The organism is Solimonas soli DSM 21787 (assembly GCF_000474945.1).
In the GTDB taxonomy this organism is placed as follows: domain Bacteria; phylum Pseudomonadota; class Gammaproteobacteria; order Nevskiales; family Nevskiaceae; genus Solimonas; species Solimonas soli.
The window spans coordinates 55,116-263,698 of sequence record NZ_AXDW01000010.1 but is presented as its reverse complement, the minus strand read 5'-3'; the positions used below and the strand labels follow the sequence as shown (position 1 = coordinate 263,698).

177 protein-coding genes, 1 other RNA gene and 5 pseudogenes (1 of these 183 only partly in view) are annotated in these 208,583 nt (G+C 68.4%); 59 read left to right on the top strand and 124 right to left on the bottom strand.

Annotated features, from left to right (window positions below; translation table 11 throughout):
- The 3 genes and pseudogenes from K344_RS20600 to K344_RS0107050 form a co-directional block, all read right to left on the bottom strand.
- Positions 1–292 (bottom strand): annotated as a pseudogene (locus K344_RS20600) (energy transducer TonB); the annotation flags it as partial.
- Positions 293–309: 17 nt separating this feature from the next.
- Complete coding sequence (locus K344_RS23890; protein ID WP_157622811.1) at positions 310–1,842, bottom strand: OmpA family protein; 1,533 nt, start codon at positions 1,840–1,842, stop codon at positions 310–312.
- Between the two features lie 77 nt (positions 1,843–1,919).
- Positions 1,920–4,448: a TonB-dependent receptor gene (locus K344_RS0107050; protein WP_084197087.1), complete on the bottom strand. Its 2,529-nt coding sequence runs from the start codon at positions 4,446–4,448 to the stop codon at positions 1,920–1,922.
- A gap of 403 nt (positions 4,449–4,851) precedes the next feature.
- Between K344_RS0107050 and K344_RS0107045 the strand changes: the two genes are divergently transcribed.
- The 3 genes from K344_RS0107045 to K344_RS0107035 all read left to right on the top strand — a co-directional run bounded on the left by K344_RS0107045 (position 4,852) and on the right by K344_RS0107035 (position 7,911).
- Positions 4,852–5,601, top strand: coding sequence for a glutathione S-transferase family protein (locus tag K344_RS0107045; RefSeq protein WP_043113970.1), 750 nt, complete (start codon positions 4,852–4,854; stop codon positions 5,599–5,601).
- A 24-nt stretch (positions 5,602–5,625) separates the two neighbouring features.
- Positions 5,626–7,119: a coniferyl aldehyde dehydrogenase gene (locus K344_RS0107040; RefSeq protein WP_084197085.1), complete on the top strand. Its 1,494-nt coding sequence runs from the start codon at positions 5,626–5,628 to the stop codon at positions 7,117–7,119.
- 66 nt (positions 7,120–7,185) lie between these two features.
- Positions 7,186–7,911 carry a nuclear transport factor 2 family protein gene (locus K344_RS0107035; RefSeq protein ID WP_157622810.1) on the top strand — a complete coding sequence of 242 codons (726 nt, stop codon included), beginning with the start codon at positions 7,186–7,188 and terminating at the stop codon, positions 7,909–7,911.
- Positions 7,912–8,009: 98 nt separating this feature from the next.
- Here K344_RS0107035 and K344_RS0107030 read toward each other — a convergent pair whose 3' ends face one another.
- Both K344_RS0107030 and K344_RS20590 read right to left on the bottom strand, forming a co-directional pair.
- Positions 8,010–9,569 carry an acyl-CoA synthetase gene (locus K344_RS0107030; RefSeq protein WP_028080076.1) on the bottom strand — a complete coding sequence of 520 codons (1,560 nt, stop codon included), beginning with the start codon at positions 9,567–9,569 and terminating at the stop codon, positions 8,010–8,012.
- Between the two features lie 27 nt (positions 9,570–9,596).
- Complete coding sequence (locus K344_RS20590) at positions 9,597–10,772, bottom strand: cytochrome P450 (protein WP_157622809.1); 1,176 nt, start codon at positions 10,770–10,772, stop codon at positions 9,597–9,599.
- A gap of 275 nt (positions 10,773–11,047) precedes the next feature.
- On the opposite strand from K344_RS20590, the gene K344_RS20585 reads away from it, so the two are divergent.
- The gene (locus tag K344_RS20585) at positions 11,048–11,614 is read left to right on the top strand and encodes a winged helix DNA-binding protein (RefSeq protein ID WP_084197083.1); all 567 of its coding nucleotides are present in this window, start codon (positions 11,048–11,050) and stop codon (positions 11,612–11,614) included.
- A gap of 616 nt (positions 11,615–12,230) precedes the next feature.
- Here K344_RS20585 and K344_RS20580 read toward each other — a convergent pair.
- From K344_RS20580 to K344_RS0106995, 4 genes are all read right to left on the bottom strand, one after another.
- A complete protein-coding gene (locus K344_RS20580; RefSeq protein WP_051361969.1) occupies positions 12,231–13,145 on the bottom strand; it encodes a hypothetical protein in 915 nt (304 codons plus the stop codon).
- A gap of 264 nt (positions 13,146–13,409) precedes the next feature.
- Entirely contained in the window at positions 13,410–14,312 is a 903-nt protein-coding gene (locus tag K344_RS0107005; protein WP_028080074.1) for an SDR family NAD(P)-dependent oxidoreductase, read from the bottom strand.
- Positions 14,313–14,422: 110 nt separating this feature from the next.
- Positions 14,423–14,851 (bottom strand): OsmC family protein, encoded by a 429-nt coding sequence (locus K344_RS0107000; RefSeq protein ID WP_028080073.1) that lies wholly within the window; start codon positions 14,849–14,851, stop codon positions 14,423–14,425.
- 186 nt (positions 14,852–15,037) lie between these two features.
- Entirely contained in the window at positions 15,038–16,903 is a 1,866-nt protein-coding gene (locus tag K344_RS0106995; RefSeq protein ID WP_028080072.1) for an ABC transporter ATP-binding protein, read from the bottom strand.
- 123 nt (positions 16,904–17,026) lie between these two features.
- Here K344_RS0106995 and mgtE point away from each other — a divergent pair, with 123 nt between their 5' ends.
- From mgtE to K344_RS0106970, 5 genes are all read left to right on the top strand, one after another.
- Complete coding sequence (gene mgtE, locus K344_RS0106990; protein WP_028080071.1) at positions 17,027–18,475, top strand: magnesium transporter; 1,449 nt, start codon at positions 17,027–17,029, stop codon at positions 18,473–18,475.
- A gap of 158 nt (positions 18,476–18,633) precedes the next feature.
- Complete coding sequence (locus tag K344_RS0106985; RefSeq protein ID WP_043113969.1) at positions 18,634–19,233, top strand: methylthioribulose 1-phosphate dehydratase; 600 nt, start codon at positions 18,634–18,636, stop codon at positions 19,231–19,233.
- A 14-nt stretch (positions 19,234–19,247) separates the two neighbouring features.
- Positions 19,248–19,799, top strand: coding sequence for a 1,2-dihydroxy-3-keto-5-methylthiopentene dioxygenase (locus K344_RS0106980; RefSeq protein WP_028080069.1), 552 nt, complete (start codon positions 19,248–19,250; stop codon positions 19,797–19,799).
- 145 nt (positions 19,800–19,944) lie between these two features.
- Entirely contained in the window at positions 19,945–20,619 is a 675-nt protein-coding gene (mtnC, locus tag K344_RS0106975) for an acireductone synthase (RefSeq protein WP_028080068.1), read from the top strand.
- Between the two features lie 112 nt (positions 20,620–20,731).
- Positions 20,732–22,021 (top strand): acyltransferase family protein, encoded by a 1,290-nt coding sequence (locus K344_RS0106970; RefSeq protein ID WP_028080067.1) that lies wholly within the window; start codon positions 20,732–20,734, stop codon positions 22,019–22,021.
- A gap of 79 nt (positions 22,022–22,100) precedes the next feature.
- Here K344_RS0106970 and K344_RS20575 read toward each other — a convergent pair whose 3' ends face one another.
- On the bottom strand, positions 22,101–22,628 hold the full coding sequence (locus tag K344_RS20575; protein ID WP_043113968.1) for a M15 family metallopeptidase: 528 nt from the start codon (positions 22,626–22,628) through the stop codon (positions 22,101–22,103).
- Entirely contained in the window at positions 22,628–23,449 is an 822-nt protein-coding gene (gene cysQ, locus K344_RS0106960; protein WP_028080066.1) for a 3'(2'),5'-bisphosphate nucleotidase CysQ, read from the bottom strand. The genes K344_RS20575 and cysQ overlap by 1 nt, the downstream gene beginning before the upstream one ends.
- 20 nt (positions 23,450–23,469) lie before the next feature.
- On the opposite strand from cysQ, the gene yrfG reads away from it, so the two are divergent.
- Positions 23,470–24,186 carry a GMP/IMP nucleotidase gene (yrfG, locus tag K344_RS0106955; protein ID WP_028080065.1) on the top strand — a complete coding sequence of 239 codons (717 nt, stop codon included), beginning with the start codon at positions 23,470–23,472 and terminating at the stop codon, positions 24,184–24,186.
- A 56-nt stretch (positions 24,187–24,242) separates the two neighbouring features.
- Here the strand turns inward: yrfG and pbpG are convergent, their stop codons facing one another.
- Together pbpG and K344_RS0106945 are read right to left on the bottom strand one after the other, a co-directional pair.
- Positions 24,243–25,532, bottom strand: coding sequence for a D-alanyl-D-alanine endopeptidase (gene pbpG / locus K344_RS22895; protein WP_051361968.1), 1,290 nt, complete (start codon positions 25,530–25,532; stop codon positions 24,243–24,245).
- 102 nt (positions 25,533–25,634) lie between these two features.
- Positions 25,635–26,897 (bottom strand): DEAD/DEAH box helicase, encoded by a 1,263-nt coding sequence (locus tag K344_RS0106945; RefSeq protein ID WP_028080064.1) that lies wholly within the window; start codon positions 26,895–26,897, stop codon positions 25,635–25,637.
- A 262-nt stretch (positions 26,898–27,159) separates the two neighbouring features.
- Here K344_RS0106945 and trxA point away from each other — a divergent pair, with 262 nt between their 5' ends.
- From trxA to K344_RS20565, 8 genes are all read left to right on the top strand, one after another.
- Complete coding sequence (trxA, locus tag K344_RS0106940; protein ID WP_028080063.1) at positions 27,160–27,501, top strand: thioredoxin; 342 nt, start codon at positions 27,160–27,162, stop codon at positions 27,499–27,501.
- Positions 27,502–27,816: 315 nt separating this feature from the next.
- Complete coding sequence (gene rho, locus K344_RS0106935; RefSeq protein WP_245540489.1) at positions 27,817–29,052, top strand: transcription termination factor Rho; 1,236 nt, start codon at positions 27,817–27,819, stop codon at positions 29,050–29,052.
- 247 nt (positions 29,053–29,299) lie between these two features.
- A complete protein-coding gene (gene pilB, locus K344_RS0106930; RefSeq protein ID WP_051361967.1) occupies positions 29,300–31,033 on the top strand; it encodes a type IV-A pilus assembly ATPase PilB in 1,734 nt (577 codons plus the stop codon).
- Between the two features lie 59 nt (positions 31,034–31,092).
- The gene (locus tag K344_RS0106925) at positions 31,093–32,313 is read left to right on the top strand and encodes a type II secretion system F family protein (RefSeq protein ID WP_028080061.1); all 1,221 of its coding nucleotides are present in this window, start codon (positions 31,093–31,095) and stop codon (positions 32,311–32,313) included.
- A gap of 12 nt (positions 32,314–32,325) precedes the next feature.
- Positions 32,326–33,192: a prepilin peptidase gene (locus tag K344_RS0106920; RefSeq protein ID WP_028080060.1), complete on the top strand. Its 867-nt coding sequence runs from the start codon at positions 32,326–32,328 to the stop codon at positions 33,190–33,192.
- Complete coding sequence (coaE, locus tag K344_RS0106915; RefSeq protein ID WP_028080059.1) at positions 33,189–33,851, top strand: dephospho-CoA kinase; 663 nt, start codon at positions 33,189–33,191, stop codon at positions 33,849–33,851. The genes K344_RS0106920 and coaE overlap by 4 nt, the downstream gene beginning before the upstream one ends.
- Before the next feature lie 15 nt (positions 33,852–33,866).
- On the top strand, positions 33,867–34,646 hold the full coding sequence (gene zapD, locus K344_RS0106910) for a cell division protein ZapD (protein ID WP_028080058.1): 780 nt from the start codon (positions 33,867–33,869) through the stop codon (positions 34,644–34,646).
- Entirely contained in the window at positions 34,643–34,855 is a 213-nt protein-coding gene (locus K344_RS20565; protein ID WP_043113966.1) for a DNA gyrase inhibitor YacG, read from the top strand. Before zapD ends, K344_RS20565 begins: the two co-directional genes overlap by 4 nt.
- A 12-nt stretch (positions 34,856–34,867) precedes the next feature.
- Here the strand turns inward: K344_RS20565 and K344_RS0106900 are convergent, their stop codons facing one another.
- The 4 genes from K344_RS0106900 to K344_RS0106885 form a co-directional block, all read right to left on the bottom strand.
- Complete coding sequence (locus tag K344_RS0106900; protein ID WP_028080057.1) at positions 34,868–35,797, bottom strand: Nudix family hydrolase; 930 nt, start codon at positions 35,795–35,797, stop codon at positions 34,868–34,870.
- A complete protein-coding gene (gene argJ, locus K344_RS0106895; RefSeq protein ID WP_028080056.1) occupies positions 35,797–37,017 on the bottom strand; it encodes a bifunctional glutamate N-acetyltransferase/amino-acid acetyltransferase ArgJ in 1,221 nt (406 codons plus the stop codon). The genes K344_RS0106900 and argJ overlap by 1 nt, the downstream gene beginning before the upstream one ends.
- A gap of 239 nt (positions 37,018–37,256) precedes the next feature.
- Positions 37,257–40,028, bottom strand: coding sequence for a preprotein translocase subunit SecA (gene secA / locus K344_RS0106890; protein WP_028080055.1), 2,772 nt, complete (start codon positions 40,026–40,028; stop codon positions 37,257–37,259).
- Positions 40,029–40,157: 129 nt separating this feature from the next.
- Positions 40,158–41,024 (bottom strand): M23 family metallopeptidase, encoded by an 867-nt coding sequence (locus K344_RS0106885; RefSeq protein WP_245586141.1) that lies wholly within the window; start codon positions 41,022–41,024, stop codon positions 40,158–40,160.
- On the opposite strand from K344_RS0106885, the gene K344_RS0106880 reads away from it, so the two are divergent.
- Positions 41,016–41,417, top strand: a complete 402-nt coding sequence (locus K344_RS0106880) for a hypothetical protein (protein WP_169729252.1) — start codon at positions 41,016–41,018, stop codon at positions 41,415–41,417. The two genes, K344_RS0106885 and K344_RS0106880, sit on opposite strands and share 9 nt — an antisense overlap.
- An 88-nt stretch (positions 41,418–41,505) precedes the next feature.
- Here K344_RS0106880 and lpxC read toward each other — a convergent pair whose 3' ends face one another.
- The 18 genes from lpxC to rnpB all read right to left on the bottom strand — a co-directional run bounded on the left by lpxC (position 41,506) and on the right by rnpB (position 62,139).
- Complete coding sequence (gene lpxC, locus K344_RS0106875; RefSeq protein ID WP_028080052.1) at positions 41,506–42,429, bottom strand: UDP-3-O-acyl-N-acetylglucosamine deacetylase; 924 nt, start codon at positions 42,427–42,429, stop codon at positions 41,506–41,508.
- A gap of 159 nt (positions 42,430–42,588) precedes the next feature.
- Positions 42,589–43,845, bottom strand: coding sequence for a cell division protein FtsZ (ftsZ, locus tag K344_RS0106870; RefSeq protein ID WP_245586140.1), 1,257 nt, complete (start codon positions 43,843–43,845; stop codon positions 42,589–42,591).
- Positions 43,846–44,067: 222 nt separating this feature from the next.
- Positions 44,068–45,297 (bottom strand): cell division protein FtsA, encoded by a 1,230-nt coding sequence (gene ftsA / locus K344_RS0106865; RefSeq protein ID WP_028080050.1) that lies wholly within the window; start codon positions 45,295–45,297, stop codon positions 44,068–44,070.
- A complete protein-coding gene (locus K344_RS20560) occupies positions 45,298–46,065 on the bottom strand; it encodes a cell division protein FtsQ/DivIB (protein ID WP_051361966.1) in 768 nt (255 codons plus the stop codon).
- Between the two features lie 281 nt (positions 46,066–46,346).
- Entirely contained in the window at positions 46,347–47,312 is a 966-nt protein-coding gene (locus K344_RS0106855) for a D-alanine--D-alanine ligase (protein WP_028080049.1), read from the bottom strand.
- Positions 47,313–47,624: 312 nt separating this feature from the next.
- The gene (murB, locus tag K344_RS0106850) at positions 47,625–48,539 is read right to left on the bottom strand and encodes a UDP-N-acetylmuramate dehydrogenase (RefSeq protein ID WP_043113964.1); all 915 of its coding nucleotides are present in this window, start codon (positions 48,537–48,539) and stop codon (positions 47,625–47,627) included.
- Positions 48,536–49,972: a UDP-N-acetylmuramate--L-alanine ligase gene (gene murC / locus K344_RS0106845; RefSeq protein WP_084197077.1), complete on the bottom strand. Its 1,437-nt coding sequence runs from the start codon at positions 49,970–49,972 to the stop codon at positions 48,536–48,538. Before murC ends, murB begins: the two co-directional genes overlap by 4 nt.
- A complete protein-coding gene (gene murG / locus K344_RS0106840) occupies positions 49,969–51,039 on the bottom strand; it encodes an undecaprenyldiphospho-muramoylpentapeptide beta-N-acetylglucosaminyltransferase (RefSeq protein ID WP_028080046.1) in 1,071 nt (356 codons plus the stop codon). The genes murC and murG overlap by 4 nt, the downstream gene beginning before the upstream one ends.
- Positions 51,036–52,211 carry a putative lipid II flippase FtsW gene (ftsW, locus tag K344_RS0106835; protein WP_028080045.1) on the bottom strand — a complete coding sequence of 392 codons (1,176 nt, stop codon included), beginning with the start codon at positions 52,209–52,211 and terminating at the stop codon, positions 51,036–51,038. Before ftsW ends, murG begins: the two co-directional genes overlap by 4 nt.
- On the bottom strand, positions 52,208–53,551 hold the full coding sequence (gene murD / locus K344_RS0106830; protein ID WP_028080044.1) for a UDP-N-acetylmuramoyl-L-alanine--D-glutamate ligase: 1,344 nt from the start codon (positions 53,549–53,551) through the stop codon (positions 52,208–52,210). Before murD ends, ftsW begins: the two co-directional genes overlap by 4 nt.
- A gap of 28 nt (positions 53,552–53,579) precedes the next feature.
- A complete protein-coding gene (mraY, locus tag K344_RS0106825) occupies positions 53,580–54,665 on the bottom strand; it encodes a phospho-N-acetylmuramoyl-pentapeptide-transferase (protein ID WP_028080043.1) in 1,086 nt (361 codons plus the stop codon).
- Complete coding sequence (locus tag K344_RS0106820) at positions 54,665–56,026, bottom strand: UDP-N-acetylmuramoyl-tripeptide--D-alanyl-D-alanine ligase (protein WP_043113962.1); 1,362 nt, start codon at positions 56,024–56,026, stop codon at positions 54,665–54,667. Before K344_RS0106820 ends, mraY begins: the two co-directional genes overlap by 1 nt.
- Before the next feature lie 184 nt (positions 56,027–56,210).
- On the bottom strand, positions 56,211–57,716 hold the full coding sequence (locus tag K344_RS0106815) for a UDP-N-acetylmuramoyl-L-alanyl-D-glutamate--2,6-diaminopimelate ligase (RefSeq protein WP_028080041.1): 1,506 nt from the start codon (positions 57,714–57,716) through the stop codon (positions 56,211–56,213).
- Positions 57,713–59,542: a peptidoglycan D,D-transpeptidase FtsI family protein gene (locus tag K344_RS0106810; protein ID WP_028080040.1), complete on the bottom strand. Its 1,830-nt coding sequence runs from the start codon at positions 59,540–59,542 to the stop codon at positions 57,713–57,715. The genes K344_RS0106815 and K344_RS0106810 overlap by 4 nt, the downstream gene beginning before the upstream one ends.
- Positions 59,539–59,883 (bottom strand): cell division protein FtsL, encoded by a 345-nt coding sequence (gene ftsL, locus K344_RS0106805; RefSeq protein WP_245586139.1) that lies wholly within the window; start codon positions 59,881–59,883, stop codon positions 59,539–59,541. The genes K344_RS0106810 and ftsL overlap by 4 nt, the downstream gene beginning before the upstream one ends.
- 37 nt (positions 59,884–59,920) lie before the next feature.
- A complete protein-coding gene (gene rsmH / locus K344_RS0106800) occupies positions 59,921–60,805 on the bottom strand; it encodes a 16S rRNA (cytosine(1402)-N(4))-methyltransferase RsmH (protein WP_028080038.1) in 885 nt (294 codons plus the stop codon).
- Positions 60,806–60,865: 60 nt separating this feature from the next.
- Positions 60,866–61,396 (bottom strand): division/cell wall cluster transcriptional repressor MraZ, encoded by a 531-nt coding sequence (locus K344_RS20555; protein ID WP_157622807.1) that lies wholly within the window; start codon positions 61,394–61,396, stop codon positions 60,866–60,868.
- A gap of 300 nt (positions 61,397–61,696) precedes the next feature.
- Positions 61,697–62,139, bottom strand: an RNA gene (gene rnpB / locus K344_RS22905) — RNase P RNA component class A.
- Between the two features lie 20 nt (positions 62,140–62,159).
- On the opposite strand from rnpB, the gene K344_RS22890 reads away from it, so the two are divergent.
- Both K344_RS22890 and K344_RS20545 read left to right on the top strand, forming a co-directional pair.
- Entirely contained in the window at positions 62,160–62,645 is a 486-nt protein-coding gene (locus K344_RS22890; RefSeq protein WP_157622806.1) for an SRPBCC family protein, read from the top strand.
- Positions 62,639–63,460: an ABC transporter substrate-binding protein gene (locus tag K344_RS20545; RefSeq protein WP_245586138.1), complete on the top strand. Its 822-nt coding sequence runs from the start codon at positions 62,639–62,641 to the stop codon at positions 63,458–63,460. The genes K344_RS22890 and K344_RS20545 overlap by 7 nt, the downstream gene beginning before the upstream one ends.
- Here K344_RS20545 and K344_RS0106780 read toward each other — a convergent pair.
- The 7 genes from K344_RS0106780 to K344_RS0106755 form a co-directional block, all read right to left on the bottom strand.
- Complete coding sequence (locus K344_RS0106780; protein WP_028080037.1) at positions 63,457–64,428, bottom strand: DUF7064 domain-containing protein; 972 nt, start codon at positions 64,426–64,428, stop codon at positions 63,457–63,459. The two genes, K344_RS20545 and K344_RS0106780, sit on opposite strands and share 4 nt — an antisense overlap.
- A gap of 141 nt (positions 64,429–64,569) precedes the next feature.
- Positions 64,570–65,541, bottom strand: a complete 972-nt coding sequence (locus tag K344_RS0106775) for a phosphotransferase family protein (protein WP_157622805.1) — start codon at positions 65,539–65,541, stop codon at positions 64,570–64,572.
- A gap of 28 nt (positions 65,542–65,569) precedes the next feature.
- Positions 65,570–66,382, bottom strand: coding sequence for a hypothetical protein (locus K344_RS23885; RefSeq protein WP_157622804.1), 813 nt, complete (start codon positions 66,380–66,382; stop codon positions 65,570–65,572).
- A 91-nt stretch (positions 66,383–66,473) separates the two neighbouring features.
- Positions 66,474–66,728, bottom strand: a complete 255-nt coding sequence (locus K344_RS20540; RefSeq protein ID WP_157622803.1) for a hypothetical protein — start codon at positions 66,726–66,728, stop codon at positions 66,474–66,476.
- A gap of 24 nt (positions 66,729–66,752) precedes the next feature.
- Positions 66,753–67,316, bottom strand: coding sequence for a cytochrome c oxidase subunit 3 (locus tag K344_RS23405; protein WP_028080035.1), 564 nt, complete (start codon positions 67,314–67,316; stop codon positions 66,753–66,755).
- A gap of 65 nt (positions 67,317–67,381) precedes the next feature.
- The gene (locus K344_RS0106760) at positions 67,382–69,967 is read right to left on the bottom strand and encodes a TonB-dependent receptor (protein ID WP_084197071.1); all 2,586 of its coding nucleotides are present in this window, start codon (positions 69,965–69,967) and stop codon (positions 67,382–67,384) included.
- A gap of 58 nt (positions 69,968–70,025) precedes the next feature.
- Positions 70,026–70,742 carry a hypothetical protein gene (locus K344_RS0106755; RefSeq protein ID WP_157622802.1) on the bottom strand — a complete coding sequence of 239 codons (717 nt, stop codon included), beginning with the start codon at positions 70,740–70,742 and terminating at the stop codon, positions 70,026–70,028.
- Positions 70,743–70,893: 151 nt separating this feature from the next.
- Here K344_RS0106755 and K344_RS23400 point away from each other — a divergent pair, with 151 nt between their 5' ends.
- On the top strand, positions 70,894–71,631 hold the full coding sequence (locus K344_RS23400) for a TetR/AcrR family transcriptional regulator (RefSeq protein WP_084197069.1): 738 nt from the start codon (positions 70,894–70,896) through the stop codon (positions 71,629–71,631).
- Positions 71,632–71,710: 79 nt separating this feature from the next.
- Here K344_RS23400 and K344_RS20535 read toward each other — a convergent pair.
- From K344_RS20535 to K344_RS0106710, 8 genes and pseudogenes are all read right to left on the bottom strand, one after another.
- Positions 71,711–72,750, bottom strand: a pseudogene (locus tag K344_RS20535) (IS3 family transposase).
- Between the two features lie 130 nt (positions 72,751–72,880).
- Positions 72,881–74,173 (bottom strand): histidinol dehydrogenase, encoded by a 1,293-nt coding sequence (hisD, locus tag K344_RS0106740; protein ID WP_043114003.1) that lies wholly within the window; start codon positions 74,171–74,173, stop codon positions 72,881–72,883.
- A gap of 5 nt (positions 74,174–74,178) precedes the next feature.
- Positions 74,179–74,820: an ATP phosphoribosyltransferase gene (gene hisG / locus K344_RS0106735; RefSeq protein WP_028080030.1), complete on the bottom strand. Its 642-nt coding sequence runs from the start codon at positions 74,818–74,820 to the stop codon at positions 74,179–74,181.
- Positions 74,821–74,897: 77 nt separating this feature from the next.
- On the bottom strand, positions 74,898–75,788 hold the full coding sequence (locus K344_RS0106730) for an NYN domain-containing protein (RefSeq protein WP_028080029.1): 891 nt from the start codon (positions 75,786–75,788) through the stop codon (positions 74,898–74,900).
- A 20-nt stretch (positions 75,789–75,808) separates the two neighbouring features.
- A complete protein-coding gene (gene murA / locus K344_RS0106725; RefSeq protein ID WP_028080028.1) occupies positions 75,809–77,083 on the bottom strand; it encodes a UDP-N-acetylglucosamine 1-carboxyvinyltransferase in 1,275 nt (424 codons plus the stop codon).
- Positions 77,083–77,301 carry a BolA family protein gene (locus tag K344_RS0106720; RefSeq protein ID WP_028080027.1) on the bottom strand — a complete coding sequence of 73 codons (219 nt, stop codon included), beginning with the start codon at positions 77,299–77,301 and terminating at the stop codon, positions 77,083–77,085. Before K344_RS0106720 ends, murA begins: the two co-directional genes overlap by 1 nt.
- An 18-nt stretch (positions 77,302–77,319) precedes the next feature.
- Complete coding sequence (locus K344_RS0106715; protein WP_028080026.1) at positions 77,320–78,087, bottom strand: ABC transporter permease; 768 nt, start codon at positions 78,085–78,087, stop codon at positions 77,320–77,322.
- The gene (locus K344_RS0106710; RefSeq protein ID WP_028080025.1) at positions 78,084–79,058 is read right to left on the bottom strand and encodes an ABC transporter ATP-binding protein; all 975 of its coding nucleotides are present in this window, start codon (positions 79,056–79,058) and stop codon (positions 78,084–78,086) included. Before K344_RS0106710 ends, K344_RS0106715 begins: the two co-directional genes overlap by 4 nt.
- Positions 79,059–79,155: 97 nt before the next feature.
- On the opposite strand from K344_RS0106710, the gene K344_RS0106705 reads away from it, so the two are divergent.
- From K344_RS0106705 to K344_RS0106670, 8 genes are all read left to right on the top strand, one after another.
- Entirely contained in the window at positions 79,156–80,625 is a 1,470-nt protein-coding gene (locus tag K344_RS0106705) for a cryptochrome/photolyase family protein (protein WP_028080024.1), read from the top strand.
- A 66-nt stretch (positions 80,626–80,691) separates the two neighbouring features.
- Positions 80,692–81,681 (top strand): KpsF/GutQ family sugar-phosphate isomerase, encoded by a 990-nt coding sequence (locus K344_RS0106700; protein WP_281169445.1) that lies wholly within the window; start codon positions 80,692–80,694, stop codon positions 81,679–81,681.
- Entirely contained in the window at positions 81,681–82,199 is a 519-nt protein-coding gene (locus K344_RS0106695; protein WP_028080022.1) for a KdsC family phosphatase, read from the top strand. The genes K344_RS0106700 and K344_RS0106695 overlap by 1 nt, the downstream gene beginning before the upstream one ends.
- Before the next feature lies 1 nt (position 82,200).
- Positions 82,201–82,773 (top strand): LPS export ABC transporter periplasmic protein LptC, encoded by a 573-nt coding sequence (gene lptC / locus K344_RS0106690; RefSeq protein ID WP_043113960.1) that lies wholly within the window; start codon positions 82,201–82,203, stop codon positions 82,771–82,773.
- Positions 82,757–83,350: a lipopolysaccharide transport periplasmic protein LptA gene (lptA, locus tag K344_RS0106685; protein ID WP_028080020.1), complete on the top strand. Its 594-nt coding sequence runs from the start codon at positions 82,757–82,759 to the stop codon at positions 83,348–83,350. The genes lptC and lptA overlap by 17 nt, the downstream gene beginning before the upstream one ends.
- On the top strand, positions 83,347–84,078 hold the full coding sequence (gene lptB, locus K344_RS0106680; protein WP_028080019.1) for an LPS export ABC transporter ATP-binding protein: 732 nt from the start codon (positions 83,347–83,349) through the stop codon (positions 84,076–84,078). The genes lptA and lptB overlap by 4 nt, the downstream gene beginning before the upstream one ends.
- A gap of 97 nt (positions 84,079–84,175) precedes the next feature.
- On the top strand, positions 84,176–85,237 hold the full coding sequence (locus tag K344_RS20530) for a zinc-binding metallopeptidase family protein (RefSeq protein WP_043113957.1): 1,062 nt from the start codon (positions 84,176–84,178) through the stop codon (positions 85,235–85,237).
- Entirely contained in the window at positions 85,234–85,779 is a 546-nt protein-coding gene (locus K344_RS0106670; RefSeq protein WP_028080018.1) for a DUF421 domain-containing protein, read from the top strand. Before K344_RS20530 ends, K344_RS0106670 begins: the two co-directional genes overlap by 4 nt.
- A 192-nt stretch (positions 85,780–85,971) precedes the next feature.
- Here K344_RS0106670 and K344_RS0106665 read toward each other — a convergent pair whose 3' ends face one another.
- Positions 85,972–87,195, bottom strand: a complete 1,224-nt coding sequence (locus K344_RS0106665) for an argininosuccinate synthase (RefSeq protein ID WP_028080017.1) — start codon at positions 87,193–87,195, stop codon at positions 85,972–85,974.
- Positions 87,196–87,413: 218 nt separating this feature from the next.
- Here K344_RS0106665 and K344_RS0106660 point away from each other — a divergent pair, with 218 nt between their 5' ends.
- The 8 genes from K344_RS0106660 (at position 87,414) to K344_RS0106625 (ending at position 96,216) form a co-directional block, all read left to right on the top strand.
- On the top strand, positions 87,414–87,875 hold the full coding sequence (locus tag K344_RS0106660) for a VOC family protein (RefSeq protein WP_028080016.1): 462 nt from the start codon (positions 87,414–87,416) through the stop codon (positions 87,873–87,875).
- Between the two features lie 24 nt (positions 87,876–87,899).
- A complete protein-coding gene (gene rnt, locus K344_RS20525; RefSeq protein WP_051361962.1) occupies positions 87,900–88,637 on the top strand; it encodes a ribonuclease T in 738 nt (245 codons plus the stop codon).
- Positions 88,637–90,148: a glucan biosynthesis protein G gene (locus tag K344_RS0106650; RefSeq protein WP_051361961.1), complete on the top strand. Its 1,512-nt coding sequence runs from the start codon at positions 88,637–88,639 to the stop codon at positions 90,146–90,148. The genes rnt and K344_RS0106650 overlap by 1 nt, the downstream gene beginning before the upstream one ends.
- 194 nt (positions 90,149–90,342) lie before the next feature.
- Complete coding sequence (gene mdoH / locus K344_RS0106645; protein WP_028080014.1) at positions 90,343–92,913, top strand: glucans biosynthesis glucosyltransferase MdoH; 2,571 nt, start codon at positions 90,343–90,345, stop codon at positions 92,911–92,913.
- A 117-nt stretch (positions 92,914–93,030) separates the two neighbouring features.
- Complete coding sequence (locus K344_RS0106640; protein ID WP_028080013.1) at positions 93,031–93,834, top strand: GNAT family N-acetyltransferase; 804 nt, start codon at positions 93,031–93,033, stop codon at positions 93,832–93,834.
- The gene (locus K344_RS0106635) at positions 93,834–94,625 is read left to right on the top strand and encodes a lysophospholipid acyltransferase family protein (RefSeq protein WP_043113953.1); all 792 of its coding nucleotides are present in this window, start codon (positions 93,834–93,836) and stop codon (positions 94,623–94,625) included. Before K344_RS0106640 ends, K344_RS0106635 begins: the two co-directional genes overlap by 1 nt.
- Before the next feature lie 145 nt (positions 94,626–94,770).
- On the top strand, positions 94,771–95,736 hold the full coding sequence (gene lipA, locus K344_RS0106630) for a lipoyl synthase (RefSeq protein WP_028080011.1): 966 nt from the start codon (positions 94,771–94,773) through the stop codon (positions 95,734–95,736).
- Positions 95,737–96,216, top strand: coding sequence for a hypothetical protein (locus K344_RS0106625; RefSeq protein WP_028080010.1), 480 nt, complete (start codon positions 95,737–95,739; stop codon positions 96,214–96,216).
- A 55-nt stretch (positions 96,217–96,271) separates the two neighbouring features.
- On the opposite strand, the gene mpl is transcribed toward K344_RS0106625, so the two are convergent.
- Both mpl and K344_RS0106615 read right to left on the bottom strand, forming a co-directional pair.
- Positions 96,272–97,642, bottom strand: coding sequence for a UDP-N-acetylmuramate:L-alanyl-gamma-D-glutamyl-meso-diaminopimelate ligase (mpl, locus tag K344_RS0106620; RefSeq protein ID WP_028080009.1), 1,371 nt, complete (start codon positions 97,640–97,642; stop codon positions 96,272–96,274).
- A gap of 6 nt (positions 97,643–97,648) precedes the next feature.
- The gene (locus tag K344_RS0106615) at positions 97,649–98,227 is read right to left on the bottom strand and encodes a hypothetical protein (RefSeq protein ID WP_028080008.1); all 579 of its coding nucleotides are present in this window, start codon (positions 98,225–98,227) and stop codon (positions 97,649–97,651) included.
- Between the two features lie 98 nt (positions 98,228–98,325).
- Between K344_RS0106615 and rnd the strand changes: the two genes are divergently transcribed.
- Positions 98,326–99,417: a ribonuclease D gene (rnd, locus tag K344_RS0106610; protein WP_028080007.1), complete on the top strand. Its 1,092-nt coding sequence runs from the start codon at positions 98,326–98,328 to the stop codon at positions 99,415–99,417.
- Between the two features lie 87 nt (positions 99,418–99,504).
- On the opposite strand, the gene K344_RS0106605 is transcribed toward rnd, so the two are convergent.
- Positions 99,505–100,068 (bottom strand): adenylate kinase, encoded by a 564-nt coding sequence (locus K344_RS0106605; protein ID WP_028080006.1) that lies wholly within the window; start codon positions 100,066–100,068, stop codon positions 99,505–99,507.
- A gap of 211 nt (positions 100,069–100,279) precedes the next feature.
- Here K344_RS0106605 and ppa point away from each other — a divergent pair, with 211 nt between their 5' ends.
- Together ppa and K344_RS0106595 are read left to right on the top strand one after the other, a co-directional pair.
- Complete coding sequence (gene ppa, locus K344_RS0106600; RefSeq protein WP_028080005.1) at positions 100,280–100,807, top strand: inorganic diphosphatase; 528 nt, start codon at positions 100,280–100,282, stop codon at positions 100,805–100,807.
- Between the two features lie 134 nt (positions 100,808–100,941).
- Positions 100,942–101,298 carry a DUF4870 family protein gene (locus K344_RS0106595; RefSeq protein ID WP_051361960.1) on the top strand — a complete coding sequence of 119 codons (357 nt, stop codon included), beginning with the start codon at positions 100,942–100,944 and terminating at the stop codon, positions 101,296–101,298.
- Here the strand turns inward: K344_RS0106595 and K344_RS0106590 are convergent, their stop codons facing one another.
- Positions 101,299–102,222 carry an ROK family protein gene (locus K344_RS0106590; protein WP_028080003.1) on the bottom strand — a complete coding sequence of 308 codons (924 nt, stop codon included), beginning with the start codon at positions 102,220–102,222 and terminating at the stop codon, positions 101,299–101,301.
- A 425-nt stretch (positions 102,223–102,647) separates the two neighbouring features.
- On the opposite strand from K344_RS0106590, the pseudogene K344_RS24945 reads away from it, so the two are divergent.
- The 8 genes and pseudogenes from K344_RS24945 to K344_RS0106545 form a co-directional block, all read left to right on the top strand.
- Positions 102,648–102,788, top strand: a pseudogene (locus K344_RS24945) (SirB2 family protein); the annotation flags it as partial.
- A 215-nt stretch (positions 102,789–103,003) separates the two neighbouring features.
- A complete protein-coding gene (locus K344_RS0106575) occupies positions 103,004–103,513 on the top strand; it encodes an elongation factor P hydroxylase (protein ID WP_245586137.1) in 510 nt (169 codons plus the stop codon).
- Positions 103,514–103,584: 71 nt separating this feature from the next.
- Positions 103,585–104,364: an endonuclease/exonuclease/phosphatase family protein gene (locus K344_RS0106570; RefSeq protein WP_028080000.1), complete on the top strand. Its 780-nt coding sequence runs from the start codon at positions 103,585–103,587 to the stop codon at positions 104,362–104,364.
- Positions 104,361–105,599 (top strand): cardiolipin synthase ClsB, encoded by a 1,239-nt coding sequence (gene clsB / locus K344_RS0106565; protein ID WP_028079999.1) that lies wholly within the window; start codon positions 104,361–104,363, stop codon positions 105,597–105,599. The genes K344_RS0106570 and clsB overlap by 4 nt, the downstream gene beginning before the upstream one ends.
- Before the next feature lie 42 nt (positions 105,600–105,641).
- Complete coding sequence (locus tag K344_RS0106560; protein WP_028079998.1) at positions 105,642–105,935, top strand: hypothetical protein; 294 nt, start codon at positions 105,642–105,644, stop codon at positions 105,933–105,935.
- A 51-nt stretch (positions 105,936–105,986) separates the two neighbouring features.
- A complete protein-coding gene (locus K344_RS0106555) occupies positions 105,987–108,158 on the top strand; it encodes a TonB-dependent receptor (protein ID WP_028079997.1) in 2,172 nt (723 codons plus the stop codon).
- Entirely contained in the window at positions 108,155–108,673 is a 519-nt protein-coding gene (locus K344_RS0106550) for a C40 family peptidase (RefSeq protein WP_051361959.1), read from the top strand. The genes K344_RS0106555 and K344_RS0106550 overlap by 4 nt, the downstream gene beginning before the upstream one ends.
- A 112-nt stretch (positions 108,674–108,785) precedes the next feature.
- The gene (locus K344_RS0106545; protein WP_051361958.1) at positions 108,786–109,319 is read left to right on the top strand and encodes a C40 family peptidase; all 534 of its coding nucleotides are present in this window, start codon (positions 108,786–108,788) and stop codon (positions 109,317–109,319) included.
- A gap of 64 nt (positions 109,320–109,383) precedes the next feature.
- On the opposite strand, the gene gpmA is transcribed toward K344_RS0106545, so the two are convergent.
- The 3 genes from gpmA to K344_RS0106530 form a co-directional block, all read right to left on the bottom strand.
- Positions 109,384–110,133, bottom strand: coding sequence for a 2,3-diphosphoglycerate-dependent phosphoglycerate mutase (gpmA, locus tag K344_RS0106540; RefSeq protein ID WP_028079994.1), 750 nt, complete (start codon positions 110,131–110,133; stop codon positions 109,384–109,386).
- A 94-nt stretch (positions 110,134–110,227) separates the two neighbouring features.
- Positions 110,228–110,758: a gamma carbonic anhydrase family protein gene (locus K344_RS0106535; protein WP_028079993.1), complete on the bottom strand. Its 531-nt coding sequence runs from the start codon at positions 110,756–110,758 to the stop codon at positions 110,228–110,230.
- 7 nt (positions 110,759–110,765) lie between these two features.
- A complete protein-coding gene (locus tag K344_RS0106530; RefSeq protein ID WP_245586136.1) occupies positions 110,766–111,740 on the bottom strand; it encodes an alpha/beta hydrolase in 975 nt (324 codons plus the stop codon).
- Positions 111,741–111,830: 90 nt separating this feature from the next.
- Here K344_RS0106530 and K344_RS0106525 point away from each other — a divergent pair, with 90 nt between their 5' ends.
- The 3 genes from K344_RS0106525 (at position 111,831) to K344_RS0106515 (ending at position 115,576) form a co-directional block, all read left to right on the top strand.
- On the top strand, positions 111,831–112,403 hold the full coding sequence (locus tag K344_RS0106525) for a LemA family protein (RefSeq protein ID WP_043113951.1): 573 nt from the start codon (positions 111,831–111,833) through the stop codon (positions 112,401–112,403).
- Positions 112,404–112,421: 18 nt separating this feature from the next.
- A complete protein-coding gene (locus K344_RS0106520; protein WP_051361957.1) occupies positions 112,422–113,354 on the top strand; it encodes an EF-hand domain-containing protein in 933 nt (310 codons plus the stop codon).
- Positions 113,355–113,503: 149 nt separating this feature from the next.
- Entirely contained in the window at positions 113,504–115,576 is a 2,073-nt protein-coding gene (locus K344_RS0106515; protein ID WP_028079989.1) for a M3 family metallopeptidase, read from the top strand.
- Between the two features lie 60 nt (positions 115,577–115,636).
- Here the strand turns inward: K344_RS0106515 and K344_RS20520 are convergent, their stop codons facing one another.
- From K344_RS20520 to K344_RS20500, 27 genes are all read right to left on the bottom strand, one after another.
- Complete coding sequence (locus tag K344_RS20520) at positions 115,637–117,319, bottom strand: alkaline phosphatase family protein (protein ID WP_051361956.1); 1,683 nt, start codon at positions 117,317–117,319, stop codon at positions 115,637–115,639.
- Between the two features lie 94 nt (positions 117,320–117,413).
- A complete protein-coding gene (locus K344_RS0106505; protein WP_028079988.1) occupies positions 117,414–120,038 on the bottom strand; it encodes a capsular polysaccharide export protein, LipB/KpsS family in 2,625 nt (874 codons plus the stop codon).
- Complete coding sequence (locus K344_RS0106500) at positions 120,022–120,516, bottom strand: YbjN domain-containing protein (protein ID WP_028079987.1); 495 nt, start codon at positions 120,514–120,516, stop codon at positions 120,022–120,024. The genes K344_RS0106505 and K344_RS0106500 overlap by 17 nt, the downstream gene beginning before the upstream one ends.
- A 33-nt stretch (positions 120,517–120,549) precedes the next feature.
- Positions 120,550–123,513 (bottom strand): eCIS core domain-containing protein, encoded by a 2,964-nt coding sequence (locus tag K344_RS20515; protein WP_051361955.1) that lies wholly within the window; start codon positions 123,511–123,513, stop codon positions 120,550–120,552.
- 229 nt (positions 123,514–123,742) lie between these two features.
- Complete coding sequence (locus K344_RS0106490) at positions 123,743–127,615, bottom strand: phage tail family protein (protein ID WP_043113950.1); 3,873 nt, start codon at positions 127,613–127,615, stop codon at positions 123,743–123,745.
- Positions 127,616–127,644: 29 nt separating this feature from the next.
- Entirely contained in the window at positions 127,645–129,654 is a 2,010-nt protein-coding gene (locus tag K344_RS20510; protein ID WP_051361954.1) for an ATP-binding protein, read from the bottom strand.
- 18 nt (positions 129,655–129,672) lie between these two features.
- Positions 129,673–131,523: a hypothetical protein gene (locus K344_RS0106475; RefSeq protein ID WP_028079985.1), complete on the bottom strand. Its 1,851-nt coding sequence runs from the start codon at positions 131,521–131,523 to the stop codon at positions 129,673–129,675.
- 23 nt (positions 131,524–131,546) lie between these two features.
- Positions 131,547–133,598 carry a hypothetical protein gene (locus K344_RS0106470; RefSeq protein ID WP_157622800.1) on the bottom strand — a complete coding sequence of 684 codons (2,052 nt, stop codon included), beginning with the start codon at positions 133,596–133,598 and terminating at the stop codon, positions 131,547–131,549.
- Between the two features lie 30 nt (positions 133,599–133,628).
- A complete protein-coding gene (locus tag K344_RS0106465) occupies positions 133,629–134,795 on the bottom strand; it encodes a hypothetical protein (protein ID WP_028079983.1) in 1,167 nt (388 codons plus the stop codon).
- A 17-nt stretch (positions 134,796–134,812) separates the two neighbouring features.
- Positions 134,813–136,111, bottom strand: a complete 1,299-nt coding sequence (locus K344_RS0106460) for a hypothetical protein (protein WP_028079982.1) — start codon at positions 136,109–136,111, stop codon at positions 134,813–134,815.
- Positions 136,112–136,309: 198 nt separating this feature from the next.
- Complete coding sequence (locus K344_RS0106455) at positions 136,310–137,638, bottom strand: hypothetical protein (protein ID WP_028079981.1); 1,329 nt, start codon at positions 137,636–137,638, stop codon at positions 136,310–136,312.
- A gap of 230 nt (positions 137,639–137,868) precedes the next feature.
- Positions 137,869–140,853: a phage tail protein gene (locus K344_RS0106450; RefSeq protein WP_028079980.1), complete on the bottom strand. Its 2,985-nt coding sequence runs from the start codon at positions 140,851–140,853 to the stop codon at positions 137,869–137,871.
- Positions 140,854–141,262: 409 nt separating this feature from the next.
- Positions 141,263–143,539, bottom strand: coding sequence for a baseplate J/gp47 family protein (locus K344_RS0106445; protein ID WP_028079979.1), 2,277 nt, complete (start codon positions 143,537–143,539; stop codon positions 141,263–141,265).
- A gap of 2 nt (positions 143,540–143,541) precedes the next feature.
- The gene (locus K344_RS0106440) at positions 143,542–143,931 is read right to left on the bottom strand and encodes a GPW/gp25 family protein (protein ID WP_028079978.1); all 390 of its coding nucleotides are present in this window, start codon (positions 143,929–143,931) and stop codon (positions 143,542–143,544) included.
- Positions 143,931–146,030 (bottom strand): hypothetical protein, encoded by a 2,100-nt coding sequence (locus K344_RS0106435; RefSeq protein ID WP_028079977.1) that lies wholly within the window; start codon positions 146,028–146,030, stop codon positions 143,931–143,933. The genes K344_RS0106440 and K344_RS0106435 overlap by 1 nt, the downstream gene beginning before the upstream one ends.
- A complete protein-coding gene (locus K344_RS0106430; RefSeq protein ID WP_028079976.1) occupies positions 146,027–146,749 on the bottom strand; it encodes a phage baseplate assembly protein V in 723 nt (240 codons plus the stop codon). The genes K344_RS0106435 and K344_RS0106430 overlap by 4 nt, the downstream gene beginning before the upstream one ends.
- Positions 146,746–147,822, bottom strand: a complete 1,077-nt coding sequence (locus tag K344_RS0106425) for a phage late control D family protein (RefSeq protein ID WP_028079975.1) — start codon at positions 147,820–147,822, stop codon at positions 146,746–146,748. Before K344_RS0106425 ends, K344_RS0106430 begins: the two co-directional genes overlap by 4 nt.
- A 9-nt stretch (positions 147,823–147,831) precedes the next feature.
- Positions 147,832–148,005, bottom strand: a complete 174-nt coding sequence (locus K344_RS23880; protein WP_157622799.1) for a hypothetical protein — start codon at positions 148,003–148,005, stop codon at positions 147,832–147,834.
- Between the two features lie 11 nt (positions 148,006–148,016).
- Entirely contained in the window at positions 148,017–148,850 is an 834-nt protein-coding gene (locus K344_RS20505; protein ID WP_211234484.1) for a CIS tube protein, read from the bottom strand.
- A 4-nt stretch (positions 148,851–148,854) separates the two neighbouring features.
- On the bottom strand, positions 148,855–149,316 hold the full coding sequence (locus K344_RS0106410; RefSeq protein WP_028079974.1) for a phage tail protein: 462 nt from the start codon (positions 149,314–149,316) through the stop codon (positions 148,855–148,857).
- Entirely contained in the window at positions 149,316–152,162 is a 2,847-nt protein-coding gene (locus K344_RS0106405; protein WP_028079973.1) for a hypothetical protein, read from the bottom strand. Before K344_RS0106405 ends, K344_RS0106410 begins: the two co-directional genes overlap by 1 nt.
- A 23-nt stretch (positions 152,163–152,185) precedes the next feature.
- Positions 152,186–152,638: a phage tail protein gene (locus tag K344_RS0106400; protein WP_028079972.1), complete on the bottom strand. Its 453-nt coding sequence runs from the start codon at positions 152,636–152,638 to the stop codon at positions 152,186–152,188.
- 34 nt (positions 152,639–152,672) lie between these two features.
- Entirely contained in the window at positions 152,673–154,580 is a 1,908-nt protein-coding gene (locus K344_RS0106395) for a phage tail sheath family protein (protein WP_028079971.1), read from the bottom strand.
- 20 nt (positions 154,581–154,600) lie between these two features.
- Entirely contained in the window at positions 154,601–155,482 is an 882-nt protein-coding gene (locus K344_RS0106390; protein WP_028079970.1) for a hypothetical protein, read from the bottom strand.
- Positions 155,479–156,069: a Pvc16 family protein gene (locus K344_RS0106385; protein WP_028079969.1), complete on the bottom strand. Its 591-nt coding sequence runs from the start codon at positions 156,067–156,069 to the stop codon at positions 155,479–155,481. Before K344_RS0106385 ends, K344_RS0106390 begins: the two co-directional genes overlap by 4 nt.
- Positions 156,069–156,356, bottom strand: a complete 288-nt coding sequence (locus K344_RS23390) for a DUF3467 domain-containing protein (protein WP_169729254.1) — start codon at positions 156,354–156,356, stop codon at positions 156,069–156,071. The genes K344_RS0106385 and K344_RS23390 overlap by 1 nt, the downstream gene beginning before the upstream one ends.
- 250 nt (positions 156,357–156,606) lie before the next feature.
- The gene (locus K344_RS20500) at positions 156,607–158,004 is read right to left on the bottom strand and encodes a sigma-54 interaction domain-containing protein (RefSeq protein WP_211234483.1); all 1,398 of its coding nucleotides are present in this window, start codon (positions 158,002–158,004) and stop codon (positions 156,607–156,609) included.
- Between the two features lie 336 nt (positions 158,005–158,340).
- On the opposite strand from K344_RS20500, the gene K344_RS0106370 reads away from it, so the two are divergent.
- A complete protein-coding gene (locus K344_RS0106370) occupies positions 158,341–159,114 on the top strand; it encodes an exodeoxyribonuclease III (RefSeq protein WP_028079967.1) in 774 nt (257 codons plus the stop codon).
- 106 nt (positions 159,115–159,220) lie between these two features.
- Complete coding sequence (locus tag K344_RS20495; RefSeq protein WP_051361952.1) at positions 159,221–160,219, top strand: hypothetical protein; 999 nt, start codon at positions 159,221–159,223, stop codon at positions 160,217–160,219.
- 13 nt (positions 160,220–160,232) lie between these two features.
- Here K344_RS20495 and K344_RS0106360 read toward each other — a convergent pair whose 3' ends face one another.
- The 10 genes and pseudogenes from K344_RS0106360 to K344_RS0106315 all read right to left on the bottom strand — a co-directional run bounded on the left by K344_RS0106360 (position 160,233) and on the right by K344_RS0106315 (position 171,183).
- Complete coding sequence (locus K344_RS0106360; RefSeq protein ID WP_028079966.1) at positions 160,233–160,481, bottom strand: YfhL family 4Fe-4S dicluster ferredoxin; 249 nt, start codon at positions 160,479–160,481, stop codon at positions 160,233–160,235.
- 42 nt (positions 160,482–160,523) lie between these two features.
- The gene (gene coaD / locus K344_RS0106355; RefSeq protein WP_028079965.1) at positions 160,524–161,033 is read right to left on the bottom strand and encodes a pantetheine-phosphate adenylyltransferase; all 510 of its coding nucleotides are present in this window, start codon (positions 161,031–161,033) and stop codon (positions 160,524–160,526) included.
- Between the two features lie 62 nt (positions 161,034–161,095).
- Entirely contained in the window at positions 161,096–161,662 is a 567-nt protein-coding gene (rsmD, locus tag K344_RS20490) for a 16S rRNA (guanine(966)-N(2))-methyltransferase RsmD (RefSeq protein ID WP_043113947.1), read from the bottom strand.
- A gap of 119 nt (positions 161,663–161,781) precedes the next feature.
- A complete protein-coding gene (locus K344_RS0106345) occupies positions 161,782–162,237 on the bottom strand; it encodes an Rv1443c family protein (protein ID WP_028079964.1) in 456 nt (151 codons plus the stop codon).
- 106 nt (positions 162,238–162,343) lie between these two features.
- A pseudogene (locus tag K344_RS24940) lies at positions 162,344–162,711 on the bottom strand (GNAT family N-acetyltransferase).
- Entirely contained in the window at positions 162,708–164,153 is a 1,446-nt protein-coding gene (gene tldD / locus K344_RS0106335) for a metalloprotease TldD (protein ID WP_028079963.1), read from the bottom strand. The pseudogene K344_RS24940 and the gene tldD overlap by 4 nt, the downstream one beginning before the upstream one ends.
- A gap of 24 nt (positions 164,154–164,177) precedes the next feature.
- On the bottom strand, positions 164,178–165,110 hold the full coding sequence (locus K344_RS0106330) for a carbon-nitrogen hydrolase family protein (protein WP_028079962.1): 933 nt from the start codon (positions 165,108–165,110) through the stop codon (positions 164,178–164,180).
- Positions 165,111–165,112: 2 nt separating this feature from the next.
- The gene (locus K344_RS0106325; RefSeq protein WP_028079961.1) at positions 165,113–169,006 is read right to left on the bottom strand and encodes a YhdP family protein; all 3,894 of its coding nucleotides are present in this window, start codon (positions 169,004–169,006) and stop codon (positions 165,113–165,115) included.
- 123 nt (positions 169,007–169,129) lie between these two features.
- A complete protein-coding gene (rng, locus tag K344_RS0106320; RefSeq protein WP_028079960.1) occupies positions 169,130–170,587 on the bottom strand; it encodes a ribonuclease G in 1,458 nt (485 codons plus the stop codon).
- Positions 170,584–171,183 (bottom strand): Maf family protein, encoded by a 600-nt coding sequence (locus tag K344_RS0106315; protein WP_028079959.1) that lies wholly within the window; start codon positions 171,181–171,183, stop codon positions 170,584–170,586. Before K344_RS0106315 ends, rng begins: the two co-directional genes overlap by 4 nt.
- 156 nt (positions 171,184–171,339) lie before the next feature.
- Between K344_RS0106315 and K344_RS0106310 the strand changes: the two genes are divergently transcribed.
- Positions 171,340–172,101: a class II aldolase/adducin family protein gene (locus tag K344_RS0106310; protein ID WP_028079958.1), complete on the top strand. Its 762-nt coding sequence runs from the start codon at positions 171,340–171,342 to the stop codon at positions 172,099–172,101.
- A 53-nt stretch (positions 172,102–172,154) separates the two neighbouring features.
- Here the strand turns inward: K344_RS0106310 and K344_RS0106305 are convergent, their stop codons facing one another.
- From K344_RS0106305 to K344_RS0106230, 16 genes are all read right to left on the bottom strand, one after another.
- Positions 172,155–173,387: a lipoprotein N-acyltransferase Lnb domain-containing protein gene (locus K344_RS0106305; protein WP_028079957.1), complete on the bottom strand. Its 1,233-nt coding sequence runs from the start codon at positions 173,385–173,387 to the stop codon at positions 172,155–172,157.
- 65 nt (positions 173,388–173,452) lie between these two features.
- Positions 173,453–174,304, bottom strand: a complete 852-nt coding sequence (locus K344_RS0106300) for a CorC family transporter (RefSeq protein WP_028079956.1) — start codon at positions 174,302–174,304, stop codon at positions 173,453–173,455.
- 3 nt (positions 174,305–174,307) lie between these two features.
- The gene (ybeY, locus tag K344_RS0106295; protein ID WP_028079955.1) at positions 174,308–174,757 is read right to left on the bottom strand and encodes an rRNA maturation RNase YbeY; all 450 of its coding nucleotides are present in this window, start codon (positions 174,755–174,757) and stop codon (positions 174,308–174,310) included.
- 90 nt (positions 174,758–174,847) lie between these two features.
- Positions 174,848–175,876: a PhoH family protein gene (locus K344_RS0106290; protein WP_051361951.1), complete on the bottom strand. Its 1,029-nt coding sequence runs from the start codon at positions 175,874–175,876 to the stop codon at positions 174,848–174,850.
- Complete coding sequence (locus tag K344_RS0106285; protein WP_245586135.1) at positions 175,873–176,874, bottom strand: threonine dehydratase; 1,002 nt, start codon at positions 176,872–176,874, stop codon at positions 175,873–175,875. Before K344_RS0106285 ends, K344_RS0106290 begins: the two co-directional genes overlap by 4 nt.
- On the bottom strand, positions 176,871–178,250 hold the full coding sequence (gene miaB / locus K344_RS0106280; protein ID WP_051361950.1) for a tRNA (N6-isopentenyl adenosine(37)-C2)-methylthiotransferase MiaB: 1,380 nt from the start codon (positions 178,248–178,250) through the stop codon (positions 176,871–176,873). Before miaB ends, K344_RS0106285 begins: the two co-directional genes overlap by 4 nt.
- A gap of 100 nt (positions 178,251–178,350) precedes the next feature.
- Positions 178,351–178,788: a low molecular weight protein-tyrosine-phosphatase gene (locus tag K344_RS0106275; protein ID WP_028079951.1), complete on the bottom strand. Its 438-nt coding sequence runs from the start codon at positions 178,786–178,788 to the stop codon at positions 178,351–178,353.
- A 102-nt stretch (positions 178,789–178,890) separates the two neighbouring features.
- Positions 178,891–179,865: an NADPH:quinone oxidoreductase family protein gene (locus tag K344_RS0106270; protein ID WP_028079950.1), complete on the bottom strand. Its 975-nt coding sequence runs from the start codon at positions 179,863–179,865 to the stop codon at positions 178,891–178,893.
- A 103-nt stretch (positions 179,866–179,968) separates the two neighbouring features.
- Positions 179,969–181,144 (bottom strand): MFS transporter, encoded by a 1,176-nt coding sequence (locus K344_RS0106265; protein WP_028079949.1) that lies wholly within the window; start codon positions 181,142–181,144, stop codon positions 179,969–179,971.
- A 117-nt stretch (positions 181,145–181,261) separates the two neighbouring features.
- Positions 181,262–182,086 (bottom strand): ABC transporter ATP-binding protein, encoded by an 825-nt coding sequence (locus K344_RS0106260; protein ID WP_366508737.1) that lies wholly within the window; start codon positions 182,084–182,086, stop codon positions 181,262–181,264.
- A 17-nt stretch (positions 182,087–182,103) separates the two neighbouring features.
- A complete protein-coding gene (locus tag K344_RS0106255) occupies positions 182,104–183,708 on the bottom strand; it encodes an ABC transporter permease (RefSeq protein WP_051361949.1) in 1,605 nt (534 codons plus the stop codon).
- Complete coding sequence (mgrA, locus tag K344_RS20480; RefSeq protein WP_051361948.1) at positions 183,705–184,718, bottom strand: L-glyceraldehyde 3-phosphate reductase; 1,014 nt, start codon at positions 184,716–184,718, stop codon at positions 183,705–183,707. The genes K344_RS0106255 and mgrA overlap by 4 nt, the downstream gene beginning before the upstream one ends.
- A complete protein-coding gene (locus tag K344_RS0106245; RefSeq protein ID WP_028079946.1) occupies positions 184,715–186,067 on the bottom strand; it encodes an LLM class flavin-dependent oxidoreductase in 1,353 nt (450 codons plus the stop codon). Before K344_RS0106245 ends, mgrA begins: the two co-directional genes overlap by 4 nt.
- Before the next feature lie 6 nt (positions 186,068–186,073).
- Positions 186,074–188,410, bottom strand: coding sequence for a TonB-dependent receptor (locus K344_RS0106240; protein WP_043113942.1), 2,337 nt, complete (start codon positions 188,408–188,410; stop codon positions 186,074–186,076).
- Between the two features lie 102 nt (positions 188,411–188,512).
- Positions 188,513–189,580 (bottom strand): ABC transporter substrate-binding protein, encoded by a 1,068-nt coding sequence (locus K344_RS0106235; RefSeq protein ID WP_028079944.1) that lies wholly within the window; start codon positions 189,578–189,580, stop codon positions 188,513–188,515.
- A 12-nt stretch (positions 189,581–189,592) separates the two neighbouring features.
- Positions 189,593–190,444, bottom strand: a complete 852-nt coding sequence (locus K344_RS0106230; protein WP_043113940.1) for a TauD/TfdA family dioxygenase — start codon at positions 190,442–190,444, stop codon at positions 189,593–189,595.
- A 121-nt stretch (positions 190,445–190,565) separates the two neighbouring features.
- Between K344_RS0106230 and K344_RS0106225 the strand changes: the two genes are divergently transcribed.
- Entirely contained in the window at positions 190,566–191,582 is a 1,017-nt protein-coding gene (locus K344_RS0106225; RefSeq protein WP_043113938.1) for a LacI family DNA-binding transcriptional regulator, read from the top strand.
- A gap of 173 nt (positions 191,583–191,755) precedes the next feature.
- Here K344_RS0106225 and K344_RS24935 read toward each other — a convergent pair.
- Together K344_RS24935 and K344_RS0106215 are read right to left on the bottom strand one after the other, a co-directional pair.
- Positions 191,756–191,953 (bottom strand): annotated as a pseudogene (locus tag K344_RS24935) (NAD(P)-binding domain-containing protein); the annotation flags it as partial.
- A gap of 215 nt (positions 191,954–192,168) precedes the next feature.
- Positions 192,169–192,846: an AraC family transcriptional regulator gene (locus K344_RS0106215; protein ID WP_028079940.1), complete on the bottom strand. Its 678-nt coding sequence runs from the start codon at positions 192,844–192,846 to the stop codon at positions 192,169–192,171.
- A gap of 304 nt (positions 192,847–193,150) precedes the next feature.
- On the opposite strand from K344_RS0106215, the gene K344_RS23380 reads away from it, so the two are divergent.
- On the top strand, positions 193,151–193,615 hold the full coding sequence (locus K344_RS23380; RefSeq protein ID WP_084197061.1) for a YybH family protein: 465 nt from the start codon (positions 193,151–193,153) through the stop codon (positions 193,613–193,615).
- A 9-nt stretch (positions 193,616–193,624) separates the two neighbouring features.
- Here the strand turns inward: K344_RS23380 and ssb are convergent, their stop codons facing one another.
- From ssb to K344_RS0106200, 3 genes are all read right to left on the bottom strand, one after another.
- Positions 193,625–194,122, bottom strand: coding sequence for a single-stranded DNA-binding protein (gene ssb / locus K344_RS0106210; protein WP_211234486.1), 498 nt, complete (start codon positions 194,120–194,122; stop codon positions 193,625–193,627).
- Between the two features lie 133 nt (positions 194,123–194,255).
- A complete protein-coding gene (locus K344_RS20475) occupies positions 194,256–195,449 on the bottom strand; it encodes an MFS transporter (RefSeq protein WP_051361947.1) in 1,194 nt (397 codons plus the stop codon).
- A 138-nt stretch (positions 195,450–195,587) separates the two neighbouring features.
- Entirely contained in the window at positions 195,588–195,971 is a 384-nt protein-coding gene (locus tag K344_RS0106200) for a YbaN family protein (protein WP_028079938.1), read from the bottom strand.
- A gap of 151 nt (positions 195,972–196,122) precedes the next feature.
- Here K344_RS0106200 and uvrA point away from each other — a divergent pair, with 151 nt between their 5' ends.
- On the top strand, positions 196,123–198,978 hold the full coding sequence (uvrA, locus tag K344_RS0106195; protein ID WP_028079937.1) for an excinuclease ABC subunit UvrA: 2,856 nt from the start codon (positions 196,123–196,125) through the stop codon (positions 198,976–198,978).
- Between the two features lie 162 nt (positions 198,979–199,140).
- Positions 199,141–199,845, top strand: coding sequence for an SIR2 family NAD-dependent protein deacylase (locus K344_RS0106190; protein ID WP_028079936.1), 705 nt, complete (start codon positions 199,141–199,143; stop codon positions 199,843–199,845).
- A 203-nt stretch (positions 199,846–200,048) separates the two neighbouring features.
- Here the strand turns inward: K344_RS0106190 and K344_RS0106180 are convergent, their stop codons facing one another.
- The 8 genes from K344_RS0106180 to K344_RS0106145 all read right to left on the bottom strand — a co-directional run.
- Positions 200,049–202,196, bottom strand: a complete 2,148-nt coding sequence (locus K344_RS0106180; protein ID WP_028079935.1) for a prolyl oligopeptidase family serine peptidase — start codon at positions 202,194–202,196, stop codon at positions 200,049–200,051.
- Positions 202,197–202,397: 201 nt separating this feature from the next.
- Positions 202,398–203,438, bottom strand: coding sequence for a Rieske 2Fe-2S domain-containing protein (locus K344_RS0106175; RefSeq protein WP_051361946.1), 1,041 nt, complete (start codon positions 203,436–203,438; stop codon positions 202,398–202,400).
- A gap of 120 nt (positions 203,439–203,558) precedes the next feature.
- On the bottom strand, positions 203,559–204,581 hold the full coding sequence (locus tag K344_RS0106170) for a hydrolase (protein WP_028079933.1): 1,023 nt from the start codon (positions 204,579–204,581) through the stop codon (positions 203,559–203,561).
- 77 nt (positions 204,582–204,658) lie between these two features.
- Positions 204,659–204,985, bottom strand: coding sequence for a high-potential iron-sulfur protein (locus K344_RS0106165; RefSeq protein WP_028079932.1), 327 nt, complete (start codon positions 204,983–204,985; stop codon positions 204,659–204,661).
- Positions 204,986–205,081: 96 nt separating this feature from the next.
- Positions 205,082–206,464 carry a heavy metal sensor histidine kinase gene (locus K344_RS20470; protein ID WP_245586131.1) on the bottom strand — a complete coding sequence of 461 codons (1,383 nt, stop codon included), beginning with the start codon at positions 206,462–206,464 and terminating at the stop codon, positions 205,082–205,084.
- Positions 206,461–207,150, bottom strand: coding sequence for a heavy metal response regulator transcription factor (locus K344_RS0106155; protein WP_028079931.1), 690 nt, complete (start codon positions 207,148–207,150; stop codon positions 206,461–206,463). Before K344_RS0106155 ends, K344_RS20470 begins: the two co-directional genes overlap by 4 nt.
- Before the next feature lie 205 nt (positions 207,151–207,355).
- A complete protein-coding gene (nfi, locus tag K344_RS0106150) occupies positions 207,356–208,066 on the bottom strand; it encodes a deoxyribonuclease V (RefSeq protein ID WP_043113937.1) in 711 nt (236 codons plus the stop codon).
- Between the two features lie 452 nt (positions 208,067–208,518).
- Positions 208,519–208,583 carry the end of an Aq_1262 family (lipo)protein gene (locus K344_RS0106145; protein WP_084197057.1) on the bottom strand. 1,546 nt of this gene lie beyond the right edge of the window, so the window shows 65 of its 1,611 coding nt (coding positions 1,547–1,611); the start codon falls outside the window, past its right edge; the stop codon is at positions 208,519–208,521.

Here is a 208,583-nt window from a genome sequence, read left to right as displayed (position 1 = left end):
TGCTCTGCGCGGTGATCGCGTGCGCCGGCGGCGGCGTCGCAATGTTGATCTCCGGCGGCGGCACGAACGGCGGCGGTGGCTCCTCGAGCTTCGGCGGCGGCGGCGGCGGTGGCTCGTCCGGCGGCTTCACTTCTTCGATGATCTTCGTTTCGATGGGCGCCGGCAGAATCTCGATCGCCTTGCGCGCCAGTCCGGACACCAGCGCCCAGATCAGCAGAGCGTGGAAAATCACCACGCCCGCAAGACCGATCATCCGGCGACTGTTGTCTGGCTGCGCTTGTCCCAGCTGCATGGCTTGAGGCTCCCGCCTTACTCTGTGATCGGCGATTCCGGCGCCGGCTCGGCGGGCGGCGCGCGCTCTGCCTCAGCTGGCACCATCGGCGCTATATCCGCCGGTGCTTGCTGCGTCGTATCGACCGGGGCAATCGGCGCAGCCGCGGCGTCCCCAGCCGGGGCATCGACACTGACAATACGAAGCTCGACGCGCCGGTTCAGCTCACGCCCCTCGTCCGTGTCGTTATCGGCGATCGGCTGTGATTCGCCATAGCCCTTCGCGCTCATGCGATCGCTGGCGACACCGCGCTGCTCCAAGTAGTGGACGACCGCCTGCGCGCGACGTTCGGACAGCTGCTGGTTGTACTCGTCGCGCCCCTTCGAGTCAGTGTGACCGGCGACCTCGACGTGGATGCTCGGCGCCGCGGCAAGCGCGTCGGCGACACCATCCAGGATCGTCTCGGCATTGACCGTCAGCGTCGCCTTGTCGAACTCAAAGTTGACGCCACGCAGCACCACGCTGTCACCGACCGCGCAGCCCGACAGGTCGATGCGCTGGCCTGCTTCCGGCGGCTTGCACGGCGGCGGCGCCAGCGGACACCCGACGTCGTTGACCTGCGTGCCGGCTGGCGTGTTCGGGCATTGGTCCCTGTCGTCCGGTACACCATCGCCGTCGCTGTCGACGGGCGCGACGGGCGGCACCACCGCGGCCGGTGCCGCGGCCGGCGCCGGAGCGGGCGCATTCAGCTTCAGTGGCAACTGCAGGCCGATGTTGACCATCACGTCCTTGAACGTGCTCGGTGCGTCGATGTCTTCCTTGAAGTCGCTCTCGCGTTCGAGGAAGCGATCACCGAGCTGGTACAGCGCTTCGGCGCGAATGGCGAAGTCGTAGCGGCCGACATGCAAGGGCAGCATGTAGCCAAGGCCCGCCATCACGTCGACGGTGAAGAAGTCATCGTTCGGCGTCGCTTCCAGAATCGGCGCGATGTGACTGTGCGGATAATCCACGAATCGCGTCATGCCGCCGCCGATCACGCCATACAGGTACGGCAGCGAATCGAACGGGAACAGCAATGCCTTGATCTTGAAGCTCTGGCGCTGAACACCGGAACTCGTGGTATAGGTCAGGCCGGTTTCCAGCGCGTAGTTGTGCTCCTCGTCGCGGTAGCCGAGCAGCAGCGAGCCCCCGAAGTTGTTCGACAGCACCGGGTCCTGCAGCGACTTCAGGTACGTGCCCATCACGCTCACATAACCGCCGTCGAGCAACGGCGAAAGGATCGGTTTGGCGTTTTCCTCGGCCGGCGGCGCGGCCAGCGGGATCGTCGATATGGTGGCGTCATCCGGCACCGGTGCAGCCTCCGCCGGCGTCACCGGCGTATCGGCGGGCGGCGTTGCCATCACCGGGAAGGCATCCGCAGCGGCGGCGGCACCCGCATCGCCGGTGGCGGCCACCGCATCCGCCTGCGGCTGGCCCGCAGCCGCATCGTCATACTGCGCCTGCGCCACGGCCGGCAGCGCGAATCCCGCAGCTGCTGCCATGCACAGCGACACCTGAAAAACAGTCTTCATGAAATTCTCCCCTTGCTGATGTCGGCTGATCCGCCCCCGATATAACGACCCGACTCCCGATTGGCGTGTCGTGTTCATCAGAAGGTCCAGTCCAGACGAAGCGAGAACGTGCGAGCCGGACCGAGCGTCGCGTTCGCACCCCAGTCGAGCAGCAGTTCACCAGCGGTGTAGAACTTGTTGGTCAGGTTGTCACCCGCAATCGTGGCACGCAGCTTCCACGGCTCGTACAGATAGCTGATATGCGCACCGAGCAATGCATACCGCGGCTGCGAATACAGCGGATTCTCCGACGCTTCGTAGAAGAAACCATCGTTGTAGTAGCCACTGACCGTCGCCTCGAACGGACCGCCCGGGACCTGCCAGGTCTTCGACAGCGCCGCCGAAGCGGTGTACTTCGGCACGCGCGTGATGCGATTGCCGGTGTAGTCCTGACCGCCCGGGATGAAGAGACCAGTGCCCATCTGGTGGCCCTGGGCATTGGTGTACTTCGTGTAGATCGCGTCGATGTACGCGCCGTTCAGCGTCAGCACCAGATCGTCGAAGGTCTGCGGAAACAGTTGCGACGTGATGTCGAACTCGATGCCCTGAGAGCGCGCACTGCCCGCCGTCGAAATCGACAGCGCACCGCCGTTGATCAGCGAGATGGCCTGCGTCTGCAGATTGTCGATGTCATAACGCCAGACGGCCGTCGTGAAGCGTGTCGTGTTGTCGAACAGCGTCGTCTTCAGGCCGACTTCGTAGGCGGTCATGTACTCCGCCGGCGCGTAGGCGGGGCGCAGGTAGAAAGCGAAACCATTGTACGAGTGCGCCTTCAAGGCTTGCTGGTAGGAGGCGTACAGCAGCGTGCCGTCGTCGAACATGTAATCCAATGCGACCTTCGGCTTCCAGCCTTCAGTCACGTCCGACAGCGGCAGCGCCCGGCCCTTGTCGTCGGTATCGGACGCGTCACGCGCCGAAGTCCAGTTGAAGACCACCGGATCAGCGATGCCGGCCACGGTAATGGCGGTGTTCGACTCCAGAATGCCGCGGCGCTCATGCTGGAAGCGCTCGCCGAGCGTCAGGGACAGTTGATCCGTCAGTTTGACGACCGCCTGCAGGTAATACGACCACGATTCGGTGCGCACCATGCCGATGTTCGACAGATTGTAGGCCGGCAGCGCGTTGTTGGTGACCAAATCCAGGACATTGCTGATCAGGCCCTGATTGAGCAGGGTCTTGACGATATCTAGCTGCGTGAGCTGTATGCCCGCAGCCTGGAGATTGTTCAGCGGCAGACCGCCGACCGTCACCGTCACCGGATCGAAGCCCTGCGTGTTGTGGAAATAGAAGAAGCCGGTGGTCAGCGTCAGCCAATCGGAGAACGGGGTACCCGAGTTCGACAGGAACTGGATTTCGCCTTCCTGCACCTTCGCGGTATGACGACGAACGTGGAACGAAGCGCCCGGAAACTCCGTGGCGTCATAGTCGTAGTTATATGGATTGCTCATGTACTGATCGCTGCCGATCAGCTTGGTGTCGAACCACGGCGTGTTCCAGATCAGCGTGGTGTTGGCAACGAAGGTCTGCAGATCGCCGTACAGCGGGATATCGTCATGGACTTCGTAGCGGTGAGCATCCGCCACGACGTCGCGGCCGCCGAGCAGTTGCGAATACGCCAGGTCGGTCACATTTCCGAGCAGGGTACGGCTCACCGGCGCCGCGATCGTCGATGTGCCGTCGCGCTTCGAGCCCTGGACTGTCAGGCGCCAGTCGATGTCTTCGGTCGGCAACCAGCGCAGCTTGACGCGTGCGCTCGCCTCCTTGTTCGGCGGAATGTCGTGATCCGCAATGGTGCTGTCGTCCGTCCACATGGTGTTGTCGGTGCTGAAATATGCCGACACGTTGGCAGCCAAGGTTGTGGTCAACGGAAGATTCGCGAAAATGCGCGCCTTGTTGAGCATGAAATCCTTGCCCTCGCTGTTGGTGTACGACAGCGTGATTTCTTTGCCGTTGAAGTCTGGCTCCTTGACGATGACGTTGATGGCACCACCGTTGGCGTTGCGGCCGAACAGCGTGCCTTGCGGACCTTTGAGGATTTCCACGCGCTCGATGCCGCCGAGGTCCTGCGCAACGGCAGGCGAGAACGGGTAATAGACGCCGTCGATGTAGGTGGCGACGCTCGGATCCGAAGTCAGCCACGCCTCCGAACCGATGCCGCGGATGTAGACACTCGTGAAGTCGCCGGCCTGTTTGCCGAGGTCAAGGCCCGGCGTGACCTTCATGAGGTCGGTGGTGCTCAGCACGCCGCGCGCTTCGAGCGCACCCGGTGAGAAAGCCTGCACGGACAGCGGCACGGACATCAGCTTTTCTTCGCGCTTCTGCGCGGTCACGATCACTTCTTCGACCATGCGCGAGCCGCCGCTGCGCGCCTCACCGGCGGTTGGCGCGGCTTCGGCTTCCGGTACGGCCGAGGTCGCGATTCCACCATCCGCTGGCATGGCTGCATCGCCTTGCGGGGCGGCAAGATCGGCCGGCTCTGCCGTATCCTGCGCCTCCATCTGCGCGCGAGCTTGCACGCCCGTGAGCGCGAGTCCGACCGTCAGGGCCAGTCCCATAGCGTTCTTCATCTTCGTAACTCCTCCTCAGCATCCGTTCTATTGCCGACCGGCTATTCCGTCCGGCAACCCCAACCTGAAACGACTCCCACTTGCCGAAAGACAGTGGCATGCATACCGAAGTAGCCCGGCGAAAATCCTGAAAGCTTTATGTGAAGAAGATCGGCAGATGCACCCCGGATTCGAAGACATATCGCACCGAAGCGACACGTGACGGTTCCGTGTTTCCATTACGGGGTGACGCCATTTGAATCTCCTCCGACGGCTCGTCGATGCGGCCGACTTTCATATCTGTACTGTCCCGGGGTGCTGCGTCGCGCAACGCCGAATCGCCGGCCCCCGCGAAACGGCATTTGCAATCATACCGTGCATCTACTGTATCATGTCGTTGCGACACTATCCTAGCGAGACACAGATGAAAGTCAATACGAGAGGAGAGATTGTCCTTACGCAGATGGAGATTTCCCCGTTCTGCGACAAGGTGCGCAGGGTTCTCCACTACAAGGGGCTCAACTATTCAACTCGCGAAGTCAAAGTCGCCGAGATCAGCTTTCTCAAGCGCCACGCCCCGACGGGGAAAGTGCCCATTCTTGATTATGGAGAGCGGCGCATCTGGGATTCGACGGATATCTGCCTCGCGCTCGAGGACCTGCACCCGATGCCGGCACTGATTCCTTCGGACAAGCGAGCACGCGCCGACGTCATGCTGATCGAGGACTGGGCAGATGAGACACTCTACTTCTTCGAGATGACGATGCGCTTCGCCTGGCCGGATGATCGCGCCAGATGGAGCCTTGAGCTAGCGAAGCGCGACCTTCCTGCCGTGCGCATGCTCGCCCCTTTCCTCGTCCCGCGGCTCACGAGGAAGATCGTTGATTTCCAAGGGCTCGGGCGCAAAAGCCGAGCGCACGTGCTGCGCGATCTCAACCGGCTGCTCGACTCGCTGACTGTTCGCGTTGCCGACACCGGCTACTGCGTCGGCCACACCATCACGCTGGCGGATATATCGGTGGCCGCACAGATTCATTGCATCAACGGATCAACAGAGGGCGCGGCCGCGATCAATGCGCGGCCCGATCTCGCTGCATGGAAGAAAAGAATCGACGACGCAACGATGCCGCAAGCGCGGCATGCCCCCCACGATACAGTTGTCGATCCACGGTGAAACAGACTGCATGGAGGAGAAATCATGAACGACGCACTCAATGCCGGCAGCGTTGAGAGCGCGACGCAGACCGACGCGTTGCGACAGTTGCTGAACGTACAGCGTGCGGCATTCGCCGCCGAGTTGCCGGTGACCGCGAAAATCCGCCTCAATCGACTCGATCGTTTGAAGGACATGCTGATTCGCGGCCGCAATGCCCTATGCGACGCGATGCAGGACGACTTTGGCCTGCGCTCAAAACATGTTTCGCTACTGACCGACATTGTTTGCTCGGTGCGCAACGTTCGCCACGCCGCAGACAACGTCGAGCGCTGGATGAAGCGCAGTCGCCGTCCACTTGAATTCCCGCTGCGCCTGCTAGGCGCGGCCGCCTGGGTCGACTATCAGCCCAAAGGCGTCGTTGGCATCGTCTCGCCATGGAATTTCCCGGTTTACCTCACCCTTACACCACTGAGTGGCGTGCTCGCAGCCGGCAACCGCGCATTGATCAAGCCAAGCGAACTGACGCCCGCCACCTCTGCTTGCATGGCAACGCTGATCAAGGAATCTTTTGATCCGGCGGAAGTTACCGTGGTTCTCGGCGACGCGAGCGTCGGCGCCGCATTCACCGCCCTTCCCTTCGACCATCTAGTGTTCACCGGTGGCGGCACGGTCGGCCGTCACGTCATGCGCTCAGCGTCCGAGAATCTGGTTCCCGTCACGCTGGAGCTGGGCGGAAAGTCGCCAGTAATCGTTTCGCGCTCGGCCGATGTCGAGCAAGCCGCTGAACGCATCGTGCTTGGCAAGCTGCTCAATGCCGGACAGATCTGCCTCGCGCCAGACTACGTTCTCGTAGCGCGCGAGCATGAAGAATCACTTGTTAGTGCGATGCAGCAGCAGGCCCGGCGTTTCTATCCGACGTATGCCGGTAACGATCAGTATGTGGCAATCATCAATGATCGTCATCAGGCGCGTCTGCAATCCTACCTCGACGACGCACGTGCACGCGGCGCAACGCTGATTTCATGCACGTCGCCAGGTGAGCCGGCGCTCAGCAATACCGGCCATCGCATCATGCCGTTGACGATCATTCGTGGCGCGCCGCCAGAAAGCCTGGTGATGCGCAACGAGATTTTCGGGCCGCTACTGCCGATCGTTCCGTTCGATCGAATCGAGGATGCGATCCTCTACATAAACGAGCGAGATCGTCCGCTCGGCCTCTACTATTTCGGCATCGACGATCGCGACCAGCGTGAAGTACTGGCCCGCACCATTGCCGGCGGTGTGACACTGAATGACGTCATTTCCCACGTCATGCAGGAGGATCTCCCGCTCGGCGGCATCGGCGGGTCTGGTATCGGCCGCTATCACGGGCACGACGGCTTCCTTGAATTCAGCCATGCCAAAGCGGTTTACCGACAGGCACGCATCGACGTAGCCGCATTGCTTGGCTCGAAACCACCATATGGGAGAAAGCTCGAAAAGTACATCGAAAATGAACTGCGCACCCGCCGCGCAAATGCCGCCGGAACGCGGTAAGTGATGCGCCGCCTAAGCTCGTTTTAGGAAGACCATCTGTATCCAACAGAGAAAACGGAGGAATACATGCATCTCGCATATCTTGATCAAATGAAGAACGTCAACCTCAACCAGGCGCGGCGGAGTTTCCTAAAAGCCGGCGCTGCCATCACAGTCGGCGGCCTCTCGCCGTCGCTCGCCTTCGGCTTGCAGAAAGCTGATGCGACAAATGGCTTCCGAGGACGGGGCCGTATGGGCATGTCGACCGGCGAGGACTGGATCGACACGTTCTTCACCGGCGGCGCAGACGTCATCATCAACTACTACGCCGACGATTTTGTCTTCGAGGATTTGACATTCTTCCAGTGCATCGACAACAAAGAAGATCTCTATCGTGCCTTTCTACCGTTCAACGATGCGGGCCCAAACTCGCCGCTCGGCGTCCACAATTTCGACATCATTCGCTATGATGGCGGGCTCGCCGGTGACCGCACCGCGTTGGTACGCAACAGGAAGCCGGAAAACTACACCGACGAGGAATGGGCCATTTGGAGCAAAGACACCAAGGCCGGCGCCGATTACGACTACGACGAATGGGCGCACATGGCCTGGGTCTGGCGTGCCAAGCACAACATGGATGAGTTCCTCGGCCTTAAAGGCGCCAAGGGCAAGACAACTCACGTGCGCGGAACGACGTTCCATTGCTACAAGAATCGCAAGATCGTCCGCGAGTTCACTCAGTGGAACTTTCGCGAGGTGGCGATCCAGCTTGGAGCGTTTCCGGCGCCCGACAAGTTTTGGTTGAAGAAGTAAAGAAGCAACGTAAAGACGAAGGGCGCCTGCGTGGCGCCCTTCTTATTTGTCGCTTTCACAGCTCCAGCTATTCGCTAGACATCCACCTGTATAACGCACTAGTTCACCGCTCTTGCCTGACCTTCCCAGAACGGCTTGCGCAGCTCGGCCTTTAACACCTTGCCCGCGCCGGACGTGGGTAGAGTCTCACGAAGCTCGTAGCTGCGCGGCACCTTGTAGGCCGCGATGCGGGCACGACAATGCGCCTGCAACGCCTCCAGCGTCAATGGATCACTGCCGGGCTTGAGTACTACTGCCGCGTGTACCGCCTCCCCCCATTCCTGATGCGGAATTCCGAACACGGCACATGTCAGAACGGCTGGGTGGCTCGCGATCGCGTTCTCGACCTCGGCGGAATAGACGTTCTCACCGCCGGTGATAATCATGTCTTTCAAGCGATCGACGATGAAGAGGTAACCTTCTTCGTCCAGATACCCCATATCACCCGAGTGCATCCACCCACCCCGCAGCGCAGCGGCGGTCGCCTCCGGCTTATTAAGGTACCCGCGCATCATGTTCGGGCCACGTAGTATGATCTCGCCAACGGTGCCCGCCGGAAGTTCTCGATCCTCAGCGTCGACGATGCGCACCTGAACATGATAGGCCGCGCGACCGGCAGACCGAACTCGACCGCTATTTCGGGCACTCCGCAAATGCTGAGCCGGCGGCAGCACCGTCATGGCTGCCGCCATCTCAGTCATGCCGTAGACCTGCGTGAATTCGGCACCGGGCAGCGCAGCCATCGCACGATCGAGAAGCGCCTCAGATACGGGTGCCGCGCCATACATCACCCGACGCACAGACTGAACATTGGCCGACTTAATCGCCGGGCTGTCTACCAACGCCTGCAACATCGTCGGCACCAGCAGCAAATCACTGATCTTAAGCGCCTCGATTGCCGGCAGAACCAGCTCCGGCCTGAAAACCGGCATGGCGACATGCCGCCCACCCCGCAGAAGCAGCCCAGCGAGAAGCATCATGTCGCCGAGGTGGAACATCGGCGCAGCATGCAGACCGATCGCTTCCTCAGGAAACGAACCTTCAGCCATCAAAGCAAGAGCGGAGCTGCATACGTTCAAGTGAGTCAGCAGCACGCCCTTCGGGGCACCCGTGGTCCCGCCGGTATAGAAGACGCCGAATAGCTCATCTCCTCCCACATCGGCATCTGCGATTTCGGGACTGCTTTTAATGATAGATTCAAGATCGAGCATGCCACCCGGACAGGCGCCATCGCCGATAAACAACAAGTGGTCAAGGCTCGGTACTTCGCTACTAATCGCGTCGGCATTCGGCGCAAACTGATCATCAAGAAACAGAACCCTCGCCTTTGAATCGTTTAGCGAGTAGACGATCTCTGGAACACTCCAGCGGAAGTTCACTGGGTTCGCGACCGCGCCAATCCATGAAGATGCAAGGAAGAATTCGATGTAGCGATCGGAATTTAACGCAATGATCGCAAGGACATCGCCTCTCCTTACGCCGAGAGAAATCAAGGCGCCGGCTATGCGGGAAACACGGCTCCTCAGCTCGCGAAATGTGTGCGCACGTGCGCCGCATACCGTAGCGACGGCATCCGGCGTTAACTGCATCGAGCGATGTAGTCCTTGCGTAAATTGCATGAGCTCTCCTCTCGCGACCGTGTGGACCTAACGGTTGGCGACGCGAAGTCGCTTGGGCCCGCGCAGGTAGAACGAATCGTTCCACTGCAGCGATTCCAGATCAGCGCTGAGCTGCGGCATACGTTTAAGGAGAATGCCGAGCGCGACCGTCACTTCATGGCGCCCCAACGCCTGACCAACGCAGAAATGAATGCCATGGCCGAACGCCATGTGCTGCGCCGTGTCCGTACGCGTGATATCAAAGCTATTAGCGTTTTGGAAGATCGATTCGTCGCGGTTGGCGCTCGCGTAGATCGGCATGATGATCGTGTCCTTGGGCAGGCTGGTCCCGTTGATCAACACGTCTTCGGTGGCCCGACGAAAGAGCATTTGGATAGGAGAAATGAAGCGCAGGACTTCCTCGACCAGATTCGGCAGAAGCTCGGGCCGCTCCAAGGCGAGCTGGCGCTGGTCCGGGAACTTCGTCAGCAGCAGAAGCGCGTTGCCGAGCGTGCTCGTTGTCGTCTCATTTCCCGCGATCAGTAGCAGAACACACATCGCCATGACCTCATCTGGCGAGAGAACCGCGCCTTCCTCCTGCTTAACTAGAGCGGAGATGATATCGGGGCCAGGATTGCGCCGCGCGGCAGCAATGCGCTCGATGAAGTACTCGCGGAACTCCTGTGCGTCACGATGTATGGCATCACGCTCCTCTTGAGTAATGGTCTTGTCCGATCCGACCGTTACCTGATTAGACCATCGCCGGAATGTCGGACCCATGCTGGCATCGATACCCATCACATCAGCGATAACGGTAACCGGCAGCGGTGAAGCAAATGCGTCCATGAGATCAAAGCCGTCGCGTGCGTCGACTTCGTCAAGAAGTTTATTGATCATCCGTTCGATGGACGCCGCGATCGAGTCGACGAACTTCTTCGAAAATGCCGTCGCGACCAGTTTTCTCAGCCGAGTGTGCTGCGGCGGATCCGACGATAGAAGGTACGGTGCACCTGGCGCCGGATTGAACTCGCCGAAGGCGATCTGGATTAGGGGATCGGATGAGAACAATTGGTGATTCTTCAGGACATGCTTCACGTCCTCGTACCTGGACACCGCCCAGGTATTCACCGATGGACAGTAGGCCACCGGCGTCGTTGCGCGGAGCTCTTGGTAAAACGGATACGGATCTTCCCGGACTTCCGGTGCCAACGGATCGAACTTCATAGTCTTCTCGTACAAGGAATATCGGCCGTCGGCGCGATTTATCGCCGATGGGCTTTGCCTCCTCAGTGGCGCGCAGCTTTCTATTTCCGCATGGCTCCGGCCCGAGGTGGACCGCAGTCATCGCCGAACCGCGCTATCCATTGATTATGTCGCTTCGACACAGTGTAGTGATACTACTGTTTAGGGTCAACGCTGATTCTTGTTACACTGGCGGGTAGGATGGTTGGCGCTATCGCCGGCCGACAGGGGTCCAACTAAAAGGCCGGAAGAAAGAAATGGCGACACGGCGTACTGCCAAGCCAGCGGATGCCGCAGATCAGGCTCGGCATCAGCTTTACGCGGAATTTCTCGAGTTTTTCTACCAAGTCCATTACCGCCTCGGTATGACGCTCGAAGAAGGAATGTGCGACGGCGTCGTGTCTCGCACCCAAGCAGCCGTACTCTGGCTGGTCGCCTCGGAAATTGGCGAGGGAGGCCTGATCCGGCGAAAGGACGTCGAGCGCCGGCTGCGCGACTGGTTCGAAATTAGCAACTCGAATGTCTCGAAGATTCTGCGCGATCTCTCCAAGGCACCCCGCAAGTTCATCGTACAGGAAGAAAGCCCCAGCTCGGGTCGCGAGAAAGTGATCGCTCTCACCGCCGACGGCCGCGCGTTCGTGCAGTCGATGAAGAGGCGTGGCATCCAGTACTTTGAGACCGCCCTCGCCCACATGTCGGTGGAGCGCATGGCCGCCGGCCGCGGGTTCTTCGAAGAACTCTTCAGCCAGCCCGTACCACAAGTCAACACTGCGAAGGATCGGACCACGATGCGCCGCAGCGGGTCGGCGATTCGCCGCCGCTAGCGGAGGCGGACTTTAGGTATAGCGCAAGCCCGGGTTGACCGGACGTCCCGTCGAAACGGCAGAAGCCCGAAGGCGGTGGTGCGGACGCCGGATGGTGTCATTGGGCCGTCTCAAGTGAGCGACCGTCTTGGTTTGCTGGCTTCTGAAAGCCGCGATGGAGGCGTCTCGCGCCGCAACGACGTCGAAATGCGATTGCGCCGCTGGTTTGAACCCAGCAGTTCCAAGTCTCGAAGATCCTTCGCGATCTGACCAAGCCGCCGCAAAAGGCATGTCGGAAGCAGACCGGGTCCAAGGTGTCGTTTCCGCCGCGGCAAGCCCGACCTTCAGCCCGGCCGCCGGAACGTATAACGGTACGCAAACCGTCACCTTGATCTCCAGCACGTCCGGGGCGACATCCAGCCTCACTCAGACCGCCGGTAGATATGCCGGCTCACAGTCCGTCACCCTCGGTGACAGTACGCCGGGCGCGACGGCTCCGCCAAATCATGGCGATGCGGCGGGCCAGCACCGTGTTGCCGTCAGCGCATGAATAGGGCGATCAGGATGATGATCGGGATTGGCACGCCGAGGAAATACAGGATGATCGAACGCATGGGATCCTCCTTGTCGGTTCTCGTCACTCGATACGGTGACGGCCGCCGAACAGCGCCGCGCCGCTGGCCACGAAGGCCCCGCAGAGCAGCGCCACCAGCAGCCACAGGGTCGTGAATGCCGAGGCCTTGCGCGCGCGGTCGGTCGCCGCCTTCACGCTGCCCTGCACGTCGCCGCCGACCGCCTGCAACTGCGCGAACGCCTGCTTCACGCGCGTCTCGCCTTCGGCCTGCGATATGCCGTTGCGCTGCGCCACGAGTCCGCCGAGATAGCGCGTCTCCTCGTCGCTCAGCTGGCCGCTCTGCATCGCGCGCGCCAGCACGGCGCCGACCTTGGCGACGAGGTCGCTCGATGGAGCTTCGTCCTCGGCAGCATTCGCGCTGCTGCGCTCGTCGCCGAGCAGCGTGGCGGCGACGAAGCTCAGCGATTCGCTGCCGCCCGCGCCGACCGCTCTGGGCCCCGCCGTGGCGCCGACCGTCGCCGCCCCGGCGATGAAGCCGCCGGTCGCGGTGGCGAGTCCGTTCGAGCCGCCGACCGCGGAGAGAAGCGAGGCGCCGGTCAGCGTCACCATCGCCAGCGTCGCCACCGCCCAGGAGAGGAAGCCGTGCGCGGTGTCGCGGAAGTGCACCTCATCGGCAGCGAGACCGTCCCACTTCGAGCGCAGGCGGCCGGCGATGTAGCCGCCGGCGGCCGAGGCGATCAACTGCGTAATACCGATCCAGGCGACGGTCGACCAGCCCAGCGCGCCGAAGCCGATGCCGCCGTTCTCGCGCGGCTCGAGCACGGAGAGGCCGAGACCGGCGCCCAGCAGGAACAGCAGCAGCGTCGCGCCGCCGGCCGCCGCCGCGCCGGCGAAGATGGCGCTCCACGAGACGGCGCTGTCGCCGGCCGCGAGCGGTGGCGCGGCGACGCCGCGCAGAAGGTCCTGTTCGATGGCCATCGCGATCTCCTTTCCCTCGCGGCATGCGCCACAAAAAGCGGTCGGAGGAAGCCTGGTGAGCGGCGCATGGAGCGAAGCCCCTGCAGGTCCGCAATCCCTGCGGACATCGCCGTTCACGATTCTTCCTTGAATCTGAAGGCGGCGCGCCGTCGCACGATATCGCGCCGGCGGCCGTCTGGCTCGACCACCTTGGTCCGCGCGGGCTGAACCCGCTCTGAACTTCGCTTCGCAACAAAAAGCCCGCCGCGACGCGGCGGGGCCTCCTCACGACCGCTCAGCGAGCTTGCGCTTGAGCTTTTCCAGCTCGAAGGACGCCTGCTGCGGGCCCTGCTCCGGCACGATCTCGCCGTCGCGCGCCGTCACTTCGGCGAAGCGCGCCGCCAGCTCGTCGGCATCGCCGGCGACGATGCCGCGCGTCATCGTGATGTGCGCCACCTCGAAGGCGCCGGCACCGGCGCAGAGGATGGTGCGCGTCGGCGCGTCGTCGGACACCAGGACCAGCAGGCCCTGGCTGACCAGCTCCGGATGCAGCTGCTGCAGCTGCTCCGGCGCCAGGATGTCCTCGGTCATGCGCGTCGCGGCGGTCGGCGCCAGCGCGTTGACGCGGATGTTGTTCTTGGCGCCCTCGAGTCCCAGCGTCTGCATGAGGCCGACCAGTGCCAGCTTGGCGGCGCCGTAGTTGGACTGGCCGAAGTTGCCGTAGAGGCCGGTCGACGAAGTGGTCATGACGATGCGGCCGTAGTTCTGCCGGCGCATCAGCTCCCACACTGCCTTCGTGCAATTGACGGCGCCCATCAGATGCACGTCGACCACGAAGCGGAAGTCGTCGAGCGTCATCTTCGCGAAGGTCTTGTCGCGCAGCACGCCGGCATTGTTGACGAGGATGTCGACGCGGCCCCACTGCTCGACGGCCTGCTTGACCATCGCCTCGACCGCCGGTGCATCGGTCACCGACGCGCCGTTGGCGATCGCCTCGCCGCCCGCCGCACGGATTTCCGCGACGACCGCCTCGGCCGCCGCCGACGAACCGCCGGTACCGTCGCGCGCGCCGCCGAGATCGTTGATGACGAGTTTCGCGCCGCGCGCCGCCAGCGCCAGCGCGTGCTGGCGACCGAGCCCGTTGCCGGCGCCGGTGACGATGGCGACGCGATCCGTGAACGAAATCATGCGATGTTGCTTCCCGAGGTCGACCTGATCGCGCGGATTATCGCGTCGGCGGCCGCATCGCGCTTACTGCGGAAAGACGATCATGCGCCGGCGCGGCGCGCGGCCGCGGCTCAGGCCAGCGTCGCCTCGAGCGTGATGTCGGCGCGCAGAACTTTCGACACCGGACAGCCGGCCTTGGCCTTGGCGGCGATCGACTGGAAGGTGGCGTCGTCGGTGCCCGGAATCTTCGCCTTGAGCACCAGCCGGATCGTCGGGATCGAGAAGCCGCCCTCGCCCTGCTCGAGCGTGACGAAGGCCCTGGTCTCCAGCTTCTCGGCCTTGAGGCCGGCCTCGCCGAGCATCAGCGACAGCGCCATCGTGAAGCAGCCGGCGTGCGCGGCGCCGATCAGTTCCTCAGGATTGGTGCCGGCCACACCCTCGAAGCGGCTGGCGTAGCCGTATGGATGTTCCTTGAGCGCGCCGCTCTGCGTCGAGATGGCGCCGCGCCCGTCCTTGAGGCCACCCCTCCAGACGGCCGAACCCGAGCGTTCGATCTTCATGTGCATCTCCTTCAACCAGAATCTCGCATAGCGAGGCGAATGTCCCTCGCCCACGCCGTGGGAGAGGGGTGAGGGCAGCCATGCCGCGCCGGCATCCACCATCCGCGCTGCCACCGTCGGTCGGGATCATGCACCGCCTCGCGGACCGGCGCGTGACGGCGCAGCCGCCTGCAAGGACGGTGCCCGCTACTGGTAGCCGCGCGCCTGCAGCGAAAACAGGTGCGCGTAGATGCCGTTCACCTTCATCAAGGCCGCGTGGTCGCCGCGCTCGACGATGTGGCCGTTGTCGATGACGACGATCTGGTCGGCCATGCGCACGGTCGAGAAGCGATGCGAGATGAGGATGGCGATGCGGTCGCGCATCAGGGCGCGGAAGTGCGCGAAGATTTCCGCCTCGGCGCCGGCATCCATCGCCGAGGTCGGCTCGTCGAGCACCAGCACGTCGGCCTCGCTGCGCATGAAGGCGCGCGACAGGGCGATCTTCTGCCACTGCCCGCCCGACAACTCGCGACCTTCGCGGAACCATTTGCCGAGCTGGGTGTGGAATTTCTGCGGCAGCGTCTCCACGAACGGCGTCGCCATGCCCTTGTCCGCCGCCTCGCGCCAGCGCGCCTCGTCGTCGAAGTGGCGCACGTCACCGACGCCGATGTTCTCGCCGACGGTGAACTGGTAGCGCGCGAAGTCCTGGAAGATCACGCCGATGCGCGCGCGCAGCGCGTCCTCGTTCCAGTCCCGGAGGTCGAGTCCGTCGAGCAGGATGCGGCCGCGCGTCGGCACGTAGAGCCGCGTCAGCAGCTTGATCAGGGTGGTCTTGCCGGCGCCGTTCTCGCCGACCAGGGCCAGCGATTCGCCGGGCCTGATGTGCAGATCGATGTCGTGCAGCGCCGGCTCGTCGGCGCCGGGATAGGTGAAGTAAACGTGCTCGAAGCGAATGCCGTCGCGCGGGTCCGGGCCCTTCAACGCATCGCCGGCCGGCGGCGTGACCGGCGTTTCGAGATATTCGTAGAGCGTCGACAGATAGAGATTGTCCTCGTACATGCCGCTGACCGCCGAGAGGATCGCGGTGACGGCACCCTGGCCGTTGCGGAACAGGGCGAGGTACATGGTCATCTGGCCGAGCGTGATGCGCGCCATCACCGTGGCGATCGCCACCCAGGCGTAGGCGCCGTAGTAGGCGCAGACGCCGATCAGGCCGAGCGCGAAACCCCAGCCGTCGCGGCGCACGGCGAGATCGCGTTCCTCGCCGTAGAGCTTGTCGTAGATGCCCTTGTAGCGGCCGAGCAGCAGCGGCCCGAGGCCGAACAGCTTGACCTCCTTGGCGTGGTCCTCGCGCGCGATGACGGTCTCGAGATAGTTCTGCATGCGCGTCGCCGGCGAGCGCCAGCGGAACAGCTGGAAGGCCTGGCCCGAATACTTGGCCTCGGCGATGAACGAGGGCACGCCGGCGATCAGCAGGATGCTCACCGCCCATGGCGAGAACTGCCAGAGCAGCGCGCCGTAGGAGAGCAGCGAGATCGCGTTCTGGGCGAGGCTCGAGGTCTTGATGATCAGCGCCAGCGGCCGCACCGAGGCCTCGCGGCGCGCGCGGTTGAGCTTGTCGTAGAACTCGGAATCCTCGAAGTGCGTCAGCGTCAGCGTCAGCGCCTTCTCGAGGATCATCACGTTGACGCGCTGGCCGAGCTGGATGCGCAGCAGCGCCTGGCACAGCGACAGCATGCGCGTCGTGCCGCCGGCCGCGGCGACCACCACGCCCTCGAGCGCGACCCATTCGAGGACCTCGCGATAGTCCCGCCAGCCGCCCGCGTGCGCGGCGCCCTGCGCCAGCGCGATCGCCGCGACCACGGCGTCGACGATGCGCGCGCCGACGTAGGCGATCGCCGCCGGCAGCACGCCGGCGGCGATCGTCAGCAGCACGAGGAACAGCAGCAGCAGCGGGCTCGTCGACCAGACCAGCCGCAGCGCGCGGCCGCTGTAGCGGAAGACGCGGAAGAAGCCGGCGACGCCACCGTCGGGACGCGGCGGCTCCGGCAGGGGTGGCGGGCGGCCGTTCATGCGTGATCGGGAAAGCGGAATGGGTTCATGCGCGCCGCGACTTTAGCAAGCCGGACCGAACGACTGCACGGCGGCCCGGCGTAGAATGCGCCGACCCGAAAACCCGGCCTGCCGCCCGCGCCGATGACCGACAGCACCGAAACGACGCCGCATCATCGTCACCTCGAACATGCGCGCGCGCAGGTCATCGAGCTGCTGTCGCGGCAGGCGATCGAAGTCGAGCTGTTGTCGCGCTCGGAGAACCGCAAGCAGGACGTCGTCGCGCAGCTGGTCGCGCGCCAGCACCAGGCGGCGCTGTCGCAGCGCCTGGCGCACTTCCACCCGGCCGACATCGCTTTCGTGCTGGAAAGCCTGGAGCCGGCGGCGCGCGAAATGGCCTGGGCGCTGGTACGCCCGGAGCGCCGCGGCGCCGTGCTGCTCGAAGCCTCCGACATGGTGCGCCGCTCGCTGGTCGAGCACATGGCGCCGGAGGAAATCTCGGCGGTGGTGCGCACGCTGGATTCCGACGACATCGCCGACCTGGTCAGCTCGCTGCCCGACGAGCAGCGCGCCGAAGTGCTCGAACACGTCGACCGCGCCGACCAGATCGAGGTGCGCTCGGTCCTCAGCTTCCCCGACGACAGCGTCGGCGCGATGATGGATCTCGACTACATCGCCGTGCGCGAGGACACGACGCTGGAAGCCGTGCACCGCCTGCTGCGCCGCAAGAAGCCGCTGCCGCCGCACACCAACGAAATCATCGTCGTCGACCGCAACCACACGCTGCGCGGCGTGCTGCCGCTCGACAAGCTGCTGCTGGAGGAGCCTGAGGACGAGGTCAGCAAGGTCATGCTGCCGCAGCCGACCTACTTCTACACCGACGACCGCGACCGCGACGCGGTCGACGCCTTCGAGAAGTACGACCTCATCTCGGCGCCGGTCGTGAACCTGCACAAGCAGGTCGTCGGCCGCCTGACCGTCGATGCCGTGATCGACGAGATCAACGAGCGCGCGCAGAACGAAAGCCTGCGCCAAGTCGGCCTGCCGCACGGCGAGGATCTCTACGAACCGGTGCTGAAGAGCGGCCGCAACCGCTGGCCCTGGCTCGGCCTCAATCTCGTCACCTCGTTCGCCTCCTCGCGCGTGATCGGCAACTTCGAGAACGTGATCGTGCAGTTCGCGGCGCTGGCGACCCTGATCCCGATCATCGCCTCGCTCGGCGGCAATACCGGCACGCAGACTATGGAGCTGGTGATCCGCGCCATGGCGCTCGACCAGCTCGGCTCGGCGCGCCTGCGCCGCACCTTCCTCAAGGAATTCCTCATCGCCCTGCTCAACGGCAGCCTGTGGGGCGCGGCGCTCGGCACCGTGACCTTCCTGATCTACGGCAAGTGGCAGCTGTCGCTGGTCATCTACGGCGCCATGATCCTGGAACTGATCGTCGCCGCCTTCGCCGGCGTGGCCATTCCGGTCGCGCTCAAGCGCCTGGGCCGCGATCCGATCATGGGCTCCAGCGTGCTGCTGACGGCGACCACCGACACCATGGGCTTCTTCATTTTCCTCGGACTCGCCTCGATCTTCCTGATGTCCTGATCGCCGCCGGCGCGCTCGCCCTCGCGGCGCGCCGGCGAGCGGCGACGAACTGACACATCGGCCGGCTATAAGCTGCCGGCGATAAGCTTAGAAACGTCTCGTCGCGGCGAGCCTGCCGACTGGCAGGGTCCGCCGCGCTGGCCCAGAATGCGCGCCCCATGAGCATCCCGAATTTCGCCCGACCGTTGATCGACGCCGGCCGCCTGTTCCACCAGCGCGGCTGGGTGCCGGCGACCGGCGGCAATTTCTCGGCGCGGCTGTCCGCCGAGCGCATGCTGATCACCGCCAGCGGCTGCCACAAGGGCGAGCTGACGGAGAACGATTTCCTCGAAGCCGGCTTCGACGGCGTGCCGGTCGGCAGCACGCGCAAGGCCTCGTATGAAACCCTGCTGCACTGCCAGCTGTACCGCCACGACCCGCGGATCGGCGCGGTGCTGCACACGCACTCGATCGCCAACACCGTGCTGTCGCGGCGCCTCGCGGCGATCCGCCTCGCCGGCTACGAGCTGCTGAAGCTGCTGCCCGGCATCACCACGCACGAGGCCGCGGTCGAGGTGCCGGTGTTCGCCAACGATCAGGACATCCCGCGCCTTGCGGCGACCGTGGACGCCCATATGAAGGAACATCCGCGGACCCCCGCCTACGTCATCGCCGGCCATGGCCTGTACGCCTGGGGCGCGGACGTGGCGCAGGCGCGCTGGCGCGTCGAGGCCCTGGAATTCATGTTCGAGTGCGAGCTGCACTCGTCGCCCGTTTGAGAAGGAGGCACGCCATGACCACGCTCGTCGTCTATTCGGATCGCGAACCGGGCCAGCCGCTCGGCACGTATACCGGCTTCGAGGAAATCCGCGATCAGCTGGCCGCGATCGGTGTCGAGTTCGAGCGCTGGGAAGCGTCGCGGCCGCTGACGCGCAACGCCGGCCAGGACGAGGTCATCGCCGCGTACCGCAAGGAAATCGACATCCTCAACAGGAAGTACGGCTTCGTCAGCATCGATGTCGTCAGCATGCAGCCGGACAACCCGGCCGCCGAAACCGCGCGCGGCAAGTTCCTCTCCGAACACACGCACGACGATTTCGAGACGCGCTTCTTCGTCGACGGCGCCGGCGCCTTCTACATCCGCGCCAACGGCAAGGTCTACCTGACCGTGTGCACGAAGGGCGATCTCATCAACCTGCCCGCCAATGTCACGCACTGGTTCGACATGGGTCCGAAGCCGGACTTCAAGGCGATCCGCTTCTTCCGCATTCCGGAAGGCTGGGTCGGCCACTTCACCGGCGACACCATCGCCGAGCGCTTTCCGAAGTTCGAGCAGGCGGCCTGAGCCTCGCGCATGATCAAGGCCATCGTCACCGACATCGAGGGGTGAGCCGGGCATCGACGAATGTCCGGCGGACATTCGTCCCGGCGAACGCCAGGCCAGGGATGGCCTGGCCGGACACCGCGCCAGGGACGGCTCAGGAATGAAAATGATCAAAGCCATCGTCACCGATATCGAGGGCACCACCTCCTCGATCGATTTCGTCCACGAGACGCTGTTTCCGTACGCGAAGCAGCGCCTGCGTGCCTTCCTGCGCGAGCAGGCCGGTGACGACCGCGTCCAGCACCTGCTCGACGACGTCGAACAGATCGTCGGCCGCGACCTGTCGATCGACGAAGCCGCCGACGTGCTCGATCAATGGATCGCCGAGGACCGCAAGCTGACGCCGCTGAAGACCCTGCAGGGCCTGATCTGGAAAGTCGGCTACGAGAACGGCGAGCTGCAGGGCCACGTCTACGCCGACACGCCGGAATACCTGAAGCGCTGGCACGCCGCGGGCAAGGCGCTCTACGTCTATTCCTCCGGCTCCGTCGAGGCGCAGCGCCTGATCTTCGGCCACACCGCCTACGGCGATCTGACGCCGCTGTTCTCCGGCTACTTCGACACGCGCATCGGCGCCAAGCGCGAGGCCGCGTCGTATCGCGCGATCCTGCGCGAGATCGGTCTCGCCGGTCGCGAGGTGCTGTTCCTCTCCGATGTCGGTGCCGAGCTCGACGCCGCGCGCGAGGCCGGCCTCGCCACCTGCCAGCTGCTTCGCGATGCGAAGGCGCAGCCTGCGCCCGCGCATCCGCAGGCGCGCGACTTCGCCGACGTGAAGTTCTGAAGCCTGCGCCATCGCGGCGCGCGGGCTGACCATCTTCAGCCCTCGTTCATCGGCGGACATCGCGCGGGCGGGCGAGGCGAACTTCGCGCGCCCAAGCGGGGTCGCTTTAGGCATGGACGCGAAACCTGCCCTGCGCGCGAGCCTGCGCCGCGCACCCGAAGCCGCGCCCGCGCGGTGCTCCCCGGCCCCACGCTTCGGTGCGGCGGCCAACGATGCGCGCAGCGGCGGCGCGCCCGCCGCCGTGCCGCAAGGCCGCATTGATGCCCTCGACGGCCTGCGCGCGGTGTCGATCGGCATCGTGCTGTTCGGCCACGGCGCACACACGGCGAATGCGCCGGCGCTGATCCGCCCGCTCGGCGAAATGGGCATCGTCGGCGTCGAGCTGTTCTTCACGATCAGCGGCTTCATCATCACCTGGCTGCTGCTGCGCGAGCGCGAGCGCAGCGGCCGCGTCGATCTGCGCGCCTTCTGGCTGCGACGCGCGCTGCGCATCGTGCCGCCGTTCGCCGCCGCCGCGCTCGGCATCGCGATCGCCGCCGCGGCCGGACTCGTGACGTGGTCGTGGCCTTCATTCTTCGGCGCCCTGACGCTGACCAAGAACACCACGCTCCTGCCGGGCGACTGGTTCTTCGGCCATATCTGGAGTCTGTCGCTCGAAGAGCAGTTCTATCTCCTGTGGCCGCTGGTCTTCGCGCTCGCCCTCTCGCCCGCGCGGGTGACGACCCTGCTCGCCGTGCTGGTGCTCGGCAGCGTGCTGCTCACGCCCTTGACGGTCGGCTACCTGAAGCCCCTGCAGAACGTCCTGCCGTACCTGCCGCATCTGGCCGCCGGCTGCTTGCTGGCGATGGCGCTGCACGCGCCGCGGCGCCCGGCCTGGCTCGCGGCCTGGATTCGCGTGCCGCGCCGCGGACTCGTGCTCGGCGGCCTCGTCGTCACCGCGCTCGTCGTCGCCTGGCTGCGCGGTCGCGATCTCGACGATCATCTCAGCTGGCTGCCGCTCTACGCACTGCTGATCCCGGTCACGTCCCTGCTCGTCGTTGCCGAGATCGCGCTGCCCGACGGCTGCCTGCGTCGCGCGCTCGCCGTGCCGCCGCTGCTGTGGCTGGGCCGCATTTCATACAGCCTCTACCTCTGGCAGCAGCTGTTCCTCGGTCCGGCCGACGCGTATCGCGCCGCGTCGGCCCTGCACAGCTGGCCGTACAACCTCGTCGCGGCGGTCGCCTGCGGCGCGTTCGGCTACTACTGCGTCGAGAAGCCGGCGGCGCGCCTCAGGCGCCGGCTGCAAGGCGCGACCGGCGATGCCGGCGGCAGCGCCAGGGCTGAGCCGACACGTTTCGGGCATGACTCGAGGTCACGCGCGGCGTCGGCGAATGCCCGGCCCGGGAGCCTTTCGCGCCGCTGAGGCATGACTCGATGTCATGGCGAAGTGGACGAAATGCCGGGCCGGGGCCAGATCAAGAGGGAGGTCGCGCCATGGACGGCTACGCCGCGCCGCGATGCCAGCACCAGTGCCAAGGCTCGTACCGATATCCCTCGGCATTGCCGCGCGGATATGACAGGCGGAAGCCGTAACGCGAGGCCCGCGCGGCGAGCCAGGCGAAGGCCGGCGTCGCTTCAAACGCTGCATCGAGCGCCGGCGTGATCGCATCGCCGATGTCGACCGCGCGGCCGCTGTGGTGCTCGCTGTAACCGGGCGGTGCATTGACGCGCAGCACATCGGCGATCGCCTGGCCCTTGGCGAGCTTGTTGCGAATCAGCGCGGCCTGAAACTCCACGCTGCGGAAGGCGGAGATCAGATGCAGCGCGACGCCGTCGGCGGCAGCGGCATCGCGCATCGCCAGCCAGGCGCGCGCCGCAGCCGGCAGCAGCAGCTTGTCGCGGCCGTCGCTGCCGAGACCGACGGCTTGCAGGCGCCGCGCCTCGGCGTGCGGCCGCAGGCGGCGTTCGGCGAGCATCGCGGCCGTGATACCCAGCCCGGCGTGCAGGGCGGCGAGGCGCGCATCGTCCATCAGCGCGCGTCCAGGCCGAGCTTCTGCGGCCAGCCGTAGGCGCGATCGCCGAATACCAGGAAGGTCGGATTGAGCAGCGAGTCCTTCTCGTTGTAGCGCAGCGGCGTCAGTTCCGGCGTGCGCAGCACGAGGCCGCCGGCCTGCTCGACGATGCACTGGCCGGCGGCGGTGTCCCATTCCGAGGTCGGCCCGGTACGCGGATACAGATCGGCCGAGCCTTCGGCGATCTGGCAGAACTTCAGCGACGAGCCGCGGCTGACGGCCTCGTGCTGCGGCGCGCGCGCCAGGAAGGCCTCGAGCGCCGCATCGCGATGCGATTTGCTGACGGCGAAAATCGGCCGCGGCGGCACGGCCCGCGTGCGGATCGGCGCGCGCGCGCCCCGGCCGTACCAGCGCAGCGCACCGATGCCTTCGGCGGCGGCGTAGCTGACGTCGAGCGCCGGCGCGTGGATCACCCCGAGCTTCGGCGCGCCGTCGTCGATCAGCGCGATGTTGACGGTGAACTGATCGTTGCGCTTGACGAATTCCTTGGTGCCGTCGAGCGGATCGACCAGCCAGTAGCGCATCCACTGCCGTCGCGTCGCGTAGGGAATGTCGGCGTCCTCCTCGGAGAGGACCGGCAGCGCCGGCGTCAGCGCCGTCAGGCCGGCGACGATGTGGCGGTGCGCGGCGAGATCGGCCTGCGTGAGCGGCGAGTGGTCTTGCTTGGCGGTGACGGCGAAATCGCTGCGGTACACGGCCATGATCCGCTCGCCGGCTTCGATGGCGAGCCGGGCGACGGCATCGAGCCATTCATCGAGAGCTGCGGGGACGGAACGCATGGTGCCCGTATCATAAGGGCATGACCGGACTCAATGATCATCTCGCCAATGTTCATCTCGTCGACTGGCATCGCGTCGACTGGGTGCTGCTCGACATGGACGGCACCGTGCTCGACCTCGCCTTCGACAATTATTTCTGGCGCGAACTGGTGCCGGCACGCTACGCCGAGAAGAACGGCCTCGAAGTCGATGCCGCGCGGCGCGAACTCGAGCCACGCTTCAGCGCCGTGCAGCACACCCTGCCCTGGTACTGCACCGATCACTGGACGCGCGAGACCGGCATCAACATGGCCGAACTCAAGCGCGAGATCCGCACCCTGATCCGGCCGATTCCCGGCGTCGAGGAATTCCTGCGGATGGTGCAGCGCAGCGGCCGCCATCTGTGGATCGCCACCAACGCGCACCGCGACAGCTGGTCGCTGAAGCTCGAGCACACCGGCCTCGGCCGCTATTTTGAGCACGTGATCAGCTCGCACGACTTCGGCTATCCGAAGGAAGACCGTCGCTTCTGGGAAGCATTGCGCGAGGCCTATCCGTTCGAGCCCGGGCGCACGCTGTTCGCCGACGACAGCATGCCGGTGCTGTCGTCGGCGCAGGCCTATGGCATCGGCCAGGTGATCGGCATCCGCAAGCCGGACAGCGGCCTGCCGGCGCGGCCGATTCCGTCCATGCGTTCGGTGGAAACGCTCGCCGAACTCGCCGTCACGCTCGCCGACGAGCGCCGCGCGCCGCGCTGAGCGCGCCAAGCAAAAGAGGCCCCGCGGGGCCTCTGCGCTGCCGCGTGTTCGCGGAATCAGGACGAGCTGCGCGCGCGCGCGCGGCGGCTCGGCGACTTGCTCGACGCCGTGGTCTTGGTGGCGACCGAACTGCCGCGGCCTTCCACCCAGTTGCGCACGCGCTGCGCGTCGGCGAAGCGCGTGTAGGTGCCGTCGGAATCGAGCAGCACCATGACCAGCGGACGGCCTTTCACGGTCGCCTGCATGACGAGGCAGCGGCCGGCCTCGTTGGTGAAACCGGTCTTCTGCAGGCCGATGCGCCAGTCGTTCCTCGCCCGCACGAGGCGGTTGCTGCTGACGAAATGCAGGGTGCGCCGGCCGGGCTTGACGGTGTGCTCGACCTCGGTCGAGAACTCGCGGATCAGCGGCACCTTGTAGGCGGCCTCGACCAGCTTGACCAGATCGTGCGCGGTCGAGACATTGCCGCTCGACAGGCCGTTGCTGTCGACGTAATGCGTGTGCGTCATGCCGAGCTGCTGGGCCTTGGCGTTCATCGCGCGGATGAAGGCCGCGCGGCCGCCGGGATAGGCGCGACCGAGCGCCGAAGCGGCACGGTTCTCCGACGACATCAGCGCCAGCAGCAGCAGCTCCTGGCGGGTGAACTTGAGCCCGGGCGACAGCCGCGAGTACGAGTGCTTCTCGAGATCGATGTCGTCGCGCGTGATCTCGATGATCTCGTCGAGCGGCAGCTTGGCTTCGCTCACCACCAGCGCCGTCATGAGCTTGGTCAGCGAGGCGATCGGCTGCGCGGTGTCGGCGTTCTGCTCGGCGAGCACTTCCTGCGTGTTCTGGTCGACGACCAGCACCACGCTGGACTTGAGCTTCAGCCCCTTCGGCAGGCTGAGCTTTCTCTTCTCGGGTTTCTTCTCGATCTGCTCGGTGATCGAATCGACGACATCCTCGTCCGGCGTTTCGGCGTTGGCCGGCGCCTGCACGGCGGCCGCCTCACGCGCGGCCTGCGCGCCGGCCGGCAGCGCGGACAGGGCCGCGAGCTGCATCGCCGCCGGTTCGCCCTGCTCGTCGGCGGCGGTCGCCGCCGAGGCGCCCGCACCGGACGTGGTCGCGACCTGCGTCAGCGGAATGCGCAGCGCCGCGCCAGTGGCGTCGGCCGTCGTGGCCGTCGCGGCGGCGCTCGTTCGCATCGCGGCGGTTTCATTGGCCGAAGCATCGTCGCGCAGCAGCCAGATCGAGCCGAACGCGGTGAGCGCCACCAGGCCGAGCAGGGCTTGCAGGCGACGCGGTCGTGCGCGCGGCCTGGTCACTTCGTAGTCGACGCCGGTCAAGGCTCGGTAGGGGCCGCGGTTCATCTCAGGTTTCTCTCCTAAGTGCCGGAATATATCAATATTTCCCAACAAGGCAATGGCGGCCGTCGGGCCCGCGGCGGCGTTCGCGGCCGGACCCTGGGCAACTCAGCGCCGCCGGTGCGCCGGACGACGTCCACGTCCGCCGCTCGGACCGCCGTGATGACGGCGCGGTTCGGGCTTCGGCGCGACGAAGTCGGTGGCGATCAGGGCATGGCCGTCGGCCATCACCGGCAGGCGGTTGCCGATGTACTTCTCGATCTCCGGCAGCGAGTAGACCCAGGTCTCGCAGCACAGCGACACCGCGTCACCCGAGGCGCCGGCGCGCGCCGTGCGGCCGATGCGGTGCACATAGTCTTCCGGGTCCTGCGGCAGATCGTAGTTGACGACCAGATCGACGCCCGGAATGTGCAGGCCGCGCGCGGCGACGTCGGTGGCGACCAGCACCGGCAGCTTGCCCGCCTTGAAATCCTCGAGCAGGCGCAGGCGCGTGCCCTGCGAAACGTCGCCGGACAGCACGCGCGCGTCGAAGCCGTTGAGCTTGAGTCCGCTCTCGACGAATTCGGCACCGCGCTTGGTGTTGAGGAAAACCAGCGTGCGGAAGGCGTTGCGGCTGCGCAGCAGGCCGACCAGGAACGGCAGCTTCTCGTCGTTGGCGACGTGCACCAGCTCCTGGCGCACGCGCTCGGCGGTGACCTGATCGGGCTCGATCTCGATCTTCTGCGGATTGTTCATGTGCTCGAAGGCCAGTTCGAGCACGCGGTGCGACAGCGTCGCCGAGAACAGGTAGTTCTTGCGCTGCGCGGCCGGCGGCATCTTGCGGATGAGGTAGCGGATGTCGGCGATGAAGCCGAGATCGAACATGCGGTCGGCTTCGTCGAGCACCAGCACCTCGATCTGCTTGAGGTGATAGGTGCCCTGCTTGAAGTAGTCGATCAGGCGGCCCGGCGTGCCGATCAGGATGTCGACGCCGCCCTCGATGCTCTGGCGCTGCAGCTCGTAGCCGGCGCCGCCGTAGCAGACCGTCATGCGCAGGCCGGTCTGGCTGCCGAGGCCGAGCGCGTCGTTGTGGATCTGCACGGCCAGCTCGCGCGTCGGCGCGAGGATGAAGGCGCGCGGCTGGTTCGGATCGTCACCCTCGGCGCGCGGATGCGTGAGCAGGTGATTCATCGCCGCCAGCAGGAAGGCGGCCGATTTGCCGGTGCCGGTCTGCGCCTGCCCGGCGAGATCCTCGCCGGCGAGCGCCTTGGGCAGCGCCTGCGCCTGGATCGGCGTGCAATGGGTATAGCCGAGCTGCGCCAGGCTCGCCTGCAGCGTCGGATGCAGGGGCAGGTCGGCGAAGCGCGTGCTGGAAAGGTGGTCAGGTTGCATTCAAGTTCGCATCAAAGGTCTTGCCGGCAGGCGGATCGGCTCTTGCAAGGCGCGGAGGTTTCAGATCAAATAACGCTCAATCAATGACCCTGCAGCGATTTGAAACGCTTGCTGCATCCGGTCCGCGCTATTTCCCCGTCGTACAAAGATTAATCATAGCGATCTGCCGCCGGTTTTGCGCGGCTCGATCCGCAGGAACCGACCCCACTTCCGGAGCGTGCGGGCGTTTTCCCGCAGCCCCTTCCATTGCCGAGGCCCATCCATGAGTGAACACATTTCCGCCGTGACCGACGCCAGCTTCGAGCAGGACGTCAAGCTCGCCAGCCAGACGCAGCCGGTGCTCGTCGATTTCTGGGCGGAATGGTGCGGTCCCTGCCGCATGATCGCGCCGATCCTCGATCAGGTCGCCGCCGAGAACATCGGCAAGCTCAAGGTCGTCAAGCTCAATGTCGACGAAAACCCGCAGACGCCGGCCTCGCTGGGCATCCGCGGCATCCCGACGCTGATCCTGTTCAAGAACGGCGCGCCGGCCGCGACGCAGGTCGGCGCCGTACACAAGGCTCAGCTCACCGCCTTCGTCGCTCCCCACATTACCGTCGCCTGATCCAGCAAACCCCTTATGAAGCATCGTCGCCGTTTCCAGCGTGGCCAGAACCGCCAGGGCAACCAGGGCGGAAATCACAACGGCAACCAGAACGGGAATCAGGGTTTCCCTGAAGACATCCAGCCGGATGACGTCGAGGGCGGCGACGAAGGGCTTGCCTTGTCGCTGAGCGCCGAGGCGCACGCCGACCAGCCGCGCATGCCGGCGCCGCAGATGTCGGACGACGACGGCGAAGGCGGCGCCGCCCAGCTCAATGGCGCGCCGCAGACGCCGCCGGAACCGCCGAAGGTCATCCGCGTTCCGGACCTCAAGCGCATGACGGCGTCCGAGCTGCTGGAACTGGCCGAGGCGCAGGGCCTGGAGAACATCGCCCGCGTCAAGAAGCAGGACCTGATCTTCCAGCTGCTGCGCCATTCGGCGAAGCGCGGCGATCACATCTACACCGAGGGCGTGCTGGAGATCATGCAGGACGGCTACGGCTTCCTGCGCGGCCCGGACAGCTCCTATCTGGCCGGCCCGGACGACGTCTACATCTCGCCGAGCCAGATCCGCCGCTTCTCGCTGCGCACCGGCGACTCGATCGCCGGCCGCGTGCGCTCGCCGAAGGACAACGAGCGCTACTTCGCGCTGCTCAAGGTCGACACGATCAACTTCGAGCCGCCGGAAGTTTCCAAGCGCAAGGTCTCGTTCGAGAACCTGACGCCGCTGTTCGCCGACAAGCAGTACAAGATGGAGCGCGGCAATGGCACCACCGAAGACATCACCGCGCGCATCATCGACCTCGTCGCGCCGTTCGGCAAAGGCCAGCGCGGCCTGATCGTCTCGCCGCCGAAGGCCGGCAAGACGATCATGATGCAGAACATCGCGCAGTCGCTGGCGGCCAACTATCCGGACGTGTACCTGATCGTGCTGCTGATCGACGAGCGTCCGGAAGAAGTCACCGACATGCAGCGCACGGTGCGCGGCGAAGTCGTGGCCTCGACCTTCGACGAGCCGGCCTCGCGTCACGTGCAGGTCGCCGAAATGGTGATCGAGAAGGCCAAGCGCCTGGTCGAGCACAAGCGCGACGTGGTCATCCTGCTCGATTCGATCACGCGTCTGGCGCGCGCCTACAACACCGTCGCGCCGTCGTCCGGCAAGGTCCTGACCGGCGGCGTCGATGCCAATGCCCTGCAGAAGCCGAAGCGCTTCTTCGGTGCCGCGCGCAACATCGAGGAAGGCGGCTCGCTGACCATCCTCGCCTCGGCGCTGGTCGACACCGGCTCGAAGATGGACGAAGTCATCTACGAGGAATTCAAGGGCACCGGCAACATGGAACTGCATCTCGAGCGCCGCATCGCCGAGAAGCGCGTGTTCCCGGCCATCAACATCAACCGCTCCGGCACCCGCAAGGAAGAGTTGATGATGGACCCGACCGATCTCAACAAGGTCTGGATCCTGCGCAAGCTGCTGCATGACATGGACGAAATCGCCGCCATGGAGCTGCTGATCGACCGCATGCGCCAGTCGAAGACCAATGCCGCGTTCTTCGATTCGATGAAGCGCAATTGAGGCACCCGGCCGCGCGCCGCGGCGGCGCGCGCGGCGCCGACCCGCGAACGGCGACGGTGCCGTATCGCCTGAGCAAAACGGACGGTCCGCCGTCCGTTTTGCGTTGCCGGACGCGCGGCGCCGCCGACGGGCGGACTCCCCGCCGGCGGTGTCCGGAGCGTGGCCGCATTGACGCCCGCCACGGGCGGCCCCTACATTGCAGTGATCATCCACTGCCCCGTACGACGCATTCCGGCTGATCGAACGCATGGCTATCGGTACCGCTCCTCCCGCGAATCCCGTCTTCCTCGGCGGACTGGCGCGCCGGCTCGTCGCCGACAAGCTGATCAGCGACGAGCAGGCGCGTGACGCGCAGCAGCGCGCACTGAAGAACGGCGTGCCCTTCGTCTCGGCGCTGGTCGAAAGCAAGATGCTGTCGGCGCAGAAGATCGCCGAGGCCGCGAGCCTCGAGTTCGGTGCGCCGCTGGTCGACATCGCCGCGCTCGACATCGACCCGGCGGTCGCCCGCGAAGTCAGCGACAAGGTCCTGCGCAAGGTGCACGCGCTGCCGCTGTTCAAGCGCGGCAAGAAGACCTTCGTCGCCGTCTCCGATCCGACCAATCTGCAGGCCCTCGACGAGATCAAGTTCGCCACCGGCAACATGACCGAGGCGGTGCTGGTCGAGGAGGACAAGCTCGTCCGCGCCATCGACGCGGCGATCCAGGCCACCGAAGCGCAGAAGATGGATCTCGGCGACGCCGATCTCGAGAATCTCGAGGTCGAGGGCGGCGAAGCCGATACCGGCCTCGACGTCACCAAGGCCGACGCCGAAGACGCGCCGATCGTCCGCTACGTCAACAAGATCCTGGTCGACGCCATCAACCAGGGCGCCTCGGACGTCCATTTCGAGCCGTACGAGAAATCCTTCCGCATCCGCTACCGCAAGGACGGCGAGCTGAAGACCGTCGCCACGCCGCCGACGGCGATGGCCGGGCGCCTCGCCGCGCGCGTCAAGGTCATGTCGCGCCTCGACCTCGCCGAGCGCCGCGTGCCGCAGGACGGCCGCATCAAGCTGTACATCTCGAAGACCAAGGCGATCGATTTCCGCGTCAGCACCTGTCCGACGCTGTTCGGCGAAAAGATCTGCTGCCGCATCCTCGATCCCTCGCAGGCGCAGCTCGGCATCGACGCGCTCGGCTACGAGCCCGACCAGAAGGAAGGCTATCTCAAGGCGCTGCAGCAGCCGCAGGGCATGATCCTCGTCACCGGACCGACCGGCTCGGGCAAGACCGTGTCGCTCTACACCGGCCTCAACATCCTCAACACCGACGACATCAATATCTCGACGGCCGAGGACCCGGCGGAAATCAATCTGCCCGGCATCAACCAGGTCAACGTCAATCCGCGCGTCGGCCTCACTTTCGCGGCGGCGCTGAAGGCCTTCCTGCGTCAGGACCCGGACGTCATCATGGTCGGCGAAATCCGCGACCTGGAAACCGCCGAGATCGCCATCAAGGCCGCGCAGACAGGCCATCTCGTGCTGTCGACGCTGCACACCAACGACGCGCCGCAAACCGTGGTGCGCCTGATGAACATGGGCGTGCCGGCCTACAACATCGCCTCGACGCTGTCGCTGATCATCGCCCAGCGCCTGGCGCGCAAGCTGTGTCCGAGCTGCAAGCGCCGCGCCGAAATCCCGCGCGCCGAACTGCTGCGCCAGGGCTTCAGCGAAGCCGAGGTCGACAGCCCGGATTTCGAGATCTACGAAGCGGTGGGCTGCGACCAGTGCGACGGCGGCTACAAGGGCCGTACCGGCATCTATCAGGTGATGCCGTTCTCGCCGGCGATGGGCCAGATCATCATGGAGGGCGGCAGCGCGATCGAGCTCGCGCGGCAGGCCGCACAGGAGGGCGTCGCCGATCTGCGCGCCTCGGCCCTGCGCAAGGTGCGCAACGGCGTGATCGACCTGCTTCAGGCCAATGCCTGTACGGTCGGCGACTGAACGGGGCGGGACGCCGCGGCAGGGCGGCACATGAAAAACGGGTCTAGGGGACGCAACAGATGGCCAACGCGCCGGCAGTGAAGGAACATCAGTTTCGCTGGGAGGGCACCGATCGCAAGGGCAACCGCATCAAGGGCGAGCGCGTCGGCCCGAGCGAGCACTTCATTCGCCTGCAGCTGCGCCGCGACGGCATCAATCCCATCTTCGTGCGCAAGCAGTCGGCGCTGTTCGCCAAGCGCAAGCGCAAGATCACCAGCGCCGAGATCGCCATCTTCATGCGCCAGATGGCGACGATGATGGCGGCGGGCGTGCCGCTGGTGCAGTCGCTCGAGATCGTCGGCCGCGGCCACGACAATCCGAGCCTCGGCGAGATGATCATGGCGATCAAGCTGAACATCGAGGGCGGCTCCTCGTTTTCCGAGAGCCTCGGCAAGTTCCCGCTCCATTTCGATGATCTCGTCGTCAATCTGGTCGAGGCCGGCGAGAAGTCCGGCACGCTGGAAGCTCTGCTCGACAAGATCGCCACGTACAAGGAAAAGACCGAGGCGATCAAGAAGAAGGTCAAGAAGGCGCTGACCTACCCGACGGCCGTCATCGTCGTCGCCTTCATCGTCACCGGCATCCTGCTGTATTTCGTCGTGCCGCAGTTCCAGGACCTGTTCCAGGGCTTCGGCGCCGACCTGCCGGCCTTCACCCTGATGGTGATCGGCCTGTCGAAGTTCGTGCAGTCGTTCTGGTGGATGATCGCGCTGATCATCGGCGGCAGCGTCTTCGGCCTGACGTTCGCCCACAAGCGATCGCGGGCGTTCCGGCGCTTCCTCGATCGCGTGCTGCTGAAGGTGCCGGTGATCGGCGACATTCTCTACAAGTCCGCGGTGGCGCGCTTCGCGCGCACGCTGTCGACCATGTTCGCCGCCGGCGTGCCGCTGGTCGAGGCGATGGAATCGGTCGGCAAGGCGGCCGGCAACATCATCTTCACCGAAGCCATCCTCAAGATGCGCGACGAGGTCGCGACCGGCCAGCAGCTCAATTTCACCATGCAGCAGGCGAACCTGTTCCCGAACATGGCGACGCAGATGGTGCAGATCGGCGAAGAGTCGGGCGCGCTCGATTCGATGTGCGCCAAGGTCGCCGACTTCTACGAGGCCGAAGTCGATGCGCTCGTCGATGCGCTGTCGAGCCTGCTGGAACCGATGATCATGGCGGTGCTCGGGGTCGTGGTCGGCGGCCTCGTCGTTGCCATGTACCTGCCGATCTTCAAGCTCGGCCAGGCGATCTAGCCGGAAGCCGCCATGACCCTGCTCGAAGGGCTGCGCAGCAGTCCGGTCCTGCTCGTCGCCTGCGCGACGATCCTCGGCCTGCTGATCGGCAGCTTCCTCAATGTCGTCATCCTGCGCCTGCCGCGCATGATGGAACAGGCCTGGAAGCGCGAGGCGCGCGAGGCGCTGGAGCTGCCGCCGCTCGACGAAGCGCGCGTCACGCTCGCCCATCCGCCGTCGTGCTGCCCGCAGTGCGGGGCGCCGATCAAGCCCTGGCACAACGTGCCGGTGCTGAGCTGGCTCGCGCTGCGCGGCCGCTGTGCCAGTTGCGGCACGCGCATTTCCCTGCAGTATCCGCTCGTCGAGCTGGCGGCCGGCCTGCTCGCCGCGGCCTGCGCCTGGCGCTTCGGCTACGGACCGCAGCTCGCCGCGGCGCTGCTGCTCAGCTGGACGCTGCTCGCGCTCGCGGTGATCGACCTGCGCACGCAGCTGCTGCCGGATGATCTGACGCTGCCGCTGCTGTGGCTGGGCCTGCTGCTCGCGTTCGTGCCGGTGTTCGCCGACCTGCGCGCCGCCGTCGCCGGCGCCATGGCGGGCTATCTCGCGCTGTGGTCGATCTACTGGCTGTTCAAGCTGACGACCGGCAAGGAAGGCATGGGCTATGGCGACTTCAAGCTGCTCGGCGCGCTCGGCGCCTGGCTCGGCTGGCAGGCCTTGCCGGCGATCGTGCTGCTGTCGTCGGTGGTCGGCGCCGCGGTCGGCGTCGCGCTGATCGTCGCGCGCCGCCATGGCCGCGAGGTGCCGATTCCCTTCGGTCCCTATCTGGCGGCGGCGGGCTGGCTGGTGCTGATGTTCGGCGATGCGCTCAACCATCTCTACCTGCGGGCGGTGATGGCATGACGCTGACCATCGGCCTGACCGGCGGCATCGCCAGCGGCAAGTCGCTGGTGCAGTCGCAGTTCGAGGCACTCGGCGTGCCGGTGCTCGACGCCGACCGCGTCGCGCGCGACGTGGTCGCGCCCGGCTCGCCCGGCCTCGCCGCGATCGCCGCGCAGTTCGGCGCGGACTTCATCGCCGCCGACGGCGGGCTCGACCGCCGCCGCATGCGCGAGCACGTCTTCGCCGACGCCGCGGCGCGGCAGCGGCTCGAAGCGATCACGCATCCACTGATTCGCGAACGGATGCGGGCCTGGCGCGCGACGCAGCGCGGCCCGTACTGCATGCTCAGCGTGGCGATCCTGCTCGAAGCGAAGATGCAGGACATGGTCGACCGCGTGCTGCTGGTCGATGCGCCGGTCGAGCTGCAGCTGGCGCGGCTCGTCGAGCGCGACCGCATTGCCGAGTCGCTGGCGCGGCAGATGCTCGCGGCACAGCTGAGCCGCGAGGCGCGCCTCGGCGCCGCGCACGACGTGCTGTTCAACGCCGGCGAGCCGGCGGCCGTGAGGCAAGCGGTCGCCAGCCTGCATCGCTATTACCTGCAACTCGCCGAACGCGGCGACTTCAAGGCCCCCGGCCTGCGTTTGCCGGCTATTGAGAACTCGTTCACAATCAAAATTTAGCCGTCATACCTTGAAGTGAGCGAACGGGACGTCGCGGATCTGGTGTTCGAGCAGCCGCTCAACGAGCGGGTGCGCACCTTTCTGCGCCTCGAGCTGCTGTTCGCGCAGTATCGCCACCATCGCAAGGACGGCGCCGTGCACGGCGTGCGCTCGACCTTGCACGCGCTGCTCGATCTGCTGGTCGTCATCTCGCGCTCCGACCTGAAGAACGACATCCTCAAGGAACTGACCGATCAGTATCACCATCTCACGCGCCTCGCGGCGAAACCGAGCGTCGACCAGGAACGCCTGCGCGGCGTGCTGGCCGAGATCACCGCGGCGCTCAACGAACTGCAGCAGCTCGCCACGCAGTTCGCCAATTCGCTGCTGCGCGGCAGCGACTTTCTCACCAGCATCCTCAACCGCTCGACGATTCCCGGCGGCACCTGCGGCTTCGACCTGCCGCACTACCACTGGTGGCTGTCGCAGCCGCGCGCGCACATCGAGCGCGATCTCGACGCCTGGTTCGCCGACCTGCGCCCCTTCGAGCGCGCCATCCTGCTGTACCTGAAGCTGCTGCGCAGCAGCGTGCAGCCCGAGGCGGTCTCGGCCGGCAACGGCATTTATCTGCACACGCCGACCGGCCCCTGCGTGCTGGTGCGCGTGCTGGTGCCGGCGGCCGCCGGCGTCTATCCGGAGATCAGCGCCGGCCGCCACCGCTTCACGGTGCGCTTCATGGGCCTGCGCGACATCAGCAGTCGCGCCCAGCAGGCGCAGAGCGACATTGCCTTCCAGCTGCAGTGCTGCAATCTGTGAGCACGCCGGCACCCGAAAACGGCGGTCGTCCCTATCGCATCGGCTCCTGCCCGCAATGCGGCGTGTCGGTGCGCCTCGACGACAGCAATCCCTGGCGTCCCTTCTGCTCGGAGCGCTGCAAGCTGCTCGATCTCGGCGAATGGTTCGGCGGCCGTTTCGGCATTCCGAGCGACGACCAGACGCCGCCCGGCGATCCCGACAAGCCGTAGCGTTGACAGGCTTTAGGACCAGTAGGCGCTGATGGCGGCGATGCCCTGCGCATACCGCTGCTGCACGGCGTGCAGATCGTCCGGCCCCATCCCGCCGAGCCAGTACACCGGCAGGTTGGCGCGCTGCGTCCAGTGCGCCGCCTGTGCCTCACCGAGGCCCGCCGCGCCCGCATGGCTGGCGGTCGGCCGCACCGCGCCGAGCACCGCCGCGTCGAAGCCCAGCGCGGCGGCACGCCGCAACTCATCCGGCGTGTGCGCCGACGCCAGACACAAGGCCGGGCCGGCCGGCCGGGCCGGCAGGGTGGCGAGCACTGTCGTCGTCGCGTGCCAGCCCGACGCGCCGATCCGCGCGGCCATCTCCGGTTCGCGATCGACGATGACGCGCAGACCCAGCGGCCGCGCCGCGGCAATCACCGCGGCGGCGAGCGCGCGATAGTCCCCGTCGCGCAGTGCCGGCAGGCGCAGGCGCAGCAGCGCGCCGTGCGGCAGGCGCGGCAGGCGCGCGAGCAGCGCGTCGGCATCGATGTCCGGCGGCGTGAACACGTAGTGCGCCGGCAGGCGCAGCGCGGCGACGATCGGCCCATCGGCGGCGAGGATCGGATAATCCTTGATCCGCGCCGGCGCGACCCAGGCCAACGCCTGCCGCTCGCGACCCTGCGCTTCGCCGCCCCAGGCGGTGATGCGCCAGCAATCGAGTTCGACCGTGCGATCGCTGTAGTCGTGCACGACCTTGATCAGCGGCCGCGCCTCGCGCACGGTGACGCCGAGTTCCTCGTGCAGCTCGCGCAGCAGCGCCGCGCGCGGCGATTCGCCGGCCTCGATCTTGCCGCCGGGAAATTCCCACTGCCCGGCGGCGATCTTGCCCTCGGGCCGCTGCGCGATCAGCACCTCGCCGGCCGCATTGACGAGGCAGCCGGCGGCGACGGCGATGCGCGGTCGCATCAGGTGCGGTATTCCGCGTTGATTTTCACGTACTCGTAGCTGAAGTCGCAGGTCCACAGCCGGGCCTGCGCGTCGCCGCGGCCCAGCGTCACGCGGATCGTGAATTCCGGCCTGGCGACGATCGCCGCGCCGCGCTCCTCGCGGTAGCCGGGATGCGGCTCGCCGCCTTCGAGCAGGATCACGTCATCGAGCGCGACGCCGACCTTGCCGGGGTCGAGGCCGGCGACGCCGGCCTTGCCGATCGCCATGACGATGCGCCCCCAGTTGGCGTCGCCGGCGAACATCGCCGTCTTCACCAGCGGCGAGTTGGCGATCGCGTAACCGACCTGACGCGCCTCGGCGACGTCGCGCGCGCCGCCGACGTCGATGGTGATGAAGCGCGTCGCCCCCTCGCCGTCGCGCACCACGGCCTGCGCCAGCAGCAGGCAAACCTCGCGGATCGCGGCGGACACCGCGCCGTAATCGACATCGTCCACATCGATGTCGCGCGTGCCGGCCTGTGCCGTCGCGCAAAGCACGCAGGAATCGTTGGTCGAGGTGTCGCTGTCGACGGTCACGCAATTGAACGACACGTCGACCGCCGCGCGCAGCGCCGCATCGGTCGCAGCCGGCGTCAGGCATGCGTCGGTGGCGACGAAGGCCAGCATGGTCGCCATGTGCGGCTCGATCATGCCGACGCCCTTGGCGATGCCGGTGACGGTGATCTCGCCTTGCGAAGTCTGCACGCGCCGGCTCGCGCCCTTCGCCACGGTGTCCGTGGTCATGATGGTGCGCGCCGCGAGATTCCAGTGGCCGGCGTCGCGCGCCGCCGCGGCTTTCGGCACCGCCGCCAGCAGGCGATCCATCGGCAGTCGCTGGCCGATCACGCCGGTCGAGAACGGCAGGACCTGGGCCGCCGCGCAGCCGAGCGCGGCGGCGACCGCCTGCGTCGTCGCGCGCGCGTCATCGAGCCCTCCGCTGCCGGTCGCCGCGTTGGCGTTGCCGGCGTTGACGACCAGGGCGCGAATCGCCGACGAGGCCTGCAGATATTCGCGGCACAGCTGCACCGGCGCGGCCGCGAAGGCGTTCTGCGTGAACACGCCGGCAACGCGGCTGCCTTCGGCAAGCTCGACGATCAGCAGATCGTTGCGCCCCGGTTTCTTGATCGCCGCCTCGGCGACGCCGAGACGCACGCCGGCGACCGGCAACAGATTCTTTGGTTCGGACAGATGGACGGCCATGACGATTCCAATGACAGCCAAAAGAAAAGCGCCCGTTACCCAGGCGCCTCGCCATTTTGCGGTGATCCGGCTGTTCAAGCCAGCGGCTTCAAAAGCTCCACACTCGCAGCAAACGCGAGGCGCTGCGCAGTCGTCGTTGTGAGCAGGGCCGAGGTCGCGTTCGCCGCGCACAGCTGTGCTGCAGCACAGCGAGCACGGCGGGCGCGAGATCGGCCCGCGCAGCAGACGAATGCGCAGCGCTAGACGAGAGCGCCGTGGCAGTGCTTGTACTTCTTGCCGCTGCCGCAAGGGCAAGGATCGTTGCGGCCGACCTTCGGCATCTCGCGCACCATCGTCGCCGGGCGCTCGACGGCGACCGGCGCCGGCTCGAAGCGGCGCGGCGCGACGGCCGGCCCCGGGGCGGGCGCCGCTTCGGTCGGCGCATTGTCGACGGCGGTCGGCGCGGCGTCGTGCTGCAGCTGCATGCGCTTTTCGAGCAGCTCGGCCTGGCGCCGGCGCTGTTCCTCGACGGCCTGAACCTCGGCCTCGGTCTGGATGCGCACGCGCGACAGCATGGTGATCACTTCGTGCTTGTAGCGCGCCAGCATGTCGTTGAACATGCCGAAGGCCTCGCGCTTGTACTCCTGCTTCGGGTCCTTCTGCGCGTAGCCGCGCAGATGGATGCCCTGGCGCAGGTAGTCGACCGCGGCCAAGTGCTCGCGCCAGAGATTGTCGAGCGTCTGCAGCATCGCCGCCTTCTCGAAGTGCTCCAGCACCGGCGCGCCGACCTGCGCCTTCTTCGCTTCATAGGCGCCGCGAACCTGATCGAGCAGGCGCGCGCGCAGGCTCTTCTCGTTGAGATCGCGTTCCTCGTCCAGCCACTTCTTGATCGGCAGGTCGAGCGCGAAGTCGCGGCGGAAGGCTTCCTGCAGGCCCTCGACGTCCCACTGGTCTTCGATCGATTGCGGCGGGATGTGCGCGTCGATCACGGCGCTGACGACGTCCGGACGGATGGTGTCGACCATGTCGGTGACGCGCTCGGCCGCCATGATCTGGTCGCGCAGTTCGTATACGGCCTTGCGCTGGTCGTTGGCGACGTTGTCGTATTCGAGCAGCTGCTTGCGGATGTCGAAGTTGTGCGCCTCGACCTTGCGCTGCGCGGTCTCGATCGCGCGCGTCACCCAGCGATGCTCGATCGCCTCGCCTTCCTGCATGCCGAGGCCCTGCAGCATGGCGCGCATGCGCGGCGGCGTGAAGATGCGCATCAGGGTGTCGTCGAGCGACAGGTAGAAGCGCGAAGCGCCGGGATCGCCCTGACGGCCGGAACGGCCGCGCAGCTGGTTGTCGATGCGCCGCGATTCGTGGCGTTCGGAGCCAATGACGTAGAGGCCGCCGGCCTGCAGCACCTGCTCGTGGCGCTGCTTCCACGCCGCCTTGGCGGCTTCGCGCGCGGCGGCGTCGTCCTCCGGCAGCTGCGCGATCTCGGCATCGAGATTGCCGCCGAGCACGATGTCGGTACCGCGGCCCGCCATGTTCGTCGCGATCGTCACCGCGCCCGGACGGCCGGCCTGCGCGACGATCTCCGCCTCGCGCTCGTGCTGCTTGGCGTTCAGCACCTCGTGCGCGATGCCTTCCTTCTTCAGCAGGCCCGACAGCAGCTCGGAGGTCTCGATGCTCGCGGTACCGACCAGCACCGGCTGCTGCTTGGCATGCGCCTGCTTGATCTCGGCGATCACCGCCTTGAACTTGTCCTGCGCGTTCATGAACACCAGGTCGCCCTGGTCCTTGCGCAGCATCGGCCGATTGGTCGGGATCACCACCACTTCGAGGCCGTAGATGCTCTGGAACTCGAAGGCCTCGGTGTCGGCCGTGCCGGTCATGCCGGACAGCTTGCCGTACAGGCGGAAGTAATTCTGGAAGGTGATGCTGGCGAGCGTCTGGTTTTCCTGCTGGATCTTGACGCTTTCCTTCGCCTCGATGGCCTGATGCAGGCCGTCGGACCAGCGGCGGCCCGGCATCATGCGGCCGGTGAATTCGTCGATGATGACGATCTGGCCGCCGCGCACGATGTACTCGACGTCGCGCTTGTACAGATGGTGGGCGCGCAGCAGGGCGTTGAGGTGATGCAGCAGGACGATGTTCGAGGCGTCGTACAGCGAGTCCTCGGCATCGAGCAGCTGCGCCGCGCGCATCAGGTCCTCGACCTTCTCGTGGCCTTCCTCGGTGAGATGCACCTGCTTGGATTTCTCGTCGACCGAGAAATCGCCCGGGCCATCCTCTTCCTTCTGCGCGACCAGCTTCGGGATCAGCGCGTTGATCTTGCGGTACAGCTCCGGATCGTCATCGGTCGGGCCGCTGATGATCAGCGGCGTGCGGGCCTCGTCGATCAGGATCGAGTCGACTTCGTCGACGATCGCGTAGTGGTGGCCGCGCTGCACCTTATCGGCGAGCGAGAAGGCCATGTTGTCGCGCAGATAGTCGAAGCCGAGTTCGTTGTTGGTCGCGTAGGTGATGTCGCAGGCGTAGGCCTCGCGCTTCTCCTCCGTGGTCTGGCCGGAAACGATGACCCCGACCGACAGGCCGAGGAAGCGGAAGATGCGCCCCATCCACTCCGAGTCACGACGCGCCAGATAGTCGTTGACGGTGACCACGTGCACGCCCTTGCCGGGCAGCGCATTGAGATAGGCCGGCAGGGTCGCGACCAGCGTCTTGCCTTCGCCGGTGCGCATTTCGGCGATCTTGCCTTCGTGCAGGATCGCGCCGCCGATGAGCTGCACGTCGAAGTGGCGCATGCCCATCACGCGCTTGCCGGCTTCACGGACCACGGCGAAGGCGTCGGCGCGGATCTGCTCGAGCGTTTCACCCTTGGCGAGCCGCTCGCGCAGCACGACGGTCTGTTGCGCCAGCTCGGCATCGCCGAGCGCCGCGTACTTCGCTTCGAGCGCGCCGACGGCTGCCACCAGCGGGTCGAGCTTCTTCAGGATGCGCTGATTACGGCTTCCGAAGACCCGGGCCAAAACATTGTTGAACATAAGCTCGTGACAGGGCGGTAGGCCGACGCGCGTGGCGCCCGGCCAAAAGAGAATGACGCTTATTTGGGCGCGTATTATGCCTTGCTTGGGGCGGGCCGCAGCGATTCAAGCCGCGCGGCCGCCGCAGGCTCAGCGCGCGGCCTGGATGAAGGCCTGGGGGTCGACCTGAGTCCCGTTGTACAGCACTTCGAAGTGCACATGCGGACCGGTCGAGCGGCCGGTCGAGCCGATGCGGGCGATGGCCTGCCCGCGCGAAATCTTGTCGCCCATGTGCACGAGCACCGCGCTGTTGTGCCCGTAGCGGGTCGCGTAGCCATTGCCGTGGTTGATCTCGACGAGATTGCCGTAGCCCTCGCGCGGTCCGGCGTAGGTGACGATGCCGGCACCGACGGCCTGCACGCTGGCGCCCATGCGGCCGGCGAAATCGATGCCGGCGTGCCGCGCCATGCGGCCGGTGAACGGATCGGTGCGGGTACCGAACAGTGAGCTGATGAATCCCGCCTGGATGGGCCAGCCCGAGGGCCGTACCTCGCGCTGCAGGCGGCTCGCCACCAGCAAGTCCTCGAGCACGCGGAACTGGCGCTCGCGGTCGCTCAGCTGCCGCTCGTAATTGGCCAGCGAGCGCAGCACCGGGTCGTCCGGCGCGTCCTCGCTGGCGTCCTCGGGGCCGCCGATCGCCGGCGGCAGGCTGAAATTGAACTCGCCTTCGTCGAGCCCGGCGATCTCGGTGAGCCGCTGGCCGGCGGCGTCGAGACGCAACACGTGCGCCTGCAATTCGGCGAGCCGGCGCGACAGCGCCGCGGAGTTCTCCTCGGCTTCGGCCCGGGCCACCGACAGCGCCTGCCGCTGCTGCCCGACTTCGGCCGCCCAGGCGGCGACCAGCCGCGGCGGCAGCACGCTCGAACCTCCGCGCGTCCAGTATCCGACGGCAAAGCTCGCGCCCAGCAGCAGCAGGCCGGCGAGCGCGAACGGCAGCCAGCCAAAGACGTGACGCACGTCAAGGCGCAGACGCCAGGTCCGTCCACGCTGGTGGCTGACTACAATAATATCCATCGTCCCTTGCCCGAGTCCCTGGTGCGCGATCCGCTATCCGTAAAGCAGCTGATGCATCGGTTGCCGCAAAACAGCAGCGGCACGCCGTGGCTCGCACGCCTGCAATGCCTCACCGATATCAACCGCGCCTTGCCTCTCTGGTGCGACGAGCCTTGGATCCAACAGATCCGCGTCGCGAACATTCGCGAGCAGACCGTGGTGATCTTTTCGGCTTCCGCGTCAGCCCTCGTGCCCTTGCGTCACCGCAGCGGCTCATTGTTGGAATGGCTGAACGACCGTTTCCGGCTTTCCTGTACCCGGCTCGAAGCCAAGGTACGCCCCCCGATCACGGTCTAGCCCCGAGTGTAGGGGCCGCACCACAACAGAGCAAGCCGGCCACTCGGCCGGATTGACGAGCAAGAATTGGGCCGCCGCCCCCGCGACTTCAGGCGGCGGTCGCCAGGCTGCCGCGGACGTAGGCGATCGGCGCCCTGGCCGCCTGGTCCTCGAAGGTCACGATCTCGTATGAGGACGGATCGTCGAGTACGGCGCGCACGAGCTTGTTGTTGAGGGCGTGGCCGGACTTGTAGGCGGTATAGGCGCCGATCACCGGGTGGCCGAGCAGATAGAGGTCGCCGACCGCGTCGAGAATCTTGTGGCGCACGAATTCGTCGTCGTAGCGCAGGCCATCATGGTTGACGACGCGGAAGTCGTCGAGCGCGACGACATTGTCGAGGCTGGCGCCGAGGCCGAGGTTGTTGGCGCGCAGGGTATCGAGTTCGCGCAGGAACCCGAACGTGCGCGCGCGCGACACTTCCTTGACGTAGTTCGCCGTCGAGAATTCGATGACGGCGGTCTGCCCCGACGACTTGAACACCGGATGCTTGAAGTCGATGTTGAAGGCGAGGCGGAAGCCTTCATAGGGCTCGAAGCGCGCCCACTTGTCGCCGTCCTGCACCTGCACCGGCTGGCGGATGCGCAGGAAGCGCTTCGGCGCGTCCTGTTCGTGGATGCCGGCCGACTGCACGAGGAACACGAACGGACCGGAGCTGCCGTCCATGATCGGGATTTCCGGCGCCGACAGCTCGACCACGCAGTTGTCGATGCCGAGGCCGGCGAGCGCCGACATCAGATGCTCGACGGTCATGATCTTCACGCCGGCGTCGTTGACCAGCGTGCTGCACATGACGGCCTCGCGCAGCATGTGCGCGTCGCAGGGAATCTCGACCGGCGGATCGAGATCGGTGCGGCGATAGACGATGCCGGTATCCGGGCCGGCGGGCAGCAGTGACATGTACACCTTGCGACCCGAGTGCAGGCCGATGCCGCTCGCGCGTACCGCCTGCTTCAGCGTGCGTTGACGAACCATGTCACCTTCTGTCCGGCAAAAAAAGGAAAGGCGCGGCGCCAAGCAGCGCCGCGCCAAGGACACGGAATTGTAACAGCAGTTTCGCAGCGGGTCAGTCCGACGCCAGGGCGCCGGTGGCGGCCGCCGCCCCGGACGGTGGACGGCGGCAGCGAACGGATTTCAGTCCGCCTGATTCCGCAGGAAAGCCGGAATGTTGATGATGTCCTCGTCGAGCCCGAGCGGGAACGCGCTGCCGCCGGTCGCCGCGACCTTGCGCTGCTGCTGGCGATGCACGGCCGGAATCTCGAGGTTCGGCGAACCCATGTGCGGCATCGGCTGGCCATAGGCCGGCTGCGTCTGCGCGTACAGCGCCGGCTCGGCCGGACGGATGAACTGCGCGACGCGCGGATTGCCCGGCATGGCGGCCGGCGCGCTGAGCGTCGGCGCCGCCACCGCCTTGCTGCCGGTGAGGCCCGTGGCGACGACCGTCACGCGCAGCTCGCCGTTGAGGTTCGGATTGATCGACATGCCGACCTTGGCATCGGCCTCGTCGGACGCGATCTCGCTGACGCGCGCGCTGATGTACTCGTACTCTTCGAGCGAGAGGCTCTCGTCGCAGGTGACGTTGACCAGCAGGCCGTGCGCGCCGTGCAGCTCGATGTCGTCGAGCAGCGGGCTCGACAGCGCCATCTCGACGGCGCGCTGCGCGCGATCCTCGCCGGTCGCCATGCCGATGCCCATCATCGACATGCCGCGGTTCGACATCACCGTCTTGACGTCGGCGAAGTCGACGTTGATCAGGCCCGGACGGGTGATCAGGTCGGAGATGCCCTGCACTGCGTTCTGCAGCACGTCGTTGGCGGCCTTGAAGCAGTTCAGCAGCGTCACCTTCTTGCCGAGCACGAGCGACAGCTTTTCGTTCGGAATGAGGATCAGCGAATCGGTGAACTGGCGCAGTTCGTCGATGCCGCGCTGCGCCACGGCCATGCGCTTCTTGCCTTCGTGCGCGAACGGCTTGGTGACGACCGCGACGGTGAGGATGTTCAGCTCCTTGGCGATCTGCGCGATGACCGGCGCCGCGCCCGTGCCGGTGCCGCCGCCCATGCCGGCGGTGACGAACAGCAGGTCCGTGCCTTCGATCATTTCGCGGATGCGGTCGCGATCCTCTTCCGCCGCCTGCCGGCCGACGTTCGGATCGGAGCCGGCGCCGAGGCCGCGCGTGATCTCCGCGCCGATCTGCAGCTGATTGGTCGGCACGCAGCGCTCAAGGTGATCGCGATCCGTGTTGGCGCTGATGAAGTCGACCCCTTCGATCGACGCCTGCGCCATCTGGTTGACGGTGTTGCAACCACCGCCACCGACGCCGATGACGCGGATGACCGCGCGTCGCCGCTGGCCATCCATCAGTTCGAAAATTTCCCGTGTCTGTCCGCCCATCTTTGTGCTCCTGACGCCTCAGAGGCGCTCGTCCGTGTTCATCCAAACGCGCGCCTGCCGCCACGCGCTCACTTCACGAAGTCCTGCAGACTCGGCCCGCGGATGTCCGTTTTTCTTTGTAAACATTTCCGCGAAATTAAAATAATGAATCACTGTGCCAATGTCAATGACAAGACTTCAGAAAACGTAAAAATTTCACTACCAGCCCGACCTCTTCGCCGCTCAGAAACTGCCCTTGATCCATTCGTTGACGCGCGCCAGCCAGTGGCCGACGCCCTGCGTCGGCACCGCGGCGACCTGCGGCGCGTTCTGGCGCCCGTACATGAGCAGGCCGACCGCCGTCGCGCAGGCCGGGTTGCGCACCACGTCCTTGATGCCCTGCACCTCGTGCGGCAGGCCGAGCCGCACCGGCAGCTCGAATACCTCCTCGGCGAGCTCGACGACGCCCGGCATCTGCACCGCGCCGCCGGTCAGCACCACGCCGCCGGCGACCAGCTCGTACCAGTCCGAGCGGTGCAGCTCCTTGCGGATGAAGCGGAACAGTTCCTCGTAGCGCGGCTTGATGACCTCGGCCAGCGTCAGGCGCGACAGGCGCCGCGACGGCGCGTCGCCGACGCCTTTCACCTCGATCTCCTCGTGCGCGGCGGCGAACTGCGGCAGCGCCACGCCGTAGTGCACCTTCAGTTCTTCGGCGTACGGCGCCGGCGTGCGGAAGGCGACGCTGATGTCGTTGGTGACCTGGTTGCCGGCGATCGGCAGCACGGCGGTATGGCGGATCGTGCCGCCGCGGAACACGGCGATGTCCGAGGTGCCGCCGCCGATGTCGACCATGCAGACCCCGAGATCGCGCTCGTCCGGCAGCAGCGTCGCGTAGCTCGACGCGAGGTGCTGCAGGATCAGCTTGTCGACCTTGAGGCCGCAGCTCTCGACGCACTTGTAGATGTTCTGCGCCGCCGAGATCGAGCCGGTGACGATGTGCACCTTGGCCTCGAGCCGCACGCCGTGCATGCCGACCGGATCGTGGATGCCCTCGCGGCCATCGACGACGAACTCCTGCGGGATCACGTGCAGGATCTTCTGGTCGGCCGGAATCGCGATCGCGCGCGCCGCGTCCATGACGTTGTCGACGTCGCGCTCCGACACGCTGCCGGCCCGCACCGGCGCGACGCCCGCCGAGTTCAGGCTGCGGATGTGCGTGCCGGAGATGCCGACGAACACCGACTGCGCGCGACAGTTCGCCATGTGCTCGGCGTTCTCGACGGCGCGCTTGATCGCCTGCGTCGTGTGCTCGATGTTGACGACATCGCCGCGGTTCATGCCGCGCGACGGCGCCTCGCCGTAGCCGACGATTTCGATGTGACCTTCCGGCATCTGCTGGCCGACCACGGCCACGCATTTCGCGGTGCCGATGTCGATGCCGACCAGCAGGTTGCGCTCTTCGCGGCGTGCCATTCAGTGGCCCTCCCTCGGTTCGCTCTTCGATTCAGGTTTCGGCGACGTGCGCCAACCGACGGAAAATCCGTTCGTGTAGCGCAGGTCGATGTATTGCACGTCGGCCATGCGGTCCTTCAGCGCGTGCTCGGCCGGGCCGAGCAGCACCTCGAGCTTGTCCTGCGGATCCTCGCGACCGAAGCGCAGCTCGACGCCGTTCGCGGTGTGCGCGTTCCATTCGCCGCGCGCGTCCTGCGTGAGGCCCTGCAGCGGGAACGAGGACTGGATCAGCCGCGCGCTGAGGGCGCGGAACATGTCGGCGACCAGCGCCTCGTGTCCGGCGGTGCCGGCGAGCTGCGGCAGGCCTTCGGGAATCTCGGCCGCCGGCGGCGTGAAGGCGCGCGCCTCGGTATCGAGCAAGGCGTCGTCGCCCCAGCGTGCGAACGGCACGCGCTCCCAGGCGCGCACGCGCACGGTCGCCGGCCACACGCGCTCGACGCTGGCGCGCGAGGTCCACGGCAAGGCCTCGACCGCGGCGCGCACGGCGCCGAGGTCGAGCTCGCCGAAACGGCGATCGACCAGCGGCCGCACGGCGGCGTCGACATCGGCGAGCTTGAGGCGCGTGAAGCGGCCCTCGACCTGGATGCGCGCGACCGGCTCGCGGCTGCCGAATTCGAGTGCGCCCCAGCCGGCGGCGAGCACCGCCGCGAAGGCGGCGATGCCGATCGCCAGCAGCAGGTGCCGGCGCAGCGGCGTGGAATCGAAGTCGAGCAGGTCGTCGGCCGTCATGTGGGAGCTGCCTGTGCCATGGGCATCGCTGTGGCCGAGGCCGTTTTGGCCCAGCGCCAGAAACGAGGAGCGCCGCGCACTCGAACGCGCGCAAGCGACGAGTGACGCCGCGATGGGCCAAAACGGTCCGGCCCCTTTGGGATGCCGTTTTTTGGCAAGCCGCCATGCCGCGCTGCGGGCCGTTTCTCGGGAATCACCCAAGTGCGGGTCCCGCGCCTTGCCTGGCGACTTGCCAAACGGCAGCACAGCGATGTCCATGGCATAGGCAGCTCCCAGCGCGGTCATCCGCCGCCCTCCGCCGCACCGCTGAGGGTGTCTTCGAGAATCGCCCAGCACAGCGAGGCGTAGTCGATGCCGCGCGCCTTGGCCGCCATCGGCACGAGGCTGTGCGAGGTCATGCCCGGCACGAGGTTCGCTTCGATCAGCCACGGACGGTCGTCGCCATCGAGCATGAAGTCGACACGGCCCCAGGCGCGCGCGCCCAGAATCTCGAAAGCGCGCAGGCAGATCGCCTGGATCTCGCGCTCGAGCGTGGCGTCGAGGCCGCTCGGGCAGTGGTAGCGCGTGTTGTCGGAGAGATACTTGGCCTGGTAGTCGTAGAACTCGCCGTCCGGCTCGATGCGGATCGTCGGCAGGGCTTCGCCGTTGAGGATCGCGCAGGTGAATTCGTGGCCGTGCCGGCCGCCGCCGATGAAGCGCTCGGCCATGACGACACGCTGCCGGTCGCCGCGCGCCAGCTGCCAGGCCGGGTACAGCTGATCGGCCGACTTCACTTTGCTGACGCCGACGCTGGAGCCTTCTTCCGACGGCTTGATCATCAGCGGCAAGCCGAAGCGGCGCGCCGCCTCGTCGAGATCGCGTTCGCTCTCGATCCACAGCCAGTCCGGCGTCGGCAGCCCTTCGGCCTTCCACAGACGCTTGGTGCGCAGCTTGTCCATCGCCAGCGCCGAGGCGAGCACGCCGCTGCCGGTGTACGGAATGCCCTGCAGCTCGAGCGCCGCCTGCACCGTGCCGTCTTCGCCGCCGGTGCCGTGCAGGATGTTGAAGACGCGGTCATAGCCTTCGTGCTTGAGGTTCAGCACGCGCTCGGGCGTCGCGTCGATCAGCGTCGCATCGACGCCCTTGTCGAGCAGCGCCTTGTGGATGCCTTCGCCGCTCCACAGCGCGACCTGACGCTCGCTGCTCCAGCCGCCCGCCAGCACGGCGACCCGGCCGAAATCCTTGGGATCGTTGGTCTTCCTAGCCACGCGCGGCGCCTCCCGCAGCCTGGCGCAGCCATCCCTGGCGCGACGGCAGCTCCCCATTGACCCCCGGCCCGGCCATCCCTGGCCGGGCGTTCGCGTCCGCGCGAAGTGCCACCGGCACTTCGCAAGCGCGGCCGCTCACCCAGCCGCCCGCCAGCACGGCGACCCGGCCGAAATCCTTGGGATCGTTGGTCTTCCTAGCCACGCGCGGCGCCTCCCGCAGCCTGGCGCAGCCATCCCTGGCGCGACGGCAGCTCCCCATTGATCCCCGGCCCGGCCATCCCTGGCCGGGCACGCGCTGGGAAGTGATGCCATTCATGGCATCACTCCTTTTTCCAGCGCGTCTCCGACGACGCGCACTTCCGGTTCGAGCCGGACGCCGGTCTTCGCAAAAACAGTGTCCTGGATGTGCGCGATCAGCTGTTCGACGTCGGCGGCGCGCGCGGTCTCGTCGGTGACGATGAAATTCGCGTGCAAGGTCGACACTTCGGCACCGCCGAGGCGATGGCCCTTGAGGCCGCAGCTCTCTATCAGGCGCGCGGCGTGATCGCCGGGTGGATTGCGGAAGGTGCTGCCGGCGGTCGGACGGCCGACCGGCTGCGTCGCCTTGCGCCGCGCCAGCCAGGCCTTCATGTCGGCCTCGGCCTTGCCGTCGGCGTCGGCCTCGAAGACGAAACGCGCGGCGACGAAGCCGACCATGTCGGCCGGCATTTCGACATGGCGGTAGGCATGGCGGAACGCGCTTTTCGGCAGCCAGGCCGTGCTGCCGTCGCGACGCATGATCTCGACTTCGCTGACGACGTCCCAGGTCTCGCCGCCGTGCGCACCGGCGTTCATCGCCAGCGCGCCGCCGACCGTGCCGGGAATGCCGGCGAAGAAGCCGGCGCCGGCAAGTTTCCTGCCGACGGCGAACTTGGCGAGCCGCGCGCAGTGCACGCCGGCCTCGGCGGTGATCGTCGCGCCGTCGGCGGCCAGCGCGTCGAGCGCGCCGTGCAGGCCGATCACCGTGCCGCGCAGGCCGCCGTCGCGCACCAGCAGATTGCTGCCAAGACCGATCCACAGGATCGGCTCCTGCGCCGGCAGGCTGCGCACGAAGGCCGACAAGGCTGCGCGCGACGCCGGCTCGAAGTAGCGGTCGGCCGGACCGCCGACGCGCCACGAGGTGTGCCGCGCCATCGGTTCATTGCGCAGTTCGACGTTCTGCGCGGCGCTCGTCACGGCGGCGGTCATGGCCGGCCTCCGGCGCCGTACTGCTGCACCAGCTGCGCCGGCAGGCCGCCGATGTCGCCGGCGCCCATGGTCAGCAGCAGATCGCCGTCGCGCAGCACGCGCATCAGCGCCTCCGGCAGCTCGGCGACGCCGCTCACGAACACCGGTTCGACCTTGCCGCGCGCGCGGATCGCGCGCGCCAGCGCACGACCGTCGGCGCCTTCGATCGGCGCCTCGCCGGCGGCATAGACCTCGGCGAGCAGCAGCGCGTCGGCCTGCGAGAGAATCGCCGCGAAGTCCTCGAACAGATCGCGCGTGCGCGAATAGCGGTGCGGCTGGAAGGCGACGACCAGGCGCCGCTGCGGGTGCGCGGCGCGCATCGCCTGGAAGGTCGCGGCGATCTCGCGCGGATGATGCCCGTAGTCGTCGACCAGCAGGGCGCGGCCGCCGTCGGCGAGCTTCAGCTCGCCGTGCGGTTCGCAGCGCCGGCCGACGCCGCCGAAGTGCGACAGCGCGCGCCGCGTCGCCTCGACCGACACGCCGAGTTCACGGCCGATGGCGATCGCGATCAGCGCGTTCTGCACGTTGTGCTGGCCCGGCAGGTTCAGATGGAATTCCTCGCGCCCGCCGTCGGGGAAGACGACCGTGAAATGCGCGCCGCTGCCCTCCGGCCGCACGTCGAACGCACGCAGGTCGGCGTCGTCGCGAAAGCCGTAGGTCAGCACCGGACGGCCGATGTCGTTGAGGATCTCGCGCACCACCGGATCGTCGATGCAGACGATCGCCAGGCCATAGAACGGCAGGCGATGCAGGAACTCGACGAAGGTGGCGCGCAGCTTCCTGAAGTCGTGCGCGTAGGTTTCGAGATGATCGGCGTCGATGTTCGTCACTGTCGCGATCATCGGCGACAGGTGCAGGAACGAGGCGTCGCTCTCGTCGGCCTCGGCGACGAGGTAATGGCCGAGGCCGAGCCGCGCGTTGGTATCGGCGGACTTCAGCTTGCCGCCGATCACGTAGGTCGGATCGAGCCCGCCTTCGGCGAGCACGCTGGCGACGAGGCTGGTCGTCGTCGTCTTGCCGTGCGTGCCGGCGATGGCGATGCCGTAGCGGAAGCGCATCAGCTCGGCGAGCATCTCGGCGCGGCGCACGACCGGAATGCGCTGCGCGTGCGCGTAGACGACTTCCGGATTGTCGGCCTTGACCGCCGTCGACACGACGATCGCGTCGGCGCCGTGCGCGTTCTCGGCCCTATGGCCGAGATGGATGGTCGCGCCGAGCTCGCGCAGGCGCCGCGTCGCGGCGCTGTCCTTGAGATCGGTGCCGCTGACCTGGTAGCCGAGATTGATCAGCACCTCGGCGATGCCGGCCATGCCGGAACCGCCGATGCCGAGCATGTGAATGCGGCGCACGCGGCGCATCGGCGCCATCATCAGGTTCTGCAGCACGGCGCTCATGGCTCGACCCCGGCGGCGGCGACACAGGCGTCGGCGATGACCCGCGCCGCACCGCTCCAGGAACGGCTACGCGCCGCTTCCGCCATCGCCGTCAGCCTGGCGCGGTCGGCGAGCAGTGTGCGCAGCGTGGCCGCGAGCACCTGCGGCGTCATCGCCGACTCCGGCAGCAGCACGGCGGCGCCGGCCTGCACGAGATACGCTGCGTTCTTGGTCTGATGGTCGTCGACCGCCGCCGGAAACGGCACCAGCACCGTCGCGTTGCCGGCGGCGCTCACCTCGGCGATGGTCGACGCGCCGGCGCGGCAGACGACCAGATCGGCCCAGGCGAAGGCCGCCGGCATGTCGTCGATGAACGGTGTGATTTCGGCCTCGACCCGCGCAGCGCGATACGCCGCCAGCGCGGCGTCGAGCGTGCGGCCGCCCTGATGGCGCACCTGCGGCCGCTCCTGCGGCGCCAGCAGTGCGAGCGCCTTCGGCACGTTCTCGTTCAGGGCGCGCGCGCCCTGCGAGCCGCCGATCACCAGCAGGCGCGGAGCGCCGCCGTGCGCGAGACGCCGGGCCGGCGGCGGCAGTTCGGCGAAACCGCCGCGCACCGGGTTGCCGACCGTGCGGCCGTTCGCAAAGGTGTCCGGAAACGCCTGCAGCGCGATGCGCGCGAGCTTGGCGAGCACGCGGTTGGTGAAGCCGGCGGCCGCATTCTGTTCGTGGATCACCAGCGGCAGACCGCCCAGCCAGGCGGCGAGGCCGCCCGGACCGGCCGCGAAGCCGCCCATGCCGAGCACCGCGTGCGGACGCTCGCGCCTGAGGATCGCGCGTGCATCGAGCACGGCGCGCGCGATCAGCAGCGGCGCCTGCAGCAGCTTGGCAATGCCCTTGCCGCGCAGGCCCGAGACGCGGATGAAATCGATGTTGAAGCCGCTCTGCGGCACGACGCGCGCCTCGAAACTCTGCGGCGCGCCCATCCAGCGCACTTCGTGGCCGCGGGCGCGCAGTTCCTGCGCCACCGCGAGCGCCGGATAGACGTGGCCGCCGGTGCCGCCGGCCATCACCATGAACTTGAGACTCATGGCTGGCGATCCTCCGCCGACGTGACGCCGAAGGCGGCCGCGCGATTCTCGTAGTCGACGCGCAGGATCAGGCCGAGCAGCGCGCAGACCGTCAGCAGCGAGGAGCCGCCGTAGCTGAGCAGCGGCAGGGTCAGGCCCTTGGTCGGCAGCAGGCCCATGTTGACCGCCATGTTGATCAGCGCCTGCAGGCCGAGCCAGCCGGTCAGGCCGTAGCACAGATAGGCCTGGAAACGGCGGCCGTCGAGCTCGGCGCGACGCGCGATCGCGAAGCCGCGCCAGACGACGATGCCGAACAGCGTGAGCAGCAGGCTGATGCCGAGCAGGCCGAACTCCTCGGCGAAGATCGCGAAGATGAAATCGGTGTGCATCTCCGGCAGGTACAGCAGCTTCTGCACGCTGTTGCCGAGGCCGACGCCGGTCCATTCGCCGCGGCCGACGGCGATCAGCGACTGCGCGAGCTGCCAGCCGGCATTCTCGACGTCGGCCCAGGGGTTCATGAAGTTGAGCAGGCGCTTGACGCGATACGGCGCGGCAATGGCGATCAGCACCAGGCCGCTGACCGCGAAGCCGAGGAAGGCGAGGTAATACAGAACGCGCGCGCCGCCGAGGAACAGCATGAGGAAGACGACGCCCATGAGGATCGCGGTGGCGCCGAAATCCGGTTCCATCATCAGCAGGAAGGTCGGGATCAGCACCGCGATCAGCGGCATCGCCAGCCCCTTGAAGCCGGCCTGCAGCGAGGCCTGCCGGCGTGTGATGTAGCTGGCGACATAGAGGATCAGGGCGAGGCGCGCCGGCTCCGAGGCCTGCAGGCGGAACAGGCCGAGGTCGATCCAGCGCCGTGCGCCGTTGACCTTGACGCCGACACCCGGCACCAGCACGAGCACCAGCAGGCCGATCGCGAACAGATACAGCCAGGTGCTGCTGCGCGCCCACTGCTGCATCGGCACGCAGTACAGCGTGAAGCCGATGCCGCCGCCCAGGGCAAGGAACACCAGCTGGCGCAGGAAGAAGTAATACGGCTCGCCGGTCAGCTTCTCGGCCTGCGCGACCGACGCCGAGGCGACCATGATCAGGCCCCAGATCAGCAAGGTCGCGATCGCGCCGCACAGCCAGGCGTCTAGCCCGTAGCGCGCCTGCGGAACACCCCAGCTGGCGGCGGCCGTGCTCATGCCGGCACCTCCGCCAGTCCGCGCACCGCGGCGCGGAACTGCTCGCCGCGATCGACGTAGCTCTTGAACTGATCGAAGCTCGCGCAGGCCGGCGACAGCAGCACGCGATCGCCCGTCTGCGCCAGCGTTTGCGCGCGGCGCAGCGCGCCGTGCAGGTCGGACTCGCGCCAGATCGGCAGCGCGCCGAACACGTCGCGCTCGATCAGCGCGGCATCTTCGCCGTACAGCACGGCGGCACGCCCCTTGCGCGCCAGCGCCTCGCGCAGTTCGACGAAGGACTGGCCCTTGCCCTGCCCGCCGCCGAGCCAGACGATCGGTGCCGGCAGCCCGTTCAAGGCCGCCAGCGTCGAGCCGACGTTGGTGCCTTTCGAGTCGTTGAAGTAGTCGACGCCGTTCACGCTGGCGACGAACTCGCAGCGGTGCGGCAGGCCGGCGAAGCTGCGCAGCGCCGCGACGCTGGCCGCGCGCGGAATGCCGGCGGCATCGGCGAGCGCCAGCGCGGCGAGCGCGTTGGCGGCGTTGTGCAGGCCGAAGATCTTCAGCGCCGACAGCGGCAGCACCGCTTCGGCGCCGCGCGCCAGCGTCGTGCCGGCGGCGCTCTCGAGCAGCCCGTAGTCGGCGCCGCGCGGCGCGTCGAGGCCGAAGCTCGTCGCGCCCGGCGGCGCGAGCCCCATCACCGCCGCATCGTCGCGATTGACGATCGCCGTGCGCGCGCCGCTGAAGATGCGGGCCTTGACGCGGCCGTAGTGCTCCATCGTGCCGTGACGGTCGAGATGGTCCTGCGACAGATTGAGGATCGTCGCGGCGATGCACTTCAGCGTGTGCGTGGTCTCCAGCTGGAAGCTGGACAGCTCGAGCACGTACAGCTCGGCGTCGTCGCGCAGCAGGTCGAGCGCCGGCGTGCCGAGATTGCCGCCGACACCGACGCGCAGCCCGGCCGCCTTCGCCATCTCGCCGACCAGCGTGGTCACCGTGCTCTTGCCGTTGCTGCCGGTGATGCCGACGACCGGCGCGTTCGCGGCGCGCGCGAACAGCTCGATGTCGCCGACGATCTCGACGCCGGCGGCGACAAGCGCCTGCACGAACGGCTCGTCGAGTGCCACGCCCGGCGAGACGACCGCCATCGCGTACTGCGCGAGCGGCGCCGGCGCGCCGAACGCGCCGAGATGGAATTCGGCGGCGGGATAACGCGCTCGCAGCTCGTCGATGCCTTTCGGCGCGGCGCGCGAATCGGTGACGACGAGCGTCGCGCCTTCGCGCGCCAGATACTGCAGCGCCGACACGCCGGACACGCCGAGGCCGACCACGAGCACGCGCTGCCCGTCGTACCGATTCCCCATGCCTGATGTCCGCGGCGCGGCGTTCATCTCAGCGCACCTTCAGTGACGCCAGACCGATCAGCACGAGAATCAGCGTGATGATCCAGAAACGCACGATGATCTTCGGCTCCGGCCAGCCCTTGAGCTCGTAGTGGTGATGCAGCGGCGCCATGCGGAAGATGCGCTTGCCGCCGCTGTACTTGAAGTAGCCGACCTGCAGCGCGACCGATACGGTCTCGGCGACGAAGATGCCGCCCATGATCGCCAGCACGATTTCCTGGCGCACCAGCACGGCGACCACGCCGAGCGCCGCGCCGAGCGCCAGCGCGCCGACGTCACCCATGAAAACCTGCGCCGGATAGGCGTTGAACCAGAGAAAGCCGAGGCCGGCGCCGGCGATCGCCGTGCAGAAGATCGCCAGCTCGCCGGCGCCGCTGATGAACGGAATGCCGAGATAGGTCGCGAACTTCGCGTTGCCGCTCGCGTAGGCGAAGATGGCGAGCGCCGAGGCGACCAGCACCGTCGGCATGATGGCGAGGCCGTCGAGGCCGTCGGTGAGGTTGACCGCGTTGCTCGAACCGACGACGACCAGGTACGTCCAGGGAATGAAGAAGATGCCGAGCGAGATCGACACGTTCTTGATGAACGGAAAGATCAGCGTGGTTTCGGCCGGCGACTTCGCCGTCCACCAGATCAGCGTCGCCACGCCGAAGCCGACCAGCGACAGCCAGAAGTACTTCTTGCGCGCCGGCAGGCCCTTCGGATCCTTGTACTTGATCTTGATGTAGTCGTCGGCGAAGCCGACCGCGCCGAAGGCCAGCGTGACGATCAGCGCGAACCACACGAAGCGGCTGCGCAGATCGGCCCACAGCAGCGTCGACACGGCGATCGCGCCGAGGATCAGCACGCCGCCCATGGTCGGCGTGCCGGTCTTCTTCAGGTGCGTCTGCGGCCCGTCGCTGCGCACCGGCTGGCCGAACTTGAAGCGATACAGGCGCTCGATGAGCCAGGGCCCGAAGGAGAAGCAGAACATCAGCGCGGTCAGCACGCCGAGCACGCTGCGCAGCGTCAGGTAGGTGAAGGCGTTGAAGCCGCTGACGTACTGCTTGAGGAATTCCGCGAGATGGTAGAGCACTAGTGAGTTCCCCCCGTCACGGCTTCGCCGGTGAGCGCGGCGACGACGCGTTCCATGCGCGCCGAGCGCGACCCCTTCACCAGCAGCGTGATGGTCTTGTCGAGTTGCGGCGCGAGCGCGGCCGCGAGTTGTTCGGTGTCGTCGTAGCGTTCGCCGCCGCTGCCGAAGGCGCGCGCCGCTTCGGCGGCGAGCGGCCCGACGGCAAACAGCCGCTCGATGCCGAGCTGGCGCGCGGCGGCGCCGGCCTCGGCGTGCAGCCGCGCGGTGTCCGCCCCGAGTTCGGCCATGTTGCCGAGCACCAGCCAGCGCCGGCCCGGCAGTTCGGCCAGCAACTCGAGGCCGGCGCGCAGCGAAGTCGGATTGGCGTTGTAGCTGTCGTCGAGCACGCGCGCGCCCTGCGCCGTGGTCTTCCAGCTGAGGCGGCCGGCGGCGCCCTCCATCTGCGCGAGGCCGATGGCGATCTGCGCCGGCTCGAGCCCCAGAGCGATGCCGCAGGCCGCGGCGGCGAGCGCGTTCATCACGTTGTGACGGCCCGGAATCGGCAACAGCACCTCGGCGCGGCCTTGCGGCGCGGCCAGGGTGAAGCGCGTGCCGGCGCCGGCCTGCGGCTCGACGTGCAGCGCGCGCACATCGACCCCGTCGCGCAGCCCGAAGCTGAGCACCGCGGCCCTGCCGGCGAGCTGCTGCCACAAGGGGAAGTACACGTCCTCGGCGTTGATCACGGCGACGCCCCGCTCGCCGAGACCGGCGAACAGCTCGCCCTTGCCGAGCGCCACGCCCTCGCGCGAGCCGAAACCCTCGAGATGCGCGTCGCCGGCCTGGGTGACGACGCCGACATTCGGCCGCGCGATCGAGGTCAGCAGGGCGATCTCGCCGCGATGGCTGGCGCCCATCTCGATCACCGCCGTGCGATGTTCGCCGCGCAGCTTCAGCAGGGTCAGCGGCACGCCGATGTGATTGTTGAGATTGCCCTCGGTGGCGAGCACCGCGCCGCGCGTGCGGAAGATCGCCGCCAGCATCTGCTTGGTCGTGGTCTTGCCGTTGCTGCCGGTGACGGCGACGACCGGGATGTCGAAGCGCTGCCGCCACAGCCGCGCCAGCTGCTGCAGGCCGGCCAGCGTGTCGCCGACCTTGAGCTGCGGGATGTCGGCATCGACGAACTCGGAGACCAGCGCGGCGACCGCGCCGGCGGCGCGGGCCTGCGCGACGAAGGCATGGCCGTCGAAGCGCTCGCCCTTCAGCGCGACGAACAGCGCGCCGTCGAGCTGCGCGCGGCTGTCGGTCGACACCCGCGCGAAGCGCCGATCGCCGCCGCGCAGCTCGGCGTCGAGCAGGGTCGCCAGCTCGGACAGCGCGAACATCACGAGCGCGCCTCCGAAGGTGCGACGCAGAATGAAAGTACAGCGCGGTCGGCGCGTTGCGCGCATTCCCGGCCTGCGCCCCGGACCACTGGCGTGGTCGCTCGCCGGCATGGACGGCCAAGCCCTGGCCGTCCAGGAAAGCCCGGCTCGCCCCACGCTCGCGCCGCGCGCTCACGGCACCGTGTCATGCGCGCACCTCGGCACCGACGAGATCGGCCACGAAGGCGCGATCGCTGAACGCACGCACCTCGCTGCCGTAGATCTGGTAGTCCTCGTGACCTTTGCCGGCGACGACCACGACATCGTCCGCCGCCGCCTCGGCAACCGCCGCGCGGATCGCCGCGGCGCGGTCATGGATGACCCGCGGCGCCTCGACCGGCTTCGCGGTGAGGCCGATGCCGGCGAGGATCTCGGCAACGATCGCCTGCGGCGATTCGCTGCGCGGATTGTCGTCGGTGACGATCACCCGGTCGGCCAGTTCGGTCGCCGCGGCGCCCATCAAGGGCCGCTTGCCGCGGTCGCGATCGCCGCCGCAGCCGAACACGACATGCAGCCGGCCCGGCGTGTGCGCACGCGCCGCCGCCAGCACCTGGCGCAGCGCTTCCGGCGTGTGCGCGTAGTCGACGACGACCAGCGGCCTCGCGCGCGGCCCACGGAATCCTTCGATGCGGCCCGGCACGGTGTGCGCCTGCGCGAGCGCGGCAACGGCATCGGCGAGCGGCAGCTCGTGCGCGAGCAGCGCGCCGAGCGCGGCGAGCAGGTTGTGCACGTTGAAGCGACCGAGCAGGCCGCTCTTCAGCGACGCGCGGCCCAGATGGCTGTCGATCGTGAAGGCGAGGCCGGCGACGCTCAGCTGCAGATCGCGCGCGATGAGGTAGGCGCCGCGCGGCGCGGCGCCTTCGATGCCGTAGCGAATGACCTGCAGACGCGGCTCGAGCGCATCGGCCCAGGCGGCGCCATGCGCGTCGTCGCGGTTCAGCACCGCGCTCGCCAGTTCCTCGCGCTCGAACAGGCGGCGCTTGGCGGCGGCGTAACGCTCGACCGTGCCGTGGTAATCGAGATGGTCGCGCGTGATGTTGGTCAGCACCGCGGTGCGGAAATGCACGCCGGCGACGCGGCCCTGATCGAGCGCGTGCGACGACACCTCCATCGCGCAGGCGCGCACGCCTTCGCCGCGCAGGCGCGCCAGCCACTGCTGCAGGGTGACCGGGTCCGGCGTCGTGTGCGTGTTCTTGTCGAGCTGGCCGACGCGGCCGATGCCGATCGTGCCGATGTAGGCGCAGGGATGCCGCAGCGCATCCAGGGCTTGGGCGATCAGGTACGCCGTCGAGGTCTTGCCATCGGTGCCGGTGACACCGACGCAGTACAGATGCTCGGACGGGCGGCCGTGGAAGCGCGCGGCGATCTCGCCGGCGCGGCGCGCGAGATCCGGCACGGCGATCTGCGGAATGCCGATGTCCGGCTCGCCGAAGCCGCTCGCCGGCTCCCAGGCGACGGCCGCCGCGCCGCGCCGCAGCGCCTGTTCGAGGTGCGCCAGGCCGTGCGTGCCGCCGGTGCCCTTGCAGGCGAGGAACAGATCGCCGGCGCCGATGCGGCGCGAATCGATCTCGACGCCGGTGACGTCGAAATCCGGCGCCGGCACGCCGTAGCCGGCGAGCAGGGTCTTCAGCGAACGTGGCGCGCCGCTCACAGGTGCGGCTCCGCGACTTTCACCAGCGCCGCGTGCTGGGTCGGCGCCGCCGGGCCCGGGGCGGGCAGCGCGACCGTCGTGCGTGACGCGGTCGGCGGCGCGAGATCGGGCGTGCCGGTGCCGTCCGGCGAGATCTGCAGCAGGCGCGCGGCGCCCTGCATCGCGCTCGCGAACACCGGCGCGGCGACCAGGCCGCCGTAGTAGGCACCTTCGCCCGGCTCGTCGATGACGACCAGGCCGACCAGCCGCGGCCGCTCGGCCGGCACCATGCCGACGAACAGGGCCTGATGGCGGTTCGGATCGTAGACGCCGGTATCGGACAGCTTGCGCGCGGTGCCGGTCTTGCCGGCGACCTTGTAGCCCTGGATCGCCGCGCGCGTCGCGCTGCCACCCGGCGCGACGACCGTCTCCAGCATGCGCCGTACTTCGCGCGCGGTGTTGGCCGAGATCGCGCGCTGCGGCGGCACCGGGCGCGCGTTCTTGATCAGCCGCAGCTGCGGCATCAGGCCGTCGTTGGCCAGCGCCGCGTAGGCGCGCACGAGATGCAGCGCCGTCACCGACCAGCCGTAGCCGTAGGACGCCGTCGCCGTGGCGATCTGGCCCCACTCGTTGTAGTGACGCAGCACCGACGAGGCTTCACCGGGAAAGCCGGTGTAGATCGGCTCGGCGATGCCGAAGCGCTGGAAGCCCGTCCACACCGCTTCCGGCCCGAGCGTGAGGCCGATCTTGGCGGCACCGACGTTGCTCGACTTGGCGAGGATCTTGGCGAGATCCATCACGCCGCCCGGATGCACGTCGCGCACGGTCAGCGCACCGACTTTCAAGGTGCCGGCGCCCGTGTCGACCACGCTGGTCGGCTGGAACAGGCCGAGTTCGAGCGCCTCCGAGATCAGCAGCGGCTTGGCCGTTGACCCCGGTTCGAAGGAATCGACGATGGCGCGGTTGCGCGTGCCCGGCGGCTTGCGCTCGCCCGGATTGTTCGGATTGAAGCCGGGCTGCGAAGCGACCGCGAGGATGTCGCCGGTCGCGCTGTCGGCGATGACGATGGTGCCGCCCTTGGCCTTGTGCTCGAGCACCGCGTTCTTCAGCTCGCGGTAGGCGAGATACTGGATGCGCAGGTCGATGGTCAGCTGCACGTCCTCGCCGGACTGCGCTTCCGTGTATTCGAGATTGTCCTCGACGATGTGACCGGCGCGGTCGCGGATCACGCGGCGCGACCCCTGCCTGCCGGCGAGGATCGACTCCTGCGCCTTCTCCATGCCTTCGAGTCCGGCACCGTCGCGGCCGCAGAAGCCGACGAGCTGGCCGGCGACTTCGCCGGCCGGGTAATAGCGTGCGTACGAAGGGTCGGAAAACACGCCCGGCGCGCCGAGCGCGAGCACGCGCTTGGCTTCGCCCGGCGACAGCGGATCGCTGATGTAGACGAACTTGCGCTCGGCGCGCGCCTCGAGGAACTTGCGGAATTCGGCGGGCTTGCGGCCGAGCAGCCTGGCCACCGCATCGACATGCTGCGGCGAATCGAGCAGCGCCTGCGGCACGGCCCACAGCGATTCGACCGGCGCCGAAAGGGCCAGCGGCTCACCGCGCCGGTCGACGATGGCGCCGCGGTGCGCGGGAATCGTCATCGTGCGGATCGAGCGCTTGTCGCCTTCGCGCGCGAGGAAGTCCTGATCGATGACCTGCAGCTGGAACGCACGGCCGAACACCACACCGGCGCCGAGCGCCAGCGCGCCGAGCACGAAGCCGCGGCGCCAGCCGGCGACCGGCTCGGCGGCCGGCGCGGCGACGCGCCGCCCGCCGGCAGGTCCGGCGTCGCGCGCGCTCACGGCTTGTCCTCGACGATCACGTAGTCGCGCGGCTCGGTCATGCCCAGCTGCTCGCGGGCGATGTGCTCGACGCGGTTGTTGCTGGCGAGCGTCGCTTCTTCAAGCTGCAGCTGCGCCCATTCCATGTCGAGACGATCGCGTTCCGTGCGCAGGCCCTCCAGCTCGGTGACGAGCTGACGGTTCTCGTGCTTGGTGCTGACCACGGCGAGCGCCGAGACGACGATCGCCACGACCAGCGCCAGCGGAATCATGAGCAGGCCGCGCTTCACGTCGACGCGACCGGCATGGCGGGGCCCAGGGCGCGGCACGAAGACCGCGACACCGGGGGCCAGCGACGCCACCGAAGAGCACCGCGCCGCGCCACGCGCGTCGTAGGCGTCATGGCAGGCGCTCCGCGATGCGCAGCACGGCGCTGCGCGCACGCGGGTTGTCTTCGGCCTCGGCCGCCGACGGAAACTGCTTGCCGTGCAGCTTCAGCGTCGGCGCATCCTTGCGCGCTTCATCGCGCAGATAACGCTTGACGATGCGGTCTTCGAGCGAGTGGAAGCTGATGACGACGAGGCGCCCGCCGGGCGCCAGCACGTCGACCGCCTGGCGCAGGCCTTCGCTCAGCACTTCGAGCTCGCGATTGATGTGGATTCGGATCGCCTGGAAGCTGCGCGTCGCCGGATGGATGTGCTTCGAGCGCGGACCCGGCACGGAGGCGATCAGGGCGGCGAGCTGCGCCGTCTTCATCAGCGGCGCCGCGCCGCGCGTCTCGACGATGCGACGCGCGATACGCCGGCTGTTGCGTTCCTCGCCGTACTGCCAGAGCACGTCGGCGATCTCTTCTTCCTTCGCCCGCGCCAGCCACGCCGCCGCCGAGTCGCCGGCCTGCGGATTCATGCGCATGTCGAGCGGGCCGTCCTTGCCGAACGAAAACCCGCGCGCCGCATCGTCGAGCTGCGGCGACGAGACCCCGAGGTCCATCAGCACACCGTCGACGCGGCCGGCGATGCCGGCCTGCGCCGCGACGCGCGCGAGTTCCGCGAAGTTGTGGTGATGGATCGTGAGGCGCGCATCGCCGGCATGGCGTTCGCGCGCATGCGCGACGGCCTGCGGATCCTGATCGAAGGCATGCAGGCGTCCCTGCGCGGACAACCGCCCGAGAATCGCCGCACTGTGGCCGCCGCGACCGAAGGTGGCGTCCACGTAAATACCGCCGTCGCGGACCGCAAGGCCGGCGACGGCTTCTTCGAGCATCACCGGACGATGCAGGTTCATGGCGGCGTCAGGCCCGCTCCGGTCGATGGAAGGGCCGAGGTCGAAAGGCATGGCCGGCGCTCACCGCTTCAGCGTCCGGAACGCATCGTGCGCGCTGTCGCCGAACAGCGCGGAGCCGCCGCCGAAGCGCGCCTCGTATTCGTCCGATGCCCACAGGTCGAAGCGGCGGATCTGGCCCATGAGCACGGCTGGCCCGTCGAGCTTGATGATCTTGCGCAAATGCGGGGGCACAAGGATGCGGCCCTGCTTGTCCATCTCGACATCGACGGCGAAGCCGATGGTGATGGCCTTGGCCTGCTCGGCATGCACGCGATCGGCCATGTTTTCGATGTCGTCGGCGAGGCGCACGAATTCCGGCATCGGATAGATCACGAGGCAGGCGGGTTCCGGACCCCGGGTGATCACGAGCTGTCCGCCGCACCGTTCGAGCAGGTGCTGACGAAAGCGGGCCGGCACGGCCAGCCGCCCTTTCTCGTCGATCGACAGATGATGTGACCCGGAAAACAACATGCGCGCCGCGGGGCGTCCCCCACTTTCTCCCACTTTCCACCACTTTCCGACGACTATATCCCACCACACCCCCGTGCGCAAGCGAGGTTTGGGCGAAAAATCACGTTGAAACAGCAGCTTAGAGTAAACAAGCCGACCCAATGAACAATCTGCTTTGTAAACATCTTCTTAGCAGAACAAGTTCATGTTAAAGACGGCATAGAGGCGCGATGCAGCGTGGTTTTTGTTCAGGAACGCTTCAGGCAGACCGGCACGACGGCTCGCTTCGTTTTTTCGAGCTCAAAAATATATTTCTGTTATATAGTTTTACTTATTATCACACTTCGAGCGCCCTACGGCAGCGCAGGAAGAACGTCTGCTCGTTCTGAAGTGGTGCGAAAAAATCGGAGTCGGCCTGTAAGCCGGGTTCTGTGCGGACGCTTGCGCGTTCCGGCAATCATTCCTCTAGGCGACGCATCGCTGCGCCGCTCGAGCAACCTACCCGGAAGGCACGTGGGCCACGTGTCCGACGTTGCCGCCGGTCCTTCCCTATTTGGTCTTGCTCCAGGTGGGGTTTGCCGTGCCGGTCCGTTGCCGGACTCGCGGTGCGCTCTTACCGCACCGTTTCACCCTTGCCACGCCCTTCACGCGGCCTTGCGGCTTGTAGGAGGCACTTCGCCGCCCCGCGGGCGACAGGTGCTCCCACTGCATGAAGGCGTTCGGCGGTTTGCTCTCTGTTGCACTTTCCGTCGGCTCGCGCCGCCCAGGCGTTACCTGGCACCTTGCCCTGTGGAGCCCGGACTTTCCTCCCCCGCTTGCGCGGCAGCGATTGCCCGGCCGACTCCGGCCCGCATTATCGGCTCTTTTGCCGGCCGCCGCTGCTAGAGTCAGCGTCCCGCCTTCTCCGTCCAAGCCCATGCCTGCGCACGAACTCCGCTTCAATGAAACGATCGCCGCGCCCGTCACCGCGGTTTTCGAATTTCTCTCCATACACGAGAACTTCGCCGCGCTGTTCGGCAGCCGTTGCCTGCGAATCCGCGCCGGCGACGATCCGTCCGAACCGAATGGTCTGGGCTCGATTCGCCGCATCGGCCCGGGCTCGCTGTCCTTCGACGAGAAGATCGTCGGCTTCGAGCGTCCGACGCGCCTCGCATACACGATCGTGCGCGGCGGCCCGCTGAAGAATCATCTCGGCACGATTCACCTCAAGGAAACCGGCCGGGGCACCGAGCTCGACTACCTGATCCGCTTCGATGGCAAGTTCCCGGGCGCCGCGGCGCTCGTGCAACGCGCCCTCGGGCTCGCGTGGCGGCGCAGTGCGCGCAAGGCGTTCGCGCGGATCGAATGCTGAAACGCAATGTCATGCGCGTCGTCTCGCATACCTGCTCGAACACCGAGATCGTCTGCGCGCTCGGCCTGCAAGACGCGCTCGTCGCGGTCGACAGCGATTCGGATTTTCCGCCCGGTGTCGTCGGTCGCCTGCCGCAGCTCGGCCGCGATCTGCAGCTGGACGTCGACGCCGCCCTCGCCCTGCGTCCGGATCTCGTGCTCAGCTCGCTGACCGTGCCGGGACACGAACGCATCGTCGCGGCATTTGAAGCGTCCGGCGTGCCGCTGGTCGTCTGCAATCCGCAGAATCTCGACGATGTGTTCGATGACATCCGCCGCATCGCCGCCGCACTCGGCGTCGCCGCGCGAGGCGAGCAGCTGGTTGGCGACATGCAGGCGCAGATGCCGGTATGTACGCCACGCGAGGATGCGCCGCGCGTGCTCGTCGAGTGGTGGCCGAAACCCGTCATCGGCGCCGCGCGGCGCTCATGGGTGCACGATCTGATCGAACGTGCCGGCGGCCGCAACGCGCTCGCGGAGTGCGACACGCAAACGCACACGCTGGTCGCCGATCAGGCGCCCGACACCGGCATCGACGTGCTGGCCATGAGCTGGTGCGGCGTGAAGGTCGACAAGTATCGCGCCGACGTGGTGCTGAAGCGCGAAGGCTGGCAGGCCGTCAACGCGATCCGTGAGCGCCGCATCGTCGCCATCAGCGAGGAATTTCTCGGCCGCCCGGGGCCGCGGCTCGTCGAGGGCTATCGGCAGCTGCGTATGGCGATCGAAGGCAGAAGCTTTGCCTCACATGATTCGAGTCGTGGGCAGCCGGATGACTAAAGTCCCTGCCTTGCGCACCAAATACCCGCCGGATCGAGTTGGTACGCCTTGTTCATCGATGGCAGCAGATTTTCCGGAGCGGATGACTCGAGGAGGCCACGACCGATGCGACCGCCAAACTCAAACTCCGCAAGAGCATGCGTATAGGCTTTTCCCCCCAAGAACGGCTGGCTGCTGCTTGGTCCCAAGCTCCGTCCACTTAACCGGAAGCCCCTTCCATCTTCGTCGAAGAAACGGGCGTCGCAAGCCGCGGGCGTGAACCAGTCGTCCCGCATCGTCATGTTGATGTCGAAGTCGTTGGTCAGCATGCGGAGCTTCCCATCGAATGCGACGTAACCTGCCATGAAACGGCCAACGTCGGTGAGCAGCGGCAAGGCCATGAAAAAGCATTCTGGATCGACTATCGCCAGAATCCACCGCGATCCAGGCACGTGCGTCTTTCTCGCACCCCAGGAATGATCCATGAAGCCATCGCCATTGATGCTGAACTCCACTCCCTTGTACATAGCTTTGCCAGTGGCACGGCCGATGCAGTTGTAGTGCCCGGCAGCGACCGTCGCGCCACCGACGTTGAAGCCCATTTGTATCGGAATCGTGAAGGCTTCCCATATGACGTCCAGTTCGAACTCGGGCTGGACGACTTGGATACGGTACTTCTTGTATGGTTCGAGCGTCGCGAACGTGACATCCGAGAGTGCGCAGTCGTTGACGTCTCCTTCAGGGAGCTTCAGTCCTTCGATGAAACGCTTGTCCACCATCTTCCCGTTGATCTGTGTCCAAGTGTAAAGATGAGCAGATTGGTGGACGGGATGTATGCCGATCCGGTACTGCCCGCCAATACCAGAGCGTGGATCTGAAAAGTTGAACAGCGCGCTTTCCTGAAACCATTCCCCCCCGTCGGGCGGGTGATTGCCATGATGCTCCATGCCGATTGCGGGGGGCTGGCTTCTGGTGATGTCGAGTGCCATGTCGATTGTCCTGCCTGATTCGTGATTGATGGGAAATACAAGTCAGTCCGCCGTATAGACCGGCAATCCGTTCTCCACCCCAGGGGCTTCGGTTATCCGGTTCGCACGGATATGACTCCGTTCGCCGCGATGTGTGGCTGTTTATCGCAAGGGAGGAATACTTGCGCCGACATCGGCGCCGTTCCGCTCCTGAAGCGCCAAGCCCAAGAGGCCCACCACGATGTCGGCCATTTCGAGGTCTCGGTCTGGATTGCGAACCTGGATCATGCGGGCCGCGATCGAAGTACGGATCAGGACGGCGACACGGAAGTACGCTACTTTGCCGGCATCGAACGGACGGCCCGAATAAATCGAGTATTCGTCATACCAGTCGCCTAAATCCGCATCCTGACGAAGAACTTTCTTGCGAAACCAGAGCCATGCCAGATCGTCCGCGGGATCGCCGAGATGGGCCATCTCCCAATCGATAAACCCCGTCACCCCACCATTCTCGTGCATGAAGTTGCCAGGACCGGCGTCACCGTGCAGCAGAGAAGGAGACTCCAGATTTTGCGGGACGTTGTCCTTCATCCATACGAAGGCAGCTTCGATCGTGGCATCCCTTGGACAGAAGCGCTCATATATCTGGCAAAAATCTTCCATGTCACTCAATATCGCCTGCCGGGAATCCGGAGCCCCCGAAAACGGCAGCGGGAACGCAGATACACTGGCAGCGTGCAGAGCGGAAAGATTCTTCAGGTAGCTCGCGCGCACCGAACGCTCCTCTGCCGCGTCGCGAAAATGCGACGCGGCACTGCCGCGGAGGCGTTCCATGAGGAAGCAGGATTCATCGTCCGATACCGCCAGAATTCGCGGGACAGGAACCCCGGCACGCGCGGCTGTGCGCATGACTTCGGCCTCGCGGCGCAAGCCGAACGGCGTGTCGTAGAACGGCCCGCGCCCACTTTCCTGCTTGATCAGCGCGTCCAACGCAGTGCCGTCGCGCAGTGTACCGGTAACCAACAGGATCGCCCGCGACATGCCCGGCTCGGCCAGCGGCACGATACTGATATTCGTTGCGCCCGTCACTTCGGCGACCCAGTTTGCAGCGCTGTTGTTGTCTGTCGATGACACGTTTCTTCCTTAGTGTTTCGCTTGATCTTCATGCGCCGCCGCTGGGCGGCTCCGCGCTCCCACAGACATGACATCCTTCAAACTCGCGAGTCAGCAGGTGGATACAGAAGGAAATGATCAGTACGGAATTTATGGCCGTCATGATTCCACTCGCCTGTACAGCGACTGGATTGGATGCATAGCTGCTGTTGGCAACCAGGTAAAAAGGAAATCCAGAGCCAATGTGTCCCATATATGCAGCTATGGGAGACATGGGCAGGAAGCAGAGCTGACGCCAGCCCACAAGAATTGACCTTGCCATGAGTAAAACGGTCGCCGCGAAAAAGACGCAGCTGACGTTCATCAAGACCCAGCATATTGGCAACGACCCCTTGAAGAACCAAAGTGATTGCGTACCAAAATAAATCCATAGTCCAGATTGGACGACCGGAATTTCCATCGCGAAGGCACCGATCGCGACGAAACCAGCGGCCGTCCATAGTCGACGACGAGTCAGGACATTGATTGACGCTGCGTGTAGTGCCGCCAGATAAGCGATGCCGAAATAGAAAGAGTAGACAAAAGCAAGATAGACCGGGATTGAGGTGCCATAGGAATTGTATAGCTCTGTCTGCCCGACACGGGGATGCCATACGTGACCCAGATGTGCCACAGTGGCTTCGACAACGACCGTCACCAGCCCTGCCGGTAGAACCAGCAAGGGAAGGCACGACCGCATACGCTTGGCGAGAATAGCTCCGTAGATCAGACATCCGGCATTCATCAGCGCGCTGAACACGATGAACGCCAGCTCAAAATCAGGGACCAGAGCGCCAAAAGGAGCTACTTGATCTGATGACATCTTGTTCTCCTGGAGACTTTTCAGCGGCCAGTTCTACGAGACTGTTGCGTGCCCATCTGGCAGGTATTCCTCAAACGTCTATTCTCAGGAATCAATGCCCCAGGTCCGGATATGAAAACAGAATGCTCAGTAATGTCGCCGTAAGCACGATCCAGGCGCAGCCGATGCCCTTGATGATCGCCGGCGCGTTGCGAACTTCCATGAATTCCCACATGAGCAGAGCGCTTTTCGCAAAACCGATCAAGATGAGCGAAATCCCTATAACGAATCGGTCTTCGACTCCCACGAAGCCCAGGCTCGTCGAGAAAAAGCCCGCAGTGATGAGAATGAACCAGGCGATCAGCATCCCTTTTGTAAACATGGCCGTTAGTTATCGGAGCAGATAAAAGAGGGTGAAAAGAATGATCCAGAGCAAGTCGACCAAATGCCAAAATAGCGCGGCGATCTCCGTGATCTTCAAGGCCGCTCCGCGCTGCAGCGCGCGATACACGGAAATCAGCAGCGCCAAACCTATCAAGACGTGGGCAAGATGGATTCCGGTAAAAACGTAATACGTCATGAAGAAGGGATTGGCGTTCAGAGTTATGCCCCGCTCGATCTTCGATCCCCATTCGAAGTACTTGACTGCGACGAAAAGCAGACCCAGGCCGATCGTGACAAGCACCAGACGCGACGCCCGCCTTTCCTCGCCGTTCTTCACCGCATGTACGGCGCCTGCGGCTGTCAACGAGCTCGTGATCAGGATCACGGTGTTCAGTAGCCCGACGAGCTGGTTCTGCAACAGGATCGATTCGGAATACGAGGAAGGATCGAATATCCGGTACACAAGCGCCACAGAGAAAAAAACCGTGAACGCCATCAACTCGGCGAATACGACGAACCAGATTCCGGATTCTCCGGGAATTCGAACGGCATTGTTTCTCGCTGCATCCACATCTTTCTCCTGTTCGGTTGCGCTGTTGCGCGATTTCGGGGGAAAGCATTGATCCCGCTCGATGCTCAGTAATCCCAGTGCAGCGTCACACCGTAGGACGAAAGGCGGGCGGGAAATGCGTCCGCGCCAAAATCGTTGATGAAGATTCCGTTCATGTAGCGCTCGTTGAGAATGTTTCGACCGAATCCCGTAATGCGGACATTCCAGGGTTGGTACAGGTAGCTGATCGTGAAGCCGAGCGTGTCATAAGCAGCCACATGCGACGTTGCCGTGTTCTGCGCGTGGAAATAAAAGCCGCTGTTGTAGTACCAATCGATACCGAACTCGAGCGATCCGCTGGACAATTGAATGGTCTGGTTCAATCCCGCGTTCGCGGTGAACGTGGGGGTCTGGACGACACGGTTTCCGGTCAAGTCGTAGTCGTTGGAATACAGGCCGGTGGTCGGCGAAAAGCCCGAGGCGTTCGGATAGCTCTCGTACTTCGAATTCAGGTAGCACATGCTCAATGTCAGGACCAGGCCGTCGTTCGTCAGTGCTGGCAGGATCGAGGACACCATGCTCAGATCCGCGCCGACGGTGCGCAGCTCGGGGACATTCTCGAAATGGACGGCCCCACCGGATTGCAGCGAGACCACCTGGGATTGCGCGTTCGTTTCGCGGTAGTGAAAGACGGCGCCATCGACGCTGGCAAGGCCATCGAAAAGAACCGTCTTGAGGCCCAGCTCGTAAGCCGCGATCTTGCTGCCCAGCGCGAGGGATGGACTATTCAGCAGGCTGACGACGTTGAAGGTATCGCCGATGGAAGCCGTCTGATAGCTGAGATACAGAAGCGGATCGCGTCCGAGCCAGCCATCGCCGGGACGAAAATCGAGTGTGATCTTGGGATCGAAGCGGTAAGTCTTGCTGCGATACTCGGCATCGTCGGTCTTGTTCAGGACGATACCCCGGTACGGTGACGCATCGCAGCCGCTGTAGTTGAGCAGAGTCACGAGGGTTTCGTCGCTCAAGTAGGCACCCTGATACGCGTAGTCGATGCACTTCTTGTCCTCGGTGTAGCGACCGCCCAGCGTCAACGAGCCCCAGTCGTAAGGCTTGAAGGTCACTTGGCCATAACCTGCGATCGATCTGGCCTTCAGCGCACCGCCCAGCGCTAGCTGCACGCCCGGGGGAAGTAGGCCGCCCACGCCGGGAATCTGAATGAGCTGTTTGTAGAAATCGGAGAGGCCGGGCACGGCGATGCCTGCGATTCGGCCCTCGTTCAGATTGGTCGCGAGCGCGGAGATGACCGCGTGCTCGAGGCCCGACTGTTGCTCGTAGGCGTAGATGCCCGCGATGTACTGCAACCAGTCAGGCGCGCTGTCGTTCGATAGGAAGCGCAGTTCGGCCGAACGGCCGCTCGAAAAGATCGGCCCGTCATTGTGCATGTAGTATTCCGCGATCGGTATCGGCGAGGCATCGAAGTCGTAGCGGACCATGGACTTGATCTTCTGGTCGCTGCCCAGAAACTGTATGTCCGTCCAGTCGGTGTGCAAGGTGAGGTCGCCAAAGTAAGTCCTGCCCTTGCTCCAGCTGGCTGGAGATGTATCGACTTGTCCCTTTCCGTACGGATCCTGTGCTTTGATCGCCGCCCCCAGCAGCGGGGAGGGCGCGAAGTTGACCGCAAACGTCCTTTGCGGATCATTCGAATAGAAATTGGAAGCGTTGAGCCTGAGCTTGAACCAGTCGGTCGGATTCCAGAGCGTCTTGATCCGAAAGGAATCGGCACGGCCTGCCTCCAGCGGATGGCGAGTGTTGACGGGGCCGACCCAGTCTTCGAAGTTGGGGTCGTTCTGCCGATAGAGCCCGGACACGCTGACGGCGAGCGAATCCATGACAGGGATGCTCACGTAGCCCGACGCGTCCAGAGCGTAACGGCCGGGGTCGATTCCGACGAAGCTCTCGTAGCTCACATCTGCAGAAGCCTTGACGGACTCCAGAGAGGGATCCAGCGTCGTGACGGCGATGACGCCACCCAAGGCGTTGCGTCCGAACAGCGTTCCTTGTGGTCCTTTGTCTATCTCGACCTTCTCGACCATGCCGAAGTTCTCGAACTGCGTCGTGGCGGCTGGGAAGTAAACGCCGTCGATGTAAGTCACCACGACCGGATCGGCCAGAAGAAAGGCGTCCGTGCCTACGCCGCGGATATACGCAGAAGCGAAGCTGACGGCGCCGCTGAAAGTCAGTCCCGGCGTGATTTTCGGCAAGTCCTGCTGGGTCGACACGCCTTTGGCGCTGAGGAAATCCGCGCTGAAGGCCGCGATGGAGATGGGCACATCCTTGAGGCGCTCTTCCCGCTTCTGCGCCGTGACAATGATCTCTTCGATCAGACGACTTTGTCCATTATTCCCTCGAGAGGCTTCTGTCGCGGATCCGTCGTCTTCCGATGAGGGCACCGGTATCGTGGGCAGCGGCCCAGCACCGGCCGCCTCGCTGCCGTCTTCCGCGCCGCGATCCTCGGCCACCTGCATCGTGCCTGCGTTCATCGGAGGAAATTGTTCCTGCTCCGGAACGGGCGCCTCGGAAGCAGGCCCGTTCTCCGCGCGAGCCGTCCAGGCGCCGACGCTCCATATACATACCGCGGACATTGCGATTTTCTTGATCCAAATACGCATTTTTCTCCTCCCATATCGCAACAACGTAATTCTTTTACTTTATGTTTTGGGGAACTGATCAAAACCTTGGTCTACGAGTTCCCGGTTCAATCCGACCCCTCTGTTTCGCGATCTGATGCATGAAGGAAAGCAGGGTCATGACGATCGTCGAGAACACGACGACGGGCACCCAGAACGCGAATACGCTGTGCCAGGCAAATGGTCCGTTTTGGAAGAAATACGGAAGCCAGCCCGGTGCGAACATGAAGCTAGCCCAGAGCGAGAAATAGCCCAACCACCGGGGGAATATGGCGTTCTCCTCGTGCTGGCGAAGAATGGCCACACCTAGAGGGATGTACTGCATCAGCGCTGGCGGCACTGGCGTGATGAACAGAATCCAGCTGACATCGTTCGCGAAGTGCAGAAGTTTAGGATCGATGTCAGGTCGGTAAGCCAAGGCACCCCAGATCATTGGCGGCAGCACAAAAAAGAAGGCAAGCCAGATGCTGCCGATCATCTGACAAGTGCTGAGGAAATGAGCATCGTCGCTCTCGATTCGGCGAATGAGCGCGGATAGCGAAACGCCCCATGCCATGTAGAGAAAGGCGGATGACTGAACCAAGATCATTCCAACCTTGATCGAACTGGCGTTCTTGATGAATAACTGGCTCAGCTCAGCAGGGCCGAGTTGCGGATTCAGTGGCGGAAAGAAGCCTGAGATCAGGACAAATCCGCTCCCGCACACGACCAGATACAGAATCCCGCACCAAATGCCCCATTGATGGCTTCGGTCCACTCGCTCCTCCGGTTTCCATGGATAGTGATCGGCACAGGCAACCGCTGAGACGCTGACGCAGCCTGAATCCGGGCACGGCCTTTTTGTTGTCGGGATGATCTATGTGAGATAACCTCATATTCAACTCGTATATTCCTTGTATGTCCCTCACATGAAAGTCAAAGAAGAAATGCGGCAGCCGGAGAAAGCACGCGAATCGGAGGTCGTTTCGAGTCAGAAGCGTGCTGCAAGGAAGTTCGGCCGGAGGCGCACGCCGAGGTACGAGGGCGCGCAGATCACAGTCGGCAACATCATGCAGGCCACGCGTGAGTTAGTGGATACGGAAAAATGGCACGAGCTCAGTACGGAGAAGATTGCCGCGAGAGCAGGGGTGAGCATCGGATCGCTCTACCAATATTTCCCGAACAAGGAAGCCATCGTGCTGGCCCTGTACGAAGATGCGTCTGCACGCGCTGCCCATACCGTTCGAGCAGTGTTGTATGACGTCATCAGCATGACGCCCGACCGTGCGCTCAAGATCATCGTTCGGTCTCTCGTCGAGTTGTACGAAAAAGACCGGAAAGTCTTGCTGGGACTGCCGCTTCACTACCCGGAGCTATCACTGCCCGCGATGCCGTTGTCATTGGACAACATGATCCGCAACAGCACCCGAGCTTATATGCGCTTGCACATGCCAAAGTGCTCTCCCAAGCACCTAGATACGCGGGTTTTCGTCATGGAAAATGCGGTCGTGCACACCGTGCAGAATTATGTTGCACACTTGCCTGAGAACGTTTCCCGTCACCAATTGATCGAAGAGTTGAGTGAAATCGTCGCAGCGCATTTACAACGGCCGAAAAAAGCTAAAACTCGGTCATCACGCCGACGCAATTCCAGAAAATTGCGATGAGGGGAAAGTAGGAGTGAGGTAGAAGTGGTCCCGCTTCGTCGGACAGCTTTCCCGGTTTTATAAGTGATGTTCTGCCGGGTTAAGCCGCGAGCCGTGATGGCAGCGCGGCGAAGTACACGGTGTCGGGGGTCTGGACGTCAAGCGACGAGTGCGGACGCCGGGTGTTGTAGAACGTGATGTAGCGAGTCAGCTGCTGCCGCGCCTCGGACACGGACTCGTAGGCGTGCAGGTAGACCTCCTAGTACTTGACTGTCTTCCACAGCCGCGCGACGAAGACGTTGTCGCGCCAGCAGCCCTTGCCGTCCATGCTGATCCGGATGCCATGGCCCTGGAGCAGGCTGACGAACTCGAAGCCGGTGAACTGGCTGCCCTGATCCGTATTGAAAATCTCCGGCGTGCCGTGGCGGGCCAGTGCCTCCTCGACGGCTTCGATGCAGAAGTCCGTCATCAGACTGTTCGACAGCCGGAACGACAGGATGCGGCGCGTGGCCCAGTCGAGCACGGCGGCGAGGTAGACGAAGCCCCGCTTCATGGGCAAGTACGTGATGTCCATCGCCCAGACCTGATGGGTCGATCGAGGGTCGAGGGTCAGCCCGCGCAGCAGCTACGGGAACACCGGATGCTGCGGGTGGCGTTTGCTGGTGTTCTTCCTGCGGTAGATCGCCTCGATACCCATCAGCCGCATCAGGCGCCGGACGCGCTTGCCGCAGATCCGGTGTTCCTCCAGACGCAGGCAGTCGCGCAGCTGCCGGCTGCCCAGGAAGGGATATTCCAGATGCAGCGCGTCGATCCGGCGCATCAGCGTCAGATCGGCTTCGGGCAATCCAGGCTGCCGGCGATGCACCGTCGATCGTGAGAGTTCCAGAATCCGGCACTGCTGCGTCACCGGCAGCGCCGCTGTCCGGTCGATCATCGCTTGGCGCTCGGGCCGTGGACTCGATCGAGCGCGCGTTCTAAAACATCGTTTTCCATCGTCAGCTGTCCGATCTTGGCCTGCAGGTCCATCACGCTTGGTCCGAACTGCTCGGCCAGCTGCGCCAGGGTCTTCTCGCCCTTGACTGCAGCCACTGCCACTTTGGCCTTGAACGCCGGGGTGTGATTCCTTCTGGGCCTTCTCATCTGCTCTTCCTTGGGCGCCACCGGCGCCGTCCGATTAGAGCAGAACATCACTTATCCGGCTGTCCGATTTGGCGGGGCCACTTTTGGTCACTCCGAAGCAGGGTGGTAAGGCGGGGGAAAAGAGCCTGTTTCAACCCCGATCGCGCGCGCTCAGTGCGTGGGCCTGCAGGCCTTCGGCGTCGGCGATGCGGCCGGCGATCTGCGCGAGCGGCCTGGCGCCATCCGTCGTGCATTCGATCAGGCTGCTGCGCTTCTGGAATTCGTAGACGCCGAGCGGATTGGAGAAGCGCGCGGCGCGCGAGGTCGGCAGCACGTGGTTCGGGCCGGCGCAGTAGTCACCGAAGGCTTCGGGCGTGTGGCGGCCGACGAAGATCGCGCCGGCGTGGCGGATCTGCGGAATCAGGGCGCGCGGCGCTTCGACGGCGAGTTCGAGATGCTCGGGCGCGATGCGGTTCGACAGCGCGCAGGCTTCGGCTAGATCACGCACCAGAATCAGTGCGCCGCGCTCGCCGATCGAGGTGCGCACGATCTTCTCGCGCGGCAGCGTCGTCACGCGCTCGGCCATCGCCGCGGCGACGCGATCGAGGAACGCCGCGTCCGGCGAGATCAGGATGGCTTCCGAATCCTCGCCATGCTCGGCCTGCGAGAACAGGTCCATCGCCATCCAGCGCGGATCGGAGCCGCCGTCGCTGATGACGACGATTTCGCTCGGTCCGGCGATCGAATCGATGCCGACGCGGCCGAACACTGCGCGCTTCGCCGCGGCGACGTAGGCGTTGCCGGGACCGACGATCTTGTCGACAGGCGGAATGGTGGCGGTGCCGTAGGCGAGCGCGGCGACGGCCTGCGCGCCGCCGATCGTGAAGATGCGATCGACACCGGCGAGATGCGCGGCGGCGAGCACGACCGCATTGAGTTCGCCGGCTGGCGCCGGAACCGCCATGATGATCTCGTCGACGCCGGCGACCTTGGCCGGAATCGCGTTCATCAGTACCGACGAGGGATACGCCGCCTTGCCGCCCGGCACGTAGATGCCGACGCGTTCGAGCGCGCGCACTTCCTGGCCGAGCGTGTTGCCAAACTCGTCGGTAAAGGCGAACGGCGCCAGTTTCTGGCGTTCGGCGTAGGCGCGGATGCGTGTGGCGGCCGCTTCGAGCGCGGCGCGCAGATCGGCGGGCTGCGCCTCCCAGGCGGCGGCCCATTGCACCTTCGGCACTTCGAATGCGGCCGCGCTGTTCAGCGTGCGGCGATCGAAGCGGTTCGTCAGTTCGAGCAGCGCGGTATCGCCGCGTGCGCGGATGTCGGCGACGATGCCGTCGACGACGCGGGTGACGTCCGCGCTCGTTTCCGGCGCACGGTCGAGCAGCGCGGTCAGCTGCGCATCGAAGTCGGCGCGGCGCGTGTCGAGGCGGCGGACGTCCATGATCGTCACGCCGCCTTCCTGCTCTGCCCAGCCCGGCGGATCTGCGCGAGCAGCGCACTGATCGCGGCGTTCTTGGTTTTCATCGCCGCCTTGTTGACGACGAGGCGCGAGCTGACCTGGCAGATGATTTCGGTTTCGTCGAGGCCGTTCGCGCGCAAGGTGCCGCCGGTGGCGACCAGATCGACGATCACGTCGGCAAGGCCGACCAGCGGCGCCAGTTCCATCGAGCCGTAGAGCTTGATGATTTCCACCTGCTCGCCCTTGTCGGCGAAATGGCGGCGGGTGATTTCCGGATACTTGGTGGCGACGCGCAGGCGGCGGCGCGGATCGCGCGGCGGCGCGTCCTTCCTGGCCGCGACCGAGAGACGGCACTTGGCGATGTCGAGGTCGAGCGGCTCGTACAACTCGCGGCTGCCGTTCTCCATCAGCACGTCCTTGCCGACGATGCCGAGGTCGGCGGCACCGTGCTCGACGTAAGTCGGCACATCGGCCGGCCGGATGATCAGCAGCGACACGCCGGGCGTGCGCGAAGGCACGCGCAGCAGGCGATCGATGTCGCCGGCCGGGTCGAGGCCGATGCGGGCCAGCAGCGGCAGGCTTTCTTCGAGGATGCGGCCCTTGGACAGGGCCAGCGTCAGCGCGGTCATCGCCGGATCTCGTGCAGTAAAACGCGAAAGGGGCGGCATTGTAGCCGCCCGGCGCTGACGCGTCCGCTGCGGCGGCGCTAAGCGGCCTTCGGATCGCGCAGGTAGACGCTGCGCTGCCGGCCGTCCGCCGACTTGCGCTCGTCGATCTCGAAGCGGCCGGTCGCGACGACCAGTTCGCTGAGCTTCTTGTAACCGTAATTGCGCGAGTCGAAATCGGCCTTGCGCTTGGAAATGAGCTGGCCGACGGCACCGAGCGGCGCCCAGCCGTCGTCGTCGGCGGCATCCTCAATCGCCTGTTCGAGCAGTTCGTGCAGTTCGGCGTCGGTCTTCGGATCGCTCTTCTCGGCGCGCGGCTCGGCGGCGCGTTCGGCGTCGGCGCCGACGTTCGGCGAGGAGCGCTCCACCTCGACCAGGGCCGGCAGCGGGGCCGGTGCCCTGGCAGACTTTTTCGGCGCGCTTTTCTCGGCCCCCTTGTCGAGCGTCTTGTCCGCGCGGGGCTCGGCCGGCCTGGCGCTCTTGGCCTTCGCCGGTTCGCGCAGCACGTCGAGATAGATGAACTTGTCGCAGGCGGCGCGCAGCGACACCGGCGTCTTGCGCTCGCCGAAGCCGTAGACCGTGAGGCCCGCCTCGCGCAGGCGCGAAGCAAGGCCGGTGAAATCGCTGTCGCTAGACACGAGGCAGAAGCCGTCGAAGCGATCCGAGTACAGCAGGTCCATCGCGTCGATGATCATGCGGCTGTCGGTCGCGTTCTTGCCGGTCGTGTAGCTGAACTGCTGGATCGGCTGGATCGCCAGATCGACAAGCACCTTCTTCCAGCCTTTCAGGTTGTCCGTCGTCCAGTCGCCATAGACGCGCTTGACGTTGGCCACGCCGTACTTGGCGATCTCGGCGAGCAGCGCCGTGGCGATCGAGGGCTGCGTGTTGTCGGCGTCGATCAGGACCGCGAGCTTCTTGGTGGGTTCGGCCATGGCGGTCTCCGTGACGGCGCTCAGATCAGCTTGGCGACGCGCTTGATCTTCGCGCCCAGTGCCGTGAACTTGCCTTCGATGTCCTCGTAGCCGCGATCCATGTGGTAGATGCGGTCGATGAAGGTTTCGCCGTCGGCGGCGAGCGCGGCGATGACGAGCGAGGCCGAGGCGCGCAGATCGGTGGCCATGATCGGCGCCGCCTGCAGGCGTTCCCTGCCGTGCACCACGGCGGTGTTGCCCTCGATGCGGATGTCGGCGCCGAGGCGCAGCAGTTCCTGCGCGTGCATGAAGCGGTTCTCGAAGATGGTTTCCTTGATCAGGCCGACGCCCTCGGCGAGGCAGTTCATCGCCATCATCTGCGCCTGCATGTCGGTCGGGAAACCCGGATGCGGCATGGTGTGGATGTTGACCGCCAGCGGCCGCTTGCCCTGCATGTCGACTTCGATGAAATCCGGGCCGGTCGAGATCTTGCCGCCGGCCTGCTGCAGCTTGACCAGCACGGCGTCGAGCATCGAAGGATCGGTCTTGTTGACGCGCACGCGGCCACGTGTTGCCGCACCGGCGACGAGGTAGCTGCCGGTCTCGATGCGGTCAGGCAGCACCTGGTGCTTGGCGGCGCGCAGGGCCTTGACGCCGCGCACGCGGATCGTCGTCGTGCCCTCGCCTTCGAGCTGCGCGCCCATCGCCCGCAGGCAGCGCGCCAGGTCGACGACTTCCGGCTCGCGCGCGGCGTTCTCGAGCACGGTTTCGCCGTCGGCGAGCGTCGCCGCCATCATCAGGTTCTCGGTGCCGGTCACCGTCACCGTGTCGAAAACGATGCGCGCGCCCTTGAGCCGGCCGCCGGCCGGCGCCTGGGCATGCACGAAGCCGCCTTCGAGCCTGATCTCGGCGCCCATCGCTTCGAGACCCATCAGGTGCAGATCGACCGGCCGCGCACCGATCGCGCAACCGCCCGGCAAGGAAACGTGCGCCTCGCCGCGCGCCGCGACCAGCGGACCGAGCACGAGGATCGACGCACGCATGGTCTTGACCAGCTCGTAGGGCGCGACGCAGGTGCTGATCGGCCTGGCGTCGATCAGCATCTCGTGCGGCGTCGGCTGCTCGGCCGTACAGCCCATCTGCAGCAGCAGCTTGCGCGTGGTGTTGACGTCCCACAGCTTCGGCACGTTGGTCACGTGCAGCGGCTCGTCCGACAGCAGCGCCGCGCAGAGAATCGGCAGGGCGGCGTTCTTGGCGCCGGAGGCGTCGATCTCGCCGTTCAGGGGGCCGTTGCTGGCGATGATGAATTTGTCCATCAGGGCGCGCGCGTCGTCAGCTTGAGGGCATGAATGTCGCGGCCCATGCGCTCGCCGAGCGTCGCGTAGACCATGCGGTGCTGGGCGAGCGGCGGCTTGCCGGCGAATTCGCTGCTGATGACGGTGGCCTCGAAATGCTGGCCGTCGTCGCCGAGCACGGTGACCTGGGCGCCGGGCAGGCCGGCCTCGATGAGTTGTTTGATCTGGTCTTTGTTCATGGTGAAGAACTCCGGAGTTCAGCGCTTCAGCTTGTAGCCGGTCACCAGCATCCACAGGCATACCGCCGAGGCGGCGGCGAAGAAGCCGAACGCCCAGAGCACGCTGTAGACGATCGGCACGTCGGCGTGGCCGAAGAAGCCGTAGCGGAAGCCGTCGATCATGTAGAAGAAGGGATTGAGATGGCTGGCCTTGAACCACAGCGGCGGCAGCGCGTGCACCGAGTAGAACACGCCGGACAGGAAGGACAGCGGCGTGATGAAGAAATTGGTGAACGCGGCGACGTGATCGAACTTCTCGGCGACGATGCCGGCGATCAGGCCCAGCACCGCGAGGCTGCCGGCCGAGAGAAGGAACATCGCCAGCAGCGCCAGCGGCGCGTGCACCGGCAGCTGCACGAACGGCATCGTCACCAGCAGCATCGCCAGCGCGACCAGCGCGCAACGCACGATCGCCGCCGCCACGTAGGCGCCGAACCACTCGAACGGGCCGATCGGCGCCATCTGCAGGAAGACGATGTTGCCCATCATCTTCGACTGCATGAGGCTCGACGAGGTGTTGGCGAAGGCGTTCTGGATCACCGTCATCATGATCAGGCCCGGCACCAGGAACTCGGTGTAGCCGACGCCCGGATAGACCGGCGCGCGGCCCTTCATCGCCTGCGCGAAGACCAGCAGATACAGCAGGGCGGTGATCACCGGCGCGGTGACGGTCTGGCCGAGCACCGACCAGAAGCGCATCACTTCCTTCTTGAGCAGGGTGTAGAAGCCGAGCTGGTCGGGCGTCATTTCGCCGCTCCCGCCGTCGCGCCGCCGGCCTTCGCCGGATGGCCGGTCAGCTCGATGAAGATGTCCTCGAGATCCGGCTCGCGCGTGTGCACGTCCTCGATGGCGATGCCGGCCGTGCGCAGCGCGTCGAACACGCCGCCGATCGGATTGCGACTGGTCTCCAGCTTGAGCTCCAGGGTGCCGTCGGATTCGCCGGTGATCAGCGGGCGCAGCGCCTCCGGCAGCTGCGCGGCGCCGGCCAGCTTGATGCGCAGGAAGCGGTACGGGTGGCGCGCCAGCAGCTGCCGCGTCGGCTCGATCACCGCGACGCTGCCGCGATCGAGGATGGCGATGCGCGAGCACAGCTCCTGCGCCTCCTCCAGATAGTGCGTGGTCAGCACCACGGTCGTGCCCTGGCGGTGCAGGTCGCTCATGAAGGCCCAGGTCATGCGCCGCAACTCGACGTCGACGCCGGCGGTCGGCTCGTCGAGGATGACGACCGGCGGCTTGTGCACCAGCGCCTGGGCGATCAGCACGCGGCGCTTCATGCCGCCGGACAGCGCGCGCATCGAGCTGCCGGCCTTGGCGGTGAGATCGAGGCGCTCCAGCATCTCGTCGATCCACGGCCACACTTCCTTGCCGCAGCCGTAGTAGCCGGCCTGGATGCGCAGCATGTCGCGCACCTTGAAGAACGGATCGAACACCAGTTCCTGCGGCACCACGCCGAGCAGGCGGCGCGCGGCGCGGTAGTCGCGCACGGTATCGTGACCGAGCACCGCGACGCTGCCTTCGCTGGCCTGCACGAGACCGGCGATGATGCTGATCAGCGTCGACTTGCCGGCGCCGTTGGGGCCGAGCAGCGCGAAGAATTCGCCGCGCTGGATGTCGAAGCTGACGCCGCGCAGCGCCTCGAGCGCGCCGTAGCGTTTGCGGATGCCGCGAATCGAGAGGGCGCTGGGCGCCGCGGTGGTGGAAGCGGATGGGGAGGACATGGCAGGCCGGCATTATAGGCGTGCGTCGTCCCGCCACGTCCGCCGGACCGGCCGCGACCGGCGCTTTTCCGGCCGCGTTTGCCGCCAGAATACCGGCATGAGCACTCCTTCCCTGCCCGGTGACTCGACGGCCATTGTCTGGTTCCGCCGCGACCTGCGGCTGACCGACAACCCGGCCCTGCACCTCGCGCTGCAGCGCCACGAGCGCGTCGTGCCGCTGTTCATCGCCGATTTCGAAGCCGAAAGGCCGTGGGCGCCCGGCGCCGCCAGCCGCTGGTGGCTGCACCACAGCCTCGCCCGCCTCGGCGGCGACTTCGAGGAGCGCGGCGTGCCGCTCCTGATCCGCCGCGGCGACAGCCTGCAGGCGCTGCGCGCGCTCATCGGCGAAACCGGCGCCGAGGCGGTCTACTGGAACCGGCTCTACGAACCGGCCCTGGTCGCCCGCGACCGCCGCATCAAGGCGGCGCTGCGCGAGGCCGGCATCGCCGCGCACAGCCAGCGCGCCGCGCTGTGGCACGAGCCGTCGACGCTGCGCACCGCGGCGGGCGAACCGTATCGCGTCTTCACGCCGTTCTGGCGCCGCCTCGCCGCCGAGCTGCCGGACCTGCGGATCGAAGCCGCGCCGGTGCGCCTCAAGGGCCCGCGCCGGCAGCCCGCCAGCGACACGCTCGAATCGCTGCAACTGCTGCCGAAGCTGAAATGGGATGCCGGCTTCTATGCACACTGGCGGCCCGGCGAGGCCGGTGCGCTGCATGCGCTCGACGCCTTCGTGCGCGGCTCGCTCGGCCATTACGCGGCCGGCCGCAACCATCCGGCGCGCGAGGACGGCACGCGCCTGTCGCCGCATCTGCACTTCGGCGAGCTGTCGCCGCAGCAGCTGCGCGCCGCCGTGCTGCGCCGTGCGCAAGGCACCGCGACACTGGAGGCCGACGCCGAGGAACTGCTGCGCGAGCTTGGCTGGCGCGAGTTCGCGCATCACCTGCTGTTCCATTTCCCGCACACGCCGGACGCGCCGCTGCAGGACAGGTTCGCGAAGATGCCCTGGCGCAAGCCGCGGGACTACGCGGCCGACCTCGAAGCCTGGCAACGCGGCCGCACCGGCATGCCGATCGTCGATGCCGGCATGCGCGAACTCTGGCAGACCGGCTGGATGCACAACCGCGTGCGCATGATCGTCGCCTCGTTCCTCACCAAGAACCTGCTGATCCCCTGGCAGGAAGGTACGCGCTGGTTCTGGGACACCCTGCTCGACGCCGACCTCGCCAACAACACGCTCGGCTGGCAGTGGACCGCCGGCTGCGGCGCCGACGCGGCGCCCTACTTCCGCATCTTCAACCCGCTGCTGCAGGCGCAGAAGTTCGACGCCGACGCGGCCTACATCAAGCGCTGGCTGCCCGAGCTGGCAACGCTCCCGCCGGAGGCCGCGCACGCGCCGTGGCTGGCGCGCGCCGGCGAGCTTGAAAAAGCCGGTCTGCGCCTCAAGGTCGATTATCCGGAGCCGATCGTCGCACTCGGCGCCTCGCGCAAGCGGGCGCTCGAGGCTTACGAAACGATACGTTCGGCCTGAGAGCCGGCACCTGCCGGCCGCGCCGTGGCCGGTATACTGGCCGCCCTTTTTTCGAACCGGAGCCCCATGGGGACCGTCACCGGCATGGAATCCGCGAAGCTGCAGGCGATGGGCCGGCGCGCGCTGGAGATCGAGCGCGACGCGCTCAGCGCGCTGCTGCCGCGCATCGACGAACGCTTCGCGCGCGCCTGCGCGCTGATGCTGGCCTGCACCGGCCGCGTCGTCGTCACCGGCATGGGCAAGTCGGGGCACGTCGGCAGCAAGATCGCGGCGACGCTGGCCTCGACCGGCACGCCGTCCTTCTTCGTGCATCCGGGCGAGGCCAGCCATGGCGACCTCGGCATGATCACGCGCCAGGACGTCGTCATCGCCATCTCGAATTCCGGCGAGACCGTCGAGATCGTCACGCTGATCCCGCTGTTCAAGCGCATGTCGGCGCCGCTGATCGCGATGACCGGCAAGCCGGCGTCGACGCTCGCCACCGCCGCCGACGTCCATCTCGACGTCTCGGTGGCGATGGAAGCGTGCCCGCTGAACCTCGCGCCGACCGCGAGCACGACGGCGACCCTGGCGATGGGCGACGCGCTCGCCGTCGCGCTGCTCGAAGCGCGCGGCTTCACGCCCGAGGACTTCGCCATGTCGCACCCGGGCGGCTCGCTCGGCCGCAAGCTGCTGCTGAAGGTCTCCGACGTCATGCACGGCGGCGAGCGCCTGCCGCGCGTCTCGCCGGACACCAGGCTCAGCGATGCGCTGCTCGAAATGTCGCGCAAGGGCTTCGGCCTGACGGCGATCGTCGATGCCGACAACAAGGTGCTCGGCGTGTTCACCGACGGCGATCTGCGCCGCGTGCTCGATCAGGGCATCGACGTGCGCCAGGCGCGCGTCGACGAGGTGATGACGCGCGGCGGCAAGACCGTGCGCGCCGACCAGCTCGCCGCCGAGGCCGTGGCGCTGATGGAGAAACACAAGATCACCGCGCTGCTGATCGAGGACGAGGCCGGCCATCTGACCGGCGTCCTGCACATGCACGACCTGCTGCGCGCGGGAGTCGTCTAGTGGCGCTGCTCGACACCACCGAGCTGGTTTGGCGCGCGCGCGACATCCGTTGCCTGTTCCTCGACATCGACGGCGTGCTGACCGACGGCAAGCTCTACATCGGCCCGAACGGCGAGGAAGCCAAGACCAACTACGTGCGCGACGGGCTCGGCATCAAGATGATGCTGAAGGCCGGCCTGCACGTCGCCGTGATCAGCGGCCGCCCGTCGGAGGCGATGCGCCAGCGCCTGAGCTGGCTCGGCGTGAAGCACATCGCGCTCGACACCGAAGACAAGGCGCCCGCCTATCTGCGCATCCGCGACGAGCTGGGCCTGACCGACGCGCAGTGCGCGCACATGGGCGACGACGTGCCGGACCTGCCGCTGATGACGCGCGTGTCGCTGGCACTGTCGGTCGCCGACGCGCATCCGAAGGCGCTGGCCGCCGCCCACTGGGTGTCGCGCTACGGCGGCGGCCACGGCGCGGTGCGCGAGGCGATCGACCTGATCCTCGACGCGCAGGGCCTCGGAGTCGCCTGACGTGAAAACCCGTTTGCGCGCCTGGCTGCCGTTCCTGATCCTGATCGCCGCCGCGGCGTGGATCGTCAACAGCAGCATGCACCGCGACCGCAGGCTGGCGTCGAACGGCGCATCGGGCGACGACCGCGTGCCGCTCTACGTCGCCGAGCGGGCGGTCTGGACGCGCTACGGCGCCGACGGCCAGCCGCTGGTGGAGGCCACGGCGCAACACATCGACTACTTCGAGGATCGCTCGATGGTACTGAGCACCGTGGCGCTCGACCGGCTCGGCGGCGCGCAGGGCAGCTGGCACGTCGAGGCGCCGCGTGGCATCGTGCCGGCCAACGAGAATCGCATGCGCCTGGAGCCGGACGTCAGCGTCAAGGGCGCAATCAAGGGCAACCTGCCGACGGCGATCGCCGCCAGCGAAGTCTGGGTCGACTGGGACCAGAAGCTGATCAGCTCGGATCGCCCGGTGCGCGCCGAGGCGCCGGGACGCTCGGCGACGGCGCAGGGCTGGCAGGCCGATTTCAACGCGACGCACGTGCAGATGTCCGGCAAGGTGGAGATGCAATACGATGCGCCACACCGTTAAGGTCCTCAGCGCCGCGCTGCTGATTGCAGCCGCCGGCGCGCACGCGCAGAGCGGCAGCGAGGGCGACAGCAGGAAATCGTCGGCGCGCGAATCGCTCGACGAGTTGCGCCCCACGGGCCCGGTCACCGTCAAGGCCGATCGCGTCGAGTGGGTGCAGAACAACATGATGAAGTACAGCGGCAGCGTGTCGATGACATCGAACACGCTGACCGTGCTCGGCGACAGCATGGATGTCAGGCAGGCGGCCGACGGCCAGTTCGAGGCCTGGGTGCACGGCGCGCCGGCCAAGCTCGACCACGCCGCCGATCCGGACGCCAGCGGCAATGCCGCGCAGCCGGTGCATGCCGAGGCGCGCGAGATCCATTACGACTCGCGCAGCGGCACCGTCGACATGACCGGCAATGCGCACCTCAAGCGCGGCGACGACGTCGTCGACGGCAATACCATCGGCTACGTGGTGCCCGAGCGCCGCATCCGCGCCGCCGGCGGCGGCAACAACGGCCAGGTCACGATCACCTTCCAGCCGCCACCGCCGAAGAAGGACGCCGCCGACGGCAAGAAGGACGGCGCGCCGTGAGCGCCTCGACGCTGTCCGCGTTCGCGCTGGTCAAGCGCTTCAAGAAGCGCACCGTGGTGCGCGACGTGTCGCTGACCGTGTCGAGCGGCGAGATCGTCGGCCTGCTCGGCCCGAACGGCGCCGGCAAAACCACCTCGTTCTACATGATCGTCGGCCTGGTGCCCGCCGACGGCGGCCGCATCGAACTCGACGGCCGCGACATCACCGGCCTCCCCATGCATGGCCGCGCTCGCCTCGGCCTCGGCTATCTGCCGCAGGAAGCCAGCGTGTTCCGCAAGCTGTCGGTGAAGGACAACATCCTGGCGATCCTCGAATTGCGCAAGGATCTCGATGCCGCGCAGCGCGAACCCGAGCTCGAACGCCTGCTCGGCGAGCTGCACATCACGCACATCCGCGACGCCGAAGGCCAGGCGCTGTCCGGCGGCGAGCGCCGCCGCGTCGAGATCGCCCGCGCGCTGGCTGCGAATCCGCGCTTCATCCTGCTCGACGAGCCCTTCGCCGGCGTCGACCCGATCGCGGTCGGCGACATCCAGCAGATCGTCCATCACCTCAAGGAACGCGGCATCGGCGTGCTGATCACCGATCACAACGTGCGCGAAACGCTGTCGCTCTGCGAGCGCGCCTACATCCTCGCCGAGGGCCAGGTCATCGCCGAAGGTTCGCCCGACACGCTGCTGGCCAACGAAACGGTGCGTCGCGTTTACCTCGGCGAGCAGTTCCGGCTGTGACAATCGCAGCGCGGCGCGCAAGCGGTGCGCGCCAGACAGCACCGATTCATCGCCGGTGGCCATAACTGGGGCCTGTGACCTCCACGCGGAGCCCGGCGTGAAAATCTTCCGCTGCGACCACTGCGGCCAACTGATCTTCTTCGAGAACTCCGTCTGCACCCGCTGCGGACGCACGCTCGCGTTCCTGCCGGACCGGCGCCGCATGGCGGCGCTCGAGCCGCTCGACGAGCTGCGCTGGCGCGTCGTCACGCGTGGCGGCCGCGGCGCGCCGTATCGCCTGTGCCGCAACTACCGCACCGCCAACGTCTGCAACTGGGCGATCCCGGCGCACGAGGCGCATGAGCTCTGCCCCTCCTGCCGGCTGACGCGCACGCTGCCGGATCTGTCGGTCGACGGCCACGCGCAGGCCTGGTACCGGCTCGAGGTCGCCAAGCGGCGGCTCCTGTACAGCCTCATCGAACTGCGCCTGCCGATTCACAGCCGCGACGAGGACCCGCAGCGCGGCCTCGCCTTCGACTTCCTCGCCGACGCGCCGAGCGGCGAGGGCGCGGTGATGACCGGCCACGCCGGCGGCGTCATCACCATCAGCGTCGCCGAGGCCGACGATGCCGAGCGCGAGAAGCGCCGCGTCGCGCTGCACGAGCCCTACCGCACCCTGCTCGGCCATTTCCGGCACGAGAGTGGCCACTACTACTGGGAGCGCCTGATCGCCGGCTCGGCGCGCCTCGACGCCTTCCGCGAGCGCTTCGGCGACGAGCGCGCCGACTACGCGCAGGCCCTGCAGCAGCATTACGACCGCGCCGACGACGGCGGCTGGCGCGATGCCTATGTCAGCCAGTACGCCGGCAGCCATCCCTGGGAGGACTGGGCCGAGACCTGGGCGCATTACCTGCACATCAGCGACACGCTGCAGACGGCGGCGGCCTGCGGCCTGTCGCTGCGCGATGCGCCCCTGCCCGGCGCCGCCGATCTGACGCGGCCGCTGCGCGGTTCCTTCGACGCGCTGATCGAGCGCTGGCTGCCGCTCACCTTCGCGATGAACAACCTCAACCGCGGCCTCGGTCTCGCCGACGCCTATCCCTTCGTGCTGTCGCCGACGGCGATCGCCAAGCTACGCTTCGTGCACGACACGATCCAGGGCGCGGGGAGCACACCATGAGCAAGTTCTGGCAGATCGACTGGCACGCCCTGTTCGTGCCGAGCGGCTCGCTCGCCGAAGTCGTGCTGCGCGGCACGCTGATCTACCTGTTCCTGTTCTTCCTCATGCGCGTGCTGCGCCGCGAAGCCGGGCAGTTCAACATCGCCGACCTGCTGGTCGTGGTCATCATCGCCGACGCCGCGCAGAACGGCATGGCCGGCACCTACACCTCGATCACCGAGGGCGTGGTGCTGATCGGCACCATCGTGCTCTGGGACTTCGCGCTCGACTGGGCCAGCTACCGCTACGAACCGATCCGCCGCCTCATGCTGCCGGCGCCGGTGACCCTGATCCGTGACGGCCGCATCGCATGGCGCGCCATGCGCCGCGAGCTGATCACCGAGACCGAGTTGATGGGCCGCCTGCACCAGGACGGCCTGCAGCATGTCGAGGACGTCTACCGCTGCTTCGTCGAGGCCGACGGCAAGCTCAGCGTGATCAGCTTCGAGCAGGCGAAGCAGAACGCGGAGCGCGAGAAGGCACGCGAACGGCGCCGGCGTTGAGCGGCGCGGCGGCGCACGTCTGCCCCTTGCGCCGCTTCGCCGAGGCTGGCGCCATGCGGCGCCCGGGCCGTCCCGGCGTTTACGGGCGCAGCGCCTTGCGCATCAGCGCACGCTCGAGCCGCCCGGCGAGGGGCCCGCGCGCAGCGCGGGATCGACGACCCGGCGAGTCGGCTCCCGGGCTTCGCCCGCTGCTCAGCGCTGGTCGCGCTTGGCGCCAGTGCGCAGGCGCAGGCCGTTGAGGCGGATGAAGCCCTCCGCGTCCTTCTGGTTGTAGGCGCCGCGGTCGTCCTCGAAGGTCGACAGGGTGGCGTCGAACAGCGAGTCCCCGGAGCGGCGGCCGGCGTTGTAGACGCTGCCCTTGTAGAGCTTGAGGCGCACCTCGCCGTTGACGCGCGTCTGCGTGTCGTCGATCAGGGCCTGCAGCGCGCGACGCTCGGGGCTCCACCAATAGCCGTTGTAGATCAGGCTGGCGTACTTGGGCATCAGCTCGTCCTTGAGGTGCGCCTGCTCGCGGTCGAGCGTCAGCGACTCGATCGCGCGGTGCGCCTTGAGCAGGATGGTGCCGCCCGGCGTTTCGTAGCAGCCGCGGCTCTTGATGCCGACGTAGCGGTTCTCGACCAGATCGAGACGGCCGATGCCGTGCTCGCTGCCGAGCTTGTTGAGGCGATCGAGAATCTCGAACGGCGTGCCGCGCACGCCGTCGATGGCGACGGCATCGCCCTTCTCGAATTCCAGGGTGATCTCCTGCGCGACGTTTGGCGCGTCCTCGGGGTTCTTCGTCCAGCGCCAGATGTCGTCCGGCGGGCACCACCACGGGTCCTCGAGGCCACCGCCTTCATAGCTGATGTGCAGGGCGTTGGCGTCCATCGAGTACGGCGAGCCGCCGCCCTTCTTCTTGGCGATCGGGATGCCGTGCTTCTCGGCGTAGGCGAGCAGCGATTCGCGCGAGTTGAGGTCCCACTCGCGCCACGGCGCGATGATCTTCACCGCCGGCCACAGCGCGTAGGCGCCGAGCTCGAAGCGCACCTGGTCGTTGCCCTTGCCGGTGGCGCCGTGGCTGATCGAGTCGCAGCCGGTCTGCCGCGCGATCTCGACGAGGCGCTTGGCGATCAGCGGCCGCGCGATCGAGGTGCCGAGCAGGTATTCGCCCTCGTAGACGGCGTTGGCGCGGAACATCGGGAAGACGAAGTCGCGCACGAACTCCTCGCGCAGATCGTCGATGAAGATTTCCTTGACGCCGAGCGCCTCCGCCTTCGGGCGCACGTGATCGAGTTCCTCGCCCTGGCCGATGTCGGCGGTGAAGGTCACGACCTCGGCGTCGTAGGTGTCCTGCAGCCACTTGAGGATCACGGAGGTATCGAGGCCGCCGGAATAGGCGAGCGCGATCTTGCGGCGCGAGGCACTTTGCTTGCTCATGTTCGTCAGACTACGGAGACAGGGAGGTGAGCCGGTCCGGCGGCACGGGTCGGCAGCCGTCTTGGGCGCGCGATTATAGGGGCTTCGTCATGGCAGCGCGGCGGTGCGACCCGCGACGGCGGGACCGTTGCGCGGCGCGGCGCCGCAAAGCGGCCAGCCAAAGCCGGTATCATGCACGGCCCAGCCGTCCCGTCCGCCACGCCACGAAGGAGAGTCCGATGAGCGCCGTCAAGCCGATCCCGGATGATTTCCGCGCGGCCACGCCCTATTTGACGGTGCGTGGCGCGGCGCAGGCGCTCGCCTTCTACAAGGCGGCCTTCGGCGCCGTCGAAACGCTGCGCATCGAGGCCGGCGGCCAGGTCGGCCACGCCGAGTTCCGCATCGGCGAAGCGCCGATCATGCTCGCCGACGAATATCCGGACATGGACATCAAGAGTCCGCCGGCCTACGGCGGCTCGCCGGTGACCATCCATCTGTATGTCGCCGACGTCGACGCCTTCGCGGCGCGCGCGGTCCAGGCCGGCCTGCGCGTCGTGCGTCCGGTCGAGGACCAGTTCTACGGCGACCGCGGCGGCAAGTTCGTCGATCCCTTCGGCCACGTCTGGTGGCTGGCGACGCGCAAGGAGAACCTCGGCAACGAGGAGATCCGGCAACGCGCGAAGGCCGCGTTCGGCGGCTGAGCATTTTCTTCGAGTACCCGCACGATGGTCGCCAGCAGCGAAGCGCTCGCCGAGAAATCCGGCGAGAAGCCCGACGAGAAGCCCGAAGCGAAGAAGCACAAGGTCGGGCACCGCTTCCGCGGTTTCCTGCCGGTCGTGGTCGACGTCGAGACCGGTGGCTTCAACGCGCAGACCGACGCCCTGCTGGAGATCGCGGCGGTGATCCTCGGCGTCGACGAGCACGGCAACCTGGTGCGGCGCGAGACCTGCTTCGCGCACGTCACGCCGTTCCCCGGCGCCAACATCGAGAAGGCGGCGCTGGAGATCACCGGCATCCGCATCGACAGCCCGCTGCGCCTGGCGCTGGCCGAGAAGGAAGCGCTCGATCACGTGTTCCGCCCGGTGCGCCGCGCCGTATCGGAGAACGGCTGCACGCGCGCCATCCTGGTCGGCCACAACGCGCACTTCGATCTCGGCTTCATCAACGCCGCGGTCGCGCGCACCGGCTACAAGCGCAACCCCTTCCACCCGTTCAGCGTGTTCGACACGGCGACGCTGGCCGGCGCCGCGCTCGGCCAGACCGTGCTGGCACGCGCCCTGCACGCGACGCAACTGGGCTACGATGCCGAATCCGCGCATTCGGCGATCTACGACGCGGAAAAGACCGCGGATCTGTTCTGCCTGCTCGTCAATCGCATGCGCCCGCTGTTCGAACAGCACACGGCGGCCGCGAGCGGCGCGGCGGCGCAGGATCCCTCAGCTCTGGAAAACGACGGAACGTGATGGTACGCAAGGCTTTGCTCGGCATGCTGCTGGTCCTGACGACGGCCGGCCACGGTGCATTGGCATTCGACTTCAACGACGTCGCGCGGCGTGCCAAGGAGCTCGCCGGCAAGCCGTTCGACCGGCCCGACACGCAGCTGCCCAAGACGCTGACCGATCTCAACTACGACCAGTACCAGCAGATCCGCTACCGCCCGGAGAAGGCGCTGTGGCGCGGCAACAAGCTGCCGTTCGAGGTGCAGTTCTACCACCCGGGCCTGTACTTCAATCAGATCGTCAAGATGAATCTGGTCACGGCCGACGGCGTGCGCAAGATCCCGTTCCAGCCCGACAACTTCGACTACGGCCGCAACGCCATCGACCCGAAGAGCCTCGGCGATCTCGGCTTCGCCGGCTTCCGCGTGCATTACCCGCTCAACGACAAGCGCGTCAAGGACGAGCTGATCGCCTTCCAGGGCGCGAGCTACTTCCGCGCGCTCGGCAAGAACCAGGTCTATGGCGAATCGGCGCGCGGCCTGGCGATCGATACCGGCGAGCTCTCCGGCGAGGAGTTCCCGGTGTTCCGCGAATTCTGGATCGAGTGGCCGCGGCTCGAAGACCAGGAAATGACGATTTACGCGCTGCTCGATTCGCGCCGCGTCACCGGCGCCTATCGCTTCAAGGTGCGCCCCGGCGATTCGACGGCCACCGAGATCAAGTCGCGCCTGTACTTCCGCGACGGCATCGGCAAGCTCGGCATCGCGCCGCTGACCAGCATGTTCCTCTACGCCTCGCACCAGCCGGCGACGCTCGAGGACTACCGCCCGGAGGTGCACGATTCCGAGGGCCTCTCCGTGCAGACCGACGGTGAGTGGATCTGGCGGCCGCTGGTCAATCCCAAGCGCCTGCTGATCACGTCGTTCGGCACCACCAACCCGCGCGGTTTCGGCCTGATGCAGCGCGACCGCGATTTCGCGCACTACGAAGATCTCGACACGCGCTACGACCGCAAGCCCAGCGTCTGGGTCGTGCCCAAGGGCGACTGGGGCCGCGGCCGCGTCGAGCTGGTGCAGATCCCGACACGCGACGCCACCAACGACAACGTCGTCGCCTACTGGGTGCCCGAGCAGAGCCCGCAGGCCGGCAGCACGATGGACCTCGAGTACACGCTGTTCTGGCAGGCCAACAACGAGACCAGGCCGCCGCTGGCCTGGATCGCCCAGACCCGGCGCGGCCGCGGCTGGGGCAAGGATCCGGACAACACCTACCGCTACATCGTCGACTTCCAGGGCGGCCCGCTGGATTTCCTCAAGCCGGACCAGAAGCCCGTCGCCGGCCTGTGGATCAACGACAACGGCGAAATCCTCGACCGCCAGATCGTCAAGAACGACGTCACCGGCGGCTGGCGCGTGAGCATGCGCGTGCGCCGCACGGATGATTCCAGGCCGATGGAGATGCGCGCGGTGCTGCGCAACGGCGACGACAACATCTCCGAGACCTGGGCCTACATCGTGCCACCCGAACCGCGCTGAGGCGCGGCGGTTCATCGCGCCTTCAGTCGGTCGCATCCGACCTCCGGCGGGACTCGGCAGCGGCGCGCCGAGTCTTTACACTGCGGGCCTCGACGTCGCGCCGCTCGCAGCGGCGCGCGTCTCGGCTCCCCGCCGGGTCTCCGGCGTCCGCCGGACTCGCCCACCGACGTTTCAGCCGCTTCTTTCGAGATATCGTGAACCAGCTTGCCGGCCAGGTTTCCGGGCCGCCGCCCGGACCGCTCGTGGACTTGCCGTCGACCGCCGCCGCGCGCGTGCGCGACTATCTCGACGCCCTGCCGGACGCCGCGCGGCGCCACGCCGAAGTCGCGCTCGCCGCACAGCTGGCGCAGGAGCCGGACGCCTCGGCGGACGCCCAGTTCGCGACGATCCAGGCCACGCTCGCCGACAGCGGCGACGCCGATCTTGATCTCGCCACGCTGCACGCCAGCCGCGCGCGCCTGCTCGCCAGCCTGCAGCCGGCGCTGCCCGGCGATGCCCATGTCGAAGACGTGCTGCAGCCCGCCGATTTCCGCGCGCGCCTGGCGACCACGCCGCCGCTGGTGCGCGCCTCGATGTCGCCGACGCCCTGGGACCACAACCCGGCGCGACGCCTGTGGCGCTGGCTCGCGCGCCGCGCGCAGGGCGACGGCGCCGCGCTCGCGCCGCGCGGCGGCCCGGTGCCGCTGCCGCTGAAGAGCAAGACGCTCGGCCCGGCGCAGACGGGCTGGCGCTGGGCCGGCACGCTGCGCCGCCTGCTGCTGATCGCGCTGATCCTCTCGCAGACCATCGGCGCGACCTACCTGATGTCCGCCGTCCTGCCGTACAAGGGGCGTCACTGGCTGGAACTGACCAGCCTGTGCCTCTACGCGGTGCTGTTCGCCTGGATCTCGGCCGGCTTCTGGACGGCGCTGTTCGGCTTCTTCGTGCTGCTCACCGGCCGCGACAAGTATTCGATCTCGGCGACCGCCGCGCCGGACACGCCGCTCGCGCCGGGCCGCAACACGGCGATCCTCGTGCCGATCTGCAACGAGGACGTCGCCCGCGTGTTCGCCGGCCTGCGCGCGACCTACGACTCGGTGGCGCGCGCCGGCCTGCGCGACGCCTTCGACTTCTACGTGCTGTCCGACAGCGGCAAGGCCGATGCGCGCGCCGCCGAGGCCGCCGCCTGGCTGCACCTGTGCCGCGCCGTCGACGGCTTCGGCCGCATCTTCTACCGGCGCCGCCAGCATCGCATCAAGAAGAAGTCGGGCAATGTCGCCGACTGGTGCCGGCGCTGGGGCAGCAAGTACCAGTACATGGTGATCCTCGACGCCGACAGCGTGATGTCGGGCGAATGCCTGAAGCGCCTGGTGCAGCTGATGGAGGCCAATCCCGGCGCCGGCATCATCCAGACCGCGCCCAAGGCCGCCGGCCGCGAGACGCTGTACTCGCGCATCCAGCAGTTCGCGACGCGCGTCTACGGCCCGCTGTTCACCGCCGGCCTGCACTTCTGGCAGCTCGGCGAGAGCCACTACTGGGGCCACAACGCCATCATCCGCGTCGCGCCGTTCATGCAGCACTGCGCGCTCGGCCGCCTGCCGGGACGCGGCGGCCTGTCCGGCGAGATTCTCAGCCACGACTTCGTCGAAGCCGCGCTGATGCGCCGCGCCGGCTGGAGCGTGTGGATCGCCTACGATCTGCCCGGCAGCTACGAGGAAATGCCACCGACCCTGCTCGACGAGCTGAAGCGCGACCAGCGCTGGTGCCAGGGCAATCTGCAGAACTTCAAGCTGTTCTTCACGCAGGGCCTGCATCCCGCGCATCGCGCGGTGTTCATGACCGGCGTGATGGCGTACCTGTCGGCGCCGCTGTGGTTCATCTATCTGGCGCTGTCGACGGCGCTGCTGTTCGTCTTCATGAAGACGGAACCCACCTACTTCACGCAGCCCTACCAGCTCTTCCCGACCTGGCCGGAATGGCATCCGGAATGGGCGATCCGCCTGTTCGCCGGCACCATGACGCTGCTGTTCCTGCCGAAGATCCTCTCCGCCGTGCTGCTGATCCTGCGCCACAAGGTCGCGCGGCCCTACGGCGGCCGCCTGCGCCTGCTGATGAGCCTGTTCGCCGAGATGCTGTTCTCGGCGCTGCTCGCGCCGATCCGCATGCTGTTCCACACCCAGTACGTGGTCTCGGCGCTGCTCGGCATCGCGGTGCAATGGAAGTCGCCGCCGCGCGAGGACGCCGCGACGCCGTGGAGCCAGGCCGCGCTGCGCCACGGCGGCGGCACTTTGCTAGGCCTCGCCTGGCTCGGCCTCGTCTACTGGCTGAATCCGAGCTTCCTGTGGTGGCTGCTGCCGGTCGCCGGCAGCCTCGTGGTGGCGATCCCGCTGTCGGTCTGGAGCTCGCGCGCCACCTTGGGCCGCTGGGCGCGCCAACAGCGCCTGTTCCTGATCCCCGAGGAATCGATCACGCCGCGCGAGCTGCGCTGGCTCAAGGCCGGCGTGCGCCGCGCGCCCGACTATCCGGACTTCGTGCGCGCCGCGCGCGAGCCGGCCGCGAACGCCCTGCTGGCGCTGATCGGCCGCCGTCGCGAGAAACTCGGCAAGCGCGCCCAGCGCCAGCTGCTCAACCTCGCCGACGCCAGCGCCCGCCGCGATCCGGCGACGCTCAAGGACCCCGAGCGCAACGCCCTGCTGCTCGATGCCGCCGCGCTGGCACGCCTGCATCGGCGGCTGTGGACGGCGGACGATGTGCACGCGGGCTGGTTCGGCAAATCGTCGTCATAGGGCCGCCGGCCTCGCGCTTTGCCGGGCTGACCGGCGTCATCGTTCAGTCATGACAGCGTCACATCGCTTCAAAGACCGCTTCATAGAGTGCGCGCCATCCGCAAAGGAGCGACGCACATGTCGACACGTATTGATGGTGACTTGCCGCGCAAGCCGCGCTTCGAAGTGCGCTTCGCGGAGACGCCGGCAGAGATTCTCGAAACCCAGAAGCTGCGCTACCGCATCTTCGCCGGCGAGCTGGGCGCCCAGATCGCCGGCGGCGCCGAGGGCGGCAGCGAGGGTATCGACCACGACCAGTACGATCCGTTCTGCCGTCATCTGACGGTGCGCAACGCCGACACCGGCCGCATCGTCGCCTGCACGCGCATCCTGACCAGCGAGCGCGCCCCGGCGGCCGGCGGCTTCTATTCGGCGAGCGAGTTCGACCTGGCGATGCTGGATTCCCTGCCGGGCCGCGTGATGGAAATCGGCCGCACCTGCGTGGCCGCCGAGTACCGCAGCGGCGCGGTGATCGCGACGCTCTGGCAGGGCATCGCCAGCACCATCGTCAACGAGGGCTACGACTACCTGTTCGGCTGCGCGTCGATCGGCCTCGAGGACGGCGGCGCCACGGCGCATGCGATCCTCGAGCAGATCCGCGAGCAGTACATGGCACCGGCCTGGCAGCACGTGCGGCCGTACATTCCGCTGCCGGCCGCCGATCGCCGCGCGACCGAGAAGCCGAAGATGCCGCCGCTGCTGAAGGCCTACCTCAGCCTCGGCGCCAAGGCCTGCGGCGAGGCGTACTGGGACCGCGACTTCAACTGCGCCGACGTCTTCATGCTGCTCAACGTCAGCGATCTCAATCCGCGCTACGCCCGCCACTTCCTCGGCCAGGCGCAGGCCGCCGGCGGCGCCGAGGCGGGCGCCGGACACGCCTGATGTCGAGTCCCCTGGCCGCGTCGCTGCGCACGCTCTGGCGCAGCGCCTGCGTGATCGCGCTGCTGCTCGTCGGCCTGCTGATGGCGCTGCTGGTCGCGTTCGATTTCAGCGGCCGGCTCGATCGCCTGCGCATGGCCGGCTGGTGGCATCGCCGCCTGCTCGGCATCCTGGGACTGCGCGTCACGGTGCATGGCAAGCCGCTCAGCGGCGCGCACCTGACCGTCGCCAATCACGTGTCCTGGCTCGACATCCCGCTGATGGGCTCGGTCGAGCCGCTGCGCTTCGTCGCCAAGGCGGAAATCCGCCACTGGCCGATCGCCGGCCAGCTGGCGACGGCCTGCGGCAGCCTCTACATCCGCCGCGGCAAGGGCGGCGCGCGGCCGATGCTCGACCGCATCGCCGTCTGCCTGCGCCAGGGCGGCGCCGTCGTGCTGTTTCCGGAAGGCACGACCACCGACGGCCGGCAGGTGCTGCCCTTTCATGCACGCCTGTTCGGTGCGGCGATCGAGGCACATTGTCCGATCCAGCCGGTCGCGCTGCGCTACCACCCGGGCGCCGGCGGCCGCGACGTGGCGCCCTTCATCGGCGACGACGATCTGCTCCGCCACGTGCTGCGCGTGCTGCGCGAACCGGGTCTGCGTGTCGACGTCTTCTACTGCACGCCGCTGGCGACTGGCGGCGCCGACCGCGCCGCGCTCTCCGTGCAGGCTCAGGCGGCGGTCGAACGGGCATTGGGGCTGCCCGTAGCGCCGGCTGCGCAGACGCCGCCGCTGGCGGCGCTCGCGGCCTGATCGCCCGCCGCAACACCTCGCCCGCCGACAGCGGCGGCGGCGCGCGAGGGCGTACAATGCGCGCCTGTTTCACGCGGAGCTGTCCTTGAGCGCCCCATCCCCCGAACTTTCAGGCCCCGATACCGCGCCGCCGAGCGAGCGTGCGATGACCAAGCCCAAGCCGATCGTCCAGGGCGAAAAACTGCGCGGCGCCGACAAGATGGCACGCATCCCGGTCAAGATCGAGGCGACCACCGCGCCGCTGCGTAAGCCGAACTGGATCCGCGCCAAGAGCCAGGGCACTCCGGAAGTGGCGCGCCTCAAGGAAGTGCTGCGCACGGCCAAGCTGCACACGGTCTGCGAGGAAGCCTCCTGCCCGAACCTCGGCGAGTGCTTCGGCAAGGGCACGGCAACGTTCATGATCATGGGCGACATCTGCACGCGGCGCTGCCCGTTCTGCGACGTCGCGCACGGCCGCCCGAATCCGCTCGATGCGGAGGAACCGAAGCACCTCGCCGAGACGATTCGCGACATGCGCCTGCGCTACGTCGTCATCACCTCGGTCGATCGCGACGATCTCGCCGACGGCGGCGCCGGCCACTTCGCGGCCTGCATCGCCGAATCGCGCAGGCTGTCGCCGGCGCTGACGATCGAAGTGCTGGTGCCGGATTTCCGCGGCCGCATGGACCCGGCGCTGACGATCTTCAGGGACAACCCGCCGGACGTCTTCAACCACAATCTGGAAACGGTGCCGCGCCTCTACAAGCAGGCGCGGCCGGGCTCGGATTACGACTGGTCGCTCGACCTGCTCGAACGCTTCAAGGGCCTGCACCCGAATGTGCCGACCAAGTCCGGCCTGATGCTCGGCCTCGGCGAGACGATCGAGGAAATCGAGCAGGTGATGCGCGATCTGCGCGCGCACCGGGTCGACATGCTGACGCTCGGCCAGTACCTGCAGCCATCGAAGAACCATCTGCCGGTCGCGCGCTACGTGACGCCGGAGGAATTCGAGCGCCTGCGCAGCGTCGGCGAGGCCATGGGTTTCTCGCACGTCGCCAGCGGCCCGATGGTGCGTTCGAGCTACCACGCCGACCTGCAGGCGGAACACGTGCTGCATCACCCGGCCGCCTGAATGCGCCGCCTGCCTCTCGAACTCGGTGTGGCCTGCCTGCTTGCCGCCGCGACGCCGGCACGCGCGGCCGATCTGCAGGCTTGTGCCGGAATCGATGAAGCGTCCGCTCGCCTCGCCTGCTATGACCAGCTCGCCGGCCGGCATACGGCCGCCGCAGCGACGCCAGCGCCGGCCCCGACGCCGGCAAGCACGCCGCCGCCGGCGCAGTTCGGAGCCGAGCAGTTGCGCAGCACGCAGGCCGACCGGACGCAGGAGCCGACGACGATGCAGGCGCACATCGTCGGCACCTTCGAGGGCTGGGAGCCGAAGAGCCGGTTCAAGCTCGACAACGGCCAGGTCTGGGTCGTCGTCGACGACCACAGTGCCTACGTCGCCGCCACCCGCGATCCGCCGGTAACGATCGAGAAAGGCCTGTTCGGGGCCTACTACCTCAGCGTCGACGGGCTCAACAGCAAGGCCAGAGTCAAGCGCGTGCAGTAAGCGATCGCGCCGCAAAAGCCCGCCACGAGGCGGGCTTTTGCGTTTGCGTCGAGCCTCAGGCGGCGAGCCGCTTCAGCAGCTTGCCGTGGATGCCGCCGAAGTCGCCGTTGCTCATCACTAGCACGCGATCGCCGCTGCGCGCTTCCGCCGCGATCGCCGCGATCAGCGCCTCGAGGTCGGCGGCCACGCGCAGCCGCGAACCGACGCCGGCGAGCGCGCCCTTGGCGTCCCATTTGAGATCGGGCCGCGCGTAGACGAAGCAGAGATCGGCGTCGCGCAGGCTGAGCGCGAGCTCGTCGGCGTGCGTGCCGAGGCGCATGGTGTTGGAACGCGGCTCGAGCACCGCGAGCACGCGACCACCGTGCGTCTGGCGACGCAGCGCGGCGATCGTCACCTCGATCGCCGTCGGGTGATGCGCGAAGTCGTCGTAGACCGTCACGCCGCGCGCTTCGCCGACCACTTCGAGGCGGCGCTTGACGCTCGTGAACTGCTGCAAGCCCTCGATCAGCGTCGCCACCGGCACGCCGACGTGTTCGGCCGCCGCGAACGCGGCAAGCGTGTTGGCGACGTTGTGCAGGCCCGGCAGCGGCGTCGCCACGCAGCCCTGTTCGAGACCGCCGGCGACCAGTTCGAAGCCGCCCGGCGTCGTGCATTCGCCGCCGTAGCCGCCCCACCATTCGTGCTCGCGCGAGCCGTCGGTGCTGAAGCGCACGACCTCGCTCCAGCAGCCCTGCGCGAGCACGCGCGCCAGCGCTTCGCTGTCGCCGTTGACGACCAGCCGGCCGGAACCCGGCACGGTGCGCACGAGATGATGGAACTGCCGCTCGATCGCGGCGAGGTCGGGGAAGATGTCGGCGTGGTCGTATTCGAGGTTGTTGAGGATCGCCGTGCGCGGCCGGTAGTGCACGAACTTGCTGCGCTTGTCGAAGAAGGCGGTGTCGTACTCGTCGGCCTCGATGACGAAGTATTTCGACGCGCCGAGGCGCGCCGAGATGCCGAAGTTCTGCGGCACGCCGCCGACCAGGAAGCCCGGCGCGAGGCCGGCGTGTTCGAGCAGCCAGGCAAGCAGGGACGTCGTCGTGGTCTTGCCGTGCGTGCCGGCGACGGCGAGCACATGGCGATCGCGCAGCACATTCTCGGCGAGCCATTGCGGACCCGAGGTGTACGGCAGCCCTTCATCGAGCACGTATTCCATCGCCGCATTGCCGCGCGTGACGACATTGCCGACCACGACCATGTCCGGCGCCGGCTGCAGATGCTTCGGCTCGTAGCCCTGCATGACGGTGATGCCGAGCGCCTCGAGCTGCGTCGACATCGGCGGCCAGGCGTTCGCATCGGAGCCGGTGACCGTGTGTCCCGCCTCGCGCGCGATCGCCGCGATGCCGGCCATGAAAGTGCCGCAGATGCCGAGAATATGGATGTGCATGGACCGTCAGCCCGCCGGCGTGCCGACGACCAGACTGGCGACCACGCTGACGAACAGCTGCAGCGCCAGCGACAGGCCGAAGGCGATCAGGATGCCGGCACCGAAGGAGACGTTGACGGCATGGCGGAAGATCGACGCATTGACCAGCAGGTTCCACAGCGACAGCGCGAACATCACGAACACGGCGGCGAGCGGCAGCGGCGTCGTCATCTGCTCCGGATGCTCGAACAGCTCGGGATGACTGGCCAGTTCGTGCAGGGCCGGCGCCGCTTTCACCGCGAACGGCACGATCAGGAAGGTCAGCACGGCATTGCTCGCCAGCAAGGCCGCGAAGGTCTGGTGAAAGCGCGCGTCGAGCTGGCGCATGCGCAGGACCAGGCGCGTGACCATGCCGAGCGCGGCGACGGTGGCGAGCGCGACCGCGATGGCGCCGCCGACCGGCACCGACGGCATCGCCTGCAGGCCGATCGCCAGCGCCAGCAGCAGCGCGAGCGGCGCCGTCAGCCTGGGGTCATACGGAAAGTCCTGCGGGCCGGCACGGAACAGCAGGATGCGCAGTGTGGCGTTGACGATGGCGGCGAGCATGAGTGGTCGGCGAGTGACGAAGGCACGTATTCTAGAGGCTGTTCACTGCCGCACGATGGACGCTGCGCCGATCGGCGGCCCGCCACGACAACAACGACATGACCGAGCTGATCCAGACCCCCGAATCGCTGGCCCCGCATCTGGCGCGCTGGCGCGAACGCCGCTGGCTGACCGTCGACACCGAATTCGTGCGTGTCGACACCTACTACCCCCGGCTCTGCCTGATCCAGATCGGCGACGGCGACGAAGCGGTCTGCATCGACACGCTGGCGCTCGCCGACCTGAATCCGCTGCTGGACCTGCTCTATGCGCCGGATTCGATCAAGGTCTTCCACGCCGTTTCGCAGGATCTCGAAATCCTCGTGCGCCTGCGCGGCGCCTGCCCGCAGCCGCTGTTCGACACGCAGATCGCCGCGACCCTGCTCGGCGTCGGCGACCAGATCGGCTACGCCGGACTGATCGAAAAGCGGCTCGGCATCACGCTCGACAAGAGCCTCTCGCGCACCGACTGGGCACGCCGCCCGCTGACCGAAGCGGAGCTGGCCTACGCGGCGGCCGACGTCTCGCACCTCGCCACCGTGTTCGTCGCCCTGCAGGACGAGCTCGCTGCGCGCGGCCGCCTTGCCTGGCTCGCCGAAGATTGCGCGCGCCTGGCGCGCGCCGCGCAGTACGTGACGCGCCCGGAGGACGCCTGGGAGCGCCTGCGCGGTCTCGCCCGCATGACGGCCGCCGAGCAGACCGTCGCCGCCGCGCTCGCCGCCTGGCGCGAGCGCGAGGCGCAGGCGCGCGACCGCCCGCGCAAGTGGATCATCGACGACGACGCCATCTACCGCATCGCCGAACGCCAGCCGACCGGCGCGGCGCAACTCGAAGGCCTCGGCGTGCTGCCGCCGAAGACGCTCGAACGCCACGGCGCCACGCTGCTCGGCATCGTCGGCGAAGCGCTGGCGCAATCGCCGCGCAAGCTGGCCACGGACGACGAATTGAGCGCCGAGCAGAAAGCACGCCTGCGCGAGCTGCAGGCCACGGTGCAGGCGCGCGCCGCCGAGCTGCAGCTGCCGGCCGGTTATCTCGCGCCGCGCGCCGATCTGATCGAACTCCTGCGCCGCGGCCGCGCCGCGCAGGTTCCGGTGCTGCAGGGCTGGCGCCTGGAACAGTGCGGCGCGGCATTGCTGCAGCGCTTCTTCTGAGCCGGCGCCGATCGGCGCGCGAAGAACCGCGGCGTGCGCAAACGAAAAAGGCCCGCATCGCGCGGGCCTTTTCGTCATGCCGATCGCCTACTTCAGCACGCCGAGAATGCGCTGGAAGATGTCGTCGAGGCTGCCGACGCCCTGCACCGTGACCAGCTTGCCCTGCTTCGCGTAGTAGTCGAGCAGCGGGTGGGTCTCGTCGTTGTAGACCTTGATGCGGTGGCGGATCACGTCCTCCTTGTCGTCGGCGCGGCCTTCCTTCTGGGCGCGGTCGAGCAGGCGCTTGATGATCTCTTCGTCGTTCACCGCCAAATGAACAGCCTTGTCGATTGCCGGCTGGCCGAGGCGCCGGAGCATGCCGTCGAGCACTTCGGCCTGCGCGGTGTTGCGCGGAAAGCCGTCGAGGATCGCACCCTTCTGCGCGTCCGCCTGGGCGAGACGCTCTTCGACGATGCCGATGACGATCTCGTTGGCGACCAGCTGGCCGGCGTCCATTGCCGCCTTGGCCTTCTTGCCGAGCTCGGTGCCGGCGGCGACGGCGGCGCGCAGCGCGTCTCCGGTGGAAATCTTGGGAATGCCGAAATGCGCAACCAGCTTTTCACCCTGCGTGCCCTTGCCCGAGCCGGGTGCGCCCAGCAATACGATTCTCATCTTTGGAGTGACCTGTGAATGCTTGAGACGCGCAGCTGCCGCCTCCGGGCGCCGCGCGGCCAGCAAAAGTAACCGCTGGGTCCCGACCCGTCAAACCTTGCAAATGTCGAAATTTCCATTTGCTAGAATCCGGCGTCCGACTCTGCAGACGCCGCTTCGGCGCCGCGCTCGGCTCCATCCTCCCCACATTCAGCAGACCAGGAATGCGACCATGGGTTTTGAAACACTGGGTCCGGGCAGCAAGGCTCCGGAAGAGTTTTATGTCGTCATCGAGATTCCGGCCTACGGTCCGCCGGTCAAGTACGAAGTCGACAAGGAAACCGGCCTGCTGATGGTCGATCGCTTCATGAACGTGGCGATGAGCTATCCCGCCAACTACGGCTACGTGCCGAAGACGCTGTCGGGCGACGGCGATCCGGTCGACGTGCTCGTCATCACCCCGCACCCCGTCGTCGCCGGCTCGGTCATCAAGTGCCGCGCCGTCGCCGTGCTCGACACCGAGGACGAGAAAGGCACCGACGCCAAGCTGCTCGCCGTGCCGGTCGACAAGGTGTCGAACAATGCCTACGACAACCTGCGTGATCTCGCCGACGTGCCGGCGCGCGTGAAGAACGAGATCGAGCACTTCTACGGCAGCTACAAGGCGCTCGAGAAGGGCAAGTGGGTCAAGCTCGCCGGCTGGCGCGATGCCGCGGCGGCGAAGCAGGAAATCGCCAACGGCATCAAGGCGTACAAGTAGGCGAAGGCGGTTCGTCGTGCGAAAGGCGGCCCTCGCGGCCGCCTTTTTCTTTGCGCGCCGCAAACCTTCGCAGGCATGCTTGCGTCCAAGCATCGAAGGCCGCCGCCGAACGGCCGCAATGACGGAATGCTGCGATGGACACCGCGACCCTGATCGATGATGGTCCCGACGCCAGCGAGCGCGAGCGCACGACGCTGATCGTCGCCTACGTGCTGCAGGCGATCTCGCCGTTCACCTGTTTCCTGGCGACGATCATCAGTCTCGTCATCAGCTACATCAAGGTTTCGGAGACGCGCAACGCCTACATCCGCAGCCATCACCGCTACCTGATCCGCACCTTCTGGTGGACGCTGCTGTGGGGCCTCGTCTTCGGCGCGCTGTGCTGGGTCCTGATCGGCATCCCGCTGCTGCTCGGCCTCTACGTGTGGTGGATCTACCGGCTCGTGAAGGGCTTCATCGCCTACGCCGAGCGCCGCGCCATGCCGGCCTGATCAGGCGGCACCGGCGGCTTCCCCGGCTTCCGGCCACAGCCAGGCGGCGCCGCGCACGCCGGTCGCATCGCCGTATTGGGCGGCGACGAGCCGCGTGCGCACTTCGTCGGAGAACACCCAGGGCTTCCACTGCTCGGGCACGTTGCGGTACAGGCGCCGCAGGCGCGACAGGCCGCCGCCGAGCACGATCACCTGCGGATCGAGCACGTTGATGATCGAGGCCAGGGCACGCGCCAGACGCTGCTCGTAGCGCTGCAGCGTGGCCTCCGCCGCCGCGTCGCCGTCCTCGGCGGCGAACACGATCTGCTCGCCGCGCCAGCTGCCGCCGTGCAGGCGCCTGTGCTCGGCGGCGAGGCCGGTGCCCGACAGCCAGGTCTCGATGCAGCCGCTGCGCCCGCAATAGCAGGCCGGACCCGGCAGCTCGCCGGGCTGCGGCCAGGGCAAGGGATTGTGTCCCCACTCGCCGGCGATGGCGTTCGCGCCGCGCAGCAGCTGGCCGCGCACGACGATGCCGCCGCCGACGCCGGTGCCGAGAATGACGCCGAACACTGTCTCGGCGCCGTCCGCCGCGCCGCCGTGCGCTTCCGACAGCGCCATGCAGTCGGCGTCGTTGGCGATGCGCACGCGCGGCCCGAGCCGCGTCTCGAGATCGGCCAGCAAAGGCTGGCCGTTGAGGCAGGTCGAATTGCAGTTCTTCATGCGGCCGGTGAGCGTCGAGATCGCGCCCGGCGTGCCGACGCCGATCGGCAGATTCGACGCACCGGCCGCGGCTTCGAGGCGCAGCGCCAGATGTGCAATGACGTCGACCGTCGCCGCATAGTCGCCGGCCGGCGTGGCGACGCGCTGCTGCGCGACGATCTGCGCGTGGGCGCCCATGACCACGCCCGCGATCTTGGTGCCGCCGAGGTCGATGCCGATTCTCATGCGCCGATTCTACGGAAAACGCCGGCGCCGACGGCCGCGGCGCCGGCGCGGCGCATCAGCCGCCCGGCGAACCCGGGCCGGAAATCCTCGCGCTCGCGCATGACGGGGCCCTCGGACGATCAGCGTCGCCCGTGCAACCCTCTCCAGCCCTGCCTCGTGCCGGGAATCGGCGGTCGACTGCAAGCTCGGCATCGGCGCCGGCACAGACAGCGACCGTCGGCACGACGCCCGATGCGAGGAGATGACGATAGTGATGCGCCCGCCATGCGGACCGCCGCCGACGCCACCGGCCGGCGCCCCTGCGGACTCGCCGGCGCTCGTGAACCGCCGGCGCGCGGACTGATGTCGTTCTACGCGACATCCGCCTCGTGCACCTCGGCGCCGGGGGTCGTCAGCCGACGCTGTTCGCGCTGCGCGGCCTGCTGATGCCCGGCGAGGTGTCGTGGCGGCTTCGCCGCGCGCTGCGCATCGCGCCGCCGATCGTCGACACCGCGCTGCTCGCCAGCGCGCTCACCCTGGTCGTCCTGCTGCGCCTGCATCCCTTGGTGCAGGCCTGGCCGACGGTGAAGGTGCTGGCGGTGCTGCTGTACATCGTGCTCGGCAGCGTCGCGCTGAAGTCGGATGCACGTGGCGCGTGCGCGCGCTGGCCTGTGTCGCGGCGCTCGCGACGGCGGCGTTCATCGTCACGGTCGCGCGCGCGCATCGGCCCCGGGGACTGTTCGCGTCGCTGCTCGGCTGATCGCGCCGGCATAATGCGCGCTCCCGACTCCGACGCCATGCCGTGTCCGCCCAGCCCCTGCCCGTCCCGCCTTCGTCCGCCGCGCCCGACGTCGTGCGCTGCGCGACGCTCGGCGATGCCGGCCTGCGCGCCCTGCTCGAACCGCTGGGCCTGCGCATCGCGCCGGTCGCCGACGGCGAGACGATTCCCGGCAGCTACTGGGGCGAGTGCGAGGCCGGCCTGATCGGCGACACGCTCTATCTGCGCGGCGACACGCCGGTGCACTCGGCCTTGCACGAGGCGAGCCACTGGCTGTGCGCCGACGAGGCGCGCCGCGCCACGCTGCACACCAATGCCGGCGGCGACGACGTCGAGGAGCATGCCGTCTGCTATCTCGAATGCCTGCTCGCCGCGCGCCTGCCCGGCTACTCGCAGGCGCGCTGCTTCGCCGACATGGATGCCTGGGGTTATCACTTCGTGCTCGGCTCGGCGCGCGCCTGGTTCGAGCGCGATGCCGAGGACGCCATCGCCTGGCTCGACGCGCGACGGCCGGCGGGCTATTCGCGGCCCTGAAACGGGCCGCGTCAGCATCGGTTCAGCGCGCTCGGCAAGCCTATGGTCCTTGCCTCACCGGATCAGGGACGATGGACAAGGCCAGGGACGCCGCTCCCGTCATCAAGCTGCTGACGCTGAACACGCACAAGGGCTTCAATTCCTTCAACCGCCGCTTCGTGCTGCACGAGCTGCGCGAAGCGGTGCGCGGCGTCGCCGCCGACATCGTGTTCCTGCAGGAGGTGCTCGGCGAGCACAGCGCGCATGCCGTGCGCCACGCCACCTGGCCGGCGATGCCGCAGTACGAGTTCCTCGCCGATTCCATCTGGCGCGATTTCGCCTACGGCCGCAATGCGGTCTACACCGAGGGCCACCACGGCAACGCCGTGCTGTCGAAATTCCCGATCGTGCGCTTCGAGAATCACGACGTGTCGGTGGGCCGCCACGAACAGCGCGGCCTGCTGCACTGCGTGCTGCGCGTGCCGAACCAGATTCTCGACGTGCATGCCATCTGCGTGCACCTCGGCTTGCGCGAACGGCATCGCCGCGAGCAGCTGCAGCAGCTGTGCCGGCTGATCTCGCGCGAGGTGCCGGACGACGCGCCGCTGTTCGTCGCCGGCGACTTCAACGACTGGTGGCTGCGCGCCAACCGCCGCCTGCAGAGCTGCGGCCTGCGCGAGGCCTTCGTCGAGACGCGCGGCCGCCTGGCGCGCTCGTTCCCGGCGCGCTGGCCGCTGCTGAAGCTGGATCGCATCTACTTCCGCAACGCGACGGTGACCCGGCCGCAGGTGCTCGCCGCGCCGCCCTGGTCGCGGCTGTCGGATCACGCCGCGCTCGCCGTCGAGCTGCACCTGCCGGAGACGCGCCGATGATCGGCCAGTGGCACGAGGGACATCGCGTCGAGCTGCTCGAGAACGGCGAGGAATACTATCCGCGCCTGTTCGAGGCGATCGCCGCCGCACAGCACGAGGTGCTGCTGGAAACCTTCATCCTCTTCGACGATCCGGTCGGCCGGCAGTTCCACGCCGCCGTGCTCGCCGCCGCGCAGCGCGGCGCCCAGGTGCAGATCACCATCGACGGCTACGGCTCGGCCTGGCTGCCGGAGGCCTACACTGCGCCGCTGATCGCGGCCGGCGTGCGCATCCATGTCTACGATCCGGTCAAGACGGTGCTCGGCCGGCGCACGCGCATGTTCCGCCGCCTGCATCGCAAGCTGGCGGTGATCGACCGGCGCATCGCCTTCTGCGGCGGCATCAATCTCTCGCACGACCACGTGCGCGACTACGGCGCGCAGTCGAAGCAGGATTACGCGCTGCAGATCGAAGGGCCGGTGGTCGACGAGATCCGTCGCCTGATGCTGGAGACGACCACGCCGCCGGTGCGCCGGCAATGGCGCTGGCGGCGCCGCCGGCAGGCCGGCGCCGCCAGCGAGCCGCCGCGCCAGGCCGGCGACGCGCTCGCCGCGCTGGTGGTGCGCGACAACGCCAGGCATCGCGCCGACATCGAGCGCATCTATCGTGTCGGCGTGCGTGCGGCACGGCACGAAATCATCATCGCCAACGCCTATTTCTTTCCCGGCTACCGCCTGCTGCGCGACCTGCGCCGCGCGGCGCGGCGCGGCGTCAGGGTGCGCCTGATCCTGCAGGGCAACCCGGACATGCGCTGGGTGCAGTGGGCCGCCAACACCTTGCACGACTACCTGCTGCGCGGCGGCGTGCACATCTACGAATACTGCGAGCGACCGATGCACGCCAAGGTCGCGGTGATCGACGGCGACTGGGCGACCGTCGGCTCGAGCAATCTCGATCCGCTGAGCCTGTTCCTCAACCTCGAGGCCAACCTCGTGGTGCGCAGCCGCCCGCTCGCCGACGCGCTGCGCGCCAGCCTCGAGCGCCTGATGCAGCACCATTGCAGGCGCATCCTCCCGGAAGATGCGCGGCGCCGCACGCTGCTGCGCCAGCTGCTGAGCTACGTCGCCTATCACGCCACGCGCCGCCTGCCCGCCTTCGCCGGCTGGCTGCCGGCGCACGCGCCGAAGCACACGACCCTGCCGGCGCCGGGCACGACGGCCGCCACCGAGCCGCCGGCAGCGCCCACCGGGGATTGACCCCCGTTGTCGGTCGGTCGCGCTGCGCTAGAATCGGCCTTCATGCGCCGTTTCGCCGCTCGTCATCTGCTGCTCGCCCTGGCCCTCGCGCTGGGTCAGTGGCTGGTGCTCGCGCATGCCTTCGAGCATCCGGCCGTGCAGGGCGACGCCCTCTGCAAGATCTGCGCGCACGCGCAGGGCCTGGATGGCGCCGCGCTGACGCCGATCGTCCAGCCGCCGGTTCCCGCCGCCCGCATCGAGGCTCCGGCCGTCGTCGCCGTGCAGCCGGCACGCGCCGCCGCGCGGCGCGCCTACGACATCCGCGGTCCTCCGGCACAGGCCGTCCCCGCTGCCTGATTGCGTCGGTGCGCCTCGCGCGCCGCTTCCTGCCGTTTTCGAGGGTTTTTCATGCTGACCGATTTCCTGCGCAGGCGCCGCGCGCGTCGCGATTCGCCGTTGCCGCGCGCCGCAAGCCGCGCCACCGCTTTCCATCTCCAGCCGCTGGCGCTCGCCGCCATCGCCTTCCCCGCCGCCGCGCTCGCCGACCCGGCGCCCGGTGCTGCCGGCAGCGCCGGCGATCCGGTCGCCGAAGTGATCGTCACCGCCAATCCGCTCGGCCGCACGGCCGACGATCTCGTGCAGCCGGCCGCCGTGATCAGCGGTGAAGACCTCGACCGCGTACGCCGCGGCACGCTCGGCGAAACCCTGCAGAGCCAGCCCGGCGTTTCCACCACGGACTTCGGCGCCGGCGCCGGCCGCCCGGTGATCCGCGGCCTCGCCGGTCCGCGCGTCGAGATGCTGGAGAACGGCCTGTCGGCGATGGACGTCTCCGATCTCTCGCCCGACCACAACGTCACCATCGCGCCGGCACAAGCGCGGCAGATCGAGGTGCTGAAGGGCCCGGCGACGCTGCTCTACGGCAACAGCGCCGCCGGCGGCGTCGTCAACGTCGACAACGGCCGCCTGCCGACGCGGGTGGAAGACGGCCTGCACGGCGCCGTCGATACCTACTACGGCACGAACGGCGACGAGGGCTCGTTCAGCGGCGAGCTGAACTACGGCAGCGGCCCGCACATGCTGCATGCCGACTACGGCTTTCGCGAAGCCGAGGACTACAGCATCCCCGGCTGGTCGAACGTCGATGGCAGCGGCTTCCACGACACCATGAACAACAGCCAGCTGCGCGCGCAGTCGGGCGGCGCCTCGTACTCCTACATCGACGGCAACGGCGACGTGTTCGGCTTCGGCGCCAACCGTTTCACGACGAACTACGGTCTGCCGATCGAGGAAAGCGCGTTCATCCTCATGCACCAGACGCGCCTCGACACGCAGATCATCCTCAACAAGCCGTTCGACGGCGTCGACTCGCTGAAATTCCGCGGCGGCACCTCGAACTACGATCACACCGAGTTCGAGGCCAAGGGCGAGCCGGGCACGATCTTCCACAACCAGCAGTACCAGGGCCGCATCGAGGCCGTGCACGCGCCGCTGCTCGGCTTCCGCGGCGTGTTCGGCGCGCAGTTCAACTGGCGCGACTTCTCGGCGGTCGGCGAGGAAGCCTACGTGCCGCCGGTCTACAGCCGCCAGGCCGGCCTGTTCTTCATCGAGGAAAAACCGTTCGATCTGGGGCCGTACAGCCGCGGCAAGCTCGAATTCGGCGCGCGCGCCGAGCGCGACACCAACACGCCGCAGCAGGGCGAGGCCGGCCGCCCGGCGGTCGCCGAGCGCGACTACACGCCGTTCTCCGCCTCGCTCGGCTCCAGCTTCAACGTCGGCGCCGATTCGCACCTCAAGCTCTACGCCACGCATGCCGAGCGCTCGCCGGTGCCGGAGGAGCTGTACGCCTTCGGCCCGCACGGCGCGACCGAGACCTTCGAGCGCGGCAACATCGACGCGAAGAAGGAGAGCTCGAACAACATCGAGCTCGGCTTCGATCATCACCAGCAGCGCTGGACCTTCAACGCCAGCGTCTACTACAACCAGATCCACCACTTCCTGTATCTGTCGGAAGTCGATGCAGGCCTCAACGCCGACGGCAGCGGCACGCCGGACGCCGACGGCGTCGCCGACCGCGTCGACGAGGACGGCACCTTCAACCCGGACGGCGACGTGCTGCTGGTCGACTACCGTCAGGCCAACGCCAAGCTGTACGGCTTCGAAACCGAGCTGCACTACGCCGTATTGCAGGACGGCCCGGTCAAGCTCAACACGCGCCTGTTCGCCGACTACGTGCGCGCCAAGCTCGACAACGGCGACAACCTGCCGCGCATTCCGCCGATACGCGTCGGCCTCGGCATCGACGGCCGCTGGCAGCGCTTCGACGGCAGCGTCGACTACACGCGCGCCGGCCGCCAGGACGACACCGCGCCGCTGGAGACGCGGACCGCCGGCTACAACCTGCTCGACGCCGACTTCAGCTACAAGTTCTACGTCGCTGACGACGGCGATCACGCCGCTTCGGTCTATCTGCGCGGCAGCAATCTGCTCGACGACGACATCCGCCGCTCGACCTCGTTCATCAAGGACGCGGTGCCGGTACCGGGCCGTTCGGTCTACGTGGGCCTGAGGATGTCGCTGTGAGTGCGGCGGCGACGACCGCCGCGCAAGCGCCGGTCGTGCGTCCGGCGCGCCGCCGCCTGCGCGCGGCCGGCGATCTGTGCGGACTGCTGCTCGGCGGCCTCGCCCTGCTGCATGCCACGCACGCCAAGGCGGCGAAGACGCCGTCGGCGGCGGAGCTGCAGATCCACGATCAGGCGCTGGCCATGCTCGGCACCGGGTACGGCTTCGGGCGCGACGACGACGAGGCGGTCGACTGCTCGGCGCTGATGCGGCGCATCTTCGCCAGCGCCGGCATCGCGCTGCCGCGCACCACGCATCAGCTGCTGCACACCGGCGTGCCGGTGCCGCGCACGCAGCCGCGCGCCGGCGATCTGCTGATCTATCGCTGGCAGCGGCACCAGCTGCATGTCGCGCTGATGCTCGACCGCCAGCACATCGTGCATGCCTCGCCGAGCGCCGGCGAAGTCGTCGTCACGCCGCTCGACGCTGCCTGGCAGCGGCGTCTGGTCACGGTGCGCCGCGTGCTGAAGTCCTGAAGGTCCGCGGCGCCGCACGCCGGTCGGCCGTGCGGCGCCGCCCATCGCGGCCACGGCCGCCAACGCGGCGGAAGCGGGCAGGCTCGCGCCATCCCCCTGCCGATCTCCGCCGATGGACCGACTGCTGATGTTCCTGTCGCTGGCCCTGCTCGGCATCGGCACCGCCGGCGCCGCGCCGGAGCTGCGGCTCAGCACGACGCTCGCGGCCGCGCCGCTCGCGCCGGCCGGGCGCGCCAGCCTGCCGCCGGCGCTGCGCCTGCGGCTGGCGGACGACGTCCGCACCGGCATCGGCGCGCTGCTGCTCGATAAGGCGCTGTCCATGCTCGGCACCGAATACGCACTCGGGCGCAACGACGGCGACGCCGTCGACTGCTCCGGCCTCGTGCAGCAAGTGTTCCGCAGCGCCGGTCTCGATCTGCCGCGCACCGCCGACGAACTGCTGAAGACCGGCGTCGCCGTGCCGCGCGCCCAGCTGCGTCCGGGCGACCTGCTCATCTACCGCTGGAAGCCGCGCCAGCTGCACGTCGCCGTCTATGTCGACGACGGCTACATCGTGCACGCCTCGCCGAGCGCCGGCCGCGTCGTCGTCACCGAACTCAGCGGGCGCTGGCGACGGAAACTGGTGGCGGTTCGCCGCCTGCTCTGATCGCATCGCATCAGAACAAAAAAGGCGCCATCGGCGCCCTCTTCGTTGCCCGCGGCGATCGCTTTCAGCGCGACTTCGCCTGGTTCGCCACCGCTTCGGCCGCCTTCTTCGCCGCCTCGGCGTCGCCGAGATAGCGATAGGACTTCACCGTGAGATTCTCGTGCAGCTCGAACAGCAGCGGGATGCCGGTCGGGATGTTGAGCTCGAGGATGGCCTCGTCGGAGACGTTGTTGAGGTACTTGTACAGGGCGCGCAGCGAGTTGCCGTGCGCGGTGACGAGCACCGTCTGGCCGGCCTTGAGCTGCGGGGCGATGGCATCGTGCCAGTACGGCAGCACGCGCTCGAGCGTGGTCTTCAGCGATTCGGTGGCCGGCAGGGCGTGCTCGTCGAGTCTGGCGTAGCGGCGGTCGTACTTCGGGTGGCCGCCGTCGTGCGCGTCCATCGGCGGCGGCGGGATGTCGTAGCTGCGGCGCCAGATCTTGACCTGCGCCTCGCCGTGCTTGGCGGCGGTCTCGGCCTTGTCGAGACCCTGCAGGGCGCCGTAGTGACGCTCGTTGAGGCGCCAGGTCTTGGCCACCGGAATCCACATCTGGTCCATCTCGTCGAGCGCGGTGTACAGCGTGCGGATCGCGCGCTTGAGCACCGAGGTGTGGGCGATGTCGAACATCAGCCCTTCCTCGCGCATCAGCTTGCCGGCGGCGGCGGCTTCCTTGCGGCCCGCCTCGGTGATGTCGACGTCGACCCAGCCGGTGAAGCGGTTGTCGAGGTTCCACTGGCTCTGGCCGTGGCGCAGCAGGACGAGTTTGCGGGTCATTGAAGTTCCGGTGCGGGATCGAGGTGCGTAATCGGATTTCCATTTTATGACGGCGCACAGGCGCTGACGAAGCGTCGCGCGCGCCGCGCGTCGTTCAGCGCCCGCCCAGATAGCGGTCCTTGAGGCGCACGTAGTGCGCGGCCGAGTAGCGCAGGTGCTCGCGCTCCTGGGCGCTCAGCTCGCGCGCCGGCTGCGCCGGCGAGCCGCGGTACAGCCAGCCGCTTTTCAGAACCTTGCCGGGCGGCACCATGCTGCCGGCGGCGAGCAGCACGTCGGCCTCGACGATCGCGCGGTCCATGACGATGGCGCCCATGCCGATCAGGCAGCGGTCGCCGATCGTGCAGGCATGCAGGATCACGCCGTGGCCGACGGTGACGTCCTCGCCGATCGCCAGCATCACGCCGCCGGGCGAGTACGGGCCGTCGTGCGTGACGTGCAGCACCGTGTTGTCCTGGATGTTGCTGCGCCGGCCGACGACGATGCGGTTGACGTCGCCGCGCGCGGCGACGAAGGGCCAGACCGAGACGTCGTCGCCGAGCGCGACGTCGCCGATCACCGCGGCCTGCTCGTCGACATAGACCCGCGCGCCGAGTCGCGGCGCGACGCCCTCGAAGCTGCGGATCATGCGCCGATCACTGCACCGGCACCGGCGGCGCCGATTCGATGGAGTCGGTGAACACGGTGCCGTCGTCGCGCGGCGCCTCGGGCGCCAGCCTGGTGGCGTTGATGGCGCTGGCGCGCGGCGTCGGCTGGCCGCTCGACCTGCGCCTGATGAAGTCCTCGACCTGATCGAGCACGTCGGCGCGGCCGCGCAGCATCGAGGCGAACGAGCTGATGATCAGATCGTGCGACATCTTCGGGTAGATCAGCGTCTCGACCGGGCCGCCGGCCTTGGTCACCGACTCGGCCAGCGTGCGCGTGTTGGAGACGGCGACGATGGCGTCGTCCTCGCCGTGCACGAGGAACAGCGGCGGATTGCTGCCGTCGACGAAGAAGATCGGCTGCGTGTACGGGAAGCGGTCGACCGGGCCGAACAGGTCGCGCAGATCCGGCGCGGTGATCGGCATGAAGTTGTAGAGGCCGGCAAGGCCGATCATGCCGCGCAGCCAGCTGCGCGAGCCGCCGACGCCCTTCAGGTATTCCTCGTTGAGCACCAGCATGGCGGCGATGTGCGCGCCGGAGTTGTGGCCCATCACGAACAGCTTGTCGCTCTTGCCGCCGTAGTGCGCGGCATTGACGTGCGCCCATTTCACCGCCTTGGCGGCGTCGTTGACGAAGTCCGGGAAACGCACGCGCGGATAGAGGCGCACGTTGGGGATCACGGTGACGAAGCCGCGCGAGGCCAGCGCCTGGCCGACGAACTTGTATTCGCTCTTGTCGCCGGCCCGCCAGCGCTTGCCGTAGAAGAACACCACGACCGGCGCGTTCTGCGCGTTGTCCGGCATGTAGACGTCGAGCGTCAGGCGGTTGGCGGCGTCGTAGGGCACGTCGCTGGTCAGCGTGTAGCCGCGGCTGGTCGTGAGGTCGTTGAGCACCTGCTGGCCGGTACAGCCGGAGAGGCTGGCGAGGACGCCGATGCCGGTCAGCAGCAGAACGAGAATTCGCATCATGGTTCAGTACGTTAGAGCGGCTTTTTGCTATGGTAACGCGCCACTGCGATTTCTCGCATCCTGCGCTGGCTTTCCTCGGGGGGAAACATGCTGACTGCGTTCATCTGGCTCGCCGCCGGTCTGGCCCTGATCGCCTATGGCATCAATGTCTACAACGGCCTGGTCAACCTGCGCCACGGCGTGAGCAAGGCCTGGAGCAACATCGACGTGCTGCTCAAGCAGCGCCACGACGAGCTGCCGAAGCTGGTCGAGACCTGCCGGCAGTACATGCAGTTCGAGAAATCGGCGCTGGAGCAGATCATGGCGGCGCGCGCCGGCTCGCAGCAGGCGCGCGAGGCCGGCGACGTGAAAGGCGTCGGCGCGGCGGAGAGCCTGCTGCGCGGCAGCCTCGGCTCGGTGGTCGCGACCGTGGAAGCCTATCCCGAGCTGAAGGCCAACCAGTCCATCCAGCAGCTGCTCGGCCGCATCACCGGCCTCGAGAACGCGATCGCCGATCGCCGCGAGCTGTACAACGAGACCGTGAACCTCAACAACGTGCGCATCGAGCAGTTCCCGGATGTGCTGGTCGCCCGCCTGTTCGCCTTCAGGCCGGCTGAACTGCTGCGCTTCAGCGCCGCCGAAACCAGTGATGTGGACGTGCACGCGCTGTTCCGCCGCTGAATCGCGGTCGACGCTGACATGGCGCTCGTCGACGCCGCGCGCGCGCTCGCCCATGGCGATCCGTTGCCGTTCTGGCTGTTCAGCGCCCTGCTGGCACTGGCATCGGCCGGCGCCTTCGTGCTCGGCTTCCGCCGCCTGCGCCGTGCGCGGCTGATCGAGGACACGCCGACCTCGCGCATCCGCTCGGCGGCGCAGGGCCACGTCGAGCTGAACGGCTTCGCGCGCCTCTTGCCGGGACCGGAAATCTTCTCGCCGCTGTCGCGCGCGCGCTGCGTCTGGTGGCGCTACAAGGTCGAGCAGCTGCGCCACTACTACGACGGAGACCGGCGCCGCAGCGAGTGGCAAGTCATCGAGGAGGCAGTGTCCGACGAGCTGTTCCTGCTCGCCGACGCCGACGGCGAATGCATCGTCGATCCGCACGGCGTGCAGGCCTATCCGAGCCTCGCGCGCCGCTGGCGCGGCCGCGGTCCGCGACCGGCGCAGGTGCCGCCGAGGACGCCGTGGTTCAGCGCCGGCGAATACCGCTACAGCGAACAGCTCATCCACATCGGCGATCCGCTCTACGCCTACGGCTGGTTCCGCACGCAGTCGGCCGTGCAGAGCTACGACGAGGCGACCGACGTGCGCGAGCTGCTGCGCGAGTGGAAAAGCGATCGGCGCGAACTGCTGCGCCGCTTCGACACCAACCGCGACGGCCAGATCGACGTCGCCGAATGGGACGCCGCGCGCCGCGCCGCGCAGGCGCAGGTGCGCGCCGAACACGTCGAGCAGAGCCTGAATCCCGATCTGCACGTGCTCGGCCGGCCGCCGCACGGCGGCGAATTCATCGTTTCCACGCTTTCCGAGGCCGGCCTGGCCCGGCATCTGCGCCGCCAGGCCTGGGCCCTGCTCGCCGCGGCGCTGGCCGGCGGCATGGCCTTCAGCTGGCTGGTGAGCCTGCGCGGCGCCTGAGCGGCACTCCGGCCGGCTGTGGATAAAGGCCAAAAAACCGCCAGATTCCGGACGGTTCCCCCGAAATCCGGAATTGCTGAACGATCGGTCCTCGAAAAGCGCGGCCGCCATCCCCAGAATAGCGACCCCTCCGCTGTAAACGATCCGCCATGTCCAATCCCCTGCTTCGTGACGCCCTGACGCAGCCCCTGCCGGCTTTCGACGCCATCCGCCCCGAGCATGCCGAGCCCGCGCTCGACGAGGTGCTGGCCAAGAACCGCGCCGAACTCGACAAGCTGCTGGCGCGCGGCGCGGCACCGACCTGGGACACGCTGATCGAGCCGCTCGAGGACATGAGCGATCACATCCAGCGCGCCTGGGGCCCGGTCTCGCACCTGTTCAGCGTCACCTCCACCGCCGAGTGGCGCCGCGCCTACAACGCCTGCCTGCCGAAGCTCACCGAGTACGGGGTGGAGCTGTCGCAGTCCGAGCCGCTGTTCCGCGCCTACGAGGCGCTCGCCGCGTCCGACGAGTACAAGGGCTACGACGCCGTGCGGCGCAAGGTGATCGCCGACGCGCTGCGCGACTTCCGCCTGTCCGGCATCGCCCTGCCGGAGGCGCAGAAGGCACGCTACAAGGAGATCTCGCTGCGCCTGTCCGATCTGCAGACGAAGTTCGAAGAAAACCTGATGGACGCCATCCAGGCCTGGGGCAAGCACGTCGAGGACGAAAGCCTGCTCGCCGGCATGACCGACAACGCCCGGCAGGCGGCACGCGCGCGCGCCGAAGCCAAGGGCCTGAGCGGTTTCTGGCTGACCCTGGATTTTCCGAGCTACGACGCCGTCATCAGCCACGCCGACCACCGCGAGCTGCGCCGCGAGCTCTACGAGGCCTTCGCGACGCGCGCCTCCGACCGCGGCCCGCAGGCCGGCCAGTTCGACAACGGTCCGCTGATGGAGGAAATCCTCGCCCTGCGGCACGAAATGGCGCAGCTGCTCGGCTACCGGAACTACGCCGAACTGTCGCTGGCGACCAAGATGGCGGAGTCGCCGGACGAGGTCGAGCAGTTCCTCGTCGATCTGGCGCAGCGCGCCAAGCCGCGCGCGCAGCGCGATCTCGACGAGCTGCGCGCCTTCGCGCGCGAACGCGACGGCGTCGAGGACTTCTCGCCCTGGGACGCCGCCTACTACGCCGAGAAGCTCAAGGAGCGCAAGCTCGGCCTGTCCGACGAGGAACTGCGTCCGTACTTCGCCTTCGATCAGGTCGTGCGCGGCATGTTCGACGTCGTGCAGCGCCTGTACGGCGTGACGATCGACAAGGTCGACGGCATCGAGGTCTGGCATCCGGATGTCAGCACCTACGTGCTGAAGGACGGCGATGGCGTGCCCTTCGGCCTGTTCTATCTGGACCCGTTCGCGCGCGCCGAGAAGCGCTCCGGCGCGTGGATGGACGAGTGCATCAACCGCCGCCGCACCGCGCACGGCGTGCAGCAGCCGGTCGCCTACCTGACCTGCAACTTCACGCCGCCGCTGCCGGGCCAGCCGGCGCTGCTCACGCACGACGAAGTCGTCACCCTGTTCCACGAGTTCGGCCACGGCCTGCATCACCTGCTGACGCGCGTCGAGGAAGCCTCGGTCGCCGGCATCCATGGCGTGGCCTGGGACGCCGTCGAACTGCCGAGCCAGTTCATGGAGAACTGGTGCTATGACCCGATGACGCTGAAGAACTTCGCGCGTCACTGGCAGACCGGCGCGGCGATGCCCGAGGAACTGCTGAGCAAGCTGCGCCAGTCGCGCAGCTTCCATGCCGGCCTGGCCACGGTGCGGCAGCTCGAGTTCGCGCTGTTCGATCTGCGCCTGCATCGCGATTTCGATCCGGCGCAGACATCCGAGCACGGTGCCCGCGTCCTGCAATTGCTCGAGAAGGTGCGCGACGAGGTGGCGGTGATGAAGCCGCCGGCCTTCAACCGCATGCCGTGGAGCTTCAGCCACATCTTCGCCGGCGGCTACGCGGCCGGCTACTACAGCTACAAGTGGGCCGAGGTGCTGTCGGCCGATGCCTTCGCCGCCTTCGAGGAAAACCAGTTCGCGCCGGAGATCGGCCAGCGCTTCCGCGACACCATCCTCGCGCAGGGCGGCTCGAAGGAGGCGATGGATCTGTTCGTCGAATTCCGCGGCCGCAAGCCGAGCATCGACGCGCTGCTGCGCCACAACGGTCTCGCCGAGGAAAGCCCGGCCGCGTAACGGCGCGGATCGCAGCGGTACCGCGGCGTTCGTCGCGACGAACGCCGCACCGGCGTGATCTCAAGGGCGCGCCGGCAGGTTCGTCGAATGCACGCAGGTCGAGGCGAGTCCGCGGTCGAGGTCGCGGCACACGCCGTCGAGCGGCGGCGTCGCGATCCCGACCAGCGCGGCCAGGGTCGGCGCGATGTCGACCGTCTCGATCGGCAGCGACTGCTCGAAACCGTGCGCGCCGGGCCACCAGAACAGAATCGGCACGCGGCGATCGTAGTTCCACGGCGAGCCGTGACCGGCGATCGTGTCACCGGCCTTGCTCGGCATGCCGAACGAGCGGTACGGCTGCCAGGCGACGAGCAGATCGCCGGAACGCTGCGCGTCGGTGCTCTCGGCGAAGCGTTCGAGCAGCGTCAGCTCGTCGGCCGGCCTGTCGCGCGGCGGCCGCGCGGCGAGCGCCTCCCGCTTGCCGTAGACCGCGAAGACATCCGGATTCTTGCGCAGCGCCTCGCGCGCCGCGGCGACGATCGCCGCGCGCTGCTTCGCATCGGCGCGCGCGGCGACGTAGAGCTGCTGCGCGTCACCGAACAGCGGCTCGAAGTCGAGCTTGAGCTGCGCGCGCAGCGTGCGGTTCAGCGCGGGCACGAGCTTGTCGTCATCGATACGGACGGCGGCGACGCCGCGCGTGGCGACGCGTTCCGCCGCGTCGAGCGCGCCATGGTCGGCGCTGAGCACGACGAGGTACGGAATCTTCCTCGCGTCGAGCCGCGCGAGGAACGCCCCGAGATCGCGATCGAGATGCGCGAGCTGATCGCACATCTCCGGGCCCTGGTTGCCGTAGCGGTGGCCGATCTTGTCGGTCGCGCTGAGGCTGATCGCCAGCAGGTCGACGGCGCCGCGCGCGCCGAGCTCGAACTGGTCGACCAGCCGCGCCGCCAGCTCGAGCGTGATCGCATCGAGGATCGGCGAGGCGGCCATCCACTTCTGGAAGTTCCGGTCCTCGCGCAGCGGCTTGCCGGCATCGAGGGTCAGCGGCGGCGGCACGCGGTGGTCCAGCGTCAGATCGCCGTAGCGGCGTGTGCCCTGCAGCGCGGCGCAGCGCGCGCCGAGCGGCTGCCATTGCGGCGGGGCCTTGGCCCAGCGCCTCGCCAGTTCGTCGTTGAAGGCGGCCACCGGCGCGAGGCGCCGTTCGGCGCTCTGGCCGGGCGCGACGTAGGTGTTGAAGCCCAACTCGTCGTCCCACCAGTAGACCGCGGTCGGATCGTGGCCGGCCATCATGATCGCCGCGCGGTCCTTGCCGGACACCGCGATCGTGCGCGAGGCGGCGTCGGCGGCGTGCAGCCACTCGCCGAGCGTGGACACTCGCAGATTCGCCGGCCCGCGGCCCTGCGCGCGGCCCGGCACCGTCGTCGTGTCGTCCTGCACGCAATAGACCTTGCCGCCGTCCGCCGCCCACCAGTCGTTGGCGACGATGCCGGTCGCCGAAGGATGGCGGCCGCTGAGCAGCGTCGAATGACCGGGGCAGGTCTCGGTCGCCGCATGGCTCTGGTAGCCGTTGGCGAACACCACGCCCTCGTCCGCCAGCCGCGCCAGGCCGCCGCTGAAACTTCCGCGGTACTGCTCGAAGAGGCTCGCCGAGAGCTGGTCGACCGCGATCGCGACGATGAGCTTGGGCGGCGCCGCGGCGGCGTGCGCGCTTGCGCAGCACAGCGCGGCCAGCAGCGCCGGCACGAATGTCTTCAGGCGGACCATGGCGTTCTCTCGAAAACCGCAAAGCGTGCCGGCCTTCCATGACGAAACCGCGACAGCGCCGGCGGTGCGGCCAGCGTAGCGTGATGCGGCGCTCTCAGCCGCGGGCACCGCGGCGCGACGCCGCGCCGGCGGCGGCCGCCGTCCGACGCGGCAAGGCCGCGCGGTCGCCGAGCAGCGTCGCGGCGAAATCGAGATTGGCGTCGATCCAGCGCGACCAGGTCCAATCCGCGCCGGGGAACACGGCATCGCGTGGCAGCGGGATCGCCGTCGTGGTCAGCCAGCGCAAGGCGGCATCCAGTTCGTCGCGATCGCGCACGACGCGGCCGCGCGTGTCGCCCGCGAGCAGCTCCTGCGCCCAGCCGCTGCCGCGCGCGATCACCGGCACGCCGGCGGCGAGCGCATCGAACAGCGGCCAGGGGCCGGAGTCGGCGGGATCGGTCAGCACCAGCGCGTCGACGGCGGCGAGCCAGTCCGCGCAGCGCGCGATCACCGCATCGCGCAGCGGCACCAGCTCGCAGGCGATGCCGCACGCGCGCAGGCGCTGTGCGCAGGCTTCGAGACCGCTGCCGTGCAGGCGCAGGCGCAGCGGCAGGCGCGCGCTTTCGAGCGCGGCACAGAGATCGGCGAACCCGGAATCCGCTTCGGGCCGCGGACCGCGGCCCGCCCAGCCGAGCACCAGCGGGCCGGCGCCGCGCGCTTCACGTGCACGCGGCTCGCCGACGCGGCCGACCGCCTGCAGCAGCCAGCGCCGGCCCTGCGCCTCGAAGCCGGCCGCTTCGAGAATCGCCCGCTGCGCCGGATGCGTGAGCGCAATGCCGGCGCAACGACGGACGGCGGCGCGCGGCGCGCCGGCGGCGTAGTGCCCGGCGCCGGCGAAATCGTGGATCTGCACGATGCTGCGTGCGAAGTCGGGGCTCAGCGCCGCCTCGCGCGCGCGGATGAACAGCCAGCCGTCGGCCTCGCGCAGCGGCCGCTCGCTGGCGACCACGCGGCAGCGCGCGTGTCCGGCTTCGCGATACGCCCGCTTCCAGGCCTCGAACAGCCAGCCGCGGTTCTCGGCGACGACGTTCAGCAGCGGCCGCGTGTCGCGACGAATCGGCACGGCGCCGGCCGCGCGCGGCGGGGCATGCGTTTCGCGCTTCGCCCACGCCGATTCCAGCAAGGCCTGAACCCGATCCGCATCGCCCGCGTCGGCGAGCGTCCACTGATGGTCGATCAGATAGGCCGCGTAGGCGCGGCGGCAGGCGCGCAGCTGCGCGTCGTCGTGATGCCTCGCGAGTTCGCTCCAGTCGGGCGGCAGCTGCGTGAGAAACGGTTGGGCGCCGCGTCCGTCGTCGGGCCACAGGTTGCGGCCGAGCACGATCGCCGGCACGTCCCAGACCAGCGCGTCATGCGCGGTATTGCTGTTGATGGTGACGACGCCGCGGCACCCGGGCGCGCGCAGCATGGCGTGGATGTCGCCGCGCGACTGCGGCCAGAGGCGATCCTGACCGCGGCGCAGCTTCAGCTTCAGATGCCGGTTGCCGCGCCGCGCATCGGCCGGGTGCTGCTTGAACACCATCGGCCACGGCGGATTGGCCGTGGACAGCCGATCGACCAGTGCCTGCATGGTGCGCAGCTGCGCCGGTGCGTGATGGACGAGATTGGTATCGAACTCCATCTGCAAGGGCACCAGCAGGAAATCGCCGGGCTGCGGCGACGGCGCCGAGGCCTTGGCGCGAATCGCCGCGAACTGCGCGTCGAGCGTCGCATCGCGCGCGGCATCGAGCGCCTGTCCGTTCCAGCGGAACGGCGCCAGATGCGAGCCGGCATTGATGCCGCGCGGACTGATCTGATAATCCGAACGCGGCAGCCAACCGTGCTCGCAATACAGCACGGGGCCGCGTCCGCGATGGCCGCGACCGTTCCAGACGATGCTGAGCGTTTGCGCATCGTTGCTCGCGGAACGCGGATCGCGGCTGACGCGATGGCCGAGTCGCGCGGCCGTGGCCGCGAGCGCTTCCATGAGATCGCCGAGCGGACCCGGCGAGCGTTTTTCGATGGCGATTTTCATGGCGGGCCTTTGCGGCGGTGATGAAACGGCGGGCGGTGACGGTGCGCATCGCGGCGCCGGCGCGGTCCACAGCCCGTCGCCCTGCAAGCGCATGCGCGGCAGCGATTGCAGGCGGCTGACGGAACTCAGGTTGACGAGCTCGACGCCGCGCGCCGCGAGCGCGTTCGCCAGCCGTCCGTATTGCGCGTCGATCAGCGCGAGCTGGCGCGCCAGCGCGTGGCGCCCGGTGCTGCCGAAGAAATGATGGTCGGTGAAGTCGACGCCGATCAGGCCGATACGCCGCGCCCCCATCAGCGTCGCGAGGCAGACGCCGACGTAGGGCGAATTCTGCGTGTAGTGCAAGGTGCCGTCGTCGCGCGGCTCGGTGCCGCCGTAACGGCCGAGCCTGAAGCGCACGACGGGCGGCTGCACCGCACCAGGCTCCAGCTGCGTGAACAACGCCCGCGCGCGGCTCTGCTCGATGGCACGCCAGCGTTCCGGCTTGAACTGGCTGCGCGGATTGATGACCACAAGATAATCCGGATCGAGCAGGCGGCCGATGTCGTTGACGCCGATGACGACAGGACGCGCGACGTCGAGCAACTCGCGCGCGGAAGCGCCGCAGCCGCAGACGATGACGCTTTCGCCGGCGTGGCGGCCGGTGTACGGCTCAAGCGCCGTCTTCATGCGACATTCCGAACCGCGAGGCGGCCGCGACATCGGGAGCTTCGCCATGTTCGGCCACCGCGAGCAGCGCAGCGGCGAAGCCCTCGACGGCATCCATGCCCGCCGCCACCATGTTGCGGACCAGCGCTTCGCTCAGCTCGGCCTCGCTGAAATCGAGACCTGCGCGGTAGTGCACGGCGCCACTGTCGAAGTCCATGACGAAGGCACCTTCGATCAGCCGCCAGTTGGCGCGCAGGATGAGCTCGGCCACCGCAGCACGGCGCGCGCGCGCGACGACCCCGCTGAAGATCAGACTGAGCATGAAGCGCTGCGCTTCGCCGTAGATCTGCGCGACCATCTCCTCCACCGGGCCGTCGACCTTCACATGCAGCGCGACGGACGCGCCGATGCGCTGTTCCACCGCCTGCCATTGCATCGTGCGCAGAAAGCCGCGCAGCGTCGCCAGGGCGCGAAGGCTGTTTTCCGTTTGCTCGCTCATACGCTCACTTGATTGTCCGCCGTCCCGAATCGCTTACAGACCATACTGGTCGTACATCTGCTTGGCATGCGCATCGGCTGCCGCCTGCGTCCAGCCGGGCGGCGGATCGCGCGCCGCGCCGATCGAGCGGTTCTCGGAGGCGTCGCCGGGCCACAGGTTCTCCAGCTCGTTGAAGAAGTTCTTGTGGCGCTTCTCCGCAGCTGCCTGGATGTGCTCATTCTTCGGCGGCTCGGCCGCGACCGGCGTGCCCTTGGACACCAGGCGCTTCTTGCCCTCGCTCCACTTCATCGGATTGAGCACGCTTTCGTAGTGCTTGGCCATTTCGTCGGAGGAGACGATATGGCGACGATCGACGTTTTCGGCCAGGACCCCGGCGACGTGCGAACCCGGGTAGCGCGTGCGGAACCGGACTTTCAGGCTGCGCCGGAATTCCGGCCGCGCGATCTTGATGCTGCACCGGCCGTCCTCGTCCAGCGGCACGGTCTGCGGCCGGCCGACCTCGTCGGGACTCGCGGCGGCGACAAAGTGGAACGTCTCCTTCTGCTTGTCCTTGGCGTCGACCACCATGTCGAGCTTGCTGAGCTTGTAGCGGCTTTTGATGCCGCCGAGCTTTCCGCGGATTTTCGACTCGTCGAAATCCTTCTTCGGCACCAGTCGCTCGCTCTCCGCGATCGCGGCGCGCTTGTCCTGCGTCTTCTGCTGCTCGGTGCGCGTATCCGGCTTGCCGTCCTTGCCCTTCTTGAACAGGCTCGCGAACAGTGCCTTGGCCTTGCCGATGATGAAGTTGATCGCCGTGTCGAGCGCCTGGTCGACCTTGGCGCGCAGCTTCTCGATGATGCCGCGCACCTTGTCGGCGACCTTGCCGAGCCCGGCGAAGCCGGCGAGGAAGCTGATCGCCAGCGACAGCAGGCCGCCGAGGATGCTCTCGACCCTGGCGGCGGCGGCGCCGATGTTGCCGGCGGCGATGGCGACGATGGAATTCAGGAAAGCGGTGACGACCTGGATGATCTTGGCGATCTTCTCGACGAAGACCATCACCATGTCGTAGATCGAGATGATCGCCGAGATGAAGCCGGCGCCGGGGATGAACATGGCGACGAGCTTGGGCACCGCCTTGGTGACGACGGCATTGGTGATGAACGAGGTGATGCCGTCGACGATGCTGTCCTTGAGCCCGGTGAGCTTGTCCTGGATCACTTTCCAGGCCGCCGCCGGGCCACCGTCCTTGAGCGCGACGATGACGTCGAACGCGCCTTCGAGCGCGGTCATGATCAGCTCGCCGCCGGAGCCGAGCGCCTTGACGATCTTGCCGCGGATCTGCGCCCAGCTGATGCCGAACACGCTGAGCGCCAGCTTGCCGAACTCGATCAGCGTCAGCGCCTTCGGGATGTAAACGCCGGGCAGCGAGCCGGTCAGCCAGTCGAGCAGGCCCTTCTTCAGATGCTCGAGGAAATTGCCGGCGAAGTTCTGGAAGCCGAGCTTGGCGGCCTTGGCGAGATTGCCGACGAAGGGCAGCGGATTCTTGAGGATGCTCTTCAGTGCGGCGCCGGTGCGCTGCACGTAAGCCCAGGCGCCGGGGCTCACCACGTCGAAGACGATCTGCAGCAGTTTCAGGCCGGCGTCGATCGCCCAGCTGATGAAATTGCCGACGAAGCTGCCGAACACGCCGCGGATCTTGTTGAACGCGCCGCTCAGCAGCACCACGTCTTCGAGCGTCAGCGCATTGAAGAGATTCAGCGCCAGCGCCGGGATCTGCTGCACGAAACCCTTCAGCGTGTTCACCGTGCCCTTGAACCAGGCGACGATGCGCGGAATGGCCCGGGCCTCCTGCACGCGCGCCCAGATCTCGCCCTGCCCGGCCAGTTCCATGAGCCCGCCGATCAGCGCGGTGAAGTCCGGCTCGGCCTTGTCGCCGGTGATCGGGTCTTCGCCGAGCACCGCCTTCAGCAGCGGGTACGCGCGCGTGCCTTCGGCGAGCTTGCCGAGCGGGCGCAGGATCGCTTCCTTGATCAGATCGAGGATGCCGGAAGCCAGGCCCCTGACGAAGGCGATGATGCGGTCGATCGGCTCGGTGAAGATGCGCTTGGCGCGCTCCCAGACATCGCCGAGATGCAGGATGTCCTCGGGGCTCAGAGAGGCGATGAACTCGTCGACCGCGGCCTTGATCGAACTGCCGACCATGCCCAGCGACTCGATCTGCTGCTGCGCGAAGCCGGCGATCTTGTCGAAGATGCCGTAGTTGGCGAGCGCCTGCGAAATCAGGCTGGCGCCCGGGATGAATTCGAGGATCGCGCGGAAGATGTTCGCCGCGCTGCGGTCCACCCCGCTCATGTTCACCGGATTCACGCCGAGCACGATCGTGAACATGCGGAAGCCGGGAATCAGATTGGCCTTGTCGGCGATGTAGTTGAGCGGGTTCGGCAGGTCCGGCAGCGCGTCCGAAATGGCGCTGCCGATGGCGCCGAGCAGATTGCGGAAGATGCCGCCGCGCGGCGTGCGCTGCGTCACCGCCGGCGCGTCGAGCGCCTTGCGCTGCAGGGCCGCGCCCTGCTGCACGGTGTGCGTCAGCTCGTGCGCGATCAGCTCCTTGCCGGCCCTGGTCTGCGGCTGGAACTGGTTCTTGCCGAAGAAGATGTGGCTGCCGCTGGTGAAGGCCTGCGCGCTCAGCACGGCGCTGAGCTTCGCCGCGCGCTCGTCGGTGTGCACGCGCACGCCGGAGAAGTCGGCGCCGAAACGCGGCTCCATGAAGCGGCGCAGCGAGGGCGTGAGCATGGCGCCGGCGCCATGGCCGCGGATCGCGCCCGGCGTCGGCGCGCGCGACGCCGCCGGCGCGCTGCGCAGGGCCTTGCGATGCACGCCGGGCGCCGCCCGCGAGATCATCGCCGTGGCCGGCGCCGGCAGGCTGACGACGCGCCGCGCGACCGCATCGGCCTCGCGCTCGGCGGGATCGTCGGGCGAGGAGACTTTCGATGAAGCCTGGATCGAGCGCGACAGCATCGGGCTCGAACGCGGGGTCAGCGGCGACGCCGGGCGTAGCGCGACGGATGGACTGGAGGCTGCTTGCGCCAGTCGACGGCTGGTGCTGGACGCCGACACGCGCCGCTCGGCAGCGGACGGCGCCGCTGCCGACGGACTGCGCTGTCGCGCCGGCATGGCCATCGTCAAGCCGGGACGGCGGCGGCGGCGAAGCCGCCGCCGTGAGACTGGAGCGGTTTGGCGCGCGGGTTCATTGCAGCCTGAACAGCGTCGGATATTTTCGCGTCAGATCGAGCAGTCGGTCGATCACCGAATCCGAGACACCGGCATCACGCATGTATTGCCTGAAGCGCTTCTCGGCGGCCTTGCCCGCGCCCCAGTTGCGACGCCCCTCGGCCGCAGCCATCAGACCGCGCGCGTCGACGATGCGCTGACCGGCTGTGCTGCCGAGCTTCAGGCCGGTCGCCGGATCGACACTTTTTTCGATGATCGAACGGCCGGACTGGCTGAAGTCGACGACGAGCATCGTCGCCGCGAGCGGCGGCTTGGCCGAAGTCCAGGGCCCGTGCGTCTTGCTCGTCTTGGCGCCGTTGGCGGGGTTGTATCGGCCTTCGGTCACCTCCATCGTCTTCGCGAAGTACTTGATGTTGGGATTGGCCGGATCATCCTTCTGATAGGTGACCTTGGTTTCGTACCAGCGGATGCGCTCGTCGGGATCGCTGGCAGACGCCGGGGCCGGACCCTTGATCGCCTTTTCGGTCGCCAGTTCAAGCGCCGTCATGTTGCCGTTGGCGCTCTTGTCGCCGGCGGCGAAATTCCAGTCGGCGTTCGGCCCCATCATGCGCCAGCTCACCATGTGCATCTTCACCCACTGCATCGAGGTCGCGTTCAGCGCCGTCATGTAAGTGTCGGCCAGGATCGGCGCGCTGGTCGCCTTGCTCGGCTCCGTATTGCCGGCGCGCCTGGTCAGCGGCATCGCGGTGGCGGTCTTGGCCAATCCGCCGCTCATCTTGTAAGTGATCGTGGTGAGCGGCAGCGGTCCGCCGAAAACCGAAGGCAGCAGGGTCGCCAGCTGCGCGAGCCTGGCGCGAATCTGCGCGCGGATGCCGTCGGTCTCCGGCGATGAGCCCTGGCTCGCGGTGTGCGCCTTGATCAGCTTCTCGAGGTCGTCGACCACCTTCAGACAGGCGACGGTCGTGGCATTGCCGGGCCGCTTGGCGAGCAGTTCGCGGACGCTCTGCGGCCGCGCGCTGGCCATCTTGATGTCGGGCTTGCTCGGTTCGCCCTGAACCGACAGCTCGTGCTGCTCGTCATCGATGGTGAAGCCCTTGCGTTCCCGCCACCAGTCGGCGACGCGCTGCACACCGGCCTTGACCCCGCCGGCGACGCTCTTGATCACCGACTTGGCCTTCTCCGCCACCCATTTCGCGACCTTGGCCAGCGCCGCATCGACCTTGTCGCGGATCTTCTGGATCGCGGCGCGGATCTTGGCGGTGATGGCGTTGAGGCGCAGCAGCGAGGCGAGAAAGTTGATGACCAGCACCAGGCCGCGCGCGAGGCCGTCCTCCATCGCCTGCGCGGCGGCGCCGATATTGCCGGCGGCGATCTCGCCGATCGCGCCGAGGAAGCGGCCGATCATCTGCGCGATGTCCTTCGCCTTCTGGATGAAGAAGACGATGGTGTCGTAGATGCCGATGACGGCCTTGATGATGCCGGCGCCGGGCACGAACAAGGCGCCGATCCACTTGATCGCTTCCTCGATCACCTTCTGCTTGATGAAGTCCTTGACCGCATCGACGAAGGCGTCGCGCATCACGCCGGCCATGTCCTTGAGCTGCTCCCAGGCCGCCATCGGCCCTTCGGTGATCAGCGTCTTCACCAGCGTGAAGGTCTTCTCCAGGCCGGCGACCACCGGCTCGCCCATGACCGCGACCATGTGCCGACGGATGTTGGCGTAGGAGATGCCGAGCATCTGCAGCGCGAGGCCGGCGACGCCGCGGGCGTCCCAGGTCGTCGGCAAGGTCACGCCCTGCAGCGAGCCGGTCAGCCACTCGAACAGGGCGTCCTTCAAATGCTTGAGGAAGTTCTTGCCGAAGTTCTGGAAGCCGGTGATCGCCGCGTTCATCAGGTTCTTCACGAACACGATGGGCTTGGTGAAGATCGCCTTCAGCACCGCCGCACCCTTGCTGATGATCGACTCGATCTCCGCCAGCGAGTAGCCGAACTTGCTCAGCGCCCAGGTGAAGAACTTCTTCGCCGCCCACAGCAGCAGCTTGCCGAGCTTGGCGAGCGCACCGGACATGGCCTCCTTCATCTTCTCGATCTTGTCGTCGATCGCCTTGATCGCCGCCTGCTGCCTGTCGGCCAGCCTCTGCTGCAGCTCTTCTTCCTTCCTGCGGATGAAGCCGTCCATCTCGTCGAGCTGGCGGCCGACGTCGCTCGCGGTCTTCTGGCCGATGGCCTTGAGCGCCGGGCCGAGTTTGTCGACGTAGTCCTTGATCTCCTGGCGCGCGCGCGCGAGCTGGTCCTTGCAGTCCTGGATCGCGCGCTTGTTGTCGGCGCCGATGTCGGCGACCAGCTTGTCGATCGTCGCCACGAACTTCGCGCGGTTGCGATCGAAGATCGCCTTGACGCCCGGCAGGTCTTCCATGCCGAGCAGCCAATCCTTGGCCTTGCGCGCCCAGCCGAACACGCCGGAGTAGCGGTCGCGCTTGAAGTCGTCGAGCTCCTTCTTGACGTCGTCCTCGAAGGCCCTGGTGGCGGCGGTGTTGCCGTCGTCGAAGCGCTTCATCGACTGCGTTTCCAGATCGGCGAGCTGCTTCCTGACCTTGTCCTGCACGGTCCTGTGAATGCCATTGATCCTGGCCGCCACCTCGTCGCGCTTCTTTTCGAGATCGCTCTTCGCCTTCTTCTGCTTCTGCGCGCTGCCGGTGAGGCCATTCTTGCGTTTGGCGACCAGCGCGCCGCGCTGCTGCTTCTCCTCGTTCTTCAGCTCCTGATCGACTTTCGCCGTCTGCTGTCGCGAGAACTGCTGGATCGCCGCCGGCTCGGTCCTGGCCCTGGCCTCCATGCCCTTCTTCTCGGTCTTCGCAGCCGCGAGATCGCCGCTGTCGACCATGTCGAGCTGTTCCTGGGTGACGCCTTCTTCCTTGAGCTTGCCGTCGGCCTCGCGCGTGAAGTTGCTGACGTCGGTGTGTTCGGGCGCGATCGGCGCGACGGCGCCGGCACCGAGATCGAGGTTCGCGGTCGCCGGCGCGACTTCCGGCGGCGGCAGCGCTTCCGGCGTCTGCTCGGGCGGCGCCGGCGGCGGCGTGCGCTCCATGTCGGCAAAGGTGCCGATCACCGCATTCTTGTCGCCCTGCACCACCTTCAGCACATCGGCGCCGATATGCTGGCCTTTCATGTCGCGCTTGAAGTGGTCGACGTCCTCGATCGTCTTCGGCACGTTGTCGGCGAGCGACTGCTGCAGCTTCTGCTTGCCGGCGTTGGGATCGACCGGCGGCGCCGGACGCGCCTCGATCATGCCGACCTGCCCGGCATTGCTGCGCGACTGGTTCTCGCTGGCCGGATTGACGACCGCCTTCTCGGCCTGCCGGCGCTTGGTCGCGGCGTCGTCGTGCGTCTGCTCGTGGCGGCTCAGCGTGCGCAGCAGGCCGACGCCCTTCACCAGCACCGGCGCCGCCTTGGCCAGCAGATACTTCGCGACCTTGCCGCCGACGGCCTTGAGCCGGGCGACGACCGGCGCGGTGCGAATCGCCGGCATCGCACCGCCACCCGCGCCTTTCTTCGTCGGGGCTTTCGGCTCGGCCTTGCCCTTCTCGCGCTTGTCGGCCGCCTTGCGCACCTCCGGCACCGGCTTCGGCGCCGGGCCTTTGCCGAGCTTCTGCTGCGCGGCCCTCGCCTCGGCTTCGAGCATCGCCGTTTCCTGCGCGGTCATGCCTTTCGGCAGTTCGACGAGGCGACCATCGCTCATGCGATACAGCGGCTTGCCCGACAGGATGCTGCTGACCCGCGCGTCGCGCATCGCGCCGCCGGCTGCCGCGCCGCGTGAATTGGCCGCCGGCGTGCCGCGCGCCGGCGTTTCCGCCGTGGTCGATGCTCGTGTGGCGCTGGCGGCGGGCATGGCTCGGGCGCGCCTGGCGGCTTGCCGTTTCAGCGCACGCCCGCCAGCTTCAGCGGGCAGCTGGCGCCGGTCTTGCGGTATTCGCGCTGGAAGGCGCGCAGCAGATGCCGCGTCTCCGGTTCGCCGCCTTCTTCGAGCGCGAGCAGCGTCGTGTGCAGCGCGACGTTGCGCAGCGAGCCGCCGCTGAGCTGGCAGCGGTAGGCGGCCTCGCGCAGGAAGCCGTCGTCGATGCCGTGCGCCGGCAGGTGCCGCTGCAGGATGTCGTAGCGCAGGCTCTGGTCCGGCAGGCGGAACGAGACCACGGTGTCCATGCGCCGCGCGAAGGCCTTGTCGAGGCGGTCGGCGGCGTTGGTGGTGATGAGCAGGATGCCGGTGTACGACTCGATGCGCTGCAGCAGGAAATTGGTTTCGAGATTGGCGTAGCGATCGTTGGCATTGTTCACGTCGGTGCGCTGCGCGAGCAGCGAGTCGCCTTCGTCGAGCAGCAGCACCACGTCGAGTTCCTCGGCGAGCGCGAAGACCTGCGCGAGATTCTTCTCGGTCTCGCCGAGATACTTGTTGACGGTGGAGGCGAGATCGAGACGGTACAGGTCCTTGTCGAGGCTCGCCGCGAGCAGCTGCGCCGCCAGCGTCTTGCCGGTGCCGCTGGAACCGGAGAACAGCGCGCGCACGCCGGCGTTGGCGACGGCGTGGCCGCTGCCGAGCCCGGCGAGCGTTTCGCGATGCGCGCAGCGCATCTGCAGCAGGCGCATTTCGTCGAGCGTCTCGCCGTCACAGACCAGATCGGCGAGCGTGCCGCGCCGTTCGAGACGCATCGCCAGCGTTTCCAGGCGGCCGGCGTGCAGGCTGCGCGCGGCACGGCGCAGATCGTCGAGCGAGACGCGCTCGCGCTGTTCGAGCCGCGCGTAGCTGCGCGCCGCCTCGGCGGCGCGGCGCGCGTGGCCGCTGGTGATGCGCAGCGCGGCGGCGAAGGATTCCGCGTCGTCGGCCTGCTGCGGCAGGGCGGCGCGGAAGTGCTCGATGCGCTGCGCGAGACCCGGCATCGGCAGCTGCACGTCGAGCAGCTCGCGGCCGAGCGCACGCACGCCGCCCTGCGGGCCGAGCGCGACGGCGACCGGCCCGACGTAGGGCGCCAAATCCGGCAGGCGCATCGCCTCGCCCGGCAGCAGGCGCGCCTCGAAGGCCGGCATCGCGTCGAGCGCGATCGCCAGCGCGCCGTAGCCGCGTTCCTCGTCGCCGGCCGCCGGCGGCGGCAGCAGCAGCAGATTCTTGTGCAGCGCGCGGGCGACGCCGCCGATCAGCGTCTTGCGGCCGTTGTGTTCGGGGCCGCGCACCAGCAGGCAGCGACTGCTGCCGGCACCGAGTGCCTGCGGCAGTTCGAGCAGCGTGGCGGCGAGCTCGTCCGGTGCCAGATAGCGCGCGAGCGGCAGACAGCGTTCACGCGCGACGAAGCGCGCACCGCGCAGAAGATCGTGCGTGCCGCGCATCGCGTCCCACAGCGCCACCGGCACGGCGAGCGGCCATTCCATGCGCGGCGCCTCGGGCGCGAGATTCTGCAGCAGGCCCATGGCGATGAGCCGCTGCACGCCGCCGCGCACCGCCTCGACGTGATCGCTGCCGTCGCCGCAGAGGCGCCACCAGGCCATCAGCAGGCCCGGCGTCGGCCGCCGCGCGCCGCTGCGGTCGGAATCGAACAGCTCGCCGAAGCGCGCGTCCTCTTCGTTGAGCCCGGCCGTCAGCAGCAGGCCGAGCTCCAGTTCGGAGAGGCCGCCCTGCTCGCGCAGCGCGCGCAGCGGCAGGAAGTCCGCCGCGTCCGCTTCCCACTCGCGCAGGCGTCGCGCCCAGTCGAGTGCCGGCGTCGCCGTGGCGCCGACATGGCATTCGATCTCCATCTGGTAGTCGGCGAGAAACGGGTAGCGCGCCGCCGCGGCCTGCGCGTCGCCCGGCGCATACGACTCGATGAGCTGCGCGACGGCGCCGATGTAGCAAAGACGGAAATGCTCGGCGGCGGTCTTGCGGCTTGCGCTGGTGGATTCCATGACGATGACCCTCGACGCTCACAGATATTCGAAGTGGATGGCGAGGCCCGCCGCCGGCATCCAGCCGATGTCGCGATCGAGACCGGCGTAGCGGATCGCCAGCGGCAAGGCCGCGAGCGAGAAGTGCAGGCGCAGCTCGGTGGCGCTCAGCTCGACGCGCGCGGACTGGCGCACGAGCTGCGTGCGCACTTCGGCCGGCGTGCGCACGCCGAGCGCGCGCGCCAGACGCGCGAGCAGATAGCGCGAGAGCTGCATCAGCCAGCGGCGGCGCGCCGCCTGCGGAGTATCGACAGTCGCGGCCTCGAGCGGGCCATCGCGCAGGCAGAATCCGCCGGCGTCTGCCTGCAGCCGCCGGCCACGGCGGCGCGGCGGCGGATCGCGCGTCACATCGGGAAACGCGCGCAGCCATCCGTCGGGCACCTGCCACGGCGGCGGCGTGAAGCCATCGCCGAGATCGCGCGCGGCTTCGCAGCCGGCGAGTTCGAGCAGCAACGGCCACAGCGGATCGGCCTGCAAAGCTTCCACACCGAACCAGCGGCGCGCCAGCAGCGCGAGCAGCGCCCAGGGTGAGAGCGCGAGGCTGTCGTGCCGCGGCTGCGTGAAATCGCCGTACAGATCGAGCGCCTGCAGCACATTGAGCAGATACAGCAGGCCGCCGAATTCGCTGACGCAACGGCGCAGCGACGAAGGCAGGGCCGGCGCGACGGCCGGCACGGATGCGCGACGTTCGGCGACGCTGGAAACGAAGGCCGGCCCGACGCCGGGCGGCGGCGCGGCCTCGGCGACTGTTGTCGTCAACGGCGGCATTGCCGCGGCCGACACCATCGGCGCCGGCCCTGCGCCGACCGCGGCAACAGATGAAAGCGCCAATGGCGGCACGCCTCGTGGTCCCGCGCCGATCGCCGGCGCGCGTGACGACGCGACAGCGACCGGCAGCGCTTCGGCTGCGGACACCGACGCCGGCCGATCCCCGGCAGGCCCGGCGATGGTGCTTGCGACGTCGCGCAGCGATGGCGGCGCCCCAATGTCGGCAAGCGAGGGCGCCGCGGACCCTGGCGGCGCGGGCGACGCGCGCGACATGCCGCCCGGCATGGCATCGCGCGTCGCTTCAGGGTGCGCCGCGCGCAGATCGTCCTTCGCCGCCGCGGCCAGCTGCCACAGCGTCCAGCGCAGCAGCGCCTGCGGCTCGCGACCCTCCGGCAGCGGCGGCTCCGCGCGACGCCTCGATGACGCCTGCGGCGATGCTGCATCGGCGGGCGATGGCGAATCGTCCGTCGCGGTGTCTGCCCCATGCACCTGCGCACCGCCCGATGGCTCGCATGCCGGCTCGCTCACGCCGTACGCGCGCGCCACAGCCGTGCCGATCGTCTGCGCCTCCGCCGGCAGCAGACGGCGCAGCAGCGCCTGCGCCTGCGCGCGCATTTCGAGCAGGCGCAGCGCCGCCGGCACGGCGCGCGGCGCCTGCAGCCAGGCGCGTGCAACGCCGCGCAGATCGCACGGCGCGCCGCCCAGCCACAGCGGCCACCACCAGCGTTCGCCGAACCGCTGGCCAAGGCCATCCAGCGCCAGACAGGCGAGCAGTTCCGCTTCGTCGGCGAAGGCGACGGCCTTGCAGCCGGCGCCGACCGGCTCGCGCGCCGGCCAGGCCGCGCCGCGCGCGGCCTCATCGACGCGCTGCCGCACCTGCTGTGTCCAGACCGGCGACCGCGGCGGCGTCACGCGCAGTTCCTGCAGGATCAGAATCGCGCTGCGCGGCAGCGACGGCGGATGCAGCTCGCCCGCCTCCAGCTGCGCACGGCAGCGCCGACTCCCGTCGGCGCTGCCGTGCACGCGCAACCGGCGGATGCGATCACGCTGGGCGCTGTGCATCGCGGCTCTCGCGCGGCGCGCGCTTACGGCTTCTTGCGCAGCAGCAGGATCAGCAGCACGAGCAGGATCAGCAGCAGCCAGACCCACCAGGGCAGCTTGTCGAACGGCGGCGGCAGCGGGCTGTCCTTCTCGCGCGCGACGATGCGCGTGACGACGTTCTTCGAGCCGCCTTCCGGCACCGAGAGCTTGTAGTAGTTCGGCGCGATTTCCGTCGCGTTCTGCAGCGTGGTGTCCCAGCCGGTCAGCGCGCCGTCGTGATGCACGTAGTAGCCGAAGGACGACTGCGGCACCAGCACGTGACGCACCTGGCCGCCGATCGTCACCGTCTTGCCGCTGTCGCGGAAGGCGTGCACGACGTAGGTCGGGAACTGCTGGTTGAGCACCTCGAAGTTGCCGTCGAGCGGCGGATGCGGCCGTGTCTCGTCCGAGGGCGTGTCGCTCCGGCCCGGCTTCGGTTCGGTCGGCGAAGCGACGGCGCCCGGCGCTTTGTCCGACGCCACGTGCGCGACGCCGAGCGGCTGGCGGGGGCCGCCGTCGCTGCTCAGGTTGGAGTTGCCATGGCCGCTTTCGCCGCCCTCGCCTTCGCCGTCGCCGCCGTGCTGCAGGATCTCGTCGACCTTCTTGTAATCGACGAGCGCGAGCGGCGCCTGCGGCTCCTTGACGCTCTTCGGCATCTGCAGCTTCTGCACGTAGAGATAGACGTCGCGCTGCGGTTCACCGCCCGGCGCGATGCCGGCGACGCTGATCTCGGCCTCGCGCTCGAAGGTCGAGGCTTCGACGAAATCCATGTTGCGGTAGACGCTCGACGGATTGAAGCTCAGACCGGCGCCGCTCAGCTCGACGAGCATGCACTGGTGCGTGCGCCGCGTCGGCGCCGGATTCGGGCAAGCGCCGCCGCCGGTGAATTCGCATTTCTCGGCCGCAGTCAGCGTCCACGGGAAGCTCAGCGCCGTGTTGTTCGCCGGGATCGCGCTGTAGACCGCCTTGCTGCCGTTCGCAATGAGGCCGGCGTTGCTCACCGGCGCGCTGTTGATCTGCTTCCACAGCGAGTTGAGCGGATCGGTGACGTCGTTCCAGTCCGGCTGCGAACCCCAGTTGGCGATGCGGAAGGTTCCGCTGATCGCACCCGCGGCGACGGCGGCGCCGGAATCGTTCTGCGGCAGCGCGAAGAAGGTGTTGGCGCTGGTGAGGTTGATTTCGTTCGGCTGCGGATTCGTCGTGCCGACGTCGTTGACGGCAACGCTGATGCCCTTCACGCAACCGGGTGAGCCCGGCGACAGGGCGATGTTGAAGTCGGTCCAGCTCGCGTAGTTGGGCGCCACGTTGAGGTCGTCGAGCGGCACCGCGTTATCGAAGCGGTAGAAGACGAAGTTGCCGCCGACGCTGTCGGCCACCTCCAGTTCAAAAGCCAGCTTGAACGCCGCGGGCAGGTTCAGGCCCTGCGCCGGATCGGCGTTGATCGGCACGCGCATGTTGATGGCCCATTGCTGATTGGCCTTGTCGAGCCAGACGCGCGTGTTCGGCTTCAGCCAGGCCGGAGCCGTGACGTTGGTCCAGGCGCCGCCCTGGATGTCGCGCACCTGATAGCCCGGCGGCTCCGCGGCGGTCTCGTCGGCCGCGGCGCTGGTGAACGGCACGATCTCGAACAGCCGCACGTCCGCCTCCGCGCCGGGGCTGAAGCCGACGCGCACCAGATCGAGATTGGGATCGAGCGTCGGATCGACCTTGACATACCAGGACAGATACAGCGCCGCATCCGCGCCGCCGGTGCGCAGCATCTTGAAGACCGCGGTCTGCGAGGCGCCGCTGCCGAAACCGCGCAGCAGCGAGCCCTGCCAGCGCGGATCGTCGAGGCGCGGCCAGTAGTTCGGCTCGCCGGCGGCGGCATTGCTGAAGTTGGGTGCGCCGCTGAGCGCCGGCACGCCCCAGGCCTGCGGCACGCACTGCGCATCGGCCTGCGCGGCACCGCTGGCGATCAGCGCAAAGCCGGCCGCCAGCGCAGGCAGCAGGCTGCGCCCGTGCCGCAGCGCGGCGGTCCTGTACGTCGTCAATCGAAGCAATGGCAATGCGGTCATGAGAAGTCTCCCTTGAAGTCGCGCGGTCCTTCAGGAACGCACGGTGTTGAGTGCTTTGGCGTAGTAGCTGCTGTTGCCCTGGCGCTGCAGGCGGATCTCGATCTGCGCCGGCGTGCTCGCGCCCGCGGTGGCGGCGACGCTGTAGCGCAGCAGCCGCGCCGTCGAGCCGCCGGACACGTCGGCGGCGGTGATGACGAAGCTGTCGGTCGTGCCGCTGTCGAGATTGATCGTCCAGCCGGTGGCGCCGCCCAGCACCGCGCGCGTGACGTTGTAGGTGCCCGGCACGGTGAGCGTGGTGTTGAGCACCAGCAGCCGGCTCTGGCCGCCCGGTACCGTCAACGTGTTGCCGCTCAGCGCGCCCATCGAGTACGCGGGCACCGTGTCCATGGTGATGGTCGCGTCGGGCGGCGGCGTCGGCGTGCCGACGACGAACTGGTTGATGCCGCTCGAACCGCTGATGTTGGCGGAGCCGGCGTTGAGCGTGACGCCGAAGCTGGTGCCGTTGCTGCCGGCCGGCACGCTGGGAATGCGCACCTGCACGTCCATCTGCTGGCCCGGCTGCAGATTGATCTGCGCCGGATTGAGCACGTTGCCCTGCGCGTCGCAGATCTGCAGTTGCGAATTCCAGGCCGCGGCGTTGCTGGCGACGTTGACCTGCGCCGTCAGCGCCCAGGTCGCGGCGTTGTTGGTGCCGGAGGTCACGCGGTAGAGGAATGTCACCGGCTGGCCGGCCAGCACGGTCTGCGGCGTGACGCTCTGCCAGCCGATGGTGATGTTGCCCTGCAGCGGATTGAGCCTGGGCCGCAGCACGATCTGCCGCGTCACCTGCTGCGCCTGGTTCATCACCACCAGATCGACATTGGTGCCGGATTCGAGCACGCCGGCCACCGTCGGAATCACCAGTTCGAGTTTCGAGTCGGTGGAGTTCGAGGTGAGCGTGAACGCCTGCTGCGCGTTGAAGAACACGCGCGCGGCGCCGGCGGCGAACTGGAAGTTGCGGCCGACGATCTGCAGCGTGTCGCCGATGCGGTACGGGCCCGGCGGCAGCAACTGGTCGACCGCCAGCGCGGTGCCGCCGCCGCCCGTTTCGAGCGCATCGAGACGCACGAGGGCGTCGTTGAGCGAATCGATCAGCAGGTTCCAGTCGGCGGCGCTGATGATGTCGCCGGGGCTGACGTGGCTCAGGGGATTGGTCATGGCCTCAGATCCTCAGTTCAGAAAGCGTCGGGCTCGGCGAAATTGCTGAAGTCGAAGCGCGCCATATCGAAGCGCGCCAGCACCAGGTCCGGCACCAGGCCGCTGGCGAAGACCAGCAGCGGCTGCACGAGGCGCCCCTGGCTCATCGCCTGCACGGTCTGCCAGGGGCGATAGACCCAGACGAATTCCTGTGCGTCGACATCGGTCGGCGCATACGTGAGCGCCTGCTCGCGCAAGGCGCCGAGCATGCGGGCGTCGATGAAGGGCGTGGTCTGGCCGCTGCCGGGCAGCGGGCGGCGGGGAATGCCGTCGAAGAAGGCGGCGTCGCCGAAGCCGCGCAGCGCGCCGTTCTGCAGCGGCACGAGCCCGAATGGCGGCAGGTACTGGATGGCGTCGCGCACGTGCAGCGACGCCGGCGTGGCGCTCGCAGCGAGCAGTTCGCCGAGCTGCATCTGGAACTGCGCGCACATCGCCTCGGCTTCGATCAGCCGCCGCGCGCGCGCGGAGAACGCGAAAGCGCTCAGCGCGTCGGGGCCGAGCAGGCGGCGGCGCACGGCCCAGGCATCGATGAACTGCAGGCCGGCGGCGGTCCAGTAGAGCAGCGCCAGCGGCACGTCGTAGTCGCCGAGCGCGCCGCCCTCGGCGCGCAGCGTGTCGATCAGCCCGTAGCCCGCCGGATCGTCGCGCCAGGGATCGGCGAGCGCCTGCGCGCGCGCCTCGATGCCGAAGCAGCGATAGGCGAGGCGGTTGCGGAAGCGCGGCGAAGCCGGATCGAGATCGGCGTAGCGCTCCGGCTTGATCGCCAGCAGGCGGAACTGCAGGGCCTCGACGGTCGCGTCGTTGTTGCAGCGCACGTTGCCGGGATCGAGGCCGTTGCTTTGCGCGCGGCCTTCGCTGGTCTGTGCCGGCGCCAGCGTCAGCAGATAGACGCCGGCGCCGGCCACGTAGGTGCCGCCGCCGATCGGCAGGCAGGCCGCGAACACGCAGCCGCCGTCGCTCGCGGCATCGAGCTTGCGCGTCAGCGCCACGCGCGTGTCGCCGGCGAGATTCAGCGTCTGCCCGTAGCGATTCAGCGCGAGGCCGGCCTTGACCTTGAGCACCGGCGCCTGCGCCGTGCTGGTGTCGATGTCGACACTGACGTCGAGACCGCTCGCCACGCCATCGCCGAGGGCGCGCCCGAGGCGCCGCTCGGCTTCGCGCCGCGCCTCCTGCTCGCGCGTCAGATCGCGCCCGGCGAGCAATCGTCCGTTGAAGAAGTTGACGGAACGGATGCCGCCGTCGGTGAGCGGTTCCTGCAACTGGAAGAAGTCGTTCATGAGGCCGCTCCTCGCGCGCATGGCGGCGAAACGTGGGACCGGCGCGGGCGCAGGCGCGCCGCAAGCCGCCGCGCGCCAAGGGACAGGACGGGCCGCGCGCCGCTGCCGGCGCCGCGCCCGGAATCGCCGCGCCGCGCACCTGCGGGACTCGCGTCCCGGCGGCGCGCGGCCCGCCCTGCAAACGCTTGCCGCGCGTGCTCAGCCACGGCCGATCACCCGCCAGATCGCGACGCCGTCGGACACCAGCGTCAGCGCGTTGCCGGCCGGCACGCTCAGCGTCGGCCCGCCGTCGATGCTGTCGGTGCCGCTCGGCTGCAGCGCGGTCGCCGCGCCGAGACTGCGCACGATGTAGACGCGCCCGGCGTGCTGCGCGGCGGCCGGCAAGGTCAGCGTCGGCGCGCCGCTGCACAGCAGGCAGTGCTGCGTGGCGTCGAGCGCGAGATTGCTGTTGACGGCGGTGACGGCGATCGTCGCACCGCCGGGCGGCGGCAGCGGCGCCGGAGCCGGCGCGGCGACGCCGGCCAGCAGCCACTCCTGCAACAGGCGCTGCGACACCAGCAGCGGCGCGGCGCCGCCGTCGATGCTTACCTCGCCTGCGCTGTCGACCAGCCAGACACCGCCGGAAAAGACGACCGGCACCTCGACGCGCGCGAGCAGCACGCAGTCGTCGCTGGCGCTCGGCGTGCAGGCGCAGCAGCAGGTCTGCCACAGCGGCCGCAAGCTGGTGACCCAGAAGCGCATGGCGATGCCCAGCAGCTCCGGCAACTGCGCGGGCGTCACGCTGAGGGCCGGCGAGCCGAACAGGTAATCGCTCAGCGGCGGTGGCGGCGAGGACGGCGAGCCGAGCGGCGGCGAAGCGTTCAGCGCATCGATCCACGGCTGCGCGGCGTCGCGCAGCGCGGCAAGCAGCGCCGCTTCGTCGAGCACCGCCGGCGGACTGGCGTCGACCACGCTGATCGCGCGCAGCCAGCGCACGAAATCGCGGATCGCGTCTTCCTCGCGCTGCGCCGGCGCGGCGCTGCGCAGTTCGAGGCGGTAGTCGTCGGCGACGCGCGACGGCGCCATCAGCTCGTCCTCGCTGCGACAGGGCTCGCCGGGAATCGGCACGGCGTCGGTCAGGCAGTCGGCGTAGCAGAGCGTCAGGTAGAGCGAGACGCTCGGCGGCGGCGGCGAGCCGGCGAGTGCGTCGATCTGCGTGGCGTTGTCGGCCTTGGCGAGCCAGCGGTTGAGCAGCGCGCACTGCTCGCTCGGCACGCAGATCAGCTGGCCGCTCGGCGCCAGCGCGCTGCCCGGCGCGACGCGCAGGCGCGGGCCGTCCGGCGTGTCGTCGACCGTGATCGCCAGGCCGGACAGCCGTCCGTAGCCGATCGCCTCGCGCGCCAGCCAGCGGCCGCGGCCGGCGTGGTAGGCGAATTCCTGGCGCAGGTCGTCGACGCCGAGCACCATGCCCTTGGCAAAGTTGACGTGCTTGTTCGGCAGCGGCGCGGTGCTGCCGAGCGCGGCGGCCGGTTCATTGCAGCATCCCATGACGGTCTCCAGTTCCTTTAACGTGAATGTCGCGCAGCGACGCCGCTGTCCCTCGCCCGCGCAGCGGCAGAGGCGTTGGCCCGGCCGAGGCTTGGCCCATGCCGAGCCGAAGCAAGCCGACGCCGGACCGCTCGCGCAGCGAGCGGCAGGATGAGGGCGGCCATGCCAAGCACGACATTCATCATCCGGGGCGCGATTTCTGGCATGGCGGTTCGGTCGTAGATCAAGGCTCAGCAGTCGAGCCGCAGGCGATCGCCGTCGCGCAGCGGCGCCGGCCCGGCGACGAAGCTCGCGCCGACGTAGCCGCGGCCGAGCACGGTGGACGGAATCAATTCAGGCGCGCGGCTGCCCTGGCCGAGCGTGGTGTCGAGGCCGAGGCGCGCTTCGCCGATGCGGAACATCGCCCAGTAGAAGCGCAGCTCGAAAATGGTGTGCGCCGGCTTCTCCAGCTCGACGATGCGCCGCGCCAGGCGCAGGCGCTCCTGCGCCTGGCCGTCGTCCTCGACGCTGCGCAGCGGCAGCAGCACGGCGAAGCGGTGCGCGCGCCGCTGCATCGCCATCACCTCGCCCTCGAACTGCAGCCAGTCGTTCTGCGCCGCGGCGCTGTAGGGCAGCGCGTCGGGCAGCGGCGCTTCCGCGAAGTCGAGCCAGTGCGTCTCGCAGGCGGCATTGAGGCGGCCGATGCGGCGATAGCGGCGCGCGAGGAAATCCTGCCAGCGCGCGCGCGGCTGCAGCGCCGGCGGCGCCGCCGTGGCATCGAGATAGGCGAGCCAGTCGGCGGCGATCGTCGCCTGGCCGGGACGGTCGCTCGGCAGGCGGATCGCGTCGAAGCTCGCATAGCTCTGCGCGTGCGCGGCCGACAGCGCGGCGACGCTGCCGTAGCGCAGCAGCAGGAAGCGTTGCCAGCCCGCGCGCTCGGCGGCCCCGAGCGCCGGCACGAAGCCGAGCGCGCCCTGCGTGAACGCATTCCACTGCGTGGCCAGCGCGGCGTCGGCCGGCGCCGCGAGATCGAAGGCGACGAGTGTTTCGCTGGCGCCCGGCGTCAGGCCGCGCGCCGTGGCCCAGCGCTGCACGAGGCCGGCGTTGCCTTCGTTCGGCGTCCAGCGCTGCGTGGTGTCGATCCGCGGCAGCACGTCGCGGCTGCCGGCATCGCCGAGCACGCGCGCATCGAAGCGCCGCGTCAGGTATTGCTCGACGATGCGGATGCCGCTCGCGTCGGGCGGCGCGTCGACGCCGGCGAACAGGCGCTCGTCGACGCAGGCGTCGAAGGCCAGCGACAGCGCCGTGTGCAGGCCGTACAGCGTGCCGCGATAGCTGAAGAATTCGTAGGCGTGGCGCAGGAACAGGCGGCGGCGCGCGTCGTCCCAGGCCGGATCGAGCGCGACGTCGAACCAGCTCGCCAGCCAGTCGAGCGCCTCGCCCGGCGCGCTGCGCGGATCGAGCAGGGCCTGCAGCGTGGCGATGCGATCCTCGATGCCGCTCAGCGTGCCCTCGAAGTTGCCGAGGAAGCGCTCGATGAAGCTGGCCGCCGCCGGCTCCTCGCGCCACACCGGCGGCAGGAAGCGCTGCGCGTAGGAAAAGCGCGGATACCAGGCGCGCAGCGCGCGCAGGCGCGGCGTCGCGCGGCCGCTGCCGCTGAGGCGGATGCGCAGCTGCAGATAGCGGCCGCGCGCCTGCTGGAACAGCAGTTCCCAGCTGCCGCTGCCGACCGCGTCGGCGAGTTGCAGCTCGCTCTTCAGCCACGGCAGCTCGCTGGCCTGGCTGCGCCGGTACGGCGCCGGCTCGGCCTGCCAGGGCGCCGGCACTTCCGGCCAGCTCGCGAACAGGCTCAGCGTCTCGTCGGCGGCGCGGCTCCAGATCTCGACGCCGCAGTCCGGCGGAATCACCGCGTCGAGCAAGAGGCGGTCCCAGGTGCAGGCGATCTCGCCGCTGTCGAAGCAGGGCGTGATGAACTCGGCGGTCTCGGCGTAGCGCGCGCGTGCCTGCGCGACCAGCGGCACCCAGCGCTCGCCGCTGTCGTACCAGGCGACGTTGCCGACGCGCTGCAGCGCGCGGCCGCGCCAGCGCCGCATGGGGATGAAGTCCGGCCGGCGCTGCAGGGCGAAGCTGTCGCCATCGTCGATCGCGTAGGCGATCGCCTGGTTGCCGTCGCGCGTGCCGAGCAGCAGCAGTTCGACGGCGGGCTCGGCCGCCGACAGCGCGGCGAACGCGAAGTCCTGCGCGAGAAAGGGCCGCGCCGGTGACGCAGCGTCGTCGCTCCACTGCAGCCAGTCGCTGGCCTGCAGGCTGGCGACGCCGTCGCGGCGCCGGTAGCGCAACACGCGCGAGCGGCCCTGCGCGGTGTCGACATCGAGCAGCAGCACGCTGTCCTCGTGCAGCGGCTCGATGGCGACGAGATCATGCGGCGCATCGCCGAGCAGCGCGCCGAGCCCGGCCGCCGACAGATCGATGCCGCCCGGCACGCGCCGCGCGGCGTGCACGCGCGGCGCGCCGTCGAGGCCCTGGAAATCGTCGACGACTTCCGGCTCGAGCTCGATGCTGTCCTGCGCGCTGCTGACCAGGCTCATGCGCGCGTCGAATTCCCAGAGGCGGAGATTCGTGCGGTCGAGCAGCCAGACGCCGCCGCCGCAGCGCGGGCACAGCTCCCAGGCGGCGAAGTCCGGCAGCGGCCACAGCAGCTCCTGCGCCGGGCCGCCGGCGAGCAGGTCGAACGAGGACAGGCCGGCGCGCGTCGGCGCCGCCGGCGCCGCCGCGTCGCGCCAGGCGACGACGAGGTAGTGGTCGCTGGTCACGGCCAGCGCCAGGTATTCGCGCGGCGGCGTGCCGCTGCCGCCCGCGCCGAGCTCGGCGAAGTCGTCGCGCGCCGGCGTCGGCGCCGCGCCGGTCTCGAACACGCCGAGCTTGCCGCTGCCGGACGAGCGCACGTACAGCGTGCGGCGGTCGTCGCCGATCACGTAGAGATTGCCGAAGCGGTCGCTCGCCGCGCCGCGGCGCTGTTCGGCATCGACCGGCAGATCGGCCGGTGCCGCGACCCAGGTCTCGAGTTCCCGGCGCAGGCGCAGGGTCTGCTCGCCGTCGTCGTACTCGAGATCGGGCGCGGGCGTCGCCAGCCAGGCCGCGGCCAGCGTCTTCGGCACCACGCCGGCGTAGACCGCGCAGCGCGACCAGTCGGACTCGCCGAGCAAGAGATGGAAGCGCGCGCCGTTGACGTTCATCGCGCCGCCTCGCGTGCCGCGTTCTGCTTCCGCCCGATCGCGCGGCACCGCTCATCGTGCGAGCGCGGGTTTCGGCCTGCGGGCCGAGATACTTTTCTTTGCTTGTGCAAAGAAAAGTATCCAAAAGAAAGCACACCCTGGGGCGACGTCGGCGCTGCGCGCCGATGCCCTGCGATGCTCGCCGGCACGGGGGACGCGACCCAACTCGTCGGCTTCGCCTCCTCAGACACGGGTCGCTCTGAAGCCCCCGCGCCGGCTGCGCTTCTCGGCGCCGCCCAAGGGGACCGTAAAAGCGGAACGGCAAAGCCACGGCACGGCGGCTGCGCCGCCGCTGAAGCCGTGCACCGTGAACGGCGATCGGCGGGGCTGTGCACCCTCACCCGCCCTGCGTGCTTTTGTTCCAGGCGCATCAGCAGTTCTCCGGCGTGACCGGCACCGGCAGGCGCGGCCGGCCGCTGCTGGCGCTGGCGGCGCTGGCGTCGCCGCGCAGCGCCTCGATCGACAGAGGATCGCCGGCGACCACCGAGATGCCGAGCACGCGCGGCAGTTCGAGGCCGACCATGTCGATGCTCGCGCTCGCCGCGCCGCCGCCGCTCGCCAGCAGCAGATCGACGACGGCGGCGACGCCGGCGACGCGCGCGACTTCCGCCATCAGCACGCGCTGCGTGACGGCGGTGCGCAGCGGCCAGCCCTGCGCGGCGCTCGCCTGCTGCGGCGCGAACAGGCGCAGCGTGGTGTCGGCGTCGGCCTCGCGCACCGGGCGCAGGAACTCGCGCAGGCGCGCCTTCACGGCGTCGACGGTCTCGGCGACCGACACGCCGGCGACGGCGTCGATGCCGACCGAGATCCACAGCGGCTTGTAGACCGGCCCGCGCACGACCAGCTCAGTGGTCACCAGGCGGCGCGCGTCGAGATGGCGGCACAGCGCGTCGAGGAACAGGCGATCCGGCTGCGGCGCATCCGGCTGGCGCGGATCGACGCGCGGAATCGCCATCACCGTGACCACGCCGGGCGCCGAGCCCGGCTCGCCCGGCACCAGATCCGGATGGAAGGCCGGCAGCACGTCGATGCGGCCGAGATCGACGCCCGGCGCGCGCCGCGCGATCGGCTCGAAATCGTCGGCGCTGACGAGGCGGTCGCGATGCTGCAGCCAGCGGCGGATCTGCTTCTCGCCGTCGGCCACGCTCTGCGCGTCGGCACCGCCCCAGGTACGCACCGGGTTCGTCACCGAGAATCCGCTGGGCAGCGCCGGGGCGCCGGCGATCGACGCGGCACCGACATTGCCGGCGGCGCCGGCGCAGCACTCGTAGCTCGCCAGCAGCGGCGCGCCGTCGGGCAGGCGCCGGCCGCGCAAGCCGTCGCCGAAGGTCAGCAAGCCGGCCTCGTGGTCGGCGATGAAGACCTCGCTCGGCGCCGGCGGCGGTTGCGGCGCGCCGGGCGGCAGGCGCACGGCGGCGAGCGGCACTTCGGCGCCGGCGGCGGCGAGATCGTCGATCTCCTGCCAGACGTGCGTGGTGCCGTTCTCGACGCTGAGCACGCTGACCGAACCGGGCAGCACCGGCGCGCGCGCGAGGCGGCGCTGCTGGTCGGGCGTGCCGTTGCCGGCGGCGAGGCGTTCGCCGGCGACGCGCTCGCGCTGCACGACCGGCGCGGCGTTGATGCCGGCCCACAGCAGGCGCGCCTTCGCGGCGCCGCCGGCCTTGATGCGCAGCCAGGTGACGACGCGGCCGGCGACGCTGGCGTCGGTCAGCGCCGGCGGCAGATCGCCGACGCCGGCTTCGAGCGGATCGAGATCGTTCCACAGCTGCAGATCGCCGGCCGCCGGCAGCGTGAGCTGCACGACGCCGGGCGCGGCGAGCAGATCGACGTCGGTGCGCGGCTCGAGCACGCGGTACGACGGCGCCGGGCGGTTCTGCGCATCGAGCGGCAGGCCGCCGTCGGCGGGAATCTTCGGCAGCGCGAACTCGAGCAGGCCGCGCGCCGCGCTGTCGCTGCGCCCGCCCGGCGTCAGATCGGCGCGCTCGGCGTCGAGCGCCGGCACGATGCCGAGCGTCAGCGTGCGCGCGGCGAGCGCCGCGCGGGCGTCGTCGAGGCTGTCGCCCTTGCGCGCGAGCAGCGCGATCCACAGCGTGCCGTCGACGGTGTCGGCGTTGAGATCGAGCTGCGGCACCAGCTTGCCGTCGAAGGCGACCGACTCGTACAGATCGAAGTCGCCCGGCAGGTCCTGGCTGTACGAGGCGTACAGCAGATTGGTGTAGTCGAGCAGCGCGCCGGCGGCCGCGACCTGGCGCTTGAAGTAGGCGCGCGCCTCGACCGGCAGCACGTCGAGGCCCAGCTCGACGCGGAACGGCAGGCTGCCGGCGCGCACCTCGAGACCGGCCGGCACCGTGACCGCCGCGCAATCGCCGCGCTCGTTGCTGATCGTCACCAGGCCGCGCGCCGCCTCCGCCGGGCGCAGGCCGAGGCCGAGCAGCTGCAGGAACTTGCGGCGGTTGCGCTCGGGAATCTGGTTGGCGCGATAGAGCAGGCTTTCGGTCAGGAACGAGAACAGCTCGACCAGCGTGACGCCGGGATCGCTCTTGTTGAAGTTGGTCCATTCCGGCGTGTGCACCGGCACGCGCGCCAGCGTCTCGTCGACGAGCTGCTGGTAGCGGCGATCATCCAGCGACGGCAGTTCGATCGGCATGGTCAGCGGCCCGTGCTAATGCTCAGACTGATGCGCTCGCGCCCCTGCGTGGCGACGAGGCGGTAGACGATGGTGGCGACCGCCGATTCGCTCTGCTGCGGATCGGCGCTGACGTCGACCGACTCGACGGCGATGCGGCGTTCCCAGCGCGCCAGCGATTCGCGGATGCGCTCCTCGATCAGCAGGCGCGTCGCCGGCGTGTTCGGCTCGAACAGGAAGCGGCCGAGGCCGGCGCCGAAGGTCGGCAGGCCGATGCGCTCGCCGGGCTCGGTCTTGAGGATCACCGCGATCGACTCGCGCACGTTGTCCTCGCCTTGCGACCAGGCGATGCGGCCGTCGGCGCCGACGCGCAGCGGGAACGACAGGCTCTGGCCGAAGATGCTCGCGCCCATCACTTCTTCCCCTTGAGGCCCGGGACCGGAAAACAGAAGATGAAGAACGGCAGCCAGCGGAAGATGAAGTCGAGCAGGCTGACGATGATCATCAGCAGGAGCAGCGCGCAGATGGTGATGATCGGAATCGACAGCGAGCAGATCATGCCGATGTTGAGGCTGCCGTTGTTGCAGGCGCCGCCGTCGCCGAGGTCGAGATCCTTGTGCAGCGGCCACGGCAGCACCGAACGCACGAGGTCGCCGAGGCCGAGGCCCTTGGCGCGCTGGATCTGCCCGCAGAGCACGTCGGAGATCACGAACGCGGTGTTCTTGTTGAACTTGCGCAGGCCGGCCGGCGTGGTGTCGAGCGGCAGCGTGATGCGGATCGGCCGCGCCGGCGCGTCGCTGTCGAAGAAGTTGGCGAGCTGGAAGCGCTGCGTCGGCGCCGACAGCGTCGGCGGATGCAGCGGCCCGCAGTCGCGGTTGCGATGCACGCAGCGGATCACGAAGTCGTTCTGGTTGCCGCTCGCGGCGTTGGCGGCGTAGGCGTCGCGCAGCTGCAGCGCCAGCGGCGGCGCCGGCGCCTCGCTCTCGACCTGCGCGACCAGGCAGCGCGCGACCATCGCGCTGAGACTGTCGAGACGGTCGGCGGCCTGGCGCGCCTCGGCGTCGGCCGCCGACTCGCTGCCGCCGATCGGACCCGAAGGCACTTCATCGGCGTCCGCCGCGCTCGGCGCGGCGAAGGTCGTCACCGCGCCGGACAGCGCGCGGCCGGTGTCGAGGCCGGCGAGCAGGAAATGGAAATCCGGCCACTCGCCGCCGTTGTAGCTGCTCTCGCCGTACAGGCGCTGCGCGCCTTCGAGCGCGTCGCGGAAATCGACGATGCGCTTCAGCGCCTCGCGCAGGTTCGCCTTGCTGCTTTTCAGCTCGGCGTTGTCGGACGGCCGGCGCAGGGCGTTCTGCAGCGCGAGCGGCATCGCGCCGGCGCCGAGCGCGTCGTACAAGGTTTTGCGCGACGCGCTCAGCGCGCCGGCATTGCCGCTCTGCACGGCCTGCCAGACGTCGGCGAGATGCATGGCGAGATAGTCGGCGAAATCGAGCAGGATCAGCCACGACGGCATCTGCCACTGCAGGTTCAGCGCGTACACGCGGCCGCGTTTCTGCGCGTCGGTCTCGCCGCTGCCGTCGAGGCCGTCGGGCTTGGCTTCGGCCATCGAGCCCCTGGCCTTCACCGCCGCGCGCACGATGTTCTTCCAGGGCTCGGCGACTTCCATCAGGAACTGCGTCTTGCGCGCCGTGATGCCGCTGGCCGGGGCGGCGGCGCCCGGCGCCCGCAGATCGGCGCGCTGCGCGTCGAGCATCGAGGTCGGCAGGCCGCGCACGACGCTGGCGCCCATGTACTCCTCGCGCCGCGCCACCGGCACGAAACCGCTCCACAGCGTGCGCGCATGGTCCTGCGCGTCGCGGAAATTCAGCGGGAACAGCGGCAGCAGCTCCTCGCCGGCGAGCAGCGCCGCCTCGGCGCCCGTTGCCGCACGCTGCCAGCGTCCGGCCTGCGCATCCTTGAGGTAGGCGAACTCGCGCAGCGGCGAAGCCGGATCGTTCGGCGATTCCGGCAGCAGGCGGCGGATCACGAAGCCGAGTTCCTCCGTGCCGCGCGTCACCGCGCGCTCCGGCAGGCCGGACACGCCGCAGACCAGGCTCGCGCTGACGAGGTAGTAGCGCTGGTGCGCCGGCTGATAGAGCTTCAGCGGCAGCACGCGCGTCTGCATCTTCTCGACGACCGTCGCACTGGCCGCGACCGGTGCGATCGCCGTCCGGCTCTGCGCCTGCAGCTTCAGCTTCGCCAGGCCGCGCAGGCGGCGCGGCACGGCGACGCGCTCGACGAGATCGGGCGCGTCCGCCATCGGCTTGCGCCAGGTCTCGGGGCGCGCGAGCAGGCTGCCCAGCTGCTGCGGATCGCGCGCCAGCAGGCCGAGGATCTGCTCCATGAAGTCGTCGCTGGCGAAGCGCAGCAGCGCCGGACGGCGCTGATCGTCGGCGCTCGCGGCGTCGGCGCCGCTGCCGAAGCGCGCCCATAGCGGCGCCGGCGTCTGCCATTGCAGAGGATGCGCGCTCACCAGATGTTCCCCGCGCCGGGCGTGTAGCTGGCGCTGATGACGCTGTTGCTGATGACGGTGTCGGCCTGCACGACGCCGGAGAATTTCGACATCGCCGCGTCGACCGTGACCATGCCCGCCGACACCGCGACCTGCGCGGCGTTGACCGTGACCTTGGCGGCGGCGGTGATGGTGACGCCGGCCGGTTCGAGCTTGATCGAGTTGCCGTTGCTGTCGCTGATCTCGATCGTGCCGGGGCCGTCCCGGAGCCGCACGGTCTGGCCGGCCGGCGTTTCCAGCTTCAGCGATTCCTGGCCGTCCTGATCGTCGAGCGTGATCTGCACGCCGTTGCGCGAGCGCAGCACCTTCCTGAAATTGCGCCCGGCGCCGTCCATCGACGCCGGCGGCGCGTCGACGCCGTTCCACAAGGCGCCGATCACGTAGGGCCGGCGCGGATCGCCGTGCTCGAAGACGACCAGCACTTCATCGTCGACGTCGGGCACCAGCCACAGGCCGCGCTGGTGGCCGGCCATCGGCGCGGCCAGGCGCGCCCAGGCCTCGTAGCGGCCGCCGCCCGCGTCCGGGCTCCAGGGCAGCGCGATCTTCACGCGGCCCTGCCCGTCCGGGTCCTTGATGTCGACGACCTGCGCCGGCACCGCGCCGTACCAGCGCCCGCCCCAGCCGCCGGCGCCGCGCTCCGTGAGCTGCTGCGCGAACGGCATCAGGTCACCGGCGCTCATGCGCTCGCTCCGGCGCGGCCGATGTCGGCGCGGTTGCATTCGAACTCGCTGCGCAGGCCCTTCTGCAGATCGAAGCGATGCGTCACGCGCGTCACGCCGTAGCGGCCCTCGAACAGCGGACCGATGCCGCTGATCTTCAGGCGCGCGCCGACGCGCAGCTGCGCGCTGGTCTCGGCGACGCCGCGGCCGACCACGAAGCGCCGCGCGCGCAGGCGCAGCGCGCTTTGCGCCTGCGCCTGCGCCTGCGCGGCATCGCCGGGCGCGGCGTGGGCGAGCGTTTCGACGCGCGCGCCGAACGCCGCCTCGAGGATTTCCATGCCGCTCTGGCCGCCGTCGCTGTCGGCGCTGATCGCGCTGCGCTCGGCGCGGTACTGCGCGAGGCGCTTGGCGCCGACGTCCCAGCCACTGGCGACCAGCGCCGTGCACTGCTGCGCGAGATCGGCGCTGACCTCGAAGCTGCGCAGGTGACCGGCCCAGTTCAGCTCGAGCTCGCCGCCGCGCTGCGTCGCGCCGCGCGCCTTGAGCTTGCCGGCCTCGATCCAGATCTGCCCGTCGATGCGGCGCAGCAGCTCGCGCAGGAAGGCGAGATCGCTCTGGTTGAGCTGCGCGAGCAGCGGATACGTCGGCCCGTCGAGCGTGACGTCCGGCTGCAGGCCATGATCGTTGCCGACCGCGCGCACGACGTCGGCGATCGAGCTGGACGCGAAACTGCGCGTGCGCCGCGTCATGCGCAGATCCTGCAGGCGATCCTCGACGAGCACGCCGATCTGCGGCGGCGCGCCTTCCGGAAAGCTGGCGCGCAGCGCGCCGATGCGGCCCTCGAACAGGGTGTCGTCACCGAGCTTGATGGCCAGCGTCTTGCCGAATTCGAGGCGGTCGCGGCCGAAGTGCTGGAAGCCGCTGCGCTCGGCGCCGCCCCAGTTGCCGAACTGCGCGGCGCAGCGGTACAGGCCCGCCTCGGTTTCGGTGATGTCGAGTCCGAGCAGCGCGCCGCTCAGGCGCGCTTCGTCGTTGCCGTCGATGAAGATCGCCGGTCTCGCGCCGCTGATCGGAACGGTTGCGCCGTCGGCCATGGGCGATCCTCAGTGCGCCCAGAGCCGCAGTTCGAGCTCGCGCGCCTGCTCCAGCGCGCGCTGCAGCTCGGCCGGATCGAGCCTGGCCGTGGCGGCCGCGCTCTCGCCCTCGCCGCCGCCGCGGCTGTCGCGGCCCGGCGCGGCTTCCGGCATCACCTCGAACTGGTTGATCGCGACGGGCATGGCGGGCTCTCCTAGGCGATGCGCAGCGAGGCGCTGGCGGCGCCGCCGAGCGCCGCGTTGAAGGACGCGGCGGAGACGACGCCGGCGCCGCCGGCGAGCGTCGCGCCGGCCGACGGCGATGCCGTGCCGCCGAGCGAGACATCGGCGCCGAACGAAGCACCGGCGCCGAGCGAGGCATCGAGATCGACGAGCTGGCCCGGCGCCATGCGCAGCGGGTCCTCGATGCCGTTGGCGGCGCCGATCGACTGCCAGTCGTTCTTGCCGGCGCCGGCCGCCATGTTCTGCAGCGACTGGTTCTGCTTCGCGCTCTTCAGCGGCTTCTGGCCGGGCAGGTCCGGCACCTTGCCGTCGCCCTTGAACTCGGCGACCAGGATCTTCTGCTGCGACAGCGTCAGCGTGACGTTGGCGCGCAGCGGCTTGCCGTCCGGCGAGAAGAAGTCGAGGGTTTCCTCGAGCCCTTCGACGATGCCGTCGAACTTGAACGAGCCCCACAGGAAGCGCACGCCCGGCGGCGCCATCTTCTTCTTGTCGGCCTCGGACGGCTGCGGCGTCATGAAGAAGATCACCTTCTGCGTCAGGCGGCGCACGTCGTCGACCGCGTCCTTCTCCATCGCCGTGACATCGAACCACAGCGCCAGCGCCAGCTTGGTGGTGCCGGCACCGACGAACTGGCGCCCGGCATTGCCGCTCGACTGATCGCCGCCCTCCGGCTGCTTGATCTCGTTGGCGAAGGTGACCTTCAGCGATTCCGGATTGAACTGCACCTCGACGCTCTGCCCGTCGGCCTTCACGTCGGAGAAGTCCTGCTTGAGTTCGATCAGCTGCGCGCGCGCCAGGCCGGTCATCGCTTCATCCCTGTGGCGGCATCAGCCGCAGTGTTTCGTAGGCGAGCGCCAGCTCCTCGATCGCCAGCTGGCCTTCGCGCGCGTTGAGCGGCGGCGCCTTGAGCTTGACCGGCAGGCAGCGCGTCAGCGCGAAGCGCGCGCGCTCGGTGGCGCCGTCGGCGGCGAGCAGCACGACTTCCGCCTCGGCGCGCAGGCGCGGGTTGGCGACCGTCTCCTCGAACCAGCGCCACAGCGCGAAGTCGGCGGTCATGCCGCGCTTGAGCGTGAGCTGGCCGAGCGCCACCGGACCGTTGAGACGAATCTGCCGCGCGTTGTCGCCGCCTTCGCGGATGGTCTTGATCTCCATGCTCATCTCCAGGCCGTCGCACTCCTGGAAGGCCGCCGCGACCAGCGCCGCGCCGTCGCCGGCCTTGTTGATCTCGACGCTGAAGTTGAAGGCGGTGAACGGATAGACAGGCTCGGCCATCACGCCCCCTCGGCGACGGTCAGCCGCTCGCCGGACTGTTGCAGGCGCACCGCGAGGAAGCGCAGCGGCAGGGACGGCGCCACACGCAGCTCGACCAGCAGGCGGCCGTTGTCCTGATCGGCCTGCGTGTCGAGGCCGCCGTCGAGCACGATCTGATACGACTGCGCCGGCGTCGCGCCGGCGAAGGCGCCGCGCCGGAACAGCTCCGACAGCAGGCGCTCGAAACCGCGGCGCACGGCGCGCTTGAGCAGATCGCCATTCGGCTCGAAGACGTAGGTCGCGCCTTCGCGCAGGGCGAGACGGCGCAGCAGGATCAGCAGGCGGCGCACGTTGAGCGGACGCAGCTCGCTGTCGTCGGCCAGCGTGTCGCTGCCCATCACCGCGAAGCCGCGCCGCTCGCCGCGCAGCAGGTTGACCTGTGCGTCGAGCAGATCCTGCCAGTCGGCATCGGGCAGTTCCGGCGCGAGGGCGATGACGTCGCGCAGGCTGCGATTGGCGGCGGCGATCCAGGCGCCGCGCCGTTCGGCAAGCGCCGCGCAGCTGCCGAGCACGGCGCCGTCCGGCGGCAGCAGGCGCGGCGTGTCGGGCCAGCGGCCGTAGGCGAGCCAGGGATGGAACAGCGCGCCGTAGCTCAGCGCGCGGCGTTCGTCGAAGGCGAAGGCCTGCGCATCGGCACCGCTGCGCGGCGCGCGCAGACGATCGGCGTGACGCACCGCCTCCGCCTTGCGGTAATGCTGCGGCAGCGCGAGCGCGGCGAGCAGATCGCCGGAGGCCGCGCAGCAGCGCAGGAGCGCGCGCTGCACGCTGACCAGCACGGTGTCGATCGCGCGCGGCGCGTATTCGCCGGGCGCGAGCGCGCGCCATTCCGAGGCGATGCAGGCGACGGCGACGGCGTTCGAGTCGGCGCTGCGTTCGTCGGCCAGTTCGCTGTGCACGCGGTAGTAGTAGTTCGCCGGCGGGCGATCGAGCGCATCGAACTGCAGGGCCGGCCCGCGATAGATCTCGCGCGCGTCGGCGAAGTCGTTGAGCAGCGCTTCTTCCAGCACGTACTGCACGCCGGCGCCGGCGACCGCCGTCCAGCTCAGGGCGATCGCCGCCGGCGCCGTCACGCGCGCCGGCGCGCCGAGCGCGGGCGCGTCGAGCGCGAGCGTCGCGCAATCGAGGAAGCGGCCGCGGTCGGGACCGCGCAGCGCTTCGTCGTCGCCGGGCGCGCAGGCACCACGATGCGTGCGCCACTGCGGCGGCACCGCCGGCGCCGCGGCGGCGGCCGGCGGCGGTGCCTGCGGGCGGAAGCGCTCCCAGCCGCCGTGCACGAGATCGGGAATCGCGATCAGCGTCGCCTCGTCGAACACGCCGTTGTGGCCGAGGCCGAGCGCGGCGTGCAGGCCGAACAGCGCGCGCGGCTGCGCGGCGGTGTAGGCGATCTGCTCGGCGTCCGCGGCCAGCGCGGCGAGGCCGGTCTGCGCCAGGGCCGGATCGACAAACAGCGCCGCGTCGAAGCGCGACAGGCCATCGCGTTCGAGCGCCGTGCGCGTCTGCCGCCGTGCACCGCTGCTCGCGCCGAACAGCGACTCGACGCCGAGCGGCAGCAAGGCGGCGGCCGGCTGCGCGGCGTCGGCGGCCAGCGGGAAGCGCGCGCCGAGCGCGACGCGCCGCTGCAGCTCGGCGAGGCGCGCGCTCGCGTCACCGCCGGACTCCTCGCCGTAGAAGACCGCGTCGGTCGACAGCCCGCACCAGCTCTGCGCATGCGCCGGCGTCAGGCCGATCGTGCGCCGCTGCGCCGCGTCGTCGCCCTCGGCGACGCGCAGCTCGGCCTGCAGCACGACCGCGCGGCGCACGCCGGCGAGCGGCAGCGGCATCTCGTCGGCGAGCAGGCGCCAGGCCGGACCGCGCAGCAGCGGCCCCGGCGCGGCGGCGAACTCGATGGTGTCGGCGCGCAGCCACACGGTCTCGCCCGGCGCGCGCCACACGGCCCATTGTCCGGGCTGCAGCGTGGTGGCCGGACGCGGCGCCTGCGCGGCGATGCGCACCGCGCCGTCCTCCTCGATCAGCGTCGCCGGCACATTGCTGGCGCCGGGCAGGCGCAGCACGCCGTTGCGCGCCGCCGCCGGCGTCTGCGCCAGCGGCTGGAAAGCGGCGCAGCATTGCACGCGCACCAGGCGCGCCGCGCGCAGCGCCGCCGTCGTCGTGCCGGCCTCGTCGTCGACCGCGAGCACGACGGCGTAGACCTGGCGGCCGCGCGCCGGATCGGCGACGGCGGGATCGGCGAAGGCGATCAGATCGCCGGCCGCCAGCGCCGCGCCGCTGCGGAATCGGTACTGGTTCGGCGCGCCGGCGTGATGCAGCCCGGCGAGCGTGAAGCCCTGCGCCTGCAGCGCCGTCGCCACGCGCAGGCCGTCGGACCAGCTGCCTTCGCAGCGCGCGAGCATTTCGGCGGCGGCGCAGCCCGGCGTCGTCGACAGCGACTTCAGCGCCAGCAGACCGGGCAGCGCGAAGCGGTTGTAGCGCGCCAGCTGCGCGGCGCTGGCGTCGGCGCCGGCGGCGGCCAGCGCCGCGCAGCGCGCGACGCGGATCACCCAGCAGCGGCGGCCGCCGTTGCCGAAGAAGGCGCGTACCGCGGGGCCGAGATAGGCACTGCGCAACTGCCCGCTCTGCGCGTCGAAGGCGAGCGGCGCGTCGGCGCCGAACACCGCCGCGTACTGCGCGATGCTCTCGACCGGCACCGGCCGGTGCAGCGGGCCCGTCGAGGCGAAGCCGACGAAGACCGCGATGTCCATGCGCGGCAGCACGGCGTCGGCCGCGGGCGCGGCGACGTCGATGCGGATGGCGGGCAGAGGGCGGCTCATGGTTCAGCTCGCGCGCGCGGCGCTCACTCCATTTCCAGCCGCTCGTAGGCGAGCACCAGCTCTTCCATCGCCACGTCGGTGCCCTTGGCGTTGAACGGCCCGCTGGTGTGCTTGATGATGCGCGCGCGCAGCAGCTTCCAGGTCTGCACGACGGCGGTGTGATCCTCGTTCTGCAGCTGGATCGTCACCGTGCGCATGGCGTTCTGGTCGCCGTTGCGGATCTGGTTGAGCCACTGGTAGAGATTGAGCGAGCCGATCACGCCGCGCTTCATGGTCACGTCGGTCGACTTGTTCATGCCGGTGATCTTCATGACGCTGTTCTCTTTCGAGTTGCCGGTGCGGTACTCGGACACCGTCACTTCCATGCCGATGCCGGACAGCTCCTGGAAGCCCGCCTGCGGACCTTCGGTGACGCCGTCGCCGAGATCGACGAGGAAGTTGAACTGCACGTAGGGACGTTCTCTGAGCGTGGCCATCGGGCTCTCCTGTGGATGGCGGTGAGACGGAAAATCAGACCTTGACGTCGGCGGTCCACTGGCCGACGCGGAAGATCACGAACTCGGCGGGCCGCAGCGGCGCCACGCCGACCAGGCAGACCAGGCGGCCGTTGTCGAGATCGTTCTGCGACATCGTCGAGCGGTCGCACTTGACGAAGAACGACTTTTCCGGCTTGTCGCCGAGCAGCGCGCCGTTCTGCCATTCGTTGAGCAGGAAGTCCTCGATCGTGCGCCGCACGTTGGCCCACAGGCGCTCGCCGTTCGGCTCGAACACCGCCCACTGCGTGCCCTTGTCGATGGAGCGCTCGAGGTAGGCGAAGTAGCGGCGCAGGTTCACGTACTTCCATTCCGGATCGGAGCTGATCGTGCGCGCGCCCCACAGGCGCATGCCGCGGCCCTCGAAGTAGCGGAAGCAGTTCACGCCCTCCGGGTTGAGCACCTCCTGCTGCGCCTTGTTGATGAACTTCTCGAAGCCGAGCGCCAGGTTGACGACCTCGTTGGCCGGCGCCTTGTAGACGGCGCGGTTGACGTCGTTGCGCGCGTAGATGCCGGCGACGAAGCCGCTCGGCGGCAGGTTGATCTCGCGCTGCGTGACCGGATCGAGCACGCGCACCCAGGGGTAGTAGAGCGCCGCGTACTTCGAGTCGAGCTGCGCGCGGTGCGCGCGGACTTCGGAAATGCTCTGGTCGTTGCCGCTGTCGAGCACGGCGATGCGGTAGCGCATGCGCTCGGCGTGGCTGATGAGCAGGCCGGTGATGGCGCGCGCGTCGTCGGCATAGGCGCCTTCGGCGAGGCCGAAGGTCGAGCCCGGCGCGGCGACGATCGAGATGTCTTCCAGATCCTCGAACTGCAGGAGGCCGGTCTTCAGATTGGTCGCCGGGTCTTCGGTGCCTTCGTAGGCGCCCGCGCCGGGCCGCGCGCCGTCGTTGCCGCCGGTCAGCGTGACCAGCACGCTGCGCGCCGTGTCGCTGCTGTCCGGTTTTTCGAGTCCCGCTTCGAGGCCGGGCAGCGGACTCGCCGCCGGCGCCGCCGCGAAGAAGGCCTGCAGCACCGCGGTGCCGGTGTCCAGGTTGCCGACGTTGCCGATCACCAGCGGCACGGTGCGCGCGCGCGACAGGCTGGCCGGATGCTCGTCGAAGTAGGCGAACAGCGAGTCGGGACTGCCGGCGCGCTCGTGGCGCGGATCGAGCGGCAGATCGGCGACCACGAACGGCGTGCCGGTGCCGCTGGTCGGCTCGATGGTGACGGCGACGGTGACGACGCGCAGCTCGGTCGCGCCCGGCACCAGGGTGTCGAGCTGCACGCTTTCGTCGGGGCTGGTCTCGGGCTGGCTGAAGACCCAGGTGTCGTTGACCGTGTCGCGGCGCGCCAGATAGAAGCCGCGCACCGCGGGCGGCGACGCCGCCGGGCTGCCGGCGTCGCGGATCAGCACGACATCGCGGTCGAGCAGTCCGCGCACCTGCGGATCGCCGGGCTTGCCGGCGAGCACGTTCTGGCCGAGACGGAAGGTGAAGGTGACGCGCGCGTTGCCGGCGCGGCCCGGGAAGCGCGCGTAGATCTCGAGCGGTGCCGGGCTGGCGCCGAGCAGGCCCTGCGCGTGTCCCGAATGCGGCGATTCGTCGGCCGGCTCGAACACGCGGCTGATGTACAGGCGCTTGCCGCCTTCCTCGAAGAAGGCGCGCGCCGCGTGCCAGAGATAGTTGTCGAGCGGGTTGGTGCCGTCGTCGAACTGCAGCTGCTCGCGGCCGCCGTAGGTGCGCTCGAACTCGACGAGGCTGGTGACGATGTCGGGCTCGATGTCGAGCGGGCCGTACAGGGCCGGACCGACGAAGCCGGTCGTCGTCGTGCTGACGCCTTCGATCGACTTGGCGCGGAACGAGGTCTCCTCGACGTAGACCCCGGGGGCAAGATATTCGGGCATTGATGCACTCCTCGCGCCGTTCAGGCGGTCTCGATGAACAGATGGGACGACACCGCGCCACCGGCGGCGGGATCGGTGGAACGCAGCACCAGCGGACGGCCGTAGTCGAGCCGCTGCGGCAGCAGGTCCTGCGGCGGCGACTGCAGGTCGAGCACGCGCCGCGGATGGTCGAGCTGCGCGAGCAGCGCGCAGAGATCGGGCCGCGCCGGCGCCGGCGTGTCCGGCGGGCGCGGCAGGTAGTAGGCGCGGAACGTGACGTTCCAGACGAAGCGCTCGGCCGGCGCCGGCGGCGAAGTCACCGGCGGCGGCTGTGGCGACGGATACGCGAAGAACAGCGTGACGCGGCCTTCGCGATCGGCGAGGCCGAGGCCGGCTTCGGTGCCGTCGATCTCGGCGGCGAGCAGCGCCCAGGCCGCGGCGCGGCCGGTTGGCGCTTCGACCAGCTCGGCGTGGACGCAGGCCAGCGGTTCGGCCAGCTGCCGGGCCGGCGTCGAGAACAGGGGAATGCCGTGCGTGAAGGCCTCGCGCGGCGGCGAGCCGGGCACCGCGCAGGGCAAGGGCAGCAGGCCGCGCGCGGCACCGGCGGCGAAGCTCACCGGCAGGAAGCGGCCGAGCGGGTCGGTCACCTCGATGCGGAACGACGGCGCCGGCGAGGCGGCGAAATCGGCGGCGTCGCCGGCGCCGTATTCGAGCGCGCGCAAACCCGGCAGATCGCTGAGCAGATAGGTGCCGCTGCGATTGGCCTGCGCATACAGGCGCCGCGCGTTCGGCCGCGCGACCGGGCAGGCGCCGACCACCAGGCCGTCGATCAGATCGTTCGCCGTCGCTGCGTCGCGGAAGCGCAGCGCGAGTGGCAAGGTGCGCTCGAGCCATTCCTGCACGCGGACCGTCGTGAAGCTCATGCCACCGGCTCCCCGACGCCGAAGCGACGCGTCTGCACGAGGCCGGCTTCGTCGATCGCCACGTCGGACTCGATCATCAGCATGCGCATCAGGTACGTCGCCGAGGTCGGGATGCGGTGATGCAGGCGGTCCCAGAGCGTGAGGTAGTCCTGCATCGACAGCGGCTCGCAGATGATGTCGAGCGCTTCGCTGGCGCGGAACACGTCCGGGTCGGACACGTAGTCGTTGAGCTGGCTCGCCGACAGCACGCCGACGTCCTCGATGAAGCGCATCACCCAGCCGAGCATGCGCTGCTGCTTCTCGGCGTCGCGCGCCCAGGGCGTGACGAGATAGGCGAGATCGAGCGGCAGCGACGGCCGGAAGCGGCGGCCGTCGGGATCGCGCCGATAGCTGAGATTGCGCACGCTGCCGTTCGGCGCGATGCGGTAGAGATACAGCGAGAAGCCCTCTTCCATTGGCTTCTCGAAATCGCTGGCCTGGTACAGCGCGACGTCGAGCGAAGGCCCGAACGCGGCGCGCGGATAGCGGTCGCGGATCAGCCCGGCGAGCGCCGTGCTGGTTGCGGCGATGGCGGCATAGCGCGCCATCAGTTGCGCTCTCGCGCGCCGTCGAGCGGCACGATCGCGCCATGCTCGGCGACGTGCTGCGCGAGGCATTGCTCGAGCAGCGCGACGAAGGCCTGCATGTGCGCGGGCGTGGTCACGATGCGCGTACCGAAGCGCGGCGCGAGGTCGCCGGCATAGTACTGTCCGAAATCGAGAACGAACTCCGTCGCATTGCTGCCCACCTTCAGATAATTCGCGTAGCGTCCCTCGCCCGCCGTCGTCGACGTCTCCACACCGGACCGCTTCGACGGATCTGCCTGCAAGGACACGCTCTCCCTCAGCTGCGCCGCGCCACGCGCCGTGGCGGCGCGGCGGACTGTCCGTTGAAACAGGGCAAGCCCGGGGCCATGCCCGGCGCCGCTCGTGACGGCGGCGCCAATGGCTTGAGCAGCAAGCGTTTTTTCACGACGGCACGGCCGCGCGCGCGGAACGCGCCGACGCGCGCGGCTGTTCGGGTGTTACGTCGGAATGCCGCCAATGCCGGCGGCCGAAGCGAAGCGGATCAGCGACTTGGCTGCCTTACGGCAGTGTCACACCGGCTGTTACAGCACTGTCACCGCGATACGCAGCGTCCGCTTCCGCACACAGCGCGACGTCGATCTCGTCGGGCGCGCTGATCGCGTACTTGGCGAGCTTGCGGTACAGCGTCATGCGCGACCAGTGCAGGCTCTCGGCGGCGCGGCTCTTGTTCCAGTTCAGCCGTTGCAGGGTCGCGAGCAGGAACTCGCGCTCGCTGGCCGGCGGCGGCGACGCGCCGAGCTTGTGCTGCAGGGCCGAGGGCAGATGTGCGAGCGCGACGTGACCATCGCTCGCGCAGATCAGCGCCGCCTCGATGACGTTCTTCAGCTCGCGGATGTTGCCCGGCCAGTCGTAGCCGATGAGGCGCTCGACCAGCCCGTCGTCGAATTCGGCGCGCACCTGCAGGCGCGCGCCGAGTTCGCGCAGGTAGTGCCGCAGCAACGGGGCGATGTCGTCGCGACGCTCGCGCAGCGGCGGCAGATCGATCCGCGCGACGTTGAGGCGGTAGTACAGATCCTTGCGGAACTCGCCGCGCTCGACGAGACGCTCGAGCGGCTGATTGGTCGCGGCGACGATGCGCACGTCGAAGCGCGTGCTGTGCCGCGCGCCGAGGCGGTAGAACTCGCGCGACTCCAGCGCGCGCAGCAGCTTGGCCTGGCCCTGCGCGCTCATGTCGCCGATCTCGTCGAGAAACAGCGTGCCGCCTTCGGCGAGCATCAGCTTGCCGCAGTATGAACCGACCGCGCCGGTGAAAGCGCCTTTCTCGTAGCCGAACAGCTCGCTTTCGAGCAGCGAATCCGGCAGCGCCGCGCAGTTGATGGCGACGAGCCTGGCATCGCGACGCGGGCCGAGCCGGTGAATCTGCTCGGCGACGCGCTCCTTGCCGGTGCCGGTTTCGCCGATGATCAGCGCCGTGCAGTCGCTGGCGGCGATGCGCGGCAGCTGCAGCTTGAGGGCGCGCATCGCCGGACTGTCGCCGATGATCAGCGGCGCCGCACCGACCGCCGGCGCGGCGTCCGGCTGCAGATGGCGTTGCAGGCAGGCGCGCCATTCCTCGGCGCTGGCCTGTGTCGACAGATAGTCGCCGTAACCCGCGCGCAGCGCGGCGACGACGCGCGCCTCGCTGCCGCAGGCGGCGGCGAGAATCAGGGGCGCGCCGCGCGTGGCCTGGCGCCAGATCTGTGCGATGTCGGCGATCGTCGCATCGTCGAGGCCGTCGTCGCAGACCACGGCGAGCGGCATCTGCGCGAAACGCGCCGTGGCGCCGGCAAGTTCGGCCGGACGCAGCACGTCGTGCATCCAGCCGCGCTGCGCCGCCCAGATCACGGCGGACGACGGCAGCTCGCCGCCATCGGCGACGAACAGGATCTTGCTCGACAGTCCCCTTGCTCTCGGCATGGTCATCCACGATATGACAGCAGCGCGTCCCTGCGCGCGTCGGGCATTGCGGATTCGCCGAATCGATAAACGTCGATGTGTCAGCCGCCGGTATGACCGGCCGGCTGCCATCCGCGCACCGTTTGCTTCGGGGGATTCGCAACGAGGCGGTACGACCGTAGTCGCATGTCGTGACGAATTACTTGCACGGGATCACAGTTGCAAGCGACGCCCCTCATTCGGGGTGTCCCGGCGTGCGCCGGTTGGCAGTCGCGACAACTGTGCTGCCAGCCGCGCTGGCCGCAGCGCCAGCGCCGCGAAATCGGTACAGTCCGCGCTCATCGGAACCGCACGCCCATGCGCATCGCCACCTGGAACGTCAACTCGCTCAACATCCGCCTGCCGCACCTGCTCGACTGGCTGCGCGGCAATCCGGTCGATGTCGTCGCGCTGCAGGAACTGAAGCTCGTCGACGACGCCTTTCCGCACGCCGAGCTGGCCGCCGCCGGCTACCGCGCCGTCAGCAACGGCCAGAAGACCTACAACGGCGTGGCGCTGCTGGCGCGCCGCGAGCTGAGCGACGTGGTGCGCGACATGGATGGTTTCGGCGACGAGCAGAAGCGCGTGATCGCCGCGACCGTCGGCGGCATCCGCTTCGTCAGCGTCTACGTCGTCAACGGGCAGGCGGTCGGCAGTGACAAATATGCCTACAAGCTGCGCTTCCTCGACGCGCTGCACGACTATCTCGCCGCCGAGCTGGACCGCCATCCGCTGCTCGCGGTCGGCGGCGACTACAACATCGCGCCGGCACCGGAGGACACCCACGATCCGTCGGTATGGGAAGGCGGCATCCTCTGCTCCGAGCCGGAGCGGCGCGGCCTGCGCAGGCTCTGCAGCCTCGGCCTGCACGACAGCTTTCGCCTGTTCGCGCCGCAGAGCGGCGGCCAGCGCTTCACGTGGTGGGACTACCGCGCCGGCGCCTTCGCGCGCAACCAGGGCCTGCGCATCGACCACTGGCTGCTGTCCGGGCCGCTGGCCGCGCGCCTGCGCGCGGCGGAGGTCGATCTGGCGCCGCGCCGCCTCGAACGGCCCTCCGACCACGCGCCGCTGGTCGTCGATCTCGACGACTGATACCGCTCGCCCGCATCAAGCGGCGCTTTGAGACGGAATACCGCTCATCGCCGGCAACGGCCGCGTAGGATCAGCGGACCGTCGCATCAAGCCGAGAGAGGTAGCGATGCCCGCCGAACGGCGCAACCACTATGACATCAGCGGCACCGTGCGCATCTCCCATCCCCAGGACGTTTGCGCCGCCGTCACCGCCCTCCTGCGTCAGCGCTTTCCGGATGCCGAGCTGAAGCCGGTACGCCAGGGCTTCGCCGCCTTCGCCCGGCTCTATGCCGGCACGCTCCCCGGCTATCTCGGCTGCGACACCTGGTACCACGACGCGCAGCACAGCCTCGACTGCACGCTGGCCACGGCGCGGCTCATCGACGGCCACGAACGCAGCGTGCCGGCGGCACGGCGTCTCGGCGCGCGGCGCGCCGTGCTCGGCGTGCTGATCGCCCTGTTCCACGACGCCGGCTATATCCGCCGCAGCGGCGACAGGGCGCGGAACGGCGCGGAATACACGCTGACGCATGTCCGTCGCAGCGGCGAATTCCTGGGCGAGCTGCTGCCGCGGCTCGGCTACGGCGACGAAGTCGCCAAGGCGCGGCAGATCGTGCACTTCACCGGCTACGAGATCGCGCTCGATCGGATCCAGGTCCGCAATGCGAAGGACCGCATGCTCGGCTTCCTGATCGGCACCGCCGACGTGCTCGCGCAGACGGCCGACCGCTGCTACCTGGAGAAATGCCGCGACTTCCTGTTCCGCGAGTTCGCCATCTGCGGCCTCGCGGGCGCGCGGCAGCCCGGCGGCGTCGAGCCGATCTACCGCTCGGCCGAGGACCTGCTGGAAAAGACGGCCGAGTTCAATCGCCGCCTCTGGGAAGAACGCCTGGACGGCTACTTCGGCGGCGTGCATCGCTACATGGCCGCGCATTTCGGCGGCCACGATCCTTACGGCGCGGCGATCGCCGCGCACCTCGCGCGCATCGCCGAGCTGGCGCGCGAACACCGTCTCGGCGAGCTGCGCCAGCGTCCGGTCGCGATCGGTCGCGAGCGCCTGCGCCGCATTCTCGGCGGCGGCCCCGCGCCGCGCCGCGCCTGGCCGGCGCTGGCGCGCGCCGCCTGAGGCGCGGCCCCGCTCAGAGCGTGATGAGGCGCTTGTACTTGGCGAGCAGCTGCTCGGGCGTCTCGGCGTGCTCGGGATCGAGCGGGATGCAGGCGACCGGGCAGACGGTCTGGCACTGCGGCCTGTCGAAGTGGCCGACGCACTCCGTGCACAGGTGCGGATCGATCTCGTAGATCTCGATGCCCTGCGAGATGGCGTGATTCGGGCAGACCGGCTCGCAGACGTCGCAGTTGATGCAGTCGTGCGTGATCTTCAAAGCCATGCCGCCATTGTAGCGCGCGGCGCGGCGCGACCCGGTTCGCGGTCAGCCCTTGCGGGAATGCGGCAGCTTGCGGCCGAAGCGCTCCATGAGGATCGGCATCACCGCTTCCGGCACCAGCTTCTCGACCGGCGCGCCAAGCCCGGCCAGTTCGCGGACCAGCGACGACGACAGGTGCGCGAACTGCGGCGAGGGATTGAAGAACACGGTGTCGAGCTGCGGATAGAGATCGCGGTTCATCACCGCCATCTGCTTCTCGTAGTCGAAATCCGCCGTGGTGCGCACGCCGCGCACCAGCACCGTCACGCCGTGCTCGCGCGCGAAATCGACGACCAGCCCGGAAAACCCCTGCACTTCGACGTTCTTGAGATTGCGCGAGACCTTGCGGATCAGCGCCACGCGTTCATCGAGCGTGAACTTCGGATTCTTGGCGATGTTGCTGCCGACGGCGACGATCAGCTTCGGGAACATCTTCGCGGCGCGCTTGATGATGTCGAAGTGCCCGTAGGTGATCGGGTCGAAGGTGCCGCTGTACGCCGCGATGATGTCCGCCATGTTGCCCCAGTCTTCGTATACGGCGGCCGGGCCCGCGCGCGGCGCGGTCCCCCGAGATCGTCCTACTTCCCGGCCGGATGGTGATAAGTCGCGAGTCCGAAGCATACCTGCCCGGCCTTCTTCTCGCGCAGCAGTTCGAAGCGCTCCGGCAGGGCCGGCGACTGGCCGGCCGGCCATTCGAGATAGATGCGATTGTGCGGCGCCAGCGCCTTCGGCAGCTCGGGCAGCACGCGCTCGATCAGGCCCTTGCCGTACGGCGGATCGAGGAAGACGACGTCGAAGCGGTGCCAGGTCTGCGTGAGATAGAACTCGGCGTCGATCTCGGTCACCTCGGCGTGCTGCGCCTTGAGCGCGAGCAGCGCGGTGCGGATCGCCGACGCCTGCCTGCGGCCTTCCTCGACGAAGCTGCAGAAGCTCGCGCCGCGCGACAGCGCTTCGATGCCGAGCGCGCCGCTGCCGGCGAACAGATCGAGGCAGCGTGCACCGATGATGCGTGGCGTCAGCCAGTCGAACAGCGTCTGCCGCACGCGATCCGGCGTCGGCCGCACGCCGCTCGCCGGATCGAACTCGACGACGCGCGAACGCCATTGCCCGCCGATCACGCGCAGACGGCCTTCGGCGCGCGGCATCAGCGCATCTCCTGCGGGCGTCGCGTGCGGGCGGCGTGGGTCATGGCGGCGGCGGAGGGAAACATGGCGCCGACTTTAATGCGCCGCGCGCCGCCGTCAACTGGCGCCGCCGGCGCGCTTCAGTCGAGCGAACCGAAATGCCGGCGCAGACGACGATGACGATGACGGAAGATGCAGGCGACGAAGAAGCGCACCAGCCACGGCGGTGCGAAGCGCGGCACGATCTCGAGTTCGTCGACCAGCCGCGCGCCGCCCGGCAGCAGCTCGACGACGCGCCTGTGGCGCCACTGCCGCTGCAGCCAGGAGCTCGAATGTTCCTGGAAACCGTAGTCCCAGATACTCTCGAAGCTCAGCGCGTGACGATCGAAGGGAAGCAGGCCGAACAGCAGCAGCCAGCTATGGAACAGCAGCTCGCCCCGCGGCGCTTCGCGCAGCGTCATGCAGTCGTAGCGCTTCGGCGAACTCATCCTGACGAGCGGCAGCAATTCGGCATTGACGCCCCGCATGGTGGTCACGTGCAGCCAGATCACCGGCGGTTCGGCACACAGCCTGCTTTCGAAGCGCAGCCAGATCATGCTCGACTCCTTTCGCCCGCGATGTCCCGCGTCGGCGGATTCCCTTGCCTGCGACCCGCCGGCGGGCCGCAATGTTCCGGCCCGCGCCGCGCGCGACAGCGGCCGTTCAGGCAGGCGCGGCGGCGCGCCGGCAGAGATCCGGATCGTAGCGTTCCATCAGGGTCTGCGGGCCTCAGCGGCGCGATGAAGCCGAACTGCGCCGTGCGCATCGGCGGTCGCCAGCGTGAAGCGGGCGCAGGCCCTGCAGCTGCGGATGCGCGAGCACCGCCTGCATGAGCGTCTTGCCGTGTCCGCGGCCGCGATGCTCGGGCAGCACGAAGACGTCGACGAGGTTGGCGAAGGTCGCGCAATCGGAAATGATCCGCGCGAAGGCGATCTGCCGCGCGCCCAGCCCGATTCGCGGCTGAGGAAGCCGTGGATCAGATCGGCGTCGAGCTCGGCCGCCTCGCCGGAAACGCGCAGCGCACCGCTCATGCGGTCTGCGTGCCGCCGACCGTCAGCGCATCGACCTTCAGCGTCGGCTGGCCGACACCGACCGGCACGCTCTGGCCGTCCTTGCCGCAGACGCCGACGCCGGTGTCGAGCTTGAGATCGTTGCCGACCATCGACACCTTCGACAGCGCTTCCGGTCCGTTGCCGATCAGCGTCGCGCCCTTCACCGGCCGCGTGATGCGACCGTTCTCGATCAGATACGCCTCGCTCGCCGAGAACACGAAACTGCCGGAGGTGATGTCGACCTGGCCGCCGCCGAAGTTCACCGCGTACAGGCCCTTCTCGACCGAGGCGATGATGTCGCCCGGCTCGCTGTGGCCGGCCAGCATGTAGGTGTTGGTCATGCGCGGCATCGGCAGCTGCGCATAGGACTCGCGGCGACCGTTGCCGGTCGGCGCCATCTTCATCAGGCGCGCGTTGAGCTTGTCCTGGATGTAGTTCTTCAGCACGCCGTTCTCGATCAGCACCGTGCACTGCGACGGCGTGCCTTCGTCGTCGACGCTGAGCGAACCGCGGCGGTTGAGCAGGGTGCCGTCGTCGACGATCGTGCACAGCGGCGACACCACCTGTTCGCCGATGCGGCCCGAGAACGCCGAGGTGCCCTTGCGGTTGAAGTCGCCTTCGAGACCGTGGCCGACGGCTTCGTGCAGCAGCACGCCCGGCCAGCCCGGCCCGAGCACGACCGGCAGCTGTCCGGCCGGTGCCGGCACCGCTTCGAGCAGGATCTGCGCCATGCGCACCGCCTCGCGCGCGTAGCGCTCCGGCATGTCGCCCTCGAACACTTCGGCATACGTCGCGCGCCCGCCGCCGCCGGCATGCGCCTGCTCGCGGCGTCCCTGGTGTTCGATGATCACCGAAACGTCCATGCGCACCAGCGGCCGCACGTCGCCGCTCCAGGTGCCGTCGCTGCCGGCGATGAGAATCGTCTCGAAGCTGCCGGCCAGCGAGCAGTTGACCTGGATTACGCGCGCGTCGGCGGCGCGCGCCGCGGCGTCGGCACGGCGCAGCAGTTCGAGTTTCCGGTTGGTCGGCCAGCTCGCCAGCGGATCGACCGGCGCGTACAGCGGCTTGACGATGCGCGGCGCGAAGGCCTGCACGGTGCCGCTCTGGCCCTGGCGGACGATGGCGCCGGCGGTCGTCGCCGCGTCGCCCAGCGCGGCGACACGCAGATCGTCGGAATACGCGAGACCCTGCTTGTCGCCGGCCACCGCGCGCACGCCGACACCGCGCTCGACGTGGTGCGCCCCGGACTTGACCAAGCTGTCCTCCAGCGACCAGGTCTCGGTGACCGCGTGCTGGAAATAGAGATCGGCGCTATCGACGCCCGGCCGCATCAGACGGCCGAGGATGTCGGCGACGCGGTTGTCGTCGAGTTCCGCCGGTTCGAGCAGCGTGGCGCGGGCGAGATCCAGGGTTTCAGTCATGGCTTTGAGCTCGGGGCTTCACGTTCAAATTGCGGGCGGATACGAGGTTTGCAAGCGGCGGTGCGCCAGCGCCGGGAAGCCCGTGCGCAGCTCGGCCTGGCGCGCGGCGTCGCGCTGCGCGAGCACCACGCCCGGCGTATCCGCCTCGCGCAGGGCGACGACGCTGCCCCAGGGCTCGACGATCAGGCTGTGTCCGTAGGTCGCGCGGCCGCTCGGATGCGTGCCGCACTGGCCGGGCGCGATCACGTAGCAGAGATTCTCGACGGCGCGCGCGCGCAGCAGCAGCTCCCAGTGCGCCTCGCCGGTCTTCACGGTGAAGGCCGAGGGCACGACGAGGATCTCGGCGCCGGCCTGGCTCAGCGCGCGGTACAGCTCGGGAAAGCGCAGGTCGTAGCAGACCGACAGGCCGACGCGGCCGGCCGGCGTGTCGACCACCACCGGATGCAGCCTGCCCGGCGCGATGCTCGCCGATTCGCGATAGCGCTCGCCTTGAGCTTTCGTGTCGCGCAGCGACACCTCCGTCCCTCGCCCGCCTTGCGGGAGAGGGGGGGACCGCCGACGGACGTCGGCGGTGGGGTGAGGGAGGTCCGGCACGTCGATGTCGTAGAGATGGATCTTGTCGTAGCGCGCGACGCGCGCGCCGTCGCTGTCGTAGACGCAGCAGGCGGCGTAGACGCGGTCTTCGCCCGCGGCGCGGATCGGCAGCGTGCCGGCGATGATCCACAGGTCGAGTTCGCGCGCAAAGCGCGCCAGGCGGTCCTGGATCGGGCCACGGCCGTCGGCCTCGCCGTGCGCCAGCTTGTCGCGGTCGCGCTTGCCCATGAACGGGAAATTCTCCGGCAGCACGGCGAGCCGCGCGCCGCCGGCGGCGGCCTCGCGCAGCAGCGCTTCGGCGGCATCGAGATTGGCGGCGACGTCGTCGCCGCTGTTCATCTGCAGGGCCGCGAGGGTCGGCATGCTCATTTCCTTTTCGTCTCCTTGCTGCGCTCGGCGGGCCGCGCGCTGCGCGCGTCGAGCTTCTCGACCTTGGGATTGTCCCAGCTGCCGGACACGTGATACGTCAGTTGCGTGACCTGGTCCAGCGGCTTGTCGAGCACTTCCTGCGCGAGCAGCACGATGGCGCCGACCGCCGGCCCGCCGAGCAGCGCCGCGCCGAGCGTGACGCCGCTCGACATGCCGGCCGGATACACCGTGACGCGCTGATCGTAGTCGCGCGCGACCAGGCCGATGCGGCCGCGCATGTCGATGCGCAGCGAAGGACCGCGCACGGTGAGATCGTCGGTGGTCGCGGCACCGCCGCCGAGGTCGAAATGGCCTTCGACGCGATCGAAGGCGAGCGCATCGTCGGTCACGTCGGAGAAATTCAGCGTCAGCCGCCGCGGCAGCGCGTAGAAGTTCAGCAGGCCGAGCACGCGGCTGGCGCCGGGCTTGATGGTGCGCACCTTGCCGCTGTCGGCCTGCAGATCGACGCGCCCGGCGGCGGCCTGCCAGACCAGGCCGGTCGGCGACGGCGCCCAGCGCAGGTCGGCGTCGATGTGGGTCTGCTTGGCCTCGAGGTTCGGCTCGAAATCGAGCGCCTTGAGCACGGCCTGGAAATCGCTGGAGACGAACTGCAGGCGCAACTCGGCGGAGGAGCGGCCCTCGCTGTGCCGCCACTGGCCGCTGGCGTCGACGTCGACGATGCCGCCGCCCATGGTGAAACGATCGAGCCGCTGGCCGCCCGGCACGCGCACGCTCTTCAGTTCGAGGCGGCCCATGTCGTGCCCGTCGGCGCTCAGGCGCTCGCAGATCGCATCGAGTTCGGGCCAGCGCGCCGGTTCGAGCGGCGGCTCGGTCGGCGCGTCCGGCTTGGCCGCCGGCCTGGCGGCGAGCTTCTCCGCCGCCGGCGCTTCGCCCGGCGGCGTCTGCGGCGCGAGCTGCAGGCGTTCCAGCCGCGCGACCAGGCGGCCCGGCGCAGGACCGGCATATTCGACGACGCCCTGCGCACCGTCGCCGCTCAGGTTGGCGCGCCAGCCGCCCTGCAGCGGCGTCCAGCGCAGATGCGTCGCGCCGCTGATCTGGTGCCGCCAGCGCAGATGCGCGACGTCGAGATCGATCTGCTCGATCGATACGCCGGAGCCTTCGCCCTCGCCGCCCATGCCGCCGATCATCGCCACCCAGGCGGCGAGATCCAGGGTGTCGGCGCTGCCGTCGACGAGATAGCGGCCCTTGCTCGCCTTCGGCGGCGGCACGCCGCCGAAACGCAGCTGCATGCCGTCGAGGCGCAGGCGCTTGCCGGCGTCCTGGTCGGCGGCCGCCTCGCCGAGCGCGAGATCGGCGCCGAGCTTCTGCGCGTAGCGCACGCCGATGCGCAGCGGCGCGGCGCTGTCGCCGCCGATGCGCAGCGCCAGCGGCACGCTGGCCTCGGCCGGCTTGCCGAGCGGTTCGGGCAGCGCCACCGCCGTGCCGCGCAGATCGCTGCTCAGCGTCAACGCGGTGCCGCCGCCCTGTTCCGGATGCTCGAGGATCGGCAGCTCGGCGCGCCAGCTGCTGCGGCCGTTCAGCGCCCCACGCAGGAAGGCCGGCACGAACTGGCTGGCGCCGCGGCCGTCGGGGTCGACGGCGAACGGGAATTCGGCGACGACCACGCCATGCGTGCCCTCGCGCGGTACGATGCGCACCGCCAGCGGCAGATCCTCGAAGCGCGCCGACAGGCCCTCGCCCGACGCGCCGTGATCGTCGAACTCGACGACGCCGCTGATGCCGCTGATCGGCTGGTCGAGCTTGCTGTAGTACATCTGCACGTTGTCGAGCGCGACGCTGCCGCGCACCGTCGTCGACTTGATGTCGTGCAGCGGCAGCACCAGCTCGACGCCGACGCGCGCGTTGCCGGCGGCGCGCGTCTGGTCGAGCAGGCCGGACAGGCGCGGGTGCAGCGGCGAGTCGGCGAGGAAGTCGTAGAAGCGCGAAATCTCGCCGCTGCTCGCCGCGTCGACGGTCAGCACGCTGGTCGCGAAGTCGTCGAAGCGCGCCACCGCGCGATCGATCCGGTTGCCGTTGAGCTTGCCGCCGGTGCCGGTGACGACGAGGCTGGCGCCGCTGAACTCGAGCCGCGCGGCGACGTCGTCGAGCCGCGGCCAGCCCGGCGCGAAGGCGAGAGCGACGCCGGCCGCGTCGAGATCGAGCTTCCAGCTGCCGGTCGGATGCGCGGCGAAGGGGAAATCGCGCAGCGGGCCGTGGATCGCCAGTTCGGCGCGCGGCACGCGGCCGCGCGCGAGGCCCTTGTCGAGCCAGTCGCGCAGATGCTCCGACCAGTGCAGCGGCATGTACGGCTTGAGGCGGTTGACGTCCTGGCCGCTGAAGCGCGCCTGCAGATCGAGCTGCGGCGAGCGCTCGGCGTCGGCCGGCAGCTGCAGTTCGAAATTGCCGCTGCCGGTCGTGCCGGCCAGCCGCCAGCCGAAGGCCGGGCCGGTGATCCGCCAGCCGTCGGTGCCGCGCGTCCATTGCAGCTGCGCGTCGACGCTTTCGAACTGCAGGGCCTGCTGCAGGGTGGCCGGCAGCTCGAGCCGCAGCGGCACCTGCTGCAGGCGCAGCTGGCCGCCGGCCTCGCTGGCCGACAGCTCGCCGGACAGGCCGGCGAAGCCGAAGTGCGCATCGGCGGCGAGGGCGACGCCGTCGAGGCGCCCGGTCGCCGAATAGCGCGTCGCGCCGTCGTCGTCGCGGCGCAGGCGCAGCACCAGGTTGTCGAGGACGCCGGAGAGGCGCGCCGCTTGCGCCAGCGGCGCCGGCGTGTCGCGCCAGACCGCCAGCCAGGGCGTCAGCCGCGCCAGGCGCAGCTCGTCGATGTCGGCGTCGAGCTCGCGCCCCTGCGCGTCGCCGGCCCAGCGCAGGCTGCCGTGCGCGAGGCGTTCGTCGTCGAAGCGCAGCTCCTTGAGGTCGACGATCCAGCTGCGCTGCTCGTTGCGCACGCTGGCGCGCAGGCGTGCCTTGCGCGCGCCGCTGGCCTGGCCGTCGTGCGCGACCACGAGCGCGCCGCTGTCGACCGCGAGATCGGCATGCGCGACGCGCCCCGCGGCGATGCTGCCTTCGACGCCGATGTCGAAATTCTCGGCACCGATCTGCACGCCGCGCTGCAGGTACGGCGCCAGCCAGCCCTGCGGCCGCAGGCGGCGCAGGTCCAGCTCGAAATCGCCCTGCCACTGCTGCGGCAGCAGCAGCGAGCCGTCGATGTCGGCGGAGACTTCGATGGTGTCGCCATAGGTCACCGGCAGCTGCAGGCGGCCGCCGATCTCGAAATTGTCCTCGCCCTGATCGATCTTCAGCTTGGCGACGCGCAGCTGCTGGCCGTCGCTGCCGTAGGGCGTGCCGGAGAAGATGATCGTGCAGTTGCTGAGCACCAGGTGGCGGAAGCGCGCCAGGTCGCGCGCCCAGGCCTCGCGGCTCTTGCCCGGCGCGCCGGTCGCGCCCGGCGCGAAGCCGGCGATGCGCCAGCCGCCGTTGTCGTCGCGCTCGACCGAAATCGTCAGGCCGGCGACTTCGAGGCGATCCGGGAATGCGTTGCCGACCACGAGGCGCAGCAGGCTGAAGCCGAGGTCGAGGCGATCGAGCGTCAGGCTCTCGTCACCGTCCTCGCTGAACAGGGTGATGTCGGAAAGCTCCAGCTGCGGCTCGATGCCGTGCCAGCCGAGATTGACGCCGCCGATCTGCACCGGCCGGTTGGCGACGTGCGTGACCCAGGCCGACAGATCGGCGCGATAGCTGGGCAATGCCAGCACGGCGAGCTGGAACAGCCCGCTGATGACCGCGCCGAAGATGACCACGGTGGCCAGCAGGGTGATCGCCCAGGTCCACCAGCGGCGTTTGACGCGTTCCATTCGGTCGGGTGCGGAAAAGGTACAGCGGGATCGGCGCTATTGTCGCGTGCCGGGCGGCGCGGAAGCTACTGCGGATGCCCTACACAGACCGCAGGACGTCACGAAAAGGTCCGCGGGCCGCACTCACAGCGGCACGACGTCGAAATTCTCTTGCGTGTAGCCGGCCTCGCTCTGCAGGCGGATCGGCCGGTTCAGGGTCGCCTCCAGGGCCGCCAGGCCCGCCGGTTGCTCCTCGACCAGCTTCTGCACCACGTGCGGCGCCGCCAGCACCAGGAAACCCTTGGCCTCGAACTGCCGCGCCGCACGCTGCACCTCGCGCGCGATCTCGTGGGCGACGGTCTCGACGGTCTTGATGGTGCCGCGGCCGCCGCAGGCCGGGCAAGGCTCGCACAGGATGTGCCCGAGCGATTCGCGCGTGCGCTTGCGCGTCATCTCCACGAGGCCGAGCGGCGAGAACGGATAGATCTGCGTGCGCGCGTGGTCGGCGGCCAGTGCGCGCTCCAGCGCGCGCAGCACCTGCGCGCGATGGTCCTCCGACTTCATGTCGATGAAGTCGAGGATGATGATGCCGCCGAGATTGCGCAGACGCAGCTGCCGGGCGATCGCCTGCGCCGCTTCCAGGTTGGTCTTCAGTATCGTCTCTTCGAGATTGCGGTGGCCGATGTAGGCGCCGGTGTTGACGTCGATGGTCGTCATCGCCTCGGTCTGGTCGATGACCAGATGCCCGCCCGACTTCAGTTCCACCTTGCGCTCCAGGGCGCGGCTGATGTCGTCCTCGACGCCGTACAGATCGAAGATCGGCGCCGCGCCGCTGTACAGCTCGATGAGCGGCGCCGCCTTCGGGATGAAATCGCGCGCGAACTCGCGCAGGCGCTCGCACTCGCTCGCCGAATCGACGCGCACGCGCTCGACCGTGGTGCCGAGCAGATCGCGCAGGATGCGCATCGACAGCGGCAGATCGCCGTGCACCAGCGTGCCGGGCGGCGCGCTCGCCGACTGCTCGCAGATCGCGCTCCACAGGCGCAGCAGGAAGCCGAGATCGGCTTCGAGCGCCTGGGCGTCGGCGCCGTCGGCGGCGGTGCGCGCGATGACGCCGTATTCCGGCGCCAGCCGCTGCTGCAGGCCATCGAGAATGCCCTTGAGCCGCGCGCGCTCGGCCTCGCCTTCGAGGCGCGCCGAGACGCCGACGTGCGGCTCGAACGGCAGCAGCACCAGGTAGCGCGAGGGAATCGACAGCAGGCTGGTCAGACGCGCGCCCTTGCTGCCGATCGGGTCCTTGACGATCTGCACCAGCACCTTCTGGCCTTCCTGCAGCAGCTGCGTGATCAGCGGCACCGGCTCGCCCGCCGCCTGCGTGGCGACCATGTCGTTGACGTGCAGGAAGGCGGTGCGCTCCAGGCCGATCTCGACGAAGGCCGCCTGCATGCCCGGCAGCACGCGCTGCACGACGCCCTTGTAGATGTTGCCCGTCAGGCCGTGGCGCGAGGCGCGCTGCACGTGGATCTCCTGCGCGGCGCCGCCTTCGACGAGCGCGACGCGCGTCTCCTGCGGTCCGATGTTGACCAGAATCTCGGTGCTCACGGTGTATGGGCAGGCAAGGGCAAAGTGGGGATGCCGAATTGTTTCAGAAGCGCGGCGGTCTCGTAGAGCGGCAGGCCGACGACGCCGCTGTACGAGCCGTGGATCTCGCGCACGAACTGCGCGCCGAGGCCCTGGATGCCGTAGGCGCCGGCCTTGTCGGCGGGCTCGCCGCTCGCCCAGTAGGCGTTCGCCTGCGCCGGCGTGATGGTGCCGAACACGACGCGCGTCACCGACAGCGCGAGACCCTCCTGCTCGCCGCGCACGACGGCGACCGCCGAATACACCTCGTGCTCGCGGTCGGACAGCGCCGCCAGCATCGCCCGCGCGTCGTCGCCGTCGCGCGGCTTGCCGAGGATACGGCCGTCGAGCACCACGTCGGTGTCGGCGCCGAGCACCGGCAGCGTGCCGTCCGAGGCCGCCAAGCCGGCGCGCGCCTTGGCCAGCGCGATGCGCCGCGCGTACTGCGCCGCCGTCTCGCCGGCCTGCGCGCCCTCGGCGACGTCGGCCGGCGCGACGACGATGCGCAGGCCGAGCTGGCGCAGCAGTTCGGCGCGGCGCGGCGATTGCGAGGCAAGCAGCAGCTGTGGCGCGGACACGGCGCAGGACTCCATCGGGGTGCGGGATGCCCGCAGCGTAGCCGAACCGCAGCGCAACATGCGAAGCCGGCCGCCACGAAAGACCTCCGGGCGGCGCGACGGCGGGCCGGGCTTGCGCTACTGTCCGCCGGTCGAAGAAGAACGAGGAGCGACGCCATGACCCCCTCCGCTTCCCTGCGCGACCAAGTCTCCGCCGCCGAATGGCAGGCGCGCGTCGATCTCGCCGCCGCCTACCGGCTGGTCGCCCTGTTCGGCTGGGACGATCTGGTCTTCACGCACATCTCGGCGCGCGTGCCCGGCGAGGACGGCCGCTTCCTGATCAATCCCTACGGCTGGCTGTTCGACGAGATCACCGCGTCGAGCTTGGTGAAGATCGACCTGGCCGGCAACAAGGTCATGGACTCGCCGCACGCCGTGAATCCCGCCGGCTTCACCATTCACAGCGCCATCCACGCCGCGCGTCCCGATGCGCACTGCGTGATGCACACGCATTCACTGAACGGCGTCGCCGTCTCCGCGCAGAAACAGGGCGTGCTGCCGATCTCGCAGCAGGCGACGATCGTGCTCGCTTCCCTCGCCTACCACGACTACGAAGGCATCGCCCTGCGCGACGAGGAGAAGCCGCGCCTCGTCGCCGACTTCGGCGACAAGAACTTCCTCATGCTGCGCAACCACGGCCTGCTCACCGTCGGCGCCACGCCGGCCGACGCGTTCCTGTTCATGTACGTCTTCGAAGCCGCCTGCACGATCCAGGTCCGCGCCCGGGCCGGCGGCGGCGAGCTGATTCCCGTGCACCCGCAGATCGTCGCCGGCGTGCAGGCCGCGGCGAGCGCGGTGACGAAGGGACTGGGCGGACAGCTGGCGTGGCCGGGCTTGTTGCGCAGGCTGGACCGGATCGATGCGTCGTATCGGGACTGAGCGCCGCGCCTCTAGCCTCCAACAAGCCTCACTCGAGACGCCCCACCCTTCGCTCACGGCGTTTTTCCTCGTACCGCCCACGCCAAGGCCAGATGCACCGGCAGCCACAGCGCGATCCATTGCAGGTTCTGCTGCGCGCCCGGCAACAGCAGCAAGGGCACGGTCAGCGTCGCGCCGATCGCGATGGCGATCGTCAGCACGCGCTGCCAGCGCCTCGGCTGCCAGTCGGCGCGCGCCGACATGATCCACATCGGCAGCAGCAGGAGCATGAGCGGGTCGAGCAGCAGCAGGTTGCGGTTGGCCCACATGATCCAGTGCTCGGTCAGCGTCCAGCCGGCGAGCAGGACGAGGCCGCCGAGCGTGATCTTCAGGGCGCTGGAGAAGGCGAGAAAGGCGAAGGTCCAGCGCGCGGCGCGGAAGCGGCGCGCGCGGTCGAGCAGCAGGAGCACGGCGGCGAAGAACACGCCGATCGCCAGCAAAGGCAGCAGCGCGCGCGGCGGCGCGGCGGGCTCCGGCCAGGCCTCGCTCTGCAGCAGCCAGCCTTCGCGCTTGACCAGCGCATGCGTGCTGCCGTCGGCGCCCGCCAGTCGCGTGCGCGCGACCACGTCCTTGAGCACCATCGGCACGAAGCTCTGCTGCCAGAGATCGATCGGCGCGTCCGCCGCCGGTCCCATGCCGAGATCCATGCCGAGCGCGAGGATCAGATCGGGGCCGATCAGCCGCGTCGCCTCGTAGCGATAGCTGCGCGGCGTCGGCACGCCCGCCGACTGCTTCTTCAGGACGCCGCCCGTCGCGCGATCGAGCGCGTCGCGCACGCGCGTCGAGCAGTTGGCGACGAAGTAGTCGTAGCGGTATTCGGCGTTTTCCGGCAGGGCGTTCCAGGCGAGAAAGGCGGCGAGTTCGCGGCGCGCGTCCTCCGGCAGGTCGAGTTCCTGGAAATACACCCAGCGCTGCTCGTCGGCATATTGCGCCAGCGCGCCGGGGAAGTGCTGCACGGCGAGCCGGTACTGCATGCGGCCGCGCGCGAAGTTCAGGAAGAAATTCTTCTGCCCGAAATCGAACATGCCGTAGTTGTAGAGCAGGCCCCGCGCGCTGCCCGGCTCGCGCACCAGGATCGCGTTGTGGCCGAAGCGCTCCCAGTAGATCTCGCCGGGGCCGAAGCTGATCAGGGCGATCTCGGGCGCCGGCGGCTCGGCGGCGGCCGGGGCGAGCGGAACCTGGGCATGCAGCGGCGCGACGAAGGCCAGGCAGAGCAGCGCGAAGCAGCGGCGCATGAACGGATGCATACGTCGATTCCCCGAAGCACGTTGATCGATTCCCCTCCTTCGGGAAGGGGAACGCAGGTTCTAGGTCACGCCGACACCGTCACCAGGAACTGATGCACGCGGCGCGTGTCGGCGCGCTGGACGTTGAAGCTGTAGCGGTCGATGCGCACGCTCTCGCCGCGCTTCGGCATGTGGCCGAACTGCTGCAGCACGTAGCCGCCGATGGTGTCGAACTCGTCGGTCGGCAGCGCGGTGCCGAAGTAGGCGTTGAACTCGGCGATGGTCGCCAGCGCGCTGACCAGATAACGGCGCTCGTCCTGCTTGAGGATGCGCGCGCCCTCGGCCTCGTCGTACTCGTCGTCGATCTCGCCGACGATCTGTTCGAGCACGTCCTCGATGGTGATGAGCCCGGCGATGCCGCCGTATTCGTCGACCACCAGCGCCATGTGGTTGCGGCTGCGGCGGAACTCCTTGAGCAGGACGTTGAGCCGCTTGGATTCCGGCACGAAGGTCGCCGGCCGCAGCAGGCGCGCGAGATCGAAGGTACCGGGCGCCGGCAGGTTCGAGCTGAACTTGAGCAGGTCCTTGGCGAGCAGGATGCCGATGACCTCGTCCTTGGAATCGCCGATCACCGGAAAGCGCGAGTGACCGGATTCGATGACCACCTCGAAGATCTTGTCGAGCGTCCACTCGGCTTCGATGATGACCATCTGCGCGCGCGGCACCATGACGTCGCGCACGTGCATCTCGGTGGTCTGCACGATGCCTTCGAACATCGACATCGCGTCGTTGTCGATCAGCTCCGCTTCGCGCGCATCGCGCAGCAGCTCCAGCAGATCCTCGCGCGTGCGCGGGCCGCCGGCGAGGCGCTGCGTGACGCGGCGCCACCAGCTCGTATGGTGTTCTTCCCTGCTACTGTCGTCTTCGTCGTCGTTCATGCACTAACCGTCCCCGTAAGGGTCCGGGAATCCCAGGCTCTTCAGAATACGGATTTCGCGGGCCTCCATGCGCTCGGCGTCGGCCTCGACTTCGTGATCATAACCCTGCAGGTGCAGGCAGCCATGCACGACCATGTGCGCCCAGTGCGCACGCGAAGTCTTGCCCTGCTCGATCGCCTCGCGGGCGACGACCGGCGCGCAGATGACGAGATCGCCGAGGATCTTCTTCGACGCCGGCTCCGCGTCGCCGCCGAAGGACAGCACGTTGGTCGGCTTGTCCTTGCCGCGATAGTCGCGGTTGAAGGCCCGGCTCTCGGCCTCGTCGACGATGCGGATCGTCAGCTCGCCGTGGCGCTTCGGCAGCGCGGCGCGCGCGAAGGCGCGCAGGCCCTCGGCCGACGGAATGCCGCGCTTCGAAGCGACGCCGTACTGGATGGCGATCTCCTTAGCCATGTTGCGGCCGCAGGCCGGCCACCGCCCCTCGCTCGCGCAGCGGGAGAGGGGGGGACCGTCCGCGGAGCGGACGGTGGGGAGAGGGCGCGGTCAAGCGTCCCTGCCTTCGCGCGCCGAGGCGCCGCGCTCGTGCTGCTCGTAGGCATGCACGATCGCCTGCACGAGCGGATGACGCACCACGTCCTCCTTGCGGAAGTGCGTGAAGCTGATGCCGGGCACGCCTTCGAGCACGCTCAGCGCCTGCTTGAGGCCGGAAGTCATGTGCTTCGGCAGATCGGTCTGCGTCATGTCGCCGGTGACGACCGCCACCGAGCCGAAGCCGATGCGCGTCAGGAACATCTTCATCTGCTCGACGGTGGTGTTCTGCGCCTCGTCGAGGATCACGAAGGATTCGTTGAGCGTGCGGCCGCGCATGAAGGCGAGCGGCGCGACTTCGATGACGTTCTTCTCGGTGAGCCGCGCCACGCGCTCGAAGCCGAGCATTTCGTACAGGGCGTCGTACAGCGGCCGCAGGTAGGGATTGATCTTCTCGGCCATGTCGCCGGGCAAAAAGCCGAGCTTCTCGCCGGCTTCGACCGCCGGCCGCACGAGCACGATGCGGCGCACGCGATCGCGCTCCAGCGCCTGCACGGCGGACGCCACCGCCAGATAGGTCTTGCCGGTGCCGGCCGGGCCGATGCCGAAATTCAGATCGTGCGTGGCGATGTTCTTCAGGTACTGCTTCTGCTGCGTGCCGCGGCCGCGGATCACGCCGCGCTTGCCGCGGATCACCACCTCGTCGCGCGAGGACGCCGGCGCCTCGTCGTCCTCGGCCGCGACGGTGCCGTCGCCGATCGCTTCGGCGAGCGCCAGGTGCACGTTCTCGGTCGTCACCGTGTCGTCGTTGCTGAGATTGAACAGCTGCTGCAGCACGGCTTCGCCACGCGCGGCGTCGGCCTTCGCGCCGAGCAGCTGGAAGCGGTTGCCGCGGTTGCGGATCTCGATGCCGAGACGCAGCTCGATCTGGCGCAGGTGCGCATCGAACGGACCGCAGAGATTGGCGAGGCGCTGCGCGTCGTCCGGCTCGAAGATCAGATCGAGCTTGACCGTCGCCGGCGTCTTGGTGGCTGCTTTGTTCATGGCGTCTCCGCAAGCACCGCCGCGTACAGCGCGCGATCGATGTTGCCGCCGCTGAAGATGAGGCCGATGCGGCGGCCGGCAAGAACTTCGCGCTCTCGCCAGGCGGCGGCCAGCGCCGCGGCGCCGGCGCCTTCGACGACGGTATGCGTGGTTTCGAAGGCGAGGCGCATCGCCGCGGCGATCTCGTCATCGCCGACTTCGACGATGCGGCTCGCGCCGGCGCGAATGATGTCGAACGCCGCCGGCTCCGGCACGCGGCAGGCCATGCCGTCGGCCAGCACCGTCGTCACCGCGTGCGGCACGCAGCGGCCGGCGGCCAGCGAGCGCGCATAGGCCGGCGCGCCGCTGGCGACGACGCCGACGATCTCGCTCGACAGGCCGAGCGCGTCGCGCACGGCGATCACGCCGCAGATGCCGGAGCCGAGGCCGATCGGCACGTAGACGCGGTCCAGCGTGCCGGTCGCGTCGAACAGTTCGAGCGCATAGCTGGCGACACCGAGCACCAGATCGTCGTGGAACGACGGCACCAGGTGCAGCCGCCGTTCCTGCGCCAGAGCGCCGGCGTGCTCGCGGGCTTCCTGGAAGTCCTCGCCGTGCTCGATCAGCTCGGCGCCCAGCGCGCGCATCGCCGCGTTCTTCTCGCGGCTGTTGCCGTGCGGCACGACGATGACGCAAGGCAGGCCGGCGCGGCCGGCGGCGTAGGCGACCGACTGGCCGTGATTGCCGCGCGTCGCGCCGATCACGCCGGCGAGCTGCGGCTCGCGCCGCAGCAGGCGCTCGAAATAGACCAGGCCGCCGCGCACCTTGAAGGCGCCGAGCGGCGTCTGGTTTTCGTGCTTGACCCAGACCTCGGCACCAAGCGCGGCGGACAGCTGCGGCCAGGCGCGCTGCGCGGTCGGCGCCATGTGGCGATGCACGATGTCCGCCGCCGCGCGCAACACGGCCAGGGTCGGTCGCGTCGGCAGTCGGGCGGGCGCAACGGCGGCGAGCGCGGTCACGCCGTCACCGCAGCGCCCGCCAGCCGCCCGCGCAGGGAGTTCGTCGCCGCTTCGGTGATGACGACATCGACCATCTGCCCGACCAGCGACGGCGAGCCTTCGAAGTTCACCATGCGGTTGGTCGAGGTGCGCCCGGCCATGCGCCCCTCGCCGCGCCGCGACGGCCGCTCGACGAGGACGCGCTGCGTGGTGCCGACCAGGGCGCGGCGGAATTCGTCGTCGAACTGGCGAATGCGGTTCTGCAGGATCAGCAGGCGCTGGTCCTTGATCCCGGCGGCGACGGTGTCGCGCAGGTTCGCCGCCGGCGTGCCGGGCCGCGGGCTGTAGACGAAGGAAAACGCCGCGTCGAAGCGCGCTTCGGCGATCAGGTCCATGGTCCGCATGAAATCGTCGTCGGATTCGGTCGGAAAGCCGACGATGAAATCGCTCGACAGCGAGATGTCCGGGCGCGCTTCGCGCACGCGGCGCATCTTGGCGAGGAACTGCGCGCGCGTGTAGCCGCGCTTCATCATGCCGAGGATGCGGTCGGAGCCCGACTGCACCGGCAGATGCAGATAGGAGGCGAGCTTGGGCTGCTCGGCGAAGGCGTCGATCAGCGCGTCGGTGAATTCGGCCGGATGCGAGGTGGTGTAGCGGATGCGCTCCAGCCCCGGCAGCGGCGCGAGGTAGTCGATCAGCAGCGCCAGGTCGCAAAGCTCGCTGGTGCCGCCCATCTTGCCGCGATAGGCGTTGACGTTCTGTCCGAGCAGGGTGATTTCCTTGACGCCCTGCTCGACCAGCTGCGCGCATTCGAGCAGCACGTCGTCGAGCGGCCGCGAAACCTCGGCGCCGCGCGTGTACGGCACCACGCAGAAGGTGCAGAACTTCGAGCAGCCTTCCATGATCGACACGAACGCCGTCGGGCCGGAGGCCACCGGCTCCGGCAGCGAATCGAACTTCTCGATCTCCGGGAAGCTGACGTCGACCGTCGGCTTGTGCGAGGCGCGCGTCGCATCGAGCATCTGCGGCAGGCGATGCAGGGTCTGCGGGCCGAACACCATGTCGACCAGCGGCGCGCGTGCGGCCAGCGCCTCGCCTTCCTGCGAGGCCACGCAGCCGCCGACCCCGATCACGCGGCCGGGCACGGCCTGCTTCCATTCGCGCCAGCGACCGAGCTCGGAGAACACCTTCTCCTGCGCCTTCTCGCGCACCGAACAGGTATTGAGAAGCAGCAGATCGGCTTCCTCGGGCTTGTCGGTGCGCGCATAGCCGTGCGACGCGGCCAGGACGTCGGCCATCTTCGCCGAGTCGTAGTCGTTCATCTGGCAGCCCCAGGAGATCAGGAACAGCTTGCGCGGAGCCTGAGACGGCGGAGCGGAGGGTGCGGCGTCGGACATCGAAATGCGGCCGCGGGCGGCCGGCGCAATCAGGGCCGCACAGTATAAACGACGGCCGGCGCAGGCTTTTATGACAGCGCCATCGGCCCGCGACGGGCGCTCAGCCGAGCTTCTTCAGCCAGTCGCCGATGCCGGCGTCGATGTCGGTCCAGGCGCGCTCGAAGGCCGCCTTCGGCTGCCGGTACGGATCGGCGACGTCGACGTTCTCGCGCCACTTCATGAGCTTGTGCACGCGGCCGCGCAGCTGCGGATAGCGGGTGTTGATCCACTCGCTGTGGCCCTGGTCGAGCGTCAGCACCAGGTCCATCGCCGACAGCAGCGGCAGTGTCGCCTGCTGCGCACGATGCGCCGAGATGTCGAGGCCGTGATCGGCCGCGACTTCGACCGCCAGCGGATCGGCCGGCCAGCCGACCAGCGCGCCGGTGCCGGCCGAGCAGATGTCGACCCTGCGGTCCTTGAGCCGCTCCTTGAGCAGGCCCTCGGCGATGGGGCTGCGGCAGATGTTGCCGGTGCAGACGACGATGATGCGATTGAACATGCGGTGGCGGCGGCGTGCCGCGCGGGCCACGCACGCCTGTCTGGGGTGTCAGGGTTCGGGCGCCATTTTACCCGTATCGGCCGATCGCCACCGCGCGCCGGCTTACGGCACGACGACGATCTTGCCCGTCACCTTGCGGTCCATCATGTCGCGCAGGGCCTGCGCGGTCTGCGCGAGCGGATAGCGCTTCGATACATGCGGCCGGAGCTCGCCGGCCGCGTACCAGGCGAACAGCTCGCGGAAGTTGGCGGCGTTGGCCTGCGGCTCGCGCTGCGCGAACGCGCCCCAGAACACGCCGACCGCCGACGCGCCCTTCAGCAGCAGGCGGTTGGCGGCCAGATTCGGGATCGGGCCGGACGCGAAGCCGATGACCAGATAACGGCCGTTCCAGGCGATGCACGACAGGCATTCCTCGCCGAGCGCGCCGCCGACCGGATCGTAGATCACGTCGGCGCCGGCGCCCTTGGTGAGTTCCTTGACCGCGTCCTTGAGGCTCTGCTTCGAGTAATCGATCAAGGCCTCGGCACCGTTGGCCTTGGCCAGCGCCAGCTTGTCGATGCTCGACGCCGCGGCGATCACCCGCGCGCCCATTTTCCTGCCGAGCTGCACGGCGGACAGGCCGACGCCGCCCGAGGCGCCGAGCACCAGCAGCGTCTCGCCGGGCTTCAGCTGCGCGCGCTGCTTGAGCGCGTGATACGAGGTGCCGTAGACCAGCGGGAAGGTCGCCGCCTCGGCGAGATCGAGCCCCGGCGGCAGCGGCAGGCACAGCGCCGCGTCGGCGACGACTTCCTCCGCGAAGCCGCCGATGTTGGTGAAGGCGGCGACCGCGTCGCCCGGCTTCAGGTGCTGCACCTTCGCGCCGACCTCGAGCACCGTGCCGGCCACGCCGGCGCCCGGCACGAAAGGCGGCTGCGGCTTCATCTGGTACTTGCCCTGGATGATCAGCACATCGGGAAAGTTGACGTCGGCGCCGGCGACCTTGATGCGCACGCCCGACGCGCCGCAGGGCGGCGACGGCACGTCCTCCACCACCAGCGCCTCCGGCAGACCCAGTTCCTTGCAGATGACGGCCCGCATCACACCCTCCTTGCGAATGTCGAAGGGGCAGTGTAGTCGCTGCGCCGAGAGCGCTGGAACAAGCGCCGCGGCCGACGCCGGCGCGCCGGGCGCGGGCCGCGGATCAGCGGGCGTCGGGCGCCGGCAGCGCCGCGATGCCGCGGCGCTCCAGCCACATCGCCAGCACCACGACGCCGACGCCGAGCAGTGCGACCGCCGCGCCGACCCACGGCAGATCGGTCAGCGGCAGGCCGGCGCCGATGACCAGGCCACCGAGCCAGGCGCCGGTCGCGTTGCCGAGATTGAACGCGCCCTGGTTCATCGTCGAGGCGAGGCCCGGCGCGCCCTTCGCCGCATCGATCACGCGCAGCTGCGCCGACGGACCGATGGCGAACGCGAACACGCCCCAGACGAACAGCGTAACGAGCGCGGCGATCTCGAACCTGCTGGTCCAGGCGAACAGCGCGAGGACCAGCGCGACGCCGATCAGCAGGCCGATCAGCGCCGGCATCAGCTTCCAGTCGGCCAGCCGTCCGCCGATCAGGCCGCCGATCGTGATGCCGAGGCCGAACACCAGCAGCGCCAGGCTTTCGCCCTGCGGCGTGAAGCCGGTGATCTCGCGCAGGATGTAGGCGATGTAGGTGAACACCGCGAACAGGCTCACCGACGACAGCGTGCTGATCAGCAGGGCGAGCTGCACCTGCGCGCCGGCCAGCGTGCGGAACTGGCGCAGGATGTCGCCGCCCGGCTGCGGCAGATCGCGCGGCAGGAGGCGGTGCAGCGTGCACAGCGCGGCCAGGCCGATCAGCACCACGGCCCAGAAGGTCGTGCGCCAGCCGCAGGCGTGTCCGAGCATGGTGCCGAACGGCACGCCGAGCACGTTGGCGAGCGTCAGGCCGGTGAACATCAGCGCGACCGCCTGCGCACGCTTGTCGCGCGGCACGATCGCCGAGGCGACGATCGCGCCGATGCCGAAGAACGCCGCGTGGCAGAAAGCGGTGACGACGCGTGCCACCAGCAGCGTCGCGTAGCCCGGCGCCAGCGCGCACATCGCGTTGCCGACGGTGAACAGCGCGATCAGCCCGAGCAGCGCCTGCCGCCGCGGCCAGCGCGCGGTGACGGCGGCGAGGACCGGCGCGCCGGCGGTGACGCCGAGCGCGTAGGCCGACACCAGCATGCCGGCCTGCGGCGCCGTCACCGCGAGATCGCGGGCGACGTCGGGCAGCAGACCCATGATGACGAATTCAGTGGTGCCGATGCCGAAAGCGGCGATGGCGAGGGCAAGCAGAGGCAACGGCATGGGGCGACAGGCGTGAAAAGCAGCGGGGAGGCAGCGTTGTCATTTTCGTATGGCAGGCCAGGCCACGCATGAAGTTTCTGTCATGGGCGGCAAGGCCCGGCGACACGTCATCGTGCGCTACCAGAGATATTGCAAGTGCTGTAAGGGAATCTCCTCAGCCGCCTTGCGACGCGGTTCGCCAGCGGCGTTTTCGTCGAGCAGCAGCTCCTCCATCAGCGCCTCGCGTGCGCTGTGAAAGCGATAGCTGCCGCGGCGGCGCGGATGCGGCAGATCGACATCGATGATGCGACGGATGCGGCCGGGGCGCGGCGCGAGCACGACGATGCGATCGGCGAGCACGATCGCCTCTTCGACATCATGCGTGACCAGCAGCATCGTCGTGCGCCGCCGTTCGCGTATCGCCAGAAGCTCGTCCTGCATCTGATGCCGCGTCAGCGCATCGAGCGCGCCGAACGGTTCGTCGAGCAACAGGATGCGCGGGTCGGCGATCAGACCGCGCGCCAGCGCGACGCGCTGCGCCATGCCGCCGGACAGCTGATGCGGCAGCGCGCGTTCGAAACCCTGCAGACCGACCAGCGCGATCATCGCCGCGACGCGTTCGTGCACTTGCGCCGCGGGCGGCGCTTCGGCGGCGAGACCGAGCGCGACGTTGTCGGCAACCGTCAGCCACGGGAACAGACGGTGCTCCTGGAAGATGATGCCGCGCTCGCGACCGACGTCGCGCACGGCGCGGCCGTCGACGCTGATCTCGCCGTCGTACGCGGCGTCGAGTCCGGCGAGCAGACGCAGCAGGGTCGACTTGCCGCAGCCGCTGGCGCCGACGATGACGGTGAACTCGCCTTCGGCGACTTCGAGATTGAGATCGTGCAGCACCTGCAGCGGCCGGCCGTCGACCTCGAAGCGCTTGCCGACGTGACGCAGCGCCAGTACCGCCTCCTGCACCGCCTGTGTCGTACCGCTCATGCTGCCGTCCCGTTGCGGCGCCACTGCGTGGCGCGTCGTTCGAGTCTGCCCCCGAGCACGACCAGCGTGCTGCCGACGATGCCGATCAGCAGCATGCCGGCCATCACGCGGTCCATTCGGAATTCCTGTTGCGCGTTGATCATCAGGCTGCCGATGCCGATGCCGGAACTCGCGAAGTATTCGGCGCCGATCGCACCGAGCCAGGCGTAGACGAAGCCGATGCGCAGGCCGGAAAAGATCGCCGGCAACGCGTTCGGCATGATCAGCCGGCGCAGACGCAAGGCCGGCCTGAGCCGCAACACGCGCGCTGTCTCGATCAGCGACAGCGGTACGCTGCGCGCGCCGAAATGCGCGGCGACGTACAGCGGAAAGAACGCCGACAGCGAGACGAACACCAGCTTCGCCGTTTCACCAAAACCGAACCATGCCGTGATCAGCGGCATCCACGCGAAGATCGCGATCTGCCGCAACGCGCCGAGGCCCGGCCCGAACACGCGGTCGAGCGGCCGCAGCAGGCCGAGCAGCAGGCCGGCGACGATGCCGAGCGCGCCGCCGATGCACAGGCCGCCGAGCGCACGCAGCAGGCTGTACGCCATCGCCGTCGGCAGCGTGCCGTCGCCGACACCCGCCGCGAGCGTCGCCAGCACCGCGCGCGGCGGCGGCAGGAACTCCGGCCTGACCGCGCCGCCGTACGTCGCCAGCGTCCAGGCGGCGAGCAGCGCGGCCGGCAGCAGCCACGGCACGAAGCCACGTAGCGGTTTCGTCGCCAGCTCTGCGGTCGGCGGTGGCGGCCAGCGCACGAGCACGCGATCGAGCCGCGCAATGCCGTAATCGAACAGCGCGCCGATCGCGCCGATGACGGCGATGCAGACGAAGACGATGTCGAGCTGGAACATCTGCCGGCCCCAGACGACGAGATAGCCGATGCCTTCGCTCGATGCGAGCAGCTCGACGGCGAGCAGCGCGATCCAGCCCTGCGCGAGCGCCAGGCGCAGTCCGGCCATGAACGACGGCAGTGCCGCCGGCACGATCAGGCGGCGCAGCAGCGCGACGCGACGCAGGCCGAGCAGATGCGCGGTCTCGCGCAGCTTCGGCGCGACGTCGCGCACGCCGGTCAGCACATGCAGCGTCGCCGGCACGATCACCGCCTTGACGATGACGACCAGCTTCAGCGCGTCGCCGATGCCGAGCAGCAGAACGAATAGCGGAATCCACGCCAGTGTCGGAATTTGCGCGAGCGCGAGAAAGGTCGGCAGCACGGCGTCGTGCGCGCGGCGGCTGTAGCCGAGCCCGATGCCGAGCACGAGCCCGCCGGCGATGCCGGCCGCGAGTCCGCCGGCGAGGCGCAGCAGGCTGACGCCGAGCTGGCCGAGCAGATCGTCGGCGAACAATTCACCCGCGGTCTGCCAGACCGTTGCCGGCGACGGCAGAGTCTGCGGCGACATCCAGTGCCCGCGACTCGCCAGCGTCCACAGCACGAACAGCGCCGCGAGCGGCAGCAGCGGCAGAACCGCATCCGCCGCGCGGCGCCGCCACGCCGGCCAGCGCGGCGTGCGTGTTTGGTCCTGCGCCGGAGCGGTGATCGCCAAACCGTCGCTCAAGCCTTGACGGCCGCGTCGATCGCTGACAGTTCGTCGGCACTGAACGTGGCGCCGTTCAGCGCGGCGAGATTCTCGCGCAGCTGCTCCGGCGAACTGACGCCGATCAGCGCCGACGTTACGCGCGGATCGCGCAGCGTCCACGCCAGCGCGAGCTGCGCGAGCGTCTGCCCGCGGGCGGCGGCGATCGTGCGCAGCGCGCGCACGCTGGCGAGCCGCGCCTCGGTCAGGTGCTCGTTGCGCAGATAGTGGCTGCCGCGCCCGAGGCGCGACGCGTCCGGCACGCCGTCGAGATAGCGGCCGGCGAGCAGGCCCTGCGCGAGCGGCGAGAAGACGATGACGCCGACGCCGAGCTCGTCGGTCGTGTCGAGCAGGCCGGCGTGCTCGATGTGGCGATCGAAGAGGTTGTACGGCGGCTGATGGATCAGCAGCGGAATCTTCCATTCGGCGAGACGCGCGGCGACCGCGCGCGTCTGCTCGGACGAATACGACGAGATGCCGACGTACAGCGCCTTGCCCTGCTGCACGGTGCTCGCCAGCGCGTCGGCCGTTTCCTCGATCGGCGTGTCCGGGTCATAGCGATGCGAGTAGAAGATGTCGACGTAGTCGAGACCGAGGCGGCGCAGGCTCTGGTCGAGGCTGGCGAGCACGTACTTGCGCGAGCCGCCGCCCTGCCCGTACGGCCCCGGCCACATGTCCCAGCCGGCCTTGGTCGAGATGATCAACTCGTCGCGATGCGTGGCGAAATCCTCGCGCAGCAGGCGGCCGAACTGTGTCTCGGCGCTACCGTACGGCACGCCGTAGTTGTTGGCGAGATCGAAGTGTGTGATGCCGTGATCGAACGCGGCGCGCAGCACGGCGCGCTGCTGCGTGATCGGCGTGTTGTCGCCGAAGTTGTGCCACAGGCCCAGCGACAGCGGCGGCAGGCGCAGGCCGCTGCTGCCGACGCGGCGATACGCGGTCCGCGTGTAGCGCCCGGCATCGGCTTGATAGGGTTCGAGAGGCTGGCTCATGGTGACGATGTTCGCTTGCGCGCGTTGCGGTTGACGGGATACGGCAGGCCGAGGTGCGCGCGCAGGGTCGTGCCCTGGTAACACGTGCGGAACAGGCCGCGACGACGCAGCTCGGGGATCACCTGCGCGACGAAATCGTCGAGGCCATCCGGCAGCACCGGCGGCATCAGATTGAAACCATCGGCGGCGCCGGCCTCGAACCATTCCTGCAAACGATCGGCGACTGTGCGGCCGCTGCCGATCACCGTGAAATGGCCACGACCGCCGGCGATGCGCAGATAGAGCTGGCGGATTGTCAGATTCTCGCCGCGCGCGAGTTCGGTGAACAGCTGCTGGCGGCTGCGCTGGCCGGTTTCGGTCTGCGGCAGTTCCGGCAACGGTCCGTCGAGCGGATACGCCGACAGATCGAAATTGCCGATCATGCGGCCAAGCAGGCCGAGCCCGAGCTGCGGATGCACGAGTGCCTGCAGCTGTTCGTGCTTCTCCTGCGCCTCGGCATCGCTGGCGCCGACCACGGCGAACACGCCCGGCATGATCTTCAAGGTCCCCGGCGCGCGGCCGTGACGGGCGACGCGCGCCTTCAGATCGGCATAGAAAGCCTGCGCCGCCGCAAGATTCGGCTGCGCGGTGAACACCACTTCGGCAGTACGCGCTGCCAGCTCGCGGCCGGCCTCGGAACTGCCGGCCTGCACGACGACCGGATGGCCCTGCGCGCTGCGCGCGACGTTGAGCGGTCCGGCGACGCCGAAATGCGCACCGCGGTGTCCGAGGCGGTGCACCTTCTGCGGATCGAAATACTGGCCGCTGGCTCGGTCACGCACGATCGCATCGTCTTCCCAGCTGTTCCACAAGCCGGTGACGACCTCGTGGAATTCGGCGGCACGCTGATAGCGGTCGGCGTGCACGACGTGCGCGTCGCGGCCGAAGTTGCCGGCCTCAGCCGCGTTGTCGGACGTCACCAGATTCCAGCCGGCGCGACCGCCGGAGATGCTGTCCAGCGACGCGAACTTGCGCGCGACGTGATACGGCTCGTTGTATGTCGTCGTCGCCGTCGCGATCAGGCCGATGTGCGTCGTCACCGCCGCAAGCGCAGCCAGCGTCGTCAGCGGTTCCAGCGCCGCCGCCGGCCCGAGTCCGTGCGCGAGCGCGCCGGGCTCGACGGCGAGGCTGTCGGCAAAGAACACCGCGTCGAAGCAGGCGCGCTCGGCCTCGCGCGCCACGCGCAGGTAATGCTCGAACAGCCGCGCCTCCGACGTCGCGTGCGGGTGCCGCCAGCTGGCGACGTGATGCCCGGCACCGGCGAGGAAGACGCCGAGACTCAGCTGCCGCTTTACGTCTGCATCGCTCATGAGCGCTCAGAAGTCTTTGTGCAAATTGACGCCGAAGTAGCGCGCGTCGTCGCGCGGCACGATGCGCGTGACGTAGGCACCGCCGGCGCCGCGGAAACTCGAATACGAGGTGTCGGCGATGTTCTTGGCGAGCAGCGCGGCACGCCAGCCCTGCGCGCGGTTCTCGATCGCGACGCTGGCGTTCCAGATGCCGTAGGCGCCCTGCACCGCTTCCGGCGACTGTGCGATGTCGTAGTTGGTGCGATCCTGCCAGTTGTAATCGGTCGACAGCTGCAGGTTCCACGGTCCGCCGAGCGCGAGCGCGTAGTCGGCGCGCACATTGGTCTTCCAGTCCGGCGCGTACGGCAAGGGCTTGCCGTCGACGTCGCAGCTCGACGCCGCGCCGACCGGGCAATTGAACTCGTCGATGCGCGCATTCAGATACGCCGCAGCGGCCGACAGGCGCAGGTCGCGGATCGGCTGCACTTCGACATCGAGTTCCGCGCCCTTGCTCGACACCTTGCCGGCATTGATCAGGCGCGTGACGACAGCACCGTTGACGGTGTCATAGGTGTTGGCCTGGAAATTCGAGTAGCGCGCGTCGAACACCGCGAAGTTGAGCTGCAGACGACGATCGAACCACAGCGACTTCAGACCGGCTTCGTAGGAGTTCGACGTTTCCGGATCGAGGGGATCGGTATCGAGCGGCTGCTGCTGGTTGAAGTAGACGTTGTAGGCTGGCCCCTTGTAGCCGCGCGAGTACGTCAGATAGCTCGTCACGTTGTCGCTGATGTCCCATTGCGGGCCGACGCGCGCCGTCAGGCCGTCGTCGGACGTCGAGCCGTCGTGATGGGCGACCGATGGGCGGATGCCGGATACCGCCGTCGCGCTGGTCGACGTGCGCTCGTGGAAATACGACAACTCGTCGTGTGTCCAGCGCAGGCCGGTGATCAGGCGCAGCGTGTCGCTGAAGTGGATCTTGCCTTCGCCGAACAGCGCGTAGCTGTCGCTGCGCGTGCCGTAGGTCGCACGGCCGTTGTTCTCGATGTTGTCGTCCGGATCGTTGGCGCAGGCCGCCAGACCGTTGGCATTCGCCGTGTCGGCGGTCGAGCACTGCGTCAGCCAGCGCTGGTAGATCTCGTCGTCCTTGCCGTGCATGTAGAACGCACCGGCCACGTAGTCGAACCAGCCGAGGCGCGGCGACGCGATGCGCAGCTCCTGCGAAGTCTGCTGGTAATGCAGATCGCCGCGGTCGACCGAACCCGGATACTGCTGGTACACCTGCGAGAGCTGGTCGCCGTTCTGATACTGCGTGTTGTGCCACAGGCGCACGGCGGTGATCGACGTCAGCGTGTAGTCGGCGATCGTCCAGTCGATGTTGAGTCCGACACCACCGTTATCGTCGTCAATGCGCGTCTTGTAGTCGCTGTTGATCTCGCGATTGTCGGCACTGGCAACGACCGGCGACAGCGCGTCGGCGAACGCCGGATAGCTGGTCTGCGTGTTGCTCGGATAGCTGCGCACCGAGGTCTTGGCGACGACGCTGACGCCGTCGTCGTTCGAGCGTACGTAGTCGAGGCTCAGCGTCGCGCGCAGCGCCGCGTCCGGCGTGTATTCGAGCTTGGCGCGCGCGCCGACGTGGTTGTAGCCGTTGACCTTGTCGTCGTTGTAGACGTTGCGCACGTTGCCATCGAAGTTGCCGTACAGCGCCGTCAGCGAACCGCGCAGCACCTGCGGCACCAGCGCGCCGGATACGCGTGCGCGCGTCCGCACTTCGCCGCCGCCGAGATACGAGGCATCGAGATAGCCGCTCGCTTCCTCGCTCGGCGCCTGGCTGATGATGTTGAGCACGCCGGCCGACGCGTTCTTGCCGAACAGCGTACCCTGCGGGCCGCGCAGCACTTCGATGCGATCGAGGTCGATCAGGTCGAGCGTGGCCTGGCCACGCGAGCCGTAGACCACGCCGTCGACGACCGTCGACACCGACGACTCGACGCCCGGCGACGTCGATACCGTGCCGAGGCCGCGGATGAACAGCGACGAGTCCTTGTTCGACGGCTGCGAACGGAAATTCAGTTCCGGCACCTTGGCGGCGATCGCGTCGACGGCGTTGCGATTGTCCTGCGCGAGCTGCTCGCCGCTGACGACGCTGACCGCGATCGGCACCTGCTGCAGCGATTCCTCGCGGCGCGTCGCGGTGACAACGACCGTCTCGATGCCGGCGCCCGCCTCGGCATCGGCCGCCGCCACTTCGAGCGACTGCGCGTAGGCCGGCGCGGCGACGCAGGCGCCGAGTCCGGCGGCGGCGAGCGATCTCGACAGTGCGGTCCGGGTGAACGTATGACGATGATGGCGCTTGTGCATGGCAAAAACCCCCTGGGGCCGCGCGCGATGACGCGCGGCGCATGCCGTGGTGAAAGAAGGAAGAAGGAAGCCGGCCCCTCGCCGACCCCGGATGGTCTAGGTCTAGCGCGACACGTATTGCTCCGCAGGCTTCCACTGCTGTTGCCAGCCGAGCTCCTGCAAGGCCTGCTGGAGATAACGCGCATCGACCCACTGATCGACGTCGAAGGTCTTGCGCGTCAGGCCAAGCTGCCTGGCGAGCGTGACCTTGCGGCGCAGGCCATCGAGGTAGTAGCGGTCCAGCAGCGGCGAATAGAAAAAGTCGAGCTGTGCACCACGCAGGCTCTCGTCGACGACGGCGACCGGATAGCTCGCCTGCCCGGCGAACAGCGCGACCTGCGCCTGGCGATTGCTTTCCTGCGACAGCCATTGCGACGCCCGCAGCACCGCCTTGACCACGCGCACCGTGAGCTGCGGATTGGCCTCGGTGAAGGCATGCGCGCCGATGAACGCCCCCTGCAGCGCACCGGCGCCGCCGAGATCGCGGCTGCCTAGTGGGATCTTCGCGAGGCCGCGGTCGCGCAGCGCGAGCAGGCGGCCGGTCGCCCAGGTCGCGTCGATCTGCCCGGCGGCGAATGCGGCGTTGACGGCATTGAAATCGAGATTGATGACACGCAGATCGCGTTCGCCGAGCCCGGCGCTGGCCAGCGCCTCGGCGAACGACAGCTGGTCAGCCGTGCCGCGCAGGAGACCAACGCGCTTGCCCTTCAAATCGGCGAGCGTCTTGATGCCCGACTGCGGCGTCACCGCCAGATACGCTTCGGCGCCGCGCGCCAGCGCCAGCAGCACGCGCGTGTCGAGCCCGCCGGCGCGACCGACGATCGGCGGCAGATCGCCGAGGAAGGCGAAGTCGAGCTGCTGGTTGGCGAAAGCCTCGTTGATCGCCGGCCCGGCACCCTTGAAGAAACTCCACTCGACGCGGATGCCATCCTTGGCGAATTCGTCTTCGAGAAGGTGCCGCGTATACAGCACATCGACCTGACCGGCGTAAGCCGGCTTGGCACCGGCGCTCAGATCGGGCGCGGCGACGCGGATCACGTTCGGCGTCGCCGACCACGCGCTCGGCACCGCGAACAGCACGATGGCGATCAGAGCAGTAAAGCGCTGCCACGCCCTCGAAAGGTTCTTCATCGTCAGGCTCACTTAGCGGGGACGTTCGCCGAGCACGGCCGCGCGGCGGACGCGGCGGCGGGCGGGAAAATAATCGGAGACGGCGAGATGCTGGGTGCTGCGGTTGTCCCAGATCGCCACGGTGTCGGCCTGCCACTGCCAGCGCAGATGGAATTCCGGCTTGTCGAGGTGCTCGAACAACAGGCGCAGCACATGATCCGATTCGATCGGTGTCAGCTCGGGAATGCGCGTCGTGAACGCCCGGCTGACGTACAGCGAACGCCGGCCGTTGACCGGATGCGTGCGCACGAGCGGATGCACCACCGGACCGAATGCCGCCGTGCGCGCATCGGCATCGCCCTCGGCGAGCAGGCGGGCGAGTGCGTCCGGCGTCGGATTCTTGAAGAAAAAGTGCTCGGACGTGAGGTTTCCAAGAAAGTCCTTTAAAAACGCCGACAGTCCGTCGTAGGCCGCCTCGGCATCGAGCCACAGCGTATCGCCGCCAAGCGGCGGAATCTCCTCGGCATGCAGGATGCTGTACTTCACCGGCTCGGCGACGAAGCTGACGTCGGAATGCCAGGTGTCGTTGGCGCCTCTGCGTGTTTCGTCGTATGCGAACACCACTAACTCGTCGGCATCGCGATGACGATCGAATACCGGATGCCTGTGGAGATCACCAAGACGGCGGGCAAACGCCACCTGCTGCGCCGCCGTCCAGCGCTGGCCGGCGAAGAACAGCACCTTGTATTGCACCAGCGCCGCCTCGACGGCGGCGAGCGTGTCGTCGTCGAGCGCCGACAGATCGACACCCTCGATCCGTGCGCCAAAGCGGACAGCCAGCGGATGCACCGCCAGACCGCCATCGATATGTGCTGCTATCGTCATGCTAATTCGTGATAAATGAATAATGCTAGCGCTACCATTTTTCCTATGTTGTCGTTTTGACCGATGCTTTATCCAATAACATATTTGCCGGCCAACAAATCTTTCCGACATATGCACTCCCATGACTCGTAAGCGCCGCAGTTCAGGGCGCGCGACGCTCGATCAGGTGGCCGAGCTGGCCAGTACCTCGCCGATCACGGTGTCGCGCTATTTCAACCGCCCGCAACACGTCTCCGAAGCGACGCGCCAGCGCATCGCCGCCGCCGTCGCCGAACTCGGCTACGTGCCGAATCTCGCCGCCGGCGGGCTGGCATCGGCGCAGGCGCGCGTCATCGGCCTGGTCCTGCCGAGCATCTCGGCACCGATTTACGTCGACACCATCCAGGCGTTCAGCGATCGCGTCAGCCGCTACGGCTACCAGCTGCTGCTGGCATCGAGCGAGTTCTCGCTGGAAAAGGAAGAGGAAGTCGTGCGCGCATTCCTCGGCTGGGCGCCAGCGGCGCTGGTGGTCACTGGCTGCCAGCACACGCCCGGCACCGAACAGATGCTGGCGCGCGCCAGCGTGCCGGTCGTCGAAGTCTGGGACTATCGGCCGGATCGGCCGTATCCGCAGGTCGGCTTCGCGCACGACGAGGTCAGCCGGCTGGCGGCAGCCTTCCTGCACGAGCGCGGCTATCGGCGCATCGCCTACGCGCAGACGCCGATCGCCGGCGATCTGTGGGCGGCGCTGCGCTACGAGGAGTTCGCCGCCTGCCTGCTGCGCGACTATGGCCTGGCGACGCGCTTGATCGAACCCGGTGCCGTGCATCCGATCGCCGCCGGACGCCTGGCGATCGAGGAAATCATGCGCAGCGGCGATATCGACGCGCTATTCTGCGCCAACGACAACGTCGCCAGCGGCGCCGTGCTCGCCGCACAGCGCCTCGGACTGCGGATTCCCCAGCAGTGCGCCGTGCTTGGCTTCGGCGACTTCCCGATCGCCGAAGCGCTGTTCCCGAGCCTCAGCTCCGTACGACCGCCGGCACGCGACATCGGTGAAGTCGCTGCCGATCGCGTTCTCGAAGAACTGGGCACCCTGAATCCCGACGCCAGCACCAAAGCGCTTGCCTGCACGCTCGCGCCGCGCGAGAGCACCTGAAAACAGAGCCGGCAGCGTCGCCAGGAAAGAATTCCGTCATCGCGAGGCCTGTCCTGAGCTTGGCGAAGGGCGTAGCGGCCGTGGCGATCCAGATGCACCGTTTGCGCAGCCCGTTGCGACTGCGCTTTATTCACGGAAAGGCCGCCGGCACCCAGCGCCTCGAACAGGGCGCCATCGCCGACCAGCGATTTCAATTGCGCGTCGGTGCGCACACAAACGCCCAGCGCCTCGACGCCGCGCGCGGTTTCGATCGGATCGGCCTGCCGCAGCGTGTCCGGCTCGTCGAACGCTTCCAGCATCTGCGGCGAAATGTCGCAGCCGACGACGGCGAAGCCGGAACGCGCCAGACGACGCGCGATCGGCGCCCCCATGCTGCCAAGCCCGATGAAGCCTACTTTCATCTTCTGCACCCGCATCCGTTGTGAACAAGCACTTCCGGGCAAGCGGAAGTGGCGTGCGATGAACGGCTGTTCACCCGCGCTCGAACTTTATGGACGGCCTGAGCCGGCAACAAACGTCTTTGCCTTCGGCGGCGCGCCGAAGTTTCGACAGAGCGCCATCCGCTGCCGATCGCGGCCGCGGCGTTTCAGTCGCGCGGCGTGAACGGTGGCGACTGGCGCGCGCGAAAAGCCTTCGGGCTCAAGCCGAACGAGCGCCGGAAGGCGGTTGCGAACGCCGCCGGACTCGAAAAGCCCAGCGTGACGGCGACGGCTTTCACCGGCTGCCGGGTGTCCCGCAACAGATGCTGCGCACGCGCCATCGCCACCCGCTGCGCGTAGGCGCCGATGGTCTCGCCGGTCTGCTCGCGAAAGGCGCGGATCAGATGCCGTCGGCTCAAGCCGCACAGCGTGGCGAGTTCGGCCGGCGAAGCCGGCGGACCATCGCCGTGGATGCGCTCCTTGAGCCGCTTCGGTCGCCAGCCGGCGAGTCCACCTTTGTGTGCACATTGCGCGCGCAGACTGCGCAGCAGACGGACGGCCTCGATCAGCATGCTGAGGCTGAGCCCCTCGACCATCAGTTCCGAAGCGAATCCCGGCACCGAGGTTTCGCGGCCGATGCGTGCCATCAACCCGTCCAAGGCACTGCTTTGCAGATGCACGCAGTGCTTCAGAACCCCGCCCAGATCGTCGCCGAACACCGCCTCGTCATCGAAACGCGGATCGGCGCGCATGAACACACTGATGCTGCGCTGCCGGCCGCTGCCGCCCTGACCCCGGTAACGATGGTGGGCCGGCACGAACAGGACTTTGCCGACGCGCTGCAAATCACTGAACGCGTCCGCGAAGCAGCCCCAGGCACCCCGGAGGACGGCCGGACAGACTCATATGGAGGGAGATCGGGCATGCAGCGACTGCCGGCGACGACGACGCTCGAAATATTGACGTCTTCACGTTAGCGAAGCGATCGGCATGCGTCCATCGCCGCGACCGCCGTCGACTGACGATGTCCGGCCGTACTGTGCATCGATGGCCAGAATTTCGCGATGACGCCATTGGCAGGCTCGCCGCACCGTTCACCGCGGCTCGTCGCGGCGAGAATGATGTCTTCATCGCCATCAGGAGTCGCCCGTGGACCCTACTGCCGTCACCGAACGCTACTTCGCCAGTATCCGCGCCCGCGATCTCGACGCCCTCGTCCACATCTATGCCGATGACGCGAGCTTCACGCTGCCCAACGGCAAGCAGTTCGCGGGCGTTGCGGCCATCCGTGAATTGCATCGCAGCGTGTTCGCTGCCGGCGGCCCTGTGCCGACGCCGGTGGCCCGCGTCGTCGGACATCACTCGATCGCCGTCGAAATCGAAGCCCGCCTGCCGGATGGCTCCGTACGGCATACCGCCAACTTTTACGAATTGAATGCGCAAGGCCGGATTCAGCGCCTGAGCGTTTACTGCAAAAGCCTGATCGATAAACCCGGACCATCGCCGCAGCCGGCAACAGACACGGTGAGCAATGCCGATCCGGCGCGGGCAATGGCGCTTTGCGAAAAACAAAAAGCCCGCAGTCGCGGGCTTGGTGTTTTTACAAATGTTTGAGGTAGCGCCTCAGAACGGAATGTCATCGTCCTCGAACGGCGCATCCATCTCGGCGGGTGCCGCCGCCGGCGCGCTGCGGGCCGGCGCGCGCGAAGGCGCCGAGCTGCCGCCGCCATAGCCGCCGCGCGATTCGTCACCACCGAACGACGCCGAACCACCGCCGCCCGGCTTGCCGTCGAGCATCTGCATGTCCTGCACGCGGATCTCGGTGGTGTAGCGGTCCTTGCCCTCCTTGTCGGTCCACTTGCGCGTCCTCAGGGAACCTTCGACGTAGACCTTGGAGCCTTTCTTCAGGTACTTGCCGGCGATCTCGCCGAGCTTGCCGGGGAACACGACGTTGTGCCATTCCGTCGCTTCCTTCTGCTCGCCAGTCTGCTTGTCCTTCCAGCTTTCGGTGGTGGCGATCGTCGCGTTGGCGACGGCATCGCCGCTGGGGAAATAGCGCACCTCGGGGTCCTTGCCGAGATTGCCGATCAGAATCACTTTGTTGACGCCACGGGCCATGATTGAGTCCCCACAGAATGAATTCGGTAATGCCGTCGGCGGCGTGTTCAAGCCTGCGCCGTCGCGACGAAAAACGTCCGGTCATTAGATCACAGACTGGCCGCCGATGAGGCGGCCGGCGGGCGGGCGCCCGCGCTCAGGGACGGCCGGATTCGAGGCTGCCCGATTCCAGCGGATGGACGGGCGGCGGCGCCAGCGTCACCGCGAAGCTGAGCCAGATCAGCGGCAGCAGCCCGGCGACCGCGAACGCGCCGCCGATGCCCCAGTGGCCGAGCGCGAAGCCGCCGAGCGTGCCGCCGGCGAAGCCGCCGAGGAACTGGCTGCTGGCATAGACGCCGAGCGCCGCGCCTTTCTGCTCGGGCGGCGCGCGGCGCGAGATCATCGACGGCAGCGAGCCTTCGAGATAGTTGAAGCCGATGAAGAACACGATCAGCGCCAGGCACAGGCCGGTGGCGCTGGCATGCACTTCCGAGGCGAGCAGCAGCGCGATGCTGAGCAGCACGATGGCGCCGAGGAAGGCCGACTTGACGCGGCCGCTGGCCTCGATGCGGCGGATCATCGGGAACACCGGGATGATCGACAGCAGCAGCACCGGCAGGTAGACCTCCCAATGCCGCGCGCTCGGCAGGTGCAGGGTCTGCTCGATGGCCTGCGGCGCGGCGATGAACAGCGTCGTCATCATGGCGTGCAGCAGGAAGATGCCGCCGTCGAGGCGCAGCAGCTGCGCGTCGCCGAGCGCGCGGCGCAGGCCGCCGGGCACGGCCGGCAGGCGCGGCGCGTCCGGCACCATGAAGATCATGCCCGGGATCGCCAGCAGGGCCAGCACGCCGGTCAGATCGAAGATGCCGGCGACGCCGATCATGCCGCTGAGCACCGGGCCGAGCACCAGCGCGACGATGAACGACAGGCCCATGCCGGCGCCCATGATCGCCATCGCCGTGGTGCGCACCTGCGGCCGCGTGACGTCGGCGAGCAGCGCCGAGACCGCGCCGGAGATGGCGCCGGCGCCCTGGATGGCACGGCCGGCGATGATCCAGTGGATTTCATGCGTGTGGCCGGCGACGAAGCTGCCGAGCGCGAACAGCGCCAGCCCCATCACGATCACCGGCTTGCGGCCGATGCGGTCGGAGAGCATGCCGAACGGGATCTGCAGGCAGGCCTGCACGAGGCCGTAGAGGCCGATGGCGAGGCCGATCTGCATCGGCGCGGCGCCGCCCGGCAGATCGCGGGCGTACAACTCGAACACCGGCAGGATCATGAACATGCCGAGCATGCGCAATGCCTGCAGAAGGGACAGCGCGGCGGTGGCGCGCCATTCGAAACGATTCATGAGCCGTATGTGCCAAGGAAAAGCGCAATGGAGGGAGCACGATTCGCGCCAACCCCGGGGCCGCCACTGGCCGGCCGCGGTCGACGCTGCTTCACCTCGCTGTGAAGGGCCCGCCCGGGATCCGGCGGCGGGACGTCGCTATGGTACCGCGCCGGGCGCCGCGCCGCGCCCCGGCTCCGGGCGCAGCCACAGCCAGACGGCGACCGCCGCCATGCAGGCGGTGAGCAGTTCGGCGACCCACAGGCGCCTGACGGTGGCGAACAGGATCACCGCGCTCAGGCTCATCATCACCGTCGCCATCCACTTGGCGCGGCGGCTGACCGAGCGGGTTTCGCGCCAGTTGCGCAGCACCGGGCCGAAGCGCGGGTGGCTTTCCAGCCAGGCGTGGAAGCGCGGCGAGCTCTGCGCCGCCGCCCAGCCGGCGATCAGCACGAAATCGGTCGTCGGCAGGCCGGGCACGAAAATGCCGACGATGCCGATGGCGAGGCTGATGACCGCGACGGCGAGCAGGACGTAGCGCATGCGCGAAAGTTTACGGCGGGCACCGGCGGCGCCCAAGGCTTTCCGGCCGGCGGTCGACGCCCGGCTACGGGCGGCGGCGCGTCGGCGTCTTTCATGTGGCACCGGCAGCCCCTATATTGGTCCGTTCACGCTTCCTGCACGTCCCCCCCCGATGGACTCGATCCGTATCCGCGGCGCCCGCACGCACAATCTCAAGAACGTCTCGCTCGATCTGCCGCGCGACAAGCTGACCGTGATCACCGGCCTGTCCGGCTCCGGCAAGTCCTCGCTCGCCTTCGACACGCTGTACGCCGAAGGGCAGCGCCGCTATGTCGAATCGCTGTCGGCCTACGCGCGCCAGTTCCTCGGCCAGATGGACAAGCCGGACGTCGACTCGATCGAGGGCCTGTCGCCGGCGATCTCGATCGAGCAGAAATCGACCTCGCACAACCCGCGTTCGACGGTCGGCACCGTCACCGAGATCTACGACTACCTGCGCCTGCTCTACGCGCGCGTCGGCACCGCGCGCTGCCCGGACCACGAGGTCGCGCTCGAAGCGCAGTCGGTGTCGCAGATGGTCGACCACGTGCTGTCGCTGCCGGCCGAGTCGGCCTGGCTGCTGCTGGCGCCGGTCGTGCGCGGCCGCAAGGGCGAGCACAACGAATGGTTCGAGCAGGCGCGCGCGCAGGGCTTCGTGCGCGTGCGCGTCGACGGCAAGGTCCATGAACTCGACGACGTGCCGGCGCTGAACCGCAAGCTCAAGCACGACATCGAGATCGTCGTCGACCGCTTCAAGGTGCGCGCCCCCCCCGCCGCCAGCAGCGGCGGCCCGAACGATGGGTTCAAGCAGCGCCTGGCCGAATCATTCGAGACCGCACTGCGCCTGTCGGAAGGCATCGCCTACGTCGTGCCGCACAGCGGAACGGGCGACGAGATCACCTTCTCGTCGAAGATGTCCTGCCCGCACTGCGGCTATTCGGTCGAAGAACTCGAACCGCGCCTGTTCTCGTTCAATGCGCCGCACGGCGCCTGCCCGAAATGCGATGGTCTCGGCCAGATGCAGGTGTTCGACGAGGAGCGCGTCGTCGCCCATCCGGACCGCTCGCTCGCCGATGGCGCGATCCGTTCGTGGGACAAGCGCAATCCGTACTACTGGCACTTCGTCACCTCGCTCGCTAGGCACTACAAGTTCGATCCGGACAAGCCGTTCGAGAAACTGAGCGCGAAAGTCCGCAACGTGCTGCTGTACGGCAGCGGCGAGGAGCGCATCGACTTCCAGTATCCGGACGAACGCGGCCGCCTGCAGACGCGCAATCACAAGTTCGAAGGCATCATCCCCAATCTCGAGCGCCGCTACCGCGAAACCGAATCGGACGCGGTGCGCGAGGAACTGGCGAAGTACCTCAGCAACAAGCCTTGCCCCGAGTGCAACGGCCAGCGCCTGAACCGCGCCGCGCGCCACGTGTTCGTCGCCGACCGCAACCTGCCGTCGATCACCGAGCTGTCGGTGCGCGACGCCGAAAGCTTCTTCGCCAAGATGAAGCTGCCCGGCCACAAGCAGGGCATCGCCGACAAGATCATCAAGGAGATCGGCGCGCGTCTCGGCTTCCTCAACAACGTCGGCCTCGATTACCTCACGCTCGCGCGCAGCGCCGAGACGCTGTCCGGCGGCGAGGCGCAGCGCATCCGCCTCGCCTCGCAGATCGGCGCCGGCCTGGTCGGCGTGATGTACGTGCTCGACGAACCGAGCATCGGCCTGCACCAGCGCGACAACGAACGCCTGCTGCAGACGCTGTTCAAGCTGCGCGATCTCGGCAACACGGTGATCGTCGTCGAGCATGACGAGGACGCGATCCGCCACGCCGACCACGTCGTCGACATCGGCCCGGGCGCCGGCGTGCACGGCGGCCGCGTGATCGCCGAAGGCACGCCGAAGGCGATCGAGCGCAACCGGGAATCGATCACCGGCCGCTATCTGTCGGGCATCGAGGCGATCGAGGTGCCGAAGCTGCGCACGCCGCCTCAGCCGGACAGGCACATCACGATCCGCAAGGCGCGCGGCAACAATCTCAAGAACGTCACCGCCGAAATCCCGCTCGGCCTGATCACCTGCGTGACCGGCGTGTCCGGCTCCGGCAAGTCGACGCTGATCAACGACACCCTGCACGGCTACGCGGCGCGACTGCTCAACGGCGCCGGCACGCAGCACGCGATCTGCGACGGCATCGACGGACTCGATCAGCTCGACAAGGTCATCGACATCGACCAGTCGCCGATCGGCCGCACGCCGCGCAGCAATCCGGCGACCTACACGCAGCTGTTCACGCCGATCCGCGAACTGTTCGCCGGCGTGCCGGAATCGCGCGCGCGCGGTTACGAGGCCGGCCGCTTCAGCTTCAACGTCAAGGGCGGCCGCTGCGAGACCTGCGAGGGCGACGGCGTCATCAAGGTGGAGATGCACTTCCTGCCCGATGTCTACGTGGTCTGCGACACCTGCCGCGGCCGCCGCTACAACCGCGAGACCCTGGAGATCCGCTACAAGGGCAAGTCGATCGACGAAGTGCTGAACATGACGGTCGAGGAAGCGCTGGAGTTCTTCAAGCCGGTGCCGGCGCTGCGCAAGAAGCTCGAAACGCTGATGGATGTGGGGCTCTCGTACATCACGCTCGGCCAGAACGCGACGACGCTGTCTGGCGGCGAGGCGCAGCGCGTCAAGCTCGCCAAGGAACTGTCGAAGCGCGACACCGGCCAGACGCTGTACATCCTCGACGAGCCGACCACCGGCCTGCACTTCCACGACGTCGCGCAGCTGCTCAAGGTGCTCGAACGCCTGCGCGACCACGGCAACACCGTGGTGATCATCGAGCACAACCTCGACGTCATCAAACGCGCCGACTGGCTGATCGACCTCGGCCCCGAGGGCGGCAGCGGCGGCGGCGAGATCGTCGCGGTCGGCACGCCGGAAGACGTGGCGAAGAACGCGCGCTCGCACACGGGGCGCTTCCTGAAGCCCTTGTTGAAGCCCTGAGCGCAGCGTGCCTCGCGGAGTGCAAATGCATTCCCGCGAACCCTCCTTCGAGGGCGTAGGGCGGGAGTCCAGGCACCGCGTGTCGGTGCTTGCCGCTCTGGATTCCCGCTTTCGCGGGAATGACGTGTCATTTTTTTGAGTGAGCGCACAGGGGTTCCCCTCATGTCGCCAATCGCGCTGTCCGACTTCCGCTCCGTCGTCTTCTTCATCGGCGCCGGCATGTCCGCCGAGTGCGGCGTGCCGACCTATCGCGGCAGCGGCGGCATCTGGGCGCAGTACGACTACGGCGAATACGCCTGCCAGCGCGCGTTCGACCGCAACCCGCGGAAGGTGCTCGATTTCCACGAGCTGCGTCGCAAGACCGTGCTCGACTGCGCGCCGCACGCCGGCCATCACGCACTCGCGAAGCTGCAGGCGGCGCAGCCGCGGCTGCACGTCATCACGCAGAACATCGACGGCCTGCTGCAGCGCGCCGGCGTGCACGTGGCCGCCGAGCTGCACGGCTCGCTGTGGCGGGTTCGCTGCGCACGGCACGGCGTGCACGAAGACCTCGCCGCCGCACGCTACGCGACACGCGCCTGTCCCGACTGCGGCGCGCCGCTGCGTCCGGACATCACTTGGTTCGAGGACATGGTCGACGAAGACGTGTTCGCGCGCGCCGGCGAATTGATCGCCGGCTGCGAGCTGTTCGTCTCGGTCGGCACCTCGGCCGTCGTCTACCCGGCCGCGAGCTTCATCCCGCTGGCGCAGCGCAAGGGCGCGCTGATGGTCGAGATCAATCCGGAAGCGACCGAAGCGTCGAAGCTGTTCATGCGCACGCTGCGCGAGCCGGCGAGCGTGGCGCTGGTCAACGGCTTCGCTCCTTGAATGGCCGCCCCATTCCCCTCTCCCCTCGTTGAAGGGAGAGGGTCGCCGGATCGGGCGGCGTCCGGCGGACGCCTTTCACCCTGACCCGCTCTCCAGCGCCGCGCGCCGCGACAGCGGCCGACGGCGCGTGCACCGCGGATCGCCGCGACGCGCGGCGCCGCACGAGCGGCCCGATGCCATGCGCTCGCGGGCGCCATGTGCGCTCAGTGCGCCGTCGGCCTGAACTGCGGGTCGCCGAAGGCCCACAGGAAGAACGTGAAGATGTCGGTCCAGTCCGAATTCTCCTGCGCGGACGTGTCGGCGAAGTGGCCGCCATCGAAGTTCACGCGCAGCAGCACCGGCTTGCCGCTGCCGGTCGCCGCCTGCAGCGCCGCCGCCATCTTGGCACCCTGCCACGCATCGACGCGCGGATCGTTGGCGCCGGCGGTGACCATCACGTACGGATACTTCACGCCCGGCTGCACGTGGTAGTACGCGCCCATGAGATACAGCGCGTCGAAGCCTTGCTGCGTCGTCACCGAACCGAATTCGGGAATGTTGGCCGGGCCATTCGCGCCGGTCTCGAAGCGCAGCGAGTCGGACAGCGGCACGCCATCGACGGCGGCGGCCACGAGGCCCGGCTCGGTCGTGATCGTCCGGCCGATCAGGATGCCGCCGGCACTCTGGCTCCAGATGCCGAGCTTCGCGCTGCTGGTGTAGCGATGGTCGATGAGCCAGTGCGCGCAGGCGATGAAGTCCTCCCAGGTGTTGTGCTTGGAGAGCTTGTAGCCGCCCATGTGCCAGGCCTCGCCCTTCTCGCCGCCGCCGCGCACATGCGCGACCGCGAGAATGCCGCCGCGCTCGATCCACGCGTTCACGCGGCGCGCATAGCTCGGCGTCCACGCATCGCCATAGGCGCCGTAGCCGATCATCGCCGTCGGCGCGCTGCCGTCGAGCCTGGCGTCCTTGCGCCGGATGATGCTGAGCGGAACCGGCGTGCCGTCCTTCGCCGCCACCGTCACTTCCTCGACGACATGATCGAGCGGATCGACGCTGTTCTTCTCAATCAGGCCCGTCGCGACGACGTTGCCGCTGCCGGTGTCGTAGCGATAAAAATCGCCCGGACGGATCCACGAATTGAGACGCAGCAAGGCGCCGGGCACGCTGCTGCTGGCGATGATGGTGTCGACCTGCATGCCGTCGGGAATCGCCACGCGCGTGACCGACGGCTTCGCGCCGTAGGCCACGCGCAGCGCCGCTCCTTCGCCATTGCTGACGACGCGCAGATACAGCGCGTCGGCGCCGCCATGCAGGACCTCGGTGCCCAGCCCGGTGCCGCTGGTCAGCACCAGGTCGCCCGGCGGCACGATCACTTCCGCCCTCGCGAAGTCCGGATCGCGCGCGTCGAGCCGCAGCAGCTTGCCGTTCGGCGCGCCGGCGAAGCTGACGACGTAGAGATCATCGCCGTGCAGCCAGGCGTCGGTGACCCTGTCGTCGAGCGTGGCGGCGCGCCGCCATTTCGGTCTGGCACCGCCCTTCTTCGGCGCCAGATAGATCGCGAGATCCGGATCGACCCCCGGCAGGACATAGGCGACGAGATACGGCGCGTCCGGCGCCGAGAAGACGAACGGCAAGTGGTAGTCAGGCACTTCGATCAACGGTGTCGAGCCCTGCGCCAGCAGCACCGCATCCTTGGCGTCGTCGCTGCCGAGGCGATGCAGGCGGGCGCGCGGGCGCCGGAATTTTTCGAGCGGCGAGGCGTCCGGCGGCAGATCCTGCAGCGCCAGGTAGTAGTAGGACTTGCCGTCGCTGTCGAAGGCGCCCGTGCCCATCACGCGCGGCAGCGCGTCCGGCAGTTGTCGTCCGGTGACGGCGTCGATGAAGCGCCCCGTACCCAGCTCCTCGCCGCCTTCCGAGAGTGTCACGGCCACCACGCTGCCGTCTTGGTTCGGCTCGTAGCCGTCCATGCTGACGTGACGCCCCGGCTTGCTGAGCGTGTTGAGATCGAGCAGCGCGCGTTCGGCGCCGCCGCCGGCCGGCCGCACGCACAGGGTTTCCTGGCTCACGCCCCGGGCGCGCTTGCGATAGAAGATGCGGTCGCCCGCGAGCCTCACGTCCTTGATCGAGTACGGCTCCGCGTCGAGGTAGCGCTGCATGTCGGCGGAGAACGCGGTGCGACCCGGCATGCTGTCGAGCAAGGTGCGCGTGTAGTCGTTCTGGCCCTTCATCCAGGCCTGGCTCTGCGCCGACTTCTGGTCCTCGAGCCAGCGGTAAGAGTCCGTGATGCGGACGCCGAAGTAATCGTCGGTGACCGGCTGCACCGCTGCCTTCGGTGGGTCCAGCGCCGCCGCCGCACCCACGGTGATGAGCATCGACAGTCCTAGCCCGCGAACACAGAAGCGCCCGATCCGCTCGTCCATTCCCGCCCCCGATTGATCCCAGTCGAAGACGCATCCTAAACGCAAAAATGCGCCGCAATGCGCAACGTCACGGTGGCAACCGTGACGCACTGCGGTGCAGGCGCGCCGCCGCCCCCCGATCGGGGGGCATTTTGTAGTCGGCTGGCGACGACTTCAGATCCTCGCCATCACCTCCGGCGAAGCGACGTAGAACTGGCGGAACCACTTGCGGAACTGCAGCACCGGGCCGTCGCCGTCGCAGAGCAGCGGCTTGTGGCGGTACTTCTTGTTGTTCCAGATGATCATGTCGACGCTTTCGAAGCCGGCGCTGGTTTCGCCTTCGGCCTCGTGCACCATGTGCTCGATCAGCTTGCGGGCGATGTGCAGCTCGCGCGAGCCTTCCGGATAGGCCTTGTGGCGGAAGCTCATGTTCATCTTCGTCAGCTCGCGCGTGATCGGCTGCGTATACGAGAACAGCGTGGCGCTGACGCCTTCCTGCGTGAACGTCACCGTGCCGACCGCGCCGGCGCCCCAGGTCTGGCCGACGATGTAGCCGCCGCCGATGTCGAAGCGCTGCATGTGCTGTTCGTATTCGACGTGGATCGGCGGAATGCCGGCGGCGCCGTGCAGGAACTTCAGGTGCGCGACGTCGACGCTGTTCTCGACGATCTCCTGGATCGCCGTGCTCGCTTTCCAGTTGCCGCGCTGCTCGCCGACCCAGCCCTCGTCTTCCATGCACGGGATATGCGGCAGCTCCCAGCCCGGCGGTTCGGCGCGCGGGTGGAACCAGGCCCAGATCTGGCCGTAGCGCTCCCGCGTCGGCAAGGTGCGCAGGATCGGCTGCTTGCGCGCGATCGGCGGCACGACCTTCGCATACGGCACGGCCGTGCACAGGCCGTCGACGTTGTACTGCCAGTGATGGAACGGGCAGCGCAGATCGTCGCCGCAGACCGAGCCGCCGTGACCCATGTGCGCGCCGAGGTGCGGACAGTACGGATCGGCCATGCCGACCTTGCCGTTCTGGCCGCGGAACAAGACCCACTCCTGATCGAAGAGCTGCACGTTGCGCAGCTCGCCCGGCTTCAGGTTCTCGGAGAAATCGACGAAGAACCAGCTGCTCGGAATCGGGAACGGGCAGCGCTCCAGCGTCCGCGACTCCAGCAACTGCGCAAGGTCCGGCGCCGAACGGCCGGTTTCGATCTGATCGTCAGGCATCGCAGGCACTCCACAACGGCCTCAGGTTTCAACGCAGTATGGCGACGACCACCCTGGCGATTCATGCTGCATTTGCAGGGCTCTTCGCCTCTCCCTGCACGGCCGATCAGCGTGCAGGGGTCATTCGTCGAATCGCGATCGCGCCGGCATCGCCTGCTCCAGCCATCCGGCGATGCGCTCTTCGAGCCACCACGACCAGCGGCCGCGCGCGTCGGCGGCAATGAAGCCGACGTGGCCGCCGCGCTTGGCGATTTCCAGGGTGACCGGCGGTGCGAGGGCTTCGGCCCTGGGCAGGATGCTGCGCACCATGAACGGATCGTCGGCGGCGTTGATGACGAGCGTCGGCCGCGCGATCGACTTGAGAAACTGGCCGCAGGAACAGCGTGCGTAATAGTCGCGCGCGTCGGCGAAGCCGTTCAGCGGGGCGGTGTAGACGTCGTCGAACTCGAAGAAATCGCGCACGCGGCGAATGCCGGCAGGGTCGATGCCGGCGGAAGCGAGCAGCTCGTGCTTGCGCCCGATCATGGTCTGCAGCTCGCGGATCATGTGCTTCTGGTACAGCCGCGCGAACCCGGTGCGCAGCTTGTCGGCGCACGGTTCGAGCAGAAACGGCGCGCTGGCGGCGGCAGCGGCTTCGACCGGCGCGGCATCGCCCTCCTCGCCCAATGCCTTGATCGTCACGTTGGCGCCGAGCGACCAGCCGACGACCGCGAGCCGCGCCTGCGGATCGCGTTCTTTCAGCAGACGCAGCAGATAACGCAGATCGGCGGTATCGCCGTGGTGATAGCTGCGCGCGAGGCGGTTCGGTTGATCGGCGCCGCCGCGCAGTTCGAGCGCGGCGACGCGCCAGCTGGCGTCGACGAGCAGGCGGCCAAGGCCGCGCAGGTACTTGGAGAACAGACCGCCGCTCAGGCCATGCACGAGCACGGCGACGCGACCGCCGGGCTTTTCGACGCCGGCCCAGCCGATGCGCACGAAATCGCCGTCCGGCAATTCCAGCGTTTCAATCGCGAAATCGATTTTCGGCGATGGTCGCAGCAGCGTCGGCAGCAAGGTCTGCGCGTGCGGGCCGCGCAGCCAGGGATGAGGGCGGAATTCGCTGCGGATGATGCGGCCATGCGCCGCGCGGGACGGTGCGTTCATGCCGGCATTATGCCGGCGTGCCGCAGCGGTCCAGCGGCCCGCGCGCCAGCGACGCGCGGGCCGTCACGCCAGGCCGCTCAGGCCTTCGGCGCGTATGCCGCGCACCAGCCCTTGGCGGCGACCAGCTTGCCGCCGAAGGCGCCGCAGGGCGCGTAATCGCCCTTGGCGGCGGCGGCCTGATATAGCGCGCAGGTCGCGCAGTGGCTGCCCTTCTTGTAGGTCGGCGCCTTGGCCGCGTCGACCTTCGAGGCGTCCTCGGTGTAGTTCAGGGCCTTGGCGGTCGGATCGTTGACGGACAGCTTCTCCTGCGCGTTGGCCGGCGCGGCGATGAAACCGCAGGCGGCGACGGCGGCGAGCGAGGTGGCGGCGGTCTTCAGGAAATCACGGCGGTCGATGGACTTCATGTCTCGTCTCCTTGATCGGGACGTAGAGGGGGAACGGCAGGCGATGATGCCGCGTCCGGCGCGGCAATGACGAAAGCGTTCTCGTTTCCGGACGCCTCAGGCGGCGACGGTGAAACCGATCGTGTTGATGCCGTCGCGGCTCTCGGCGAACACCGTGCCGCCGTGCATCGTCGCCACGGCCTTGACGATGGCGAGACCCAGGCCGTGGTTGGCGCCGCCGCTGCCGCGCGAAGGATCGACGCGGAAGAAGCGCTCGAAGATGCGCCCGACGTACTCCGGCGCGATCGGCGCGCCCGGGTTCGCCACGGCGATCCGCACGCCGTCGCCCTGCGGCGCGATGCGCACGCGAATCTCGGCGCCGCGCTGCGAATACTGCACGGCGTTCTGCAGCAGATTGGTGATGGCGCGGCGGAACAGCGAGGTTTCGATGCTGGCGCGCACGTCGCCCTCGACGTGCACCTGCATGCCGGCCTCGTCGAGCACCACGTCCATGAATTCGACCGCCTTGCCGACTTCCTCGGCGAGCGACACCTGCGCGCGCGTCTCGGCCTGCGCGCCCTGATCGGCGCGGGCCAGGAACAGCATGTCGTTGATGATCGCGCGCAGGCGATCGAGTTCCTCGAGGTTGGACTGCAGCACGTCCTCGAGTTCCTGCGGCGTGCGCCGCTTGGCGAGCGCCACCTCGGTCTGGCCGATCAGATTGGTCAGCGGCGTGCGCAGCTCGTGCGCGACGTCGGCGCTGAACGCCTGCAGGTGCACGTAGGCACGTTCGAGGCGGTCCAGCGCGCCGTTGAACGAGGCCGCCAGCTCCGACAGCTCGCGCGGCAGCGGCACGAGCTCGAGGCGCTGCGCGAGGTTCTGCGGCGACAGGCTCTGCGCCTCGCGCGACAGGCGGTCGAGCGGCGCCAGGCCGAGGCGCGCGACCCAGTGCCCGAGCATCGCCGCGAGCGCCACGCCGAGCGCCGAGATCAGCGCCAGCGCGACCGCGAAAGTGCGCTGCGTGCGCAGGTAGGGCGAGACGTCGATGGCGACGATGAAGCGCACGTCCGGACGCTCGCCGGCGGCGGCAATGGTGCGCGCGAAGCTGCGCAGCGGTTCGCGGTGCGCGTCCGATTCGAGCTGGCTGAACCCGTCCGGCACGTCCGGATGGAGCGCGGCGAACTCCTCGACGTCGCCGAAGCGGAAGCGCGGATCGGCGCTGAGCGCCCAGAACTGCGTGCTTTCGTCGCCGGGCGTGAGACCGGCGAGGCGCGCCTGCACGAAGTCCCACTTCGAGGCGTTCTCGCAGTGCTCGATCAGCTGCTCGCCGAGATGGAACTTGGTGATCAGCTCATTGAGCTGCTGGCGCTCCAGCTCCGTGCGCAGCACCCGATCGAGCGCCACGCCGACCAGCGTGAAGATGAGCACGGCGACCGCCGCGAACATCAGCGACAGCCGCCGCGCGATCGAGCTGCCGCGCATCGCCGCCAGTCCGCTCAATCGGCTTCGTCCTCGCCGTCGCGCGATTCGAGCACATAGCCCATGCCGCGAATGGTGTGCAGCAGCTTGTGCTTGAACGGGTTGTCGATCTTCGCGCGCAGGCGCTTGATCGCCACTTCGACGACGTTGGCGCTCGATTCGAAATTGATGTCCCAGACCTGCTCGGCGATCACCGTCTTGCTGATGATCTCGCCCTGGCGGCGCGCCAGCGCGGCGAGCAGCGCGAACTCCTTGGCGGTGAGATCGAGCCGCTTGCCGTCGCGCCAGGCGCGGCGGCTGAGCAGATCGATCTGCAGATCGCCGACCGTGATCTGCATCGGGTCCTGGCCGCGGCCGCGGCGCGCGATGGCCTGGATGCGGGCGACCAGCTCGAGGAAGGAGAACGGCTTGACGAGGTAGTCGTCGGCGCCGTCGCGCAGGCCCTTGACGCGGTCGTCGACGCGGTCGCGCGCGGTCAGCATGATCACCGGCGTCTGCTTCACGGCGCGGATCGCGCGCAATACGGCGAAGCCGTCGGCGCCGGGCAGCATGACGTCGAGGATGATCAGGTCGTAGTCGTACTGCAGCGCGTAGTGCTGGCCGTCCGGCCCGTTGTGCGCGACCTCGACGACGTAACCCTGTTCGGTGAGGCCGCGCTGCAGATAGTCGGCGGTCTTGGTTTCGTCTTCGACGATGAGGATCTTCATCTGTGCGGATTCTCGTTGCAGGCTGCGGTGACGGTCAGCGCCGCGGGCGCCGGCGCGCGGCGGCGCGCCGCTGCGGATGCATGAGCAGGCGCTGGCGCATGGCGCGAGTCCGTGACTGTAGCCGAGGGCATAGTGTCGACCGCTGACGCATCGCTGACAACAGCGTCACGCAGGCCCGTCGCGGCGCCGTCGTCGTGCGCGCGGCTCAGCGCCGGCGCGCGGCGGCCTTCGCCTCGCGCTGCGAGGCGAGGCGATCGGCGAGACGCGTCGGCTCCGGCAGCCGGTAGCGCGTCAGCGCGCGCAGCACGAGTTCCGGCGCCGTGGCCAGGCTGACGCGATGTCCCGGCGACACGATCAGCGGCGCGACGCGGTCCTTGCTGCGCAGCAGCGTGCCGATCGGCGTCCCGCCGTCGAGCAGCGGCGTCCGCGCGCCGCGCGACTCGCCGAGCGGCGCATGCGTGCCGACCAGGATGGTCTTGGCGACGCCGATCGTCGGCAGGCCGCTGGCGACGCCGAGATGCGCGGCGATGCCCAGCCGGCGCGGATGGGCGATGCCATGGCCGTCGACGTAAACCAGCTGCGGCACTTCCGGCAGCGCGCGCAGCGCCTCGAGCAGCGCCGGCAGCTCGCGGAACGAGAGCAGGCCCGGCACGTAGGGCATCGTCGTCGGCCTGCGCACCAGCACCTCGGCCTGCGGCACCAGACGCTGCGCATCGAGCAGCACGGCGGCGGCGCGCGTGATCGTGCCCTGCTCTTCGAAACCGACATCGACGCCGGCGATCAGCCGCGGCGGCGCGAAGTCATCGACCAGCCGCACCCGCGCGGCGAGTTCACGCTGCAGCCGGCGCGCACCGGCGATGGTGCCGTCCCAGCCGGCGAACGCATCGGGATCGACGGGATAGATCTTCGCGTCCATCGCCGCATCGTCGCATGCGGGGCGCGATGTGCAAGGGGCGACGCGGACTGGCGGAGGGGAACGCGCTTGAGCCCTCTCCTCCTCTGGAGGAGAGGCTTGGGTGAGGAGGCGCGACGCCGGATGCGGGCCGCGGCGCGCGCCGCGCGCGCCCACCTCCCCTGGCCCCTCCCCCCCAAACGGGCGGAGGGGAATCGCGCTTGAGCCCTCTCCTCCCGTGGAGGAGAGGCTTGGGTGAGGAGGCGCGACGCCGGATGCGGGCCGCGGCGCGCGCCGCGCGCGCCCACCTCCCCTGGCCCCTCCCCCCGCGAGCGGGCAGAGGGGAATCGCGCTTGAGCCCTCTCCTCCTGGGGAGGAGAGGCTTGGGTGAGGAGGCGCAGCGCCGGATGCGGGCCGCGGCGCGCGCCCCACCTGGCCCCTCACCCCCGCAAGCGGGCCGAGCGGAATCGCTCGGCTCAGCGCGCGGCGGAGGCGTCGAGCCACAGGCGGCCGTCCTGGTAGACGTGGCCGTCGGCCTCGC

What these genes read in the sequence shown, in the direction of transcription:
- K344_RS0106700 (WP_281169445.1), top strand. Translation starts at nt 80,692, where the DNA reads ATGGGGACCGTCACCGGCATGGAATCCGCGAAGCTGCAGGCGATGGGC.
- K344_RS0106670 (WP_028080018.1), top strand. Translation starts at nt 85,234, where the DNA reads ATGAGCAAGTTCTGGCAGATCGACTGGCACGCCCTGTTCGTGCCGAGC.
- K344_RS0106430 (WP_028079976.1), bottom strand. Translation starts at nt 146,749, where the DNA reads ATGAGCGCCGGTGACCTGATGCCGTTCGCGCAGCAGCTCACGGAGCGC.
- K344_RS0106715 (WP_028080026.1), bottom strand. Translation starts at nt 78,087, where the DNA reads ATGACGCCCGACCAGCTCGGCTTCTACACCCTGCTCAAGAAGGAAGTG.
- K344_RS0107005 (WP_028080074.1), bottom strand. Translation starts at nt 14,312, where the DNA reads ATGATTTCGTTCACGGATCGCGTCGCCATCGTCACCGGCGCCGGCAAC.
- K344_RS0106605 (WP_028080006.1), bottom strand. Translation starts at nt 100,068, where the DNA reads ATGAGAATCGTATTGCTGGGCGCACCCGGCTCGGGCAAGGGCACGCAG.
- K344_RS0106730 (WP_028080029.1), bottom strand. Translation starts at nt 75,788, where the DNA reads ATGGCCGAACCCACCAAGAAGCTCGCGGTCCTGATCGACGCCGACAAC.
- hisG (WP_028080030.1), bottom strand. Translation starts at nt 74,820, where the DNA reads ATGACCGCGCTGACGCTGGCCCTGTCCAAGGGCCGCATCCTCGAAGAA.
- K344_RS0106330 (WP_028079962.1), bottom strand. Translation starts at nt 165,110, where the DNA reads ATGCCGACCCTCGCGGCCCTGCAGATGAACAGCGGCGACGACGTCGCC.
- K344_RS0106450 (WP_028079980.1), bottom strand. Translation starts at nt 140,853, where the DNA reads ATGAACGTCAACGGCGCGCGCTTCCATCTCTTGCTCGGCGAGTCCGAC.
- argJ (WP_028080056.1), bottom strand. Translation starts at nt 37,017, where the DNA reads ATGGCCGTCCATCTGTCCGAACCAAAGAATCTGTTGCCGGTCGCCGGC.
- coaE (WP_028080059.1), top strand. Translation starts at nt 33,189, where the DNA reads ATGACGCTGACCATCGGCCTGACCGGCGGCATCGCCAGCGGCAAGTCG.
- K344_RS0106820 (WP_043113962.1), bottom strand. Translation starts at nt 56,026, where the DNA reads ATGTTCGCGCTGTCCGAGCTGGCGACCCTGCTCGACGCCGAGCTGCGC.
- K344_RS0106230 (WP_043113940.1), bottom strand. Translation starts at nt 190,444, where the DNA reads ATGACGATAGCAGCACATATCGATGGCGGTCTGGCGGTGCATCCGCTG.
- K344_RS0106155 (WP_028079931.1), bottom strand. Translation starts at nt 207,150, where the DNA reads ATGAAGATCCTCATCGTCGAAGACGAAACCAAGACCGCCGACTATCTG.
- K344_RS0106165 (WP_028079932.1), bottom strand. Translation starts at nt 204,985, where the DNA reads ATGAAGTCCATCGACCGCCGTGATTTCCTGAAGACCGCCGCCACCTCG.
- K344_RS20520 (WP_051361956.1), bottom strand. Translation starts at nt 117,319, where the DNA reads ATGGTCCGCCTGAAGACATTCGTGCCGGCGCTGCTGGCCGCGCTGTGC.
- murD (WP_028080044.1), bottom strand. Translation starts at nt 53,551, where the DNA reads ATGGGGAATCGGTACGACGGGCAGCGCGTGCTCGTGGTCGGCCTCGGC.
- rnd (WP_028080007.1), top strand. Translation starts at nt 98,326, where the DNA reads ATGACCGAGCTGATCCAGACCCCCGAATCGCTGGCCCCGCATCTGGCG.
- K344_RS0107035 (WP_157622810.1), top strand. Translation starts at nt 7,186, where the DNA reads ATGCATCTCGCATATCTTGATCAAATGAAGAACGTCAACCTCAACCAG.
- K344_RS0106985 (WP_043113969.1), top strand. Translation starts at nt 18,634, where the DNA reads ATGAGCATCCCGAATTTCGCCCGACCGTTGATCGACGCCGGCCGCCTG.
- mgrA (WP_051361948.1), bottom strand. Translation starts at nt 184,718, where the DNA reads ATGAGCCAGCCTCTCGAACCCTATCAAGCCGATGCCGGGCGCTACACG.
- K344_RS0106980 (WP_028080069.1), top strand. Translation starts at nt 19,248, where the DNA reads ATGACCACGCTCGTCGTCTATTCGGATCGCGAACCGGGCCAGCCGCTC.
- K344_RS0106385 (WP_028079969.1), bottom strand. Translation starts at nt 156,069, where the DNA reads ATGGCGCGCTATGCCGCCATCGCCGCAACCAGCACGGCGCTCGCCGGG.
- K344_RS0106970 (WP_028080067.1), top strand. Translation starts at nt 20,732, where the DNA reads ATGGACGCGAAACCTGCCCTGCGCGCGAGCCTGCGCCGCGCACCCGAA.
- rnt (WP_051361962.1), top strand. Translation starts at nt 87,900, where the DNA reads ATGGTCGCCAGCAGCGAAGCGCTCGCCGAGAAATCCGGCGAGAAGCCC.
- K344_RS0106190 (WP_028079936.1), top strand. Translation starts at nt 199,141, where the DNA reads ATGTCGCCAATCGCGCTGTCCGACTTCCGCTCCGTCGTCTTCTTCATC.
- mpl (WP_028080009.1), bottom strand. Translation starts at nt 97,642, where the DNA reads ATGCACATCCATATTCTCGGCATCTGCGGCACTTTCATGGCCGGCATC.
- K344_RS0106275 (WP_028079951.1), bottom strand. Translation starts at nt 178,788, where the DNA reads ATGTTCAATCGCATCATCGTCGTCTGCACCGGCAACATCTGCCGCAGC.
- K344_RS0106225 (WP_043113938.1), top strand. Translation starts at nt 190,566, where the DNA reads ATGACTCGTAAGCGCCGCAGTTCAGGGCGCGCGACGCTCGATCAGGTG.
- K344_RS0107050 (WP_084197087.1), bottom strand. Translation starts at nt 4,448, where the DNA reads ATGAAGAACGCTATGGGACTGGCCCTGACGGTCGGACTCGCGCTCACG.
- K344_RS0106475 (WP_028079985.1), bottom strand. Translation starts at nt 131,523, where the DNA reads ATGCACAGCGCCCAGCGTGATCGCATCCGCCGGTTGCGCGTGCACGGC.
- rsmH (WP_028080038.1), bottom strand. Translation starts at nt 60,805, where the DNA reads ATGAACCTGCATCGTCCGGTGATGCTCGAAGAAGCCGTCGCCGGCCTT.
- K344_RS20590 (WP_157622809.1), bottom strand. Translation starts at nt 10,772, where the DNA reads ATGAAGTTCGATCCGTTGGCACCGGAAGTCCGGGAAGATCCGTATCCG.
- nfi (WP_043113937.1), bottom strand. Translation starts at nt 208,066, where the DNA reads ATGGACGCGAAGATCTATCCCGTCGATCCCGATGCGTTCGCCGGCTGG.
- K344_RS0106900 (WP_028080057.1), bottom strand. Translation starts at nt 35,797, where the DNA reads ATGCGACCGCGCATCGCCGTCGCCGCCGGCTGCCTCGTCAATGCGGCC.
- K344_RS0106570 (WP_028080000.1), top strand. Translation starts at nt 103,585, where the DNA reads ATGGACAAGGCCAGGGACGCCGCTCCCGTCATCAAGCTGCTGACGCTG.
- miaB (WP_051361950.1), bottom strand. Translation starts at nt 178,250, where the DNA reads ATGTCCGACGCCGCACCCTCCGCTCCGCCGTCTCAGGCTCCGCGCAAG.
- K344_RS0106345 (WP_028079964.1), bottom strand. Translation starts at nt 162,237, where the DNA reads ATGATCTGGCTGCGCTTCGAAAGCAGGCTGTGTGCCGAACCGCCGGTG.
- K344_RS0106520 (WP_051361957.1), top strand. Translation starts at nt 112,422, where the DNA reads ATGGCGCTCGTCGACGCCGCGCGCGCGCTCGCCCATGGCGATCCGTTG.
- ftsW (WP_028080045.1), bottom strand. Translation starts at nt 52,211, where the DNA reads ATGAGCACGGCCGCCGCCAGCTGGGGTGTTCCGCAGGCGCGCTACGGG.
- K344_RS0106535 (WP_028079993.1), bottom strand. Translation starts at nt 110,758, where the DNA reads ATGATCCGCAGCTTCGAGGGCGTCGCGCCGCGACTCGGCGCGCGGGTC.
- K344_RS0106200 (WP_028079938.1), bottom strand. Translation starts at nt 195,971, where the DNA reads ATGCGCTACGTCCTGCTCGCCGTCGCGGTCATCAGCCTCGCCATCGGC.
- K344_RS0106505 (WP_028079988.1), bottom strand. Translation starts at nt 120,038, where the DNA reads ATGAAGACGGCGCTTGAGCCGTACACCGGCCGCCACGCCGGCGAAAGC.
- K344_RS23400 (WP_084197069.1), top strand. Translation starts at nt 70,894, where the DNA reads ATGAAAGTCAAAGAAGAAATGCGGCAGCCGGAGAAAGCACGCGAATCG.
- ppa (WP_028080005.1), top strand. Translation starts at nt 100,280, where the DNA reads ATGGGTTTTGAAACACTGGGTCCGGGCAGCAAGGCTCCGGAAGAGTTT.
- K344_RS0106635 (WP_043113953.1), top strand. Translation starts at nt 93,834, where the DNA reads ATGTCGAGTCCCCTGGCCGCGTCGCTGCGCACGCTCTGGCGCAGCGCC.
- K344_RS0106595 (WP_051361960.1), top strand. Translation starts at nt 100,942, where the DNA reads ATGGACACCGCGACCCTGATCGATGATGGTCCCGACGCCAGCGAGCGC.
- K344_RS20545 (WP_245586138.1), top strand. Translation starts at nt 62,639, where the DNA reads ATGCTGAAACGCAATGTCATGCGCGTCGTCTCGCATACCTGCTCGAAC.
- yrfG (WP_028080065.1), top strand. Translation starts at nt 23,470, where the DNA reads ATGACCGGACTCAATGATCATCTCGCCAATGTTCATCTCGTCGACTGG.
- K344_RS0106660 (WP_028080016.1), top strand. Translation starts at nt 87,414, where the DNA reads ATGAGCGCCGTCAAGCCGATCCCGGATGATTTCCGCGCGGCCACGCCC.
- K344_RS0106290 (WP_051361951.1), bottom strand. Translation starts at nt 175,876, where the DNA reads ATGAACAAAGCAGCCACCAAGACGCCGGCGACGGTCAAGCTCGATCTG.
- K344_RS0106390 (WP_028079970.1), bottom strand. Translation starts at nt 155,482, where the DNA reads ATGAGCTTCACGACGGTCCGCGTGCAGGAATGGCTCGAGCGCACCTTG.
- K344_RS0106705 (WP_028080024.1), top strand. Translation starts at nt 79,156, where the DNA reads ATGAGCACTCCTTCCCTGCCCGGTGACTCGACGGCCATTGTCTGGTTC.
- ftsA (WP_028080050.1), bottom strand. Translation starts at nt 45,297, where the DNA reads ATGGCACGCCGCGAAGAGCGCAACCTGCTGGTCGGCATCGACATCGGC.
- K344_RS0106300 (WP_028079956.1), bottom strand. Translation starts at nt 174,304, where the DNA reads ATGAACGACGACGAAGACGACAGTAGCAGGGAAGAACACCATACGAGC.
- K344_RS0106555 (WP_028079997.1), top strand. Translation starts at nt 105,987, where the DNA reads ATGCTGACCGATTTCCTGCGCAGGCGCCGCGCGCGTCGCGATTCGCCG.
- murG (WP_028080046.1), bottom strand. Translation starts at nt 51,039, where the DNA reads ATGAGTCTCAAGTTCATGGTGATGGCCGGCGGCACCGGCGGCCACGTC.
- K344_RS0106710 (WP_028080025.1), bottom strand. Translation starts at nt 79,058, where the DNA reads ATGTCCTCCCCATCCGCTTCCACCACCGCGGCGCCCAGCGCCCTCTCG.
- lptA (WP_028080020.1), top strand. Translation starts at nt 82,757, where the DNA reads ATGCGCCACACCGTTAAGGTCCTCAGCGCCGCGCTGCTGATTGCAGCC.
- lipA (WP_028080011.1), top strand. Translation starts at nt 94,771, where the DNA reads ATGACCAAGCCCAAGCCGATCGTCCAGGGCGAAAAACTGCGCGGCGCC.
- K344_RS0106240 (WP_043113942.1), bottom strand. Translation starts at nt 188,410, where the DNA reads ATGCACAAGCGCCATCATCGTCATACGTTCACCCGGACCGCACTGTCG.
- gpmA (WP_028079994.1), bottom strand. Translation starts at nt 110,133, where the DNA reads ATGACCCGCAAACTCGTCCTGCTGCGCCACGGCCAGAGCCAGTGGAAC.
- mgtE (WP_028080071.1), top strand. Translation starts at nt 17,027, where the DNA reads ATGACCGACAGCACCGAAACGACGCCGCATCATCGTCACCTCGAACAT.
- K344_RS20560 (WP_051361966.1), bottom strand. Translation starts at nt 46,065, where the DNA reads ATGACGGCCGACGACCTGCTCGACTTCGATTCCACGCCGCTGCGCCGG.
- murC (WP_084197077.1), bottom strand. Translation starts at nt 49,972, where the DNA reads ATGAGCGCCGTGCTGCAGAACCTGATGATGGCGCCGATGCGCCGCGTG.
- K344_RS0106400 (WP_028079972.1), bottom strand. Translation starts at nt 152,638, where the DNA reads ATGGCCACGCTCAGAGAACGTCCCTACGTGCAGTTCAACTTCCTCGTC.
- K344_RS20575 (WP_043113968.1), bottom strand. Translation starts at nt 22,628, where the DNA reads ATGGACGATGCGCGCCTCGCCGCCCTGCACGCCGGGCTGGGTATCACG.
- K344_RS0106995 (WP_028080072.1), bottom strand. Translation starts at nt 16,903, where the DNA reads ATGAACGGCCGCCCGCCACCCCTGCCGGAGCCGCCGCGTCCCGACGGT.
- K344_RS0106615 (WP_028080008.1), bottom strand. Translation starts at nt 98,227, where the DNA reads ATGCTCGCCGCCATCGTCAACGCCACACTGCGCATCCTGCTGTTCCGT.
- cysQ (WP_028080066.1), bottom strand. Translation starts at nt 23,449, where the DNA reads ATGCGTTCCGTCCCCGCAGCTCTCGATGAATGGCTCGATGCCGTCGCC.
- uvrA (WP_028079937.1), top strand. Translation starts at nt 196,123, where the DNA reads ATGGACTCGATCCGTATCCGCGGCGCCCGCACGCACAATCTCAAGAAC.
- K344_RS0106325 (WP_028079961.1), bottom strand. Translation starts at nt 169,006, where the DNA reads ATGGAACGCGTCAAACGCCGCTGGTGGACCTGGGCGATCACCCTGCTG.
- clsB (WP_028079999.1), top strand. Translation starts at nt 104,361, where the DNA reads ATGATCGGCCAGTGGCACGAGGGACATCGCGTCGAGCTGCTCGAGAAC.
- K344_RS0106305 (WP_028079957.1), bottom strand. Translation starts at nt 173,387, where the DNA reads ATGCATCCGTTCATGCGCCGCTGCTTCGCGCTGCTCTGCCTGGCCTTC.
- pilB (WP_051361967.1), top strand. Translation starts at nt 29,300, where the DNA reads ATGGCTATCGGTACCGCTCCTCCCGCGAATCCCGTCTTCCTCGGCGGA.
- murA (WP_028080028.1), bottom strand. Translation starts at nt 77,083, where the DNA reads ATGGACAAATTCATCATCGCCAGCAACGGCCCCCTGAACGGCGAGATC.
- K344_RS0106405 (WP_028079973.1), bottom strand. Translation starts at nt 152,162, where the DNA reads ATGAGCCGCCCTCTGCCCGCCATCCGCATCGACGTCGCCGCGCCCGCG.
- K344_RS0106170 (WP_028079933.1), bottom strand. Translation starts at nt 204,581, where the DNA reads ATGAACGCACCGTCCCGCGCGGCGCATGGCCGCATCATCCGCAGCGAA.
- K344_RS0106455 (WP_028079981.1), bottom strand. Translation starts at nt 137,638, where the DNA reads ATGGGATGCTGCAATGAACCGGCCGCCGCGCTCGGCAGCACCGCGCCG.
- K344_RS20495 (WP_051361952.1), top strand. Translation starts at nt 159,221, where the DNA reads ATGCCCGCCGAACGGCGCAACCACTATGACATCAGCGGCACCGTGCGC.
- rho (WP_245540489.1), top strand. Translation starts at nt 27,817, where the DNA reads ATGACGGCGTCCGAGCTGCTGGAACTGGCCGAGGCGCAGGGCCTGGAG.
- K344_RS0106945 (WP_028080064.1), bottom strand. Translation starts at nt 26,897, where the DNA reads ATGCAACCTGACCACCTTTCCAGCACGCGCTTCGCCGACCTGCCCCTG.
- K344_RS0106310 (WP_028079958.1), top strand. Translation starts at nt 171,340, where the DNA reads ATGACCCCCTCCGCTTCCCTGCGCGACCAAGTCTCCGCCGCCGAATGG.
- K344_RS0106395 (WP_028079971.1), bottom strand. Translation starts at nt 154,580, where the DNA reads ATGCCCGAATATCTTGCCCCCGGGGTCTACGTCGAGGAGACCTCGTTC.
- K344_RS20500 (WP_211234483.1), bottom strand. Translation starts at nt 158,004, where the DNA reads ATGCCGAGAGCAAGGGGACTGTCGAGCAAGATCCTGTTCGTCGCCGAT.
- ybeY (WP_028079955.1), bottom strand. Translation starts at nt 174,757, where the DNA reads ATGGCTAAGGAGATCGCCATCCAGTACGGCGTCGCTTCGAAGCGCGGC.
- K344_RS20540 (WP_157622803.1), bottom strand. Translation starts at nt 66,728, where the DNA reads ATGCTGATCGCCTGGTTCATTCTCATCACTGCGGGCTTTTTCTCGACG.
- K344_RS0106625 (WP_028080010.1), top strand. Translation starts at nt 95,737, where the DNA reads ATGCGCCGCCTGCCTCTCGAACTCGGTGTGGCCTGCCTGCTTGCCGCC.
- K344_RS0106650 (WP_051361961.1), top strand. Translation starts at nt 88,637, where the DNA reads ATGGTACGCAAGGCTTTGCTCGGCATGCTGCTGGTCCTGACGACGGCC.
- secA (WP_028080055.1), bottom strand. Translation starts at nt 40,028, where the DNA reads ATGTTCAACAATGTTTTGGCCCGGGTCTTCGGAAGCCGTAATCAGCGC.
- K344_RS0106245 (WP_028079946.1), bottom strand. Translation starts at nt 186,067, where the DNA reads ATGAGCGATGCAGACGTAAAGCGGCAGCTGAGTCTCGGCGTCTTCCTC.
- K344_RS0106530 (WP_245586136.1), bottom strand. Translation starts at nt 111,740, where the DNA reads ATGCGAATTCTCGTTCTGCTGCTGACCGGCATCGGCGTCCTCGCCAGC.
- tldD (WP_028079963.1), bottom strand. Translation starts at nt 164,153, where the DNA reads ATGACTGAAACCCTGGATCTCGCCCGCGCCACGCTGCTCGAACCGGCG.
- K344_RS20585 (WP_084197083.1), top strand. Translation starts at nt 11,048, where the DNA reads ATGGCGACACGGCGTACTGCCAAGCCAGCGGATGCCGCAGATCAGGCT.
- K344_RS0106920 (WP_028080060.1), top strand. Translation starts at nt 32,326, where the DNA reads ATGACCCTGCTCGAAGGGCTGCGCAGCAGTCCGGTCCTGCTCGTCGCC.
- K344_RS0106360 (WP_028079966.1), bottom strand. Translation starts at nt 160,481, where the DNA reads ATGGCTTTGAAGATCACGCACGACTGCATCAACTGCGACGTCTGCGAG.
- K344_RS0106720 (WP_028080027.1), bottom strand. Translation starts at nt 77,301, where the DNA reads ATGAACAAAGACCAGATCAAACAACTCATCGAGGCCGGCCTGCCCGGC.
- K344_RS0106760 (WP_084197071.1), bottom strand. Translation starts at nt 69,967, where the DNA reads ATGCGTATTTGGATCAAGAAAATCGCAATGTCCGCGGTATGTATATGG.
- K344_RS0106515 (WP_028079989.1), top strand. Translation starts at nt 113,504, where the DNA reads ATGTCCAATCCCCTGCTTCGTGACGCCCTGACGCAGCCCCTGCCGGCT.
- pbpG (WP_051361968.1), bottom strand. Translation starts at nt 25,532, where the DNA reads ATGAACCGCGGCCCCTACCGAGCCTTGACCGGCGTCGACTACGAAGTG.
- K344_RS23880 (WP_157622799.1), bottom strand. Translation starts at nt 148,005, where the DNA reads ATGCCCGTCGCGATCAACCAGTTCGAGGTGATGCCGGAAGCCGCGCCG.
- K344_RS0106525 (WP_043113951.1), top strand. Translation starts at nt 111,831, where the DNA reads ATGCTGACTGCGTTCATCTGGCTCGCCGCCGGTCTGGCCCTGATCGCC.
- K344_RS0107045 (WP_043113970.1), top strand. Translation starts at nt 4,852, where the DNA reads ATGAAAGTCAATACGAGAGGAGAGATTGTCCTTACGCAGATGGAGATT.
- K344_RS0106265 (WP_028079949.1), bottom strand. Translation starts at nt 181,144, where the DNA reads ATGCCGTTGCCTCTGCTTGCCCTCGCCATCGCCGCTTTCGGCATCGGC.
- K344_RS0106270 (WP_028079950.1), bottom strand. Translation starts at nt 179,865, where the DNA reads ATGCGGGCCGTCATCTGCAAGGAACTGGGTCTGCCGGAGGCGCTGGTG.
- K344_RS0106470 (WP_157622800.1), bottom strand. Translation starts at nt 133,598, where the DNA reads ATGACCGCATTGCCATTGCTTCGATTGACGACGTACAGGACCGCCGCG.
- K344_RS0106460 (WP_028079982.1), bottom strand. Translation starts at nt 136,111, where the DNA reads ATGAACGACTTCTTCCAGTTGCAGGAACCGCTCACCGACGGCGGCATC.
- K344_RS0106925 (WP_028080061.1), top strand. Translation starts at nt 31,093, where the DNA reads ATGGCCAACGCGCCGGCAGTGAAGGAACATCAGTTTCGCTGGGAGGGC.
- K344_RS23890 (WP_157622811.1), bottom strand. Translation starts at nt 1,842, where the DNA reads ATGAAGACTGTTTTTCAGGTGTCGCTGTGCATGGCAGCAGCTGCGGGA.
- K344_RS0106370 (WP_028079967.1), top strand. Translation starts at nt 158,341, where the DNA reads ATGCGCATCGCCACCTGGAACGTCAACTCGCTCAACATCCGCCTGCCG.
- K344_RS0106445 (WP_028079979.1), bottom strand. Translation starts at nt 143,539, where the DNA reads ATGCCGATCGAACTGCCGTCGCTGGATGATCGCCGCTACCAGCAGCTC.
- K344_RS0106560 (WP_028079998.1), top strand. Translation starts at nt 105,642, where the DNA reads ATGCGCCGTTTCGCCGCTCGTCATCTGCTGCTCGCCCTGGCCCTCGCG.
- hisD (WP_043114003.1), bottom strand. Translation starts at nt 74,173, where the DNA reads ATGGACGTCCGCCGCCTCGACACGCGCCGCGCCGACTTCGATGCGCAG.
- trxA (WP_028080063.1), top strand. Translation starts at nt 27,160, where the DNA reads ATGAGTGAACACATTTCCGCCGTGACCGACGCCAGCTTCGAGCAGGAC.
- K344_RS0106425 (WP_028079975.1), bottom strand. Translation starts at nt 147,822, where the DNA reads ATGGCCGACGGCGCAACCGTTCCGATCAGCGGCGCGAGACCGGCGATC.
- K344_RS0106500 (WP_028079987.1), bottom strand. Translation starts at nt 120,516, where the DNA reads ATGAGCGAGCAAACGGAAAACAGCCTTCGCGCCCTGGCGACGCTGCGC.
- K344_RS23885 (WP_157622804.1), bottom strand. Translation starts at nt 66,382, where the DNA reads ATGTCATCAGATCAAGTAGCTCCTTTTGGCGCTCTGGTCCCTGATTTT.
- K344_RS20580 (WP_051361969.1), bottom strand. Translation starts at nt 13,145, where the DNA reads ATGGCCATCGAACAGGACCTTCTGCGCGGCGTCGCCGCGCCACCGCTC.
- coaD (WP_028079965.1), bottom strand. Translation starts at nt 161,033, where the DNA reads ATGGCGGACATCATCGCGGCGTACAGCGGCACCTTCGACCCGATCACC.
- K344_RS0106410 (WP_028079974.1), bottom strand. Translation starts at nt 149,316, where the DNA reads ATGGCCGAGCCTGTCTATCCGTTCACCGCCTTCAACTTCAGCGTCGAG.
- K344_RS20475 (WP_051361947.1), bottom strand. Translation starts at nt 195,449, where the DNA reads ATGAATCGTTTCGAATGGCGCGCCACCGCCGCGCTGTCCCTTCTGCAG.
- K344_RS0106490 (WP_043113950.1), bottom strand. Translation starts at nt 127,615, where the DNA reads ATGCCCGCCGCCAGCGCCACACGAGCATCGACCACGGCGGAAACGCCG.
- K344_RS0106665 (WP_028080017.1), bottom strand. Translation starts at nt 87,195, where the DNA reads ATGAGCAAGCAAAGTGCCTCGCGCCGCAAGATCGCGCTCGCCTATTCC.
- K344_RS20510 (WP_051361954.1), bottom strand. Translation starts at nt 129,654, where the DNA reads ATGGAATCCACCAGCGCAAGCCGCAAGACCGCCGCCGAGCATTTCCGT.
- K344_RS0106590 (WP_028080003.1), bottom strand. Translation starts at nt 102,222, where the DNA reads ATGAGAATCGGCATCGACCTCGGCGGCACCAAGATCGCGGGCGTGGTC.
- K344_RS20505 (WP_211234484.1), bottom strand. Translation starts at nt 148,850, where the DNA reads ATGACCGGCCTGGCGCGCGCGCAGCTGATCGAACTCAAGCAGGACTTC.
- K344_RS0106780 (WP_028080037.1), bottom strand. Translation starts at nt 64,428, where the DNA reads ATGGCACTCGACATCACCAGAAGCCAGCCCCCCGCAATCGGCATGGAG.
- rsmD (WP_043113947.1), bottom strand. Translation starts at nt 161,662, where the DNA reads ATGCCGCGCGCCGAAGGCCGTCTGCGCGTGATCGGCGGGCAATGGCGT.
- lpxC (WP_028080052.1), bottom strand. Translation starts at nt 42,429, where the DNA reads ATGGTTCGTCAACGCACGCTGAAGCAGGCGGTACGCGCGAGCGGCATC.
- K344_RS0106175 (WP_051361946.1), bottom strand. Translation starts at nt 203,438, where the DNA reads ATGCCTGACGATCAGATCGAAACCGGCCGTTCGGCGCCGGACCTTGCG.
- K344_RS0107000 (WP_028080073.1), bottom strand. Translation starts at nt 14,851, where the DNA reads ATGAAGATCGAACGCTCGGGTTCGGCCGTCTGGAGGGGTGGCCTCAAG.
- K344_RS20515 (WP_051361955.1), bottom strand. Translation starts at nt 123,513, where the DNA reads ATGCTGTCGCGCTCGATCCAGGCTTCATCGAAAGTCTCCTCGCCCGAC.
- K344_RS0106440 (WP_028079978.1), bottom strand. Translation starts at nt 143,931, where the DNA reads ATGGGCGCGAGCATCTTCGGCCAGAGCCTGTCGTTCCCGCTGCGCGTC.
- murB (WP_043113964.1), bottom strand. Translation starts at nt 48,539, where the DNA reads ATGACCGCCGCCGTGACGAGCGCCGCGCAGAACGTCGAACTGCGCAAT.
- K344_RS0106465 (WP_028079983.1), bottom strand. Translation starts at nt 134,795, where the DNA reads ATGACCAATCCCCTGAGCCACGTCAGCCCCGGCGACATCATCAGCGCC.
- K344_RS0107030 (WP_028080076.1), bottom strand. Translation starts at nt 9,569, where the DNA reads ATGCAATTTACGCAAGGACTACATCGCTCGATGCAGTTAACGCCGGAT.
- K344_RS0106545 (WP_051361958.1), top strand. Translation starts at nt 108,786, where the DNA reads ATGGACCGACTGCTGATGTTCCTGTCGCTGGCCCTGCTCGGCATCGGC.
- K344_RS0106180 (WP_028079935.1), bottom strand. Translation starts at nt 202,196, where the DNA reads ATGCTCATCACCGTGGGTGCGGCGGCGGCGCTGGACCCACCGAAGGCA.
- ftsZ (WP_245586140.1), bottom strand. Translation starts at nt 43,845, where the DNA reads ATGGGCGGACAGACACGGGAAATTTTCGAACTGATGGATGGCCAGCGG.
- K344_RS0106640 (WP_028080013.1), top strand. Translation starts at nt 93,031, where the DNA reads ATGTCGACACGTATTGATGGTGACTTGCCGCGCAAGCCGCGCTTCGAA.
- K344_RS0106235 (WP_028079944.1), bottom strand. Translation starts at nt 189,580, where the DNA reads ATGAAGAACCTTTCGAGGGCGTGGCAGCGCTTTACTGCTCTGATCGCC.
- K344_RS0107040 (WP_084197085.1), top strand. Translation starts at nt 5,626, where the DNA reads ATGAACGACGCACTCAATGCCGGCAGCGTTGAGAGCGCGACGCAGACC.
- mtnC (WP_028080068.1), top strand. Translation starts at nt 19,945, where the DNA reads ATGATCAAAGCCATCGTCACCGATATCGAGGGCACCACCTCCTCGATC.